This window comes from Bradyrhizobium sp. Ken51, assembly GCF_055807435.1.
This window is the reverse complement of sequence record NZ_JBVVPB010000015.1, coordinates 1-215051: the sequence shown is the minus strand read 5'-3', so window position 1 is coordinate 215051 and position 215051 is coordinate 1. Positions and strand designations below refer to the sequence as shown.

The window sequence follows — 215051 nt, the reverse complement described above, 5'->3', positions numbered from 1 at the left end:
TTGGCCTTCCTGCCGGTTCTGGTGAGGCTGTCCAGTAACATCACGGAGCTGCCTCTGCTCGGCTCGATTCCTTATCCGCTGGTGTTCGCCGCAGTGATCTGGTCGATCATGGGCACCGGCGTTCTCGCGCTTATCGGCATTCGCCTGCCCGGAATCGAATTTTTCAACCAGCGGGTCGAAGCGGCCTATCGCAAGGAGCTGGTGCTCGGCGAGGATGATGCGGCGCGTGCCAATGCTCCGACATTGAGCGTGCTGTTTAGCGACATTCGCAGGAATTACTTCCGGCTCTATCTGAACTTCATGTACTTCAATATCGGCCGGATCGTCTATTTGCAGACTGACGTCATATTTCCTTACCTCCTGCTCGCGCCCACGATCATCGCAGGCAAGATCACCCTCGGCGCAATGAATCAAATCCTCAACGCATTCACGCAAGTGCGAACCTCGTTTCAGTATCTCGTCAACTCGTGGAGCACGATTGTCGAACTGATCTCGATCGATCAGCGGCTGCGGAGCTTTGAAGCAAAGCTCCACGGGGAGCTACTGCCGTCGATCGAGACATATAAGGAAGCAAGCCACATGATTCCTATAGCTGTAGAGGAGTTGACGGACACCTGACCTTCCGTTCCGTGTCAATCGGTTGCAACGCTGCTGAATTGCTTAAGTTGTGAGAAGGGGCACTCGAGAGAATGGCGCTCGGCGTGGAGAAACTTAGCAACTGCATATCGGAACCCCCGTGACGTGTTGTTGTGGATGACTGCTAGCGCGCTGTTGCAGCGCGCGGACTGAGGCAAAGGGGCGGCGGATGGCTGTAGCGGCCATTACAGCCGCCGTGGGTAAGCTACAAAGCAGCCGCATCGCGTTCGACCTGCGGTCGAGCCAGCGGGTTCATGACACCGAAGACTTGCTCCGAGAAAACAGCCATGAATCTGATTTGCTCCTGGAAATGGGTTCTCAGAGTCCACACCGCCTAGCTCTACAAATAAGTATCAGCGTGTCGTAAGCTCGACATGTGAGTCAGACACGCCTCAACGGTGTTGTCCCGCGAGCCATCATAATCGTGTCGCACATGGTACTGGACACTGACTGACTACGCCAGAACGACCACGCGGGGATGTTTCAAACTTGATCCGCTCCATGGAATACGGTGCTAAACAGGTGGGTAGGCATTACGTGGGGCGGTGAGCCATGGTGACCGCCGGATGTGTCGGTGTCCATTCTGGTTCTGGCGGAACGGTAATCGAGCCCAGTGGCACCCAAGCTCGTTCTAGCGTCACTGGATCGCGCAGCTGGGCGAAAGTTTCGGTGCGAATATCGAGCCACTCGAACCAGCGATCCTGGACGGCGACAAGCTGGGCTGGCCGGAGCACGCCGAAATGATCTCGAAGAGAAATTCTTATCACTCGTAAGCTCAACTGTGAACCGTGCCAGAAGAGTTCAAGATGATGTTGCGTCGCGCTTCAACTACCAGAACTGGGATGTGACAACTCTGAGGCTGCGGACCAATCCGTTTCCGCCGAGCCGGAGCTCTGGCCGTGAACATGACCGCCAGATTGAACAGCGTGGATTCGCAAGCGTGGCTCGCCGACTATAGCAACCGCGCCGCACGTCCGGCTCAAAGGCGCGACGAACTCCTAAGCTGGAATTTGCGCGATCGGAACATGCAATCCACTAAGGCTGCCCAATTCACGGCCCGGCGATCCTCACCAAATGTTACGGACTTTTGTTGATAGCGTCAGCAAGCGTTGACTTGAAAACCAAAGGACCTATCCGCCGGATGCTTTCTTAAGCCGTCATGCATCCAGAATGAGCGGAGCACGAACTGTCACATTACCGAAACCTAGCTCTTGTACTTGTAGGCTCGGCCGTCTCCCTTATTCCCCCCGCTCCCTGGAGGGAAGAAGGTTTATTCCGCATGGCTTGCCGGGGGCCACCGGCCAGGCGGGCCGGAGCCGAGGTCGGCCAGATCTCCGTTGTTTTTGGATTGGCGGCATGACACCGAAAACCAAACTATGCGCTTTGTTGCGAGGTGTTCTGGACGATGCGATCGGGATGGTGCCCGAAGCAAACCGGACGTCTTCGTTGAAGGCGTGCCTCGCCGAAAAGGTATTAGCTCTGGCCGCACAAGGTCACTTGGATCCAACGGATCCAACTGTCTTGACGCGTCTCGCGCTACGGACTCTGCAGGACTCCTGTTGTGCTTGCTACGGGTGCGAACTGCAGAACCCCCTTCGAGGTGTGAAGGACCGAGAATGAACTCCAAACCTATTCCCCGCGCTCCGGCGTGGCTGACCGCCTGGGTTTCGGCGGGTTGCAAGGCGACGCGAGATTAGAGGTCTGCCGGCCATGGAGCTTGCGCCCGGCAGCGATGCCATCTGAGCGCAAGGGTTATGGCGTCCTGGCCGGAGAAACTCGGGTCAGTCCTGCTGTGGATGCCGCCTTGCTTCATCATGAGGTCGCCCGTGTCCGCGGCTGTCACTGACGTCGTTGCGTCCCGCCCGCGGCACAGATGATTTCTCCTCGATCCGCATCGGCGCTTCGCGTGCGATGTCGGCGATGTCGGAGGGCAGGGTGCTCGCCTGCTCGGTTGCCGCTAGTAGCCGAAGCAGGCGAGGCCGAGTGATCCGAAAGATCGGACGTGCCGGTGAGATGTTGGAAAGCCGAGCTGCCGATCGTCCGGGTTCGCGACAGACGCGGATGAGCCGATCTATTATGTCCTCAACGCTTGCAGGCGGATCTTGCCGTGGCCGCCTCAGCGGAGGCAGCTGTGTTCGACGATCTCGTCTGCCTGTGGACAGGGGTAGTCGCAAGGGCGACGAGCTCGGAACCTGCGTCGATGCCGCTGGAATGATACTGCTTGGCTTGCGGCTGCCGCCTTGCCAGGGTAAGCGCCTCCTTCTCCGGACGGCAAGCTCGGCAGCACTTGGCGGGGAACCGCCGGCTCAGCGCTGAGCACACTCGACACCGAAAGTCAGCCGTAATCGGGTCGCAGGCCAGCGAAAGGCGAAGGGCCGGGATCGCGCAGGCGGCGCTTGAATCTCACGTCCGAATTGCCTGAATGGCCGGGCTCTGAGCGGGCCATGCTTTCCTTCAAATGGCCCCGGCTGGGCCGGGGCCATCGACACAACTACCGATCAATATTTAAGGAGAATCGGACCGCCAAACTTATAGTTGACCCGTACCGTGATAAGATCGAGACCCTCGCGGATGCGATCGGCCCCACCAATGTTCCCGCTGAATTTCTCCGTGCGGGGCTGGAAGAACAGGTGGTCGTACTCGAAGCCCACCGTCCAGTTCGGTGCGAGGCCGTGCTCGAATCCGACCCCCAACGCACCGCCCCAAAGAACGTCACTTTTCTTACCGGCTCCTGCCACGGTCGAGCTGATCTGATGGATGTTGCTCGTGACTGCGGCGCCGCCTTTGCCGTAAAGTACGTTGTTCCCGAAGGCATAACCAATCTGCCCCGTCATGAGACCGAACGCGTCAATCTTAGTCTGGTTGGTAGTATCGGCAAACGCGATGCTGTGATTGGACCCGGTCAAATCAGCCCAGTTGCCCTGGCCCTCGACACCCAGCACGATCTGGCCCATCTGCCATCGATAGCCGATCTGGAAGCCCACGGTACCGCCTGTCGGATGATGACAGCCCTCGGGCGTGCTGCCAAGGTACTCCCAACAACTCGCGCCTGAGCTCAGACCACCGTTCACGCCGAAATAGTAAGCACTCCAATCGTAGATTGCAGCCGCGACAGGTCCCGGAGCGGTGGTGTAGAGAGGGCTGATGGGTTGCGTAGGCAGATCAGCACTGAATGCGGGGGCCACCGCAGCAAGCGCCACCGTACTGACTGTCATAAGCAACAAGTTCTTCATTTCTATTCCCATGTCTTGAGTGCCCCCGAGCCTGGTGCGTCTTAACAACGTGCACGCAAATTGCTGTAACTGCATCGCAACATTGGCGCTGGAAGAAATGCGTGAATCAAACGCTGCGTCAGGTTGCGGCATTGCAGATCTCTCCAACTGCTTGACCCCTTCGCTTGCGAGCGTAGATCAGCGCGGTGTCCTGCCTGTCGCGCACCCGACAACTTGACGGCATCGCTCCACTTCGCGACGCTAGTAGCGTGGTAGGTCGACGGGGCGCCCGGTATGTGCGTGTTCCAGCCGTTCGTGATCACGGATTCCAAGCCATCGTGATCGCCCATTCCAGAGCATCGTGATCACCGTTTCCAGCGGATCGTGATCGCTATTTCAGCGATTGCGATCGGGGTAACCAGGAGGCGCGCACCGTTGACAGTCTGCAACCCGGCTACTTTGGTCTTTTGCCTAACTCCGACTGCTTCAGCTATTCGTGGTTTTGCGAATGCTACAAGGAATGGGCCGGCCTCCTCAAGCCCATCCTGTCCCCAGGTCCATGTCGCCGGCGAGAAGCTGTTCGTCGACCATTCCGGCCACACCATGGAGCTGGTTGACGGAGTACGATACACGCCAGTCCTGCTCCGGCTCCGCGGATGAAACCGTCAATGCAGGAGCGATCGGTTGGGCTTTCGGTCAGGCGGCACCGACGGAGCAACGAACCCGGAAACTCTCACGCAAACAACCGCACACGTTCTTAATGTGGCTCAGTGGTGTGAGGTCCGCGATAGGATCTCCCGAATTCAGGCTCATAAGTGCCGCGGTTTTCGCCCATGGCACAAGTACGGGTCTGATTAGGTTGTGGGCGCGTCCGCTCCGCGGACCGGGCTCTATGAGCCAGCTTGCCGAGCCATGCTGTCTCGGCCCTTCGGATGACGATGCCTCGCGCAAGAGATGAAGTGCTCCTCGCCGGGGGCACTCGGAAAACGAGCTCGCATGTGGCGAGCGTTATTACTGCCCGTTCCCGCGTGCCGCTCAAACGCCGGTGTTGTCGCTGCACTCGTCCCGCATGCCCCTTCGGGCCGCTATGCTCGCGGCCGGGCTGACATTTCTCTCGAGGCGAGCTAGCTGTACACTGAAGCTGATCCCGAAGGCGCTGCGGCTCGCCATGAAAGGGACGTAGAAAAATCTACGCTTGTTCACGCTATCGCCCTCCAGCGCCCCAACGAAATCAAGCAGTTGGTATCCTGTTGCGATATCGTCAAACCAGAGTTTTCCGGCATCGTCTATCACGCCAACTATCTGCGCTTCATGGAGCGTGGACGGACCAATCATCTGCGACTGATGGGCGCCGAGCAGCAGGCATTGTTCGAGCAGGCCGAGGCGGAAGACGCAAGCTTCGCCTTCGTGGTGCGTTCGATGCATCTCGATTTCCTCAAGCCCGCGCGGATGGACGACGTGCTCGACGTCGTGACTTGGCCGGTCGCGGTGAAGGGCGCCTCCATCATGCTGGCGCAGGAGGTGCGGCGGGCCGAGAACGTGCTGGTGAAAGCCGAGGTGCGTGTCGCCTTCATCAGCGGTGGCCGCGCCCAGCCGATCCCGAAGTCGATCCGCGCCTTGATGAAGGCTGATCTGATTTCGTGATCGGGCGATAGCGGACGACCTCTCGACTCCCGCGCGCGCGGCGATAGATTGCACTTCCGCCAACAGATGAGGCCATCATGTCGCGCCCGCCGCTTCCGCCCTTCACCCGTGAGACCGCAGCGCAAAAGGCCCGCATGGCCGAGGATGCCTGGAATTCGCGCGCCCCGGTGCGCGTCTCGCTGGCCTATACCGAGGACAGCCGCTGGCGCAATCGCTCCGAGGTTTTTCAGGGGCGCGAAGCCATCGTCGCGTTCCTCACCCGGAAATGGGAGAAGGAGCACGACTACCGCCTGATCAAGGACCTCTGGGCGTTCGACGAAAACCGCATCGCCGTGCGCTTCCAGTACGAATGGCACGATGCGAGCGGCCAGTGGTATCGCTCCTACGGCAACGAGCAGTGGGAGTTCGACGAGCACGGCCTGATGCGGCGGCGCGAGGCCTCGATCAACGACGTCGTGATTGCGGAGAAGGACCGGCGGTTTCACTGGCCCGCGCCCGGGCCGAGGCCTGCGGATGTGGTGGGGTTGGGGACGGATCCGTTCTGAGCCTTGCAAACAACTCTCTCCCCTCATGGTGAGGAGCCGCGAAGCGGCGTCTCGAACCATGCAGGCCCGGATTGCTGCAGCATCCGGGCCTCTATCCTTCGAGACGCGCGCGAGCGCGCGCTCCTCAGGATGAGGGGATGGATTTGTGCGCCAAAAATCTCGTAATCGCGCCACCAAGCTTGGCGTGATCCATCGGCTTCGCCAGTGACTCCCTCGCAGTGGCAACGACCGCGTCCGGCGCCTTGCCGACGCGCAGCTCGCAGCACACTTGCGCAAACTCAACGTCGAATTCCGGATGCGGCTGCAGGGTGAGCGTCGCGCCGTTGGCGTAGAGCAAGCCGGCATGCGGGGTGAAATCGGAGGAGAGGATCGTCAGCGCATCGTTCGGCGGCTCAATCACCTGGTCCTGATGCGAGCAGGCGATGGCGACCACTCCGCCGTCAACGACGCCGTTGTCCGGCAGCACCTGATAGACGTGCCGGCCGATGCCCCAGCCCTTCTCCGACTTGCGCACGGTGCCTCCGAGCGCCTGCGCGATCAATTGATGACCGAAGCAGACGCCGACCATCGGTGTCCGGTTGGCGTAGGCCGTGCGCACGAAATCTTCCAGCGGCGCGATCCAGTCGAGCCCGTCATAGACGCCGGCGGCCGCGCCGGTGATCAGCACCGCCTCCAAATTGCGCGGGTCAGGAAGCGCATCGCCATTCGGGATGCTGACGATGTCGATCGAGGTTGTCGGATCCTCAGCGCGGACCATGCGCCCGAACATGTCAGGGAACGAACCGTGGCGCTCGCGATATTTTTGTGGGACCTGCCCGGTCTCGATGATGGTGATGCGTGCCATGTGCCCTCGGGTAAAGGTCAATCCTAGTCGCTTCCTGCCCCATGCTGGTGTGGCGCTGTGCGCTCCAGCAGCGCACTCTCTTTCCGGACCTCGTCGAGAAACGCCTTGGCCAGGCGCGACAGCGGCTCGGCTTCCGACCATAGCATATAGGCCACCGCGTGCGTCGTCGGCGCGAACGGCCGCACGACGAGGCCGGTCCCGCCGTTCTGCCGCGGCGAGAAGGGATCGACCACCGCGGCGCCCACGCCGGCGGCGGCGAGCACGCAGGCCGTGTTGCAGTAGCGTACCTCGACGGTCGGCTGGAACGGCGCGCCGGCGCGGGCGAAACTGTCACGCACAGCTTCACCGAGTCGCGTGCCGCGCTCGAGCCCGATGAAGGGCAGGCCGGACAGATCCGCGGCCGAGATCACCGGCCGGTCGGCGAGCGGGTGCTGCGGCGGCAGCACGCACACCATCTCGCCGGTGTGCACCACCTCATGGGCGATGCCTGGATGATGTGTCAGCCCGAGCGCGAAGCCGAGCTCGGCGACGCGGTTGAGCACGCCTTCGATGATGCCCTCATAACGCCGCACGTCGAAGAACACCCGCGTCTCCGGGCGGCGGCGCAGGAAGCCTGACAGCGCCGAGGGGATGATGCTGTAGGCGAGCGGCGGCGTCGCGACCAGCGCGAGATGCCCGGAGCGGTTCTCGCGCAAATCGCGCACGCGGTTCTCGAGCTTTGCGTGCAGCGCGAAGATAGCTTCGCTCTCCTTGTAGAGCGCCATCGCTTCCGTGGTCGGAAACAGCCGGTTGTTGACGCGTTCGAACAGCGCAAAACCCGCCTGCGCCTCCATCGTCTTCAGCGCATTGCTGACTGCAGGCTGCGACAGCGCCAGTTCGTCGGCCGCCGCCACCGTGGTGCGGTGGCGGATGACGGCGCGGAGAATTTCGAGCTGGCGCAGGTTCATATCACTGCCGATTATACTCTGGGCCAAAACATCATAGCAGAACGAATTGATTTTGCAGCCCCGCTTCCGCGTAATGGCGGCGGATTTGCACGTCGCATCAAAGGGTTCATCCGCCCATTGAGGCGCCACTGCGCACAGATTGGAGGCAATCTTGGTTCGTGTCCTTCGCGCCGCCGCCGCACAGATGGGGCCGACGCAAAAAGCCGATACGCGCGAGCATACGCTGTCGCGGATGCTTGCGCTGCTGGAGGAGGCCGCCGGCCGCGGCGCCAGCCTTGTGGTGTTTCCCGAGCTTGCCTTCACCACATTCTTTCCGCGCTGGCTGCTCGAAGGCGAGGCGCTCGACCATTATTTCGAACGCGGCATGCCGAACCCGAACGTCGCCGCCCTGTTCGATCGTGCGCGTGCGCTGCGCGTCGGCTTCTATGTCGGCTATGCCGAACTGACGCCGGATGGACGCCGCTACAATTGCGCCATCCTGGTCGATCGCGACGGCGAGCTGCTCGGCCGGTATCGCAAGGTGCATCTGCCGGGCTCGGTCGAGCCGCGACAAGGTGCGCGCTACCAGCAGCTCGAGAAGCGCTATTTCGAGTATGGCGATCTCGGCTTTCCAGCCTTCCGCTCCGGATCGGCCTGGGCCCACGCCATCATGGGCATGATGATCTGCAACGATCGCCGCTGGCCGGAATCCTGGCGCGTGCTTGGCCTGCAGGGCGTCGAGCTTGTCTGCATCGGCTACAATTCGGCGGCCTATGATCCCAATGGCGGCGGCACGGAAGACGCCTCCTTGCGCACCTTCCATTCTACGCTGGTGACGCAGGCCAACGCCTACATGAACGCGACCTGGGCGATCTCGGTGGCGAAGGCAGGCGAGGAGGACGGCTCCGGGCTGATCGGCGGCTCCTGCATCGTCGATCCCAATGGCCGCATTGTCGCGCAGGCCGCAACGCTGACTGACGAGGTGATCGTCGCCGACATCGATCTCGATCTCTGCCGCCAGGGCAAGGACAAGATGTTCAACTTCGCTGCGCACCGGCGGCCGGAGCAATACAGGGTGATCACCGAACGCGCCGGCGTCATCGAGCCCGCGGTTCTCGACGCAGACTGACAGGACGTTCCAACAACGTTGGCAAAGGAGCCGATATGACGCGCCTCTCGTATTTCCTCGGCATCGCAGCGTTGGTGGCCGTGACGTCCGCGCAGGCGGCCGAGCTTCCGGCGGAGATCAAGCAGGCGGGCGCGTTGAAGCTCACGGTCAACTCGACCTACGCGCCGATGGAATACCGCGATCCCGCGACGAATGAGCTGGTCGGGGTCGACGTCGATCTGGCGAACGAACTCGCGAAGCGCCTCGGCGTGAAGATCGTCTGGAGCGAGACGCCGTTTGCCGAATTGATCCCGTCGCTTCAGACCAAGCGCGCCGACTTCATCATCTCCGGTATCTCCGATCGCGCCTCGCGGCGCGAGACCGCAGATTTCGTCGATTATCTGGGAACCGGCCCGCAGTTCTTCGTGATGGCCGAGAACGAAGCCAAGGCTGCGACCGATCTCTGCGGCAAGAAGGTCGGGACCACCCGCAGCACCAGTTTCCCGGTCGAGATCGAGAAGTGGAGCAAGCAGAATTGCGAGCCGGCCGGCAAGCCAGGGATCCAGTACGTGCCGGGCGAGAACTCGATCGACGTTCGCAACCAGCTCAAGCAGGGCCGCATCGACGCCGCCGTACAGGGCAGCGAGACGCTGCCTTATGCACAGACACAGGAACCCGGCAAATACCGCGTGATCGGCGAGCCCTTTGCCAAAGGCTATCAGGGCATCATGTTCCGCAAGGACGATACAGCGCTTCGTGAGGTCGTGACCGAGAAGCTCGCCGCGATGATCGCCGACGGCTCCTACAAGGCCGTTCTCGACAAATGGGGTCTCGGCGCCAACGCGGTCGCCCAGCCCATGCTGAACGCAGCGCCGCAATGAAGTCGGTACCGGCACTCGCGGAGGGTTTTCCCGATCTATCGGGGATGCGGATCGCGCGCAAGCCGCATTGGTTTCGCTGGATCAGCGCAGCGCTGATCGTTGCTGTGCTTGCATTGATCGTTCGCGCCTTTGCCCGCGGCCAGATCGAATGGTCCTATGTCAGCCGCTTCCTGACCGTAAAGGTGATCCTGGAAGGCATCGTCAACACCATGGTGATGGCGGTGCTGGCGATGGCGCTCGGCATCTTCCTCGGCGTGGTGGTCGCGATCATGCGGCTGTCGCCCAATCCGGTGCTGAAGACCGTCGCAGCTGGCTACACCTGGTTTTTCCGCGGCACACCGCTGATCCTGCAACTGCTGCTGTGGTTCAATCTCGCGCTGGTGTTTCCGACCATCGGCATTCCCGGCCTTTGGAGCGCGCGCGCCGTCGACGTCATGACGCCGTTCCTTGCCGCGCTGCTTGGGCTCGGCATCAACCAGGGCGCCTATACGTCGGAAGTGATGCGCGCCGGCATGCTGTCGGTCGATATCGGGCAATATGAGGCGGCGCAGGCGATCGGCATGGGACGCTTGCGAGCGCTGCGCCGCATCGTCTTGCCGCAGGCGATGCGGGTGGTGATCCCGCCGCTCGGCAACGAGTTCATCGGCATGGTGAAGGCGACCTCGCTCGCCAGCGTCATCCAGTATCCGGAACTGCTGCACAACGCCGAAAACATCTACTACGCCAATTCGCGCGTGATCGAACTCCTGATCGTGGCCGGGCTCTGGTACCTCCTCGTCGTCTCGGTCCTGACGCCGCTCCAGATGCTGCTCGAGCGCCGTTTTGCGCGTGGCACATTGCGGCTCGCACGATGACAAAACCCCTCGTCGCGATCCGCTCCGTCAGCAAGAGTTTTGGCGAGTTTCAGGCTCTCAAAAATGTCTCGCTCGACATCCGGCCCGGCGAGGTGATGTGTCTGATCGGAGCTTCCGGTTCCGGCAAGACCACACTGCTCCGCTGCATCAACCAGCTCGCCGCGATCGACAGTGGCGGCATCTGGCTCGATGGCGAGCTCTTGGGCGTGCGCGAGCAGGGCGGGCGGCTGCATCGCCTCACCGAGCGCGAAATCGGGCAGCAGCGGCTGAAAACCGGCATGGTGTTCCAGCGCTTCAACCTGTTTCCGCACAAGACCGCGCTCGAAAACATCACCGAAGGTCCGCTCCAGGTGCAGGGCCGAAAATCCGATGAGGTGCGTGCGGAGGCGATCGAGCTGCTGCGGCGCGTCGGATTGTCGGCCAAAGCGGACTCGTATCCCGCCCAGCTCTCCGGCGGCCAGCAGCAGCGGGTCGCGATTGCCCGCGCGCTTGCCATGAAGCCGATGCTGATGCTGTTCGACGAGCCGACCAGCGCGCTCGATCCCGAGCTCGTCGGCGAGGTCTTGGCGGTCATGAAGGAGCTGGCGCGGAGCGGCATGACCATGATGGTCGTGACGCACGAACTCGGCTTCGCGCGCGAGGTCGCCGACCGCGTCGTCTACATGGACCAGGGCGCGATCGTCGAGCAGGGGCGTGCATCCGATGTCTTGGGCGCGCCGCGCGAGGAGCGCACCAGGGCATTTCTTTCGGCAGTGATCTAGCATGGGGGCGTATTGATGAAGAGACTTCTGGTTACGGCAGCACTCGTTGGCGCCATGAGCGCTCCGGTCATGGCAGTCGAGCTGCCGGCGGAGATCGCCAAGCGCGGCAGCATCAAGGTCGCGCTGGTGCCGAACTATCCGCCGATGGAGTTCCGAGATCCCGCCACCAACGCGTTGTCCGGTTTCGACATCGATCTCGGCGAGGCCATCGGCCGCAAGCTCGGCGTCAAGATCGAATGGCAGGAGACCAGCTTTGCCGAGTTCATGCCGTCGATCTCGACCGGGCGGGTGGACGCCATCCTGTCCGGCTTCACGGACTATGCCAGCCGCCACGAGATCGCGTCTTTCGTCGATTATCTGCGCAGCGGTCCCCAGTTCTTCGTGCAGCAGTCGCGCAAGGCGGAGTTCAAGGACGCAGGCGCGCTCTGCGGCAAGAAGATCGGCGCCAGCCGCCGTACCATGTTCCCGGCGCAGATCGCTGCCTGGAGCGAGAAGAATTGCGGCACCAATCCGATCCAGTTCGTCGGCACCGACGGCTCGGCCGACGCCCGCACCCAGCTCAGGCAGGGCCGCATCGATGCCGCCGCCCAGGGCAACGAGACGCTGCCCTACATCATGGACCTCGAGCCCGGCACCTATGCGACTGTGGGCGAGCCCATCGCGCAGCAATTCACCGGCATCGCTCTGCCGGTCAAGGAAAAGGCGCTGCAGCAAGCCATGCTGGAGGCGGTCGATGCGCTGATCGCGGACGGCACCTATCGTACGCTGCTTGCCAAGTGGAAACTGACCGACAACGCACTCGAAAAGGCGACCATCAATGCTGGACAGTAAGGCGCTCCAGAGCATTCCGCTCGTTCCGGCCAACACCGCGGATCCTGCGCCGGAATACCCCTGGCCGAAGCCGTACAACTCGGCGATGTTCCTGTCGTTCGACGTCGACGCGGAGAGCGCCTGGACCAGCAAGGACGCGGTGCACGCGCAGCGGCTCATCACCATGAGCTATGGCGGCTATGAGGCGCGCGTCGGCACGCCGAAACTCCTGGAGCTGCTCGACCAGCTCGATCTCAAGGCGACCTTCTTCGTCACGGGATGGTCGGTCGACGCGCATCCGGCGATGGCCGAGTCCATTCTCAAGGCCGGTCACGAGATCGGCCACCACGGTTATCACCATCTCCTACCCGATCCCGGCGATCCCTGGATCGAGGAGGAGCTCGAGCGCGGTTTCGAGGCGCTCAAGCGCCGGCTTGGCGTCAGGCCGACCGGCTATCGCGCGCCTTACGGCGAGTTCACCGAGGAACTGCGGGTGGCGTTGGTGCGCCACGGCATCGTCTACACCTCCTCGTTTCGCGACGACGTGCGGCCTTATCGCCATCGTCTCGCCGACGGCAAGCCGGGCACGATCGAGCTGCCGGTGACCGCAAGCTATGACGACTGGATGCACGGCCTGTCCGCGCGCTTCAGCCCGCGCTCGATTTTTCCCAAGGAGCACGTGCTTTCGATCTGGAAGGACGAGCTTGACGAAACCAGAGACTGGGGCGCGATGGTGACGACGGTGCTGCATCCGCAATGCAGCGGCCGACCGATGCGGCTGCGCCTGCTGCGTGAGTTCCTGACCTACGCAAAGTCGTGCCCGGACGTCTGGATCACGACCGGTGAGAAGATCGCAGCCAACTTCCTGCGCCATGAGGCCGGCAAAAGTTGAGCCACGCCATGACCCGCATCCTTGTCATCAACCCCAACTCCTCCGCATCGGTGACGGCGGCGATCGACGACGCGGTCGCGCCGCTGCGCATCGCCGGCGGACCGGAGATCGAGGTCGTGGGCCTTGCCGAGGGGCCGCCCGGCATCAGCTCGCAACGTGACGCCGACAGCGTTGTGATGCCGCTGGTCAATCGTGTGTCGCGCGACGATGCGGATGCCTTCGTGCTGGCCTGCTTCAGCGATCCCGGCCTCCATGCGGTGCGCGAGGCGGCCGCCGGGCGCCCGGTGATGGGCATCGCCGAGTGCGGCATCTTTCGCGCGCTGATGCTGGGTGAACATTTTGGCGTCATCGCGCTGTCGCCGTCGAGCATCCGCCGTCAGCAGCGGATGGTGCGATTGATGGGCGTCGATAGTCGTTATGCCGGAAGCTGGTCGGTCGACGCGAGTGCGGCCGAGACGGCGGGCGCGGACATCCGGCGCCGGTTGATCGAAGCCGGCCGCGCGCTCGTCACGCAATGCCGTGCCGATGTCGTGGTGATGGGCTGCGCCGGCATGGCCTCGCATCGCGCGGCGATTGCCGATGCCATCGGCGTTCCCCGTGGTCGAGCCGGCGCAGCAGGCGGTGGCCGCTGCGATCGGTGCCGTCTTGCTGAACACGTAAGATCCTTCAGGAGCCTCTTGCAATGCCCGTCTCTCGCCGTTCGCTCCTCAAGGCCGCAGCCGCTGTACCGGCGCTGTCATTCCCGGGCATCCTGCGCGCCGAATCCCAGACCACGCTGCGCTTCATTCCCGTTATCGACCTCGCCTTCGTCGACCCCATCTATTCCACGGCACAGGTGTCGCGAAACCATGGCTTCATGGTCTACGACACGCTCTATGGCATCAGCTCTTCGCTCCAGGTCTCGCCGCAGATGCTGTCGGGCCATGTCGTCTCCGGCGACGGGCTGCAATGGGACCTCAGCTTGCGCGACGGCCTGTTCTGGCACGACGGCGAGCGCGTGCTTGCCCGCGACTGCGTCGCGAGCATCCGCCGCTGGGCCGCGCGCGACGGCTTTGGCGGTGAGCTGATGGAGGCGACTCACGAACTGTCGGCCACTGACGACCGCACCATCCGCTTCCGCCTCAAGCGTCCGTTCCCGCTGCTGCCGCAGGCGCTTGGCAAGGCCGCGATCAACGCGTGCTTCATGATGCCGGAGCGGCTGGCGAGCCAGGATCCGTTCAAGCCACTGACCGAAGTGATCGGCAGCGGCCCGTTCCGCTATCTCGCCGACGAGCGCGTGCAGGGCGCGCGCAATGCCTACGCCAAGTTCGAGCGCTATCAGCCGCGCACCGACGGCAAGCCGGATTGGACCGCGGGTCCGAAGATCGTGCATTACGATCGGGTGGTCTGGACCACCACGCCCGATGCTGGCACCGGCGTCGCCGCGCTGCAGACCGGCGAGCAGGATTGGCAGGAGACCACGCCGCACGATCTGCTGCCGATCGTCAAGGCTGCCGGGGACATCGAGACGCGCGTCCTTGATCCTCGCGGCTATGCCTGCATGCTGCGCCTCAATCATCTTCAGCCGCCGTTCGACAACCCCGCCGTTCGCCGCGCGCTCCTGGGGGCGATCGATCAATCCGGCTTCATGACCGCGGTGGCCGGTACCGATCCGAACTTCCAGGTCTCCCCGATCGGCTATTTCGCGCCGAACACGCCGATGGCGAGCGAGGTCGGCCTCGATGTGTTCCGCGGCCCGCGTGACTACGCCAAGGTGAAGGCCGATCTCAAGGCCGCGGGCTACAATGGTGAGAAGATCGTGGTGCTCGTGCCCACCAACTCGCTGGCGCAGAAGCCGCTTGGCGAGATCGCCGTCGACTCCTTGCGCAAGGCGGGCATGAACGTCGAATATGCCGGGCTCGATTTCGCCGTGGTGTTGCAGCGCCAGCTCAAGAAGGATCCGATCGGACAGGGCGGCTGGAGCGCCGCAGTGGGCAACTGGCAGGGCATCGACTGGCTCAATCCGGCCGGCAACACCAACATCCGTGGCGAGGGCAAGGTCGCCGGCTGGTATGCGAGCGAGAAGATGGGAGCCTTGCGCAGCCAGTGGCTCGCGGCCTCCGAGCTCGCGGAGCAGCAGCGCATCTGCCGCGAGATCCAGGCGGTGGCTTTCCAGGAAATCCCCTATATTCCGATCGGCCTGTACAAGCAGCCGACCGCCTATCGCAAAGCCATCACCGGCATTCTCGACGGCACCGCCGTCTTCTGGAACGTACGCCCCGCATGAGCACCTCAGCAATTTTCGGCAGCTATGTGCTGTCGCGCAAGGACGGCGCGCAGGAGGTGTTGCGCGACCAGTGGGTCCTGGTTGAAGGCAAGACGATCGCCGCGGTCACGCGCGACAAGCCGCAGGCCGACGAGGTGCATGACCGTCCCGGCCGCTTCGTTCTGCCGGGCCTCCTCAACCTGCACAATCACTGCTTCTCTGAAGCGGTGGCGCGCAGCCACACCGAGGACGGCAATGGCCGCAAGAACAACCAGAGCATCGTCTACACGGTGCTTTTGCCGCTGACCAAGCGCGGCGCTAATATCTTGTCGGCGGAAGAGCGCATGGCGGTCGCGCGGCTCGGCATTCTTCAACTCCTGAAGGGCGGCGCCACCACGGTGATGGAGCCGTTCCGGAATTCGATCCCGGAGATGTTCGACGCTGCGGAGGAGATGGGCATTCGTTTCTACGGCGCGCCCTATCTGTTCTCGACGTCCGACGCCAAGGCCGGTCCCGACGGCGTGGTTCGCTACTCCGGCGATGACGGCACCGCCGACATGGCGACCTGGGATTCGCTCTACCAGCGCTGGAACAATCGCGGCGACGGCCGCATCGGCCTTGCGATGAGCCCACACGCCACCGACACCTGCGGCCCCGATTTGTTGAAGGCCTGTGCCGCGCGGGCGCGCGAGCTTGGCGTGCCCATCACGACGCATATGGCGCAGAGCCGCGCCGAGGTCGAAACCATCGGCAAGCGCTATGGCGGCCGCACGCCGGCGCAATATCTCGACTGGCTCGGCCTGCTGGCGCCCGATCTGATGGCGGCGCACTGCATGTTCAGCACCGACGACGATCTCAGGCTGATGGCCGCGCGCGGCATGACGGTTCTCAACTGCCCGCGCGTGTTCGCGCGCGCCGGCGTCACCGCCGCGTTCAGCCGGTTTGCGGAGCACGGCGTTCGCACCGTGGTCGGCACCGACGGCTACAACATGGACCTGCTCGGCGAGCTCAATGCCGCCTCGTTGATCTCCAAGATCACCTCAGCGCGCGCCGATGTCGCGAACTCGCCCGAGTTGATCGAGGCGAACACGGCGATCGCCGCCGATGTCATCAAGCGACCTGACCTCGGCCGCATCGAGCCCGGCGCGACCGCCGACCTCACCATCGTCGATCTCACCCATCCGCATCTTCAGCCGCTGTTCGACCCGCGCCGCGCGCTGATCGCGCTCGCCAATCGCGCCAATATCGATCAGGTCATGGTCGACGGCCGTATGCTGGTCGATGCCGGCCGCTATCTTGGCGCCGACGAAGCGGCGATCACGGCGGCGGGGACGGCTGCGATCGGCAAGATCTGGGACCTGCCGGAGGCGCAGGCGGCGTTCAACGGCTGAGAGCTGCCTCCTCGAATTCCGCGAGCGACTTGCGCATGGTCTCGACCAGATCCAGCGCCACCGGCGAGGGGCTGCGCTGCGCCGGAAAGACCGCCGAGAATTCGAAATCGATGCGCGGCAGAAAGCGGCGCACGACGACGCCGCGGGTGGAAAATTCCTGCGCGGTGAAGGGATCGCAGATCGCGACCCCGAGCCCCGACGACACCATGCCGCACATGATCTCGGACAGCGCGGTCTCCACCCGCAGCACGCGGCGGACATCGTGACGGTGGAATATCTGATCGACGAGATGACGGCTCGACGAGCCCGCTGATAACGAGATGAAGGTCTCGCCCTCGAAGTCGTGCGGCTCCAAAACTTCCTTTTCCGCGAGGCGATGACCTGTCGGCAGCACGGCAACGCGCGCCGGCGCCGGCAGCTTCTGGCTCGGAAGGCCGGAATGCGCGATCGGCACCTCGGCAAAGCCGATGTCGCATTGATTGTTCAGCACCCAGTCGACCACGATCGGCGAGATCACACCGAAGAAGGCGAGGTTGAGGTTGGGCCGCTCTTTCAGAAAATGCCCGGCCAGTCGGGGCAGATAGCCATTCGACAGCGCTGGAAGTGCTGCGATCCGCAGTGAGCCGGTGCGGCGGCCGCGGATTTCCTCGGCTGCCGCGGTGATGCGTTCGAGGCCGACGAAGGAGCGCTCGACTTCGGTGTAGAGTGCCATTGCCGCAGCGGTCGGCACCAGGCCGGTGCCGCGCCGTTCGAACAACTCCATCTTCAACAGCGCCTGGAGGTCGCGCAGCAACCGGCTGACGGCAGGCTGCGTCACGGTCATCAGCGCCGCCGCCTCAGTCACGGTGCCGGTCAGCATCGTCGCCCGGAAGGCTTCCACCTGCCGCGAATTGATCCGCGCCATCCCGATTTCCATTCATAACATTTCAGCATGCAGAGGCTGCCATTATTCATTGGACGATGGAAGCCAGAGTTTGCGATCTTTTTCATCAGAGCTGGAGACGGCCCGCTTTTTCGGCAGATTGGAGGGGTTCAAACCTCCGGATCGCGCCAAAACCCGTCCACCAGGGGCCGGAGCCCTGGTCGGAGAGGGATTTGCGCGGAAGGAAATGCGGAAGGTTCAGCCAACGAGACTCGTCGGCACGTCACCTCATCCCGGTATGGAGATCGGACCACATGAAGACTTTTCGCCTTCTGACAGCGGTCAGCATCGCGGCTCTCATCGCCGCCCCGTCGGTCGCCACGGCCCAGCAAAAGACGCTCTATGTCGCCGGCTATGGCGGCTCGTTCGAAAAGACCATCCGCGACGAGGTGATCCCGACCTTCGAGAAGGAGAACGGCGTCAAGGTCGAGTACGTCGCCGGCAACTCCACCGACACGCTGGCAAAGCTGCAGGCGCAAAAGGGCAACCAGCAGATCGACGTCGCCATCGTCGACGACGGCCCGATGTACCAGGCGATCCAGCTCGGCTTCTGCGGCAAGCTCGAGGGCTTACCGGCCGATCTCTACGACACCGCCCGCTTCAAGGACGATCACGCGGTCGCAATCGGCATCGTCGCGACCGGCCTGATGTACAACACCAAGGTTTTTGCAGAGAAGGGCTGGGCGCCGCCGACCTCCTGGAACGATTTGAAGGACACGAAATACGCCAAACAGCTCGTGATCCCGCCGATCAACAACACCTATGGCCTCGAAGCGCTGGTGATGCTGTCGAAGATGAACGGCGGCGGCGAGTCCAATGTCGATTCCGGCTTCAAGATCTTCAAGGAGCAGATCAATCCGAACGTGCTCGCCTATGAGCCGTCGCCGGGCAAGATGACCGAGCTGTTTCAGTCCGGTCAGGCCGTGATCGCGGTGTGGGGCACCGGCCGCGTGCAGAGCTTTGCCAACACCGGCTTCCCCGTCGACTTCGTCTATCCGAAGGAAGGCGCCGCGACATTGCTGACGACCGCCTGTCCCATCACCAAGCCGAATGTCTCGCCACTCGCGGCGAGCTTCATCAAGAAGCTGCTCGACCCGAAAACCCAGCTGGTTTTGCTGAAGGACTATGGCTATGGCCCAGTGCTGAAATCGCTGGTGATCCCGCCCGAGCTCGGCAAGATGGCGCCGATCGGCGAGCGTGCCGCAAAGCTGTACAATCCGGACTGGACCGTCATCAACGAGAAGCGCGAGGAATGGACCAAGCGCTGGAATCGCGAGGTCGAGCGCTGATCGGTCATACCGGAGACAGTGCGATGGCCTATCTCGAGCTCGAAGGGGTCGCCAAGCAATTCGGAGCGCAGACTGTCGTCGATGACTTCAGTCTCGCGGTCGGGAAGGGGGAGTTCATCTCCTTCCTCGGCCCCTCCGGCTGCGGCAAGACCACGACGCTGCAGATGATCGCGGGCTTCCTCGACCCCACCCGCGGCGCAATCCGGCTGGAAGGCAAGGACCTGACCGCGATCCATCCGGCCAAACGCGGGCTCGGGATCGTATTCCAGAGCTACGCGCTGTTTCCGCACATGACCGCGGCCGAGAATGTCGCCTTCGGCCTCGAGATACGCAATGTGCCGCGCGGTGAACGGACCGAGCGTGTCCGCGCCGCGCTTGCGATGGTCGGGCTTGCCGGCTACGAGGAGCGTCATCCGCGCCGCATGTCCGGCGGCCAGCAACAGCGCGTGGCGCTGGCGCGCGCGCTGGTGATCAAGCCGAGCGTGCTGCTGCTCGACGAGCCGCTATCCAATCTCGACGCCAAGCTGCGCGAGGAGATGCAGATCGAGCTGCGCCAGATCCAGCGCACCATCGGCACCACCACGATCCTCGTCACCCACGACCAGAACGAGGCGATGTCGCTGTCCGACCGCATCGTGGTGATGAGCCAGGGCCGGATCGAGCAGATCGGCACGCCGCAGGAGACCTATGAGAAGCCGGCCTCGGCCTTCGTCTCGCAGTTTTTGGGCAAGACCAACGACTTTGCCGCGACGATCGATCGAACGAGTGCGCCTGCGCGATTGATCGCGGGCTCGTGGAGCGCGCTCGCGCCTGCCGGGCGCAGCGGTGCCGTCACCATCAGCATTCGCCCCGAGCGGATCGACTTTGGCGACGCAGGCCTCAGCGCAAAGATCGTCACGCGCATCTTCCAGGGTAATCACTGGCTGTTCCAGTGCGAGAGCGAATGTGGCCCGGCGACCGTGATCCGCCAGAATGACGGCCAGTCGCAGCCGGTCGAAGGCGAGGCAGTTCACCTCACCTGGCGGCCGGAGGACATGGGCGTGAGGGGCGCCGCATGAGCGCTTCTGCCGAGGAACGAAACGCGCGCACGCCCTGGGTGCTGACCGCGCCCGCTTTGATGCTGTTCGTCGGCGTGCTCCTGATTCCGCTCGCAATGACCGTGATGCTGTCGTTCCACGACTGGGGCCAGTACAAGGGCATCGAGCCCGTCTTCATCCTCAAGAACTGGCATGAGATCGTAACCGATCCCTATTACGCCGAGATGTTCGGACGGACGTTTCGCATCGCGATCCTGACCACGCTGCTCACCGCCGTGCTCGGTGCGCCCGAAGCCTACATTCTCAACCGCATGAGCGGACGCTGGAAGAGCGTTTTCCTGCTGGTCATCCTGGGGCCGCTGCTGATTTCCGTGGTGGCGCGGACGCTCGGCTGGGCGCTGCTGTTCGGCGGCAACAACGGGCTCGTCAACAAGCTGCTGATGTCGGCCGGGGTGATCCGCGCGCCTATCCCCTTCATGTTCACCGAAACCGGCATGGTGGTCGCGCTCGCGCACGTGATGATGCCGTTCATGGTGCTGTCGGTGTGGGCGGCGCTGCAGCGTCTCGATCCGCAGATCGAGAATGCCGCGCTGTCGCTCGGCGCCGGCCCCGTGACCATCATCCGCCGCATCATCATGCCACAGATCATGCCGGGCGTGCTGTCGGGGGCGATCATCGTGTTCTCGCTCTCGGCCAGTGCGTTTGCGACGCCCGCGATCATCGGCGGTCGCCGGCTCAAGGTCGCGGCGACGCTCGCCTATGACGAATTCCTCAACACGCTGAACTGGCCGCTGGGTGCGGCGGTCGCCACGCTGCTGCTGGCCGCGCTGGTCTTGATCGTCGTCGGCAGCAACGCACTGATCGAGCGCCGTTACGCCGAGGTGTTCCGATGAGCCGGAACGGGCCGCTCGCGCTGATCTTCCACACCATCTTTGTCATCGTCATGGTGGCGCCGATCCTCGTCGTCTGCCTCGTTGCGTTCACGCCTGAAGGCTTCCTGTCGCTGCCGACAAACGGCTTTTCGCTGCGCTGGTTCAGGGCGATCGCCAACTATCCCGAATTCGTCCATGCTTTCTGGGTCAGTCTTGGTCTTGGCGCACTGTCCTCCTTCGTGGCGCTGCTGTTCGCGGTGCCCGCGGCGCTGGCGATCGCGCGCTATCGGTTCCGCGGTCGAGACACATTGGCGGCGTTGTTCCTGTCGCCGCTGATGATCCCGCATGTCGTGCTCGGCATCGCATTCCTGCGCTTCTTCACCTCGGCTGGACTCGGCGGCAGCTTCGCCGCGCTGATCATCGCGCATGTCATCATCGTGTTTCCGTTCGCGCTGCGGCTGACGCTGGCGGCGGCGACCGGTATGGACCTCTCGGTCGAGATGGCGGCGGTCTCGCTCGGCGCCGGCGGCTGGACGCTGTTCCGCCGCGTGACGCTGCCGTTGATCCTGCCCGGCGTCATCAGCGGCTGGGCGCTCGCCTTCATCCAGTCCTTCGACGATCTCACCATGACCGTCTTCCTCGCGGCACCCGGCACCGAAACACTGCCCGTGCGCATGTTTCTGTACATCCAGGACAACATCGATCCACTGGTGACGTCGGTCTCGGCCTGCGTGATCGCGATCACCATGACCGCCCTCATTCTGCTCGACCGCTTCTACGGGCTCGACCGCGTGCTCGCCGGCAAGGGCGATACAGGGCGATAGGAGAATCCATGCGAACAGATTACGACGTCGCCGTCGTCGGCGGCGGATTGCTCGGCTCCGCCATCGCCTGGGGCCTCGGCCGGCTCGGCAGACGCGTCGCCGTGCTCGACGAAGGCGACATCTCCAAGCGTGCCTCGCGTGCCAACTTTGCGCTGGTCTGGGTGCAGAGCAAGGGGCTCGGCATGCCGGCCTATACGGTGTGGACCGTGCAGGCGTCACAGGCATGGGGAAGGCTTGCCTCGGAGTTGAAGCAGCAGACCGGCCTCGACGTCTCGCTTCAACAAAATGGCGGCTTTCACCTCACCCTCGGCGAAGACGAATTCGGCCAGCGTACCGAGCTGGTCAAGCGCATGCACAACCAGACAGGCGCCGCCGACTACAAGATGGAGATGCTGCCGGCGTCCGAGGTGAAGAAGGTGCTGCCGCTGATCGGGCCTGATGTCTCCGGCGGTAGTTTTTGTCCGCTCGATGGTCACGTCAATTCGCTGCGCACGTTCCGAGCGTTCCACACCGGCTTCAAGGCATTCGGCATCGATTATCATCCGGAGCGTCCGGTCTCGGCGATCAGCAAGAGTGGCGACGAATTCCGCCTGACCACGCCGCAGGGCGAGCTCCGTGCCGCCAAGATCGTGCTCGCCGCCGGCAATGCCAACCAGACGCTGGCGCCGATGGTCGGTCTCTACGCCCCGATGGGCCCGACCCGTGGCCAGATCGTGGTGACCGAGCGCACCATGCCGTTCCTGCCGCATCCGCTGACCACGATCCGCCAGACCGACGAGGGCACGGTGATGATCGGCGACAGCAAGGAAGACGAGCTCGACGATCGCGCGATGAAGCATTCGATCAGCGCCGTGATGACCGATCGTGCGCAGCGGATGTTTCCGCATCTCGCGCGGCTCAACGTGGTCAGGAGCTGGGCCGGCATCCGCGTCATGCCGCAGGACGGCTTTCCGATCTACGACCAGTCGGAGACGCATCCCGGCGCCTTCGTCGCCTGCTGCCATTCCGGCGTGACGCTCGCCTCCAACCACGCTTTCGAGATCGCGCGGATGGTCGCGCAGGGCGCGCTCGAGCCGGACCTGGTCGGCGCGTTCTCGGCCAGCCGTTTTGGTGCCGCCGGTGCTGCGAACAACAGCGGCTACTAGAGATATTGAAGGAACCCAGATGTTCAAACGATCCGAGCAGGACAAGCGGCCGCCGGTGCAAATCTTCGTCGATGGCGTCGCCGTCGCGGCGCGGCAGGGCGACACCGTCTCCGCGGCGCTGCTGGCCTCGAGCTGCGATGCACGCCGTTCGACCGCGGTGAGCGGCGCGCCGCGTTTGCCCTATTGCATGATGGGCGTGTGCTTCGATTGCCTCGTCACCATCGACGGCGTCGGCAACCGACAGGGCTGCCTGGTGCCGGTCACTGAGGGCATGCAGATCGAGATTCAGAAGGGCAAGCGGGAGATCGGGAAATGACTGTGGCTCCCAAACGCGAAGAATACGACGTCGTGGTGATCGGGGCCGGGCCCGCCGGCCTTGCCGCTGCTACGACGTCCGCCGAAGCCGGCCTGTCGACGTTGCTGCTTGACGAGAATGTCGGGCCCGGCGGCCAGGTGTTCCGCGCCATCTCCTCGACACCGGTGACCGAGCGCAATCAGCTCGGCGCCGACTACTGGGTGGGCGCCGAACTCGTGCAGGCGCTGCGCGGGAGCGACGCCGAGGTCATCCACCGTGCCACCGTCTGGAGCCTCGACCGCAACCTCGATATCGCCGTCTCGATCGGTGGCGCCTCCGCGTTCGTCAAGGCGAGGCGCGTGATCCTCGCGACCGGAGCGCTGGAGCGGCCGTTCCCGATTCCGGGCTGGACGCTGCCGGGCGTGATGACCGCGGGTGCCGCGCAGACGATGTTGAAATCATCGGCCCTGGTGCCGGACGGCCGCGCGGTGATCGCGGGGCAGGGGCCGTTGCTCTGGCTGCTCGCCGCGCAGATTTTGCGTCTCGGTGGCCGCATCGATCGCATTCTCGACACCACCGAGCGCGGCAATTATTCTGCGGCTCTCCCCCACGCCTTCGCGTTTCTGACCTCGCCCTATTTCGCCAAGGGCCTGTCAATGATGCGCGAGGTGAAGGCGAAGGTGCAGGTCGTCTCCGGCGTCACCGAACTTTCGGCATCCGGCGACGGCCAGCTCGCGAGCGTGAGCTATGTCGCCGGCGGCAAGCGCGAGACCATACCTGCGGATCTCTTGCTGCTGCATCAGGGCGTCGTGCCCAACGTCAATCTGGCGATGGCGGCCGGAATCGAGCATCGCTGGGATGATCTGCAATTGTGCTGGTCTCCGGTGCTCGATACCAGCGGAAATTCGTCGGTCGCGGGCATTGCGATTGCTGGCGACGGCGCCGGCATCGGCGGTGCGAACGCAGCCGTGGTGCGCGGCCGCATCGCGGCGCGCGCGGCCGTGGAGGCGTTGGCGCCTGCGGCCGCCGCGAAGCTTCCAGCAATGGCGAGCCTCCGCGCCGATCTTGCCAAGGCCGAGCGTGGCCGCGTTTTCCTCGACACGCTGTTCCGTCCGGCGCCGCAGTTTCGCATTCCCGCGGGCGACACCATCGTCTGTCGCTGCGAGGAGGTCACTGCCAAGGATATTCTCGACGCCGTCGCGATCGGCGCGACCGGGCCGAACCAGCTCAAGGCCTATCGCCGCACCGGCATGGGTCCGTGCCAGGGCCGGCTCTGCGGCCTCACGGTCACCGAGCTGATGGCGCAGGCGCGGGGCAAGAGCCCGCAGGAGATCGGCTATTACCGGCTGCGAGCGCCGGTCAAGCCGATCACGCTCGCCGAGCTTGCCGCCGTGCCGAAGAGCGAAGACGACATCAAGGCGGTGGTGCGCGGATGACGAAAAACGTGGATGCGATCGTCGTCGGCGGCGGCATCCACGGATGCTCGACTGCGCTGCATCTGTGTCTGGCCGGCCTGAAGCCGGTGCTGATCGAGAAGGACTATGCCGGCCGGCACGCCTCCGGCGTCAACGCCGGCGGCGTGCGCCAGCTTGCGCGGCACATCCCCGAAATCCCGCTTTCGATCCGCTCGATGGGAATCTGGGAGAAGATCACCGATCTCCTCGACGACGATTGCAGCTTTGAGAGCTATGGCCAGGTCCTCGTCGCAGAGAACGAGGAGGAACTCGCGATCTGCCGTGCACGTGTGGCCGAGCTCAACGCGCTCGGCTTTACCCACGAGGAGCTGATCGATGCGGCCGAGCTGCGGCGCCTCGTGCCTGCGGTCGCCGAGACCTGTCCCGGCGGCGTGGTCTCGCGCCGCGACGGCGCCGCCAATCCAGCGCAGGCGACGACCGCGTTCCGGCGCAAGGCCGGGCAGCTCGGTGCGACCGTGCGCGAGGGCGTTGCCGCCACGAACATCCGGCACATCGATGGCCTCTGGCATGTCGATGTCGGCGCCGAGACCTTTGCCGCGCCGGTGCTCGTCAATGCCGCCGGCGCCTGGGCCGGGACCATCGCAGCCGCGCTTGGTGAGCCCGTTCCGGTCGAAACCGTGGCGCCGATGCTGATGATCACCTCGCGCGTGCCGCACTTCATCGATCCCGTCGTGATCCTGCGGGGGCGCAAACTGTCCTTCAAGCAATTCAAGAACGGCACGGTGCTGATCGGCGGCGGCCATCTGGCGACGCCCTATCAGGATCGAAACGAGACGGTGCTGGACTGGAAGAGTCTCGCGACCAGCGCCCGCACCGTGTTCGAGCTGTTCCCGGTGATGCGCGACGCGACGATCATGCGGGCCTGGGCCGGTATCGAGGCGAAGATGAAGGACGACATCCCGGTGTTCGGACCGAGCAGCCGCCACAAGGGCCTCTATCACCAGTTCGGATTTTCGCTGCACGGTTTCCAACTCGGCCCCGGGGCGGGCGCCGTCATGGCGGAGCTGATCGTCAACGGCGGCACTCAAACCCGCATCGGCGATCTCGGCATCGACCGTTTCCACCCTTCCACGCTCTAGCATCAAGAGGACATCATGAGCATTACCCGCAGCATCCGCACCCCCATCATGCACCGCGCCGTCGAAGCCAACGGCTTCGTCTTCATTGGCGGCACCATCGCCGACGACACCTCGGTCTCGATGGGCGAGCAGACCCGCAACATCCTCGGCAAGATCGCCGGATATCTGAAGGAAGCGGGCACCGACAAGTCGCGCGTCGTGAGCACCTCGATCTTCGTCACGGATCTTTCCAAGAAGAAGGAGATGGACGCGGTCTGGACCGAGTTCTTCGGCGACAATCTGCCGACCCGCGCGACCGTCGGCGTCGCCGATCTCGGCGGCAGCGCGCTGATCGAGGTCGTGGTCACCGCGCTCAAGGGCTAACGGCGTCTGCCGATGTGGACTGAAGCCCGGCGTCCAGCCGCAGGAACGACGATGCCAATCCAGGCCGTCGACGGCGCGCCGGTCCCGGCGCGTCGTCCCTTGCAGTGATTTTCAAAAACCCGACGCCCTGCCCCCAGCGCGTCGGGTGGAAAACATGAGTATCAATCCGTGATCCCAACGCGATAGTTGTGACTCGCGGCGCGCCAATTGACCACTCCGGGAAACTACCGCGTTGGAACCGGGCTCCGCCAACCTGCGCGCGGCCTAGGAGGCGGCGCTGCCGCCCGGTTCAAGCGCCTCACCCATCTCCAGCGGATGGGCCATGGTCTCGTGCAGCGCATCGCGGTCGAGCTCGCCCTCGGAGATACTGATGACGACGCAGGCGACGCCATTGCCGATCAGATTTGTCAGCGCGCGGCACTCGCTCATGAACTTGTCGATGCCGACCAGGATCGCGATTGACTGGATGGGGATGTCAGGCACAATCGAGAGCGTCGCCGCGAGCGTGATGAAGCCCGCCCCGGTCACGCCCGAGGCGCCCTTCGAGGTGATCATGGCGATGCCGAGAATACCGAGCTCCTGCCAGATGGTCAGATGCGTATTGGTCGCCTGCGCCAGGAACAGCGTCGCCAGCGTCATGTAGATGTTGGTGCCGTCGAGGTTGAAGCTGTAACCGGTCGGAATGACGAGCCCGACCACCGAACGCGAGGCGCCGAGATGCTCCATCTTCTGGATCATCTGCGGCAGCACCGTCTCTGATGACGAGGTGCCGAGCACGATTAGCAGCTCGTCCTTGATGTAGGCGATGAAACGGAGGATCGAGAAGCCGGCGAGCCGCGCGATTGCGCCGAGCACGACCACAACGAACAGGATGCTGGTGAGATAGAACGTGCCGATCAGGGCCGCGAGGTTGAGCAGCGAGCCGAGGCCGTAGGCACCGACGGTGAAGGCCATCGCGCCGAACGCCCCGATCGGGGCGACGCGCACGATGATGCGGATGATGCCGAAGAACATCTTTGCGGCCTTGTCGATCGCTTCCGCAATGGGCTCGCCTGCCTTGCCGAGAAAGGCGATGGCGAAGCCCGACAGGATCGAGATCAACAGCACCTGCAACAGATCGCCGCGTGCGATGGCGCCTAGATAGCTGTCGGGGATGATCGCCATCAGATGGGCGACGATGCCTTCTTCCTTGGCCTTGGTGACGTAGGTCGCCACCGACTTCGGGTCGATCGTGGCGGGATCGATGTTGAAGCCGTGTCCGGGCTGGAGCACCTCGCCGACCAGCAGGCCGACCGCGAGCGCGACGGTCGAGACCGTCTCGAAATAGATCAGTGACTTCAGCCCGACCCGGCCGACGCGCTTGAGGTCGCCCATCGAGGAGATGCCGTGCACCACGGTGCAGAAGATCACCGGCGCGATCATCATCTTGATCAGCGCGATGAAACCGTCCCCGAGCGGCTTCAGGGCCTTGCCGAGATCGGGATAGAAATAGCCGACTAGCACCCCGAGTGCGATCGCGATCAGCACCTGGATGTAGAGGATCTTGTACCAGGGCTGGTGCCGCCGGTGGATGGCTGGCTGAATCGCGATCTGTGTCATAGAATAGGCCCCGGAACGTATTGATCTTATTTGATTTGCATCATGTGATGGCCGCTGCAGAAGCGACAATCACATTTTTGTCTGTTCGCACGAAGATCGGTCGCTGCACCGCAACTGGGGGGAACATGCCGATTGCAACGGGCTCCGACGAGCGAGCGCGAGGCTATTTCCCGCATTGGACTCTGAAGTCCTCCGGCGTGATCATGCCCGAGGAACGGCTGCCGCTTGGCCAGACCGTCGTCTCCGGTCTCCAGCATTGCGTCGCAATGTCGGGCTCCACGATCATCGCGCCGCTGCTGATGGGGTTCGATCCAAATGTTGCGGTGCTGTTTTCAGGCGTCGGCACGCTGATCTTCTTCGTCATCGTCGCGGGGCGCGTGCCGAGCTATCTCGGCTCAAGCTTCGCGTTCATTGCCGTCGTGATCGCGGCCACCGGCTACGCCGGGCACGGGCCGAACCCGAACCTGTCGGTTGCGCTTGGCGGCATCGTCGGGGCCGGCGTGCTCTACGGCGTGATCGCGCTGATCGTGATGTGGTCGGGGGTTGGCTGGGTCGAGAGGCTGTTGCCGCCGGCCGTCACCGGCGCCGTGGTCGCCGCGATCGGCCTCAACCTCGCGCCGGTGGCGGTCAAGGCAGTGAGCGCCAATGCATTCGACACAGGAATCGGGCTCGCGACCGTTCTGATCATCGCCGTGGTTGCCGTTGGCGCACCGGGCCTGTGGCGCCGCCTGCCGATCATTCTCGGCGCGATCGGCGGATATCTTGTGTACTTGCTGTTCGCGAACGGCCTCGGCTTCGGCAAGCCGATCGACTTCACCCAGCTTGCGGCCGCGCCGTGGATCGGCCTGCCGAGTTTTACCACGCCGACCTTCCAGACCGATGCGATCGTCCTGATCGCGCCGGTCGCGATCATTCTCGTCGCCGAGAACCTCGGTCACATCAAGGCCGTCGGCGCCATGACAGGCCGGAGCCTCGATGACTATCTCGGCCGCGCCTTGCTCGCCGACAGCCTCGCAACCATCGTGGCTGCTTTCGGCGGCGGCACCGGCGTTACCACCTATGCCGAAAACATCGGCGTCATGGCGGCCACGAAGGTCTATTCGACCTTGCTGTTTGCGTTCGCGGCCATGGTATCCATCCTGCTCGGCTTCTCGCCGAAATTCGGCGCGCTGATTCTGTCGATCCCTGGTCCCGTCATCGGTGGGCTCTCGATCGTGCTGTTCGGATTGATTGCCGCGATGGCCGGCCGGATCTGGGTCGAGAACAAGGTCGACTTCTCAAGTCCGGCAAACCTGATCACCATCGCGGTCGCGCTCACCGCAGGCGCCGGCGATCTCACGCTCAAATTCGGCGCCTTCACGATCGGCGGGATCGGCACCGCAACCTTTGGCGCTATCATCCTGTATCAGATACTGACCTCGCCATTCGCGCGCCGCGCCGAATGAATCGCAGCGATGCGCTGAGGGATGGAACAAAAAGCCGGTTCCGTCGCTGATCAGGCATCCCGGAGAGAACCCATGCCACAAACCGCTCGCTCGACCTCGTTTCACTCGCGTCTTGTCGGCCAGCACGCGCTGGTGACCGGCGCCTCACAAGGCATCGGCCGTGCCGTCGCCATCCGGCTCGCTCAGGAGGGCGCGACCGTCGCCATCAACTATTTCGGTCACCCTGAAGGGGCCGAGGAGACGCTCGCGCTGGCACGGACGGCATCGGGTGATCGCGGCCACGGCAGGCTCGATCACATTATCGTCAAGGCCGATGTCGGTCATGAGCAAGAGGTCGCCGCGATGTTCGAGACCATTCTGGCGCGCTGGAAGCGCCTCGACTGCCTCGTCAACAATGCCGGCTTCCAGCGGGAATCGCCGAGCGAAGCGCTCGACATCGAAACTTACCGCCGCATCATCGACGTCAATCTCAACGGCGCCGTGTTCTGCGCCCAGAAGGCGCTCGCCCATTTCGTCGCGCGCGGCGCAGACGGCAGCATCATCAACTGCTCCAGCGTGCACCAGATCATCCCGAAACCCGGCTACCTCGCTTATTCCATCAGCAAGGGCGGCATGGCCAATCTGACGCGCACGCTGGCGCTGGAATTCGCCGGCCGCGGCATTCGCGTCAATGCGGTAGGGCCCGGTGCGATCGATACGCCGATCAACGCGGCCTGGACCGGCGATCCGGAAAAGCGCGGCGTGGTCTCCAGCCACATTCCGCTGGGTCGCGTCGGCACGCCGGAAGAGATCGCTGCGGTGTTCGCCTTCCTCGCCTCGGATGATGCCAGTTATATCACGGGGCAGACCATCTACGCCTGCGGAGGCCTGACGCTGTTTCCCGAATTCCGCGAGAACTGGGCAAGCTAGCGGGCTTCCTCGCCATCTGGCGAAACCGGCCTGCGCAGACTACATCTGCGCCATGACAAACCATCCGCTCCGGGATTTCGTCGGCCAGCACGAAAATCTGTTCGTGCTGACCGGTGCTGGCTGCAGCACCAATTCGGGCATTCCCGATTATCGCGACAGTCACGGCAACTGGAAGCGAACCCAGCCGGTGAACTTCCAGGCGTTCATGTCTGAAGAGCATACGCGCCGGCGCTATTGGGCGCGCAGCCTGATCGGCTGGCGGCGGTTCGGCCAAGCGAGGCCGAACGATGCGCATCACGCGCTCGCCCGGCTCGAGACGAGCGGGCGTTGCGGAATGCTGCTGACCCAGAACGTCGACCGGCTGCATCAATCCGCCGGCCACCGCCAGGTGATCGACTTGCACGGAAGGCTCGATCTGGTCCGCTGCATGGGCTGCGGCCGAAAGACGCCGCGGAGCGAATTCCAGGAGACGCTCGGCCACGCCAATGCGGAATGGTTGACGCTCGATGCCGCCGACGCACCCGATGGCGATGCCGACCTGGAGCATGCGGATTTTTCGTCGTTTCAGGTGCCTCCTTGCGAAGCCTGCGGCGGCATCCTCAAGCCCGATGTCGTGTTCTTCGGCGAGAACGTCCCGCGCGACGTGGTCGCTACCGCGCAGGATCATCTGGCGCAGTCCGACGCCATGCTCATCGTCGGCTCGTCACTGATGGTCTATTCCGGCTTCCGCTTCGTGCAGGCTGCTGCGCAACGGCAAATCCCGATCGCTGCGGTCAATCTCGGACGCACCCGGGCCGATGATCTCCTCACCCTGAAGGTCGAGGAGCGCTGCGAAGCGGCGCTTGCATTCCTGCTCTGATCGCGCGGGCTGCGAACACGCCTTGCCTATTGCATAGGTGCCAAGCAGAATAGCTGGACACAGCATGTTCCTTGTCATCCATGGCATGGAAATTGCTGCGCTTTTGTCCTCAGTCTTGACGATCAGCACGGAGAATTTGGAATGCTTGAGGGAGCCGAGGTGCGGCTTGCCGTTGATATCGGTGGCACGTTCACGGACATCGTGCTGGACGTGGGGCAGGATCGCAAGACGCGCAAATTGCTGACGACGCCGCAGCGGCCCGAACAGGCGGTGCTCGATGGCATGCGGCTCATTCTCGCTGATGCGCGTGCCCATATCAGCGACATCGACGTCTTCATTCACGGCACGACACTCGCGACCAACGCCATCATCGAGCGTCGCGGCGCCAAGACGGCGCTGATCGCGACCGAGGGCTTTCGCGACGTGCTCGATATCGGCACCGAGAGCCGCTACGACCAGTATGACCTCACCATCGACAAGCCGAAGCCGCTGGCGCCGCGATCCCTGCGCTTCACCGTGCCGGAGCGTATCGACGCCCACGGTGGCGTCCGCCTCCCGCTGGACGAAGCTGCGGTGCGTGCGCTCGCGCCAAGATTGCGTGCGTTGAACGTGAAGAGCGTCGCGGTCGCCTTCCTGCACTCCTACGCCAATCCCGAGCACGAGCGCCGCACGGCCGCGATCATCAGCGAGGAGATGCCCGGCATTTCCGTGACCGTATCGTCCGCGGTGTGCCCGGAGATCCGCGAATATGAGCGGACATCGACTGCGGTGGCCAACGCGTATGTGCAACCGCTGATCGACGGTTATCTTGCCCGCATGTCCGATGCCTTGCAGGTCGAGCAGTACCGCGGCGCGATCTATCTCGTCACCTCCGGCGGCGGTGTCACCTCGATCGAGACGGCGCGGCGCTTTCCGGTGCGCCTCGTCGAATCCGGTCCTGCCGGCGGCGCCATTTTCGCGGCGCAGATCGCGGCGCGTCTCGGCGAGAGCAAGGTGCTGTCCTTCGACATGGGCGGGACCACGGCAAAGATCTGCCTGATCGAAAAATACCAGCCCGAGACCTCGCGCGTGTTCGAGGTCGATCGCGCTGCACGCTTCCTGAAAGGTTCGGGTCTGCCGGTGCGGATTCCCGTGATCGAGATGGTCGAGATCGGCGCCGGCGGCGGCTCGATCGCCCATGTCGATGCGATGAAGCGCGTCACGGTCGGCCCGGAGAGTGCCTCCTCGGAGCCCGGGCCCGCCTGTTACGGCCGCGGCGGCCTGCGCCCGGCCGTGACGGATGCCGACGTTGCGCTCGGCATGATCGATCCCGACGACTTCGCGGGTGGAACGATCAAGCTCGACCCTGAACTCTCGAAGCAGGCCCTGCTGCGCGCCGTGGGCGAGCCGCTCGGTCTGTCGGCGGAGACTGCGGCCTATGCCGTGCACGAGGTCGTCTGCGAGAACATGGCGAGCGCGGCGCGCGTGCACGCGGTCGAGCGCGGGGAGATTGTCGGTCAGCATACGCTGATCGCCTTCGGCGGCGCGGCACCGCTGCATGCAGCGCGCGTCGCCGAGAAGATCGGTGTCTCTCGCGTGATCGTCCCTTCCAATGCCGGCGTCGGTTCGGCCGTTGGCTTCCTTGCGGCTCCGATCGCCTATGAGCTGGTGCGCAGCCGTCATGTCCGGCTCGACGATTTCGACACCGATGGTGTTTCCGACCTGCTCCAGGAGATGGTGACCGAGGCGCGTGCGCTGGTCGAAACCGGGGCAGCAGGTGCGCCGGTGCGCGAGCGCCGCGCCGCCTTCATGCGCTATGTCGGCCAGGGCCATGAGATCTCGATCGAGTTGCCGAACCGGCGGTTGGCGCCGACCGATCTGGCCGGCCTGCGCCAGAAGTTCGAAGCGGATTATGCGGCGATGTTCGAGCGATCGATCCCGGGTGCGGCGATCGAGGTGTTGAGCTGGTCCGTGCTTGCGACGACCGAGGCGCGCAATCCGGCTACGGTCGCGGCCGTCACGCGCAGGCCCGCCGGGAAGGCGACCGGCAGCCGCAAGTTCTTCGATGGCCGGGCGGGGGAGGTGATCGAGATCCCGCTCTACCGCCGCGAGGATATGGCGCCAGGCGCGACGATTGCAGGTCCCGCCGTGATTGCGGAGGACGAAACGTCCACCTTCGTCTCCAACAGTTTTGACGCGCATATCGACGGTGCCGGCAGCATCGTCATGGAACGGAAGGCGGCCTGATCATGAGCAAGGCAAGCGGCGCGAGCCTGATCGACCTTCAGATCATGTGGCACCGGCTGATCGCCGTGGTCGAGGAGCAGGCGCAGGTGCTGCTCCGCACCGCCTTCAGCCCGATCGTGCGCGAATGCGGCGACCTCTCGGCCGGCGTGTTCGACCTCAAGGGACGGATGCTGGCGCAGGCGGTGACCGGCACGCCCGGCCACGTCAACTCGATGGCGGAATCCGTCAAGCACTTCATCGCCCACTTTCCGATCGAGACGATGAAGGAGGGCGACGCCTATATCACCAACGATCCCTGGATGGGCACCGGCCATCTCAACGATTTCGTCGTTACCACGCCCTGCTTCAAGGACGGCAAGCCGGTCGCGCTGTTTTCCTGCACCAGCCATCTCATGGACATCGGCGGCATCGGCTTCGGACCCGACGCCACCGACGTGTTCATGGAGGGGCTCTACATCCCTATGCTGAAGCTGATCGACCAGGGCGTCGTCAACGAGACGCTGATGGCGATGATCCGCACCAACACGCGGCTGCCGATCGACACCGAGGGCGACACCTACTCGCTCGCCGGCTGCAACGACGTCGGCTGCGAGCGCCTGGTCGAGATGATGACCGAGTTCGGCATCGACACGCTCGATGCGCTCGGCGACTACATTTGCGACCGCTCGCGCGAGGCCGTGCTGGCCGAGATCGCCAAACTGCCGAAGGGCACCTGGCGCAACACCATGGTGGTCGACGGCTATGACGCGCCGGTCTCGCTTGAGGCGACGCTGACGATCTCGGACGAAGGCATCCACGTCGATTTCGACGGCACCTCGGCCGCGTCCAGGTTCGGCATCAACGTGCCTCTGTCCTACACCATCGCCTACACCGTGTTCGGTCTCGGGTGCGTCGTCGCTTCGCAGATCCCGAACAATGCCGGCTCGCTCTCGCCGCTGACGGTGTCGGCTCCCCCAGGCGCGATCCTCAATGCGCCGAAGCCGGCGCCGGTCGCCTCGCGTCACATCATTGGCCAGATGCTGCCCGACGTCGTGTTCGGCTGCCTGCGCCAGATCATTCCGGAGCGCGTGCCCGCGGAAGGCACCTCGTGCCTGTGGAATCTCAACGTTCGCGGACAGACCCGCTCGGGCGCCGGCGGCAATTACGGATTCTCGATGGCGGTGACCTCCAATGGCGGCACCGGCGCGCGTTTTGCGAAGGACGGGCTGTCGGCGACTGCCTATCCCAGCGGCGTGCGCGGCACGCCGGTCGAGATCGCCGAGACGCAGACGCCGCTGATCTTCTGGCGCAAGGAGCTGCGTCCGGATTCCGGAGGAGCAGGGCGCACCCGCGGTGGCCTAGGCCAGATCATCGAGGTCGGCAGCGGCGTCGATGCGCCGTTCGACATCCTGGCGGCGTTCGACCGCATCGATCATCCGCCGCGCGGCCGCGATGGCGGCAAGAACGGCGAGGCCGGCTATGTCGGCCTGAAGTCCGGCAAGAAGCTGCGTGGAAAGGGCTTTCAACAAGTGCCGCCGGACGACCGGCTGGTGGTGCTGACACCAGGCGGTGCCGGCATCGGCGATCCCCGGGAGCGCGCGCCGACAGCCGTCAACGACGACATCGAAAGCGGCCTCGTGTCTGCCGACAACGCGGTTGCAGTTTATGGGCATACGCGATGACGCCTGAGGCGTCATGCGCGTAGCAAACGGAGGGGCTCAATGATCACGCGACGGAATTTTACAGCGGGCGCAGCGACGCTGCTCGCAGCCGGCCACATCTCGACCCGCGCGCGGGCGGCGACGGTGAGCTGGGACATGTCGACGGTATGGCCCGACGGCAATTTCCACACCCAGAACGCGTTTGCCTTCGCGGAAGAGGTGAAGAAGCAGAGCGGCGGCTCGGTCGCGATCACCGTGAAGGCCGGTGGCCAGCTCGGCTTCAAGGGCCCCGAGCATCTGCGCGCCGTGCGCGACGGCCTGGTGCCGCTTGCCGACGTCCTCAACATCCAGCAGGTCGGCGACGAGCCCTTCATGGGCGTCGAAAGCATTCCCTTTCTCTGCGGCTCGATGGACGAATTGAAGGTGCTGCACAAATATGTGCGGCCCGAATACGAGAAGGTCGCCGCGCGCAACAACCAGAAGATCCTCTACATCGTGCCATGGCCGACGCAATATCTGCATCTCAAGGTCAAGGTCGCCGATGTCGACGGGTTGAAGAACATCAAGATCCGCGTGCCCGACAAGAACGCCGTCGATATGCTTGCCGTGGTCGGCATGGCGCCGGTGATGATTCCCTGGGGCGAGACCATCCCGGCGCTGGCCTCCGGCGCGGTCTCGGGCGTCTCCACTTCGGCCGTGTCGGGCGTCGACGGAAAATTCTGGGAATTCCTGAAATACATTTACCCGACCAACCACGTCTGGTCGTCGCAGATGCTCACCGTCAACCTCGATTCCTGGAAGGCACTGAGCGCCGATCAGCAGCAGCTCGTCGCCGGCATCGCCGCGAAGATGGAGCCGGGCTTCTGGGCGAACTCGCTCAAGGCGGACGTCGACAGCCTCAATCGCCTCAAGGAAGGCGGCATGGAGGTGGTACCGGTCTCGGAGGCCATGATCACCGACATTCGCGCCAAGACGGCGCCGCAGCTTGACGCTTTCGTCAAGCGCGTGCCGACGGCCGACAAGCCGGTGCGGGCCTATCTCGCCGAAATGAAGCGCTGAGGCCGGGCCGTGGTCAGCGTTTCGCCGGCAGCTCCGCAGAGTCTCAACGCAGCGGCGCCGGCGCCGCTGCGCATCCTGCTCGACGGCATTGACCGTCTTGGCCGGCTGGACGGCTGGATCGGTGGCGGCTGCCTTTTGATGCTGACGCTGCTGATGCTGTGCGAGGTCGCAACGCGCTTCCTCTCGAACTTCCTGCCGTTCTTTCCGCCCACGATCTCGATCGCCTGGGAATATTCCTCCTATCTGATGGCGGCGTCCTTCACCTTCGGCGCTGCCATGACCCTGCGCGTCGGCGGCCATATCCGTGTCGTGCTGCTCCTGAAGAACGTCCCGGCTCCGTTTCAGCGCGCGCTCGAAATCCTGTCGGCCGCCGCCGGCTTCGCCTTCATGGCCTTCCTGACATCGTCGATGGCGAAGTTCGCCTTCGGCGCCTATGTGCGCGGCCAGGTTTCGACCTCGAGCGACACCCCGCTATGGTTTCCGCAGGCCGTCGTCACATTCGGCATGCTGCTGCTGACGCTCCAGTTCCTGGCGCGCGCGATCCAGGCCGTGTTCGGCCTGCCGCTGGAGGATCACCGCATGAAGGCCTCGCCCGTCGAATGATCGCCCACGCGCCAGCCAGCGGACACCGGGTTCCATGACCATCGAAGTCGTTGCTCTCTTCGCGATGCTGTTTGCGCTTCTGGCGTGCGGCGTATGGATTGGCCTGACGCTTGCGCTCACTGCGACGCTGCTGCTGGCGATGTTCCGTTCGATCCCGCTCGACAAGCTGCTGCCGCAATACGCCTGGAACATCTTGACGACGCAGGAACTGCTGGCGTTGCCGCTGTTCATCCTGATGGGCGAGTTGCTGTTTCGCACCCGTCTGTCACGTTCGCTGTTCCAGGGGCTCGCGCCCTGGGCGGGGCTTCTGCCGGGTCGTCTTTTGCATGTGAACGTGATCGGCTGCACCATCTTCGCGGCGATCTCCGGCTCGTCGGCGGCGACGACGCAGGTGATCGGCCGCATGTCGCTCAACGAACTCACACGCCGCGGCTATTCCCGCGACATCGCGATCGGCTCGCTCGCCGGCGCCGGCACGCTCGGCTTCCTGATCCCGCCGTCCAACATCATGATCATCTATGGCGTGCTGGGCGACGTCTCGATCCTGAAACTGTTCACGGCCGGCGTGCTGCCCGGCCTGCTGCTGGCCGCCACCTTCATGGGGTGGGTGATGCTGCACACGACCCTCAACCCCGGCATGGTGCCGGAGACGGAAGCCAAACTCTCGCAGGTGCCTTGGCGCGAACGTTTTGCGGCGTTGAAGGACCTCGCGCCGGCGCTGTTCCTGATCGCCTGCGTGCTCGGCTCGATGTATGGCGGACTGGCGACGCCGTCGGAGGCCGCAGCTGTCGGCGTGTTCGGCGCGGCGCTGGTCGCCTGGGCGCAGGGCTCGATGTCGCAGCAGGTGATGCGTGACGTGCTGATCGGCTCGGTCGTGACCTGCTCGATGATCGCGCTGATCGTGCTCGGCGCCTCGATTCTCGGCAACGCTGCGGCCTTCCTCGGCATCCCGCAAACAGTCGCCGCCTTCGTCAAGGGGCTCGGGCTGTCGCCCTTCATGCTGATCGTGGTGCTGATTTTATTCTATCTGATCCTCGGCTGCTTCCTCGATGGCTTCTCGATGATCGTGATGACGCTGCCGATCGTGCTGCCGATCGTGAAGGGCGCGGGTTTCGACGAGATCTGGTTCGGCATCTTCCTGGTGCTGGCGGTCGAGATGGCTCAGATCACGCCGCCGGTCGGCTTCAACCTGTTCGTGATCCAGGGCCTGACCGACGACGGCCTCGGCTACATCGCGCGTGTCACGATGCCCTATCTCCTCATCATGGTCGGCTTCGTGCTGCTGCTGACGCTCTGGCCCGGCATCGTCACGATCCTCCCGAGGGTGCTGTACGGATAAATCCGTCGTCGGAGCCCTGGCGTTACCGCCCCGCACGCAGCAGTCTGAGATCTGCGAGGCGAAACGAACCGGTCAGCGCACCTGACGTTTCCAATCTGCGCCGCGCGTCAAATTCGCTCCGTGCACGTATTGTATCTTTGCGCTCCTCGTCATCCGGCGTACGCTGCCGGAGCGAGGATAAGCGCAACTGCAACCAGTCCAGAGAACGTAGCACCTTTTGGCGATGTCCGCCGAGAGAGGTCGAGCCGTTCGTGGCTCGTATCGGATGGAGAAGAACCGACAGATAGCGGACTGCAGCATCCCTCGCGGCGGCATCTGTGAGACGCACGTTAAGCAAACATAAAAGCGGGAGGAACGGATGAAGAAGCGTTGGTGTAAGTCTGGTCTACCTCTTGTTGCCGGCGCGACGCTGATGGTGTCGTCAGCCTTTGCCCAGTCCGTGGATACTGCGCGGATCGAGAACGGCGGTCAGAACGATTGGCTGACCTATCACGGTTCATACAAATCCTATCACTACAGCCCGCTGGCGCAGATCAATGCAAACAACGTCGGCAATCTGAACGTTGCCTGGACCCATATTCCAGGACGCTCGACCCGCGGCCTGCAGTCGATGCCGCTCGCGGCGGATGGCGTGCTCTATTACTCGGGTTCTTACAGCCGGGTCTTTGCGCTCAACGGCGCGACAGGCGAGGTGATCTGGTCCCATTTTCCGGAGCTCGACGAGGCGCTGATCTCCCGTCAGACCCATTCCCCCTATAATCGCGGCGTAGCGCTCGGCGAGGGCAAGGTTTTCGTCGGCACCATGGATGGCAGGGTTCTTGGCCTGGATATGAAGTCGGGGAAGGTCCTCTGGGAAACCAGGCTGATCGACTCGCAGAAGCTCACGGTCGGTTTCACCGGTGCGCCGCTTTACGCGAAGGGCACGGTGGTCATCGGAGCGCAAGGCGGTGAATGGCCGGGCCGCGGCCCGATCTTCGGCCTGGATGCCACCACCGGGAAGAAGAAGTGGGAGTTCTTGACCGTCGCCGGCACCGACGAGGCCATGAAGACGTGGGGAAACGATTCCTGGCGCACGGGCGGGGGCGGTGGCTGGATGCCGGGCACTTACGATTCCGAGACCAATACAATCCTGTGGGGCACCGCAAACCCGGCGCCGCTCTACGATTGGTCGGGCGCCGATTACAAGACGCAAGGCGCGCGTCCGGGCGACAATCTCTACACGAGTTCGGTGATCGGTCTCGACGTCGATACCGGCAGGCTGAAATTCCATCATCAGGAGTTGCCGCACGACGCCTGGGATTTCGACAGCGCGGTCGGCGAGTTTGTGATGCTCGAACGCGACGGTCAGAAGTTCGTGGTTCACCCGAACAAGGGCGGTTTCGTCTTCGTCTATGACCGCAATCTCGCCGTGAAGAATGTCTGGCGGCTCGTTGAGAACATCAATTTCGTCAAGGATATCGATCCCAAGACGGGTGCCTTGATCGGCCGTCGCGACTTCACGGCCGGGAAGGTTACCGAACCGCCGCTGTGCCCCTTCATTGGCGGCGGCGTCAGCTGGAATGCCGGCTCCTACAACCCGAAGACCGGCCTGTACTACAAGATCGGCCAGGAATGGTGCATGACGCTCGACGTCCAGAAGACGACGCCGGTCACAGCGCCCCAGGTCCAGCTTAACATTGGCGCCGATTTCAAGATGGTACCCCCTCCGGGCGGAGAGATTTATGGACATCTCGACGCGCGCGACCCCATCACCGGCGCCAAGAAGTGGGAGGTTCGCTATCCCGAGCCGCCGCTCGGAAGCGTGCTGTCGACTGCGGGCAATCTCGTATTCGTGCCCGACTCCCGCGGCATCCTTCATGCTTACGATGCCGAAACCGGGGCCGAGCTGTGGAGTCACAACAACGGCACCGGCCACCAGGGCGGCATCGTCAGCTATTCCGTCAACGGCAAGCAGTACATTGCCGTGGCCGCTGGCTTTGGCGGCATGCTGGCGGACGAATACGCGCCAAACTTCGGCGGCGTCTACAAGAGCATGCCGCGTGATGACGGGGCGCTCGTCGTCTTCAGCTTGAAATAAATCATCGCAGATTGCCGGGGAGCAGGCGCAAGCTTGCTTCCCGTGCATTGGAATTTTCGGGTGTGCTTCAGGACTCGTGCTTCGGGGCGTGGCGCTTCAGGATATGGAGCTGGATACCTTGAACTTGCATGTGAAGAAGATCACCGCGCTGCTATTGGCGGTGCTGGGCGCCTCGTCGCTGTATGCCGCACCGGTTCAGGCGCAGTCTGCCACTCCTGCACCCGACAACGTGACGTTCGACGTCGAACAGCTATTCGCGGGGACTTGCGGCTTTTGTCACTCTGCTGGCGGTCGGGCCGCCGGCAAGGGACCGCAATTGATGGATTCCCCACGCGACGACGACTTTCTGCACAGCCGCATCAAGAACGGCAAGTCCGGTGCGATGCCGGCATTCGGCGGGGCCTTCACCGACGCGCAGATCGACCAGATCGTCAAATATATCCGCGCCCTGAAGCCGCGCGAGGGCTGAATCGACCAGGCCGATGTCGATACGAGGACGCGGAATGAAGACAGTTCTCCCGCTTGTGGTCGGCGCCGTGATCGCACTGCTGAATCCTGCGCAGGGGCGAACCCTGGACGCGATCCGCGCGTCCGGCGTGCTCGGATTGTGCGCCCATCCGAACTCGCTTCCGTTCGCAAGCAAGGCCGCCGATCCTCCCGGCTTTCAGATCGAATTGGGCCAGGCGCTGGCACACGAGCTCGGCGTCTCCCTGCGACTCGATTGGATCATCACCCAGTACCAGATGCGGAGCGCCGGTTGCGACATCGTTCTGGATGTCATCGCCGACCGCGAAGCGCAGGGTGAAACCCGCTTGAGAATCTCAAAACCGTATTATCGCACGGGCGTCGCACTCGCCGTCCCCTCATCCAGCGCGCTCGCCTCGTTCCAGAGCCTCAACGAGCATACCAAGGTCGGGGTGCAGGTCGGCTCCGTCGCTGCCATGATCATCAGTCAACGGCACGTCCCGACGTCGACTTTTGGCTTCGAGAGCGACAGCCTCGATGCCCTGTCAAACCATGAGATCGATGCCGCTGCGGTCACACCCGCCGCGGCGAGTTATTTCAACCTGACGCATCCGGACAAGGCATTCCGCATCCTGGATCGCGACGAGTCCATAGCCGATCTCAACTGGAACGTCGCGGTCGGCATGGTCCGTCCGGATGATGCATTGCGCGACACCATCGATGGAACGGTTGAACGGCTGCGAAACGATGGCACGATCGATCGGATATACCGACGCTACGGGGTCGTACTCCACACGCCGAAATAGCCAATTGTTCCGGTGAGCGGTCTGTCGCGCTGTTTAACCGGTCGTCCCGGCCGCATTGGCCGGAACGACGGGTCGTTTCGAGTGCCGCTACGCCGCAGCCTTCTTCCGCGCCTGCTCGGCCTTGTACAGCTCGAACTCTTCCGCGATCGCTTTGGCGATCGACGGCCGTTGACGCAGGCGTTCGTAATAGGCCTTCACGTTCGGCCATTTGGCGAGCTCGATCGGCGGCGTCGCCATGGTCCAGTTGATGACCGTGACGAGATAGGCGTCGGCGACGCTGAAATGGTCGAGCAGGAAGTCGCGCCCCTTCAGGTAATTGTCGAGATAGTCCAGCCGCGACAGGTTCTTCTCCAGCGCATAGGCTTTCGTCTCCTGCGGCGCCTTGCGGTCGAGCACCGGGATGAACAGGCCCTTGTGCAGCTCGGTGCCGATGAAGCAGAGCCATTGATGCAGCCGCGTGCGATCGATGCCCGCTGCGGCGCCGAGGCCCGATTGCGGGAAGCGGTCGGCGATATATTGCAGGATCGCGGCGTTCTCAGTTAGCACCACGCCCTCATCGGTCCGCAGTGTCGGCACCAGGCCGATCGGGTTCACGGTTCGAAAGTCAGTGCCGTCGCTCAGCACTGTCTTGGTCGGCGGGTCGACTTCGAGATAATTCGCTTCGGCGCCGGCTTCATAAAGCGCGACGCGGGTCGCCATCGAACAGGCGAGCGGCGAGAAATAAAGATCCATCTTGAGCCTCCTTGGGCAATTCCTCGATGTGACTTCTGGAGTGTCGCTCAACCCGGCCAGATTGATTTTTGTACTGTCTTGCATATTATAGCGGCGGTCAAGGATTAAATTGCGAAATGGTACAAAAACAGAAGCCGCCAGCTGCTGCCAGCGAACCCAAACGCCGCGGCCGTCCGCGCGCCTATGAGCCCGACGTCGCGCTTGGCAAGGCGCTCGACCTGTTCCGCACGCAGGGTTTCGCCGCGACCTCGCTCGACGATCTCAGCGAAGCCACCGGCATGAATCGCCCGAGCCTCTATGGTGCCTTCGGCGACAAGCGCGAGCTCTACATCAAGAGCTATCAGCGCTACCGCGAGGAAGCGCGCGCATCGATGGTGGAGATCTTTCGCCAGGAGATGCCCGTGCGCCAGCGGCTGGAGCGCATCTTCGCCGCCGCGCTGAACATCTATCTCTCCGGCGAGGCCGGCCCGCGCGGCTGCTTCACCGTGGTCACGGCGGCTTCCGAGGCGGTCGGCGATCCCGACATCCGCGCGATGGTGCTCGATGGCCTCAACGAGCTCGACAAGGCATTTGCGAGTTGCTTCCGCCGCGCCAAGGAGAAAGGCGAGTTGCCCGAGAGCGCCGATCCCGCCGTGCTGGCGCAGCTCGCTTCAGCAACCGTGCACTCAATCGCTATTCGCTCCCGCGCGCGTGTGTCGCGGAAGGAGCTCGAGGCGATCGTAAAGGGGACGATCGACGTGATAGTGGGAGGAAAGAGCTAGATCCACCGAATCTGGTTTGGCGAAGATTTGGAGTTGACGCCGTCGCGCCGCAGTTCCTCATTGGGGTAATGGGTCCTGGCTTTCGCCAGGACGACACTGAGTTTGTAGCCTCGCTACGCAGCGCGAATATGCGCGAGGAAACGATCCACCTCGTCGCGCAGCCGCTGCGATTGTTTTGACAGCTCGATCGCCGAGCCCAGGACTTCCTCCGCTGCTGTTCCCGTCGCGGCGATGCCGGCGGTGACGCCCGCGATGTTTTGCGAAACCTCGCCGGTGCGAGCGGCTGCCTGCTGGACGTTCTGCGCGATCTCCTGCGTCGCGGTGCCCTGCTGGCCGACGGCGGCGGCAATCGCCGCGGAGATCTCGTCGACCTCCTGGATCGTGGCGCAGATCGACTGGATGCCGTCCACCGCGCCGGTGGTCTCGCCTTGGACCGCCGTCACCTGCGCGCCGATCTCCTCGGTCGCCTTGGCGGTCTGGGTTGCCAGCGCCTTCACCTCGGAAGCGACCACCGCAAAGCCGCGGCCGGCTTCGCCCGCGCGCGCCGCCTCGATCGTCGCGTTGAGTGCCAGCAGATTGGTTTGCTCGGCAATGCCGCTGATGAAGGAAACGACGTCGCCGATTTTCTGCGCGGCGTCGGCCAGACTCTGCACGCGCTCATTCGACCGTCGTCCGTCGCTCGCAGCTTTGCCGACCACCGCGGTCGCGTGCGCAAGGCGCCGGCTGATCTCTGTCATCGACGACGACAGCTCTTCCGCGGCGGCAGCAACCGTCTGCACATTCTCCGAGGCGAGCGCCGAGGCCGACGACACCGTGCCGGTCTGCTGCCGTGACCGCTCGACGATATCAGACATCGAGCGCGCCGTGTTCTCCATCTCGACCGCGGCCGAGGAGACCGTGGTGACGACGTCGCGGATGCTGGCTTCGAAATTGTCGGCGAGCGCGGCGAACGCGCGTCGCTTCTCCGCTTCGGACTGCACCTTGGCCTCGAGCTGATCGGTCTGGAGCTTGTTGAAGCTCATCGCATTGTCACGGAACACCGCGACCGCCCTCACCATCGCGCCGACCTCGTCATTCGCCTTGCTGGCGGGGACGGCAACATCGAGATGTCCGTCGGCCAACTCGCGCATCACCGTGGTGATGGAGATAATCGGACGCGAGATGCTGCGGGCGATGAGATAGCCGACGATTGCGGCGAGCACGAGCCCGAGCGCGGCGATGCCGAATGCCAGCAGCCAGGCACGGTCGGCAGAGGCCACATAGTCGGCATTATCCATCACCAGTTCGACCGCGCCGAGGGGCTTGCCGGAAAAATCCCTGATCGGTCCGAGCAGCGCGGCCACCGGCGTTGTGTCGAGCTTGGCCTGCCGCATCGTGAAGTCACCGCCGGCGGCGCGGCCGTAATCGGTCGCGTCGAAGAAGCTCTTGCCCTTCAGCGTGCCGCCGAACAGCTTGAAGCCGCCGCCGTCCGCGAGATGGAAGGCGATGTCGACATGGCGGTTGGTCTTGAAGTCGTCCAGGAAGGACTGGCCGAAGGTCAGGCCAAATTCCACTGAGCCGAGATGCTTGCCGCCTTGCGCGATCGGCACCACGCCGCGGATGCCGAGCCCGGCCAGGCCGCCCTCCAGGCCAACCACGACCTTGTGCTCCTGATTGGCCATGATCACGGTTTTGCGGAAGCCGGAGAGGTCATCGCCGAATTTAGCAGGCTGGTGCACGCGCAGGAACGAGGTCGCGGGCGCCACGTGGAACTGGAACTGTTCGACTCCGTACTCCGATTTGGTCGCGGCAAACACCGGCCCGAACAGGCTGACCAAGGCATTGCGATCCTGCTTGGCCATCGCGTCCTGCGTCGCCGGCATCGCGGCGACGACGGCGCTCATGGCGGCGGCGCGGCGGGACTCCTCGGCGATGCGCGATTGCAGGGCATCGTAATGGCTGCGCAGCTCGCGCTGGTCGGCGCGGTCGATGATCCCCGCGATGATCCACATTGCACCGAGCACCGCAAACAGCGCGGTCGCGGCAGCCGTCACCGCCAGCGCAACCGTGATCCGCATCCTGAGGCCGAGCGTAAAGCGCATGTCCGACTCGTTCGTTGAGCGTTGATTAACAACGCGTATCAACTTCTCGCTAAGAGAGGGTGAACGGGATACCGGCCGGCGATCAGTGATTTTACGGGCTCGGGTGGCACATGAGGTCTCAATACCCCCGCGCCCGGTCCACCACGTTCTCCAGCACACCACCCGCCTCGAACCGCGCGATCTGCTCAGCGACATAGGCCGAGATCGCATCGGCGTCGGTATCGGCGGCGTTGTGCGGGGTCAGCAGCACCTTGGGATGGGTCCAGAACCGGCTGTCGTTCGGCTGCGGCTCCTGCACGAAGACGTCGAGCGAGGCGGCGCCCAGCGTGCCGTCGTCGAGGCAGGCCAGGATGTCGGCTTCGTTCTGAAGGCCGCCGCGGCCGGCGTTGATCAGCACGGGCGCACCGAGTGGGCTTTTGCGGTTGAGCTTGGTGAAGACGTCGCGGTTGAGGATGCCGTGTGTATCGGGCGTCAGCGGCAACAGGCTGACGAGAATATCGGTCGTGCGCAGGAACGCGTCGATCTGCCCGGCGCCATGGAAGCATTCGACGCCCGCGATGGTGCGCGGGCTGCGGCTCCAGCCGGCGACACGGAAACCAAGCCGCCGCAGCACTTCGGCCGCATCGGTGCCGAGCGTGCCCAGTCCCATGACACCGACCGTGACCGCGCTCGCCGGCCATTGATAGGTCGGCTCCCAGCGCTTTTCGCGCTGCGACTGGCGCAGATAAAGCTCCTGGCGGTGGTGCATCAGCACGTGCTGAACGACGTATTCGGTCATGCGGCCGGTCAGATCGGGCACGGCCACGCGCACCAGCGGCACGTTCGGAAGGCTCTTGTCCGCCATCAGCGCGTCGACGCCGGCGCCTAGATTGAAGATCGCACGCAGATTGGGGAAGGAGCCGAGATCGCCCGGCACCGGCTTCCACACCGCGGCATAGTGCACCTCGGCCGGATCGAGCCCGGCATCGGGCAGCAGCACCACGCGGCGGCCGCCGCCGACCGCGTCGAACCGGGCCTTCCAGCGCTCCGGCAGCCAGTTTTGCTGCGTGCTGTTGATCAGGACGGCCAGTGTGCCCACTGTCATTCGAAGTGCCTCTTGAGGTTCCGCTTTGATGGCCCTCCTTGCCACGATCTGTCGGATTTTTCTTGCAATTTTTTTCCGCAGCCGTGTCGGGGCGAGGCATAGTAGATCGTCTTCAAAACAAGCGTTCAGAGAAGGTACTGCCCATGCTTTATGCGATCCTTTGCTATCACGACGAGGACTTCGTCGGCTCCTGGAGCAAGGACCAGGATGAAGCCGTGATGAAGAAGCTCGCCGTGGTGCAGGAGAAGCTGACACAGCAGGGCCGGCTCGGCCCGGTGGCGCGGCTGCTGCCGACCACTGCGGCAGCGACGCTGCGCAAGGAAGATCCGCCGTTGGTGCTCGACGGCCCCTATGCGGAGACCAAGGAGCAGTTGCTCGGCTTCTATATCGTCGATTGCAAGAACCTCGACGAGGCGCTCGACGTTGCGCGTGACCTCGGATCGGCCAATCCGGGTGGCGCCTATGAGGTACGCCCGGTAGGCGTGTTCAGGCCCGGAGGGAATCTGACGTGAGCGAGGCCGATACCGCCTGGATCGAGACCGCGCTGACCTCGGCGCGCCCCCAGGCGGTCGGCGCGCTGCTGCGCTATTTCCGCGATCTCGACACCGCCGAGGAAGCGTTTCAGAACGCCTGCCTGCGCGCGCTGAAGACCTGGCCGCAGAACGGACCGCCGCGCGATCCCGCGGCCTGGCTGATCATGGTCGGCCGCAACGTTGCGATCGACGAGGTGCGCCGCACCCGCAAGCAGCAGCCGCTGCCGGAGGACGACCAGGCGATCTCCGATCTCGACGACGCCGAGGGCGCGCTCGCCGAGCGGCTCGACGGCTCGCACTACCGCGACGACATTTTGCGACTGATGTTCATCTGCTGCCATCCAGGGCTGCCGGCGACGCAGCAGATCGCGCTGGCGCTCCGTATCGTCTGCGGCCTGACGGTGAAGCAGATCGCGCGCGCCTTCCTGGTGTCGGATGCGGCGATGGAGCAGCGCATCACGCGTGCCAAGGCCAAGGTGGCGGAGGCCGGGACGCCGTTCGAAACGCCGGGCGCGGTCGAGCGTTCGGAGCGGCTCGCCGGTGTGGCCGCGATGATCTATTTGATCTTCAACGAGGGCTATTCCGCGAGCGGCGACACCGCCGAAATCAGAAAACCGCTGTGCGAGGAAGCGATCCGGCTGGCGCGGCTGCTGCTGCGGCTGTTCCAGAGCGAGCCAGAGATCATGGGGCTCACGGCGCTCATCTTGTTGCAGCATGCTCGCAGTGCCTCGCGCTTTGCCGCGGATGGCTCGCTGATCCTGCTGGACGACCAGGATCGTTCGCTGTGGAACGGCACGATGATCGCGGAAGGCCTCGCGCTGATCGACAAGGCGATACGCCATCGCCGCAGCGGGCCCTACCAGATCCAGGCAGCGATCGCCGCGCTGCATGCCCGCGCGTCGACGCCTGAGGAGACCGACTGGGCTCAGATCGACCTGCTCTATGGTGCGCTGGAGGTGGTGCAGCCGTCGCCGGTGGTGACGCTCAACCGCGCGGTCGCGATTTCCAAGGTGCGCGGCCCGCAAGCCGCGCTCGACCTGATCGAGCCGCTGGCGCCAAAGCTTGCCAATTACTTCCATTTCTACGGCGTGCGCGGCGCTTTCCTGATGCAGCTCGGCCGCAACGACGAAGCCCGCATCGCATTCGACCGCGCCATCGCTCTCGCCAACACGTCCGCAGAAGCGGCTCACATCCGCATGCATCTCGATCGCCTGATCCGGGACAGCCAGCCCAAGGTCGCAAATGGCGGCGCAAGGCAAGACGCCAAAGTCAAGGCGCCAAGGTGACGTAGGGAGCGCCTGCTTCGGGCGTAGCAAAATTTCCGCCTCGCCTTGTCGGGCCCGGCGCCCTCCCTTCGTCCTAGGACCGTATCCAGGGAGCCATTCATGCTGAAAGCTATTGCCGTCATCGCCGTCCTGTTCGTAGTCGGAATCGTGGGCGTGCTCGTCTTCGCCCTGACGAAGCCCGACACATTCCGCGTCGAACGCAGCCTCGCCGTGAAAGCGCCAGCCAATGCGATCTATCCGCAGGTCGCCGATTTCCATCGCTGGACCGCCTGGTCACCCTACGAGAACCGCGATCCTGCGATGAAGCGGACGTTTGGCGGCACCGCGCAAGGCAAGGGCGCGACCTATGCCTGGGACGGCAACAACAATGTCGGCGCCGGCCATATGGAGATACTCGAGGCGAGTGCGGCGTCAAAACTCCGCATCAAGCTCGATTTCGAGCGGCCTTTCGAAGGCCACAACACCGCCGAGTTCACCTTTGTGCCGCAAGGCGATGCCACACTGGTCACGTGGGCGATGTCCGGTCCGGCCCCGTTCCTGTCTAAGGTCATGCAGGTGTTCATCAACATGGACAACATGATCGGCAAGGATTTCGAGGCCGGCTTGGCGAGCCTGAAGAAGCTCACCGAGAAGTAGCGCCGTCACCCCGAACGAAAGCCAAAAGGAGAGAAACGATGCTCAATGCATATCTGTTCTACCAGGACACCTGCGAGGTGGCGTTCAATTATTACGCCAAGGTTCTCGGCGGCAAGATCGATGCCATGATGCGTTCGTCGGACGCACCGCCGGACATGGCGGCTGCGCCCGGCCGCGAGAAGACGATCATGCATGCGCGGATGTCGCTGCCCGACGGCGGCGTGCTGATGGGGTCGGATGCGCCGCCCGAGCATTTTCACAAGCCGCAGGGCTTTTCGATCTCGCTCACGGTCGCGGACCCCGCGGAGGGCGAGCGCAAGTTCAACGCACTCGCCGATGGCGGTAAGGTCACCATGCCCTTCAGCAAGACCTTCTGGGCCAAGGGTTTTGGCATGTGCGTCGACAAGTTCGGCATTCCCTGGATGGTGAACTGCCCGGCCGAGGGAATGTGACAGGCGCGATCGCCTGACGCGCCAAGCGGCGATCCCCTCTCCCTGACGACGCGGGAGAGGGGCGCGCATGAGGCCGTTGCGTCATGCGCCGATCGACAGCATGTCCATCAGCGGATTGATCCTGTCACGTCATTGCTCGGTGATTGGGACGACGGAACGCAGCGCGGGCAGATCACGAGCTTGGTCCCGAGCTGCCTGTCGTTCTCCGCTTCGATTTCGTCATGGATTGCCCACCACGCCGCGGAGTACGGGCGCAAGGTGCCGAGTACTTTTTCCCGCTCCTGATTCGGATCACTCGCCGCGGGAGCTTGGGTCGCCACACGACGCTTCATGACAGAGGGACGGTTCGGATCCTGACCGAGGCCGTCCCATGCGATCGGACGGCGTTCCTGCGCAGGCGCGACCGCGCATCCCATGAGTGTTGCGCAAAAAGTGAGCAAGACAAAGCCGTGTCGCATCATGCCGGACCCTTGGGTGTTGTATGCGACGCGCCAACTCCGCTTGCCGAAGCTTGCGTCGCACCGCTCAAATGGAACCTAAGGGAAACGCGTGGCCGACATGGCCGAATATGGATTCTCCTGTCGCACCACATTGCGAGAGCAGTGAGGCCGCTTCGTGAAATGATGCGGACCGCATCGCACAACAACTGGCGCAATATTAGGCTGTGAACTCCGGGACAGAATCGTTATTTATTTCGTCATAAATCTAAAAACTGGGGCGGGCGGACTTGGAAGGGGAGCGACCGATGGCGGCGGCGCTGCAGATCAACTTTGCACTTTGGGGTATGCTCATCTGCGCGAGCATGGAATTGAGCCAGCTGATCCAGAGTTATTATTAGGGCTCACGAAGCGCGTGACCGGCCCAATTTTGCCGGCGCGCTTGTTTGCTGGCTCACGAAGCAACGCGATGAGCGTGAAGCTGACGCTCGCGATCATCGAAACGATGTGGTTGCGCGGCGCTGCGGTGCGGGCGCTTGGGTCCGCCTGATCATCACCGGCAGCGCGGATAGATCGCGGCGAGGTCGCGCCCCTTCAGCAGAAGCAACCGCGACGACAGGCCGCCGCGGCGGCTGATCCAGTCGCGCACCGGGCCGGGATAGGCCGCAAGCACCGCATCTGATGCTTCCGGCTCGGCGTAGAAGCGCCCGCGTCGATCGACCGAGCGCGCCGCATGGAAGCCGAGCACGGCACGCTTGGTGACGCAAATCCGCTCGCCCGGCACGATGCTCAGCAACAGCGTGCAGGCGGACAGGCAGGGACCGTCGATCACGACGCGCTCGCCGCTCTCGCGCACCTTCTCGAACAAATCGAGGAACGGCCCGACCTGTCCCCCGGGCGACTGGATGATGCGGATTTCGGCCAAGGCAGGCGTGGCGGCGAGCAGCGCGGATGCGAGCATCAAGGCCTTGATGAGGGTGACGCGTCGCATGAAGCCTCCGCGAATTCGAGTCCATAGGATAGGTCAACGAGAAGAGGTGGGTGACGCTTCGCTAAGCCAACCTACGCCGTGTCTATCCGTTCCGCCGTTCGCCGCGCAGCGTCGGCAGGCCGATGCCCGCCGCATCGAAGCCGCCATCGACGGCCAAAATTTGGCCGGTGATGTAGCTCGATCGTTCCGAGCAAAGGAAGTAGATCGCTTCGGCAAGTTCCTCTTCCAGGCCGTAGCGGTTGAGCGGGATGGCGTCGTGATAGTCGGCGCGGATCTCCCTGGTGTGCACCTGCTTTGCCATCGCGGTGTCGACCGGCCCCGGCGCGACCGCGTTGACGCGGATGTTGAGGGACGCAAGCTCGACCGCGAGCTGCTTGGTGAGGTGCGCGAGGCCCGCCTTGCTGGTGCCGTAGGCCGAGCGCAGCGTCGAGGCGCGCACCGCCGAGATCGAGGTGATGTTGACGATGGCACCGCCATTGCCGTCGCGCATCAGCGGCACCGCCGCCTTGGTGCAGAGGAACGGACCGGTGAGGTTGACCTCGAGCACGCGCCGCCAGTCGGTCTCCGACGTCTCCATCAGCGGCGCGAACACGGCAATGCCGGCATTATTGACGAGCGCGTCGAGCCGGCCAAACCGCCGTTCGAGCATCGCCATCGCGGCGGCAACCGCGGCTGCGTCCGAGACGTCGCAGGTCAACGCCAGCGTGGTCTCGTCCCGGCCGATCTCGGCGACCGCGCGGCCGAGCAGCTCACCCTCGATGTCGAGCAGCGCCACCCGCCAGCCCTCGGTCAAAAACTTCTTCGCGGTCGCAAGCCCGATGCCACGCGCGGCTCCGGTGACGAGGGCGATTTTCTGCGGGGAGGCGGTCATAGCTTATCCGTGGTTCGGGAGTTGAGGCGGTCTCCCTACCATGAAAGCCGTGAGGAGACGCGACAAACTATCGCGCCTTTGCTCTTCGAGGCTCTCCTTTTGCGGCCGCGCAGGGCGCCTAAGCAAGCTCCGCCGTGGCGCGCTGCATGTTGGCCGACATGTCGGCCGTCACGATGCTCTGTTCCTCGACCGCGGCGGCGGTGGAGGCGATGAACTCGTTGACGCCGGCGATCGCGACCTTGATCGCGGTCAGTGAGCTTGCAACGTCGCCGGAGATGGTGTTCAGCGCGTCGATTTCGGAGGTGATGGTGTCGGTCGCCTGCTTGGCCTGGTTGGCGAGGCTCTTCACCTCGGAGGCGACCACGGCGAAGCCGCGGCCGGCTTCGCCCGCGCGCGCCGATTCGATCGTGGCGTTGAGCGCGAGCAGGTTGATCTGGCCGGTGATGCCCGAGATCATCTCGACGATGCCGCTCATCGCCTGCGCCGCCGCGTTCAGCCGCTGCGCTTGGCCGTCGGCGGCCTCGACGCGGGTGGTCGCGACCTTCGAATTCTCGCGTGACTTTGCCATGGTCGCGGAGATCTCGCGAATCGAGGCACTCATCTCTTCGCTGCCGGCCGCGACCGCCTCGATCAGACCGCGCGCGTTGTCGGCCTTCTTGCGGCCGATCGCCTGCGCGGTGATGTCGGTGGCATATTTCACCACCTTGTAGGGTTTGCCGTTGAGGTCGAGGATCGGGTTGTAGGACGCCTGGATCCAGATTTCGCGGCCGCCCTTGGCGATCCGCTTGTATTCGGCGGCCTGGTATTCACCGCGGTTGAGCGTCTCCCAGAACTGGCGATAGGCCGCCGAATTCTTTTCGTTCGGCTCGATGAACATGGAGTGGTGCTGTCCCTTGATCTCCGCCAGCGAATACCCCATCGCCTTCAAGAAATTCTCGTTGGCGGTGCGGATGGTGCCATCCATGTTGAACTCGATCACCGCTTGCGATTTCTGGATCGCGGCGAGCTGTCCGTCATTGTCGGCCGCCTTCATCTTCTGCGCGGTGACGTCGGTCGCGAATTTCACCACCTTGAACGGCTTGCCGGTCTCGTCGAGGATAGGGTTATAGGTCGCCAGAATCCAGATTTCGCGTCCGCCCTTGCCGATCCGCTTGTATTCGGCGGCTTCGAACTGGCCGCGGTTCAGCCGCGCCCAGAAGTCGGCGTAGGCCGAGCTCGCGCGATCTTCCGGCGTGACGAACATGCTGTGGTGCTTGCCCCGGATTTCGTCGAGCGAGTAGCCCATTGCGCCCAGGAAATTCTCGTTGGCGGCGACGATGGTGCCGTCCATGTTGAATTCGATCACGGCCTGGGCACGGCTGATCGCGGCGATCTTGCCCGCGTCCTCCATGGTCTTGACCTTGTATGCCGTGATGTCGGTGGCGAACTTGATGAAGCTCACCACCTTGCCGTTCTCGTCGCGCAGCGGCGCGTAGGAGGCGTGGACCCAGACTTCCTTGCCGTTCTTGCCGAACCGCTTGTATTGCGTGGTCTGGAACTCGCCGCGGTTCAGGCTGGCCCAGAAGTCGCGGTAACGGGCGCTCTCCCGTTCAGTCGGGCTGACGAAGATACTGTGATGCTTGCCCTTGATCTCCGAGAGCGAATAGCCGCTCATCTTGAGGAGATTTTCATTGGCATCGAGAATGGTGCCGTCGAGGCCGAATTCGATCACGGCCTGGGACCGGTCGAGCGCCTCGACCTCCGCGACTGCGTGCCTGACTTTCTTGCTCTGGAAATTGAACACGTAAGCTCCGCGTCATGCTGAGGGGCGAATCAGCCGGATTGTCATACCGTTCGCTCAAGCCAAAAAGTTGCATGCTGTTCTTGAGCAACTGTAAATTCCTGCACGAGGCGGCACCCGTTCAGTCATTTCACGTGCGCGCGCCATGTTGCTCAGGTCGCAAGCATTCTCGATTCATATGCACGGCGGAGTTCATAGGAGGCCCGTATTTGTACGGCCGCCGCGTTGCATTATTTTTCGCATGGTTGAAGCCGTGCTCGATGTCGGCGCGGCCGTGCGTCGACCGTCTTCAAGACGATTGTCCATGGAACCGCTCGATGACCGACCCCGAACACCTGATTCGAGACCTCTTCGCCGCCTATCTCGGCAACGACCGGCAACGGGTCGCCGACGCGTTGGCGGACGACTTTCGCTTCACCAGCCCGTTCGACGACGACCTCGAGAAGGCGGCCTATTTCGAGCATTGCTGGAGGGACACCGGCTGGATTGCGCGGCACGACATCGAGCGGATTTTCGTCCAGGGCGACGAGGCCTTCGTCACCTATCTCTGCTTGGCGACAGATGGCAGGAGCTTTCGCAACACCGAGTTCTTCACCTTCGCCGGCGGCAAGGTTCGTCGTATCGAGGTCTATTTCGGCGCTGCCCGGCAGGACGGTCGTTTCCTGCCGCAGGCGCGCTAGCGGCCAGCGCAATCATCTCCAGAATAATTTTCGTCACCTGTCGGTTTCGTCAAGGTTCGCTCGTCTTGGGTAAGGGCGACTAAGCAAGCAAGGAACCTCCATGCGATTCATGATGCTGATGATCCCGCTCGGCTACGAGACCGCGCCGCCGGATGTCCAACTCGATCCCGAGCGTGTCGCCGCGATGATGCGCTACAACGAGGCGCTGAAGGACGCCGGCGTGCTGATCACGCTCGACGGCCTGCATCCGCCGTCGATGGGTGCGCGCGTCTCCTTTGCGACCGGTGAGCCTGTTGTGACCGACGGCCCCTTCACTGAGGCCAAGGAAGTCTTGGGCGGCTACTGGATGATCGAGGTCGATTCGCGTGGCGAGGCGATCGCCTGGGCCAAGAGATGCCCGGCCTCAGCGAACGAAATTATCGAGATCCGGCAGGTGCAGGAGATGGTCGATTTTTCACCCGAGGTGCAGGAGGCTGCCGCCGGGTTTGCCGACCTGAGGAGCAAATAACCAAGGCGACCGCCGCGGCCGAAGTCCCGAATTTTTCTCCAACCCACCAAACCTGAGGACACCCCCATGAGCACCGAACACACGTTTCTCGCCGTCTATCTCGGCAGCATGACCGGCACGAAAATGGCAGCCTGGCACGCGATGCCTGAGGCTGAACGGAAGGCGAAGGAGCAGGAAGGCATGGCTGCCTGGCACGGCTGGGTCGAAAAGCACAAATCCGTCATCGTCGAGATGGGAGGCCCACTCGGCAAGACCCGCAGGATCGACGCCGGCGGTGTCACTGAGGTCAGCAATGCGCTGACCGGCTTTACGGTGGTGCGCGCGGCCTCGCAGGAGGCCGCTGCAGAACTGTTCAAGAACCACCCGCATTTTGCGATCTTCCCGGGCGAATCCATCGAGGTCATGCCGGTGCTGCCGATCCCGGGGCGTTAGTCCCCGGGGCGCCAGGCCTGGCATCATTCCGGGGTCCGATGGTTCGGATCGGCCCGGAATGACTGCGGGAAATACGGGCTGATCAAACCGTTGCCGCTAGTGACCTTCATGCCCGGCTCATGTAAAGCTCGTTCACATGAGCTGGCGCAAGGAGACGCGCCGCGCCGAGCGCGGCTATCACCACGGCAATCTGAAGGAAGCCCTGTTGCAGGCCGCCCTTGGGCTGATCGCCGAGAAGGGCGCGGCCGGCTTCACCTTTGCCGATGCCGCGCGCATGGCCGGCGTCAGTGCGGCGGCGCCGTACCGGCATTTTCGCGACCGCGAAGAACTGCTGTCCTCCATCGCGCAACGCGGCTTCGAGCAGTTCGAATCGCGCCTGACCGCGGCCTGGGACGACGGACGGCCCGACACCGTCACGGCGTTCGAGCGTGTCGGCAGGGCCTATCTCGCCTTCGCCCGCGAGGAGCCCGCGTTCTATAACGCGATGTTCGAATCGGGCGTGCCGGTGGATTCCAATCCGGCGCTGCAGGCCGCCAGCGAGCGTGCTTTCAACATTATTCGTGCCGCGGCGGAGCGGCTTGCCGCGCTGGCGCCACCGGGCACGCCGCGGCCGCCGGCGATGATGATGGCGTTGCACATCTGGTCGATGGCGCATGGTGTGGCCTCGCTGTTCTCGCGCGGCGATGCCGCGCGTCGAAAGCTGCCGATGTCGCCGGACGAGCTGCTCGAAGCTGAGGTGCTGATCTATCTGCGCGGTCTCGGCTTCCCGACCGATCGCCGTCCTCCGGCGAAAAGCGCCGAGCCGCCGCCGGTGCCACCGGAGGCATCCTCCGGTTCAGGCGTGCCGCCCGGTGGCCCCTGGGGCAAGCCGAAATAAAGTTACCCAAATAATTCCCGCGCCCTGTCAGGCGGTCGGCTTGACAAAATCGCGGGATGATCTACCTATGTAAATGTTATTTACATTCACAACGGCGCTGATGCCGTCATGGAGAGGGAAATGGCCTACACCGCTGATGTCAATCGATGGCGCGGCCCTTCGGACCAACACTACGAGCGCCCCCACATGCTCAATACGCCCTGGCATCCCGGCTGGATCGCCGTGACCATCCTCGGCTTCATCATCTGGTGGCCGATCGGACTTGCCCTTCTCTTTTTCACACTCGGGAGCAGAAGAATGTCGTGCTGGAGCAACCAGGATCGCTGGCAGAACAAGATGGAGCGGATGCAGTACAAGATGGACCGTATGCGCGGCCGAATGGAGCGCCACGGTTTCGGCTTTGGCTTCGGCCCGCCCTCGAGCGGCAACCGCGCCTTTGACGAGTACCGCACCGAGACGCTGCAGCGGCTCGAGGAGGAGCAGGTCGAGTTCAAGAACTTCCTCGACCGTCTGCGTCACGCCAAGGACAAGGAAGAGTTCGACCAGTTCATGGCGCAACACAAGACACGCCCGACCCCGCCGCCGACCGACCAGCAGCAGGGTTGATCTCAAGGTTGATCTCGGGACTGACGCCTCTCAAAGCCGTCAGGCGCATGCCCCCAAAGTCCTGATGGCCCCGAGCCGCCCGCCTGCGCAACCCGCAGGCGGGCGGTTTGGTTTTGGGAATGCGCGGCAGGCCGCCGCGACCGTCTGGAAAGTCCTGGCCCGGAGAGCCCCGGTCCGGAGAGACCTTGGTCAGCGCGCCGTGGCGAGCTGCGCGCGAACCGACTCCAGGAAGTGTTCGTAAGCGTAGTCCACGATCTCATTGAGTGATCGCGTTCGCGCGAACATCGCCTTGGCCTCGGCGAGAAACTCCTCGCGGGTCGGAATCTTCGGCAAATGCAGATGCGTCAGTGCATCGACGCCTTCGTGCGCGCGACTTAAGATCTCGTGCATCGTCGGCAGTTGCAACTGGGCCAAATCGGCCCGGCGTAGTGCTGACGAGATCGCGTGCGCCAGTGTCTGCGCATCGAACCGTCCGGCCAGCTCGCGGGCCGCCCGGTTGATGACGCGTGCGCCGAGCGGCTGCTCGTTGCGCAGCACCTGCTCGGGCGGCGATTTCATGTTCCAGACAACGCCGAACCAGGACAGCACCTTCAAGATGTAATAGGTGACGTCGATTTCCCACCAGCGAAAGCCTTGCCGCACGCTGCTCTGATAGGCGTGGTGATTGTTGTGCCAGCCCTCACCGAGGGTGAACAAGGCCAGCAGCCAATTGTTGCGGGAATCATCGCCGGTCACGTACCGCTTGCGTCCATGCACATGGGCGAGGGAGTTGATGCAGAACGTCGCATGATAGACCAGCACGGTGCTCCACAGGAAGCCGACGACGAGACCGGACCATCCGGCAACCAGGAAGCAGAGCGCAGCCAGCGTAACGGCCGGCAGCAGCTCCAGGCGATGCAGCCACATCAGCTCCGGATAGGCGGCGAAATCGCCGACTTTCACGAGGTCGGTGCCATCGTGCTCCCGGTAAAAAATCCAGCCGAGATGGCTGTAGAGGAAGCCTCGATGACGCGGCGAATGCACGTCGTCTTCGGTATCGGAATGGAGATGATGATGTCGATGCTTGGCCGCCCACCACAAAACGCTTTTCTGCGCGGTGCTTTGCGCGAGCCAGGCCAGGATGAACTGAAACACCCGGCCGGTTGCAAAAGCCCGATGGGAGAAATAGCGGTGATAGCCTGCTCCGATTGCGAACATGCGCACGACATACAGCGAGGCGCAGATCGCGAGGGCTTGCCAGGTAACGCCGGTCCAGATGGCTGCAACGCAGCCGAGATGGACCAGCAGGAACGGCAGGGCGGAGGGATACATGATGTCGTCGTGTTGGTCGTCGGCGGAGGCGTTGGGCGACATGTATTGGCGTGACCTTGGATGACGGGGATTCGGGATTCGCTTCGGCAGCACTGAGAGCCGCTGTGTACGACAAACCCGGGGATGCGGACCACTGCGGGGTGTTGAATGAGATACTTTGCCTGAACACTCGGGCCAGCGCGGCAGCACGAACCTCAGACCATAGCTTCGGCCGGGAACTCGACTGACTTCATATATATGATCGCCGCCGCCTGGCATGCAAGCTCGTAGCCTCACGGGGAGCGTGGCGTGCGGGCTGCCGACGGCCTATATCCGACAGTGAAAAGGAAGCGTCAAAACACCGCAGGCGGCAACGATGACGGAAGCTGCGATCATGCCGAGCGAGAGCCTCTGGCAGAAAATTCGCGACGAGGCGCAGCGCGCAGCGGCAGCGGACCCCATCTTCGGCAAGGCTCTTGTCGGTCTCATTCTCGCCCATGACGATTTTACCGCCGCACTTTCCGATCTGATCGGACGCCGGCTTGGCGGCAGCGCGGCCGAACGCGAGCGCTTCACAACATTTTCCCGCGACGCCTTTGATAGCCAGCCGGATCTGATCGAGGTGGCCGGCCGCGACCTGCAGGCCATCGTGCTCCGCGATCCCGCCATCGCGGGACTGTTGGCGCCGCTGCTGCACTTGAAGGGCTACGTCGCCCTGCAGGCCTGGCGCGTCTCGAACTGGCTCTGGCATCATGACCATCGCGACGCGGCGCTGCTGTTTCAGAACGAGGCATCGAACGTCCTGCAGGTCAGCATTCATCCGGCGGCGAGCCTGGGATCGTCGGTGTATCTCGACCACGCCACCGGCATCGTGATCGGTGCCAATCGGCGACGAGGCCACCATCCTTCAGAACGTCAGCATCGGCCGCAGCACGGAACTGCCGGCCCGCTCGCCTCGCATTGGTCGCGGCGTTTTCATCGGCTCCGGCGCGACAATTCTCGGCGACGTCAGGATCGGCGATTTTGCAAAGATCGGCGCCGGGACGGTCGTGACGAGCGACGTGCCCCGGGGCTGCACCGCAATCGGCAATCCCGCGCGGCTGACCAATCGCCCCGAGCCTGCCGCGGCGGTCTGACTCGCCCTCACGTCATCAAGCGACGTGCTCCTCGTTCAGGCGGCGCGGCGGTGGCTCTCGCCGCCATGATGCGGCGTGACCGGCTCCGAACTGGTCTGGCCCGGCGCGTCAAGTACCGCGACATGATGCCGGTAGACCATTTCCCAGCCCTTCCATCCCGTGAACAGCAGGATGCCGACCACGATCAGCGAGAGCGCCACGCCCCACGGCTTGACCGCAGCCTCCGCGCCTTGCGCGTAGCGAAGGTAGAAATTGATCACGGCCAGCACGACGGCCACGAGATTGCCGATCATGTGATACCAGGCATCGTTGAGACCGCGGATACGCGGCTCGCTGAAAAAGTCGACAAAGCCCGCCACGGCGGCAACGAGCGCCATGACGATGCCGGCGCCGATCAGCCACATGGCGGCTCTGGCCCAGAAGCCGTCACCGGTTCCGATGAAGGCGAGATCGGCGATGGGCGCGCCGACCAGGAAGGCGATGGGGAACGGGATGATCATGGGGTGGAGCGGATGATCGCCGATGGCGGCGGTCGTCTTGGGGTTGATGCTCATGGCAAACCTCGCCGAAGGTTGATTTTCCGGACAATCGCCAAGGTAAGGGCTGGTTCCTCCGCCGCGATGTCAGCAACCGCCGGGGCCGGCAGCTTGCCAACCGCCTGCAACGCCTGGCTTTCCTGCAGCCAAATTCGGTCCCGGTAATCCCGCATTAACCATCGCCGGGCTCTGGTAAGGGCGGACAATCGCGCCCAAAGCCCGAAGTCAAGCCGCTGGGGTCGAGGCCCATAGTTTTGACATCTTGGCAGGGAATGCAGGCGGCCGGCTTTGGACGAGCCCCCTGCACCCCAAAAAGATTAAGGCTTTGAGCGGGCTTGCCGGTCGCGCCGGTGCTAGCGCGGCAGTTGGGAACCGGCGGTGATTTGCCGGCCGGGACATTAGGTAACGATCGCCTTGAGAGGATGCCGCTTATGAATCCGGCCGACGTGGCTCAGTCAGCCCTTCCGGTTGCCGCTTCCGCGGACGTGTCGCTGATCGCGCTGTTCTGGCAGGCTCACTGGATCGTGAAAGCGGTGATGCTGGGGCTTCTCGCCTGCTCGGTCTGGGTCTGGGCGATCGCCATCGACAAGATCTTCCTGTTTGCCCGCACCCGCCGCTCGATGGACCGCTTCGAGCAGGCTTTCTGGTCCGGCGAGTCGATCGAAGACCTCTATCGCACGCTCTCGGCCAAGCCGACGCATTCCATGGCGGCCTGCTTCGTCGCGGCGATGCGCGAGTGGAAGCGTTCGTTCGAGAGCCAGGCCCGCTCGGTCGCAGGCCTTCAGATGCGCATCGACAAGGTCATGAATGTCTCGATCGCCCGCGAGGTCGAGCGGCTGGAACGCCGGCTGCTGGTGCTCGCCACCGTCGGCTCCGCTGGCCCCTTCGTCGGCCTGTTCGGCACCGTCTGGGGCATCATGTCGAGCTTCCAGTCGATCGCGGCGTCGAAAAATACCTCTCTGGCGGTGGTGGCCCCCGGCATCGCGGAGGCGCTGTTTGCGACCGCCGTCGGCCTTATCGCCGCCATTCCTGCCACTATTTTCTACAATAAGTTCACCTCCGAGGTGAACCGGCAGGCCCAGCGGCTCGAAGGCTTCGCCGATGAATTTTCAGCCATCCTGTCACGCCAGATCGACGAGCGGGGCTGACGGACGGCATGTATAGTGTGAAGGGCAATTTGGGCACCAGACCATGGGCATGAACGTTGCGAGTTCGTCCGGAGGCGGTGGGCGCCGTGGCCGGCGCAAGCCGGTCGTGGCCGAAATCAACGTCACGCCGATGGTGGACGTGATGCTGGTGCTGCTCATCATCTTCATGGTGTCGGCGCCGATGCTGACGGTCGGCGTGCCGCTCGACCTGCCGCAGACCCAGGCCAAGAGCCTCGAAAACAACGACCAGAAGCCGATCCAGATGTCGGTCGACATCAAGGGCAAGGTGTTCATCAACGACGCCGAGATCGCGATCAACGAACTGATCCCGAAGCTGAAGGCGATCACGGACGCGCGCGGCGGGCTCGAGGAACGCATCTATCTGCGGGCCGACAAGAAGGCCGATTACGGGACGGTGGCCAAGGTGATGGGCCAATTGTCCGGCGCAGGATTCAAGAAGCTGGCGCTCGTCACGGAAGCGGATCAGGGGTAGACCGTGAAGGTGAAGGTCGACAAAACACTCGTTGCGTCGATTGCCCTCCACGTCCTCGTGCTGGGATGGGGGCTCGTCACCTTTAGCAGCAGGGCTTTCGTCGCGCCGGAAGAGTCGCTGCCGATCGACATCATCTCCACCGACCAACTCGCGCAGATGATGTCGGGGCAGAAGACCGGCGACAAGAAAGAGCCGAAGCCGAAGGTCGAGAAGATCGCGGAAGCCAAGCCCGAGGAAGACGCCGTCGGCAAGGTCACCGAGAAGAAAGAGCTGATCAAGACCAACTCGACACCCGAGCCGCCGCCCAAGCCCGTGGCTGAAGCCAAGCCCAAGGAAGAGCCGAAGCCGCCGGAAAAAAAGCCTGACCCGGCCAAGGAAGATCCGATCGCCGAACTGCAGAAGAAGCTCGAAACCAAGAAGCCGCCGCCCAAGCCGCCCGAGCAAAAGGTCGCGGCGGTGCAGCCGCCGCAGCAGCCGAAACCCAAGGAGCGCAGCTTCGATCCAGCGCAGATCCAGCGCGATCTCGACAAGCGCGCCGCGACCCGGCACGAACTCGCCGGCTCGACGCTGAATGCGTCGGCCTCGCTGGGATCGACGACCGGAACGGCCGCCAACAACATTGCGACCTGGCGGGGAGCGTTCCAGGGGGCGGTGAAGCGCTGCTTCACGCCGACCTATAACGGGCAGGATGCGGATCAATACGAAGCCGACATCGACATTCCCATGAAGATCGACGGATCGCTCGCCTCCGAGCCGATCGTCGTTGCGGTGAGGGGACCGTCGCGGTCGATCGCACAGGCGGTGGCGGAGAGTGCCAGACGCGCCATCGTGCAGTGTCAGGTCTATTCGTTCATGCCGAAGCAGCAATACGAGAGCTGGAAGCTCATTCCGATGACTTTCGGCCTGAAAGACATGTTGTGACATCCGAACAAAAGAATTTTGCGATGAATGACGTTCGATCGATGAACCGCCGCCGCTTCATGACCCTGACCGGATCGACGCTCGCGATGCTGGGGGGCGGCCACGCCTTCGCCCAGGGTCAGCCGCGGCTTCGCATCGATCCCACCGAGTTTCGGCCGATCCCGATTGCGATCACCAACTTCGTGCCGGGCTCGCCGGCCGACGGCGATGTCGGCAACGGCGTCACACAGGTCATCACCAACAATCTGAAGCGCTCGGGCCTGTTCGCGCCGGTCGACCAGGCCGCTTTCATCGAGCGCATCAGCAACATCGACGTCGCGCCGCAATTCGAGAACTGGAAAACCCTCAACGCGCAAGCCCTCGTCACCGGCCGCATGACGCGGCAGCCGGACGGACGCCTCAAGGCCGAATTCCGCTTGTGGGACGTGGTCACCGGCCAGCAGCTCGCCGGCCAGCAATATTTCACCTCGCCGGAATATTGGCGCCGCATCGCCCACATCATCTCCGACCAGATCTATGAGAAGCTGACCGGCGAGAAGGGCTATTTCGACAGCCGCGTGGTGTTCGTCGACGAGACCGGGCCGAAGGAGCGCCGCGTCAAGCGGCTCGCGATGATGGACCAGGACGGCGCCAATGTGCGCTATCTGACCCGCGGCTCCGACCTCGTGCTGACGCCGCGCTTCTCGCCGAACTCGCAAGAGATCACCTACATGGAGTTCGGCCAGGGCGATCCGAAGGTCTACCTGTTCAACATCGAGACCGGCCAGCGCGAGATCGTCGGCAACTTCCCGGGCATGACCTTTGCGCCGAGGTTCTCGCCAGACGGCCAGCGCGTCATCATGAGCCTGCAGCAGGGTGGCAATTCCAACCTGTTCGTGATGGATCTGCGCTCGCGCTCGACCACGCGCCTCACCGACACGCCCGCGATCGACACCTCTCCGTCCTACTCCCCGGACGGCACCCGCATCTGCTTCGAGTCCGATCGTGGCGGCAGATCGCAGATCTATGTCATGGCCGCAGGCGGCGGAGCGGCGCAGCGCATCTCTTTCTCCAAGGACGACAACAACGCCACCTATTCGACGCCGGTGTGGTCGCCGCGCGGCGATTACATCGCCTTCACCCGGCAAGGCGGCGGGCAGTTCTCGATCGGCGTCATGAAGCCGGACGGCTCCGGCGAACGGCTTCTTACCTCCGGCTATCACAACGAAGGTCCGACCTTCTCGCCGAACGGCCGCGTGCTGATGTTCTTCCGCGATCCCGGCGGCAGCGGCGGGCCGTCGCTGTTCTCGGTCGACATCTCGGGACGAAACGAGTTGAAAGTGCCGACGCCGGGCTTCGCCTCCGACCCGGCATGGTCGCCGTTATTGTCCTCGACATCGGGCTAGCCGCCCGTCCTCGGTGCGCGATGATTTGACCGCGCGCCTTTTTCGAAAACTTGGCGCGATGTTTCCCCGCGATAATTGTTCTTTAAGGTTGCACTCGGCAAACTTTTCCCATCGGTTTGTTTCTATTGATGTATTTCGACTATTGGTCGCTCAAAACAACTCGACTTTAACGATGTTCCCTCAGAAAGACTTCATACCGGATCGGTAAAACTGCGCTCCAGACAGGACGCGCGTAAACACCAGATGCAGTTTGCAAGTCAGAGCGGAGAGCCGGAACAGCGGCCGCCGAAAACTTCGGCGGCGCAAATCGATTCGCTGTTCGAAGCGCCTGGTCCGCTGCTGGCAGGACTCATTTTCGTGTCGATCGGTGCGGCCCTCACCGCCCTGAGGACGGGCGAGCCGCTGATCTGGGCGTGTGTCGCGCTTCTTGTCCTGGCCGGGTCCGCACGGGCGATCGACCTGCGCCTCTATCAGGCACGTCAGTCGGCCATGACAGTCGAGGCGGCCGCACGCTGGCAGAAGCGCTATCAGATCGGAGCCAAGATCCAGGCGGCTGCGATCGGCATCTGGTGCGCCACGGCCCTGTTGGCCACGGACGACGCCGTGGCCCACATGATCGCCTTGTCGGTCACCACCGGAATCGCGGCGGGCGGCGCGGGCAGGGCATATGGCCGGCCTGCGATCTTCCACCTCCAGGCCGTGCTGATTTTCGGTCCGGCCGTGCTTGCCTTGGCACTGCGTGGAACGCCCTACTACATCGCGATGGCGCTGGTCAGCGCCGCGTTCCTGATGGCGATCATGCAGCTCTCGGTGAATCTGCACCGAATCTTCATGGGAGCGGTCGTGGCACGGGAGCGTGAAGCCGCGCTCGCCGGACAGTTCGATACGGCGCTGAACAACATGCCGCACGGCCTCTGCATGTTCCGCGTCGACGGACAGCTGGCGGTCATGAACCACCGCTTCGGCGCAATGATGAATCTGCCGGAAGGTCTTGCGCAGCGCGGCGTCAACGCGCGTGACATCGTCGCGGCATGCGTCAGCGCCGGATCCATCTCGGCTGGGAGCGGCGAGCGGATCGTCGCGGACATCGAGAGTTCGCAAGCCACGGAGATCATCACCGCCGACCCCGATACGCAGCGAAACCGGTCGTTGTCCTGGACTGTCCAGCCGATGGCTGACGGTGGCGCAGTGGTGCTGCTCGAGGACATTACCGACCGTCGCAGCGCCGAAGCCAAGATCACGCATCTGGCGCGCTACGACGACCTCACCGCGCTGCCCAACCGCGTTCATTTCCGCGATGAGATCGAACGGCTGCTGGCGATCTCGCACGATGCCGAGCGCCTGTCTGCGCTCTTGTTCGTCGACCTCGACCAGTTCAAGCAGGTCAACGACACGCTCGGCCATCCCTGCGGCGACCAGCTCCTGTGCGCGGTCGCCAACCGTCTGCGCGAGATGCTGCGCCCGGAGGATTTCGTCGCCCGCTTCGGCGGTGACGAATTCGTCGTGTTCCAGGAGAACATCTCCTCGCCCGAGGACGCCGCTGCGCTGGCGCGCCGGATCGTCGAACGGCTGAGCGAGCGCTACCGCATCGACAATCATCTGGTCGAGATCGGCGCCAGCGTCGGCATCGCGTTGACCGCGCCGGAGGGCATCAGCGCGGACACGCTGCTCAAGAACGCCGACATGGCGCTGTATCGGGCCAAGGCCGACGGCCGCGGCACCTTCTGCTTCTTCCGCGACGAGATGGCGGCGACCGTCGAGGCGCGCCGCATCCTCGAGCTCGATCTGCGGAAGGCGCTCGCTAACGAGGAGTTCGAGCTGTTCTACCAGCCGCTGGTCAATCTGAAGTCCGGCAAGATCACGACGTGCGAGGCGCTGCTGCGCTGGAATCATCCGGTGCGCGGCACGGTCTCGCCGGTCGACATCATCCCGGTCGCCGAGGACATGGGCCTGATCGTCGATCTCGGCCGCTGGATCCTGCGCCGCGCCTGCATGGAATGCATGAAATGGCCGGAGGGCGTCAGCGTCGCCGTCAACTTCTCGCCGCAGCAATTCCACCAGCGCGACGTCTTGAGCGAAATCCGCTACGCGCTCGAGGTTTCGGGGCTCCCGGCGCATCGGCTGGAGATCGAGATCACCGAATCCTCGCTGTTGCGCAACACCCAGCTCACGCACGACATCCTGTCGCAATTGCATGCGATCGGCGTGCGCATTTCGCTGGATGATTTCGGCACCGGCTATTCGAGCCTCAGCTACCTGCATAATTTCCCGATGCAGAAGGTGAAGATCGACCGCTCCTTCCTCGAAGGCATCGATGCCGACCGGCCGCTGACGCTGCTGCGCGGCGTGGCGCGGCTATCGGCCGATCTCGGCATGGCCGTCGTGGTCGAGGGCATCGAGACCAATGATCAGCTCGAGCTGATCAGCGCCGACGGCACCGTGACCGAAGGGCAGGGCTATCTGTTCAGCCGGCCGGTGCCGGCGGTCCGGATTCGCCAATTGCTCAATGCCTCGCATGGCCGTCGCGGGGCTGAGGACCAGATCGTCATGGTGTCCTCGCGATCGATCGCCTGATCTTTCACTGCCTGCTCCCTCAACGCCCTTGGCTCTTGTTCGCCCGTGTTTTTGCGGGCTGCAAAGGTTAACCCTAACGTTTCTAAGCCTTTGCAATTCCGTTAATGAACCATTAATCTCGTCACACTCGCAGAAGTTGCTTTGGAGTGTAGGGGTACTGGATGACGTCTGGAGCTGAACCGCAAACGGTGCTCCTTCCGCGGGGAGCCGCTCTGTTTGACCGCATCGATTACCGCCTGATCGAAACTCCTGAGGACCGAGACAACCTCTATCTGATGCGGTACCGGGCCTATCTGCACGCCGGACTGATCGAGCCGTCGGAGTCGCGGCGCGTGACCGATCGCTTCGATGATGCGCCCAACACCTGGAATTTCGGGGTCTATGTCGATGGAGAGCTCTGCAGCTCCGTTCGCATTCACGTCCTGACGTCGGACTGGCGGATGTCCTACACGACCGAAGTGTTTGGCGACGTCCTGCATCCCCGCCTCGACCGCGGCGAGGTTCTCATCGATCCATGCCGGTTTGTTGCTGATCCCGAAAAGCACCAGCGTTTTCCGGAGCTGCCCTATCTGACGGTGCGGCTGGCTTTCGTGGCTTGCGATCATTTCAACGCCGACACCGGGCTGGCCATGATCCGGACCGATCATCAGGCGTTTTATCGTCGCATCTTCCTGCACGAGACCATTTCACCGGAGCCCCGCGGGTTTCCGGGCTGGCCTACCAAGAAGGCCGTGTTGATGGCGTCCGATTTCCGCAACCAGCGGGAAAAGGTCCTGACGCGCTTTCCGATCATGCGCTCCAGCGCTTTTGAGCGGCGCATGTTGTTTCAACGCAGCAGCCCGCGCCAGGCGGCCCCGCGCCCGGTGTCGCTGGCCACGCAGCGGACCCCTGATGTCGCCGCCTCGGCAACCGGTTCTGCCCGCTAGGCCCCAGGGTCTGGCCTCAGGGTCTGGGCCGAGGGGCTCCACGCGACGAGCCTAAAATTCCAGCAAAGGCCGCGGTTTTTGCCGGTCGGCGCAGCTTGCCTTCACCATCGCGCCACATTTACAACCCATTAACCATGACGTTTGCTTTTCGCTGGTTGGGGGCATTTGACCGGCTGTGGCAAGGTTCCATCAAGGTTGACGGAACGTTCGCTTAACCAACCCCCTGTAGACCGGACAGCAGTGGACGAAACGTGAGCGTGGAGGCTCCGGAATGAAACATCCTATGCGCATCCTCCAGGGATTGAAGCTGGCCGCGGTGCTTGCCGTCGCGTTGTCGATGGGTGCCTGCGCCAACAAGAACTCTGCCACGGATGCGATGGCCAACGCGGCGACGCCGGGCAGCCAGCAAGACTTCGTCGTCAATGTCGGCGACCGCGTGTTCTTCGAAAGCGACCAGACCGATCTGACCCCGCAGGCGATCGTGACCCTGGAGAAGCAGGCGCAGTGGCTCCAGAGCTATCCGCGCTACAGCTTCACCGTCGAAGGTCATGCCGACGAACGCGGCACCCGCGAATACAACATCGCGCTCGGCGCTCGCCGCGCCCAATCGGTGCGTTCGTTCCTCGCCTCGCGCGGCATCGATCCGAACCGCATGCGCACGATCTCGTACGGCAAGGAGCGGCCGGTGGCCGTTTGCAACGACATCTCCTGCTGGTCGCAGAACCGCCGCGCCGTCACCGTGCTGAACGCGAGCTCCTGACGACCGGTCAGGCGCCGTTCATCTTCAGAAACCGATTATGCCGGCGCCCTTTCGGGCGCCGGTTTCGTTTCAGCGATCTGTGACAGAAACCCGTTTGTTACAGTCACAGTTTTGGCGTACTCCCCTTCAATGTGTGGCGCGTCGAATGTTCGGTCGCAGGCCATTTCGCTTTCGTCGTCAGGGCAAGATGTCATCCAGATTTAAGGTCTTCACCGGCACCGTGGCGATCGCCGCGCTGCTCTCTTTGTGCTCGCCCGCCCTCGCACAGTCGGACGATGCAGATCCCGAGATGCGGATCGAGCGGCTGGAGAACCAGCTGCGCCAGCTCACCGGCCAGAACGAAGAGCTGCAATATCGCAACCGCCAGCTCGAAGAGCGGCTGCGAGCGCTTGAGGGCGGCGCGCAAGGTGCGCCCGGCCAGGCGGCGGTCCAGCCCAACGTCGCGGCCATGCCGCCCGCGCAAGCCGCGCCGGCCTATCGCCAGCAGCCGCCGCACCAGCAAGCGGCCCAGCCGAATTACGAGCAGCCGCAGATCGCCTCTCCCGCGCCGATCGTTCAGGAGCAGCCAGCGCCCGGCGCGCCGGGCACGCGCCGCCGCGGCGATGCCTTTGACCCGAACCAGAGCCCGAATGCGCCGGGTGCGCCGCGCGCGCTCGGCGGCGGGCAGCAACCGATGCCTGCAGGTGCCCCAAGCGGCGCGCCCGGCGGCCGTGGCGCCGGCGAACCGCTTGATCTCGCCAACACCGGTCCGCGCTACCAGCAAGGGGTGCCGCCGGCAGCGCAGCCCGGTTATCCGCCGGCCCAATCCGGATCTCCGGCATCATCAGGCGCCCCGGCGCTGACGACCCTGCCGCCCTCGGCCACGCCGCGCGACGAATTCGACCTCGGCATCGGCTACATGCAGCGCAAGGACTATGCGCTGGCCGAGCAGACCATGAAGAATTTCTCGCAGAAATATCCGAGGGACCCGCTGCTCGGCGACGCGCAATACTGGCTCGGCGAGAGCTATTTCCAGCGCCAGCAATATCGCGACTCCGCGGAAGCCTTCCTCGCCGTCACCACCAAATACGACAAATCCGCCAAGGCGCCGGATGCGCTGCTGCGGCTCGGCCAGTCGCTGGCCGCGTTGAAGGAGAAGGAGGCCGCCTGCGCCGCCTTCGGCGAAGTCGGCCGCAAATATCCGCGCGCTTCCGCCGGCGTCAAAGCCGCGGTCGACCGCGAGCAGAAGCGGGTGAAGTGCTGACCCGCGGCGATTGATCCTGACAAGGCGGATCGCGCTGCGCTAAACATTCGGTCCATCCGCGGACGATTGCAGCGTCATGTCAGACGACAACTCACCGATCTCGGCGCGTGAGGCCAAGCGCCTCTTCGCAGGCCTGAAAGGCGCGCAGGGACTATTGCTCGCGGTCTCCGGAGGGCCCGACTCCGTCGCGCTGATGTGGCTTGCGGCGCGCTGGCACCGCAGCCTCGCGCGCGGCCCGCGTCTCAGCGTCGTCACCATCGACCACGGCTTGCGGCCGGAGGCGGCGCGCGAGGCGCGCGAGGTCAAGCGTCTGGCGACCGGGCTTGGCTTGCCGCACCGGACCGTGCGCTGGCGCGGGGCAAAGCCGAAAACGGGACTGCCGGCCGCCGCGCGCGAAGCCCGCTACCGTCTGCTTGTGCAGGCCGCGCGTGTCGCCGGGGCGAGCCACGTGCTGACCGCCCACACCCGCGACGACCAGGCCGAGACCCTGTTGATGCGTCTTGTCCGCGGCAGCGGATTGGTCGGGCTGTCGGCGATGGCCCGTCTCACCGAGCGCGGCGGCGTCGTCCTTGCGCGTCCGCTGCTCGATGTTCCGAAGGCGCAGCTGATCGCGACCTTGAGGAGGGCGAAGATCAGCTTTGCCGACGATCCCACCAACCACGACGCTGCCTTCACCCGGCCGCGGCTGCGTGCGCTGCTGCCGCAGCTCGCGGCGGAGGGCGGTGATGCCCGCAGCCTGGCTCGGCTCGCGGCAAGGCTGGCGCGCGCCAATGCGGCCGTCGAGGTGCTGACCGATGGAGCCGAGCGCTTCCTCCGTTTGCGGGATCGCGGCGATGCGCCGCAGGCCGGCCTTCGAAGCCTCGAGGCCTCCGCGTTTGCCGCCCTGCCGGAGGAGGTCCGGCTGCGGATCCTACTGCGGGCCATCAACGCGTTCGGGCACGAGGGACCGGCGGAACTCGGCAAGGTCGAATCCCTCCTGGCCGTACTCGATCAGGCCATTGCCTCGCGTCCCCGCGCACCCGCAAATGGCCGGCCAGCCCTGAAGCAGACGCTTGCAGGAGCCCTGATCAGCCTTGCCGGGGAGCGTATCCACATCGCGCCGGCGCCGGCCCGGCGCAAGGGGGGATAAGGCGGATCATGGCACCGGCTCGTTTCGCGACCGCGCCGTGAGGACACCTTAACCAGGCCGGAAAAAGCGGGATCAGGGCGCCATTATTTCAGCGGGAATCGGACTAAGATGGGCTAAATAGTCCCATCTCGTTCCCTTGGCAGCGACCGGAGCGACACCTAGATTGTATCCGTCTAACCGAGAGGATTCCTTGGGGATTTCCTCGCGCTGCCCAAATAACTGCCCAAGGCTCAGGCCGCGATCCGCGCGACCACGAAGGAAGATCGATGAACGCCAATCTGCGCAATTTCGCCCTCTGGGTCATCATTGTCCTGCTGCTGTTGGCGTTGTTCACGCTCTTCCAGAATCCGGGTCAGCGCGCCTCCTCGCAGGACATCGCCTTCTCCCAGCTCCTGAGCGAGGTTGACCGCGGCAATGTGCGCGACGTCGTGATCCAGGGGCCGGACATTCACGGCACCTTCACCAACGGCTCGAGCTTCCAGACCTATGCGCCGAGCGATCCGACGCTCGTGAAGCGCCTCTATGACAGCAAGGTGCAGATCACCGCGAAGCCGCCCGGCGACAACGTGCCGTGGTTCGTCTCGCTCTTGGTCTCCTGGCTGCCCTTCATCGCGCTGATCGGCGTGTGGATCTTCCTGTCGCGACAGATGCAGGGCGGCGCCGGCAAGGCGATGGGCTTCGGCAAGTCGCGCGCAAAAATGCTGACTGAAGCGCATGGTCGCGTCACCTTCGAGGACGTCGCGGGCGTCGACGAAGCCAAGCAGGACCTGCAGGAGATCGTCGAATTCCTGCGCGACCCCGGCAAATTCCAGCGCCTCGGCGGCCGCATTCCGCGGGGCGTGCTGCTGGTCGGCCCTCCCGGCACCGGCAAGACCCTGATCGCGCGTGCGGTCGCGGGCGAAGCCAACGTGCCGTTCTTCACCATTTCGGGTTCTGACTTCGTCGAGATGTTCGTCGGCGTCGGCGCCAGCCGCGTCCGCGACATGTTCGAGCAGGCCAAGAAGAACGCGCCCTGCATCATCTTCATCGACGAAATCGACGCCGTCGGTCGTCATCGTGGCGCTGGCCTCGGCGGCGGCAATGACGAGCGCGAGCAGACGCTGAACCAGTTGCTGGTCGAGATGGACGGCTTCGAGGCCAACGAGGGCGTGATCCTGATCGCCGCGACCAACCGTCCCGACGTGCTCGATCCCGCGCTGCTGCGTCCCGGCCGCTTCGACCGTCAGGTCGTGGTGCCCAACCCGGACGTCGTCGGCCGCGAGCAGATCCTCAAGGTCCACGTCCGCAAGGTGCCGCTGGCGCCGGATATCAACCTCAAGACCATCGCGCGCGGCACCCCGGGCTTCTCCGGCGCCGACCTGATGAACCTCGTCAACGAAGCCGCGCTCACCGCCGCCCGCCGCAACAAGCGGATGGTGACCCAGGCCGAGTTCGAGGAAGCCAAGGACAAGGTCATGATGGGCGCCGAGCGCAAGTCGCTCGTCATGACCGAGGAAGAGAAGCTGCTGACGGCCTATCACGAGGGCGGCCACGCCATCGTCGGCCTCAACGTCGTCGCGACCGATCCGATCCACAAGGCGACGATCATTCCGCGCGGTCGTGCGCTGGGTATGGTCATGCAGCTGCCCGAGCGCGACAAGCTGTCGATGTCGCTGGAGCAGATGACCTCGCGCCTTGCCATCATGATGGGCGGCCGCGTCGCCGAAGAGCTGATCTTCGGCCGCGAGAAGGTGACTTCGGGTGCGTCGTCGGACATCGAGCAGGCGACGCGTCTGGCGCGCATGATGGTGACGCGCTGGGGCCTGTCCGAGGCGCTCGGCACCGTGTCCTACGGCGAGAACCAGGACGAGGTTTTCCTGGGCATGTCGGTGTCGCGCACCCAGAACGCATCGGAGGCGACGGTTCAGAAGATCGACACCGAGATCCGGCGCTTCGTCGAAGAAGGCTACAACGAGGCAACGCGTATTCTCACCGAGAAGCGCGCCGATCTCGAAGCTCTCGCCAAAGGCCTGCTCGAATTCGAGACGCTCTCCGGCGACGAGATCATCGACCTGCTCAAGGGCAAGAAGCCGAACCGTGAGTCCGTGCTTGAGCCGACCACCCCGCGCGCCTCCGCCGTGCCGCCGGCCGGCAAGTCGCGCCCGCGGCCCGATCCGGATCCCGGCCTGGAGCCGCAGCCGCAGGCGTAATCGAGAGCGGCAGATGGAATTGAAAAACGCGGCGGAAACGCCGCGTTTTTTGTTTGAGCGGCGCTTTTCAAACGTGGGCAGCTGAGTATCTCGCGACGAATAGGTAGGTGCGCAAAGCCGCCCTTGCGCAGTGCCGACCATCCATGGGGCGCCGCCGTTGCCGGCACCCTTACCTTTGCTCGCTCTCCGATCCCCGCGACTCATAGCGATTGGAGTCTGCGATGATGTCGTGGCATGCTCTCCTCAATGAACGCGCGGCTCGACCGCGCAGACAAAGGGGAGGGCAAGCCGATGCGTTTTGCGAGGGCATTGGGCGCGCTTGGCGCCGTATCGTTCGTGACATTCTCGTTCCTGTCCGCCCCATCCGCCGCCGCCGAAATGCGCGGCGTCAGCGCGACCGAGATCAAAATCGGCCAGACCATGCCCTACAGCGGGCCGGTGTCGGCCTTCGGGGCGCTCGGCAAGGGCGAGGTCGGCTATTTCAAGATGCTGAACGAGAAGGGCGGCATCAACGGGCGCAAGGTCAATCTGATCTCGCTCGACGACAGCTATGCGCCGCCGAAATCGGTCGAGCAGACCCGCAGGCTGGTGGAGAGCGACGAGGTGGCACTGATCTTCTCCTCGATCGGTACCGCCCACAACACGGCGATCGCGAAATACCTCCAGTCCAAGAACGTGCCGCAGCTCTTCATCGGCTCCGGCGCCTCGAAATTCGCCGACCTCGCGCAATATCCGCAGGCGACGATGGGCGTGCAGGCGCCGTTCCGCTATGAAGCGCGGCTCTATGCGCGTTACGCGCTGGCGAAGAATCCGAACGCGAAGTTCGCCGTTATCTCGCAGAACGACGATTACGGCCGAGACTATCTCGCCGGGCTGAAGGACGTGCTCGGTGCAAACTACGATAGCGTCGTCACGGGCGCGACCTACGAGATCCAGGACCCGACCATCGATTCCCAGATCGTGAAGCTCAAGGCCTCGGGCGCCGACGTATTCGTGATCGCGGCGACGCCGAAATTCGCGGCGCAAGCGATCCGCAAATCCTTCGAGATCGGCTGGCGGCCCATGACGTTCCTGTCCAACGTTGCGGTGTGGGTTTCGACGGTGATGGAGCCTGCGGGACTGGAAGCCGGCACCGGCATCCTCTCCACTGCTTACGTGAAGGACCCCGACGATCCCGCCTGGAAGGACGATTCCGGCGTCAGGGGCTGGCGCGAGTTCATGACCAGATATTTGCCGGAGGCCGACCAGCACGACACCAATTACGTCAACGCCTACAACAGCGCCATGGCGCTGGAGGCGGTGCTGAAAGCCTGCGGCAATGATCTGTCGACCGAGAACATCCTCAGGCAGGCGTTTGCGATCCGCGATCTCGAATTGCCGATGCTGCTGCCCGGCATCAAGGTCAACACCGGCACCACCGACCATGTCCCGGTCGACCAGATGCAGTTCATGCGCTTCAATGGCAAGAGCTGGGAGCGCTTCGGCGAACTGCAGACGGGCAATTGATGATTGATGAGGGATCGGCTTTTTGGTCGATCCACTGCGAGTCCGGAACTCGATCATCTCTCCCGATTGGGGAAGGTTTGACTTCCTGGACGCCCAATTCAAAGCGCTGAGACGGGTACTGAAATCCCGATCAGCCCGCGAACACTTGCTATGTCCGCTACGCCCACGGAAGCGAAGAGCGGCAACTTGCCTTGGCGCGTCGACTACGGGGCCAACAGCAGAAATACCTGCTATCGTTCGACGTATGTTGCGAACACACAATTGGATAACGACAACCGGCGGTCCTCACCTGCTGATTGCTGACGAACAACTCCCGCATTGGCGGGGTATCGAAGGATGGCGCGGTCATGAAGATCCGGCCGACCAAAGCGACTATGCCCGTGCATGCAGAGTGAGAACTTGGCTGGGATCAATTGCCTGCTACCAAGGCAGCGCTGTTGTGCTATCTGGCGATGCCGGCGACATCGCGTGGTGCTCCAGTGGTCACCGTGACAGGGGCTTTCTCGTCAATGGCTTGGGGTTGATGACGAAAGACTCATCGAACCTGCGTTGCAAAGTCCACAACTGCGGAACCTTCTGAAAAGTTCAAATGCTGAACGCCTGGAATTCGGCACAGGTGCGTCCGGTGCAATGTGGTTGCTAGATGCATCGGATAGACGAGACGATTTGCGCAGTAAACATCAGGTTCTGGCGTTACGACCAGGAAGCTATCTCGCGAGAGCCGCTTGCTACCGATCTGCCGGGCTTGCGATCGTCGTTCGCGAAATTTGCTGGATCGGTCCACTTTCCGACGAAGTCGGCTAAGGAGCAGACGGCGAGGTGGCCCGAGCGCCTGTTCAGGTCTGCTTCACGCTTTGAAGCGGACGTCCCATTCACGGGAGCTACGTTTTCACTTCGGCGGCGTCACAGCCGCATCGTCCCGAACATGGATCACTGCGATGTCGTCCGTATAGATCCGCTTCCAACCCTTGAGCATGTCCAGGATCTGCGGTCCGGGCGCATCGGCGGTCAATAGCGTTGCGTCGATCTTGTATTCGTCGAGCAGGCGCGGAAGCAGCTCGGGCTTCCTGCCCTCGGTCGCCTTGAAGAAGTCCATGACGAATTTCTCGCCATAGAGCTCGGCGCGGCCGTCGACGTAAACAGGGACGTCGCGCGAGATCAGATAGCCGCCGAACTGGTAGGCGTTGAAGATGCGCTGGACCTTGCGTTGTTCGAGCAAGTCGACTGCCGCGACCGGGGTCTGCGTCATGGTGAAGGTGAAGTGGTGATGCCGCATGTAAAGCGAGGTCGAGGTCCAGCTCGCGGCCACGATCATCAGCGCGCCAAGCGCGGTGACATAGCGGGCCGGCCAGCGGTCGGCACCGGTTGCGTCCGGCTGCGGGCGCGAGGCCAGCTGGCCCAGCGGCTTCGCCAGCACCAGCGGCACCAGGAACGCGAACGCCTCGATGCTCCTGACGTGGGTCAGCGCACTCCAGGTCAGGAACAGGATCAGGAATATCCTGGGCGCCGAGAGCACGAGGCCGCGATAATAGCCGAATGCGATCAGACCGAGCAGGGCGCCCTCGAACGAGGAGAAGGTGGCAAAGTTCGCCGGCATCCATTCGTAGATCAGCGAGAGCAGCTCGCCCAGGCTCAGGATGTTGGTCGCGCCCAGCAGCGTTCTCCAGCCGTACGGCGTACAGCAACTCGCGACCAGTGCACCGATCCCGAACAGCACCCAGCGCAGGAACAGCTGCAGCCGCCGTCCTTTCTCGGCGTGCTCGATGGCCTCGAGTGAGATCGGACCGATCAGCGCCAGACCGAGCACGAAGCCGCCATGCAAGTTCGCCCACAGCGCCATCAGCGGCAGCCAGTACCAGGACGGTGCGCTCCTGCGGTCGGCAGCCGCCATCAATAGGCCGACCCACGCCACCATCACAGGCAGCGCCAGGATGTGGGGACGCGCCAGGACGTGATGCAGCGACAGCAGCAGGGCCAGCATCGCAAACAGCACTGCGCGGGGTGCCTCGATCTGTGCCTCGAGCAGATGGACGAAGATCGCGGCCGTGAGCGCGACTCCCATCGCGGTGATGATGACGGGACCTGCCCAGCCCCCTTGCGCATGAGCGAAAGCGAACAGCACTTGCGACAGCCACGACGTTGAAATCCACGGCGCGCCCGTCCGCGTGAAGGAAAAGATGTCCGTGTACGGCATGGCGCCGTGATCCAGGATCCATTGTCCGATCTTGATCTGCCAGAACGAGTCAGAGTCCTGAAGCAGCGTGTCGCCGACATACACGAAGAAGAGATAGGCACCCGCACCGACGCACAGCGGCACCAGGGTTCGCGCACGACCCTGCACCGTGATGCTGTTGGCAAAGGAAAGGGACATGCCGCCTCGTCGTCCTGTTGTTTCTGTCGGGGTGCCGAGCGGTCGACATTGGACCACGGCGGTCATAATTCCGGGTAAACCGGTCGTGCCGGGCGGCTTGAATGTCTCAACATTTAACGGATCGTTTTAGATTTCGGTTTACCATCGGCGAATACACGCAAACCGCTCTGTGTTTCCGCAGTCGAATTAACTGCGGCGCAATTCTTTGCCACTACGTTCGGTTCCATGGTCAAGCGGCGCTGGGAAGCCCAAAAAGACCAGATCAGTTGTAGCCTCGTGTACTCATTTGGAGCTCTTGATGAAGAACCTCGTTGCGCGTTTCGCGAAGGATGAATCCGGCGCCACCGCCATTGAATACGGTCTGATCGCCGCCGGCATCGCGCTGGCGATCATCACTGTCGTCAATAACCTGGGCACCACGTTGAACGCCAAGTTCACCTCGATCTCGACCAGCCTCAAGTAAGGCCGGACAGATCGCGAATTTAGAGAGCCCCGTCCTTGACGGGGCTCTCTGCTTTTGGCCGACGATTTCCGGATCTGGGAGGTCGTGAAGCTGTAGCAAGCTTGTGATGCGGCAAAGCGTCTGCCGCAGCTCCAAGAGCGCAGACGGAAGTGCTCGCACCGTTGAGAACATTGAAGGTTGAAAGTTGCTGGTGGGACAGCGCTACGCGCGGACCCTAGGCAACTTGCCGCCCGTCATTCCGCGAGGCCGGTCTGCCAGACCGCCGACGGTGCAGGCGCGGCAGACGTTTGCTGCGCGCGGCGCTGCCATTCGAGATAGAATTTCGCCGCCCAGATCGACGCTGCGGCGACTGCGATGCCGCCGGCGACGTCGATGACGTAATGCGCGCCGATCACCGGAGTCGCCGCGATCATCAGCAGATTGAGCGCGGCCGCGATGCCGCCGAGGCCGCGCACCGGCCACAACGCCCACATGTAGAGCACGGCGGACGCGGCGTGGAAGCTCGGAAACGAGACAATGCCGGCGAGGAAGAACAACCGGAGCTCGTGCAGGCTACCGTCGCGAAGCGCGAGAATGTCGCGCAACTGCCCGGCATAGATCGCGGTGTTGATTTCGGGAAAATGCGCGGCGGACAGCTGCAGCCCCCAATAGGTGCCGATCGCGGGCACGACGGCGGAGATCGCGATGGTGACTGCGAGCGCGAGGCTCATCGCAAGCATGAACAATTGCAGCCGCATATAGTGCGCCGTCAGTGCCAGCACGACGGGGATGCCCAGCAGCGGCAATTTGATCAGCCCGTATCCGCGAGCCAGACAGTCCGCGAGCCAGGGATGGTCGTTGACGTATCGCGCGATCGGTTCGGGATCGAGGCCGAGAGCACGGTCGATCGCAAGCAGCGCCTGGTCCTGCAGTGGCCAGTTCAGCTTGGCCGCCACATAGCTGAGCGGTCCGACGATGGCGCAGGTGAGAATGATCTGTCCGATCGTGCCGAGCGAAAACAGCAGCTTCGGGTCGGCAAGCTCGCCTTTGACGATGCGGTGGCCATAGGCCACCGCGAGCAGGAGTGCAGCGACTGCCAGCGTCACGCCGTAGGCGACCGGTTCGAGGCTCAGGCCGGTGAAGGAGAGACCGAGCGCCAGCAGGGTGCCCATGGCTGCGATGGGAAGCCAGTTCAGGTGGAAGAGCTGCCAGGCGGTCCGGGCGTCCGTGTCGACCATGCTGCACCGAGGTGGGATCGCAATACCGCAGCACAGTCGCGGAGCAGGTTTAAGATGGCGGTAACGATCGTGGTTACCCCTTCACCAAAGCAGTTCGCGAGGTTTTCAGCTGTTTGAGCTCGCACTTATTTTTGGCGTGACGCTTCATGCATTTGCACCTTGTCATCCACTCTGAATAGTTGTTCAGTCCTTGCGGGGCGATTTGCGACATCAGTGACGAAGCGTTCGGCCGCAGGGCGTGCGGCTGGCGTGTGGGACAGGAAGCGCGCCATGGTTTATCGGCGGACGCATCAAGTGGTGAAGCGCCTTGCGGCTCGGCGCAGTGCGATACTGGCGGCGGCGCGGGAGGCAGCGGCGGAAGGCGGGATGGCGGCGGTGCAGATTGCGCCGGTCGCGGTTCGCGCCAGCGTCGCGGCGGGTACGGTCTACCGCTACTTCCCCTCCAAGGCCGATTTGATTTCCGAATTGATCGCCGAAGTCTCGCGCGACGAGCTCACGGCGATCCGGCGAGCCGCCGATGCCGCGCCGGGGCCGTCCTCGGCGCTGGCGGCAGCCGTGACCACCGTGGCGGTCCATACCCTGTCGCAGCGCAGGCTCGCCTGGGGCATCCTGGCCGAGCCGGTCGATGTCGATGTCAGCGCTTCACGCCTCGCCAGCCGGCGCGAGATCGCGGGCGAGATGGCCTCCCGGATCGACGCCGCCGTGCGCGCCGGCCACCTGCCGGCGCAGGACACTGCGCTCGCCGCCACCGCGCTGCTCGGCGCACTGCACGAGGCCCTGGTCGGACCGCTTGCGCCGGACAATCTCGACGACCCCGCCAGGATGCGCGATGCGGTGCAGACCGTGACGCTACTGGCGCTCCGCGCGGTCGGCGTCATGGACGCCCGCGCCAGGGGTCTCGTTGTGCAGCAGACGCTGCTGCCGACGGCGAAAGCGCTGGTTGGGGCCTAAAACGTCCGCCTGATCGACCGGCGGACCTGATCGCGCCCAGGCCATTGCCCGAGTTCGCCTTTGCGACAAACCCCAGTACATTCGCCGGACCCGCCGGCTACTGTGCATGGGGTTGTTTTCGACGTTTTTTGTTTGCCGCGTGCTGGCGGACCTAGATATTCGCTTCGCCCTCGGGGCCGACCGAGGCGATGCGCACCATGTTGGTGGTGCCGGGGATGCCGAGCGGCACGCCGGCGACGATGATCACGCGCTGGCCGGCCCGGACGAAGCCGTCGCGGAACGCGATCTGGCCGGCGCGGCTCACCATGTCGTCCTGGTCGCGCGCGTCTTCCGCCACCACGCAATGCACGCCCCAGACGACCGACAGCCGGCGTCCAGCCGCGACGTTCGGCGTGATCGCCACGATCGGCGGCTTCGGCCGCTCGCGCGCCACGCGCACGGCGGTCGATCCCGAGCTGGTCCAGCAGATCAGGGCCGGCAGGTCGAGCGTCTCGGCGATCTGCCGCGCGGCGTCCGCGATGGCGTCGCCTGCGGTAGCTTCCGGGGCGGGACGCTGTGCGGTGATGACGGAGCGATAGATCGGGTCGCGCTCGACCTCCTCGCCGATGCGGTTCATGGTCGAGACGGCCTCGACGGGGAATTTGCCGGCCGCCGATTCCGCCGACAGCATGATGGCGTCGGCGCCTTCGTAGACGGCGGTGGCGACGTCGGAGACTTCGGCGCGGGTCGGCACCGGCGACTGGATCATCGATTCCAGCATCTGGGTCGCGATCACCACCGGCTTGCCGGCGCGCCGCGCCATGCGCGTCATCTGCTTCTGCAGGCTCGGCACGCGTTCCAGCGGCAGCTCGACGCCGAGATCGCCGCGCGCCACCATCAGGGCGTCGGAGGCGTCGATGATGTCGGCCAGGCGATCGATCGCCTGCGGCTTCTCGATCTTGGCCATCACCGCGGCGCGGCCGCGGATCATCTTCTTGGCCTCGAGCACGTCGTCGGCGCGCTGCACGAAGGACAGCGCGATCCAGTCGACGCCGGTGACCAGCGCCGCCTCGAGGTCGGCGCGGTCCTTCGGCGTCATTGCCGAGACCGGCAGGTCGGTGTCCGGCAGGCTGACGCCCTTGCGATCGGACATCCGGCCGCCGACCACGACGCGCGTCACCGCGTGCTCCTTCGAGGTCTCCTCGGCGATCAGCCGCACCTTGCCGTCGTCGAGCAGCAGCGAATGGCCCGGCCGCAGCGCGGCCAGGATCTCCGGATGCGGGAGCTGGACGCGGGTGGTGTCACCCGGCGCCTTGTCGGAATCCAGCGTGAAGGTCTGGCCGTTCTGGAGCTGGACCGCGCCTTCGGCGAACGCGCCGAGTCTGAGCTTTGGTCCCTGGAGATCGACCAGAATGCCGATCGGCCTTCCATAGCTGCTCTCGACGTTGCGGATCGTCGCCACAAGCTCCCGCATCTTGTCATGCGGGGTGTGGCTCATGTTGATGCGGAACAGGTCGGCGCCGGCCTCGAACAGGCGGCGGATCATCGCGAGGTCCGAAGAGGCGGGTCCAAGGGTCGCGAGAATCTTGATACGGCGAAGACGCCTCATGGCTTACTTCCAGACGGGGGCGAGGGAGCTGGCGGGAGGCCAGGCGCGGCGGGGGGCGTACCACCGGGCGGGCCATTGGGCAAACCGGGAACCCCCGGACCAACCGGGCCGGGTAGACCGGGCACGCGCTGCTGTTTTGACGGCTGCTCGTTGGCATCGGTGAGCTGCACCGTCCAGGCCCGCTGCTCGCCGGTGTCGACCTCGAAATAGCCGGTCCGGTCATAGCCGCGCGCAAGGCAGTCCTCGGTGCCGCGGATGGTGAACTCCTTGTCGCGCGAGCACATGAAGGCCTGCCCCGACCATTCGCCGCCGCGGTCATAGTCGATGGCGTAGATGTAATAGAAGCGGGCCACCAACGTTCCCCGCAGCAGCGTCTCGCAGGAACGGGACGAGATGTTCCACCAGCCCTCGGTGGTCCAGCCCTCGGCATCCTTGTAGCCGAGCGCGATGCCGACCCGGCTCGATGTGTTGTTGCAAAGCCGGAAATCGGCGGAGGCCGGGCTGGCCCAGAGGCACAGCAGGCCAACCACCAGCACCGGGACCAACCGGGCGAGCAGGCGAAGGCGGGAGCGGGGAGATTCGGCGATCATTGTCGCGGAAGCTATATCAGATCATTGACGATTTGGCGTAGGGCCCGGGAACTGTCCCGAAGCCGGCTTCGCGCCCGTCTGCGCCGCGATATGGCAAAATCTGTGACAGGCCCCACCTGATCTCGTAAGGGTGACCCATCCAGGTCACAGCCAATTCGTAAGCCGAGGGATCCAGCCATGGCAATCGACGACAAAACCAGAACGGAACTCGAGGCTGCCGCTTTCCGGCGCCTGGTCGATCATTTGAAGACACGGACAGACGTCCAGAACATCGACCTGATGAATCTCGCGGGCTTCTGCCGCAACTGCCTGTCCAACTGGCTCAAGGACGCCGCCGACGCCCAAGGCGTCGCCTTGAGCAAGGACGAGAGCCGGGAAGCCGTCTATGGCATGCCCTACGACGCCTGGAAGTCGAAATACCAGGGCGCGGCCACGCCTGAGCAACTCGATGCTATGAAGAAGGTTCATCCCGGGCACTGAACGGCCTCGCCGGCAGCCCGATAATGCGGTGCCCTTGAGTCGCATCACACAACAGCTTTCTTCGACGCGCCGCAGGAAGGTGTGGGCGCGCTGTGGACGAGCGCGATGCTGCCTTGAACGCGAGAGGTCCGAACCCTAAGGGTCTAACCAGCACGCGCGGTGAGGATGCCGGCGTCACCTCGTTTTGCCAGTTCCATTGGGAGTACCAAGATGGCCACCTCCGCCGCCGTCCGCGACGACGAGCCCGCGACGAAATTTGCCAAGGACCAGCTCAAGTCCATCATCGAGCGCATCGAGCGGCTGGAAGAAGAGAAGAAGGCGATCTCCGACGACATCCGCGACGTCTTCGCCGAGGCCAAGGGCAACGGCTACGACGTCAAGGCGCTGCGCACCATCGTGCGCATGCGCAAGCAGGACCCGAACGAGCGCGCCGAGGCCGAGACGATTCTCGAGACCTACATGCAAGCTCTGGGGATGATCTGAACTATCGCGGTCGTCCTGGCGAAAGCCAGGACGGCTGCGGAGGTTCTTGAAGGCCCGCGCCTCAGCGCAGCGAAGCTGTCCGCATGACGAACGATGTCGTCTCGAGCTTGGCGGTCGCGGTGCCCGAGAAAGTGTCGCAGGACAGGCCCTGCATCGGGTCGTCGGCAAAACCCATCGCGATCACGGACTGCGGCTTGACGAAGTAGGCGCGCATTGCGGCCGTGTCGAGTTCGCCCATCAGCGTCACCGACATCGCGCGGCTGGCGCTCGGCGATAGCATCACGATCTTGAGCCAGATGCTTTCGCCCTTGGCTGCGGAGAGCCGGGTCGCGGTTGCGACCATGCCGTCGACGCGCTTGCCGACAACCGTGTTGATCTCGGTCGCGGGCGCAACGTTGCGCGACGCGGAGGCGGGACGGGCGGAGCGCGGGATCGGCGCGGAGGCGGCGACGACGTTGGCGCGGTCGACCGGGGAGGCGGATGCCGGCGCGTAGGCCAGGGCCTGATAGGCGGCACTGGACACGCTCGCGGTCGGCTGCGGATCGGTGGCGGCCGAAAGCGCCTGGCGGGCCTTCAGCGCAGCCACTTGAGCAGGCGTCGCCTGCTGCGGCGTAGCCGGGGCGTCCCAGAAGCCACGGGCATTGATGATGTCGGCGGGGGTCTCGGGCTTGGCATCAGCAGATTTGCCGGCGGCCGGCTTGTCAGCCACGGGCGCGGGCTTCGACTTGGGCAACGCGACGATCTGCGCATCGGCCGAGGCGAGCTGAATGGTCGCCGCGACTGACGGCTTGGCGCGCGGCGTCGGCACCGGATCGGCCGGCTTGGTCGCGGCGGCGACCACGGTCGGCGCGACAGTCTTCGCGGCCGGCGCGGGCGCGCCCTCGTCATCCTCGTCGTTGCTCGCGGCGGCCGGAGCCGGCTTGCCCTTGAACAGGTTGGCAAAGAAATTCGATTTGCTGCCGGAATCCTCGCCGCTGCCGCGCCGCTCGATCTCGGCCTTGGCCAGCTCATAGCCCTTCAGCGGCGTGCCGTCGGTCGGGACGTGGACGGTGCGTCCGTCCGGGAAGACCCGGGCGAGTTGGTCATGCGTCATGCGCGGCCAGTGCCGGATGCTGCCGGTGTCCAGATGCACGAACGGCGAGCCTGAGGTCGGGTAGAAGCCGACGCCGCCGCGCTGGAGGCGCAGGCCGGCGAAGCGGATCTGCTCCAGCGGCACGTTCGGGATGTAGAAGTCCATCGCATGCCCCAGCATGTGCTGGCTGAAGCGCGCCACGCCGGAGGAGCGGCGGCGGAGCATGGAGTTGGTGGCGGGCGAGCGGTAGGCGGAGATGATCTGGATCGGCTGCTTGCCGTCGACGTCGCGATAGACTTCCCAGAGGATGTCGAAGAGGTGACGGTCCATGACCGTCTCGTCCTGGCTGCGCCAGTCGCGCAGGAAGTGGTTGAGCTGCTTCAGCGCCGCTTCGTCGTAGCGCCCGTCGCGCTTGAAGGTGACGGTGAGGTCTTCGCCGGAATGGGTGTGGTGGAAGGAGAGCGTCTTGGTCTCGTTCAGCGCGGCAGCGTCATGAACTGAACCCGCGGCAGCAAACAGCAATACGGCAGCGAGGCCGATCCTGGATCCGGCCTTCACTCCCGCATGGGACAACGACAGCACAGCGAATTGGCGTGCGATACCAGTCAGCACGTTAGAGCCCACCCAGTCGACGAGCGTTCAAAATGGACTCTCCCGCAAACCCCTAAGCGCGCGAAAGAGGATGAACGCTTTGTTAAAGCGAGAAGGTTAATTCGAGGTTGACCTTCCCGCCCCCAAACCAAGTCAGATTGCGAACCTAACCGGGTGAGTGTGGCGAAAAAACGCCCGCTGCCCGAGGTTAGGTGGAGAATGGTTAACGTTAAGCGACCCCATCCAGAGGATGAGGTCGCTGACTTTATTGGAGAATTTCAGGAAATCAGGGGTCGGGGGGGGCCTGCCTCAGCGGGTGAACACCCGCTGCTGCTGGGGACGGCGGCCGACCGGAGCCGGCGGCGGGGTCGGGGCTCCGAACAGCCGCTCGAAGAAATTCGGGCCGGACGAGCCGCCATTGTTGGCTGCCAGCACGCCGTTCGGCAGCGTCGTTGCCGGGCGTGAATAGCTCGGCTGGGAGTGCGCCACGACGTTCTCGAGATCCTTGCCGCGGCCGTTCTTCAGGATGTTGATCATGGTCGCGTCGCGGCCATAGACGTCCTTGCGGAATTGCAGCTTGCCGCCATCATCCACGAATGCGGTCTGATAGGTGATGTTGACCGGGATCGGGGTCGGGAATTTCAGGTCGATCTCGCTCTTGCCGTACATGCTGCGCACGCGCTCCGGCGTGTACTTCTCGTTCGGCAGCGCGATGTTGAGCAGGACCGAGGCGTACTGATCCGGGTTCTGTACGCGCATGCAGCCGTGGCTAAAGGCGCGTTCGTCCCGGGCGAACAGGTTCTTGTCCGGCGTGTCGTGCTGATAGACCAGGAACTTGTTCGGGAAATTGAAGCGGATGCGGCCGAGCGCATTGGCTTCACCGGGCGGCTGCGAGATGTGCACCGAGCCGTCGCGGTTCTGTTCGAGCTTGAGCCCCATCCGCTGGAGCACGGTCGGGTCCTGCTGAAGCGCCGGCAGATATTCGTTGTAGACGATCGACGGCGGCACGTTCCAGGTCGGATTGACCGTGATGTACTTCATCGTCTCGGTGAGCAGCGGGGTCGCATGCGTGCCGGGCTTGCCGGTGACGACGCGGGTGGTCCAGACCTGCTGGCCGCGCTGCATCACCTTCAGCGTGTAGTCGGGAATGTTGAGGATGACGTAGGCATCGCCGAGCGAGGGAACGCCCAGGTCGCGCGGCAGCCAGCGCCAGCGCTCCATGTTCACCAGCACCACGTCGATCTGCTTGTCGCGCTTCGGGGTGTTGATCGCCTTGACCGTCTTGTCGTCGAGGATGCCGGTCGGCTTGAGCTCGGCGCTGTTCTGGAACTTGCGCACGGCTTCGGCGACCGCCGCGTCATAGCGGGTGTCGCTGGCGTTCTCGGCGATGCCGAGCTTCGCGCGCAGCTGCGGCACGCGCGGATCTTCAACGACGATTTCAGCCTGCTTCTTGCCGGCCGGGGTGTATTTCAGCGTCGGACCATCGGCGATCTCGATCATCGGGCCGTTGCCCTGGCCGCGGAGCTCCGCGAGCTTCGCCTTCAGCTCCTTGTAGAGCTTGTGCGGCGGATTGTAGCTGTCGAGCGCCGCGGAGGCGTCCGCCGCGGTCGTGACCTTGGCGAGCACCTCGTTCGGATCGACCGGATGCTCGGGATAGAGGATGTCGCCGCTGACCTGCGACCAGTGCATGCGGCCGCTCTGGGCCTGGCGCGCATAGTCGAACATGCTGGCGGTGAGCTTGAGCTCGGCATCGGCGAGCGCATCGGGCGTCGTGGCGGCGGCGAAGTCCGGCAGCGGGTAATCGGCGGGATTGAGACCGTCGGAGGCCGCATCCTTGAGCCGGGCGATCACGCCCTTGGCTGCAGCGGTCAGGCTGCCGCCTTGGGTCCAAACTGGTGCGAAATCGCGTGCGCCGTAAAACTTCTCGATCGCCGCGCGCTCGTTCTTGCGGTCGAAATAGCGCGCAGTCTTGGCGCCGACGATGTCCTTGAGCTTGTCGGCGACCGGCTGGTCGGCCGCGGGAACGTTGCTCGCGGCCTTCACCGGCTCCGAGGCCGGAGCAGCAGCGGTGGCGGGCGCGGCCGGCGTGTCGGCCTTGGCAGGTTCGGTCTTCGCCGTCTCGCTCTTCGGCGCCTCGGCGGCGGGCGTGGTGGCGACGTCGGAAGGCTTGGTGTCGACCTTGTTTGGCGCGGGAGCGGCTTCCGCATTCACGGGTTCCTTGACCGGCTCCTTTGCCGAGTCCTGAACCGTGGCGGTGGTGTCGAGCTTGATATCGGATGCGGTCGGGGGCGGGACGTTTGCGGGTTCGGGACGCGGGATCGCAGCTTCAATCGCAAGTTCGGCAGCGCTGCTGCGCGCCTGATCCTGCGCCAGGGCCGAGCTGGCCGATACCGTGAGGAAGGTCGCCGCGACCGTCATCAAGACGCGGTCAAAGCCTGCACGGTGGTTCAAACAGTCACGCATTGTGTCGCACCCCTCGGGTGAACTGTCCCCCATGGAACAGCTTCGTTATCGCCTATTGAGCTTCGGCTAAACCGCGCCGGCCTCTCGAAAGTTGCACGCCTGCACGCAACGATTCCCACGCAGACGATATACAGGCCCCGATTTCGCGGCCAGCGCTACCCGGGACAACTCACGACAAACTGACTTCAAGGAGGCCTCTTGGCAACGGATTGTGCGCTTCTGCCACGCGCTTTTCCCTGTGTCTGTCACTTACAAGTCACGGTTCAAATCGCAGTCGAATTCCGTCGTCATGCGAACGGCTTACAGTCGTATCGCACCGCCCGGACGAACCTCTGTTCGCGTCAGGCTCAGTGCGTCTCCTCACCGCTTTTGCCGCCATGGCCGGGAACCCCGGCTTCATCGAGTTTGCGGTAGAGGGTGGACCGGCCGATTTTGAGGCGGCGGGCGACCTCCGACATCTGCCCGCGATAATGCGAGATCGCGAAACGGATGATCTCGTTCTCGATCTCCTCCAGCGGCCGGACGTCGCCGGTCGCGGTCAGCATGGAGAGAGCACCAGCTTGGGGCAGCGGCGCAATCGGTATTTCATTACCTGACACAACGGAGGGGGCCGCGACTGGCTCCAGCATCAGCGGCGCGGTTGGAATGTCTGTTCCGGGATACGGCTGCGAGGCGATCAGGGGGAAGTCGTCGAGGCCAAGCTGGTCGCCGTCGCTCATCACCACGGCGCGGTAAACCGCGTTTTCGAGCTGGCGGATGTTGCCGGGCCAATCGAGCTGGGCAAGGTGCGCCACGGCCTCGCCGCTGATGCCGGTGATGGAGCGGTTCTCCTCGGCGGCAAAGCGGGCCAGGAAATGCCTGAGCAGATGCGGAATGTCCTCGCGCCGGGCGCGCAGCGATGGGATCGTCAGCGGCAGCACGTGCAGCCGATAGAACAAGTCTTCCCGGAAGTGGCCCTGCTTGACCCGCTCAAGCAGCTTGCGGTTGGTCGCCGAGATGATGCGGACGTCGACCTTGACGGGTTTGCGGCCGCCGACCGCCTCGACCGCGCCTTCCTGAAGCGCGCGAAGCAGCTTGACCTGCGCGCTCAGCGGCAGCTCGCTGACCTCGTCCAGGAACAGCGTGCCGCCATGGGCTTCGACGAACTTGCCGGTGTGGCGTTCGGTGGCGCCGGTGAAGGCACCCTTCTCGTGACCGAACAGGATGGACTCGACGAGGTTGTCGGGGATAGCGCCGCAATTGACCGCGACGAACGGCTTTGCCTTGCGCTCGCCGCTGCCATGAATGGCACGCGCGAACATCTCCTTGCCGACGCCGGACTCGCCCTCGATCAGCACGGGGATCGAGGAGTTTGTTGCTTTCTGCGCCGCGCGCATCACGCCCGCCATCGCCTCGGCGCGGGTGATGATATCGGAGAAGGTCAGCCGACCTTCGCGGCTGTGACGGATGCGCTGCAATTCGCCCTTGAGCGCGGACGAATTGAGCGCGTTGCGAAGAGAGACCTGGAGCCGCTCGAGGCCGACCGGCTTGACCACGAAATCGGCCGCGCCCGCGCGCATCGCCGAGATAACATTGTCGATGCCGCCATGGGCCGTCTGCACGATGACCGGGATGCTGAGGCCCGCTTCGCGGATTTTCGCCAGCACGCCCATGCCGTCGAGGCCGGGCATCACGAGATCGAGGACGACGCCGTCGATGGCCGCGTCAGGGGCGGTGAGGGCGGCGATCGCCGCGTCGCCGGAGTCCACCACGATCGTCTCATAGCCGCATTTCTGCACCATGTTTTCGACCAGCCGGCGGGCTACAGCGTCGTCGTCGGCGATCAAAATACTGGCAGCCATGGTGTTCCCCGCACGCTACTACTATCTGTCTCGAATCGGGGCACTCTGGCCGAAGCCGATTAACGCACTGTTAAATCCTGATGCCCCCGCCCGCCGTCGCGATTGTTGAACACAGGTTTCCCACACAATGAATTCGCGCTCCAAGTCTGCAGTTAAGAAGTCCGCCATCAGCAAGCCCGCTCTTCGCAAGCCGAACACCAAGACATCCGCAGCCAAGGCAAAACCCTCCAAGCGTTCACCCACCAAGCGTTCACCCACCAAGCGTTCACCCACCAAGCCTTCACTCGCCAAGTCTTCACTCGCCAACTCTTCGCCTGCCAAGCCTGCGAGCAAGACCGGCAAGCTTCCGGAGTGGAACCTCGCCGACCTCTATTCCGGGATCGATGCGCCGGAAGTGGCGCGCGATCTCGAAAGGATGGACGCCGATTGCGTCGCGTTCGAGACGGACTACAAGGGCAAGCTCGCCACAGGAACAGCAAAGGAAGATGGCGGAAAATGGCTCGCTGAAGCCGTGCGACGCTATGAGGCGATCGACGACCTCGCCGGCCGGCTCGGCTCGTACGCCGGCCTCGTTCATGCCGGCGACAGCGTGGACCCCAAGATTTCAAAGTTTTACGGCGACGTTTCCGAGCGCCTGACGACGGCATCGACGCATCTGCTGTTCTTCGCGCTCGAGCTCAATCGAATCGATGACGATATTTTGAACCGCGCGATGCAGGCCGCTGAGCTCGCGCACTACCGTCCCTGGATCGAGGATCTGCGCAAGGAGAAGCCGTACCAGCTCGACGACAAGCTCGAGCAGCTCTTCCTGGAGAAGTCGCAGACCGGCTATTCAGCCTTTAACCGGCTGTTCGACCAGACCATCTCGAGCCTGCGTTTCAAGGTCGGGCCCAAGGAGCTCGCGATCGAGCCGACGCTCAATCTTCTGCAGGACCGCGACGGCGCCAAGCGCAAGGCCGCGGCAGAGGCGCTCGCAAAGACCTTCAAGGCCAATGAGCGCACCTTTGCGCTGATCACCAACACCCTGGCCAAGGACAAGGACATCTCCGACAGCTGGCGCGGCTTCAAGGACGTCGCGGATTCCCGGCATTTGAACAACCGCGTCGAGCGCGAGGTAGTGGATGCGCTGGTCGCCTCGGTGCGCGCGGCCTATCCGAAATTGTCGCATCGCTACTACGCGCTGAAGGCACGCTGGTTCGGCAGGAAGCGCCTGGCCTATTGGGATCGCAACGCGCCGCTGCCTTTTGCGGCCACCGACATCATCGGCTGGCCCGACGCACGAAGCATGGTGCTCTCCGCCTATCGCGGCTTCTCGCCAAAGATGGCTGATATCGCCGAGCGCTTCTTCACCGACCGCTGGATCGACGCGCCGGTGCGTCTGGGCAAGGCGCCGGGTGCCTTCTCGCATCCGACCACGCCGTCCGCGCACCCCTACGTGCTGATGAACTACCAGGGCAAGCCGCGCGACGTGATGACGCTCGCCCACGAGCTCGGCCACGGCGTGCACCAGGTGCTGGCGGCCAGGAACGGCGCGTTGATGGCGCCGACGCCGCTGACGCTGGCGGAGACCGCGAGCGTGTTCGGCGAGATGCTGACCTTCCGGCGGCTGCTGGCGCAGACCAAGAGCGCAAAGCAGCGCCAGGCGCTGCTCGCCGGCAAGGTCGAGGACATGATCAACACCGTGGTGCGGCAGATCGCGTTCTATTCCTTCGAGCGCGCGGTCCACACCGAACGCAAGAACGGCGAACTCACCGCGACGCGGCTCGGCGAGATCTGGCTCTCGGTGCAGGGCGAGAGCCTTGGTCCGGCAATCGAGATCAAAGCGGGCTACGAGAACTACTGGATGTACATCCCCCACTTCATCCATTCGCCGTTCTACGTCTACGCCTATGCGTTCGGCGATTGTCTCGTGAACTCGCTGTACGCCGTCTACGAGAACGCGGCCGAAGGCTTTGCCGAGCGCTATCTCGACATGCTCGCCGCCGGCGGCACCAAGCATTATTCCGAACTGCTGCGGCCGTTCGGGCTCGATGCCAAGGATCCAAAGTTCTGGGACGGCGGCCTGAGCGTCATCGCCGGCATGATCGACGAGCTGGAAGCGATGGGCTGAGGCAGGCACGAGCCGGCTATCACCGGAGCGGCACGAGACGAGCCAGCCGGCTCAGCGAGCGGCCCGCCCCGGCGGACCGGTCTCGAACGAGCAGGCGCCGGCGGCGGCGCCATATTTTCAGCCAGCGCATTTCGCCGCGACGTTCGAGACGGCCTCGATATCCTGGTAGGGAGTATTGAACGTCCGAGCCCGAGGCGAGACTAACCCCGTAGATACCCGCTTTATTTTTACAATTATTGATTGCAGATCACCCTCTTGCCGCTCGGGAGGCCCGCATGCCCGATCAAGGACAGGTCCGCCTACCTGGCGCGCGGAACGCCGCTGCCTTCGAAGAGGAAACGCCCTGGTGCGAGAAGCACCAGCAGATCGTCCGCGACGAAATCGAGGCGATCAACACGCGCCGCGAAGAGGCGCGGCAAGTCGATCCGGAGGGCACAGAGGCGTGCCAGATGCTCGACGTGGTCGGGCTCGCGCTCTCCGGCGGCGGGATCCGCTCCTCGGCCATGTGCCTCGGCGTGCTCCAGGCGCTGAACCACCACGATTTGATCGGACGGATCGATTATCTGTCCACCGTGTCGGGCGGCGGCTACATCGGCACCTCGCTCAGCACGACCATGACGGTGACAGGGCGGTTTGTGTTCGGCCAGCGGTCCGCCGGGAGAGCTGCGACCGCCAGCGAGATCAGCGATACGCCATCGGTCGGACATATCAGGAATTATTCCAACTATCTGATCCCGGCCGGCTTCCGCGATCTCTTGACCGGGATTGCAATCGTGGCGCGGGGCCTGATCGCCAATATCGGATTGACCCTACCCGTCGTGCTGCTGCTCGCAGCTGTCACGATCTGGTCGACGCCGCTGCGGAGCTGCCTCACGGTCGCAAATTTCTTCGGCGTCGATATCGCCGAAGGCGCTTTGCCGCAGTGTGAGCTGCATCATTTCGGCTGGATCGCGGACCGCTTCGGGTTCACTGCGATCGGGGCGATCGTCGCGCTGGCGCTGCTTGCTTGCGGCGGGATCGCTTATCTGAGCTCGCGCACGGAGCGGGGCATCGGCCCGACCATCTTCCTGACCTATGCTGCGGCCATCGCGTTCCTGCTCGGCATCGCATGCGACTTCGCGCGCGTCCTTCAGATCGCGCATTTCGCGCTGACGCTGGCAACGGCGATCATCGGCGTCGCCCTGTTCTTCGGCTGGGCGCTCAAGCAGTCATTTGCAAGTCCCGAAAAGCGTCAGGAGTTCCGCTCGCATTGGCCGACCGCCGGCGCGACTTTCTTGGTCCTGCTTGCCGCGATTGCGTTCTTCGAATTCCAGCCCTTCATGCTGTCGCAGATGTTCGATGTCGCCGACAGCAACGCGATCGGCGGGCCGGTCCGCGGCGTCGCGGTCACCTGGATTCAGTCGCTGGCTGCAATTGCCGCGCCAATCGGTGTTTTCGTTACTGCTTTCAGGCAGCAATTCGCCGAATTCCTGAAGGGAGACAGCGTATCCTCGCAATGGGGCTCGATGATGCTCGCGATCATTGCCAAGGTCGCGTTGTGGACCGCCGGATTGGCGCTGCCACTGATCATCTGGGTCGCCTTTCTCTACTTGTCTTATTGGGGCATCGCCAACGATCCGATCGAAAAATGCCAGGCGCCTCTGACCGCCATGGCGCAGAAGGGTTGCCTAGCGGCCAACAAATCAACCGTGCCCGCGTCGGGCAATCTGTCGGGCAAGATCGAGTTCGACGCGAGCGCCGGCACCTTCTCGGCCGAGATCACGCCAACGGCCGCCGCAACCACCGCGACCACGGACTGGCTGACGCCCGTATCCCACGTTCCGGCCTGGCTCAGGTCTGGCGCGAGCAATATCGCACGACAATTCGACTGGTTGGATAGAGGCTCCGGCTATGCGCACAGCCTGCCCGTGGTGATCCTGTATACGCTCGTCGGCCTGCTGCTGTTTGCGATCTCATGGTCGCTGACGCCCAACGCGAATTCGCTCCACCGGCTTTACCGCGACCGGCTGAGCAAGGCTTTCCTGTTCGATCCGGGCCGGTCGGCAGACGGCAATATCGCGCGCGCCGAGGCCAGCCTCGATCAGGGACGCGATTTCAAGCCGCTCGATCGCATGAGGTTGAGCGAGCTCTATGCGGCCCCGAGTGACCAGGTCGCGACGGGGGACCGGCCTGCCGCGCGGAAGCTGGGGGCGCCCTATCATCTCATCAACACGGCGCTCAACATCCAGGGGTCGGACTTCGCCAACCGGCGCGGCCGCAATGCCGACTTCTTTGTGTTCTCGCCGCTCTATGTCGGCAGCGAGGCGACGCGCTACGCCAAGACCCCGGCGGTCGAGCATCTTGAGCAAAGCCTCGACCTCGCCACCGCAATGGCGATCTCGGGGGCGGCGGCGTCGTCGAACATGGGCTCGAACTCGATCAGGGCGCTGACGCCGACGCTCGCGCTGTTGAACGTGCGGCTGGGCTACTGGCTGAGCAATCCGCGCTATGTCGAGGCCACTGTCCGGCCGCAGCGCCGCTCCACGCCGCTCTTCCTGTGGTCGGAAATCTCGGGCCGTCTCTACGAGAATAGCGACGGCGTCTACCTCACCGACGGCGGCCACATCGAAAACCTCGGCGTCTACGAGCTGCTGCGCCGGCGCTGCAAGGTGATCGTTGTGGTCGACGCGGAAGCCGACGCGGCGATGAATTTCTCCTCGCTGATGAAGCTCCAGCGCTACGCCCGCATCGATCTCGGCGTCCGGATCGATTTGCCATGGACGCCGATCCGCGACCGCACGCGCGCCATCATGGCGGCGAACGCCGACAAGAAGTCCACACGAACCTCTCCTGAGACGCCGGACGAGGCCGGCGAGCACGTTCATGTGGCGATCGGCACCATCGACTATGGTGGCGATGACAGGGGCTATCTCGTCTACATTAAGTCCTCGCTCTCCAACGACGAGAACGACTACATCCGCGACTACGCGCGGCGTAACGATACGTTCCCGCACGAGACCACCGGCGATCAGTTCTTCTCGGAGGAGCAGTTCGAGGTCTATCGCGCGCTTGGTTTCCACATGACCCATGGCTTCTTGGCCGGGGACCACGTGGTGGCGGTCGGCCCCGGGACGGCCCCGCGGATGGCTCGATTCACCGAAGCAGGCGAGCCGGCGGTTGACGCGGTCCGCGAGGCGCTCGGTCTCCCGGTACCCCAGCGAGCGGCCGTGAACATCACCGCCACGATGATTGATCAGGGCTGAGCGGCTGTAGCGCGGGGCTTTCCCGCCAATCGGAATTCCAAATGACCTGATTTGCCGGGAAACCGCGCCCCCGTGCCGTTGCCCTGCCCGAAAGTTTGCGGTATCCAGCCATGAAATTCGACTTTCGACTGGGGACAATTCATGGCCGACCATAGCGAAGTGGCGTACAGCACCGCCGACGGCAACGACTACGTTGCCCACGAGCAGACCTACGAGGGCTTCATCAAGCTGGTGAAGTACGGCACGGTCTCGGTCGCGCTTATCGTGATCCTGATGGCGATCTTCCTGACCTGATCCATCCCCTGCAGCACCGCCAGCGTCGTCGGTGCCCATAAAATTTGCAATCAAGCCGGATTGAAAACCGGTATCCAACGTTGCGGGAGTAACGCTAAGTTCGCGTGCGCGCTTCTTCCCGCGTCGCCGGAGGGCCTATGAAGATCGCCGTTGCCAAGGAAATCGATCCGTCGGAGCCGCGGGTCGCCGCTTCGCCGGATACGGTGAAGAAGTTCAAGGCGCTGGGCGCCGAGATCGCCATTGAGCCGGGCGCCGGCCTCAAGTCGGGCCTGCCGGACTCCGAATTCACCGCCGTGGGCGCCACCGTCAGCGCCGACGCGCTGAAGGACGCCGACATCATCATCAAGGTGAAGCGCCCTGAAGCCTCGGAGTTGGCGCAGTACAAGCGCGGCGCGCTCGTCATCGCCATCATGGACCCCTACGGCAACGAGGCCGCGCTGAAGACGATAGCCGATGCCGGCGTCTCCGCCTTCGCGATGGAATTGATGCCGCGCATCACGCGCGCGCAGGTGATGGACGTGCTGTCCTCGCAGGCCAACCTTGCCGGCTACCGCGCCGTGATCGAGGGCGCCGAGGCCTTCGGACGCGCCTTCCCGATGATGATGACCGCGGCCGGCACCGTGCCCGCCGCAAAAGTGTTCGTGATGGGCGTCGGCGTCGCCGGCCTCCAGGCGATCGCGACCGCGCGCCGTCTCGGCGCCGTCGTCACCGCGACCGACGTCCGGCCCGCCACCAAGGAGCAGGTCGAATCGCTCGGTGCGAAATTCCTCGCCGTCGAGGACGAGGAATTCAAGAACGCCCAGACCGCCGGCGGCTACGCCAAGGAAATGTCCAAGGAGTACCAGGCCAAGCAGGCCGCGCTCACCGCCGAGCACATCAAGAAGCAGGACATCGTGATCACCACCGCGCTGATTCCGGGACGGCCTGCGCCGAAGCTCGTCACGGCCGACATGGTCAAGTCGATGAAGCCGGGGTCGGTGCTGGTCGATCTCGCCGTCGAGCGCGGCGGCAATGTCGAAGGCGTCAAGGCGGGCCAGGTCGCCGAGGTCGATGGCATCAAGATCGTCGGCTACACCAACGTCGCCGGCCGCGTCGCGGCGTCGGCCTCCAGCCTCTACGCGCGCAATTTGTTTAACTTCATCGAAACGATGGTCGACAAGACCAGCAAGGCGCTGGCCGTGAACTGGGACGACGAACTCGTCAAGGCGACTGCGCTGACCCGGGACGGCGCCGTCATCCACCCGAATTTCCAGCCGAAAGCGTAAGGAGAGCCGTCATGGAGCATATTGCACAAGTCGTCGACCCCTTCGTCTTCCGGCTGTCGATCTTCGTTCTCGCCGTCTTCGTCGGCTATTTCGTGGTGTGGTCGGTGACCCCTGCGCTGCATACGCCGCTGATGAGCGTGACCAATGCGATCTCCTCGGTGATCGTGGTCGGCGCGCTGCTGGCGGTCGGCGTCGGCATGATCTCGAGCGGTTCGGGCTGGGCGCGCGGCTTCGGCTTCATCGCGCTCATTTTCGCCTGCGTGAATATCTTCGGCGGCTTCCTTGTCACCCAGCGCATGCTGGCGATGTACAAGAAGAAAGTGAAATGAGCGGCGTGCACCTCGGGGTGACGAAGACAAAGGGGACCTGAGATGAACGCCAATCTGGCTGCAGTTCTGTATCTCGTGGCAGGTGTGCTGTTCATCCTGTCACTGCGCGGGCTGTCCAGCCCCGCCTCATCGCGGCAGGGCAATTTCTTTGGCATGATCGGTATGGCGATCGCGGTCGCCACCACGCTCGCCAGCCATCCGCCGGCGGACGGCCTCGCCTGGATCCTCGTGATCCTTGGTATCGCGATCGGCGGCAGCGTCGGCGCGGTGATCGCCCGTCGCGTGCCGATGACCTCGATGCCGGAACTGGTCGCCGCCTTCCATTCGCTGGTCGGTATGGCCGCGGTGCTGGTCGCTGCCGGTGCGTTCTACGCGCCGGAAGCCTTCGACATCGGCAGCCCCGGCAACATCCATCCGCAGAGCCTGGTCGAGATGTCGCTCGGCGTCGCCATCGGCGCGCTGACCTTCACCGGTTCGGTGATCGCGTTCCTGAAGCTGTCCGCGCGCATGAGCGGTGCCCCGATCATCCTGCCGTTCCGTCACATCATCAACATCGCGCTTGCGATCGCCCTCGTCGTCTTCATCGTCGGGCTGGTCATGACGGGCAGCGCGCTCGACTTCTGGCTGATCGTCATCATCGCGCTGGCGCTCGGCGTGCTCATGATCATCCCGATCGGCGGCGCCGACATGCCGGTCGTGATTTCGATGCTGAACTCTTACTCGGGCTGGGCCGCGGCCGGCATCGGCTTCACTCTCGGCAATTCCGCGCTGATCATCACCGGGGCGCTGGTGGGATCGAGCGGCGCGATCTTGTCCTACATCATGTGCCACGCGATGAACCGCTCCTTCATCTCCGTCATCCTCGGCGGCTTCGGTGGCGAGACCGCGGCGGCGGGCGGTGGCGGCGGCGAGCAGAAGCCGGCCAAGCTCGGCTCGGCCGACGATGCGGCCTTCATCATGAAGAACGCGCAGAAAGTCATCATCGTGCCCGGCTACGGCATGGCGGTGGCGCAGGCTCAGCATGCGCTGCGCGAAATGGGCGACATCCTGAAGAAGGAAGGCGTCGAGGTGAAATACGCCATTCACCCGGTCGCCGGCCGCATGCCCGGCCACATGAACGTGCTGCTGGCCGAAGCCAACGTGCCCTATGACGAGGTGTTCGAGCTCGAGGACATCAACTCCGAATTCGCGCAGGCCGACATCGCCTTCGTGATCGGCGCCAACGACGTCACCAATCCGGCGGCCGAAGAGGACAAGACCTCGCCGATCTACGGCATGCCGGTGCTCCAGGTCTGGAAGGCCGGCACCGTGATGTTCATCAAGCGCTCGCTCGCTTCGGGCTATGCCGGCATCGACAATCCGCTGTTCTATCGCGACAACACCATGATGCTGCTCGGCGACGCCAAGAAGGTCACCGAGAACATCGTCAAGGCGATGTAGCGCGGAGGCATGTGGGCGAATGCGACGCGCGAGCACGCGTCGCATGGAGCGCCGCTCAGCAGGCGGCGTGCGGCCGCCGCGCCTTTCCGGCGCGCCCTCGGGCGATGTCATGAAATTGCTGCGGAGCTGTCGCAAGCCCTGAACGGGGGCCGGGCCGCGTCATCATGACCATCGTCAAGTGGATCGCCATCCTGCTCGTGACCGTCTATTTCGCCGGTCTCCTCGTGCTGTATGTCAGGCAGCGCGAGATGCTGTTTCCGATCCCGCCCGTCGGTCGCACCACGCCGGACGCCGCGGGCCTCCCTGAGGCCGAAGAGCACGTCCTGACCACCTCCGATGGCGAGAAGGTCATCGTCTGGCACGTGCCGGCGAGGCTTGGCCGGCCCGTGATCCTGTATTTTCCCGGCAATGGCGATTATCTCGCCGGTCGCATCAGCCGTTTCAAGGCCATGACGGCGGACGGCACCGGCCTCGTCGCGCTGTCCTATCGCGGCTATGCCGGCTCGAGCGGGGCGCCGAGCGAGACGGGCCTGCTGCGCGATGCCGCGGCCGCCTACGCCTTCACCACTGTGCGCTACGCGGCGGAACGAATCGCCGCCTGGGGCTTTTCGCTCGGGACCGGCGTGGCGGTCGCAATCGCCTCGGAGCATCGTATTGGAAAACTCATCCTGGAAGCTCCCTACACATCGACGGCCGACATTGCAGCTTCATCGTTCTGGTACGTTCCGGTGCGCCTGCTGATGCGCGATCCATTTCATTCCGACGAGCGTATCCCGCGCGTCACTGTGCCGCTATTGGTGATGCATGGCACCAATGACCTTGCCATTTCGATCGTGTTCGGAGAGCGTCTGTTCGCGCTCGCGCACGAACCGAAGCAGTTCGTTCGCTTTGCAGGCGGGGGACACGACAATCTCGATGCGTTCGGTGCGATCGAAACGGCGAGGCGCTTCATTGCTTTCTAGACGGCTTGTCGTTCGGCGCGAGAGCGGGTTCATCGCCGCGATCCTCGTCGTGTTGTTGCCACAGCACGCATGGGCTGCGACCGGGCTCGACGGCGCGGCGATGGGCTGGCCCTATGCGCTGCCCTTTGCCGGCCTCCTGCTGTCGATCGCGCTCGGGCCGCTGCTGTTTGCAAAAATCTGGCACCATCATTACGGCAAGATCGCCGCGGCCTGGTCGCTGCTGGCACTCGCTTCGCTTGTCATGCTTGCCGGGAGCATGGCGACGCTGGCTGCGCTCGTTCACGCCATGCTCGCCGAATATCTCGGCTTCATCGTGCTGCTGTTCTCGCTCTATGTCGTGGCGGGGGGCATTCTCGTGACGGGCGACATCAAGGCGACCCCGGCGGCCAACGCCGGCATCCTCGCGCTCGGTACGGCGATGGCGAGCGTCGTCGGCACCACCGGGGCGGCCATGATCCTGATCCGCCCTCTGATCCGCGCCAACCGGCCGCGGCGCTACAACGCCCATGTCGTCATCTTCTTCATCATCCTGGTCGCCAATGTCGGCGGCGCGCTGAGCCCGCTCGGCGATCCCCCGCTGTTCGTCGGTTTCCTGCATGGCGTCGACTTCTTCTGGACCACGCGGACCATCTGGCTGCAGACGGCGATCGTTGCCGGACTGCTGCTCGCGATCTTCGTCGTCATCGACGTCTGGCGCTTCCGTAGCGAACCCTTGCTCGGCGCCGCCGGCGCCGCGAAGCCGGTCCGCATCCGCGGCCTCGTCAACCTGGTGCTGATCGCAGCCATCGTCGCGAGCCTGCTGGCCTCGGCGATGTGGAAGTCCGGCATCGCCTTCGACATTCTCGGAACCAGGCTGGAGCTGGAAGACATTGCCCGCAACGCGGCGCTGCTGGCGATAGCGGCCCTGTCGGTGTGGTTGACGCCGGACGAGCACAGGCAGGCCAACGGCTTCACCTGGGAGCCGATCCGCGAAGTCGCAAAGCTGTTCGCCGGCATTTTTATCGCGATCATCCCGGTCATTGCCATGCTCGATGCCGGCCATCACGGCGCGTTCGCCTGGCTGTTGTCGGCTGTGACCGGGCCGGACGGCGCGCCGCGCGAGGTTGCCTATTTCTGGTTCACCGGCCTGATGTCGGCGTTCCTCGACAATGCGCCGACCTATCTGTTGTTCTTCGAGCTCGCCGGCGGCGACCCGCAGGTGCTGATGCACGAGCTTTCGGGCACGCTCGCCTCCATCTCCATGGGAGCAGTCTACATGGGCGCGCTCACCTATATCGGCAATGCGCCGAACTTCATGGTGAGCAGCATTGCGAGCGAGAACGGCATCGAGATGCCGAGCTTCTTCGGTTATTTCGTGCGTGCCAGCGCGGTGCTGATCCCGCTATTCTTGCTGCTGACGCTACTACCGTTCGCGCCGATCCTGCGCTGGCATTGAATCTGCCGCCCGATTTGCTACTGCTCGGCTGAGACGATTGGAGCCGATGGATGAGCGCGCATAATCCGATGCCTCGGTCGGCCTGGATCTTTCCGGCGCTGGCCGTGCTGCTGTTCGTGGCCGTCAGCGCGACGGACTATGTGTTCACGCTGTCGTTCGGCGGGCTCGTCTTCGCCCTCCTGCTCCTCGTCATCCTGTTCGGCACGGTGTTTGCCGCGGTCCATCATGCCGAAATGATCGCCGAGCGGGTCGGCGAACCCTACGGCACGCTGGTGCTGACGCTCGCGGTGACCATCATCGAGGTGGCGCTGATCACCACGATCATGCTGGGCGACAAGCCTGCCCCGGAACTTGCGCGCGACACCGTGTTCGCCGTTGTCATGATCGTCTGCAATGGCCTCGTCGGGCTCTGCATCTTCATCGGCGGCCTGCGGTATCGCGAGCAGGGCTTTCAGCTCTCCGGCGCCAACGTCTATCTCAGCGTGCTGTTCGCGCTCGCGACCATCACTCTGATCATGCCGAACTACACGACGACCACGCCGGGCCCGGTTTATTCGGCGGTTCAACTCGGCTTCGTCGACGTGGTCACGCTCGCGCTGTATGGGGTGTTTCTCTACACCCAGACCGTGCTGCACAAGGATTACTTCGTTCACGAGCGGGCGGATGGCGGCAGCGGCGAGGGGCATCGGTCGGGCCGGACCATGGTGCTCAGCGTCGTGCTGCTGCTGATTGCGCTGCTGGCGGTCGTGCTGCTGTCCAAGAAATTCTCGCTGGTCGTCGATGCCGTTGGGGCCAGGATCGGTGCGCCGCCTGCCTTTGCCGGACTTCTGGTCGCGCTCCTGATCCTGCTGCCGGAAGGCGTCGCGGCCGTGTCGGCCGCCCGCAAGAACGACCTCCAGAAGAGCATCAATCTCGCGCTCGGCTCGTCGCTCGCCACCATCGGGCTGACCATCCCGGCCGTCGGTGTCGCAACCTATGCGCTCGACAAGGAGCTCACGCTCGGCCTCAGCGACCAGGGCAGCGTGCTTTTGCTCCTGACCTTCTTTTTGAGCATGCTGACCTTCGGTACGGGCAGGACCAATGTCCTGTTCGGGCTGGTCCATATGGTGGTATTTGCCGTCTACGTGTTCATGGTTTTCGTGCCCTGAACCGGTTTTCCGGACGTGCCCCCAGGAGAGTTCCGATGCTTGCCGCCAAGTCCGAAGTTCAGGTCGACAATGAGCAGGTTCGGGTGACCGAGTGGCGGCTCGCGCCAAACAGCGCCACCGGGCATCACACCCACGGCATGGACTACGTCATTGTTCCCGTGGTCGCAGGGGAAATGACCATCGTGGCACCCAGTGGCGAGCGGTCCAAGGCACAGCTCGCGGCCGGAAAATCCTATTTTCGCAAGGCCGGCGTCAAGCACGACGTGCTTAACGAAACCGCAACCGAGATCGTGTTCCTTGAGGTCGAGCTGAAGCCGTAATTCCGGCGTACCCCTTTGCCATTGATCCGTCGCAGTTGATCCCTCACTATGCCTCAAAGTTCCCGCATCAGATCGCGCGGGGAGTGGCCGGAATGCTGAAATACATCGCTAAAATCTCGATGGACATCTTCCCCTCGGTGCTCGCAACGATCATCGGGGCATACATCGTTAATCATTACATCAACGCCAAGCCGGCGGCGGATGCACCCGCGGCCGTGATGGCGCCCGCCGAGGCTGGCAAGAACGGCAAGCCCGCCGATCTGGCAAACCTGCCCGCGCCAGGCGTCAAGGCCAAGGGCATTTCCGAGAAGAAGGTGGCGGACAAGCCGGCGGCCGAGAAGGCTGCCGATCAGCCCACCGCGGAGTCGAAGACTTCTACGGCGGACGTGGCGCCGGCCGAGGCCACCCCGCGCGGCAAGCCGTCCGCGCGCGACAAGGCAGTCGCCAAGTCCACCCCGGCCGTCAGTGCACCCGCTCCCGCCACCCCGGTGGTGGAGGCTAATTCGGCGCCGGCTGCTGCCGCGCCGGCCGCCACCCCCGACGCCAATGATCTCGTGCGCGCCGCGATCGAGCGCCTGCGTAAGTCGCCTGAGGGCAAAGCGGTTGAGGCCAAGTCGATTGAAGCCAAGTCGGTTGAGACCAAGTCTTCGGAGGCCAAGCCGCCCGAGAAGACTCAGGAGCCTGCGGTGCGCGAAGCCGCCCGCACTCCGGAGGCCCCGCGTATCATCCCTCTGGATCCGTCAACGGTGCGTCCGTTGCCGCCGCCGATCACGGTCTCGACGCCCGCAGCCGAGGCCTATGGTAATGGCGGCTCGTCGCAGGCGAGCCCGCCCTACACGGCCTCGGTCGGCAACGAGAACCCGAGTCGGCTGACGCCTCCGGCTGATATTCCGGTCCCGATGATTGCGCCCCCGCTCGATCTACGCGCCGATGCCGGCGGGTCCATGCCGCGGCCGAAGACCAATGTCGCCGAAGACATGCTGTCGGGCGTCAAGTCCATGTTCCACTCCGTTCTGCCGAAGAGCGTCACCCCGGATTAAGACGGCGCCTGCGCTGCGCCAGGATCGTCAGCCGCCGACGCGGGCAAGGCCGCTGCGGGCGGCGTCGTCGCGTGGACGAAGCGAGACCGCCTTGGTGTAGGACGCCGCCGCCTTGGTCCTGTCGCCCAGCCGTTCATAGGCTTGCCCGCGTATGGTCCAGACCTGGGCATTGTGGGGATCGGCCTCGGAAGCCTCATCCAGATCCGCCGCGGCCTCCTTGACCTTGCTGAGGGCGAGATAGCTGATGGCGCGGCCGAGCAGCGGCTCGACCTTCTGCGGGTTGAGTCCGCTTGCGGCGCTGAAATCGGCGATGGCGAAGTCGTGCTGGTTCTTGCCCTGATAGATCAGGGCGCGGCCATAGAGCGCCTGCGCATTGTAGGGATCGAGTCCGACCGCGTGATTGAATTCATCGAGCGCAGCAGCTGCGTCGCCGGACTTTGCCAGGGCCTGGGCCTTTGCCGTATGGGCCTGGGCTTCGCTGACATTGCTGGCGCTGACCACGTTCTCGGCGGTCGTAGCCGCCTTGGGTGCCTCCTGCGGCTTGTCCTTCTCCGGCGTCAGCGACCCCAGGTCGAAGGAGCAGCCGCACAGCGAGATTCCCATCAAAGCCAGCGCAAACGGCTGCAGCAGGATCTGGCGTAACCGCGCCAAGCCGCGCTTGGGGAAAGGGGAGGCCATCTACGGTTCGCTCGCGCCAGTGCCGCATCGGTAGTGCCCCATCCCAGGAAGGCACCGCTCACAAAACAATAACGCGGGCCAGGGGCCCGCGTCATCGAAAACTGATGTGTCTCAAGTCCGGTAAATCAGCGCGGTCCGCGCGGACCGGCACTTGCACCGGCACCCGGGCCGCCGCGACCGCCACGATCACCGCCGGGGCCAGCGCCGAAAACCGGCTTCGGCTTCATCGGCAGCAGGCCTTCGCGCTGCAGCTTCTTGCGGGCCAGCTTGCGTGCGCGACGCACGGCTTCGGCCTTTTCGCGGGCCTTCTTCTCGGAGGGCTTTTCGTAGTGACCGCGGAGCTTCATCTCGCGGAAAATACCCTCGCGCTGCATCTTCTTCTTCAGCGCCTTGAGAGCTTGATCGACATTGTTATCGCGAACGAGAACCTGCACGCGGCATCCTCTTCAGTGGATCGGATTTGAATTCTGGTAAGTCAAAGGGGATGGCGAAACGCACAAGCCCTTAACCTTGAGGGCGCGGATGTATCAGACAAAACCTGGGATGTCCACCGGCCAAGCGGGTTTTCGGGCCAAGTTCAGCCATTAAATGAGGCGAAATACCTCTGTGCGGCCCTGATTTGGGAGATTTGACGCCAAGGGTGGGGCCGTTTTCGGAGCTTTGTTCCGGAATCTTTGAAAGCAGGGGACGACACATGGATATGAAGAAATACGCAGCCGAAGCTATCGGCACCTTTTGGCTCACATTCGCAGGTTGCGGAAGTGCGGTGATCGCAGCCGGCTTTCCGCAGGTTGGCATCGGTCTGGTCGGTGTCTCCCTGGCATTCGGGCTGAGCGTGGTCACCATGGCCTATGCGATCGGCCACATCTCAGGCTGCCATCTCAATCCGGCCGTCACCGTCGGTCTCGCCGCCGGCGGGCGCTTTCCGGCCGGGCAGATTCTACCTTATGTGATCGCACAGGTGGCCGGCGCGATCGTGGCCGCGTGGCTGCTCTACGTCATCGCAAGCGGAGCTCCCGGCTTCGACGTCAGCAAGGGCTTCGCGTCCAACGGCTACGACGCCCATTCTCCCGGCCAGTACAGCATGATGGTATGCTTCCTCACCGAGGTGGTGATGACCATGATGTTCCTGTTCATCATCATGGGCGCCACTCACGGCCGCGCGCCGGCGGGCTTTGCACCGCTGGCGATCGGGCTCGCGCTGGTGATGATCCATCTCGTCAGCATCCCCGTCACCAACACCTCGGTGAACCCGGCGCGCAGCACGGGTCCCGCGCTGTTCGTCGGCGGCTGGGCGCTGTCGCAGCTCTGGCTGTTCTGGGTCGCGCCTCTGATCGGCGGCGCGCTGGGCGGGGTGATCTATCGCTGGCTCAGCGACGAACCCTCTGGCGTCGTCGCGGGCGCGAAGACGGCGTAGCTGCAAAGCGGGATCGCGGCATGTGCCGCGGTCCCGTTACTTGCCAGTCGTGGGTCGCACTTCAGTGACGTGGCCCATCTTGCGGCCGGGACGCGGCGCGCCCTTGCCGTAGATGTGCACGGTCGCGCCCGGCACGCTCAGCCACTTGTCATAGTCGTTGATCTCGTCGCCGATCAGATTGGTCATGGTGACGACTTCGCCGTGGCGCACGGGCTTGCCGAGAGGCCAGCCGGCAATGGCGCGGATGTGCTGCTCGAACTGCGAGACGGACGCACCGTCGAGCGTCCAGTGTCCGGAATTGTGCACGCGCGGAGCGATCTCATTGACCAGCACCTTGGGTCCGGTGCCGTTGGCGAGCACGAACATCTCGACGGCAAGCACGCCGACATAATCGAGCGCGCCCGCGATCTTGCCGGCAATGCTCCGCGCTTCCTCGGCGAGCTCGTCCTGGATCCGGGCGGGCGCACGGGAGATCTTCAGGATGTGATCTCGGTGCTCGTTTTCGGTGACGTCAAAACACTCGACCTGGCCTGTGGCCGAGCGGGCGGCGATGACGGAAATCTCACGTTCGTAGGGCACGAAGGCTTCCAGGATCGCCGATTTGGTGGCGAGACTGGTCCACACTTTCGCAATGTCGTCGCCCTCGCGGATGATGGCTTGGCCCTTGCCGTCATAGCCGAAGCGGCGGGTCTTCAGCACCGCCGGAAGGCCGATCCTGGCGATCGCCTCGCGCAACGACGGGACCGAGGTGACGTCGGCATAGGCTGCGGTGCCGATGCCCAGCCGCGTCACGAAATCCTTCTCGGCGAGCCGGTCCTGGGTGGTCTCGAGGATCTTGCGGTTGGGCAGCACCGGGCGGCGAGCATCCAGCACCATCGCGGCCGCGGACGGCACGTTCTCGAATTCGTAGGTGATGACGTCCACGTCGTTGGCGAACAGCTCGAGCGCTTCGACATCGGCATATTCGGCGCAGGTCGCATTCAGGACGACGTCGAAGGCCGGTGAGTCCGGATCGGGCGAGAACAATTGGCAGCGCAGGCCGAGCCGGGCCGCCGCCATCGCCAGCATCCGCCCTAATTGTCCGCCGCCGAGGATGCCAATGGTGTCGCCGGGTTTCAGCTTCAACTGCTTTGCGTCAGTCACGCCTTGTCCTCCGGGCGCTCGGCAACGGCCTCGGTCTGCGCCTTGCGCCAGGCGGCGAGGCGGTCGGACAAGGCCGGGTCGGACAAGGCCAGCACGGCTGCCGCCAGCAGCGCCGCATTGATGGCGCCGGCCTTGCCGATGGCGAGGGTGCCAACCGGGATGCCTGCGGGCATCTGGACAATCGAATAGAGCGAATCGATGCCCTTGAGCGTCCGGGATTCGATGGGAACGCCGAACACGGGCAGTTCCGTGAGCGCCGCCGCCATGCCGGGCAGATGGGCTGCGCCACCCGCGCCGGCGATGATGACCTTGTAACCAGCCGTCTTGGCGCCCTTGGCGAACGCAAACAGCCGGTCGGGGGTGCGGTGTGCCGAAACGATGCGGGTGTCGGTGACAACGCCGAGCGCTGCAAGCGTGTCGGCGGTATGCCGCATCGTGTCCCAGTCCGACTGGCTTCCCATGATGATGGCGATTGGCGCGGTCATGACGTCAATTGTGCTCGAAAAACAGGAAGATAGGCCAGATTAGCGGTTCCGGCCGGTGGCTCGCAAGGCGGTGGCAAGGAGAAGGGAATGCACTATCCTGTCTTGGTGAATCCCCGCAAGCCTTCATTGAGCAGGATGCCCATGAAGAAACCGAAAAGGGCGAGCGCTGCGAAGGCCAAAAAGGGCCCGAAAATCGGCGCCGGTCGCTCCAAAGTTGCTCTCAAGCGTCAGGGCAAGAGTCCGGCCAAGAGTCCCGCCAAGAGTCCAGCGCGGCGTCCGAGCAGGCCGCCGCGGCGCGAAGCGTCTGCCGATGACGGCGCCAAGGCGACCATCAAGCCGGCCATCAACGCGACCATCCGTGACCTCCGGAGCAAGCTCAAGGGGGCGCTGCGGCGGGTCGCGGAGCTGGAGGCGGCCGCCGACACCGACTTCCTGCTCGAAATTCCGAACCGGCGCGGCTTCGAACGCGAGCTCGCACGCGCCGTCGCCTACATGAAGCGCTACAGCGCCAGCGGCGCCCTTATCGTGCTCGACGTCGATCGGCTGAAGCCGATCAACGATTCCTTCGGCCATGCGGCCGGCGACGAGGTGCTGAAGGCGATTGCCACCACGCTGACGCGGCAGATCCGCGCCTCGGATGTGGTCGGCCGGCTCGGCGGCGACGAGTTCGCGCTGCTGCTCTGGAACCTCAGCGAGACCGACGCCAAGGCGAAGGCCGCGGCCTTCGAGCAGGCCATCGACGAATTGTCCTTTGTCTTTCGCGGCCAGCACGTGAGCGCGGGCGCCTCCGCCGGGGTCGCCCTGCTCGGAGTGCAGTCCGACGCCGCGCGCGCCCTGGAGGAGGCCGATGCTGCCATGTATGTGCGCAAGGCCCATCGGCGACACGAGCCGCGCATCAGGCTCGTCAGCAGCTAATTACAGCGTGCCGAGGTCTTTCGGTACGTTGCCGAAGCTGCGGAGCAGTTTGGCGTCACCGAATTCGCCGGTCATGGGATCGCCGCTGCGGCTGAACGCGACCGCGCCGGTGTGGCCGGCGCCGTGCGACATAATCTCGGCGCGCCGTAACGCGGCCGCCACGCTCTGGCATTCCTCGGCCGCACCTGCGACCGGCGATCCGTCCTCGTCGGTGAGGAAGGGTAATGCAACGTAGTAGGTGACATCGGACATGGTCGGCTCCGATAGTTGACAGCTCAGGCGGCGCTGCTCTTGCTCCGCATCTTGCTGCGCGAGGTCTCCGGAATGCAGCCGGCGGAAATCGCCGCCTGCAATTCCTCCAGCTCGGCCTCCAGATATTCGTTGGCCATGATTAGCGCCTTGATGGTGCTGCGCAGATTGCCGTCGCACATCGCGATCGCCTGATCGCAGGCCTGTTCATAATGGCTGTTGTCGAGAAGGACGGTTGCCGACATCTGCGTTTTCCTTGGACGGTTTTCCGGGGCGTTGGTGCTCAAATGTTCTTATTTTGTTCCTTTCGAGTCAAGCGGATTCAGGTGCGGCGGGGCCGCCCTAAAGTTCTACCTGTGGATCAGGCGATGATGTCGGGCGTGATCTGGTCTTCGATGAACGCGATACGGTCACGCAACAACAGTTTGCGTTTCTTCAACCGCTGTAACCGCAACAGGTCGGGGGCGGGCGATTGATGCAGTGCATCGATCGCCGCATCGAGATCTCGGTGTTCCTGGTGCAACCGGGCGAGCTCGGATTCGAGTTCGCGCGCATCTTCATTGGTCATGTCTGCGGTGGCCGAAAAACCGATAGGCGTGAGATTAAGGCTGTGGATGCCCTGTGGAAACTATCGTCCTTGCGCGCCGTGATCGCAAGCGATCTCGGGCTGTCCCGCGTCGATCTCCCGCGAGATATTTCTGCGGTCGCTCCCGAGTTGCGCAAGCGCATTGATATCACGGATTTATCCCGCGTGGTTCCCTTACTCACGCTTCGTTACATATGAATTTTCAAAAATGACAGTGCGACGACGGATACCCCATCGACAGAACGAATCGGTGATGTACACTTCGTTGTCCGGTCGAATCCAAGGTTCCCCCCTACCGAGGAGGTTTCGAATGACAATTCAGGCACATCTGGTTGAATTGGAACGGAAGCATAAAACTCTCGAAAACGAATTGCACGAAGCTCTCGTGCACCTTTCAACAGACGACCTGCAAATTGTTGAGTTGAAGCGCCGGAAGTTGATGGTCAAGGACCAGATCGAGCGTCTCAGGCACGGCGACACGCTCCACTAGTAACCCCTGCAACAGCGTAGAGTTGAACGTACCCTTTCTGGCAGGGATGGGAGCCTTTGCGCTCATCCCTGCTGCGAGGTGCATCGTGCAAGGATTTGCGCGGCTCTAGATTCGTGTCTGGGCGCGGTTCTTCACGCGCAACCGCAATCCACTTCGCTTTAGAACACTAGATGTTTGCGAGCTCGGCGACGTGATCCGCGATCGCGAGCGATGACGTCAATCCCGGCGACTCGATGCCGAACAGATTGATCAGGCCTTCGACGCCGTGATCGCGCGGACCTTGCATCAAGAAATCCTGCGTGGCCACCGCCGGCGGCACGATCTTCGGACGGATGCCCGAATAGCTCGGCATGAGCGCGCCGTCAGGCAGCGTCGGCCAGTATTTGCGGATGGCCGGGTAGAAGCGTTCGGCGCGCGACGGATCGACCTCATAGTCGATCGTTTCGATCCACTCGACGTCGGGGCCGAAACGTGCCTGCCCTGCCATGTCCAGCGTCAGATGCACCCCTAGGCCACCGGGCTCTGGCACCGGATAGATCAGGTGCGAGAACGGCGCCCTGGCATTGCAGCTGAAGTAGTTTCCCTTGGCGAGGTAGGCCGTCGGAATCCGTTCCAGCGGCATGCCCTCGATGTTGCGCGCCACCGCGGTCGCCGAGAGCCCGGCGGCGTTGACGAGGAGGCTGCATTGCAGCGTCATCGGCGCTTCGCCGCCCGCCTCGATCTCGATCACGCCGGCGGTTGCCTTGGCACGGATCAGCGGGGTGTGAAACGCGAAGGCCGCGCCCGCGTCCTCGGCTTCGCCGCGCAGCGAGAGCATGTAGGCGTGGCTGTCGATGATGCCGGTCGACGGCGACAGCAGCGCGGCGTCGCAGGCGAGCGCCGGCTCCAGCGCAGATGCCGCATCGCCCGCGAGCAGCTGCATGTCGAGCACGCCGTTGGCCTCGGCATGCGCCTTGATCGATTGCAGCTTCTCGGTCTCTTTCGGATTGGTCGCGACGATCAGCTTGCCGCAATTCCTGTGCGGGATGCCGCGCTCGGAACAGTAACGGTAGAGCGCGTGCTTGCCGTCGACGCACATGCGCGCCATCCAGCTTCCGGCGCGGTAGTAGATGCCGGCATGAATCACCTCGCTGTTGCGCGAGGAGGTGATGGTGCCGATGGCATCGGCTTCCTCGAGCACGATCACCTCGCGCCCGGCCTGCGCCAGCTTTCGAGCCACCGCGAGCCCGATCACGCCGGCTCCGATGACAACGCAGTCGACCCTATCCATGGTTGTGCAGGACGTCCGTTCGAAGCGACGATGGCCTCACGCCTGGGGACGGCGGCGCGGGGGCGTTTTCCGTTAAGGAAGCATTTATCATGTCAGGGCAATTGCCGTATTTGATGCCACATTTTTCCGTTGCGCGTACAGGCGTTTACCCGATCCAAACCCGCGAGGCCAGACAATCCGACGTTGAAATCGCGGGTGGCTGATGGCTGAGAAGAACTGGCACGCGGGCAGCGCGCTTCCGATTGCGGTGCAGGCCGTCGTGTGCCTGGTCGCAGCGGTGGCGCCTGCGCGCGCCTTTGCCCTCTCCGACAGCTTCACTCCTCCGAGCTATCTCGGCCACCTCGATCCCGACGTGATCTGGGAAGCCCTGATCGCCGGCGTCGTGATCTGCTCGTTCCTCGTCGCGGTCGCGCTGTGGATCCATTCCTCGCTGCGCCGGACCAGGCGCCTGCAGCTGCGGCGCAATGCCTTCGTCTCATCCGCGATGAACAACCTTAACCAGGGCGTGGTGATGACGGATGCGCAACGGCGCATCATCTTCTGCAACGACCGCTATCTCGATATCTACGGCCTGATGCGGTCGGACATCTGGGCCGGAATGACCGGCCATGACATCCTTGAGCTGCGACGCAAGCGCGGAGTGCTCGGCGGCGCCTCCGACGAGGAGTTTTACGAGGAAGCGGCAAGCACCAACGGCCTGATCACCGAACTGCCGGACGGCCGGGCCATCCTGGTGAAGTATTTCGTGCTGCCCAATGGCGGCTCGGTGGCGACGCATCTGGACGTCAGCGAGCAGCGCAGGCTGTCTCGGCAACTCGCCTCCACCAAGCAGTTCCTGGAAACATTGCTGGACCACGTGCCGGCCTGCGTGGCCGCGAAGAACATCGATGATGGTCGCTACATCTTCGCCAATAGCGCCTATGAGCGCTTCTGGGGATTTTCGCGGGACCAGGTTGTCGGCAAGAACGCGCGCGAGCTGTTCGGGCCAAATTCGGCGGCCACCATCGAGGCGACCGATCGGGCGGCGCTCATCGCGCCCGCCGGCCAGTACCGCAACGAATTCGAGGTCGAGCGCGGCGCGACCCAGCGCATGGTAGCCTCGATCCGGATCGTGGTTCGCAACGAGAGCAACAAGCCTGAATTTCTGCTGGTGGTGTTCGAGGACATTACCGACCGCCGCTCGCTGTCGCAGGAGCTGGAGAGCACGAAGAAGTTCTTGGAGCTCGTGGTCGACAACATCCCGGTGGCCCTGATCGTCGAGCAGGTCAAGGACGGTCGCTATCTGCTCGCCAACCGCAGCGCGGAGACGATCCTCAACCGCAGGCGCGAGGAAGCCACGGGCCTGACCGCGTCCGACATCTTCAATCCCAAGGAAGCCAAGCTGATCATCGCGCGCGACGAAGCCGCGATCAAGAAGCGCGGGATGATCACCGAAGAGCACCCGATTTCCACCAAGGACGGGCTGCGGCTGTTCCTCACCCGCCGTGCCACCGTGCTGAGCGACACCGGCGAGCCGCAATATCTGATCAAGACCCACGAGGACGTCACCGATCGCCGGCAGACCGAGTCGCGCATGGCGCACATGGCCTATCACGACGGCCTCACAGATTTGCCGAACCGTGCCGCTTTCCTGCAGGCTTTGACCCAGATGATCGAGGCCTGCGAGGGCACCGGCGAAGAGTTCGCGGTTCTGTGTGTCGATCTCGACGGCCTCAAGGAGGTCAACGACGTCTTCGGTCATGCGCACGGCGACAAGCTCCTGGTCGAGGTGGCCCAGCGGCTCCAAGATTCCGCGCGCGGCGGCGTGGTGGCGCGCCTGTCCGGCGACGAGTTCGGCCTGATCATCGACGGCAAGCAGCCGGAGGCAGGTCTCGCGCTGGCGCAGCAGATCGGTAAAGCCATCGCCGAGGAATTCCAGATCGACGGCCGCCCGGTCCGCGCCGGTGTCACCACCGGCATGTCGATCTTCCCGCACAACGGCGCCGACGCCGCCTCGCTGCTCGCCAATGCCGGCGCGGCGCTGTTCCGCGCCAAGCAGAAATCGCGCGGCACGATCAGCCTGTTCCAGCCGGAGATGGACCAGCAGATTCGCGATCGCCGCGTACTGCACCAGGACCTCTCGATGGCGATCAAGAACGGCGAGCTCTCGCTCGCCTTCCAGCCGCAGGGAGCCGCGGGCCACAGCGTTGCGGAGAGCGAGATCATCGGCTTCGAGGCGCTGGCGCGCTGGCAACATCCGGTGCGCGGCCAGGTCTCCCCGGTCGAATTCATTCCGATCGCGGAGGAAAGCGGCCTGATCGTCGAGATGGGCGAGTGGATCCTGCGCGAGGCCTGCCGCGAGGCAGCGTCCTGGCCGACGCCGCTTCAGATCGCGGTCAACCTGTCGCCGGCGCAGTTCATGCACGGCGACGTGGTCGGGCTCGTCCATTCCATCCTGATCGAGACGGGTCTCGCACCCGGCCGACTGGAACTCGAGATCACCGAGGGCGTGCTGATCGAGGACTTTGATCGTGGTCTTGCGCTGTTGCGCCGGCTCAAGGCGCTCGGCGTGCGCATTTCCATGGACGATTTCGGCAGCGGTTATTCCTCGCTGAGCTATCTCCAGGCGTTCCCGTTCGACAAGATCAAGATCGACCGCGCCTTCATCATCAATCTCGGCCGCAACCCGCAATCGGCGGCGATCGTACGCGCGGTGATCGATCTCGGCCATGGCCTGGACATGTCGATCGTTGCCGAGGGCGTCGAGACGCTCGAACAACTCGCCTTCCTCGCCGCGGAAGGATGTGACGGCGTGCAGGGCTATCTGCTCGGCAAGCCCTTGCCGATCGGGAAATATGCCGGCCTCGTCGGCCGCGCCGAAGTCATGGAGCTCGCGCTCAAGACCGGCTAGTGAGGGTGGGCGCTTCTTTCGCTCTCATTCGACGGCCTCATGGCGGATTACGACCTTGCGATCATCGGCGGCGGCCTGAACGGTGTCAGCCTCGCGCGCGATGCTGCCGGCCGCGGCCTGCGGGTCATCCTGTTGGAGCAGGGCGATCTGGGCGGCGCAGCGTCCTCGGCAACACCGCGGCTGATCCATGGCGATCTCTCGGTCCTGGAACGGCGCGGCTTCCGACGGGTGCGCCGGGCGCTCGCCGAACGGCGGACCTGGCTTCGGATCGCGCCGCATCTGGTTCGGCCGATGCGATTCGTGATCCCGGCGCATTCCGACGAGCGCCCACCATGGCTGCTGCGCGTTGGCCTGTTCCTCTACGACAGCCTCACCAGCCGGAGCGGCCTGCCTGCAACGGCGGTCCTCGACATCACGCATCATCCGGTCGGCAACGCGCTGAAGCGACCGTTCGGCACGGCCTTCGAATATTCGGACTGCGTCGTCGACGATTCCCGACTGGTCGCGCTCACGGCACTGGATGCGGCCGAGCGCGGCGCCGTGATTCGGACTGGAGCGCGCTGTGTGCGCGCCGACCGAACCGACACATGGCGGCTCGCGGTGGTCGACCGCGGCCATCGCCGCACGATAACGGCCCGGGCACTGGCCAATGCCACCGGCGGCTGGACATCGATGGTCGCCGAGACCGTGCTGCGGCAGCCGCAACCCGCCACGGCGGCGATGCAGATGAGCCAGATCATCGTCCCGCGGTTGTTCGATTCCGATAACGTCTACGTTTTCCAGAACAGCGATGGCCGGTTGATCTTCGCGAGCCCTGTCGAACGCGATTTCACGCTGATCGGCACAGTCACGCACGATTTCACCGGCGATCCCGCGATCGTCGCGATGCCGGGGGCCGACATCGGCTACCTCTGCGAAGCGGCCAGTCGCTATTTCCGCGAGCGTGTCGCCCCGACCGACGTGGTGCGCGCGGTCTCCGGCGTCAACCTGACGCTTGCGTCCGCGCGCCGACGTGACGGCACGACGCTGTTCCACGCGCGGCGGCGCAAGGCGCCGCTGATCACGATGTTCGGCGGTGACGTCACCACCTCGCGCCTGCGGGCGGAGCGCGCGGTGGCGAAGTTGACGCCGTTCTATCCGATGTCGCCGCCCTGGACGGCTGGCGCTGCGCTGCCGGGCGGAGATTTTGCCTGGGATCGTTTCGACACCGAGGTCGATCTTGCGCGCGACCGCTGGCGCTTTTTGTCGGAGACGCAGGCCCAACGCCTCGTCGCGGCCTATGGCTCGCGGTTATCGGCTGTGCTTGCCGAGGCGAAGACCCGCGACGATCTCGGCCCCGCCTTCGGTCCCGAGTTGACCGGCGCGGAGGTGCGCTATCTCGTGACCCACGAATGGGCGCGTTTTCCCGAGGACATCCTGTGGCGCCGCTCCAAGCTCGGCCTGACGATGTCGGCGGAGGGATGCGATGCGCTGGCTGCGTTCATGGCGAATCCGATGTGAACGAACCGCCTCTAACCGGTTGAGTGAGGAACGATCGGCCGCTAGCGTGCGGCGGGATTGGGGTTGGCAGGGACCATGACTGACGAGTTGCCCGGAACAGACGCTATTGCGGAGGCGGTCGGAGAGAGGCAGTTCGCGGCCGGCGAGCCGCTGCTGCGCATTGAGGGCGTCGCCAAGGCGTTCGGGACGTTCCGTGCCGTGGATGGCGTGTCGCTCGACATCAAGGCCGGCGAGTTCTTTGCACTGCTCGGGCCGAGCGGCTGCGGCAAGACCACGCTGCTGCGCATGCTCGCCGGCTTCGAAGCGCCGGATCAAGGCCGTATCCTGCTCGGCGGCAAGGACATCGCGCAGGCGCTGCCGCATGAGCGGCCGATCAACATGATGTTCCAGAACTACGCGCTGTTTCCGCACCTGTCGGTGCGCGACAACATCGCCTTCGGCCTGAAGCGCGCCGGCATGGCGCGCGTCGACATTGCCACGCGTGTCGCGGAGATGGTTGCGCTTGTGAAGCTCGACGGGCTCGAGAAGCGCAAGCCCGACCAGCTCTCCGGCGGTCAGCGCCAGCGCGTGGCGTTGGCGCGCGCACTGGCGCGACGCCCGCAGCTCCTTCTGCTCGATGAGCCGCTCGCAGCGCTGGACAAGAAGTTGCGCGAAAGCACCCAAGGCGAGCTGATGGAGCTGCAGCGCCGGCTCGGCATGACCTTCATCATCGTCACCCACGACCAGGAAGAGGCGATGACGATGGCGAGCCGGATCGGCGTGATGAGGGACGGCAAGCTCGCGCAGGTCGCGAGCCCGCGCGAGCTCTACGAGGCGCCACGCTCGCGCTGGATCGCGGAGTTTGTCGGCGACATCAACCTGTTCGACGCCGAGTCCAAATTGCGCGACGGTCATCGTCTGGTCATCGGCACGCGCGATGCGGGACCGCTGGTGGTCGCGGAGCCGCGCGAGCCGCTCGGCGAGGTCAGATTATCGGTCGCGATCCGCCCCGAGAAGGTCAAGCTGTCGCGCCGTGGTCCCGTGAGGGAAGCCGGTCATGAAACGGCGATCAACCAGCTGGACGGCATGATCGCCGACATCTGCTATCTCGGCGGCACCACCACTTACAAGGTAAAGCTCGACGCCGGCGGGATGCTGCAGGCTTCGGTCGCCAACAGCGCGCGCCTCGACGTCGATGCCTACAGCCTGAACCAGCCTGTCGTCGCCTGGTTCACGCCCGACGACTGCGTGGTGCTGCCGTCATGAGCGCGCGCCGCATTTTTGCGCGACCGGCTCGCCTTGCCGCGATAGCGCCCTATGTCTGGATGGTGCTGTTCTTCCTGGTGCCGTTCGGCTTCGTGCTGAAGATCAGCCTGTCGCAGACGGCGATCGCGCAGCCGCCTTACGAGCCGGTGTTCGACCTGATGGCGGGATGGGGGGCGCTGAAGGCCGCCTTTGCCGCGCTCTCGACCGACAATTTCAAGCTGCTCGCCTCCGACGACATCTACGTGTTCGCCTATGTGCGTAGCCTCACAGTCGCCGTCACCGCGACCGCGCTGTTGCTCCTGATCGGCTATCCCATCGCCTACGGCATGGCGCGGCTGCCGGCGCGCTGGCAGGCCGTAGCGATGGTGCTGGTGATCGTGCCGTTCTGGACTTCGTTCCTGATCCGCATCTATGCCTGGATCAACATCCTCCAGCACGACGGACTGCTCAACCAGATCCTGCTGGCGCTGCATCTGGTCGGCCAGCCGGTGGTGTGGCTCTCGACCGACAGCGCGATGTATATCGGCATCGTTTATTCCTATCTGCCGTTCATGATCCTGCCGCTCTACGCCACGCTGGCGAAAATGGAGCCGGTGCTGGAGGAGGCCGCCTCCGATCTCGGCGCGCCGCGCTGGCAGGTGTTCTGGCTGGTCACCTTCCCGCTGTCGCTGCCCGGCGTCGGCGCCGGCGTGCTGCTATGCTTCATCCCCATCGTCGGCGAGTTCGTCATTCCGGATCTCCTGGCCGGCTCCAATTCCCTGATGATCGGCCAGACGCTGTGGCTCGAATTCTTTACCAACAAGGACTGGCCGGTCGCCTCGGCCGCGGCCATCGTGCTGTTGGTGGTGCTGCTGGTGCCGCTACTGCTGTATGAACGGCTGCAAAAGCGTCAGCTGGAACAGGGTCGGTGAGACGATGCGCAAGGTCTCCCGCCTGTCCCGCTTCAACGTCGCCTCGCTCTCGCTGGGTCTGGCCTTCCTCTATCTGCCGATCCTGATCCTCGTCATCTATTCCTTCAACGCCTCGCGGCTGGTGACGGTGTGGGGTGGCTGGTCGCTGCGCTGGTATCACGAGTTCTTCAATGATCGCGCCATGATCGAGGCGGCCTGGATGAGCCTGCGCGTCGCCGTTTCGTCGGCGACCATTGCGACCCTGATCGGCACGCTCGCCGCAGTGGCCCTGTCGCGCGGCGAGCGGTTCCGCGGCCGCACCCTGTTCTCCGGCATGCTCTATGCGCCGCTGGTCATGCCGGAGGTAATCACCGGCTTGTCGCTGCTGCTGCTGTTCGTGGCGCTGAATGCCGAGCGCGGCTTCTGGACGGTGACGATCGCGCACACCACGCTGACGATGTGCTTCGTCGCCGTCGTCGTGCAGTCCCGCCTCGGTTCGCTCGACCGTTCATTGGAAGAGGCCGCGATGGATCTAGGCTGCGATCCGGTGCGCGCGTTCGTGGCCGTGACGCTGCCGCTGATCGCGCCCGCGATCGTCGCGGGCTGGATGCTCGCCTTTACGCTGTCGCTGGACGATCTCGTGATCGCGAGCTTCACCACCGGCCCGGGCTCGGCGACGCTGCCGATCCGGATCTATTCGGAGGTGCGGCTGGGAGTGAAGCCCGAGATCAACGCGATCTGCACGCTGGTGATCGCCTTGATCGCGGTCGTCATCGTGATCGCCTCGCTCGCCTCGAAATTGTCGAGCTCGCAGGGCGAGAGCGCGGCGCCGCTGTAGCCGTTCGTCCGGTGAACCATGCGCGTACCGCGTCCTGAGCCGCAGCTCCAAGCTGCCGCAGCGCAAGGCTGTCGAGCGGAAATTCGAGCAGGATGTGGATCAGGCTCAGCGCCAGCAGGAAGGTGAAGCCGAAGGCGTAATCGTAGAAGTACAGCGCGGTCGAGACGGCGCTGTCGCCGGCCATCGCCACCAGCCGCGCCTTTGGCACAGCGGTCCAGCGGATCACGTCGGCTTTGATGAACCAGTTGAGATAGTGATAGGTATAGACGAAGGCGAGCAGGCTGGTCAGCCTGACATCGAGGACGAGTCCGGGCATGCCGAACAGCCGGCCGAGCGCCGGGCCGACATTGCCGAAATAATCCTGTCCGACGCGGGCAAAGCTCGTGATCCGGATTTCGGCGGTTGGCGGCAGCAGCAGGATCGTGGCGATCGCGACGAGGTAGACAGCCACCAGCGCGGCCTGCACGCGGCTGCCGGATCGGTAGGCACCGAGCACCATGAAAATCAGCGTGAACAGGCAGACGTGGATCAGGGTCGGAATCAGGATGCCGATGACCGCGAGTGACGACCCGCTCGAATACATGATCGCGGACAGCACGATGGCCGCCATGAACAGCAGCATGCTCTCGATCGCCGAGGTGGTGGCTGCCAGCATGGCGCACACGACCAGCGCGCCCCACATCGCAAAGCCGAACCATGACGCATTGTCGATCAGGGCGGCGACCACGGGACAATCGCCAGGACAGCGGCTATCCCGCGGTGAGGCAGATAGTAGCTGCGATCGTGCAGCCATGGGATCTCGGTGAAATAATGCGCCGGGCCGAGCACGACATAGGCCAGCAGCAACAGCTCGAACGGCACCAGATAGGACGCCGCGAGCGCCCCGAGCATCAGGCCGAGATGGAGTGCATCGTTGCTGCGCATGAGCGCCCCGCTGGCTTTGCGGGACGCAAGTTAGAGCAGACGCGAACAACTTGCAATTGTCCGCTAGCCTGCGCGAGCGCCTTGCTTGTGGCGTCCGGATCCGTCCTGTTGCGTCAGGACTTCACCGCACCTGCCGTGAGCCCGCCCACCATGTAGCGGCGGAAGGCATAGTAGATCGCCGCCGGCGGCAGCGCGTAGATGAAGCCGGTCGTCATCAGCAGCTCCCACGGCGAGTCGTCGGCGGCCAGGAAGTTGCCGAGTGCGACCGGCAGTGTGATCTCGCGGTCGTTCGAGAGCAGCAGGAACGCGTAGAGGTATTCGTTCCAGGCGAGCAGCACCGCGTAGGTGCCGATCGCGACCAACGAGGGCATCATCAGCGGCAAATAGACCAGGCGGAAGATCTGGAGGGTCGTCGCGCCGTCCATCACGGCGGCCTCGTCCAGCTCGACCGGCAGCTTGTCGGAGGCCTGCTTGAGCACCCAGATCGCGTAAGGGCTGGCGATCGTCACCATGGCCAGGATCAGCGACCAATGGTTGTTGAGCAGGCCGTAATTGCCCATGGTGCGATACATCGGCACCGCGAGGAACGCCGCCGGGATGAAATAGGTGAACAGCGCGAGGTTCATCACGATGCGCCCGCCGGGCACGCGCAGCCGCGAGATCGAGAACGCCGCCGCGGTCGCGATGACCAGTGTCAGCACGCCGACGGCCGCCGCGATCACCAGCGAATTCCAGAACTGCACATAGAAGTCGCGCAGGAAGTAATGCTGCTGTTTGAACACGATTTCGAAGTTGTGCAGCGTCGGATGATCCGGCCACAGCTTGCCCGAGAACGCGTCCTCCTTCGGCGAGATCGCGAACAGGAACATGTGATAGATCGGTATCATCGTCCAGAGCAGGACGGGAATGCCGATCAGGAGCAGCCGCGCCTCGGTCGCGACGTCACGGAGAGAGGGAAGCTTCATCGCGACAACCGTTTCATCATGAAGTACATCAGCGGCAGGACGAACGGTATCGCGCAGACGATGGAGGCCATCGCGAGCGAGAGCTGGTCGAGCCGGAGATAGCGGATGCCGAGTGTCGACAACACGTGCGTGAGGTCGGCCGGGCCGCCGCCGGTGAGCAGATAGACGCTGTTGAAGTCGCCAAGCGTCCAGATCATCGAGAGCAGCGTGCAGGTGATGTAGAGGGTCTGCAGCGACGGCCAGGTGATGTAACGGAATTTCTGCCACCAGCTCGCGCCGTCGACCTCTGCGGCCTCGAACAGGTCGTGCGCGATCGCAAGCCGTCCGGTCATCAGAATCAGCGTCCAGAACGGCAGCGACTTCCAGATGTGGACGCCGATCGCCATGGTCAGCGCCACCGTCGGGTCGTTCAGCCAGTTCGGACCGTCATCGCCGGTCAAGGAGAAGATGAGGTGGTTGACCATGCCCCATTCGGGGTTGAACATGAAGCGCACCGACAGAATGGTCGGGATCGACGGCACTGCCCAGGGCAGGATGAAGACCACCGAGAGCCATTTGATCCAGGTGCGCTGCTGCGCGAAGAAGCCGGACAGGAACAGCGCGATCAGCATCTTGATGTTGATGCCGATGACCAGGAAGATCAGCGTGTTGACGGCGGCGCGCGCGAAGATCGGGTCGTGATAGAGCGCGACATAATTCGACGGAGCCCGCGCCAGCCATAGTCCGTAACAGACGGGGTAGACGACGAAGGCGAGGAAAACGAGCAAATAGGGTGCGAGCAGCACGATGCCCCAGATTTGCGCCGGGGTCAGCCGCGACGACAAGGGCGGTGCGGGGATAGACTGATCACCAGAGAGCGTAATCGCCATTCTTTTTGGACTCTTCAAAGAGTTGCCGGCCGCGAAACGCGGCCGGTACTGTTCTTATACCTTCACCCGCAGGGCGGGGCGAGGGGATGATGACTTAACCCGCGACCTGCTTGATGCGGGCGATCAGTTCGTCGACGGCCTTGTCGACTGGAACCTTCTCGCTGACCACCCGGTTCATCGCCTTGGCCCACACGTTCTCGTTGTTGAGAATCGTGAACTTCCAGTTCTTGGTGAAGTCGAACGCAGCCGTGCCGCCGGTGAACTGGGCGTAGACCGCCTTGCGGTGCTTGTCGGCCTGCCAGAACGGGCTGGCCTGGCTTTCCTTCGTCACCGGGAACCAGCGGCCGAGCGCGCCCTCGATATAGGGCCGGACGTTCTCTTCCTGGAGCAGGAAGCTGATGAACTGCTTGGCCTCGGCCTTGTTCTTGGCCGCGGTGAACACCAGTCCGGTCTTGACGTCGGAGCGGTAGCGGATGGTCGAACCATCCGGCGCCTTCGGGAAGGACGCCGTAACGATGTCCTGCTCATAGGCCTTCTTGCCGGCGTCGCGCTGCTCCTGCGTCAGAGACTGATTCTGGGAATCCTCGAACCACTTCGCCGCGATCGAGATCGTGAAGTTGTGGGTCATCACGATGGTCTTGTTGTGGAAGGCGACGTTGTTGTCCGGATCCTTCCAGGTCGTGGAGGACGGCGGCGTGCAGCCCTTGATATAGGTGTCGGTGTAGTCCTTCAGCGCGCCGATCAGGTTCTCGCGCACCTTGGGATCGTCGACCGTGAGCTTGCCGTCGTCGTCGACCAGCTTGACGTGGTAGGCGTCCATGAAAGTGTAGAACGACTGGAAGGCGTCGGTGGATTCGACGCCCATCGGCTGGCCGACGCCATAGATGCGCTGGCCGGTGGCCTTGCGGATTCCCGGCTGCACCTTGTCGCACCAGAACGTCCAGTAGCCCGCCCAGTCGGTCGGGATGTCGGCGAGCTTGAAGCCGGCCTTCTCCAGCATGTCGTTCCAGATCTCGACATGCATGCTCTGCTGTTTCAGCGGGAAGCCGTAATAGGCCTTCTTCTTTGTGACGTCATTATAGAGGATCGACGCATCCAGCGTGTTCTGCACGAACCGATCCTTGATCGGCTCCATGATCTCGGAGAGGTCCTCGAGCTTGCCCTCATAGGCCCACTTGCCCTGCGCCTGCACGTCATAGGAGTCGGAATAGGCGACGTCGGGCACGGTGCCGGCATCGAGCGCGGCCACCGTCTTCGGAATCATGTCCTGGATCGCGTACTGCGACAATTCGACCTTGATGCCGGTCTTGGCTTCGAACTTCTTGATCGTATCGAGCAGCGCGTCGTCTTCGGAGCGGTAGAAGCCCTTGCCCCACCAGACCGTAATCGTCTTCTGCTGCGCAAATGCGGGTGCAGCGGCTGCGAACAGCCCGGCCGCAGCGACCGCCAGTGATACTGCGCCAATAACCTTGGATTTCACGTTTTTCTCCCTCAAACGGCCGGTGTTTTTAACCGGTCGTATAAAACACTAGCGCATGGCCGTGATACGATCTAGCGGCTTGTTGTCAGACATAGGTCGTGGGGGATCGCCCTGTGGAGATGCTTAATGTGCGCATCGATCCAATCGCCGCATCAATGCGCCCTGATCAATTCGCACGATCGGCTGGTGCCGCTTGATCGCCGTGCTTAATTGGACTTCGCGCCTTCCTTGGCGTTCTGCGCCGTCGGCGATTCGGCCGGTGCGGGACGTTTTCCGGTGCCGGTGATGCGCTCGATCGCGGAGCGCACCGCGTCGCCCGGCTTGCGGTCCTTCAGCATGTCGAGCAGGGGCGCAGAGGCCGGCGAGCGGCGGATCAGGCTTTCCGGATCGGGAAAGACGAGGGGATCGTCCCAGGGGCCCTGCACCACGAAGGGCAATTCGAACCCCGACGCGCTGTTGAGGCTGGCCACGCCCTTCATGTCGTATTCGCGCGTCGGCACCGAGGCGGTGCCGGTCATCGTGATCTTCGCTGCCGGTCCTTCGACGCGAATATCCTCGGCGGTGGCGACGCCGTCGGAGAACTTCACCGCGATCGTGAGATTGTCGTAAGGGGTGGAGCCGTTGCGGAAGTTGCCGCCACCGGACAGCGGCCGGCGCTCGAGCCGCTTCAGGAGTTGCTCGGCATTGAAGCCCGAGATCGCGCCGTCATGCCCGGTCACGGTGGCGCTGCCGTCGAGCGACTGCACGAGGCCGAACGGGCTCGAGCCGGACGCGAGGAGCGAGACGTTGATGTTGCCGCGCCCGGACAGCTTGTTGATACCGAACAGCTCGGAGGCGCAGGCCTGAAGGTCGACATCGGTGAACTGGAATTGCGCCTTGATGTCGGCGACGGTGTCGGAGCGCGCGATGCCGAACGAGCCCTTGGCGATGCCGCCATAGACCTGGGCCTCGCCGACCGAGAGCGCCAGCGTGCCGTTGCGTAGATTCGCGCCGATCGCGGTGCGGCCGAGTTTCGACGCCCCGACCGTCAGCTTGGCTGCCGACAGGCGCATGTCGAGGTCGGTGGTCGACAGGGCGTTGAGGTCGAACAGCTGCCTGTTCCAGTCGCGCGCGCCGCTCGCGAGCAGGCGGAAGGTCGAGATGTAGGGTGTGAAGTCGAGCGCGTCGGCTGCGAGCGTCGCCTGCAGCGTCTGCCGGCCGTTATTGGCGTAGGTCATCACGCCCTCGGCGGTGTTGCCGTCGAGCTCGACATTGACGTTGGTGAGTGCGATCGAGGCGCCGACGACATTGGCCCGTGCCTTCAGCGCGAAGCGGCCGAAGCCGCCGCTGGCGGGCTGCGGCTGGCCGGTCCAGCGCAACGCGTTGCGCAAGGACGGGCTGTCGATCGTGAGCGTGCCCTCCATCATCGGGCTGGTGCGGTTGGCGACGTTGCCGTCGAAGGCGAGCTTGAGCGGCGCGCTCGCGATCCGCGCCTTCAAGCCCGAGCGCTCGCCGGAGAGGGCGGCGACGAAATCGGAAAAGCTGATCGAGCCGTCGACCCGTTCGCCGCGCCAGTCGAACTGTCCGGTCGCGGCGAAGGAGCGCGAGATCGAGGGCCAGGCCAGCGACAGGTCGATGTCCTCGAACTTCTCGGTGCCGTGCGTGGCGGCATCCTCGTAATTGAGCACGCCGTCCTGGATCCGGATCTCGGAGAAAGACACCTGATTCTCGGCGCCGGGCTTCATGGTGCGCGCGATGGTCTGGATGAACGGCGTCCAATTGCTTTCGCCGTCCGGCTTCAGGCTGACATGGATGCGCGGCCGCAACAGCGTCAGGTCGGCGATCTCGAACCGTTGCAGCAGCAGCGGCAGCAGTCGCAGGTTCGCGGTAAGCACGTCGACACGGAGCGCGGGGTCGCTGGTGCCGCCGCCCTTCAGGCCGACGTCATGGAAGGAGATGTAGCTTGCCGGCAGCACCGAAATGTCGATCGCGCCTGCGACATTGACCTCGAGCCCGGTGACGTCGCGGATCTGCGTTTCCACGGCCTTGCGCAGCGCGTCGCGGTTGATGAGCCATGAGGTCGCGATCAGGGCGATCAGCGCCACGCCGAGCAGCGCCGCGATCGGCGTCCCGAGGCGCTTCATTCCTTGGGCCATGGTCAATGGCATGTCCTGATCGAGTTGGTCGCTGGAGCCAGAAGGCGGGCCGGGAAACCTGCGTGCCCCACGCCCAAGACCTATTGTGTTAAGTGCCGAAAGTTGATGGGTTTTCTTGTCGCTTTCAAGGCCGCGGGAACGGTTGCGCCCACAGCTTGGGCAGCTTCTATCACCCAGCGGCGGAGCGGAGAACCCCGTATCATTGACGGCTTTGGACGATTTCGCCTAATAATCGCCGCCAATAAGGCGCGACGCCTGCAAGCCGAAGGTTCAGTCGAGGTTTTTTGCATGAACAAGGTCTATCCCGACGCCAAGTCGGCTCTCGAGGGCGTTCTGAAAGACGGCATGATGATCATGTCGGGCGGCTTCGGCCTCTGCGGCATCGCCGACACGCTGTCGGACGCGATCCGCGACTCCGGCGTCAAGGACCTGACGGTGGTCTCAAACAATGCCGGTGTCGACGGCATCGGCCTCAGCCGCCTGCTCGAAACCCGCCAGATCAAGAAGATGATCTCGTCCTATGTCGGCGAGAACAAGCTGTTCGCCCAGCAATTCCTCGCCGGCGAGCTGGAACTCGAATTCAATCCGCAGGGCACGCTGGCCGAGCGCATCCGCGCCGGCGGCGCCGGCATTCCGGCCTTCTACACCAAGACCGGCGTCGGCACGCTGATCGCCGAGGGCAAGGAAGTGAAGGAATTCGACGGACAGAAATACCTGATGGAGCGCGGCCTGTTCGCCGACCTCGCCATCGTCCACGCCTGGAAGGGCGACACCGCCGGCAACCTCATCTACCGCAAGACCGCGCGCAATTTTAACCCGATGATGGCGACCGCCGCCAAGGTCACGGTGGCCGAGGTCGAGCATCTGGTTCCGGCCGGCGAACTCGATCCCGACCACATTCACACGCCCGGTCTTTTCGTAAAGCGCATCGTCGAGGTCGGAACGGCCAAGAAGCGCATCGAATTCCGCAACACCCGCCCGCGCACCGCCGCTTAAGCGTATCAGGAGAACCACATGGCCTGGACCCGTGAACAGATGGCTGCGCGCGCCGCGAAGGAACTGCGTGACGGCTATTACGTCAATCTCGGCATCGGTATCCCGACGCTGGTCTCGAACTACATCCCGGACGGCATGGATGTCAGCCTCCAGAGCGAGAACGGCATGCTCGGCATGGGCCCGTTCCCCTATGAGGGTGAAGAGGACGCCGATCTCATCAACGCCGGCAAGCAGACCGTGAGCGAGCTGCCGTCGACCTCGTATTTCTCGAGCGCGGATTCCTTCGGCATGATCCGTGGCGGCCACATGGATCTGTCGATCCTCGGCGCCATGCAGGTGGCCCAGAACGGCGATCTCGCCAACTGGATGATCCCCGGCAAGATGGTCAAGGGCATGGGCGGCGCGATGGATCTCGTCGCCGGCGTCAAGCGCGTGGTCGTGGTGATGGAGCATTCGGCCAAGGACGGTCCAAAGCTCCTGAAGCAGTGCAATCTGCCGCTGACCGGCGAGCGCGTGGTCGACATCGTCGTGACTGACCTGGCGGTCTTCACCATCGACAAGCACGGCAGCGGCGGCATGGCGCTGATCGAGCTCGCCGACGGCGTCTCGCTCGACGAGGTCAAGGCCAAGACCGAAGCCGAATTCCGCGTCGCGCTGAAGAATACATAAGGTCTTCGCGAAGGGGGCGCGCATGACGATACGGTCTGCGCGTCCCGAAGACGCCGATTTCATCGCACAAACCATCCTGTCATCGCAGCGCGGCTACCGGCTGCGCGGCTGGTTCGACGTTGCGCTCGGCTGGCCTGAAACACAGTGCCGCGAGTTCATCGCGCGTGTCGCGACCGCAGATGCAGTGTCGATGTGGCACGTCTCGCAATTTCTGGTCGCCGAGATCGATGGCAAGCCTGCTGCCGCCTTGTGTGCGCTACCGGCGGCCGGCACGGGACCAGCGGCCTGGCGTGCGATCGAGGAAGTCGCAGCCGCGTCCGGGCTCGCCCCGGCAGAGCTGGAGGCCATTCGCCAACGTGGCGGCTACACGCGCGCCTGCTGGGTTCAGGGCGGCGAGGGCGACTGGATGATCGAGCATGTCGCGACCGATCCCGCCTATCGCGGCCGCGGCCTGGTGCAGTCACTGATCGCGCATGCGCTGGAGAAGGGGCGGGCAGCTGGATTTGCCCGGGCGACGATATCGTTCCTGATCGGCAACGAGCCGGCCGAGCGCGCTTATGCCAAGGCCGGCTTCGTCCTTGCCGAGGAGAAGCGCGATCCTGCCTTCGAGGCGATCATCGGTGCGCCCGGCTTTCGCATGTTCGCGCGGGCGATGTGAATTCCCGGTGTCGTGCTGGCGAAGGCCATGACGCTACGATCCCTCACGACCTCGCTGCCCACGTCTTGCTCCACCGCGCCGACACGCTGGCGACCCACGACGTTTCCTCGCGAACCAGGCGGAAGCCGAGATTGGCGGGCGGGACGCCTTGCGCGCAGCCGCCGGCGCGGGCGTCGCGGATGAAATCGGTGACATAGGCGCGGTGCGCACCCTCGGCGACACGCACGCCGCAATTCACGGTGGGGCGGCCGGCATTGCCGGCCTCGTCGATCCGCGAGCGCACGAAGCAGGTCGAGGTCCACTCCCAGACATTGCCGGCGAGATCCTCGATGCCGTGCTCGTTCGAACCGAACCTGCCGAACTGATGGGCCGTCGTGTCGAAGAGGTCGCGCTCGGATTCACGCTCGTAGCGGCCGATCCAGCGCTTCGATGGATCTGCTGCGTCCACCGGAAGGCCGTCATCCTTGAATCTTGAGCCGGCCGCAAAAGCCCATTCCGCGTCGCTCGGCAGGCGGTAACTGTGACCGGACTTGCGCGAGAGCCAACCGGCATAAGCCTCGGCATCGTGCCAGCTCACCTGCACCGCGGGTCGATCGGAGGCGATTGCTACGTCGCGATCAAGCGCGCGACAAGCTCCCTCCTGCACGCAAATCTGGTAGTCGGATGACGAGACCTGATGCCGCATGATGTGCAGCGGCCTCTCGAAGCGCATCGCGCTCAGCGGCGCTTCCGCCTGCTGCCCGCCACGGGTGAAATCGCCGGCCTCGCGATAGGACAGGCTGCCTGGTGCGACCCTGACGATGGCGGGCTCCGTCACGGTGCCGCCAGGCCCGATGTCCGACACCAGCGGCGCTACCGCGATCGGCCCTGCGAGCCCGGCGGCGCAGGCGAGGAACAGTTTCAGCTTGAATGCGATCAGCATGGTCGTTCCCCAAGGAAAAAGGGGCCGGTCATCACCCGCCCCTCGTCGCGTCTAGTTGGTGTTGGGGGCCGGGATATCGGCAGGGGCCTTCACCTGCATCATCAGATCGTCGTTCCATTTGCCTTCGACCTTGAAGTGCGCGGTGGCGCCGAGGTCGGCGGCCTCGATCAGATTGTGCGTGACATAGGCGTAGATGCCGGGCTGCATGAACTTGTACAGCGCAGCTCCCGCCGAGCCGCCGCGGATGAACCAGGTCTCGAGCCCGGTCTCCGGCGCGTTGGAGAACTTGCCGGTCTCCCAGACATAGTCGCCATGGCCGCCGATCAGATGCGGACGGCTGTCGCGATTGGCCTGCGAATGCACGATCAGCACGTTCTCGCCGACATTGGCGGTGAGCGCGTTCTTGCCGGTGAGCGCGCCGACCTTGCCGTTGAACACGACATGGGAGGGGATCAGCTTCCTCATCACCTCTTCGGTGTCGGTGAAGGCTTCGCCGGGCGATTCATAGGACTTGAAATTGCCCTTGTCGTCGCGCGGCACGTACATGTCCTGCTCGCCGACATAGTAGACCTTGTCGTATTTCAGCGCGTGACCCTTGCCGTCGTTCAGTCCGTCGCGGGGCAGCACCATCACGGCGCCGTTCATTCCGGAGACGACGTGCCAGGGGATCATCGGACCGCCCGGTGCGCAATGGTAGACGAACACGCCGGTCTTGGTCGCCTTCCAGCGCAAGACGACCTGCTCGCCGGGATTGACCAGCGTGAGCGCGCCGCCGCCGAGCGCACCGGTCGCGGAATGGAAGTCGATGTTGTGCGGCATGGAGTTGGTTGCGGGATTGACCAGCGTCGTTTCGACGTAGTCGCCCTCGTGCACGACCATCATCGGACCCGGCATCGAGCCGTTGAAGGTCATCGCCTGGAATGTGGTGCCCTTCTCGTCGATGACGACCTTCTTCTCCTCGATCGTGAGCGTGAACTCCACGATCTTGGGGCCCTGCTTGGTCGCTTGCTCGTGCGCATGCACGAAGGGCGGAGCGACCAGCTCGACCTTCTGGCGCGGCAGTTTGAGATCGTCGGCAGCCAAGGCGGGGGTCGCCAGCATCAGGGCGGTTGCGGCGGCGCTGATCAATGCGGCTCGGCGGGTGAACATTGGAAGCATCCTTCATCTGAAATGGTCTTGATGACGGAATGCAGTGTGCGCCGATCGCGGCAAGTGTGTTTGTGCTGCGACAAGCTTTTGCCGAATTCGCCTCCGGTAAAATGCTTAGGCAGTTTGTTGAAGATCGCACCGGCGATACGAAAGACGCGATGGCGCCCGACGTCAGCCGCATCGGCCGCAAATCGCTCGCATGTTCAGTTGCGTTTATTGTGAATGGATTGTTGTCGACTAGAGCAGCTGGATCGCAATCCAGACCGTGCCCCAAACCGCGAGCGACAGCGCGGCGAAGACGGCGGCCGTGATGATCATCACGCGGACCACGTGGCCGGCGCCAATGGTGGGCGTAGAGGGGACGGGACGAAAATCGTCGAAGCGCGGGATATGGCCGCGAACGCCGGTGAGCCACAGAACGAGATCGAGCGCGAACGACGCCATAACCTGTCTCCAGAGGGCAATCATCAAATGTCACCATGGCTCCGATCCCGTGCTCGGACTTTGAGCGAGCGCAAGGTTTCGCACCCGAAAACGGGTAATTTGGTGCCATCCGGGATGCGCCCCGCTGCGCAGCATTGATTTACGAATGGGTAGGATATGAGGGCCGATCTTGCGGTGAGTTACGGCGAGGAACGACTGCCGCGCTACACGAGCTACCCGACCGCACCGCATTTCTCGCCGGCGATCGGCGCGGGTGCCTACGCCCGGTGGCTGGCGGAACTCCCGTCGTCGGCCAGCGCGTCGCTTTATCTGCACGTGCCGTTCTGCCGCGAGATGTGCTGGTATTGCGGCTGCCATACCCAGATCGTTCGTCGAGACGGTCTCATCGCGGCCTATCTGCGTACGCTGCGCAGCGAGATCGCGCAGGTGTCCGAGACCATCGGCCGGCGCATCAAGGTCGAGCACATCCATTTCGGCGGCGGCACGCCAACGATCATGGCGCCGGAGGCTTTTGCCGAGTTGATGGCGGCGATGCGCCAATCGTTCTTCGTGGCCCCGTCGGCCGAGATTGCAGTCGAGATCGATCCTCGCACGCTGACCGCCGACATGGTCGAGGCCATGCGGCTCTCCGGCGTCAATCGCACGAGCCTGGGCGTGCAGAGCTTCGACCCTGTCGTGCAGCGCGCGATCAACCGGGTGCAGAGTTTTGAGCAGACGGCTTCCGTGGTCGACATGCTCCAGCGTGCCGGCATCAACGGGATCAATTTCGATCTGATCTACGGACTGCCGCACCAGACCGTTGCCTCATGCCTGGCTACGGTGCGACGTTCGCTCGAGCTTGGGCCCGACCGCTTCTCGGTGTTCGGCTACGCGCATGTGCCTGCTTTCAAGAAGCACCAGCGCATGATCAACGAGGCGGTGCTGCCCGACGGCCTTGCGCGCCACGACCAGGCCTGCGCGATCGCCAATGCGTTGAAGGAGGCCGGTTACGTGCAGATCGGGCTTGATCATTTCGCGCGGCCCAACGATGCCATGGCCGTGGCCTTCGAGCAACGCACGCTGCGGCGCAATTTTCAGGGCTACACCACCGACAAGGGCGAAGTTCTGCTCGGCTTCGGCGCGAGCGCGATCGGACATTTGCCGCAGGGCTATGTCCAGAACGAGGTGCAGATCGGCGCCTATGCGCAGAGCATTGCCGCGGGTCATTTGGCCACCGCGAAAGGCTATGGGCTCACCGACGACGACCGGCTGCGCGCCGACATCATCGAACGCATCATGTGCGAGTTCAGCGCCGATCTCGGCGACATCTGCGCGCGTCATGGCGCAGAGGCCGGGGCAATGCTGAAGTCGGCATCGCGTCTGAAGCCGCTGATTTCGGACGGCGTCGTGAGACTGGATGGCGACCGCATCGCAGTCGCCAAGGACTCGCGCTTTCTCGTGCGCAGCGTCGCGGCCGCATTCGACGCGCATCTCGATCCCGCGAAGCAGTTGCATAGCCGGGCGGTGTAGTCCCGTCATTCCGGGGCGCGCCACTTGGCGCGAGCCCGGAATCCATTTCACCTCTTGGTCTGCTGCCCGATGGATTCCGGGCTCGCGCTTCGCGCGCCCGGGAATGACAACCAGCTTGCGCTCCAACAAAGAAACCGCCGCCCACTCCGCTATCGTGGTTTCGGAACGGAGGTGGTGTCCATGCCTTTTGGATCCGACGATCTGGTCGATGACATCATGCGCACGGCGCCGCACACGATCCGCGTGTTTCTCGCCTTCAGGATGGCCTGCGTGGGCTGTCCGATCGCAACCTTTCACACGGTCGATGACGCCTGCCGCGAGCATGGCATCGATCGCGACAAATTCCTCGCCGCGCTGTGCGACCGCGTGCCGGCGTGAACCGGTCTGGACTTCGCGCGGGCCGCGCGCGGATTCCCGGGTGAGGGGCGCTTTCGCCGTAAGCGGACGCGACCCTCACCCCTGGCCTTAAGCCGCGCCGCTGTCCGGGCTTCGCTCCGCCAGCACGACGATCCCATGCGGATCGCGCAGGATAATGCGCTGACGGCCGCTTTCGACCAGCCCCTGCTGTTCCCAGCCGCTCAGGATCCGGCTCACGGTGTGCAGCGTGGTGCCGGTCATCTGCGCGATGTCCTGGCGGCTGATCGGGAAGTCGATCTCGATGCCGCGGTCGAGCTTCTTGCCGGATTGTTTGGCGAGGCGCAGCAGCGCATGCGCGACGCGCTGCTCGACCTGCTGGGTCGACATTTCCAGGATTCGGGTGTGGCTCTCCTGGAGCCGCGTGCCGACAGTCTGGAGCGTGTTGGCGGCGAGCGAGGGAAATCGCTCGACCAGTCGCGGCCAGGCCGAGGTCGGCCAGATCAGGGCGACGCTGTCGTCGACCGCGATCGCCGTGGCCGGATAGCGCGCGGCCCCGATCGCCATCGCGAGACCGAACGTTTCGCCCGGCGCGACATAGCGGACCACGATCTGCTCGCCGGTCGGTGTGGTCTTGGCCGCGCGAACATGGCCGTGCAGCAGCAGGAAGAAGGATTGCGCGTCCGCGCCCCGCTCGAAAATGGCGCTGTTCTTGGGATAGCGCGCCGAGCGGGCTTCGCGCAGGATCTCATCGAGGTCCTCCGGTTTGACACCCCCAAACAGCGGCAAATGCGCAACCAGCGATGTGTCGACCTTGGCCATCCTGCCTCCTTGGCGCTGAAAGTGTGATGACACCTGCAATCGTCAGGGTGTTTGCGATAGCTCAAAAACGAGCCGGCCGGACGGCAGTATTTTTCCAGGCGACGATTTGAATCGACTGGAGTTGACCCATGGCTGGCGCCCGATCCCGTAACTTTGAGGGCTGGCCGCTGTTTGCGAACAGCTTTCGGCCCTTTTTCCTGCTCGCCGCCATCCAGGCAGGGCTTTCGATCCTGGCCTGGCTGCCGATGTTCTACGGCGAATTGTCGGTGAGCTCCGCTTTCGCACCGCGCGACTGGCACGTCCATGAGATGCTCTACGGGTTCCTGCCGGCGGTGATCACGGGATTCCTGTTCACGGCGATTCCGAACTGGACCGGGCGGCTGCCGATCCAGGGGACGTCCTTGGGCGCGCTGCTGGCGGTCTGGCTCGCCGGCCGGGTCGCGGTGACGGTGTCCGCCGATATCGGCTGGGCGTTTGCGCTTGCCGTCGATGCAGCCTTCCTGACGCTGGTCGTCGCTGCAGCAACCCGTGAAATCATCGCCGGCGGCAACTGGCGCAATCTTCCCGTGGTGGTGCTGGTACTGGTGCTGCTCGCCGGCAATGTCGCCTTGCATCTCGAAGCGCATTATGCGGGTGCGGCCGATCTCGGCATCCGCGTCGGCATCGGCGTGGTCGTTTTGATGATCTCGCTGATCGGCGGCCGCATCATCCCGAGCTTCACCCGCAACTGGCTGGTCAAATTCAACCCTGGCCGTCTCCCGGTGCCGTTCGGGCGCTTTGACGGTGTGGTGATCGGCTGCAGCGCGCTGGCGCTCGTCTCATGGATTGTCGCGCCGTTGAGTACGGTCACCGGGGCGGCGATGGCCTTGGTCGGCGGGCTCCATCTGGTGCGGCTTGCGCGCTGGGCCGGTGACCGCACCTTCCGCGAGCGGCTGCTCCTGATCCTCCATGTCGGCTATGTCTTCGTGCCGCTTGGCTTCCTCCTGCATGCTTTTGCCGTCTTCGGCGCGTTGCCGCCGAGTGCGGGCATCCACGCCTGGATGGCGGGCGCGGCCGGGACCATGACGCTCGCGGTGATGACCCGTGCGAGTCTCGGCCATACCGGACAGGCGCTGACGGCTTCGCCGGCGACACAAGCCATCTATGCCGCGATCATCGTCGCGGCGCTGGCGCGGGTCGCGGCGGTGGCTTGGCCTGCGCACAGCGATGCATTGCTGCACCTTGCCGCCTGCGGCTGGATCGTTGCGTTCCTCGGCTTTGCCATCGCGTTCGGCCCGCTGCTCGCCGGCAGCCGTCGCCGCGCACTCGCCATCATGGGCGTGCCCGTCCCGGCACGCTGAATTCAAGCCGCGGTCGCCACGCTCGATGATTCCGGTGGCCGGACGCCTTTGCGCCATGCGGTGATGGTGCAGCCGAAGCGGCCGCGGAACCAGCGGGCCATGGCGCTCTGTGCGGAGAAGCCGAGCTGCACGGCGATGTCGGCCAGCGGCCGGCCGGGGTCGTGGATCAGCTGGACCACGAGATCGGCGCGCTGGGCGTCGAGAATGGCCGAGAAGCTGGTGCCGGCTTCGGCGAGGTGGCGGTGGATGGTGCGGCGGGTGCAGCCGAGGTGCTCGGCGACGCGCTCGACCGTGCAGTCGCCGCCGGCGAGCAGGAGACGCACGACCTCGTCGACCTTCTCCTCCCAGCTTGCCGGCCGCGTCTCGATCGCCTCGATCCGCTTCCGTAGATAGATCGCGATCAGCGGATGCGCGCTCGGGATCCGGCGCTCCATGTCGTGTGCCGACAACAGGATCGAATCGTCCTCCGCGTTGAAGGTCACACGACAGCCGTAGAACTCGCGGTAGCGCTTGCGGTCGTGCGGCGGTGGATAATGCAGGTGCACTTCCTGCGGCCGCCAATCGCTGCCGAACAGCGACTGGATGATGCGGTGGACGCTGCCGAGCGCCATGTCGATCGATTGGCGTGGCGCGGTCGGCTGCCGGCCGCGCAGGTGCAGCGTGACGGTTACGGTTTGCTTGTCGCGGGTGACGTCCAGCTTCATGCCGTCGTGATGGATCGGGATGAAGCGCGAGAAGGCTTCGATGGCTTCACCAACCGTCGCCTGTTCACGCACGATCAAGCCGACCGCTCCGAAATTGGTCAGCCCGCCGCGCTCGGCAAGGCGCAAGCCGAAATCTTCGGCTCCGGACGCCTCTGCCGACAATTCGAGCAGACGTCGCAGGCCGGTGACGGCAATGGGCGTGTCGGGCTTGTCGAGGCAGGCTAGCGGCAGCCTGACCTTGCGCATCATTTGTTTGGGGTCGAGCCCGACCGACCGGGCGACCTCCGGGTAATAGCTCAAGCCTGCGCTACGAATGAGGTCGGTCATGCGACCCGTTCCTGCCAGCCATTCCCGCAGATGTCCCGAAATGTAAAGTTTATGTCCCGATCCGTCAAATCCGGGAACCAGGTGGAACATACATAAGTGAAACCGAAGCACGGGCGCGAATGCCGTGCATATGACGGCGCGGCGCGATGAGGCCCCGCTGCCGTCTCGGACCATTTGACCAAAGACATTGCTGGATCGGAATTATGCCGGGGAACATGCTTTCCAAGGGTGAGGTATTCGTCATCGACACCGATGCCGCCTCCCGCGAACAACTTTCCACCGCGCTTCAACAGAGCGCATACAACGTGATCTGCTTCGCCGACGGCGCATCTCTGCTCTCGGAAGCCAAGGCGCGGATGCCGGCCTGCGTGCTGCTGGAGATGCCGCCCGATCGCTCCGGTCTCGACGTGCTCAAGCGCCTGCGCGAGGAAAACTGCATGGCGCCGGTGCTGGTGACCGCGGCAAACGGCAGCATCGCCATGGCGGTCGACGCCATCAGGAGCGGTGCGGCCGACTTCATCGAGAAGCCGTTCCGCACCCGCGACATCGTCGACCGGATCGGTGCCGCCATCGACGAGTTCGCGCAGCCCGGCTCCAACCGGCAGCGCTGGTTGCCGGGCTGCGAACCCCTGAGCGCGCGTGAAGGCGACGTGCTCGAGCATCTCGCCGCCGGCCTGACCAACAAGGAGATCGCCCGGCGCATGCATCTGAGCGCACGGACGGTCGAGGGCTATCGCGCCGGCATTCTGAGGAAGGCCGGTGCCAAGAACGTGACAGACCTGCTTCGCCGCATCTTCGGGCAGGGTTCGTCCGCTCAGGATTAAGGGCTTCGTCGCGGGCCGACGACATATTGCGGGCCTTGCTGCCGCCGCGGCGACGCCCCACGGAAACCCCAATCGAACCAATTCCTTCCCTGCCGCGTCCAACCATGTTGGCGAGGCATTGGATCGCGCGTCCGGCTGGCGGCGGCGATGAGTTGGAGGAGGGACTTGATGCGCATCACCGCAAAATGTTTGGCAACGACGAGCCTGGTTCTGTTGACCACGGCATTCGCGTCGCCGTCATGGGCCGCAGAATTGGACGCCACATTGGCCATCGATACCGTCACCGTTTACCCCGATGGCGCGACCGTCACCCGCGTCATCGCGGTGGACCTGCCGTCTGGTGACTCGACGCTCATTGCCAAGGACTTCCCGCTTGGTCTCGACACCTCCTCGATCCGGGTGGAGGGCGAGGGGGGAGCGAAGCTCACCATCGGCACGATCGATGCGCGAACACCGCGTGCGGCGCCGGTCAATTTGCCGGAGCTGGACAAGCGCATCGAGGCGCTGAACGACCAGCGCGCCGACCTGCAAGGCGCGATCGACTCGGCCAATGCGCGGCGCAAATTCGCGGAGCATTTTGCGGAAGCGTCGCCCGCGGGCATTGGCGACAAGGGCGAGGCGCGGCCGATTGCCGAATGGCGCACGGCCTTTGCCACCGTCGGTGAGGAAATTGCGAGCGCCGATACCGCCGTCCGCGACGCCACGCGCAAGATGCGCGAGATTGATCGGCAGATCGCCCAGCTCGAAGTCGAGAGGAAGGCCAAGCCGCCGAGCAAGCTCGAAGTCCGCATGGACATCGCCGCGCCGGCAGCAACCAAGGCGACGTTGAGGGTCACCTACAATGTCCGCAACGCCCGATGGCTGCCGCTCTATGACGCCCGGCTCGACACCGGCGCCAAGGACCGCAAGCCGCAGCTCGAATTGGTCCGCCGCGCCGAGGTCACGCAATCAACCGGCGAGGACTGGTCCAACGTCACGCTCGGCGTCTCCACGGTCCGCATCGGCCGCGGCGGCAGCGCGCCGGAGCTGAATTCGCTGGTCGCACAATATCCGCAGGTACCGAGGCCGCGGGCGCTGGGTTCGCTTTCGGATTCGTCAATGCCTGCGGCGGCGCCAATGCAGCAGCGAAAGATGGAAACGTCCGCGGCCAAGGCGGCCGACGACATTCGCGAGCGCGCCGAAGAACAGCAGGCGGTCGCCGAGATCGGGGACTTCCAGGCTACCTACAAAATTCCCGGCCGCGTCAGCCTCGGCGCCGCCGAGGGCGCCAAGAGCCTGCGCATCGCCTCGGTGACCGTGCCCGCCGATCTCACGGTGCGCGCGGCACCGGTGATGGATCCCACCGCCTTCCTCGAAGCCAGCTTCAAGCAGGCCGACGACACGAGCCTGTTGCCGGGCAAGGTCGCAATTTATCGCGATGGAACCTTCGTCGGCCGCGGCAAGCTCTCGCCTTCGGCCAAGGACGATATTGTGCGGCTCGGCTTCGGCGCAGACGACAAGGTCAGGATCGAGCGCGCGGTGCTCAAGCGCAACGAAGGGTCGGCCGGTCTCCTGGTCACGACGTCGAAGACCGACGAGCGATCGTTCAAGACGACGATCCGCAATGGTCACGACTTCCCGATCAAGGTCGCGATCGAGGACCAGTTGCCGATCAGCGAGAGCGAGGACATCCTCGTCGAGATGCTGCCTGCGACCACGCCGCCGACCGCAAGCAACATTCGTGACCGGCGCGGCGTCCTGGAATGGTCGTTCGACGCCAAGCCCGGTGAGGTCAAGGACATCAACTTCGCCTGGCGCATCCGTTGGCCGAAGGACAAGAGTATGGTGATCGTGCCGGCGGGCTAAATTCCCGCCACAGGCGGCACCGCGCGCATCGATTGCGGCAACACGTAAGGTACGCCGTCGTCAGCCTGATGGACGACGGCGTCGATCTCGAAGATGTCGCGGATGGTCTCGCGTGTGACGACATCGGCGCGCGGGCCGTCGGAGGCGAGCCGGCCGCGGTTCAGCACGACCAACCGGTCGGCAAATCGGATCGCAAGATTGAGATCGTGCAGGATCGCGATGACGGCGGTGCCATCCGCCGCGCGGCGGCGCGCGGCTTCGACGAGGTCGATCTGGTGACGCAGGTCGAGGCTCGAGGTCGGCTCGTCCAGCAGCAGAAGGCCCGGTCCGTGCTCGGCCTCGCCGCAGGCGAGCTGCACCAGCACGCGGGCGAAATGGGCGCGCTGCTGCTCGCCGCCTGACAGCGTCGGCAATTGTCGTTCGCGAAATTTCGTCAGGCCAACCTCGTCCAGTGCGGCATCGACAAGCGGACCGGGATCGCGCAAGCTGCGGTCGCCCGCGCCCATCAGCACGATCTCCCCGACCGTGAAGGGGAAGGTGACGTTGATGTGCTGGGACAACATCGTGCGGCGCGCGGCGAGTTCGCGTGGCGTATAGCTGCGGAGATCGCGCTGCTGCAGCCGCACCTCGCCTTCGCTCGGGCGGAGGTCGCCCGAGAGCAGCCGCAGCAGCGTCGACTTGCCGGCGCCGTTCGGACCGATGATGGCGACCATCTCGCCGGCCCCCACGCTCAGGTCGACGCCATCGAGTAGCGTCGCGCGTCCGGCGCGCTTGGTTAAAGCACGGGCTTCGATCACGGCGCTCATAGCGAGGCCAGCCCGCGCTGCCGCAGCAGAATCCCTAGGAAGAGGGGGGCGCCGACCGCGGCGGTCAAGATGCCGATCGGCATTTCCGCCGGCGCCACGATGGTGCGCGCCAGCGTGTCGGCGCCGACCATCAGGATCGCACCGAGCAGCACCGAGGCCGGAAGCAGCAGGCTGTGCGTCGGGCCGATGACGAGGCGCAACAAATGCGGCACGACAATGCCGACAAAGCCGATGACGCCGCTGATCGACACCGCGACGCCGGTCATGGCGGAGACCATGACGATCGAGATCCGCTTCAGCCGCTCGACGTCGACGCCGCCATGAAAGGCGTCGGCCTCGCCGAGCACCAGGAGATCGAGACCGCGCGCGATGTAGGTGCAGGCCAAGAGCCCGACGACCAGGATGGGCGCGAGCACGGCGGCCTTGGTCCAGGTCGCGCCGCTCATCGAGCCCAGCAGCCAGAACGTGATGTCGCGGAGCTGGCGGTCGTCGGCGACGAACACCAGCAGGCCGATGCCGGCATTGGTGATCGCGGTGATGGCAACGCCGGCGAGCAGGAAGATTGCGATCGAGGTCCGCCCCGAGCGGCTGGAGATGCCGTAGAGGGTCGCGGTCGTGACCAGCGATCCCGCAAAAGCCGCAAGCGGCAACAGCTCGGTCTGCAGGAAATGCAGCGTCTCGCCCAGGCGTGAATCGGTGAAGACAATGGCACTTGCGGCCGCGAGCGCGCCGCCGCTGGAGACGCCGACCAGCGCAGGATCGGCGAGCGGATTGCGGAACAGGCCCTGCATGATTGCGCCGGCCGCGGCGAGCAGGCCGCCGACTATCGCGGTCGCCGCGATCCGGGGGATGCGGATCGACCACAGTACGAGCTGGTCACGGGCAGTCATGGCATCGGCGGCTGCGTTGCCGGCAAAGCCGAGCGCGGCAGGCAGCCGCGAGAGGGGAATGCCGGCCGCGCCGACGGTTAGCGCAACGGTCGCCATGACGGCGAGCGCCGCGAGGAGAAGGGGAAGCGCAACCGACCCGAACCTGCGTCCCCTGCCGGCGCGTTGCGCAGCGCTACGCGCTCCAGTCCCGACCGCAACACTCATTGCCGGCAGTTCGCCGCCGACAAGGCCGAGGCGAACGTACCACCCCGGTCGGACAATGCCGGATAGAGCTTGACGGAGAGATCGCGCGCCGCCGCCGCGGTGCGCGGCCCGAAGCCGAGCAGGTAGAGCCCGTTCATCGTGATGAAACTCTTGTTGGCTGCGACCGGCGTCAACGCAAAGCCGGGATGGGCATAGATCGCGTCGGCCTGGAGTGAGTCCTTGCCGCGCTCGATCGAGAGCACGACATCGGGCTTCGCCGCTACGATCGCCTCGTCGCCGATGATCTTGTAGCCGTCGTAGTCGTCCACGGCATTGGCGGCGCCCGCGAGCTGGATGATCTCGTCGGCGGCGGTCTTGTGGCCGGCGACCATGGCGCGTCCGTTCTGGAGCGACATCACGAACATCACGCGGACCGGCTTCGTCACCTTGGCGCGCAGTGCGCGCAGCTGCGCGAGATCGGCGCTGACCGCGGCGCTCAGACATTCGGCGCGCGCGTCGACGCCCATGGCATGGCCGACCAGTCCTATTTTCTCGATCAGGCCGTCCTCAGTGAAAGTCTCCGGCACCAGCACCAGCGGCACCTTCGCCGTCTCCAGCAGGTCCATGGTCTCGCGCGGGCCCGACCCCTGGATCGCCAGGATCAGAGTGGGGTTGAGGCCGAGCACGCCCTCGGCTGAAATCTGGCGCATGTAGCCGACATTAGGTTTGTCGCGCAGCGCCGCTGCCGGATAAAGACTCGTGGTGTCGACACCGACCAGCCGGCTCTCGAGCCCGAGCGCATAGAGAATCTCGGTGATGGCGCCGCCGATCGAGACGGTCCGTGCAAAGTCGGCGACAGCGACATCGCGGTTGCGCGCGTCATGCACGGTGATACCGGCGGCGTACGCGCTGGACGCGAACGCGATCGTGCCGGAGAGCAGGAGCTTCTTGAGGGTGCGACAAAATGCCATTGCAGGTTACTTCGTCAGGATCAGCTTGTTCTGCGAGGTCAAACGCAGGCGATAATTGTCCTCGCCATGCGCGATGATGATCTCGCGCTCGGCCGCAAACAGCTCGCGGCTGTCGATCCGGCTCCCTCGCATAATGAGGGTTCTCGTTGTTGCAGAAGGGCTTTGTGTCGGCCCTGCCGCATCGCCGTCGCTGTCTCCGGACGTTGCTGACATGGTAGGTGTGATGCGCTTTCGAAATTTCAGATGCGTCTTGCTTGTATAAGCGGCGCGAAGCGCATTCCAACGGCGACGATTTACAATCGATATAAACTGCAACCTGATGTCATTGACCGTCGAAGTGTTGCCACGTAACCAATTAAGGCAGCGGACAGCTTGTCCGCGTCTCGAGAACATCAGCCAGCCAGTCGTTCGCTTTGCGAACGCACGCCAGCCAAAAGACTCCAAAAAGTGAAGTGCAGGCTGGGGCTGATATGGCTGACGGGGCTAGGTATTCGCGCGCCCTTATTTTGGGCGCGTCGGTGGTTTCAATTGCGGCATTGGTGACGGAGAGCGGCCTCGCGCAGACTGCTCAGCCGCAAGCCGAGAGTGTGTCGCCGGAGCGGCCGAAGCAGGCCAAGCGCAAGCAGCCCAAGCCGCGGGTCGCGCAGCAGGCGGCGCCCGATGCCATGAACGCCCGCGCCCAGGCCGGCGGCGTCGCGCCCGTTCAAGCGCTCGACACCATCACGGCCGCGGCCTCAAAGACCGAGGAGCGTGCCGTCGATGCGCTTGCGCCGGTCAGCGTCGTGACGTCGGCGCAGATCGAGGCGCGGCAGGCCAGTACCGTCGGCGATCTCATCTACAACGTGCCGGGCGTGTGGGTTCAGAATCGCGGCGACGAGCCGTCGACCTCGATCAACATCCGCGGCTTGCAGGATTTCGGCCGTGTCGCTGTCGTCGTCGACGGCGCGCGGCAGAACTATCAGCGGACCGGTCATTTCGCAAACGGCTCGTTCTTCCTCAATCCCGAGCTGATCGGCGGCATCGACATCGTCCGTGGCCCCACCGCCAACATCTACGGCTCCGGTGCGATCGGAGGTGTGGCGTCGTTCCGTACCAAGGACATCGAGGATGTCGTGCGCGCGGGAGAGCGATGGGGCGTGGACGTCAAGACCATCCTTGGCAGCAATTACGGGCGTGCGCTCGGCTCAGCCTTCGGCGGCGTCCGCGTCAATCCGGATGTCGACGTGTTCGCCGGCGGCACCTACTCCACGCAGGAGAACTACAAGGACGGCACGGGCTTCGAGGTTGCCAATACGGGCAACCGCCTCACGAGCGGCATCGCCAAGCTGACGGTGCGGCCTGCGGACGGGCACGAGGTCAAGCTCGGCACGATCTTCCAGGAAGACATCTACCGCGTGGGCCAGCCGCCACGGCGCGTCGGTGATCCCAACTCGACCAATGCGAACGGCACCAACAATCTCGGCGGCACGTCGATCTACGCATCCAATGTCAAGAACTACACCACGACGCTCGGCTGGAAATATTCACAGCCGGACAATCCATGGGTCGATTGGGACGCGAAGGTGTACTGGAATCGCACCGAGAACGATCAGGTCAAGAGCGCGCATACGAGCGTAACGCCGTCGGTCTATTGCGGCGGCGTGCCTGGAAATGCCGTGTCGGGCTGTATCGGCAGTAATCGCGGATATCTGCTCGACACGATTGGCGTCGACGTGCACAACACGTCGCGCTTCGAGACCGGAAGCTGGCGTCACGCGTTGACCTACGGACTGGACGCGTTCCAGGACAAGGTATCGTCGCGCGACACGACCGGCACGTCGGAGGTCACGACGCCCGGCGGTCAACGCACGGTGTCTGGCGGTTTCGTGCAGTGGAAGGCGAACTATACCTCGATGCTCGAGGTGATCGGCGCGCTCCGGTACGATAACTATCAGCTTTCCTCGGCTTCCTCGTCGTCCGGCGGCGATCGGCTGTCGCCGAAGATCACGGTTGCGCTTGTTCCCACCGCGGTCGTGACGCCGTATGTCAGCTATGCCGAAGGCTATCGCGCTCCATCGATCACGGAGACGCTGGTCAGCGGGCCGCATTCGGGTGCCACGATCAACGACTCCTTCTTCCGCTGTCCGTCAGGCACACCGGGACCGGGCGCGGATTCGACTTTCTGCTTCGTGCCCAATCCGAACCTGCGGCCCGAGGTCGGCAAGAACAAGGAGATCGGCTTCAACATCAAGAAGAATGACCTGTTCACTCCGGGTGATACGCTGCGCGGCAAGATCAACGTATTCCGCAACGACATAACGGACTTCATCGATCAGGTCGCCTACGGAAATCCCCTGGTCGTTCCCACCGGTCCGCCGCCGGCACCGAGCATCACCGTGCTGCCGTTCCTGCAATATCAGAATGTGGCGTCGGCACGCATTCAGGGCCTGGAAGCCGAGGCGATGTACGACGCAAACCTCTGGTTCCTCGGTCTCTCCGGCACTTATCAAAATGGCAAGAACCTGCAGACGGGGTTTGGCCTGTACAGCGTTCCACCGCAGAAGATCACCACGACGGCCGGCGTGCGCCTGCTCGACCGTACCCTGATCCTCTCGGTGATGTGGACATCGGCCATCGCCAATTACGACATCCCACTGAGCTACACTCCGGCGACCTCGTACGATCTCGTGAATCTCTATGCCCAATATCAGCCGACGTCCGACCTCACGCTCAATTTCTCGGTCGAGAATCTCTTCAACCGGTACTACCGGCCTTACGCCATTCCGGTCGGCAGTACCGGCGATACGCAGAACGACGTGAAATGGGCGAGCGCCGGCGCGGGGCTCGTGATCAAGGGAGGCCTCAAGTACCACTTTGGCGGCACCTAAACAGACTGCCGGCGATCCCGATGGGGGCCGCATCGGCCTCCAAAGCCACGCCGATGTCCCCGGCGTGGTTTCGGCGCGTTCTGAAGACCCGATCGGCGTTCGCCGATCTGCATGACTGACAGGAGAAGAGTCGAATGTTCATCGCCATGAACCGTTTTCAAGTGAAGAAGGGCGCGGAGACCGCGTTCGAAACCGTCTGGGCTACCCGGGAATCCTATCTCGGCAGCATGCCGGGCTTCGTCGAGTTTCATCTCTTGAAAGGCCCCGAGGCCGAGGATCACACGCTCTATTCCTCGCACACCACCTGGGTCGACAAGGCGACGTTCGAGGCCTGGACGCGCTCGGATCAGTTTCGTCGTGCCCATGCCCGCGCCGACAATCCGACCGGCGAGAGCCTCTATCTCGGCCATCCCAAGTTCGAAGGTTTCGAGGTGATCCAGAGCGAGCGCAAGGCCGCGGCTGCCTGAGGCAGCGCGAAACACGAAAGGAGCTGGACATGCTGAGCACCGATCTCGCCGATCTCAAGGCGTATATGGCCGACAACCCCGGCGCGGTGATCGAGGACGTCGCGCGCGAGCGCAAGGTCACGTCGCGTGCGGTGATCGAGGCGCTGCCGTCGTCGATGGTTCGGGTGGGGGGCGGCGGGCATTTCGTCGCCGCCATGCAGGACATTGCCGCGTGGGGCGAGGTGACGCTGATCGTGCACACGGATGACGCGATCTTCGAGTTCACCGGCGCGATTCCCGCGGGCGAGATCGGCCGCGGCTATTTCAACCTGATGCAGCCGAAGGGCTTGCACGGCCATCTCCGCCACGAGCGCTGTGCGGCCGTTGTTTTCGTCGAGCGTCCGTTCATGGGCAAGACTTCCGCCTTCGTCGCCTTTGTCAATGCGGACGGCGGCATCATGTTCAAGGTCTTCGTCGGGCGCGACGAGACTCGGGCGCTGCGTGCGGACCAGCTTGTGCGGTTCCGGCAGCTTGCGGATCGCACGGCCGCGCCGGCCGCGTAGCTTTCTCTGTCTGTCGGGAGATCAGGCATGCGAAGCATTTCCAGCCTTCGGCACATGATTGGATCCATCCTGCTGGCGGCGCTCGCACCGACTCCAGCTTTCGCGATCGACGAAGCGCTGTTGCCGCGCAATTTGTCGCCCTGGGGCATGTTCCTCGGCGCCGATATCATCGTGAAGACGGTGATGGTGGGGCTCGCCGTCGCCTCGCTGGTGACGTGGACTGTGTGGCTCGCCAAGTCCATCGAACTACGCCGCAAAGGCGCGCTCGCCTTGCAGCGGACGCGCGCGCTCGAAGGCAACATCAAGCTGATCGAGGCGGCAGAACAGACCGGCGACGCACACGACGCCGTCGCCCAGCTCATCCAGTCCTGCGTGAAGGAAGCAGAGCTCTCCGGCGGTATCCTCGACGACGGCCTTCAGGAACGCGTGGCGTTGCGGCTGGAGCGGGTCGAAGCCGCGATGTCGCGGCAGATCGCGCGCGGCACCGGCGTGCTTGCGACCATCGGCGCCACGGCGCCATTCGTCGGTCTGTTCGGCACGGTCTGGGGCATCATGAATTCCTTCATCCGTATCTCCGAGAGCCACACCACGAGCCTCGCAGTGGTCGCGCCCGGTATCGCGGAAGCGCTGCTCGCGACCGCGCTCGGCCTCGTCGCCGCGATTCCGGCGGTCGTGATCTACAATCACCTCGTCCGCGGGATCGCCAATTACCGGGCGCTGTTGGGCGATGCCTCGGCGCAGCTCATGTTGCTGGTGAGCCGGCAGCGCGACCACAGGGAGTTCCGCATGGCGCGGGCGGCGGAGTAGGCCATGGCCGCGAAGCTCGGCGCACGGTCGGGATCGCCGCTCAAGCGCGGCGATCCGGATGATCTCGACGTCACCCATGAGATCAACGTCACGCCGTTCATCGACGTGATGCTGGTGCTGCTGATCATCTTCATGGTGGCTGCCCCACTTGCCACCGTCGACATCGGGGTCGAGCTGCCGGCGACCGCGGCCGAGCCGGCGCCGCGGCCGGACAAGCCGGTCTTCCTCACCGTGAAGCCGGATCTCTCGATCGCGGTCGGCGAGGACGTCGTCGCCCGCGATGCGCTCGGCACCTCGCTCGATTCCGCCACCAAGGGCCGCAAGGACGAGCGCATCTATCTGCGCGCCGACAAGGCCGTCTCCTATGGCGACCTGATGGAGGTGATGAACAGCTTGCGCAACGCCGGCTATCTGAAAGTTGCGCTGGTCGGCCTCGACGGACGCAGCTGATGGTCGCGAACGCCTTTGCCCTGCACGAGCCGCTCGGCGAGCGGGAGGGGGCACAATGGAGCGTAGCGGCCGCGGTGATCGTGGCGTTGCACGTCGCGGCCGCGCTTCTTGCGACGAGTTGGCTCAAATCGCAGCCCGAGCGGGGCGTCAGCCTGCCGGCGATCATGATCGATATGGCGCCGGTGACGTCGGCACCGCATTCGGTGCAGGACGACGTCGCGCCGGGACCGGTGATGCAGGAGGCCGACGCCTCGCCGCCGGAGCCGGTGCAGCAGCAGGCCGTCGAGGAGACCATCGCGCCGACGCCTCCGCAGGAGAAGCCGGACGTCGTCGCGCCGCCGGAGCAGAAGCTGGAGCCGACACCGGCCAAGCCCGAGCCGGCGCAGATCGCGCCGGTCGAAAAGCCTGCGCCGGCGAAGCCGAAGCTGGTTCGTCGCGAGGCCAGGAAGCCGTCGGAGGCGATGCCCGCACCGCGCACCAGCGCTCCGCCGCGCGCCGAGCGTGAGGTGCCGATGGCATCCGCGATGAGCGCCGGCGCGGTGGCCGCCGTGATCGCATCCTATAATCAGCGGGTTCGCGCGCATCTGATGCGCTTCCACCAATATCCGTCCGGCGGCGGCGGTCAGCGCGGCGTTGCCAGGCTCAGCTTCACCGTCAGCCGCAGCGGACAGGTCACGTCGAGCCGGCTCAGTGGCTCGTCCGGTGTTGCCGCGTTCGACGCCCAGGCCATGTCGATGGCCCGCCAGGCCTCGCCATTTCCGCCGATCCCGGACGAGATCAAGAACGGCGTGATGAGCTTTACGATTCCGGTGGAGTTTACGGTGAGGTAGCTCGGTCTCTTCACCTCGCCCGGCTCGCGGGGAGAGGTCGGCGCGAAGCGCCGGGTGAGGGGGGACTCTCCGCGCGTCGCACTATTGCCTGCTTCGTGGATAGAGCCCCTCACCCCAACCCTCTCCCCGCAACCGCGGGGAGAGGGAGAGGAGAGAGCGTCAGCTTATTTCGCCTTCAGAAAATCCGCGACATCGAGCAGCATGAACTCGTCGTCGTCGGCCTTGTTGGGATCGCGGCTGGACGAGAACGGCAGATTGTTGTCGTTGCCGACGATGATGTGGGTTTCATCGACACGATCGACGTTCTCGATGGTGAAGAACGGGAAGGTGTAGACGCCGTCATTGAGCGGCTTCTTCGCCTTCTTGTCGGGATCCCTGATCTTCAGGAGGTCGATATAGCCGATCTTGCGCACGGGCTTGCCGACATTGGCCTCCGTGAGCTCGATCTTGTAGACGCGCTTGAACTTGGCCACGTCAGGGAAGCAGTTCTCGCCGCGGGTGCCTTGCGGGCAGGCCTTGTCGGGCGTGCCTTCGCCGTTGTCGCGCTCGATGATCAGGCCGGCGCTCGGATCGATCATGTTGAAGTCGCCGATGGCATTGCCGTTCTGCTCGAACACATACTGCCAATAGCGGCCGGTGAACTTCTCCGCGGCGACGTCGAATTCGAGGATGCGCGAGGCTTCCTTGCCGTCGACTTTCTCCCAGTCCTTCTTCTCGGCATCCCACAGCGGGCCCTCGAGCAGGCCGTAGAGAAACTTGCCGTCCTTCGAGGAGGCGAAGCCCTCATAACCCTTGGAGCGACGCAGGTTGACGTTGCTGTAGGTTGCGCCCGGCGCGGCCGGGGTCGCCACCGCCCAATGATCCGGCGAGCGCACCGGCTTGCCGTCGGCGACCGTCTCGAACAGCCCGAGAATCTTGCCGGTCTTGTCGGCTTTCAGGATGTAGGGGCCGAACTCGTCGCCGATCCAGAAGGTGTCACCGATAATCTGAAAACCCTCGGTGTCGAAATCGGAGCCGGTGAGATAGCGCCTCTCGGTGTCTTCATGCACGATGCGAAACGGCACGCGTCTGTCGGGATCGTGCAGGAACACGGTTTCCATCCGCTCGATCTTGCCGCTGGCCCAATCCATCTTGTAGCGGTTGAGGTACAGCATCGAATCCGGTGAATTGGCGCGCGCGCCCATGCCGTTGTCGGTGATGACCCAGAAGGTGCCGTCCGGCATGGTCTTGATGCCGGAATGACCCTGCAGCGGCTGGCCCTTGAACGGCAGCGACACGCCGGTCGCCCGCTCATAGGACTTGCCCATCACCGTGCCGAGCGCGTCGACCCGCTTGCCGGTGGTGTATTTGCCGGATGTCTTGAGATCGGCGGGCGCGTCTGCCGGCGCGTCGATGAACGTGGCAGCCGGCATCACCACGTGGCCGGCGAGCTTGGCGGGGAATTCACCTTCGCTCTGCGCGAGCGCGGAGCTCGCGGTAAGAATGATCGTTGCGACGGTGCCAAGAAAAGTCGCGCGCATGTGCGTCTCCTGTTAACGGAGACCGTCTTATGCGGACTGCGCATTGCAGATTTGTGAAGCCGGGCCAAACGCCGCGGCCGACGGTTATTTTCTTCCGGAATGATCAGGCGATCTTGCGGGAGAGGAAGCCGCGGATCAGCGGGACCATTTCGTCGAACTTGTCCTCGAGCGCGAAATGGCCGGTGTTGATGAGGTGAAATTCCACTTGGGGCAGGTCGCGTTTGTAGGGATGGGCGCCATCGGCCGGGAAGATGAAATCGTTCTTGCCCCAGACGATCAGTGTCGGCGGCTTGTGCTTGCGGAAATAGGCCTGTACCGCGGGATAGAGCGGCAAATTGGTCCGATAGTCGTAGAACAGGTCCATCTGGATTTCGCTGTTGCCGGGACGGTCGAGCAGCGCCTGATCCTGCACCCAATTGTCGGGTGAAATCCGGCTGACGTCGGACATGCCGTCGGTGTACTGGAATTTCGTCGTTTCCAGCGTGACCAACTTCATCAATGCCTGCCGGCTGGCATCGGATCCGTCGGCCCAGTATTGCTTGATCGGATTCCAGAACTCCTTCAGCCCTTCATCATAGGCGTTGCCGTTCTGCACGATCAGGCCGCTGATGCGCTCCGGATTCTTGAGCGCGAGGCGCCAGCCCACGGGAGCTCCGTAATCCATGACATACATCGCATAACGGGTGACGCCGAGCTGGTCGAGCAGGCCGCCGACAAGCTCGCCGAAACGATCGAACGTGTACTTGAATGTCGCGCGCGGTGGCATCTCGCTCTGGCCATATCCAGGATAGTCGGGAGCGATCACGTGGTACCTGTCGGCCAGTGCCGGGATCAGGTTGCGGAACATGTGGGAGGAGGTCGGGAAGCCGTGCAGCAACAGCACAACCGGGGCGTCCTTTGGGCCCGCCTCGCGGTAGAAGATCTTGATCCCGTCGACGGTCGCGGTTCGATGATAGGTGACCGGATAGGCACTGGCGGTGTGTGCGTCGCGCTCCGGCTTCGCGGATGCTGCCGTCGAAGAAAATGCGACAGCCGCTCCGGACAACCCAAGAACGAGACGGCGACGATCGAGGAGCGATGGCTTGCGTGTGGTCTCCGCGGTTTTCATGTCAATGTCCTTTCAAAACGATGAGTTCGCCGATGGCCGCGAGGCGTTTTTCAAACGCCCTGATAGACCAGCCGGGTGAAGAAGCCGGGATCGATCACGAACTGCCCCCATATCGCGTCGAACGCCGCTGTCGGCTTCGCCGCAACGGTTTCATCCCGCGTTCGTCCCTGCTTCTTGAGGCGGGCGACGTTGTCGCGAATCCCGACGAGCATGTCGCGAAAAGCCTGGAACTCGGCTTTGTTGCCGACGGGTTTGCCATGCCCGGCGATGACGATCGTGTCCTTGTCCATCGCCGCGAGATTGGCGTCGCATGCAGCGATCATCCCGTCGATGCTGCCGCCGGTCGAATAGTCGATGAACGGATAGATGCCGTTCCAGAACATGTCGGCGACGTGAACGATGTTGGCTTCCGCGAAGGTGACGGAGATATCGCTGTCGGTGTGCGCGGGCCCGTAATACTTCAGGCCGATCGAGCTTCCGTTGAGCTTGAGCTCGCGGCTGTCGGCAAAGACTTCGCTGGGGATTCCGCCCGCGCCGAGCGGAAGGAAATTGTAGTCCCAGTCCTCGACCCGCTGCACTTCGGCAAGGTGTTTGCGGGTGTTTTCCTGCGCAATGATTTTGGCGCCGGCTGCATGCAGCCATTCGTTGCCATCGGCATGATCGAAATGCCAGTGGGTGTTGACGAGATGGGTGACGGGATCGGCGCCCAGATCAGCCAGCGCTTTGGTAAGCTGGGGGCGTGAGACGCGGATGCCCGCATCGATCAGGACTTTGCCATCTGGTCCGGTCAGCACGGCGATGTTGCCGCCGGAGCCTTCCAGCACGGTGATGTTGTTTCGGAGCTTGTGCGTGACAATCGGCGATACCGCAGCACTGTCCTTGATCAGGCTGACGATGCCTCGCGCTTCTGCGTAGGCTTGCCTGGGGCTGAGCCATCCCGAAGCAGCGGCGGACGCAGCGGCGCCGACGCAACACAGGCAGAAACCGCGTCGAGATAACGACGGGAGCTTTGGCGAACGCATGCAATTCTCGCTTTCTCGAGCGACAATCGAGGCGCCAATGATCGACCCCGCTGTCACGATGGAGCGTGGGGCCAATACAGCAAGCAGTCTATCACGATAGCACGATCGACTGCGCTTGCGCGCAGCCGCGGGTTACTCCTTTACCGCCCCCGTCAGCGACGACACGTAGTAGTCGACGAACAGCGAGTAGAAGATCGCAACCGGCAGCGAGCCGAGCAGCGATCCCGCCATCAGCGCCCCCCACTGGTAGACGTCGCCGGTGACGAGCTCGGTCAGGATCGCGACCGGCACCGTCTTGTTGGCGCCGCTCTGGATGAAGGCGAGCGCGTAGATGAACTCGTTCCAGGACAGCGTGAAGGAGAAGATGCCGGCCGAGATCAGGCCGGGCACCGCCAGTGGCAGCGTGATCCGGCGCAGGATCTGGAGCCGTGTGGCGCCGTCCACCAGAGCGCATTCCTCGAGCTCGTAGGGAATCGACTTGAAATAGCCGATCAGGAGCCAGGTGCAGAACGGCACCAGGAAGGTCGGATAGACCAGGATCAGGGCGAGCGGGCTGTCGAACAGGCCGAACTGCACGACCACGGTTGCGAGGGGAATGAACAGGATCGACGGCGGAACGAGATAGGCGAGATAAATGCCGAGGCCGACATAGGGGCTGCCGCGGAAGCGCAGGCGTTCGATCGCATAGGCGGCAAGCGTGCTCGCGATCAGCGACAGCGTGGTCGAGCCGATCGCGACCAGCATCGTCGTCCATAGCCAGCGCGGATAGGCGGTGTTGAACAAGAGGTGCTTGATGTGCGCCAGCGTCGGCGAGGAGATCCAGAACGGATTGTGCTCCTTGTAGTTCATCAGCTCTGCGTTCGGCTTGAATGACGTGATCGTCATCCAGTAGAACGGAAACAGGAGGATCAGCACGAAGCAGCCGAGCGGCAGATAGATCATCATCAGCCGCCGCAACCCGGAATCCCAGGCCATGGTGTCCGGCGGTGTGGTGGCGACGGCGGCCGGTTGGGCGGCGGTATCAGTCATTGCTCTCTCCCTGCTGCCATTTGCGGCGCGCCAGGCCGAAATAAGAGAACAGCGTCGCGAACACGAGGAACGGGATCATCGACACCGCGATCGCCGCGCCCTCGCCGAGCTCGCCACCGGCAATGCCGCGCTGGAAGGCCAGGGTTGCCAGCAAATGGGTCGAGTTGCCGGGGCCGCCGCGGGTGATGGCGTAAACGAGCTGGAAGTCGGTGAAGGTGAAGATGATCGAGAAGGTCATGACGATGGCGAGGATCGGCATCATCATCGGGAAGGTGATGTAGCGGAACCGCTGCCAGGCGCTGGCGCCATCGAGCATCGCGGCCTCGTAAAGCGAGGGCGAAATGGTCTGCAGGCCCGCCAGCAGCGAGATCGCGACGAAGGGAATGCCGCGCCAGATATTGGCGGCGATCAGCGAGAAGCGCGCCGGCCAGGGCGAGCCGAGGAAGTCGATATTGGTGGTGCGCCAGTGCAGCACGTCGACCAGAAGGTAGGAGATGATCGAGAACTGCGGATCGTAGATCCACCAGAACGCCAGCGCCGAGAGCACCGTCGGCACGATCCAGGGCATCAGGATGATCGCACGCAACAGGCTCTTGAACGGAAAATGGTTGTTGAGCAGCAGTGCGAGCCAGAAGCCCAGCGCGAACTTCCCGAAGGTCGCGATCCCTGTGTAGACCACGCTGTAGAACACCGCGTTCCACCACAGGGAATCGGTCAGCAGATACTGGAAATTCTCGAAGCCGACGAAGACGCCTTTCCTGCCGATCGTGGTGTCGGTGAAGGCGAGCCAGATGCCGAGGCCGAGCGGATAGGTCAGAAACACCGTGAGCAGCCCGATCGCGGGTGCGAGGCACATCACGATCAGGACCGGCTTGTAGTCGAACAGGCGCACCAGCCAGGACGGCTGCCGCTGTGCGAGGGCGAGAGTGGGAAGTGTGGTCACGGACATCGGTTTGTTGTCCCGTCTCTGGAAGTCACCACGCCCGTCATTGCGAGGAGCGAAGCGACGAAGCAATCCAGGCTGTGACCGCGGGAACAGGCTGGATTGCTTCGCTTCGCTCGCAATGACGTGCTTCTGTGCAGCGTTACTTCTGCCGCCGGAAGTACCGCTTGCAGCGCTGCTCGGCTTCCGCGGCCGCGGCTTCCGGCGTGGCAGCGCCGGTCGCGACGGATGCGAACATCTGGATCAGCACGTAGTCGGCGCTCACGGCACCGGTCGCAGTCGAGATCGGGCCCGCGTAACCGTCGTAATAGGTGCTGTTCATGGTGTTCTTGAACAGCTGCACCTTGGGATCCTGCGACCACACCGAGGCCTCGGCATAGGCGGCCAGCGGCTGGGACCAGTAGCCGGAATTGGCGTTGAGCCACGGCTCGTACTGGTCCTTTTCGAGCATGTATTGCAGGAAGGCCTTTGCGGCGTTGGGGTACTGGCTGTGCTTGAACACCATGGCGTTCAGCGTCAGGCCCGCCATCGGAGAGACCTTGGCCAAGCCCTTCGGCAGCAACTGATGCTCGCTGTCGTCGGCGATCGCCTTGGTCGCCGGATCGTTCTTCAGCGAGAAATACAGCGAGACGCCGTTGGCGGTCAGCGCGATCTCCTGCGCGGCGTAGGCGCGGTTGTTGCTGACGTCATTCCAGGACGTCGTGCCGGCGATGAACGTCGGGTAGAGCTGCTTGACCCAGTTCAGCGCGGCGATGGTCTCCTTGCTGTTGATGACGACGTTGCCCTCTTCGTCGAGCAGGGCCGCGTTGTGCGACCATAGCGCCCAACTTGCGAACCCGTTGCCGTCTCCCTTGGCGTTGCCGAGCGCGAAGCCCGCCGGCTTGCCGGCCTTCTGGAGCTTCTGGCAAAGGTCGAGAATTCCGGCATGGTCTTCCGGCACCTTGTCGAAGCCGACCGATTGCAGGATCGACTTGCGGTAGATCACGGGGCCCGCGGTGGCTCCGAACGGCAGCCCGATCCAAATGGGGCTCTTGTTCTTCTTGCCGTAGCGCTGCGCCAGCGGCAGCCAGCCGCCGTACCGCTTGCCGAGATAATCGGCGACGTCGGTCAGCTCGACCAGCTTGTCGACATAGATGTGCGGTGCGTCAGAAAAGCCGATGATGATGTCGGGACCGGCGCCGGAATTCGAGGTCACCGCGGTCTGCTGGTTGATGTCCTCCCAGCCGACGAAATCGACCTTGACCTCGACGCCGGTCTCCTTGGTGAATTTCGCCGCATTGGCGCGGAATACATCTTCGTCGGCCTGGACGAAGCGTACCGGTCGCAGCATGCGCAGGGATGCGCCTTTCTCGATCGGCAGTTTCGGTGTGGGGACGTCCGCGGCCTTGATCGCGGATTGGGCATTTGCCGGAGCACCGGTTGCCGCGATTGCCGCAGCGGACAGGCCCAGCGCCAAGGCATCACGACGTGTGATGTCGTTCCTCATCGGTTCCTCCCTATATGTTTCCCTTCCCGGCGTTGGTCGCCGGTGAAGGGTCTTTCCGGTTGCCGGCGCGCCTTCGCGGCCGCCCGCCTAGCTGTTCGGGCCGCGGTCCATGCTGACAGGCTGCCAGCGGCGGAGCGCGGTGTCTTGCAGCACCGACGGATTGACGCAGCTTACCGGCCACATGCCCTGAAGCACCAGTGACAATTCGTAGCCCACCCGGCGCTTGCGCGCCTCGTCAAACCGTGCCGAGGCGGAGGCGACATGGGCGGTCAGGGTGACGTTTTCCATGCCGAGCAGCGGATTGTTGTGCGAGGGCGGCTCTTTCTCCAGCACGTCGAGGGCGGCATGGGCGATCCAGCCCTCCTGAAGCGCCTTGATCAGGCTTTCCTCGTCCACGGTGGCGCCGCGGCCGGTGTTGATGAAGACCGAGCCCTTCTTCATCTGCCGGAAGTGCTTCTCGGTGAGCATGTGATGCACCTCGGGCCGTGCGGGGGCGTGCATCGAGAGGAAGTCGGATTGCGACAACACCTCGTTCAGCGTCGCCGGAATCACGCCGTGGTCGGACATCAGCGTTTCCTGGATGAAGGGATCGTAGGCCATCATCCGCAGGCCGAACGGAGCTGCGCGTTTCGCAACTGCACGCGCGACGCGGCCGAACGAGATGAAGCCGAGCGTCTGGCCCATCAGCCGCGGAATCTTCGACAGCGCCGGCCGGCCTTCGGCCCAGCGGCCGCTGCGTACCATCCGGTCCTGCTCGACCAGCCGGCGGAAGCCCGCGAGCAGCAGCATCATGGCATGGTCGGCGACCTCCTCGATGAAGGTGTCGGGGATGTTGGTGACGGGAATGCGGCGCGCGGTTGCGGCCTTGATGTCGACGCTGTCGACGCCGACCGAGCCGAGCGTAATGACCTTGCAGCTCTCCAGCGCGTCGATGATGGTCCTGGTGATCGGGATGCCCTTGGCGTAGATGGCGTCCGCTGTCTTCGCGGCGGCAATGAACCCGGCCTCGTCGGCCGGCGCCTCGACGATCTCGGCGTCGATCGGATCGAGCGCTTCGCGCTCGTAGGAATAATCGCTGCTCGCGACCGTGAAGCTCGCGCCCTTCGGCGTCACCACCCTGTATTTCGGCATATCCTGCTCCCGATTTGGTTTCTTGTTGTGACCCGGACTTTGCGCGGGCCTTTGCGTCTTTTACGCGAAATCAGGGCGGTTGCGTACAATCGGCGGTTGCCGTGGCGGCGATTTGTACGACGGCGCCGACGTTTCCTCCGGGCTTTTACGGGGCGCTCCGTAACAGGTTGCTAAGGGCTCGCCACTAAAAGTTGATTCAATTGCGATCGATTCCCTCGCGCGTCCTTATCCCTTTGTTGCCGGAGCATCCCGTGAAATTGAGCAATCTGAAGATCGCCCCCAAGCTCGGCATTCTCGTCGGCGTCACCTTGTTCGGCCTGTGCATCTCCGGATTTCTGGCCGGCTATTTGATGAAGCAGGAGATGGTGAACGCGCGTATCGAGCAGGCCAAGGCCATCGTCGACATGGGCCGTAACTATGCGGTGGCGCTGAAGAAGCGGGTGGATGCGGGCGAGATGACGAAGGACGCCGCGATGGCTGATCTTCGCCGCTACGGCAACGCGATGACCTATGACAAAGGCGCCGGTTATCTATTCGGGACGTCCTATGACGGTATCACGCAGCTGGCACCAGATCCAAAGCAGATCGGCACCAACCGCATGGAAGTTCTGACCAATGGCCGCAAACTGTCCTTGGAGCTGATGAACGGCGCGAAGGCTAACGGTTCAATCCTTTTGACCTATGAATACGCGAAACCGGGCCAGGAAGGCTTGATCCGGAAGATGGGCTACGCGGTGGCCGTCCCCGAACTCGAGATGTATCTCGGCACCGGCGCCTATCTCGACGACATCGACGCAAAGATGGGCCCGGTCTACTGGCTGCTCGGTCTCGCCATGTTCGGTATCGTCATCGTCGCCGGAAGCGTCGCCTGGCTGCTCGGCCGCAGCATCAGCCGTCCCTTGGCGCTGCTCGGCGCCCGCATGAAGGATCTCGCCGAGGGCAAGCTCGAGGGCGACATTCCCGGCGTGGGCCGTGGCGACGAAGTCGGCGCAATGGCGTCGACCGTCCAGATCTTCAAGGACAACGCACTGCGCATTCGCGACCTCGAGAGGACCGAAGCCGATGCGAAGGATCGTGTCGCGGAGGAGCGTCGCAGCGCGATGGAGGGCATCGCCAGCGAATTCGAACGCAGCGTCAACGGCATCGTCCGATCGGTCTCCTCGGCCGCAACGGGCATGCAAGCCACTGCGCAATCCATGACCGCGACCGCTAGCGACGCCTCTTCCCGTGCGGCGACCGTCGGCGCGGCCTCGCAGAGAGCGTCGGGCAATGTCGGCACGGTTGCCGCGGCGGCCGAAGAGCTGTCGAGCTCGGTTGCGGAAATCTCGCGCCAGGTCACCCGCTCGACCGAAGTGGCGAGCCGTGCCGTCAACGACGCCGAGCGCACCAATGCCACGGTGCAGGAACTCTCCACCGGCGCCGAGAAGATCGGCGAAGTGGTCAAGCTGATCCACTCCATCGCGGCACAGACCAATCTGCTCGCCCTCAACGCCACCATCGAGGCGGCGCGTGCCGGTGAATCCGGCCGCGGCTTCGCCGTCGTCGCTTCCGAAGTCAAGGCCCTGGCCAACCAGACCGCCAAGGCCACCGAGGAAATCTCCGCCCAGGTCGCGGCGATGCAGACCTCGACCAGCGATGCGGTCGCCGCCATCGGCGGCATCACCCAGACCATCGCCGAGATGAGCGAGATCACCGCGGGTATTTCCGCGTCGATCGAGCAGCAGGGCGAGGCCACCCGCGAGATCGCCCGCAACATCCAGTCGGTCGCCGCCGGCTCGAGCGAGATCAACGCCAATATCGGCAGCGTCACCTCGGCCGCGGAAGCGACCGGCACGGCGGCAAGCGACGTGCTCACCAATGCCCGCGACCTCGACAGCCAGTCCGGCGCGTTGCGCAGCGCAGTCGACGGCTTCCTCGCCAAGATGCGCGCGGCGTAAGCCGCCACACCAGAGCGATCCATCTACTCCATCGTCATGCCCGGGCTTGTCCCGGGCATCCACGTTCTGGGACACCGTACGCGTCGATAGGCGTGGATGGCCGGGACAAGCCCGGCCATGACGGAAAATGCGGAGCGCGCAGCTTCGCGAGCCCCTACTGCTTCTCGATCCCCGCCTCCCGGATCAGCTTCTCCCACAACACCAGCTGTTCGTTCACGAACGTGCCGAGCTGCTCGGGCGTGCCCGAGAAGGCGTCCATGCCGAGGGTGGCGAGCTTGGCCTTGATCTCCGGCTGCTCGATGATCTTCCGGATCTCTGCATTGAGCCGCGTCACGATCTCCCTGGGCATGCCGGCGGGTCCGAAATAGCCCTGCCACGACGAGATGTCGAAGTCCCGCACGCCGGCCTCCTGCATCGAGGGCAGGTTCGGCACCAGCGGCGAGCGGTCCTTTGTCGTGACGGCGAGCGCGCGTAGCGCGTTGCCCTGGACATGCGGCAGGCCGGTCAGGATGTCCACGAACATCATCGAGACGCGGCCGCCCATGACGTCGTTGAGCGCCGGCGGCGAGCTCTTGTAGGGCACGTGCAGAAGATCGAGCCCGGCATTGTGCGCAAAGGTCGCGCCCGAGACGATCGCCGAGGACGAGCCCGAGGCGTAGCTCAGCTTGCCCGGATTTGCCTTGCCATAGGCGATGAGTTCGCCGACGGTCTTGGCCGGCACCTCCGGGTGGATCACCAGCATGAAGGGCAGGTCGCCGGTGCGCGCGATCGGGGTGAAGTCCTTGACTGGATCGTAGGTCAGGCTTTTGAGCAGATAGGGATTGGCCGAATGCGTGGTGTTGGTGGTCACCAGCAGCGTGTAGCCGTCGGGCGCGGCGCGCGCGACATAGGTGGCGGCGATCATGCCGTTGGCGCCCGCCTTGTTCTCGATGACGATGCCGACGCCGAGTGCCTGCGACAAATGCTGCGAGATCAGCCGCGTCGTGGTGTCGGTGCCGCTGCCGGCCGCGAACGGCAGCACCAGCGTGATGTTGCGGCTCGGATAGTTGTCGGCCTGCGCAGCGGATGCGGCGGCGAGACAAACGGCGGCCGTGCCGATGGCACGCAGGTTTCGGATCAACGCTGAAAGCATGTCTGTTCGTTCCCTCTTTTTTCGTTGGCGGGGAACCTAGCGTCTCCTCGTCGAAATCGGAAGGCGCGAGTTTGTCGCCTCGTCTCGCGGCGCGGAATTACTTCACCGCGGATCCCTGGCGCGAGGCGATCACAACGCCGGCGAGCACCAGCAGGTAGCCGATCAGGTGGAATGGCTGGATCTTTTCGCCCAGCAGCAGGATCGCCATCGCCGAGCCGAACACCGGCACCAGATGGAAGAACGGCGCGGCGCGGTTCGGGCCGATCAGCGCCACGCCCCGGTTGAAGAACAGATAGGCCAGCGTCGAGGGAAAGATCAGGATGTAGCCCAGCGTCGCCAGCGTCACCCCGTCGAGTTGCAGGACGCGGCCGCTCCAGGCCTCCCAGATCGCGGTCGGCAGCAGCATCGTCGCGCCGCAGCAGGTGGTGAAGGAGAGAAAGGACAGTTGGTGGATCTTCGGCCGCCGCGGGATGAAGGCGGAGTAGATCCCGAACGCCACCAGCGAGGAGGCGAACATGATGTCCCCCCTGTTGAAGCTGATGCTCGCGAGCGCGGCGAGATCGCCGCGCAGGATGATGATCAGCACGCCGAAAAGCGAGATCGCGATGCCGGCGAGCTGCGCACCGGTCAGCCGCACGCCGAACAGCACCAGCGACCACAGCGCCACGAACAGCGGTCCGGCCGACTGGATCAGCAGCGCGTTCAGCGCCTCCGTGTACTGCATCGCCCAGTACGAGATCGCGTTGTTGAAGGCAAAGCCCACCAGCGACAGGAACAGCATCAGGGGCAGGCTCTTGCGCAAATTCGGCCAGTCGCGCTTCAGGTGCGGCCAGGCGAAGGGCAGGAGGATCAGGAACACGCCGAACCATCGGATCGTGGTCACCGTCAGCGGCGGCACATGCGCACCGACGTGGCGCGCGAGCACGATGTTGCCGGCCCAGAACAGTGAGCTCAGGCTAAGCAGCAGATAAGGCTGGTTGTTGAGCCAACTGGCCGGATTGGAGGCCGGTGGCGCGGGCGAAGCGATCGTCATTGGCGTTGGATACAAGCTTGCGCCGGATGTACGTCGTGACACAAGTCACGCGGCCGCAATGCTACAATGCAGGCATGACCAGAGGAGGCGGGATTGGCGGTTAATATGTTGAACATCGACGGCCTGGAGCGGCTCGATCCGCATGCACCGGTGGTGATGTTGAACCTGATGCGCTTCCACGCGCGCTCGGGCGACGGCGACGGTTCCGGCTGGGACGCCTATTTGCGCTACAGTGCGGTCACGGTGCCGATGATCAAGGCGCGCGGCGGCACGCTGCTCTGGACCGGCGACGCCAAGGCGGTCGCGCTCGGCCCGCAGCAGGGCAACAACTGGGATTTCGCGGCGCTGGTCTATTATCCCACGGTTGCGGCTTTCGTCGACATGATGACGTCGGAGGCCTATGAGACCGAGGCCGATCCGCATCGCCTCAACGCCTGCGCCGAGCACGTCATCATTGCGACGAACGAAGCGTACAGCAAGTTCAAGACGAAATAGCCCTCGCTGCCGCGCCGCGCTTTTCCCTCTCCTACGGCGGAGAAGGAGGACCTATGCCGCCTGCTTCCGTGACGCCACGAACACGCCGGCCAGCACCAGCGCGAAGCCGATGAAGTGGAACGCCTGCGGGTGCTCGCCCAGAAATGCCATTGCCATGATGGAGCCGAACACCGGCACGACATGGAAGAACGGCGCGGCGCGGTTGGCGCCGATCAGGCGGACACCGCGATTGAAGCAGAGATAGGCGAGCGTCGAGGGGAACACCGCGACATAGAACAGGGTCAGGAGGTTCGGCCCGTCGAGCTTCATCACGGGGCGCGCGGACAACTCCCAGATCTCCAGTGGAATGAGACAGGCAGCACCGCAGCCGAAGGTGAAGGCGAGGAACGACAGGCCGTGCATCGGCGGCCGCTTCAGGGTCAGCACCGAATAGAGCGCGAAGATGATCAGCGCGACGACGAAGATGAGGTCGCCCTTGTTGAAATCGATGTTCGACAGCGTGGTGAAATCGCCATGCAGCAGAATGATCAGCACGCCGCACATCGACAGCAGCACGCCGAAGGCCTGCGCCACGGTGAGCCTGACACCGAGGATGGCGAGCGACCACAGCGCCACGACGAGCGGCGCGGCCGACTGGAGCAGCAACGTGTTGAGCGCCTGCGTATGCTCCAGCGCCCAATATTGCAACGTGTTGAAGGCACCGATGCCGGTGATCGAGAGCGTGACCATCAGGCCGAGCTTGCCGCGGATCGCGGGCCAGTCCTGCGCGAGGTGTTTCCAGGCGAACGGCAGCACCAGCAGGAAGGCGAAGAACCAGCGCAGGAACGACAGCGTCACCGGCGGGATGTGACCGGCGGCGAGCCGTCCGACGATGGCATTGCCGGCCCAGCACAGCGCGGTGATGCTGAGCAGCAGATAAGGCTGGTTGGCGATCCAGTTGTGGCCGGATGTTTCCGTGTTCGTGGTCTGGCCGGTGGCGGACATTGTGATTGTTGTGGCCCCGCGTCATGCGCCAAGCCTCCGGCCCGGCGGCACCCGGGCCGGCTCGTAACCCGGCTCCCTCAAAGACACGGAAATCGAGGTTGCATCAACGGGGGCCGGATGCATCGCGACCATGCAGCGGTGGAAGCAGCCTCTCACGCTTTGGTCGAAGCCATTGCGCTTGTCGCGAAGGGTTCTGAATTTTCCGGGGATATCAAAGGCTTGGAGCGCGCTCGCGGCCCCAAAAAGGCCCCGTTCTTGCTTGCTTACAGAGGCTGCATCCTTTATCCGGTTGGCTGCCTCGCGTTCGAGCGGCCCCGGCCGTGATTGGGCTGGGCGCATCTAACAGATTGCATAGGGATTACCCGCGAATGGCCAATGTTGTCGTCGTCGGCGCCCAGTGGGGCGACGAAGGAAAGGGCAAGATCGTCGACTGGTTGTCGGAGCAGGCGGACATCGTCGTCCGTTTCCAGGGCGGCCATAACGCCGGCCACACGCTGGTGATCAACGGCAAGACCTACAAGCTGGCGCTGCTGCCCTCGGGCGTGCTGCGCGAGCAGAAGCTGTCGGTGATCGGCAACGGCGTCGTGTTCGATCCCGCCGCCTTCCTCGACGAGGTCACCAAGCTGCGGTCGCAGGGCGTCGCGGTCAGCCCGGACAATCTGCGGGTCGCCGAGAACGTCACCCTGATCCTGCCGCTGCATCGCGAGCTCGACGCGCATCGCGAATCCGCCAATGCGGCGACCGCGATCGGCACCACCCGCCGCGGCATCGGCCCGGCCTACGAGGACAAGGTCGGCCGCCGCGCCATCCGCTTGATGGACCTCGCCGATCTCGACACGCTGCCGCACAAGATCGACCGGCTGCTGGCGCATCACAACGCATTGCGCCGCGGCCTCGGCCTGCCGGAGTTCGACGGCAAGGAGATCCTGAAGGAATTGACTGCGCTCGCGCCGCAGCTCCTGCCCTATGCCGAGACGGTGTGGCGGCTGCTCGACACCAAGCGGCGCGAGGGCAAGCGCATGCTGTTCGAAGGCGCGCAAGGCGCGCTGCTCGACGTCGATCACGGCACCTACCCTTACGTCACCTCGTCCAATACGGTGGCGGCGCAGGCCGCGACCGGCTCGGGCCTTGGCCCCGCCGCGGTCGGCTATGTGCTCGGCCTCTGCAAGGCCTACACGACCCGCGTCGGCCAGGGCCCGTTCCCGACCGAGCAGGACAACGCGACAGGCCGCAAGATCGGCGAGCGCGGCCGCGAGTTCGGCACCAATACCGGGCGGCCGCGCCGCTGCGGCTGGTTCGATGCGGTTCTGGTTCGCCAGGCGGTCCGGACCTGCGGCATCAACGGTTTGGCGCTGACCAAGCTCGACATTCTCGACGGCTTCGACACGATCGAGGTCTGCACCGGCTACAAGCTGGACGGCAAGGAGATCGATCATTTCCCGGCGGGCGAAGGCGCCCAGGCCCGGGTCGAGCCGATCTACGAGACCATCGAGGGCTGGAAGGAGCCGACCGCCAATGCGCGGTCCTGGGCCCAGCTGCCGGCCCAGGCGATCAAATATGTCCGCCGGATCGAGGAATTGGTGGGGTGCCCGGTCGCACTGCTTTCCACCAGCCCCGAACGCGAGGATACTATCCTGGTACAAAATCCGTTTGAGGCTTAACGATCTCTTACCGGGACGCGCGTATAATTGAGTAGAAATGGCTGATTACTATCCGCTGATCGCCCGCGCTATTGCCGCCCTGGACCCCAACGCTCCCGGCGAGAGCCGTCGCGCGCTCTACGAGCGGGCGCGTACGGCGCTGATCGCGCAGCTCCGCAGCGTGCAGCCGCCGCTCTCCGAATCCGAGATCACCCGCGAGCGACTTTCGCTGGAAGAGGCCGTCCGCAAGGTGGAATCGGAGGCTGCCCAGCGTGCCCGCGAGGCCTCGCGCCCGGGTGGCGGTGCCCGCAGCAGCGGTAGTGGCGATGCCTTCCGCCGCGCCAGCACCCGCGCCACCGAGGGCAACGCGCCCGCGCCCCAAACTTCTGCCCCGCCGCGCACCCGTCCGGCTCCGCCGCCGCCGCGCGCCGACCGGCCCTCCTTCAACGTCGATGACCAGGGCGAGGCCCCGCGCGCGCCGCGGGCTCCGCGTTTCGACGCGCCGCGGCAGCCGGGTCCGTCGGCACCGCCGTCGATGCCGGAGCCTCCGCCGCCCGGACGTGATCGCGCCAGCGGGCGCCGTCCGCCCGACATGGGACCTCCGCCGCCGCTGCCGCCGGCACCGGGCGTGCGCGGCTTCCGCGACATCACGGCCGACGCCAACGATCTCGGCGGCGCCGCCGCGCAGGCCAACCGTGCCGCGCGCCGCACTTACGCCAACGTGCCCTCGCCCTCGCCGGAATTCGACCGGCTTGAGCCGAGCCTGGAGAATCGCGCCGCCGGGGCGGACGCGCCCTACTCCTACGACGAATCGATCGAGGAGGCCGAGCGCTACGCGCCGCAGTCGCAGCCGCCGTCGCAACGTCCGCACATCCCCGTTCTCGACCGCGACACGAAGAAGAAGCGCGCCCGCACCGGCCGCGCCTTTCCGTTCAAGAGCGCGATCGCCGTCGGCATCGTGCTGATCCTGGTCGGTGCCGGCATCCTCTGGGGCAAGCAGCTGGTCCAGACCGCGACCAACCTGTTGAAGTCTTCGCCGACGCAAGTGGTGGAGGCGCCCAGGGATTCGTCTCAGCCGCAGAGCAAGCCCAAGATACCGGATCGCGTCGGCCAGCCCTCGGCCAGCGACCAGCCGGTCGCGCCGGTGGCGCAGAAGGTCGTGCTCTATGACGAGGATCCATCCGATCCGAAGGGCAAGCAGTATGTCGGCTCGGTGGTGTGGCGGCTCGAGCCGATCAAGGCGTCGGGCAACCAGAAGGCCGACGTCGCCGTGCGCGCCGACATCGAGATCCCGGACCGCAAGTTCAAGATGACGATGTCGTTCCGCCGCAACACTGACTCCTCGCTGCCGGCGAGTCATACCGCGGAGCTGACCTTCGTCCTGCCGTCGGACTTTCCGGGCGGCGGCGTCGCCAACGTGCCGGGCATCCTGATGAAGTCGAACGAGCAGGCACGCGGCACGCCGCTCGCAGGGCTCGCGGTCAAGGTCACCGACGGCTTCTTCCTGGTCGGCCTCTCCAACGTCGACGCCGACCGCAGCCGCAACGTCCAGCTCCTGAAGGAGCGTTCCTGGTTCGACGTGCCCCTGGTCTATGCCAACCAGCGCCGCGCCATCATCGCCATCGAGAAGGGCGCTCCCGGCGAGCGCGCCTTCAACGACGCCTTCGCGCAGTGGGGCGACTAGATCTCTACTCCGTGAGACCTCGGCCTGCATGGTTCGAGACGCCCGCCTAGGTGGGCTCCTCACCATGAGGGTTTGATATCTCGCCGCGAAACGCGACCTCATCCTGAGGGCCCGTCCTTGGGCGGGCGTCTCGAAGGATGGCCGCAGGTACGCTCTCTCTCTACTGCGCCGTGGCTTCCCGCTTGCGCGATCCTGTCGCGGCTGCGTGCTCGCGGTCCATCACGGCGCGACAGCCCGGGCTGACCTGAGCCTTCTTCTGCACCATGCAGGCCCTGATCCTGGGGATGTCGGGGATCTCACTCGAGCACAGCCGCATGGCATCGCCGGAGCACATCTGCTGCGCTTCGGACGAGAAGGAATGGCCGGGCGATGTCTGGAATGCGATGGCTGCGGTTGTGACGGCGAAGAGAGTTGCGATGGTCTGGTAGCGTGTCATGCGGAATGCGTCCCCGAGTTCCGTGGGTTGAGCCACTTGGTTTTGGGGCGCCGCACGCGGCTTGATCTGCCGCATGTCACAGCCTTCACGCCGGGACCTCAATCCCGCATGTGGTCGCTCGATCTCTCGTGATGTTCGAATCGAAAAGTGCTGCGCCGCCCGAATCAAGTATGCGCCATTGTCGCGCAGCTGCAATGGCGGGCAAAAAGGAATTCGCAATTGTTGCGCGCACGTCACGCACAATGCGACTCGCGTGCGATCAGATCAACCGATCGGAGGACACGCTCGCTTGTTCCGCATCGCTTGCGCCAAGCGCTGCGTGCTCCTCGACAGCAGTAACGCCCTTTGCCGTGAGCTCGAACAGATCGCCGTCCTTCATCACGTAACCGTCGGCGATCAGCTCGCCTATCTTGCCGTGCCGGTCGTCGGCAAAGGCAATGGATTGGCTGATGTCCCTGAGAATCGAGAGCTGTTCGTCGCGCAACATGGCTTCACTCTCCATTATCCGGGAATTGTTCCGGTCCTTACATGCCGTGGCTCTGAAACACCTTGCTGCAAGAGCGCGACAGCTTGGCTCTGTTGGCTTGCAAGCAGCCTTGCACCGCCATGTCATTGCCGAGGTCCTTGCGGCAGAAGCGCGAGGCGTCCCGCGAACAGGCCTGCTGCTCCTGCGGCGAACCCATATGGCCTTGTGCGAGAGCGGGCGCGTTCGACAGGCCGCTCACGGCCGTCAGCGCGATCGTCGCCAGGAAGAACAGTTTGCGGGACATCGGCGGCTCCAAATCTGACAGGTGAGTTTCAGGTCCTGTCTGAACTCGTCGCTGTGCCGCTTGTTCCCGACGCAGTGCCGTACCCCCGCTATTCAAGGTTCCCGCGGCCCTGCTATAAACGGGGCCAAGGATGAGGGTGCCTGATGAAACGCTATCTCGTGTTTGCGCTGGTCGGCCCGTTCGTGGGCGGGTTCCTGCTGCTGCTGACGACGACCTACCAGTCCGGCTATTGGACCCAGACCAGTCTCGGCGAGGTCGGCAAGCTGTTCGCGGTGTTCTTCAAAACCCTGCAATACAGCTATCTGTTCGGCTTTCTGCCCTCGCTGATGATCGGTGCGGTCGACGACATCCTGATCCACATCCGCCGGATCGGCCCGGTGCTGCGGATGCTGCTGGTCGGCGTGTTCGCCTTCATCCTGGCCTCGCTGACCTACAGCTCGCGCGGGCCGGACTCGGGCGCGGTGCAGTTCATCCTGTACGGCCTCGTCGGGTTCGTGCCGGCGGTGATTTCATCCTGGCTCGTGCATAGATATGTCGAGGAGCCGCAGCCGGCGGCGGCACAGACTTGAGGGCGCGACCTTCGATCACGCCGCAGCAACCTCCGCCGCGCTGGCGCGTTCCCTACAGGCCATGACCATGTCCGATGACGATATTCTTGCTCCGCGTCGATCCCGTTCGGGAAACCGCTCGGGTGCGGCCTCTTCGGGCATCGGGGGCCGTGGGCCGATCATCGATCAGGACGGTCACGAGATCCGGCCCGAAACGCTGGAGCAGGGCTTTCGCGAGTTTCGCTTCGAGTTCGGCAAGGACAGTCCCTTCGCTGGCAACCCGTTCGGCAATCTGACGCGCGAGCAGCGGATTGCGCGGATCGAGGCGATTGCAAAGCTGCTCGATGTCGCCTTCGTGCTGCCCGGGACCAATATCCGCTATGGCATCGATGGGTTGATCGGACTGATCCCCGTCGTCGGCGACATCATCACCACCGCGATCTCGCTCTGGCTGGTGCGAGAGGCGAGGGCGCTCGGGGCACCCTGGTACATCACCGCGCGCATGCTCGGAAATGTCGCCCTCGATGGCGTCGTCGGCATCGTTCCGTTCGCGGGCGACGCCTTCGATGTCATGTTCCGTGCCAACATGCGCAACGTGCGCCTGCTCCGCCGCTGGCTCGACAAGCAGCCGCGCATCTGACACCGCCCAAAACGCAAAAAGCGCGACGGCCTTTCGGCCATCGCGCCCTGAGCGCACATCGGAGTGGGCTTACGGAAACTTACGCCGCGTCAGCAGCGTCGGTGCTGGCTTCTACCGGCTTGCGGTGGCGGGGCAGCGGGAAGGCTTCGCTCTCATAGAGCGAGCGGATGCCGTTCTGGTCGAAGCGCGCTTCCTCGACCTGGAGATAGGCGCCGTTCAGCGAGTCCGTCGGCAACTGCTCCATCGCGAACTGGACGGCTTCGGCCGCGGTGCCGAACCGGCGATAGGTGAAGCCTGCACGCTTCTTCTTGCGGATCGCAGCGGGGAAGAGTTCGGCGGAAGTATTGAAGTTGAACGGACGCAGTGGACGCATGGTCAAAGACCTCGTGATCTCTCTGGGGCTTTAAGCGCGTGGGGTTTAGACGGGCAGAGGCCACGATTGAGTGGGCGCCGCACATGTCATTTTCGTCCTCTAATATAGCCCGTTTTGACAAAATTGCGACCCCCGCGATGCGAGATGATGAATCCGCGCATGGCAGCTCCGCAACCGAAAAAATCGTAATAATATCAGTGACTTGATTGGTTATAGCTTGCCAAGGAGCAGGAGCACGAGCAGCACCACCAAAACGAGGCCGCCGATCCCCATGCCGGAATGACCCATTCCGTAGCCGTAGCCACCGAGGCGGCCCGACAGGCCGCCGACGAGATAAATGATCACCAGGATGATCAGGATGGTCCCAAGCGTCATGGCATCCTCCCTGGCGGCCGCCGCAAGGCCATGGCCGGCCGCACCACCGGGGGAAGAAAAGCACATCGCGCCGCCGGGTTCCATGACGGAACCCGGCGGCGCGCAAGGTTTATTTGGGTTCGAGCTTCATCGCCGCGGAATTGATGCAGTAGCGCAAGCCCGTCGGTCCCGGGCCGTCGGGGAAGACATGGCCAAGATGGCCGCTGCATTTGGCGCACAGCACCTCGGTGCGGATCATGCCGTGGCTGACGTCCCGCTCCTCGTCGATATGGCCCTCGACGGCGGGCTGGGTGAAGCTCGGCCAGCCGCAGCCGGAATCGAACTTCGCGTCGGACTCGAACAGCACATTGCCGCAGCCGGCGCAGGTATAGGTGCCGGCGCGGTGGTCGTGCTCATATTCGCCGGAGAAGGGACGCTCGGTCGCCTTCTCGCGCAGCACCGCGTATTGCATCGGCGACAATTCGCTGCGCCATTGCTGTTCGCTCTTGATGACCTTGTCGTCCGTGGTTTTCGTCTTGGTGTCGGGCATGGGTCTCCCGTTTTTCGATGATCTTGTTTCGATGATCTCGCGATCAGTTGGTGGCCTTGCTGGCGCTCACCAGCGTCGGCTTCTCGATATAGTTATCCGCAAACAGCTTTTTCAGGTTCTCGACCTTCGGGAGGTCGTTGTAGGCGATATAGGGCTGGTTCGGGTGCAGGGTCAGATAATCCTGGTGATAGGGCTCCGCCGGATAGAACGCCTCAAGCGCGCCGACCTTGGTCGCGATCGGCTTGCTGAAGACCTTGGCGCCGTTGAGCTGGGCGATATAGGCCTCGGCCACCTTCTTCTGCTCGTCGGAGGTGGTGAAGATCGCCGAGCGATATTGCGTGCCGGTGTCGGGGCCCTGCCGGTCGAGCTGGGTCGGGTCGTGCGCCACCGAGAAGTAGATCTGGAGGATCTTGCCGTAGGAGATCTTCTTCGGGTCGTATTTGATCTCGACGGATTCCGCGTGGCCGGTCCGGCCGCTCGATACGGTCTGGTAGTCGGCCGTCGCCTTGGTGCCGCCGGCGTAGCCGGAGACCGCGTTGACGACGCCTGCGGTGTGCTGGAACACGCCCTGCACGCCCCAGAAGCAGCCGCCGGCGATCACGGCGGTCTGGATCCCGCTTGCGGGCGCCGCGTCAACCGCGGGAGCGGGGATCACGACCGCATCCTCTGCGGCCCGGGTCGGCGCGGCAAAGGCCAGCGTCAGGGCGGTGGTTGCGGCGAGCAGGGACAGGAGGGCAGGTCGGCGCATGGCGATCCTCTTTCCGAAGGTCTGACAGTCTAGGGCGGTTGGGGCCGGGCGAACAGCCTGCCCGGCATTTTCGGACATTCGAGATACGGGCGGACCGGGCGATTGTTACGGTCGGACGGACACGAGTCTGTGAAACGCGCCGCCTGGAGCAGCCCGGCTTGGCGAGGACAGGAACTCCGCGCTAGATGAACCGGCGCGATCGGTGATCGACTTAAAAGAATCGTGGCTGGAGCTGACCTGACAACATGCTGCGCGTCGCATCCCTGACCCTCGTCGCTGTGCTCGCCGTCCTGGCCGGCTGGAGTTCGATCGCGGCGGCCGATCCGAAACCCGGCGACGACCTCGCCCTTTGCCGCGACCGCCAGGCGGATGCGCAGGCGAGGGCGCAGGCCTGCGACAATTTGCTCAACGCCGACCGGCTCACCGGCAAGGACAAGGCCATCGCGCTCTCCGTGCGCGGCAATACGCTGATCAACAAGCGCGACTACATCCACGCGATCGAGACCTTGTCCATGGCCGTCGACCTCGATCCCGACAACGTCGTCACGCTCAATTTGCGCGGCCTCGCCTATGAGCGGACGGGCCAGGACGACCGTGCGATGGCGGACTACAACCTCGCGCTCCAGAAGCGCCCGACCTACGGTGTCCCCTATAACAACCGCGGCATCATCCAGGTGCGCCGGGGGGCGCTGCAAAGCGCGCTCGACGATTTCAACCTGTCGATCAAATACGCGCCCAAGTTTCTGCTCGGCTACACCAACCGCGCCCGCGTGCGCACGCTGATGAAGGATTTTGACGGCGCGCTCGCCGATTTCGCGGAGGCCGAGAAGATCGAACCGGCCGCGCCGCAGATCATTAGCAATCGTTGCATCACCTACGGCATGATGGGCAAGTTCGACCAGGCCTTCGCCGATTGCAACGGCTTGATCGAAAAGCAGCCGAAAAACGTGTACGCGATCAACAATCGCGCCGACGTCAACATGTTGAAGGGCGATTTCGACGCCGCGCTGAAGGACTACAACATTGCGATCCAGATCAACCCGAACAACGTCCGGGCACATTCGGGTCGCGGCCAGATCTACGAGCGCAAGAAGGATCTTGCCCAGGCCCGTGCAGACTATCGCGCGGCGGCCTATTCGTTGACGAAGTTCGACGAGTTCGATGTCGCGCGTGCCCGCGCGATCGCACAGGAGCGATTAGCCGCGCTGACCCCGCAGCCGTCGGCTGGATCCACGGGACGCCGCGTGGCGCTTGTGATCGGCAACGGTGCCTACAAGAACGTCCACGCCTTGCCCAATCCGCCACGTGACTCGAAAATGATCGCAGCCGTGCTGCGCGATGTCGGCTTCCAGACCGTGATATCCGTCAGCGACCTGACCCGCGACAAGTTCTTCGAAGCGTTGCAAACGTTTGCGGCCGAGGCGGAGAAGGCGGATTGGGCGGTGGTCTATTACGCCGGCCACGGTTTCGAGATCGGCGGCGTGAATTATCTCGTTCCCGTCGATGCCAAGCTCGCCGCCGACAGGGACGCCGAGACCCAGGCGGTTGCGCTGGAGCAGGTGATCGCGGCGGTGGGCGCTGCGCGAAAAGTGCGTCTGGTGATGCTGGATGCCTGCCGCGACAATCCGTTCGCGCCGACCATGCAGCGCACGCTGTCGCTGAAGCTGGTAGACAAGGGCTTTTCCAACATCGAGCCTGGCGCCGGCTTCATGGTGGTCTACGCCGCCAAGCACGGCGAGACCGCGATGGACGGCGACGGCGGCGCCGACAGCCCGTTCGCCACCGCGCTCGCCCGCGAAATCAAGGTGCCGCGCGTCGAGATCCGGAAACTGTTCGACATCGTCCGCGACGATGTCTGGCTTGTGACCAAGCACGTGCAGCAGCCGTTTTCATACGGCTCGCCGCCGGGAAGAGAGGATTTTTATTTCGTCGCGGGGAAGTAGGGATCGTAGCGTGGGTTAGCGAAGCGTAACCCACCACTGTTGCGATCCGAGGAGACAGAAGAGGTGGGTTACGCCTTCGGCTAACCCACCCTACGGGCCTCACACCACGATGCTCAGCCGCTTCGCCGCCCGCGTAATTCCCGTGTACAGCCACCTGGCGCGGCTCTCCTGAAAGGCAAAGCTCTCGTCGAACAGCACGACGTCGTCCCATTGCGAGCCTTGCGACTTGTGCACTGTCAGCACGTAGCCGTAGTCGAACTCGTCATAGGGCTTGCGCTGCTCCCAGGCGATCGCCTCGACGCCGCCCTCGAAGCAATCGGCGCGCACCGAGACCTTCGTCACCTTGTGGCCGAGATCCTCGTCCGGCGACAGCCTCATGCTGAGAATGCGGGATTTCGAGCGCGAGGTGTTGCGCGACTTCACGCGCCACAGCCCGCCGTTGAACAGGCCCTTCTTGCGGTTGTTGCGCAGGCAGACCAGCTTGTCGCCGGCGACGGGGAAGACGTCTTCGATGTTCTGGCGCTGACGCACCCGCATATTATACGCGCGCCGCGTGTTGTTGCGGCCGACCAGCACCTGGTCGGCGGCCATGACGCGATCGGGGTCGAGCTCCTTGCGCGATACCACCTCGCTCTCGCCGTAGCGGCCGATGTCGAGCTCGCGTCCCTCACGAACGTCCATCGACATCCGCACGATCGGGTCGTCCTGGGCCTGGCGGTGCACCTCTGTCAGCATCGCGTCCGGCTCGGTATTGGTGAAGAAGCCGCCGCCCTGGATCGGCGGCAGCTGCGCGGGATCGCCCAGCACCAGCAGCGGGCAGTCGAACGACATCAGGTCGCGGCCCAATTCGGCATCGACCATCGAACATTCGTCGATCACGATCAGCTTGGCCTTGGAGGCCGGGGCGTCGTCCCACAGCTCGAAGCTGGGTTGTTCCTCGCCGGATTCGCGGGTGCGGTAGATCAGCGAATGGATGGTGGAGGCTTCGTCGCAACCCTTGTTGCGCATGACCAGCGCCGCCTTGCCGGTGAAGGCGGCGAACTTCACCTCGCCGTCGACGCCGTCGGCGATGTGCCGCGCCAGCGTGGTCTTGCCGGTGCCGGCATAGCCGAACAGGCGGAACACCGGCGGCGTGCCGTTGCGCCCGGGTTTGGCCTTGAGCCAGTCGCCAACGGCCTTGAGCGCGGCATCCTGATGCGGGGTGAATGTGGCCATGTCTGTCTTGAGGAGGGGGCGAAACGGAGCGATTCGCCAGCCCCAAAACTAACCATTCGCACCGCCGGTTCAAGCCGCGCAAATCCGGTTGCCAGCGCCCCTATTGCCAGCCGGGAACGCCGCGCATGTCGGGCAGATGGTGGGCGATGCCCTTGTGGCAGTCGATGCAGGTCTTTTCCTTGGTGAACAGGAAGCGCTGGTGGGCGACCGAGGCCCGCGGCGACTGCTTGGTGATGTCCATGGAATCGGCGCTGTGGCAGTTGCGGCATTCCAGCGAATCGTTGGACTTGAAGCGCGCCCATTCATGCGCCGCCAGCTCGAGCCGGTGATCTTGGAATTTCTCGCGGGTGTCGATCGTGCCGAAGATCTTGCCCCAGACCTCCTTGGAGGCTTGCATCTTGCGGGCGATCTTGTCGGTCCAGTTGTGCGGCACATGGCAATCCGGACAGGTCGCGCGCACGCCGGAACGGTTGGCGAAGTGGATGGTCGACTTCAGCTCGGCATAGACGTTGTCCTTCATCTCGTGGCAGCCGGTGCAGAATTTTTCGGTGTTGGTCAATTCCAGCGCGGTGTTGAAACCGCCCCAGAAGATCACGCCGGCCATGAAGCCCGCCAGCACCAGCACGCCGAGCCCGAACACCGAGCTCGGACGGATCAGCACCTGCCAGAGCTCGCGCGCAAAGTCCAAGCTTCGCGCGACGAAACCGCCCTTGGCCTTCATTCCCTCCTCGGGCTCATCGGCGGTCGTCGTCATCGGCGGCCACCGGGGCTTGCGCGCGACAGCAGCGTGTCGATGTCGGTGAAGTCGTTGCTGACGGGTGGATTGGCGGTGTTCTGCGGCACGTGGCATTCGGTGCAGAAGAAGCGGCGCGGCGAGATCGAGGCCAGGAACTGGCCGTCGCGATCCATGAAGTGGGTGATCGAGACCATCGGCGCCTGCGATTCCGCGATGCGCGCCCGCGCATGGCAGGACAGGCACTTGTTGCCGTTGAGATCGACCTGATAGCCATCGATCGCATGCGGGATGACAGGCGGCTGCTCCGGATAGTTGCGCACTTCCCTTTCGGAGGTGTTGCGGTTCGGCAGCATCGGCGGCGCCGGCCCTTCGTCGTTGAGCGGCGTCGGGCCGCGCAGGCCTGACGTCACCGTCTGCGCGGTCAGCGAGCTCGCGCCAGCCGCGATCGCGATTGCGAGCAGCGCTACTCCAAATCGTTTCATCATGACACGTTCACCCGCTCGATGCGCACGGCGCACTTCTTGTAATCGGTTTGCAGCGAGATCGGATCGGTGGCGTCCAGCGTCACCTTGTTGATCAGCTTGGATTCGTCGAACCACGGCACGAATACGAGGCCACGCGGCGGCCGGTCGCGGCCGCGCGTCTCGACGCGAACACGGATGAAGCCGCGGCGGGAGACCACCTTCACCTCGTCGCCGCGGCGGATCTTCGCCTCCTGCGCGTCGTCAGGATGCATGAAGCACACGGCCTCGGGGAAGGCCTTGTAGAGCTCGGGCACCCGGCGCGTCATGGTGCCGGAATGCCAGTGCTCGAGCACGCGGCCGGTCGAGAGCCAGTAGGGATATTCGTTGTCGGGCGATTCCGCCGGCGGCTCGTAAGGCAGAGCGAAGATGCGCGCCTTGCCGTCGGGATAGCCGTAGAACTGCACGTCCGTTCCCTGCTTGACGTAGGGGTCGCTACCCTCGCGGAAACGCCATTTGGTTTCCTGGCCGTTGACGACAGGCCAGCGCAGGCCGCGCTCGCGGTGATAGGTGTCGAACGGCGCGAGGTCGTGGCCGTGGCCACGGCCGAAGGTGGCGTATTCCTCGAACAGGCCCTTATGGACGTAAAAACCGAACGCCTTGGACTCGTCGTTGAGGTAGCCCTGCTCGATGTCGGAGACCGGAAACTTGTCGACCTGGCCGTTCTTGTAGAGCACGTCGAACAGCGTCTTGCCGCGCACGTCCGGCTTCTTGGCGATCAGCTCCTCCGGCCAGACCTCCTCGATCTTGAAGCGCTTGGAGAATTCCATGAGCTGCCAGAGATCGGACTTCGACTCGCCCGGGGCAGCGACGAGCTGATGCCAGAACTGCGTACGCCGCTCGGCATTGCCGTAGGCGCCCTCCTTCTCCACCCACATCGCGGTCGGCAGGATCAAATCGGCGGCGAGCGCCGTCACCGAGGGATAGGCGTCCGAGACCACGATGAAATTGTCGGCATTGCGGAAGCCCGGATAGGTCTCCTCGTTGGCGTTGGGACCGGCCTGCAGGTTGTTGTTGACCTGCACCCAATAGGCGTTGATCAGGCCGTCCTTCAACATGCGGCTTTGCAGCACGGCGTGGGCGCCGGGCTTGTCGGGAATGGTGCCCTCGGGCACCTGCCAGATGTGCTCGGCCTTGGTGCGGTGCTCCTTGTTGGTCACGACCATGTCGGCCGGCAGACGGTGCGAGAAGGTGCCGACTTCGCGCGCGGTGCCGCAGGCCGAGGGCTGGCCGGTCAGCGAGAACGGGCTGTTGCCGGGCGAGGAGATCTTTCCGGTCAACAGATGGATGTTGTAGACGAGGTTGTTGCACCAGACGCCGCGGGTGTGCTGGTTGAATCCCATGGTCCAGAACGAGACCACCTTGGTCTTGGGGTCGGCATAGAGCTCGGCGAGGGCCTCCAAGCGATTGAGCGGAACGCCCGACATCTCGGCCGCCTTCTCCAGCGTGTACTCGGAGACGAACTTGACGTACTCGTCGTAGCTCATCTCGGTGGAATCGTTGGCCTTCGCCGCGCCCGTCGCCTTCTTCTGCAGCGGATGTTCGGGCCTCAAGCCGTAGCCGATGTCGGTCTGGCCGCGCCTGAAGATGGTATGCGCGGCAACGAAGTCCTTGTTGACCCGGCCGGTCTTGATGATGTGGTTGGCGATGGCATTGAGGATGTAGAGGTCGGTCTGCGGCTTGAAGATCATGCCGATGTCGGCGAGGTCGAACGAGCGGTGCTCGAAAGTCGAGAGCACGGCGACGCGGACATGCGGCGCGGAGAGCCGGCGGTCCGCGAGGCGCGTCCACAGGATCGGATGCATCTCCGCCATGTTGGAGCCCCACAGCACGAAGGCATCGGTGGCCTCGATGTCGTCATAACAGCCGGCCGGCTCGTCGATGCCGAAGGTGCGCATCATGCCGGCGACGGCGGAAGCCATGCAGTGGCGCGCATTGGGATCGATGTTATTGGTGCGGAAGCCGGCCTTGAACAGCTTCACGGCCGCATAGCCCTCCCAGACCGTCCACTGGCCGGAGCCGAACATGGCGACGCCGTTCGGGCCGCGCTTCTTGATCGCCTCCTTCCACTTCACCTCCATGATGTCGAAGGCTTCGGTCCAGGAGATGGGCGTGAATTCGCCGTTCTTGTCGTATTTGCCGGCCGTCTTGCGCAGCATCGGCTGCGTCAGGCGGTCGTGGCCGTACATGATCTTGGAGAGGAAGTAACCCTTGACGCAGTTGAGGCCGCGATTGACCTCGGCCTTGATGTCGCCGTGGGTGGCGACGACGCGATTGTTCTTGGTCGCGACCATCACGGAGCAGCCGGTACCGCAGAAGCGGCAGGCGGCCTTGTCCCATTTCAGTTCGGCGACGTCGCGCTCGGCGACGAGGTTGGCGGCGAGCACCGGTGCCGGCATGCCGGCGGCGGCAGCTGCGATTGCTGCAGCCTCCAGCTTGAGCATCTGGCGACGGTCGAGTTTTGGCGATGTCATGACGGCTCTCCCGGCCCTAAGCCGTTTCGATGGCGTGGAAGACCAGCGCTGCGGAATAGACGTCGGGCAGCGACTGGATGGTGTTAAGCAGGGTGCCGAGGCTGCCGGCATCAGGCGCCTCGGTCACGACGATGAGCTTGCCGCGCGCGTCGCGGCCGTGAATCTCGCAGCCGGCAAGGGCGGTGATCGCGGCTTCCAGCTGGTCCAGACGCTCGGGGCGAGCCTGCACGATGATGCTGGCGATTTCGCAACCGGGCGGCGCGACGATGCGGTCGGCGCTGAGCACCCGGCCGGTAATCAATGCGCGGCGGTTGAGTTTGGATTCGGCCATGATGCCTGTCTTTCGCTTCGAGGAGATCAATGCGGGGAGGGCGGCGGGCCGGGAGGGCCGGCGAACATCTGGTAGATCCAGACGCCGAGGCCGTATGAGCCGACCGTTCCGACCGCGAGGACGGGCATCACGATCGCGGTCAGGAACAGGAATGCGAAAATCTCCATGCGCTTGCGGCGCACGCGCGAAGTCGCGTCGTCGGGGGCCGACATATTCGGTCTCGTCTGAAATGTGGGGATTGGGACGGCATCCGGGCCGTTGCCTTGCTGCATTTTAGATGCAGCAGGGCCACCGACGCCTTGATCTGGATCAATCCGTCAGGTCGCCGGATTGTCGCAGCACGGCTTCTCGGACGGCGCGTTGCGACGCATGCGCGAAATCGATCTCCCGCACGGCGGAATTGTGTTCTCGTAGACAGCGCTGCCTCGCGCATTAAGATGAGCGCAACAAAGTAAGCGGGCAAAAAAATTGGGAGAGACGGCGTCATGAAGTTCGGCATCTTCTATGAGCTGCAACTGCCACGTCCCTGGGTGGCCGGCGACGAGCTCAGCCTCTACCAGAACGCGCTCTCGCAGATGGAACTGGCAGACCAGCTCGGCTACGATCACGCCTGGGTCGTCGAGCATCATTTTCTCGAAGAGTACTCGCACTCGCCTTCGCCGGAATCGTTTCTCGCAGCCGCGAGCCAGCGCACCAGGAACATCCGGCTCGGCCACGGCATCCTCCAGCTCACCACCAACCACCCTGCACGTGTCGCCGAGCGCGTCGCGGTGCTCGACCTGCTCTCCAACGGCCGCTGCGAATTCGGCATGGGCGAGAGCGCCTCCATCACCGAGCTGACGCCGTTCGGCCGCGACATGGAGACCAAAAAGGAGGTGTTCGAGGAGGCCGTCGCGGCGATCTTCCCGATGTTCAAGGACGCAGGAAGCGAGCACCACGGCAAGTATTTCGACATCCCGTTGCGCAACGTCGTGCCGAAGCCGGTGCAGAAGCCGCATCCGCCATTGTGGATGGCCTGCTCGCAACTCCAGACCATCGAACGCGCGGGACGGCACGGCTTTGGCGCGCTCGGCTTCCAGTTCGTCAGCGCGGACGCCGCGCATGCCTGGGTGCACGCCTATTACAACGCCATGACCAAGCGTCTCGCCAAGCTCGCCGATTACGAGATCAACCCGAACATGGCGCTAGTGTCGTTCTTCATGTGTGCAAAGACGGACGAGGAGGCCCGCGCCCGCGCCGACGGCGCCACCTTCTTCCAATTCGCGTTGCGCTTCTACGGCGCCTCGCAGAATCGCCAGCGTCCGGCGCCCTACACCGTCAACATGTGGGACGAGTACAACAAGTGGAAACGCGACAATCCGGAGGCCCAGGAGGCCGCGCTGCGCGGCGGCCTGATCGGCTCGCCCGAGACGATCCGCAGGAAGCTGAAGCGCTTCCAGGGCTCGCATATCGACCAGGTCATTCTGCTCAACCAGGCGGGCAAGAATAGCCACGAGCACATCTGCGAGTCCCTGGAGCTGTTCGGCCGCGAGGTGATGCCGGAATTTCAGAACGATCCCGCGCAGGCGGCGTGGAAGCAAGGCGTCATGAGCGGCGAGATCAAGCTCGAGGAAATCGACACGGAGGCCTTCACCGACCGCTACGGCAAGCTCGCCGTCAGCGTCGCGCCAGCGAAGGCGGCGGCGGGGTAGGGTGTCACGTCCTGCAACAAGCAATCCCGGAATGCTCATGACAAAACACCGGATCTATACCACCAGCTTCGCAAGCGTTTACCCGCTTTACGTTGCGAAGGCGGAGAAGAAGGGACGCACCAAAGCAGAGGTCGATCAGGTCATCTCCTGGTTGACAGGCTACGATCAGAAGCAACTGGAAGCTCAACTGGAGCGGGGGACGGACTTTGAAACCTTCTTTGCGAAAGCCCCCAAAATCAATCCTTCGCGGGCCCTGATCGAAGGTGTGGTTTGCGGCGTCCGGGTGGAAGATGTCAAAGAGCCGACGATGCGAGAGATCCGCTACCTGGACAAGCTGATCGATGAGCTGGCCAAGGGAAAGGCAATGGACAAGATTTTGCGAAAAAGTGCCGACTGAGGCGCTCCCTTCGTCCGCCTGCCTCGGCGACGTTGCGGCAGATATCCGGCGACACCCGCCTTCCGCTGCGCGGCCATTGCTGATAAATTTCATCAAAAGGCGATGGGGAGAAAACGATGCGCCCTCACGGGACGCCCGCAAATCCGGCAGCTGGCGATGTCACGCCCGCGGTGCTCGCCATCGGTCGACCGAATTTCCCTGATATCCTGATCGATACACTGCGCCGGGAGGCCGGGGTCGGGCATTGCATGGTGTTTTCGCTGAGCCGCGCGGGCGCCGCACACTGCCTGCTCGATGCCGGCAACATCCCGATCGGCGGCGATCTCGGCGCCGCCTATGCCGGGCAGTTCCACCAATCCGATCCCAACCGCGATGCGCTGTTCGAAGGCGAGGGCCGCGCGACGCTCGTGCTGCCCTCCTTCGCGCCGCGCATGTACGGCGCCCACTACCGAAAACTGTTCTTTGTGGATTCCGGCATCGTCGACAAATGCGCGACCGCGATCTGGGTCGACGACACCTGCTTCTACGTCAACTTCTATCGCATCGCTGTCCAGGGCCGCTTCAGCGACGTCCAGCGTGCGCGGCTTCAGGCCATCGCACCGGCCATCAGTGCGAGCGTGGCACGCCATTTCCAGCACAGCTCGGCGGCAACGACCGAGCAGTCTCTCGCCGCGCTCTTCGCGACGCGCGCGCCGCTCGCCAGCCTCACCCCGCGCGAGCAGGACGTTTGCCGGCGGATCCTCTCCGGCTTCAGCTCCGAGGCGATCTCGCAAGCGCTCGGCATCAGCCTGCATTCGACGCTGACCTATCGCAAGCGCGCCTATGAGCGGCTCGGCATCTCCTCGCAAAGCGAGCTGTTTGCGATCGTGCTACGCCTGCTCGCCGGCCCGCGCAGCCTGAACTGAAGCTGTCCCAATCGCTGGGGACAGACGGCGCCTCCTGAAGCCGCTAGCCTTGGCGGTGAACAGCAATGGAGCGAAGCTTGAGCACGGCGCCGCGCATCGACATCGACCCGGCCGCATTCTGGGCCGATCCCTATCCGATGCTCGCAAAGATGCGGAAAGAAGCGCCAATCGCCTTCGTGCCGCAGCTCGGCTCGACGCTGCTGACGTGCCGCGACGACATCTCGATCTCCGAGAAACAGATCGACGTCTTCTCCTCGCACCAGCCTGCAGGCCTGATGAACCGGCTGATGGGCCACAACATGATGCGCAAGGACGGCGAGGCGCACCAGGTCGAGCGCCGCGCGATGTTTCCGACGGTGTCGCCGAAGACGGTGAAGGCGCACTGGAGCGCGCTGTTCCAGGCCCATGCCAACTGCATCATTGACGCGATCGAGCCCGGGCGCATCGATTTCATGCGCGACTTCGCGCTGCCGTTCTCGGGCGAATGCCTGAAGTCGATCACCGGCCTCACCAATATCGGCTTTGCGGACATGGACGCCTGGTCACAGGGCATGATCGAGGGCATCGCCAACTACGCCGGCGATCCCGCGGTCGAGGCGCGCTGTCATGCGGCGACGTCAGGCATCGATGCCGCCATCGACGACATCCTGCCGGTGATGCGCAAGCATCCCGACCAGAGCATCCTCGGCGTGCTGCTCGCGTCGGGGATGGCGATGGCGAGCGTGCGCGCGAACGTGAAACTGGCGATCTCAGGCGGTCAGAACGAGCCGCGCAAGGCGATCGCCGGCACGGTGTGGGCGCTGCTGACCCATCCCGACCAGCTCGATCTCGTGCGCAAGGGCGAGGTGACGTGGCTCCAGGCCTTCGAGGAATATGCCCGCTGGATCTCGCCGATCGGCATGTCGCCGCGACGCATCGCAAAGCCGTGGACCATCCGCGACGTCGCATTCGAAACCGATGAACGCGTATTCCTGATGTTCGGCTCCGCCAATCGCGACGAGAAGCATTTCGAGCGCGCCGATCAGTTCGACGTGCGGCGTGACACGGCCAAGAGCGTCGCGTTCGGCGCCGGCCCGCATTTCTGCGCCGGCGCCTGGGCCTCCCGTGCCATGATCGCCGACGTCGCACTGCCGACATTGTTCGCCCGTGCGAGCCGGCTCGAGATCGCCGACGACGAACCGGTGCGGATCGGCGGCTGGGCGTTTCGGGGGCTGCAAAATCTGCCGGTGAAGTGGCTGCATTAGTCCGGCAAGGACCGGTCCATCCGCAACGCCGCCATGATGACATCCTGCTCCTGTTTTGCCCGACGAGTCAAACGCATTTCGGATAATACGTAAGTCATTGTTTTCGCACGGCCCGGCTACTGTGCATGGGGTTGTTTTCGCGATTTTTTTTATCTCGGCCGGGCGCGCGCGTTTTTTCACATTCGCGTGCGGAAAAATATCCGCTGCATTCGCTCCGTGGATTGAAAGATTAATCATGCGCTCCGCCACACCTGCAGTGCTTGCATCGCTATTTTTCCGCGCGTCTCGACACCTCCGATCAGCCGCACCATCATTCCCGAGCACGAATGAAGGACGGCCGCACGCGGTCGGGAGTGTCGGATGCAACGTCGGGACTTTCTCAAACTATCCGCTGGAACTGCGGCAGCCGCCGCATTCGCTTCAAGCGCCAAAGCACAAGGCGCGGTGAAGGAAATTCGTATCGGCTACCAGAAGACGGGCGTGCTGGTTATCACGCGTCAGCAGGCCGCCCTGGAAAAACATTTCGCGCCCTTGGGCATCGACGTCAAATGGGTCGAATTCTCGTCGGGACCTCCGATGATGGAAGCGATGAATGTCGGCAGCGTCGATTTCGGCGCGGTCGGGGATTCCCCGCCGGTGTTCGCCCAGGCTGCGGGCGCGGCGATCGTCTATGCCGCCGGCCAGCCCATCACCAACGGGCAGGGCATCCTGGTGCCGAAGGACTCGCCGATCCGCGGCATCGCCGACCTGAAGGGCAAGCGCGTCGGCTTCACCAAGGGCTCCAGCGCTCACAATATCGTGGTGCAGACGCTGGAGAAGGCGGGCCTCACCTATGCCGATATCACGCCGGTCTATCTGACGCCGCCGGATGCAGGGCCTGCCTTTGCCAATGGCAGCATCGAGGCCTGGGCGATCTGGGATCCGTATTTTGCGATCGGCGAGACCAAGCAGGGCGGCCGCATCCTGATCAATGCGCGCGACGTCACCAAGACCAATTCCTTCTTCATCGCCAATCGCGATTTCGCGAAGAGCCACGGCGCCATCCTGCAACAGATCATCGATGTGACGACCGCGGCTGGACAATGGGCCGAACAGCACCGCGATGAGGTCGCCAAATCGCTCGCCGCGATCACCGGCGTCCCGCTGGACATCCAGACCGTCGCCGCCAATCGCGCGAATTTCGTGGTCGGCCCGCTCACCGACGACATCATCACGACCCAGCAGGGCGTCGCCGACCGCTTCCACAAGCTCGGCCTGATCCCGAAGCCGATCGTCATTCGCGACATCGTCTGGCGCAACCCGGCAGCCTGATCGTGCCAACCAATCTCCCCATCTCAAAGGGTTTGAACATGAGGCGTATCGTTCAACGCGTAATCGCAGCCATCGTTATGTCGATCGGCATCGTCGCTGCCGCGGTCGGAACGACTTACGGCTAGGTTATCGGAGCACATCGATGAGCAACGCCAACATCCTCTGGTTTCTGCCGACCCATGGCGACGGCCGCTATCTCGGCACCGGCATCGGCGGCCGCGAGGTCAATTTCAACTATCTGCGCCAGATCGCGCAGGCCGCCGATCAACTCGGCTATTTCGGCGTGCTGCTGCCGACCGGGCGATCCTGCGAGGATTCCTGGATCGTCGCCTCCTCGGTCGCGCCGTTCACCGAGCGACTGCGCTATCTCGTGGCGGTCAGGCCGGGCCTGCAATCGCCGAGCGTGGCCGCGCGCATGACCGCGACGCTCGACCGCATCACCAACGGCCGGCTTCTGGTCAACGTCGTCACCGGCGGCGATCCCGTCGAGAACAAGGGCGACGGCATCATCCTGGCCCATGACGAGCGCTACGAGGTCACCCGAGAGTTCCTCAACGTGTATAGCGAGCTGCTCGCCGGCAAGACCGTCAATGTCGAGGGCAAGCACATCCATGTCGAGGGCGGCAAGCTGCTGTTTCCGCCTGTTCAGGCGCCGCGTCCGCCGCTCTATTTCGGCGGCTCCTCGGATGCCGGCATCGACGTCGCTGTCGACACCGTCGACAAATATCTCACCTGGGGCGAGCCGCCGGCGCTGGTTGCGGAGAAGATCGCCAAGGTGAGGGAAGTGGCCGCCGCACGCGGCCGAAAATTGTCCTTCGGCATCCGGCTCCACGTGATTGTCCGCGAGACCAGCGACGCGGCCTGGCGCGCGGCCAATGAGCTGATCAAGCATGTCAGCGACGAGACCATCGCGACCGCGCAGAAGAACTTTGCGCGGATGGATTCGGTCGGCCAGCAGCGCATGGCGCAGCTGCACGGCGGCAAGCGCGACCAGCTCGAGATCGCCCCGAACCTGTGGGCCGGCGTCGGCCTCGTGCGTGGCGGCGCCGGCACGGCGCTGGTTGGCGACGCCCAGACGGTCGCGGCCCGCATTAGGGAGTACCAGGACATCGGCATCGATACCTTCATCATGTCGGGCTACCCGCATCTGGAGGAAGCCTATCGTTTCGCCGAGCTGGTGTTTCCGCTGCTCTCGCTGGAGCAGCCCAGCAACGTGACCAGGCTTCACTTCAACGGCGGTCCATTCGGCGAGACCGTCGGCAGCGATTATCGTCCGCAGCAGCAGGTGTCGCAATCATGAGCCTGATCGACAGCGTTTCGCTTCCGCGCGGCTTGCGCCTGCCGCGCGTCGACGGCCTGATCCAGTGGGTCGTGCCGCTCGTCATCATCGCGATCTGGCAGGTCGCCAGCGTCACCGGCTTCGTGCCGACCCGGGTATTGCCGGCGCCGAGCGACGTCTTGCTTGCCGGCTGGAAGCTGCTGCTCTCCGGCGAGCTCGTGCGCAACATCTGGGTCTCGTTCTGGCGCGCCTCGATCGGCTTCCTGATCGGCGGCAGCATCGGCTTTGCGTTCGGCCTCGCCAACGGGCTGTCGCAGCTCTCGGCCAAGCTCACGGATACGACGCTGCAGATGGTGCGGAACGTGCCGCATCTGGCGCTGATCCCGCTGGTCATCCTGTGGTTCGGCATCGACGAGAGCGCGAAGCTGTTTCTGGTGGCGCTCGGCGTGTTCTTCCCGATCTACCTCAACACGCTGCACGGCATCCGCACCGTCGACCCGCAGCTGATCGAGATGGGTCGCATCTACGGCATGACCGATGGCGAGCTGTTCCGCCGCGTGATCTTCCCGGGCGCGCTGCCCTCGATCTTCGTCGGCATCCGCTTCGCGCTCGGCATCATGTGGCTGACCTTGATCGTCGCCGAGACCATCGCGGCGTCCTCTGGCCTCGGTTACATGGCGATGCAGGCGCGCGAGTTCATGTTGATCGACGTCGTGGTGCTCTCGATCCTGATCTACGCGCTGCTCGGCAAGCTCGCCGACAGCGCCTCCCGCGTGCTGGAGCGCCTGACGCTCTCCTGGCACCCCGCGTTCCAGAAACGTTGATCAGACATACTGGAAATCACATGCAGACAGCCCTTCGTACCTCCCTTCCGGAAACCGAGCTCGCCAGCCGCGCCAATTTCGCGCCTCACGCCCGCGTGGTGCGCGAGGAGCGCCCGGTGCAAACGAGCGGCCTGCCGCTCAGTATTCGTGGCCTGCGCAAATCCTATGGTGACAACGAGGTGCTGCGCGGCATCGACCTGCACATCCCCGCCGGCCAGTTCGTCGCCATCGTCGGCAAAAGCGGCTGCGGCAAGAGCACGCTGCTGCGCCTCATCGCCGGCCTGGAGAAGTTCGATGCCGGCAGCATCTCGCTCGGCGACGCCGTGAAGCCGGAGGATATCCGCGTGATGTTTCAGGAGCCCCGGCTGTTGCCGTGGGCCCGCGTTCTCTCGAATGTCGAGGTCGGCCTCGGCCGCGATCGCGCCTCGTCAGACGCGCATTCGCGCGCGGAGAAGGCGCTGACCGAAGTCGGGCTCGCCGACAAGCGCGACCAGTGGCCGTCGGTGCTGTCGGGCGGCCAGAAGCAGCGCGTAGCCCTTGCCCGCGCGCTGGTCTCGCGCCCCCGTGTGCTCGCCTTCGACGAGCCGCTCGGCGCGCTGGATGCACTGACTCGCATCTCGATGCAGCGGTTGCTGGAGCGCGTCTGGCGCGACCAGGGCTTTACCGCGATCCTGGTGACCCACGATGTCGCCGAGGCGGTCGCGCTGGCCGACCGGGTGCTGGTGATCGAGGAAGGGCGGATCGCCCATGACGTCGTGGTTAACACGGCCCGGCCCCGCGAACGCGGCTCGGCCGAGCTCGCGGGTCTCGAAGGCTCGATCCTGAGCCACCTTTTGTCGGCGGACGATCGTACCTAAATAGAGGGAACCCCGGTTCGGGGAGTATGCCATGAATGTAGTGCCCCGCGATCTCATGACTGAAATCCCCGTCTCGTCCGCCGATTTCCGCGGCGCCATGCGCCACCTCACCGGCGGTGTCAGCGTCATCACCGCCGGGCGGGGCAAGGACATCACCGGCATGACGGTCACCTCGGTCAGCTCGTTCTCGGTCGATCCGCCGACGCTGATCGTCAGCATCAACCGCGACGCCTCCTCCTTCCCGCTGATCCGGCGCCACGGCGCCTTCGGCGTGAACATTCTCGCGGCCGATCAACTCGACATCGCCGAGCGCTTTGCCGGCAAGGGCGGGCTCAAGGGTGCCGATCGTTTCGCGGGCGCCAGATGGGTGACCGCGGTCTCGGGTGTTCCGCTGCTGGTTGGCGCATTGTCCGCCGTCGATTGCGAAGTCGAGGAGATCATCGAGCGCCATTCGCACGGCATCGTCATTGGGCGGGTGCGCGACGTCAGGAATTCGACCCGCAACGCTGCGCTGGCCTATTGGCACGGTCAGTACGTGGCGGTGGATCAGGACGAAGACGCGGTCAGGCTTGCGGACGTCAGCGTTCCCACCCAGGTCCGGCGCGGCATTTGATCGCCGCCGGCCACAGTCCGTGCAGGCTGGCCTTTTCCCCGTCATCGCTCTAGAAGCGCTGCCTCAGCCTCCCGCCGGGACAGCAATGGAGCAATGATGAAACGCGTCGCGACCTGGGCCTTCTACGCGGTTGGCGCGCTCGCGATCGCCTATCTCGCGCTCTACGCCTATGCCATGTTCAGCGGCCATCCGATCGTGCCGGGCGACCCCATCCAGATCTTCCGCAGGCCGGATGCGCCGAGCTATTCGTGACGGCTCTCTCCTCGTCATGGCCGGGCTTGACCCGGCCATCCACGCGCAGCCGCGATTCCCGGAGAGACGTGGATGCCCGGGCTTCGCCTCGCCGAAGCGGCTTCGGCCGCGCAGGCGGGACAAGCCCGGCATGACGGCGGAGTGTGTGCGACTACCCCCGCAAAATCGCCAGCGCCAGCGCCTGCGCGCGCGGCACGATGCTGTCGAGCTCGAGATATTCCTCCGGCGTGTGCGCAAGTCCGCCGACCGGGCCGAGCCCGCAGATGGTCGGCGTCCCGACCGCGGCGGTGAACCCGGAATCGGCGCAGCCGCCGGAGAACTCGCCCTGAAGCGTGGTGAGGCCGGCCTGCTTTGCGGCGGCCTGATAGTTCTCGAACAGCGCCTTTGAATCGGCGCTCTGCACCACCGGCACGAACTCGCCCTTGACCGTCAACATCGCGCTGGTGCCGGGCACGTAAGGTGTCGCGATGATCGTCTCGATCGCAGTCATCACCCTCGCGCGATCCGCGGGATCGACGTAGCGCAGGTCGATCTGCCCTTCCGCGTAAGGCGCCGTGGTGTTGACGGATTGCCCGCCCGAGACGAGGCCGACATTGAGCGTGATGCCCTTGTCGAGATCGGTCAGCGCGTGGATATGCACGATCTTGTGCGCGAGCTCGCCGATCGCGCTGAGGCCGGCGGCGAAATTCGCGCCGGAATGCGCGGCCTTACCCGTGATGGCGAAATGCATGAAGATGCCGCCCTTGCGTCCCGTGACGATATTGCCGGTCGGGCGGCCTGGCTCGGAATTGAACACGGCGCGCGCGCTGCGTCCTTCGCGCTCGATCACCGGCCGCGAGGACGGCGAGCCGATCTCTTCGTCCGAGGTGATCAGCAGCTTGATCGGGTGCGGGTTGCCGCCGAATTTGTGAAAGGCGGTTGCCACGAATATGTTCATGACGACGCCGGACTTCATGTCGGCAACCCCAGGACCATAGGCGCGCGTGCCCTGGATCGTGAACGGACGCCGTCCGGCCTCGCCCTTGCCGAACACGGTGTCGCGATGTCCCATCAACAGCACCGGCTTCTCGTTGCTGCCGGGCTTTGCCACCTCGGCATGGATCGCATCGCCGAAAGTACCGTGTCTTTCGCGCCGGAACGGAATGCCGTGCTCGGCGAAATGCCGCTCGAACCGCGCCCCGACCGCATCGACGCCTTCCTTGTCATAGGATCCGGAATCGATGTTCACGACATCGCGCAGCAGATCGATCATCGCCTGCCGCTGTGTCGCCAGCCAGTCCGTGATTTGAGCTTGAGACATGTTGACCCTCGCGTGGTTTCACGCGGAGTTATAGGGCCTTGCGGGGGCCTGACCTAGTCGCCGGATGCGGTGCGGCTATGTTGCGGTTCAAGGTGGGATATCTCTCCACCGTCGTCCCGGCGAAGGCCGGGACCCATACCGCGGAATCTATCGAGTACGGACGATAGGAGTACCGAACGACTAATCTTCGCCAAACTGCTCCCTGTGGCTATGGGTCCCGGCCTTCGCCGGGACGACACAGGGGTGTGGCGCGCGGTGGCGTTCTTCTCAAAGAAAAATGCCCGGGACCAGCCCGGGCATTCGTTTCTCTCAGTCAGCGTAGAGCGCCTACGCCCCCACCATCGGCATGCGCGGATATTCACCCGGCGTGCCGGCGGGGGTGATCGGAATGCCTCCGTCGGAATATTCGTTGAGCTTGTTGCGCAGCGTGCGGATCGAGATGCCCAGGATGTTGGCGGCATGGGTCCGGTTGCCGAGGCAGTGCTTCAGCGTCTCCAGGATCAGGTCGCGCTCGACATCCGCGACAGTGCGGCCGACCAGCGCCCGCGTCACCTGCTCGGCAGCCATGGTGGCATGCGCCACGGCCGGCGCGGTTTTGGCGAGGTCGAGGCGGTCGCCGTCGGGCGTGAGGATCGCATCGGCGCCGATCTCGTCGCCCTGCGCCATCAGGACCGAACGGTGCATGGTGTTTTCGAGTTCGCGGACGTTGCCCTGCCAGCGGTTGGTGGAGAGCACGCGGCGGGCTTCCGCCGAGATCGGGCGCATCGGCACGCCATTGGCTTCGGCGTATTTCTTCACGAAGTGCTGGGCGAGCTCGAGGATGTCGAGGGGACGCTCGCGCAGCGGCGGAATCTTCAGGTTCACGACGTTGAGCCGGAACAAGAGGTCCTCGCGGAACGTGCCTTCGCGCACGGCCTCGACCAGGTTGCGGTTCGAGGTCGCGATGATGCGGATGTCCACCGGGACGGGCTTGGTGCCGCCGACGCGGTCGATCACGCGCTCCTGGATGGCGCGGAGCAGTTTGGATTGCAGGCGGACGTCCATCTCCGAGATTTCGTCGAGCAGCAGCGTGCCGCCGGTTGCCTCCTCGAACTTGCCGATGCGGCGGGCGATCGCGCCGGTGAAGGCGCCCTTCTCGTGGCCGAACAGTTCGGACTCCAGCAGATGCTCGGGGATCGCGGCGCAGTTGATCGAGATGAACGGGCGCTTGGCGCGCGCCGAGCGGGTGTGGACGTAGCGGGCCAGCACTTCCTTGCCGGTGCCGGATTCGCCGGTGATCATCACCGAGGCGTCCGAGCCCGCGATCTGCTGGGCGAGCTTGATCACCTTGGCCATCGCCTCGTCGCGATAGACCAGCTCGCGGGAATCGTTGGCGACGGCAGCCAGCACCGCCGCGATCAGCTCCGGGTCCGGCGGCAGCGGGATGTATTCCTTGGCGCCGGCGTGGATCGCGGCGACCGCGGCGCGGGCGTCGTTGGTGATGCCGCAGGCGACGATCGGGGCGTGGATGTGCTCGGCCTCGAGCCGCATCACGAGATCGCGGATGTCGAGGGCGACGTCAACCAGCAGCAGGTCGGCGCCCTTGCCGCCGCGCAGCACGCGCATCGCCTGTTCGTTATCCTCGGCGTGGGTCACGGTGGCGCCGTTCGCCATTGCGATCTTGGTGGCGGTGGTGAGCTGGCCCTTCAATGTGCCAACGATGAGAAGCCGCATGTCAGTCTCCTGTCCGTCTGGTCGCGCTGCCGCGCGTCGTCGCTTTAGGCGCGTTCAGTCTTGATGATTTCGGTCATGGTCACGCCGAGCTTGTCCTCGACCAGGACGACTTCGCCGCGGGCGACCAGCTTGTTGTTGACGTAGATGTCGATGGCCTCGCCGACGCGCCGGTCGAGCTCAAGCACCGTCCCGGGTCCGAGCTTCAACAGCTCGCTGACGTCCATCTTGGAGCGGCCGAGCACGGCCGAAACCTGCACCGGCACGTCGAATACGGCCTCGAGGTCGGCGGCGGCGCGCGTCGCATATTCGTCCTCGTTGTAGCCGACGTCGGTGCCGGCAGGCGGCATCGGGCCGTTGAGATCGGGCAGCGGGACCTGTCCGTCGGTGTCGCTCATGGCTTAGCTCCCCCTGCGGGACGCAACATAGCGTCCCACCATTTCGTCAATCTTGGCCGCGATGGCGGCGCGCTCCAGCACGACGCCGCCATCGGCCCATTCGATCCGGCAGTCGCCGGTGGCAATCTCGGGCTCGGCCAGGATCACCAGCCGGCCTTCGAAGCCGTTCTGCCTGGCCAGCCGCTCGATGTTCTCGCGCGCGGAATCGTAGAGCGCGTCGTTGATGCGGACGACCAGATGCGGCGTCGCGACCAGATGCGAGAAGCAATCCTTGACCAGCGCGACGATCTCGCCGAGCGGCTCGGCGGCGACCAGATCGGCGCACAGCTTGCGCGCCACCGCGACCGCGACGTCGACCGCCTCGGTTTCCATCTTGGATTCGATGTTGCCGATGCCCGAGGCGATGCCCCGGATGGCGATGTTGATCTCTTCCATGGCAAGCGCGACACGGCGGTCGCTCTCGGCCTTGGCCTCGCGCTGGCCGGCGGCGAAGCCGTCCTGATAGGCGCGCGCCTCGGCTTCCGCGACCTTCTGGGCGATCTCGGCCGCGGTTGCGGCCTTCTCCCGCGTCCGGTCGGGCGCGGCGAAGTCGTTGTCGAACAGGAATTTTGCCGGAGCGGCCATCAATACACCAGCTCGTCGTCGGCGCGGTTCTTGGTCAGCATGATCTCGCCCTTGGCAGCGAGATCCTTGGCGAGGTTGACCAGCAGAGCCTGGGCCTCGTCGACGTCGCGCAGGCGGACCGGACCCATCGCCGCCATGTCGTCCTGGAGCATTTTTGCCGCGCGCGAGGACATGTTGCCGAAGAAGAAGTTGCGGACGTCCTCGTTGGCGCTCTTGAGCGCGACGCCGAGCTTGTCCTTGTCGACGTTGCGCATCAGGGTCTGGGCGGAGCCGGAATCGAGCTTCACGAGGTCGTCGAAGGTGAACATCAGCGCCTTGATGCGCTCGGCCGATTCGCGGTTGTCCTCTTCCAGCGAGGTGATGAAGCGGGTTTCGGTCTGGCGGTCGAAATTGTTGAAGATTTCCGCCATCACCTCGTGGGCGTCGCGTCGGCGGGTCTGTGACAAATTGGACATGAACTCGGTGCGCAGCGTTTTCTCCACGCTCTCGATCACTTCTTTCTGCACCGCTTCCATCTTCAGCATGCGGTTGACCACGTCGAGGGCCAGATCCTCCGGGAAGATGCCGAGCACGCGCGCGGCGTGTTCCGGCTTCAGCTTCGACAGCACCACCGCGATGGTCTGCGGATATTCGTTCTTGAGATAATTGGCGAGCACCTCTTCCTGCACGTTGGAGAGCTTCTCCCACATGTTACGGCCGGCGGGGCCGCGGATTTCGTCCATGATGCCGTTGACGCGCTCGGGGGCCAGGTATTGCTGGAGCAGCCGCTCGGTGGCGTCGAAATTGCCCATCAGCGCGCCGGAGGCCGACATCCGCGAGACGAATTCGAGCAGCATGTCCTCCACGGTGTCGACCTCGACGGTGCCGAGCGTCGACATCTCCAGGGAGAGCTGGCGCACCTCGTCGTCGTCGAGCAGCGACCAGATCTTGCCGCCATACTGCTCGCCGAGCGCCAGCATCAGGATCGCGGCGCGCTTCGGACCCGCCACCGCTTCGACCTTCGCGCCTGCACGGCTGCCGGCACGCTGACCGAGCGTGGAGATCACGCTGGTGATGTCGTTGGAATTGGCGTTTTGCAGGGCAGCGGCCATGTCAGATCACTTCTCGATTATTTCGTGGGTTCGGTCAGCCATTGGCGGATGATGGCGACGGTCTCGTTGGGATTGCGTTCGGCGAGTTCGCCGACGCGATGGACGGATTGGGCATGGACCTGGCCCTGGACGGTGGCGACGTCGATCGCGCTGGCGGCGCCGCTCGGCAGCAGCGGCTGGCCGGACGGGGCGGCCTCATCGCTCGCGGCGGGACCGGTGAGGACGCCGGAGATGGCGGCCGCGACTTCGTCGGATGCCAGGATGCGCCTGACCAGCGGCCGGATCACCAGGAACAGCACGACCAGGCCGAGCAGCATCATCACGCCGAGCTCGACGAAGTACATGACGTCGTCCTTGGTGAACTGGAGCATGCCGAGCAGGCCGCTTGGCTCCGCGATCGGGGTGGTGGAGGGGGCATCGGCAAAGCGCAGATTGACGACCTCGACCTGGTCGCCGCGCTTCTGGTCGAAGCCGATCGCCGAGCGCACCAGCGTGGCGATGCGGTCGAGCTGCTCCTTGGTGCGGTCCTGGTAGGCCAGATCGCCCTTCTCGTTCTTGGAGTAGATGCCGTCGACCAGCACCGCGACCGAGATGCGGTTGACCCGACCGGCCTCGGTCACCTCGGTCTTGGTGGTGCGGGAGATCTCGTAGTTGTTGGTCTCTTCGCTCTTCTTGCTCTGGTCCTTGGCCGCGACGCCGCCGTTCTGCTGGTTGCCCGGCAACTCGTTGTTGACGGTGACCTGGCCGTTGTTGTCGGCGGTCATGCTCTGCTCTTCGCGGGTCTGGCTCGAGCGCAGCACGCGGCCTTCGGGGTCGTACTTGTCCGAGGTCTGGGTGATCTTGTTGAAGTCGAAATCGGCGGAGAGCTGGACCCGGGCGCGCCCCGTGCCCACCACGGAGGAGACGATGTCCTCGACCTGCTTGCGCATCCGCTTCTCGAAGGCGGTGCGGCGCTCGTCGCCCATCGCCTGCTCCGGATCGGTCTGGGCGCCGTCGGCGAGCAGCTGGCCGGTCTCGTCGACGATCGAGACCCGCTGCGGCTTCAGCCCGTTCACGGCCGAGGCGACGAGGTGGCGGATGGCGCGGATCTGCTGGGCCTCCAGCGCGCCGCGGACCCGAACCACGATTGAGGCCGACGGCTCCGGCGCCTCGCGCGAGAACAGCGGGCGCTCGGGCAGCACCAGATGGACGCGGGCGGCCTGGATGCGGTCGATGGCGCGGATGGTGCGGGCGAGCTCGCCTTCCAGCGCGCGGAGATGGTTGATGTTCTGGACGAAAGAGGTGGTGCCGAGCGCATCCGACTTGTCGAACACCTCGTAGCCGACGCCGCCGCCCTTGGGTAGGCCGCCCTCGGCGAGCTTCATCCGCAGCCGGGTGACCTTGTCCTTGGGCACCATGATGATGGTGCCCTCGTTGCGCAGCTCGAACTGGATGCCCTGGCGCTCCAGGTCCTTGATGATGCCCGAGGAGTCCTCGACGCTGAGGTCGGTGAACAGCGTCGTCATCTGCGGCGTGGTGACGCGCATGATGACGAACGCAAAGAAGCCGACGAGCGCGGCGGTGACCGCGATCATCGCCCCGAACCGGGCGGCTCCGATACCCTTCAGAAAGTCCGCAAGACCTTGCAAGCAACCGCCCCGACAGATTCGGCTGCTTTCACAGGAAAGGCCGACTGGGCAATTATTGCCTAGGTGATGGTTTCGATATGGTTAACGAAGGTTAAGAGCTGCGACGAAAGTCGCGCCAAAACGAAACATGAAAAAAATCGGCCTCGCAAGGCGAGGCCGATTTTCGTCAAAAGCCGCAGATTTCCGGATTGCCTACTGGCGATATTGCTGGATACGGGTGGTGCGAAGTCCCGCCAGACCATGCTGGTCGATCGAAAACTGCCAGGAGAGGAATTCGTCAACCGTCAGGGTGTAACGGCTGCAGGCCTCCTCGAGGGAGAGAAGACCGCCACGGACTGCGGCGACGACCTCGGCCTTGCGGCGGATGACCCAGCGTTTGGTGCCGGGTGCAGGCAGATCCGCAATCGTCAACGGACTACCGTCCGGCCCGATGACGTATTTTACCCTCGGGCGATGGGGTTCTGTCATGGCGTACTCACAAACTCTCAACCACTGAACTCACTCAGGAACCCTACGCCCGCCGGCTTAAAAATCCGCTAAGCCTAAGGCTTCAATACAATTCTCGTTGAAAATGGCTGGAACGCAGCCGTCTCGACCGGCGGGACGGTGCGTCCAGGCGGGCCGAGGGGGTGTTCGTAAATACTTTACTAACGAACGAGGCCTGCGCGGGGTGTCGCAAGGCTCCAATTGTCGTCCTGGCGAAAGCCGGGACCCATTACCCCAGGGAGTAGTCGCTACGACGACTCGGGGTCACGTCCTCGCACCAAAACGGCTTGCGGTGGTTATGGGTCTTGGCTTTCGCCAGGACGACACCGATTATCCAGCGGCATTCCGCCTTTAATTGCTGGCCGTCGCGATGATGCTCTTGACCTGGCTCAATGTGTAGCTGGCGCCGTCGATGGTCAGCAGCGGCGGCGACTGGGTCAGGTCGACGGACGACACCGTGCCCTGCACCTGCGCGGCGATACCGACATTGTTGTTGGCGACATCCTTACCCGTGGCCGAGATCGTGTACTTGCCGTCGGGCCATTGCGTGCCGTCATTGCCCATTCCGTTCCAGGTGAACGGCACGTCGGTGCCCGCGCCGGCGGTGTATTTGCCGGTGAACACGGTCTGGCCGCTGGCATTGGCGATGGTGATGTCGACGGTGGCGTCGCTGGGCACGTTGAGATGCCAGGTCGCCGACGAATTCGTCATGGTCCCGGTCGTGCCGTCGACCAGGGCGGTCTTGCCGACGAAGCCGAGCGCCTGGGTCGCCTGCGTGGTCTGTTGCAGGGTGACGAGTTGGGACAGCGAGTCGTTGGTCTTGAGCTGCTGCTCAACGCCGGCGAACTGTACCAGCTGCTGGGTGAACTGGTTGGTGTCGAGCGGATCGAGCGGGTTCTGGTTCTGCAGCTGCGTCGTCAGCAGCGTCAGGAAGGTCTGGAAGTTGCCGGCCAGCGTCGCGCCGGTGTTCGAGCCCAGGCTCGTGTTCGACGAGGATTTCGGCAGGTCGGTCGTGCCGGAGACGACGGATGGGGCGGTGGCGGAATTCGTGGTGGTCATGTCTCGATACTCCTCACACTCTGATGTCGACGCCGCTGCTCGATCCGAGCATGCGGCCGTAGCTGCGCCCGACCGGGGCCGCGGGAACTGCGTCCTCGTCGCTGATGATCAGCCGGCGGGCATTGCCGCCATTGTCATTGTTCTGGCCGGAGTGCTGGCCCGATGAATTCTGGTCGCGCAGGCTGAAGGACAGCCCGTTGCTGCCGGTCTTGAGGCCGGCATCGTCGAGCGCGCGCTGCAATTGCGGCGCGTCCTGCCGCAGCATCTGCAGCGTCTCAGGCTTCTCGACGGTGAGATGCGACGTGACCTGGCCGTTGCGGTCGACATTGATGCGGACGTCGATGCGGCCGAGGTCGAGCGGATCGAGGCTGATGTCGAACTGGGTCTTGCCCGCGCGTGCGGCGGCGGCAATTTCGATCGGCACGCCGCTGATTGGAATGGCGTTGGCATTCGCCGCGGTCGCGGTGAGCGTCGCGGTCGAAGCGGTCGCGGCCGAAGTCGTATTGGTCAGCGGCGCTTGAATGGCGGAGGCCGCCTGCGCGCTGCTGTCGGTGGTGGGGACAGCGGCCTGCGTGCCCGCATGGGCATGATGAGTTGCCGTCGCCGGTGCCGCATCGGCGGTGCGGTCGGAAGTCCCAGCCTTGGCCTCGGCTGCGTTCGCGTCGATTGTCGGCTTGTCGGCTTGCGGATGCGCCGTGTTGGCGGACGCAGCCGTCGCCGAGGTCTGCGCGGCGTTTGCCTTGCCGGTGTCCTGGCCGATGTTGGAGACATCGCTCCCGCCTTGCGCGAGGGCTGCGGCCTTGAACGAGGTTTTTGGCGTGCCTTGGTCGACGGCGGCGATCAGGCCGCCATTGGTCTTCGCATCCGCCGCGGTCGAATCGGTCGCCCCGGTCGCGGCATCGGCCAGCGTTGCCGAGGTGTCGGCATCGACTTTGGCGCTTGCGGTCTTGGCGCTCTTGTCGCCCGGCGTCGCGGTATCGATCTTGGTGCCGGCGATCTGCGCTGCGATCGACGCACTGGCGGCGATGCCGGCGGCGGCGATCGCCAGCGGCGAGGAGGCAGCGCCGGCGCCCTGGTTCGCAGCCGCGTTGGGATCGACCGGCACGACCGCCGCGAGGGCGTTTGGATCGGGCACGCCGGCCAGCGTCGCGTCAATCTGCGCGGCGGCGGCGGTATCGACGGCGGCGGCGAGGCCATCAGTGCCGCCGGCCTCGTCCCCCTTGGTCTCGTCGGACTTGTCCGCAGACTTGTCGGCCGATTTGGCGTCGGACGCCTCCGGCTTGTCCTTGGTCTTGCTATCAGCCTTGGCCGCATCAGTGGTCGCGTCGTCCTTGGTGTCGCTCTTGGCGTCGTTTTTGGCGGACGCGGAATTGTCGGCGTCGTCGCTGGCCTTGCTCTGCGAGGACTTGTCGGTCGCAGAGCGATCGCGCGGGCTCTTGTCGGAGGCGGAGGACGATGAATCGGTCCGGCGCGGGGAGTCCTGCGCGGAGGACGCCGCGCTGTCGCTGATCGCCTGGGTGTTGCTGTCCACCAGCGAGCCGAAGGAATCGTTGGCGGAGCTCTCTTTCGGTGCTTGCGACCGGGCAGGCTTTTGCGGCGCGCTCTGGACTTGCACGCTTGCCACGACATCTGACGTACGACCGACCACAGGCAACCCCTTGGAAACATCTTCGCCATGAGAGGTAGCAAGGAGCGGGCCACCCTCGCGCGCAGCAATTTTATCAAGCAAAATCAAAGACTTGATTATTTGACGCTCTGCCGCTGGCCCTTCCCAAGCCCCGCCATTTCTGCCTCCCCGGCAAGAATTGCCGTAAACCTTGCGGGGTCCGTGATTGCTTCACCGGAAGGCCGCCTATATTAAAGAGACAGCTCTCAGCCGCTTTCGACCGGGCAGGCCGCGCCCTTCGGGAACTCTAGGTTCCCGGGGATCGCTTTTGTCCCGCCGGAAGCATCCAAGCGGATCGCCCAACGCGCCGTCCACAACGCTTTAAGGCCCATGCTCAACAGTCTGGATCTCGAAGGCCGTCCTGAGGATACCAGGGTCGTCGTTGCCATGTCGGGCGGCGTCGATTCATCGACGACGGCTGCGCTTTTGAAGGCGGAAGGCTACGACGTCGTCGGCATCACGCTGCAGCTCTACGACCATGGCGCTGCGACCCATCGCAAGGGCGCCTGCTGCGCCGGCCAGGACATCCACGACGCCCGCGACGTCGCCGCCAAGCTCGGCATTCCCCATTACGTGCTCGACTACGAGGATCGCTTTCGCGAATCCGTCATCGATAATTTCGCCGACAGCTACGCGCTCGGCGAGACGCCGGTGCCGTGCATCGAGTGTAACCGCTCGGTCAAGTTCCGCGACCTCCTGAAGACCGCGCGCGAACTCGGCGCCACCGCGCTCGCCACCGGCCATTACGTCGCCTCGCGCCGCCGCGCGGACGGCTCGCGCGCGCTGGTGTGTGCGGCTGACGCCGATCGCGACCAGAGCTACTTCCTGTTCGCGACCACGCAGGAGCAGCTCGATTATCTGCGCTTTCCGCTCGGCGACATGACCAAGCCCGAGACGCGCGAACTGGCGCGGCGCTTCGGCCTCGCGGTCGCCGACAAGCACGACAGCCAGGACATCTGCTTCGTGCCCACCGGACGCTACACCGACATCATCACCCGCCTGCGGCCGAACGCGATGGACCCCGGCGACATCGTCGATCTCGACGGCCGCGTGCTCGGCCGTCACAACGGCATCGCCAATTTCACCATCGGCCAGCGCCGCGGCCTCGGCATCGCAGCCGCCGCACCGCTGTTCGTGGTGCGGCTGGAGGCCGCCAACCGCCGCGTCGTCGTCGGCCCGCGCGAGGCGCTGAAGATGCACCGCATCGTGTTGCGCGACGTCAACTGGATCGGCGATGGCGACATCGACCGCGCCATCGGCAATGGTCTCGAAATGTTCGTGCGCGTGCGCTCGACCCGCGCGCCCCAGCCCGCTTGGCTGCGCGGTGCGAACGGTCATTACGAGGTCGAGCTCGTCGCCGGCGAAGAGGGCGTTTCGCCGGGACAGGCCTGCGTGTTCTACGACGCAGCCGGTGGCCAGGCCCGCGTGCTCGGCGGCGGCTTCATTCAAAGCGCCGCCGCGAAGGCCGCAAGCAGCACGACGAGGCCGCTCGCAGAAGCGGTCCGCGGCTAAAAAATATATAGGGCAGGGGGCATGGCAGCAGACATCTCGCGGGCCGGGGTCGAGAAGGCCTATGGCCGCTGGGCGCCGGTCTACGATCTCGTGTTCGGCAAGGTGTTCGACGCGGGAAGGCAGTCGACCATCGCCGAGGCCGACCGCATCGGCGGCCGCATCCTCGACGTCGGTGTCGGCACCGGGCTCTCGCTCTCCGACTATGCGCGCACCACAAGGATCTGCGGCGTCGACATCTCCGAGCCGATGCTGCGCAAGGCGCAATCGCGCGTGCGGAGCTTGCGGCTCTCCAATGTCGAAGTGCTCTCGGTGATGGACGCGAAAAACCTCGCCTTCCCCGAAAACTTCTTCGACGCGGTGGTCGCGCAATACGTCATCACCGCCGTGCCCGATCCCGAGGGCACGCTCGACGAGTTCGTGCGCGTCTTGAAGCCCGGCGGCGAGCTGATCCTGGTCAACCACATCGGCGCGGAAAAGGGTTTGCGAAAACTCTCCGAGCTCGCGTTTGCGCCGCTCGCCCGTCGCCTCGGCTGGCGCCCCGAGTTTCCATGGCAGCGCCTGGTCGACTGGACCGCCAAACACGGCGGCGTCACCCTGGCCGAGCGCCGCCCGATGCCGCCGATGGGACACTTTTCGCTGATCCGCTACCTCAAATCGTGATCGGGGGCGCGGAACACGCGGCGGCGCCCGCGCGTTTCCCTCCCATGCGCACCACATCAAAAATCATTCTGGCCAGCCTCCTGATCGCCGCCTCCGGCAGCGCGATCGCGCAGGCCCCGCCCGCCCCGGCGACGCCGCCGCAACAAACCGCGCCGCCATCCCCGCAACACGCCACCGGTTGTACGCCGCAGGACCGCCCGAACCGCTCCGCTGACGGCACCACCACCGGCCAGTCCCGGGAACCGCTCGGCGACAAATTGGCGAAATCGGACGGCGTGCTCTGCCCGCCCTCCGGCGTCGACCCCGAGATGCACGCCCCGGCGCCCAGCACGAACGGCGCCATGCCCGTCATCCCGCCCCCCGGCAGCCCCGGAGGCGACCCGACCGTACGGCCGAAATAGCTTGTCGCGCCGAAGCCTTGGCGTAGGCGGAGGCCTGTTCCGCATCCCCAATCTCGTCGTCATGCCCGGGCTCGTCCCGGGCATCTACGTTCTTGTGGCCCGCGAAGGTCGTGGATGGCCGGGAAAAGGTCGTGGATGGCCGGGACAAGCCCGGCCATGACGAATGTGGCCCGAGATTCGGTCCCAAAACACACCATCCATGCCTGCCCGCGGACTTGTCGCGCCGTAGCCTTGGCGAAGGCGGAAGCTTTAGCCAAAGCGGAAGCAAACTCGGATTGACAGCCCGCCGCCCCCTTCCTTATATGCCGCGCGTTCGCGAGATCGGCTGTTTCGGCCCTCGCGACCCTGTGGCGGGGTAGCTCAGCTGGTTAGAGCACGGGAATCATAATCCTGGGGTCGGGGGTTCGAGTCCCTCTCCCGCTACCAAAAAATCAGGCACTTCCTGCTAATCTGGGATCCTCGAACTTTCATGGTACCACATTAGTATCACGAGTTTTTCGCGAAGGCGGCGGTGGTACAGCGTTTGACGGTTCGGCGCCCGGAGTTGAAGCGTGGGCGCGCCTCAGCGGGCAGAACCCTTGCGATCTATTCTAAGGATGGGCCAGACCCACCAAGCACCGGGAAGCCAAGCGGGACAGCTATTGGTCCGAGTTTAGGATTTCCGGGAGTTTACGAACTGATCGAAACTTTCCGCGGCCTCTTCGGCCGAGCCGTGCTGCAGCCGAACGCGATCGTGCCAGAGCGCGGAACACGGGACAAACCTGAGCTCTGCCGATTGCGAATCCCTGCTGCGTGCTAACCGCTCGGAACGAGAAGACGGGCAAAAGGATTCGTCCGGGCGGAGCAAGTTCGATGCTGATGACGAAGGAAAGGCGGCCAGCGATCCGAACGCTGCGCGGATGGGCGCTCAGCGTGCTGCAGGAGGCGGGCGCCATCCACGAATGCGAGGAGCACGGCTGGGCGAAGGACCGGGCCGACCCGCATGCGCGCGAGCACGCATTGGATATCGCCAGGCAGGAACCACCCGAGGGCTTGTCTCCGGATCAGGCTGTCGGGCAAGTGGGCGAGGTTTTGCATTCGATTGGCGATACGTGCCCGGAGTGCCCGCCACGTTCCGATTAGGTCGCCTGCGCTGTCGCGCCGCTCGGATGGCAACGGATGCGTGCGAGCCTCAAAGCCTTCGACGAAGTTGGAGGACGTGAGGGATATCAACTGGCCGCTGCAAAGCCCTTCAAGCGAGCAAGTCTAGTGCGTTCTCGAGTGCTGCCCCGGCGGCGGTGTTGTCGAAGATGCACCAGGTCTCACTCGACAAAGACGCAGCACCGAGCCGCCGCTTCAGGGTCCGAAGGAACGCGCCGTCGTACGCGGAGTAGTAGATGCGCGGCGCTCCATGCAGTCGAAAATAGCACAGGCACGGCCACCCGCCCGGCAGGTCGGCATCGGGCACCCGCGCCGGATCCGCGGCGACGCGGCCAATCTGACGTTCCCTGAGCCAAGCGCCGACCTCGGGCGTGAACCAGCTGACGTGACGCGGCTCGCAAGCGAGAGCGGCCGAGGTCCTTTCCTGCAGTGCGCGGAACAGGAACTCCGCATCGGACTCAACGAACATTCTGCGAGGCGCAAACTGAACGAGCAAAACCCCGAGCTTCGCGCCAAGTCCGGCGCTCTCTTCGATGAATCGATCGAGTTCACCCCGCGCAAGCTGTGACGAATGAGTAACAGACTTCGGCACCTTTACCGAAAAGCGGAAATCATCTGGCGTCGCGTTCGCCCACTTCTCATAGGTCGAACGCCGGTGTGGCTTATGAAATGATGAGTTGATCTCCGTGGCATTCAACACCCGCGCGTAGCGTTCAAGTTGGCTACCTACCCCGCCAACTCTTTCCTTCGAGACTCGCGGAACATTCCATCCCGCTGTGCCGAGCCGCAGCTCAGCCCTGACATGCGCGACCTCTTCCATGTCAGTCCGTAACTGCCATCGGGCATCACCGGATGTTCACAAACTCACGCCGACTTCCTCCGCGCGCCTGCTGTCGGCTTCTTCGCCGCTTCCTTACCCGGCTTCTTACCGGCGATCGGCATCAGCATCTCCTTCTGAGCCGCGGCAGCCTTCTTCGTCTTCTTGGCAGGCTTTTTCGGAGCCTCGGTCTTGGCTGCTGCCCCGCCGACGCTCTTGCGTAGCGCGTCCATCAGATCGACGACGTTCTCGCCTTTCGGCCGATCCTTCGGCACGATCGGCTTGCCGGCACGCTTCTGGTTTATGAGCTCGATCAGCGCGGTCTCGTAGTGGTCCTCGAACTTCTCCGGCTCGAACGATCCGGCCTTCTGGTTCACGATGTGCTTGGCCAGATCGAGCATGTCCTTAGTGACTTTGACGTCCTGGATCTCTTCGAAGTATTCTTGCTCGCTACGGACCTCGTAGGGATACCGCAGCAAGGTGCCGACCAGGCCCTTGTCCATCGGCTCGAGCGCAATGATGTGCTCTCGGTTGGTGAGCACCACGCGCCCGATCGCAACCTTGTTCATCTCGCGGATGGTCTCGCGGATGACCGCGAAGGCGTCGTGGCCGACTTTTCCGTCCGGACGGATGTAGTAGGGGCGGATTAGGTAGCGCGGATCGATATCGGCCTTGTCCACGAACTCGTCTATCTCGATGGTCCGCGTGGATTCCAGCGCGATCTCCTCAAGCTCCTCCTTGGTCACCTCGATGAACTGGTCCTTCTCGAGCTGGTAGCCCTTGACGATGTCCTCGTTGGACACCTCGTCCCCGGTGTCGGCGTCGACTTTCACGTACTTGATCCGATGACCGGTCTGACGGTTGAGCTGGTTGAAGGAGATCTTCTCACTCTCCGACGTAGCCGGGTAGAGCGCCACGGGACAGGTGACCAACGAGAGACGCAAAAAGCCTTTCCAGTTCGCGCGGGGGGCCATGCTACGCAACACTCCATTACGGGGACTTGGACTCAAGACGAACGGCGCGGCACAGTTCCGACACCGCCCGCAGGTGTCCACCGCAAATTGATGCCACGTCCCGGTCAGGCGCTCGGAATACATGGCGGGCAGCCTTGACCGGCACGAACGAAATAAGAACACAGCGGTGACCAACCCATGGCAGATCCCTCGGTCATTAGACCTCCGTGGAAATCAGCCAATCCGTTGCTCTAAGGGGAGCGGCACCAGCCCCGTCGGGCAACACACCCCCGTCAACCCCTCTCCATAAAAATATTCCACTTTACCGAAATTCGGAATTGGCGTATGTGTCGCTCATCCCGGCTCATTCTTGAGGGGCGATCTTGTGGTCGTCACGTTCGCGAGCCGGGCTTGCGGTGGACGCGGCAGCGTTCGGGTGCGAGAGGCTAAGGGCAGGGCGGATTGCTCTCCGTGAGCCCAAGGCTTCGTTCCGACGAGCGGCGCTGCTAGGCTTCGTCTCGTCATCAGGTCGGCGGCAACGTGCACAACGTCGTCGAAACCGGTGGCGAAATGGCGGGCCGTGCGTACGGCAAAACCGTGTGGTCCTTTCGTCCAGCGAATTCGATCCGTTGGGCAGAACTAAAAAGCTTTGGCTAGTGAATGGCTTACGTGGATGGCCGCCCGGCGCTTGGTCCGGCGCGAAACCGCCGGGCCCTATTAGGCCCTAGTTTCACATGCTGCCGTTTAGACGCGCGGTGGCGCTGTGCCCGGCGAAGTTTAACCCAGCGTCGGCGATGTTCTCAGCTGACCGGGCTTGCAGAGGTTCATTTGGAGTGAAACTATTAAGTTTGATGCTATGCGTGCGGAGGGCGAAGGACAGCCAATGCGCTATTACCCCGGCAAGGACCTCGAAGAGAGCCACCGCAGCACACTCGACGAGCATCCGCACGCTAAAGGAGCCGTGCAGGAGCAGATAAAACGCTCACGCGCACAGATCGTCGCAACCGAAAAACTCCTGCGCCGACCAGCAGTCGGCGGCACCGGACCTGTTGCAATGCCTACGGCGGCAGATTGCCGGGAATTCGCCGTTGCGTTCAAATGCAGGGCCGCTGAACCCGGCACAGCCGCACGGACAGCGAGCATCTTGAAGAATATATCTCGCAGTTTTACCGGCCTCTCGAGCCAACTTGCGATGCTGGAGACTGCGGAAAAGGCAGACCGCAGCGCCTCTATTTAAGGCACACTATTGCATGTTGTGATCAAACCGTTTTCCGTCGCCTTCTACTAAGGGGAATGGACGATCCTGACGACCGCCCTCCGAGCAATGACGCGCCGGAGCGGAAACAATCACGGATACAGCAGGCGCGACAGCTAGTCGCCGAACACATTGACGACCTGCGCACCCTCCTCGAAAAGCTCCGGCGCAAGATGAACTAACGTCTTTTTTGACGTTGGATGCGATAGGGGCTTGGCCGCTGTCGGGTGGCCCGGCGCTGGCGGCGCGCTGTACAGCATTTCTAGCGGCCCGCCCTGAGGCGGACCGTTGTCGTGTAGAGCCGGGCGACCGATTACTTCGCGGTGCTGGTGGTGGTGGTGCCATCGCGCGCGTCCCGTCGTTCGTCTCGCCCCGTGCGCCGCTCCTGACGCCGCTCTGTGCGTCCTGTGCGTCGTTCCTGACGGCGTTCCGCTCGGCCACTTCGCTGTCCTGTCGCCGCTCGGTGCCGGATTTCGGGCTATCTGCTGGCGGTGTTGTTGGTGTGGTGGGCATTGCGATGGCTTGGGCTACCGCCTCCGACGCGGTCAGAACCGCTGACGACGCGACCCCTCCAAATGCAGCCGCGCATCCAAGGAAGCGAGTGCGCTGCGACGACAGACTTGCTTGGCTTCCGAACCTTGATCCATTTTCGTGTCCCGGTTCCGCGCCCCGAGAGCATCTCACCTCACGCAGGTAGACAGGCTGTTGATGTAAATCAACCGGACCACGGGCTTGGCAAACGCCTCATGAGCCAGCCGGTGAGAGACGATATCGTCATGCACAGCGATCTGAAGACACCAAAGTCGGCTGCCATAGCAGGGATCATCTTCTCCCTGCTCATGTTCACGATCTTTGGGCTGCTTCGACGTTCCATTCCAACTGACCCTTTGGAGCCCGGTGCATGGTTAGCCGCCGATACGAACTCAATTGAACTTGCGTTGAACTTAGTTCCTTTCGCCGGGATCGCCTTCTTGTGGTTCGTTGGGGTGCTGCGTGATCGTCTTGGTCATCAGGAGGATCGCTTCTTTGCCACGGTGTTTATCGGAAGCGCCATGCTGTTTCTGGTTATGCTGTTTACCGCAGCTGCTGTGATAGGCGCAGTCATGCTTTTGGCTTCCAAGACCGAACCGAATGAATTGATAAGTTCCGGCATATTTCGATATGCCCGCTCAGCCGCATTCATCGTCAACAATGTGTATGCTACCAAGATGGCTGCGGTCTTCATGGTCTCAACGTCAACTATTGTAATCTATACAAGCATCGCTCCGCGTTGGATCGCTTATATCGGCTACCTATTTGCGTTGTTGCTACTTATCGGGAGTTACTACATTGCGTGGAGCTTCGTGGTATTGCCCGCATGGGTCTTTCTGATTAGCGCGCATATTTTGATAGACAATTTACGGAAGCCTGGAGATGACATCGGTGCGCGATGACGAGATGCCGTCCGCTGTCGGTGATCGTGCTGCCGTCCCGTCGCCTGCCGAAGTGGACGATGAGGCGGTGGCGAGATGTCCTCCCACGTCCTGTCGGCCGCCGCGGTATTCTGGAGCTAACCGGCTTGCAGACGATCATCAAATAACTTCGGAGACTATCTGCGCAGCCTTTGTAAGAAAAGCACTTTGGTCAGTGCGGGAAAAAGGACCGAAGTTGTATATTTCGCCAGATGGCACAATCGCGCAAAGCATGGAGCCAACTGAACTCTCTTCAATGCGAACTATGAGTAGCGGCTGGCGCTCTCTGGTTACTACGGCGGACTGCGGAAATTTATAAAACGCAGGGACGTTCACACTTACCTCACCTATCGTTTGTGCGTTTTCATAATACATGAACAGAAGTCCCCTAAGCTCTACCATCTTCAAGGGCGTATTTGTTTTTGGACTTGGCAAAGCACTCAGGAATGTGATGCTCGGTGCTTCTTGCTCCTCGTTGCTCGGCGATTGTCCGGAGCGGTCTGTGCGTTTCCTTCTTTTTTCGAGCCAATCGGCAATGCCAATAAGCAATAATCCGGGTCCGACACACATTGCCAATTGGAAAGCGTCCGCGAGTGGATGGTAGAAGCGTTCAGCAATCGCGGAGATCCCTCCTCGGTTATAAGTTACGAGGTAACTTGCGATGAACAGTGCAACGCCAACAACGATGAAACCGTAGCCGATCCATCGGATCAATAATCTCATGCGGCCCATCCCTTGCCGGCTCTGTTAATACTCACAGCAACTAACGTTAGCATGCCCACAGCCTGCACGAGAACCGGGCGCACCGCGACCGGGGTCTCCCGCAACTGCTCCCCGATGGAGAGGCGGCGCGCCGGGGCCGCGCTTACCGGGGTAGCGGGCTGTTACCCCGATCCCATCGCGGTGATGGTGTGCGTGGTCTTGATCGGTCGTCGTGATGGTGGCGCGCTCATGGCGCTGCCGGTGCGCGCCGCCTGCCGTGGTCGTCGCGGCGGACAAATCAGCGGTTGAGGTGTCGACAATGATGCGCGAGCGCTTGGCGCTGTCGATGGCCGCCGGGGGTGGCCCCTCATCCGCGCAGGTGCTGTGGAGGGCAAGGCAACCGGGGGGCGGCGCGACGCCAGTCATCGAGGGTATCTGGTGCGAGAAAATCCGTGGTTGCAGTTGCAGCGGTGTGGAGTGCGGGTCGTGCTACTCAATGTGCGCCAAACCCACAGCAATCAAACTCCGCAATTCAGCAAAATGACGGTATCTGCCCAAAAGGAAGCCGGGTCCTGGTAGCGTCATGTCGCAATCAGGCGTGCGCAGACGCGGCGGGCGGCGAAGCCAGTTGGTGGAGAATGGCCACGAGCTCGGTGTGCACAGGTGATGTCCGGTCACTGAACGCCTCGATTGGGTTAGCTTCAGTCAGCCGGTTGAGACGCGTGAGCAGGCGAATGCGCTGACGGCGTGTAAGTTTCGCCTCCGACGAGCGCCACCGGAAGAACAGCCGATACAGTTCACCGTCTCCGAACAGCTCGTTGAGCTCGTGCATCGTGACGTAGACAAGAAAAAGGACCATCAACCATATCTGAATTGACAAAAATCTCGCCAACGGAAATTGACCAGCGAAGTGGTCGCCGAAATCAGTGATAGCGCCGCCTGCGGCGACGAAATGGACGAGTTCCTCTGCCAGCCGCACAATCAGCACGCATAGCCAGTAGATAGCGCTCTTGAACAAGATAGGCTGGAGCATTGGCGCGCCGTCGAAGCGACGCATGAAACGCATGTTGTCGGTTACCAAAACGGCTTTTCCGACTAGCAACGCCGCTACCAGCGAAGTGAAGAAGCCGCTGAACTCAATCCCGTGCTCCTGCAGGATCAGGCGTTTAGTGTACAGGATCAGGTTGAAGCCGACGAAGAAGAAGATTGTCGGCGGAAGAGCATGCTTCACCTGTGTGAGCCACCAGGTAACGGCCCGCCGCAAGAGCGCTGCCGGCGTCGAGCTAGCAATCGCGGGTTTTCTCATGTGATACCTCCCAGTGATTGCGCCGAGCCATCTCAGAGACACGCTGCCACTGGTGGCAGAAAGCCATGCTTCAGCTATCGTTCGGTTCGAGCGCAGTTGTTGACTTGCCTCAATGACCGTTGGGAAAGCTGGCTTCGTCCGCTTTGGGTCGTCAATCGCTAGCCCAGCGGCAAGTCCACTCATGTCCGCTATGTCTTCAAAGCGGAAGTGAGTTATCATACCGCAATGCAGCAGGGGCTAAACCGATGACTGAAGCCGTCAGCAGTAATGGATCGTCCGGCACCAAGCCTTCCTCTCGGAGGCGATCCGCCAGGTCCGCGACCGTCAGCGCGTCGGCGCTGGCGCTGCACCTCGATTGCAGCCGGGCCTACATCGGCACGCTCGAAGCTCAAGGCGTGATCCAGCGGCAAAGTGGCGGCTTCTCGCTCGACGGATCGCGCGTGGCCTATCTGCGCTTCCTGCGGCGCGAGCGGCAGCAATCGCCCCGCGCGCGGCTAACGACCTTGATCTGCGTCAAGCGACCGTACCGCGAAGCGGCTGTCCTATCCGCCGAATGGACAAGCGGCTCGCTCCCTCCGTTGTGCCGGGCACCCCGTCCACCCAAATCTCGGCTAGGGTTTCCGTTACTATGTCGTTCTTCACGGACCGTGACCTCGAATGTCTCGCCAGGTTGAAAGCAAACTGGCGGCAGTTCTATTGTGGTGAACTCAAGCGTCTGCAGAACGAAGACGCTGACAAACGTTGGAGCGACAAGACGCTGGGGCCCCATCACGTCTCCAGTGTCCTCGGGGTGACTCCGTGGTCGAGCCGATGCGTCCCAAGGCGATGCCACCGATCCTGACGGCCGACGAAGGAGCGGGACTTGTGGATGCGCGCACCGTGGGAGGAGGCCAAGGCGCTGCAGCGGCAACTGCCAGATGATGCGCTCAAGTAGTGTAGATCTTAGAGATAGAGCGCCTGCTCGCAGCGAGCCCGGCCAAGACGCGCAACGATTGCCGGCTTGTCACGACGGAGCGTCATGCGCGTCCGTTCACGTAGATGAACGTGGAGGGTTGATCCAAGTCAAGGGCGCGTAGCTCCCGCGCGTGAGGATTCAGACAAACCGCGGTTCGGCGCGATACGCAGGTTTCCGCGGTTCCTGTCTGAATGAAGGAGTACGCCTAATGCTGCGTCAAATTCTCATCGCATCGGCAGCTGCAGCCATGCTGCTGGTAACCTTCACTCCCGACGAAGCCGATGCTCGCGGTCGCGGCGGCGGTGCTTATCGGGGCGGTGGAGGCTATCGCGGCGGCGCGGTAGCAGTTCGAGGGCCTCGGGGTGGCGGCGCCGTGGCAGTGCGCGGTGGGCGCTACGCCTATCGTGGTGGGGCCTATCGCGGCTACGGCTATCGCGGCTATGGTGTCGGAGCCGCAGCGGTAGGCGCGGCTGCCCTTGGTACCGCTGCGTACCGCAGCAGTTGCTACGATGCGTACGGGAATTATATTTGCGCCTATTAGTCGCTCGATAGCGCGGCTTGGCCCCCTGTGCGCGCAAGCGCTGACGGTGCCGTCCGACGATGGCGACCCTGCGTCATCGGTCGCCAGGTACTCTGGGCGACGTGGCCTATCGGGGGGTCTGGCCGCCTAGCACCTCATTGATCTGCATCGAGCGATTTTGCGGTGCGCGGAAAGGATTTAGGAATCGTTGAGTAGAGGAGCAGTACACAGATGAGTGACCTTGTCGTAATTGCATTTCCGACCGAGGCGAAGGCGGAGGAAGTTCGCCAAAAGCTGCTGGCCATGCAGAAGGAGTACTTGATCGAACTCGGCGATGCCGTGATAGCGGTCAAAGACAGCAGCGGAAACATTAAACTAAACCAACTAATTAATACCACCGCTGCTGGTGCGGCTACTGGCGCCTTTTGGGGCACGCTGATTGGCCTGATCTTTCTGATGCCACTCGCTGGGGCTGCCCTCGGCGTTGCGTCCGGGACGCTCAGCGGATATTTAACGGATGTGGGCATCGACGACAAATGGATGAAGGAGACCGCCGCCGCTGTTCAACCCGGGACCGCGGCGCTCTTCGTACTGGTGCGCAAAGTCACGGCAGACAAGGTTCTTGAGAGGCTCAAAGGCGAAGGCGGCACGGTGCTAAAGACTTCTCTCGACCACACCAAGGAAGCCGCGTTGCAAGCGGCGCTTGCGGAGGTCAAAGCGACGGTACCGGCGGCTGCGCCTCCTGATTTGCCGGGCGTTTGAACCGATTGCAACTGTCTGCCGACGACACTCCGGCCCAATCTCGGGTTGGCCTAGGCCACTTCGGCGGTGCCGCTGCTCCAGGTGCAGTCATTGTCTGGCTGGGGTCGTTTCGGAGGGCCGGGAGCAAGTTGCCGAAGCATAATGCTGCCGCCTGATGATGCGCCGGGAGAGGCGCGCAGGTCCGCTGCCCACATGCACGGCCACGGCCCAGGTGCAAACGTATCGCAAGGAGACAATGCGCTGCTTCCGTTGTGCTCGGCGCTATCCTCGCGAGTCGTAGCGGCTTGCCTGGCGCACCGGCCGAACGAACCGATCTCGCATGGGCACCAAGGCACCAGACCCTTTTATGGCGCGCCTGCAGACCGGGCAGTTTACTGGTTCGCTGTTGCGGCGTGGAACGCAGCCGCATGCTCGGCTCCCAGGCCCGGCGCAGCGGTGGCCGACGTCCGGTGACGCACTCAATGCCAAGTACCGCTACCTCGAAGTGCGCTGCCTTGGCTGCGACACCAACCAGACCGATGCCCTGGACATCGTGCGCCCGCCAAAGGCAACGCCGGTCCATGAACTGGAGCGGTACATGCGGTACAAAGACTGCTCGCAGGTCCGGGGCTATCCGTACAAGCGCAGCCATCTGGTCGCGCTGCGACCTACCAAGATTTCAGCCAGCGATCCGCCATCGACGTGATGGCCGGACGAGCGGTAGAGTGAAAGTTCTGTTCGGATCGGAGGACACGACGTGAATGACCCTTGGGCCTTTGGCTGGACCCAGTTGCTGACCATTGTTGGTTTCTCGATCACTCTATGCATCGCATTTGGTAGCTTTCGGACATTTGGCCGATGGAAACGTGAGCAGATCGAAGAACGGAAGCTCGACGTAGCACTGGAGGCACTGTCAATCGCATATGAAGCGCAGATGGTGTTTGAGGACATTCAGCGTCCATTCATCGGGCAGCACGAGTGGCAAAACATGCCAGATGACGATTTGAACCAAGAGGAGAAGGATCGGCGGAAATCCTTTATGCGGTGATCAACAGGTTGGACCGCCACGTCAGCTATTTTGAGCGTGTGCTTTCTCTTCAGCCAAAGTTCATGGCGGTGTTTGGCAGCGAAACCAAGAGCAGCTTCATGAAGCTCTTCCGGGCGCAGCGCGGTATACAGGCGGCAATCGAGGTCTTGATGTTTATGGATCATCCGATCCGGCCCGATGAGAAAGGCACAGTTGCGCAGCTGCGATCCGACATTTGGAACACGAAGGGCCCGGGGGCCGATGAACCCGAGAGGAACAAGAAGCTCGTACTGGAATTTCAGAGCGACATCGAACGCATATGCGCACCGCTCGTGAGTTTGAAGTTCGACCCGTCGAAAACGACGACCCTTTCGACCCTTTGACTATGTGCAACCTCTACAGCATCACCACGAACCAAGCGGCCATCGCGGCGCTGTTCCGTGTCGTCAACCGCTATGCCGGCAACCTCGCGCCGATGCCGAGTGGCTAACGAAGCATGAGAGCTGCTCGTTCGTGAAGTTCACGCCAGCGGCGCGGAGTTGTTCGCGTAGGATAGCAGCATGGAAGCAGCCGTTCCAGACCAACACCTAATTGATCTGATTGATCGAGCGGCTTACTTGCGTGGTCGCTACCTGACCAGTTTCGCACAACGCGAATTTTTGCTCGCTGACCTGTCGGTGAAGGTAGACAGCCGATTTCGATACGCGCTCGAAAAACGCATCAATGCTGCCAAGGCGATGGCAGACGCGTCAGGCCCGCTTAATGCCTACGCCGATGACTTCCTGCCGCTCATCGAGAATATCGGCTTCTGGAGTGAGCGACGACATTGGTTCGCGCACGGCTTCCTGACCATCCACACCTATGCTCACGGCAAACATGCGTTTGAGTTTCGACGCTACGAGCAGCGAGATGGTGGCCTCGCCCTTCTCAAATGGATCGCCGACATCGATGAATTGCAGAACGCTGCGGACGCGATCAATAGATATTGCTCCGCCTTCGTCGCCCTCCATCGTCGCATCTATCTGGAATTGGGAATTGAGAACGAAGGCGAGTAGCAATGATCGTCACCAAGCTGGATGCTGCACGCCGCCATTTAGCGGCCGCAATACGTCTCTGGTTTCGCAATGGAGATGCAGTCTCCATTCACACACTGGCTTTTGCGGCTTATGAGGTGATCCACTTCATCAGCATTCACCGGGACAAATTCCGGCGCGATCTCTTGTTCGATAGCGACCTGATCAAAGACGAGCATCGCGCGGAGTACAACAGGCTCATCAGGTCGCCTGCGAACTTTTTCAAACATGCCGACCGCGATCCAGAGGGATCGCTCGAGTTTGAACCCGCGGCATCGGAGATCTTCATGCTTTTTGCCATACTGGGGCTATCTACGATTAAAGAGCCTAATACTGACGAGGAAGCTGCCTTTATGTTTTGGCGCTACTTCCATCACCCAGACCAACTGACGGAGGCCGGCCGGAAAACATACGTGGATGGTATCCCGGATGATCGTCTTGCGGAGATCAGGAGCATTCCGAAGGACCAGTTCTTCGAGGCGTTCACGAAAAGCCGGTGGATGAACCGGCGGCTCGAGGAAGACAGGGCTAAACATACCATGAGGCTGCCCCCCTCCACTTGAGGATCGCGGCGGGCAGGACTATACCGGCGAGCATGAACTTACCTCGCACACACCACTACAACCCCCAGTTCGCGCTCCGCCGATGGACAGGAAGCGACGGCTTGTTGTGTGAGATGCGGCAGGTCAATGGCGTCGTGACGCCGAGGCGTCGGCATCCTCGCCGTACCGGTATGGTACGCGACCTCTACCGCGTCGAGGGTGTCGCCGAAGAAAGTTCGCAGGATCTCGAAATCAAGTTCATGTCGCCGCTCGACAGCGGCGCGGCCGTGGCATTGGACCGCCTGATCACCTGCAAGCCGCTCGACAGAGAGCAACGACTGGCATGGGCGCGCTACCTGCTCTCTATGCTATATCGGCACCCCGATGCCGTTGAAACGATCAAGACGCACATGGCGGAGATGTGGCGCGAAGGCACCAACGCGCTTGAAGCCGACTTCGCTAAGATGCAGGTGGCCGGCGGGTTGCCGGCGAATACGCTGGCAGAAGAGACCACGACGCGAGACCCGGGCGCGGCCGGAAAGAGCGCCGCGAACATGATCGCCGACATCATCGGCAACAGCCGCGCCGTGCCGGATATCGCGGCCATGCCTTGGACGTGCGTCGATGTCAGCCAGTCGAAATTTTCGCTGCTCACGTCGGATCGCCCGCTTGTGATGTTTAGCGGTTTGGCCGACCCGCTTTGCTACCTTGCGCTGCCGCTGTCGCCTCACAGGCTTTTCGTCGCCTCGCATGATCGCCGATATGCGAAGAAGCTCCCGGGTACCGGAGATACGCGGATCGTCAAGGCGATGAACATGGATGTGGTGCGACAGGCGCGCGAGTTCGTGTGGGGCAGCGATGACGCTCAGGTGGAGTTCGTGCAAAGGCATATGCGAACGGTGCCTGACCGCGTCATCCTGACCGAGGACCAGCGCCAGCAAGGCATTGCAGCGGCCCGCGGGCTGTAGCCCGGCGGTGACTGTGCGCCGTCCCTAAGGCTTCATCAAACCGTGCCAGCCTTCGAAGGTGACGCAGCCACCAACCGGCCCGCTGTGGGTCCACGAAATCAAGCATGACGGCTACCGGCGCTGATGGTTCGCAAGGATGGAGAGCGGGTCCGCTGCTTCACAAGGGGCGGCCATGACTGGGCCAACCGCTGCCGACCATCGTAGAGGCGGCCAGCCGCATCATGGCGGCATCCTTCATGCTCGATGGTGAGGCCGTGATCGCCCGGCACGCCGGACTTCCGCGCTGTGCGGAGCTAACGCCGGGCCGATGAGGCGGTGCTGTTCGCCTTCGACCTGATGATGGCGACGACGACCTTCGCGGTCTGCCGCTGATCGAGCGCAAGCGGCGACTCAAGAAGCCGATCGGCAAGCGGCGAGCGATCCGGTTCAACGAGCATTTGACCGGCTTCGACCGGACGATCTTTAAGCACGTGTGCCGTGCGGGACGGGAGGCATCGTCTCGAGGCGCGGGCGGACGTGCTTAGTCTGAGCGGGCCAGGCAAAGTGGGCGAGGACGGCATATGGGAGCGTGAGGATGCAAAGCGTTCAACGGCGGAACTGTATGTTGGCAGTGCGCGTCCTGCGACGCTCTAGGCGACCCGTCGGCGACGTCCTTTGCCACGGCCACGATTCGGATTACGTTCGTCGACCGTCGATTGCCAAATTGCGACTTCTTGCGCAAACCAAAGTTTGCGATTTGGGCTGACATACGTGCCGCTTGGAAAGCGTCCGCTTTTCATCATTCGGTGCAGCGTGGTTCGCGAAATCGGGATCAACGCCAAAACCTGCGCCTCGTTGAGCATGGGTTGAGGCTCAGGTTTCTTCGGTGCGCTGTCCTCCGTCTCGGCTCCTGTCGTTTCGCGGCGATCATCGCGAACTTTCATCGTGCAACTCCCACCATCGCTTGCCTTGCGAGTCCGGCTTCAGCCGACGCCATCCCAATTGCTCCAGAGCTGCTGCAACCCGGCGCTGGTCGGCAGTTCCAATGCGCGGAGTCTCGATATCCAGCGCCTCGCGCGCCACTTGGCCGACCGTCACCTTGTCGTGCTTCTTTAAATAGTCCGCGATGTTCTCCTCCCAGGCATCCGCTTCATAGCGAGAGGCCTGTTCAGGCATAATGCATTCCCGCTCGAAATCCTTGTCTGGCCACCACCTGGCGCCTTCGCGGTAACGCGCCACAGCCTCCGCGAACAATTGGTCGCGGTGGCGCGCCAAGGCCTCGATCTCGATAACCCCGGTTTTGATGGGCCAAAAACGGCGACCGCCGGTTTCGTCGCGCAGGTAGTTATTTCTATTTGTTGTGCCCACGAACACGCACTGCCGCGGCTCGTTGACCTCTCTGCGGCCGAAGCTAGGGCGGTAGCGTTCGACCGCTCTGCTGATGAAGGCTTTCAGCTGGGTTGCCTCAGCCCGGCTCATGGCGTGCATTTCAGCAACCTCAATGAGCCACTTACCCCGCAGATGTTGTGATACGTCCTTTCCTGCTGAAACCTCCGGTAGGTTGTCGGAGAACCAATCGCCGCCAAGCACTCGACATGCAGATGACTTGAGAGTCCCTTGGGGACCCTCGAGAACTGGGAGGTGGTCGGCCTTGCAGCCCGGTTCAAAGATACGTGCAACCATGCTGATCAAGAACATTTGCCCAATGGTTCTCGCGTAAACGGTGTCTTCGGTCCCGAAGTAACCCGGGAACAGATCCATGATGCGTGGCGTGCGATCCCATCGGAGCCCATTGAGATAATCGCGGACCGGATGAAATCGACATTCATAGGCACGGATATCTATGGCCTGGTGTGCGACATCCTTGCTGATCCGCTTCAGGCCAAGATGTTGGAGTCGTTCCTGCACGATCCCAACGTCGACGTCGGTACAGAGGCGCGGCATAAAGTGCGGCTCCGGGACGAGCGCATGCATAAGCACGGGCGCGCACAACATCTCGTCGAAGGCGAAGGCCTCACGGAATTCGGCGCGAAGTCCAACTAGTACGCTCGCCAGCACCGAAAGCGGCTGACCCGTCACACCCACTATGCACTCGTCCAGCCACGACGGGCCATGCGCCGACAGCGCGGCTAAGCGGACGATGTTGTCAGCGTTCGCCATAGCCGAGTCTCCGATTGATCTCCCTACCTGCGATCGACTGTACAATACGATTGACATCATCAGCCGGCAGCGGTGGTCGACAATGCGCTGCGTTCCATAGCTGAAGGATTTCAAGGACGACAAAAGGATCGACGTGTTGGCGGAGGAAATATCCGCACAAGCGGGTCACAGTGTTGTCGCGCTGCCCTTCGTCGAAGCATTCGGTTGCCAGAGTTCGCCATTCGGTTTGCAAGGCGTTAAGTTTTTCGTCGCTTTTGCCGGATCTGGAGACTTGGGAGATTAACCAATCCGGCGCTAAAGCAAATTCTCCCGCGCTGTCGACCGACCAAGCGTATTGCCGACCGCTGGGATGGAGGCTCGGAGGCACCAGCACGTAACCGCCATCCCCTCGCAGGTCGATGCCTGGCGCAATCTTGCCGACCGAGTTGCGCACTGAGGATCTTGGCATTTTAAAGAAAGCGTGGCGCCCCCTTGCCGTGATGCTTTCAACAGTTGGCGGCAGTTGCCCGTGCCTTTGCTCGAGCCGTCGCAATTCGGCTTCGGCATCAAGACCGTCTAGGTCGACCACGAATATGCCTGAGACCAAGCCCGTCGCCACGGCGACGTTGAATTCCGGCTCATGACGCCACCATTGCCGGATCGTATCGAGATCCATGGTTGCATCCTTAACACCGTTCGCTGTTGCTGGACGTTTGTCGCGAGGGCGGCAGGGAAACACAGCCAGTCCTTTGAAAGCGAGCGATAGGGCTGTTTGAATCACTGCCGACCTCATGCTTCAGAAGGGGATATCGTCGTCCAAACCTTCTTCGGGCGGGGCCTCCGGCGGTGGCGGTTTCGACAGGTTCCGCTGCGCCGGCGCGCGAACACGAACACAGTCGACAAGTTTGCCCCCCATGCGCGTCTTGTCCGGGTACAGTTCGATTTTGTGGCCTGGCCAGCTCTCCGTATCGTCGTTACCGACAATGGCGGTTATGGAATCGTAATTGGTCGCATTCAGAGGGAGCGCCTTCTTAGCATTTTTGAAATACAGCACCATTTTCTGAGTCTCTTTGCCATCCGTACCCTTCAGCGTTTCAAAGCTCGCATGGTCTATCTCCGGCGTGCACGGGTGGCCGTTCAGGTCCGAACATTTCAGGTATCTGGACGGAAATACTTCATCGCGTTTCATTTCGGCTTCCTTTCAGCTAAGGTCATGCCGGCGGAAAACGTCGGCGGCTTATCCATCTTTCGATGAATTTCAGGCTCAGCGGAACGAGCAGAGCGACGCCGTCGATCGCCTCAGATCGCATGCTCAATCCGACTGATAGAAAGGGTGGTGACAGGCAGGTAGCTATCACTTGCCGTTTGCAGAAGCTCGTTACGCCGTCTTCTGCATCCAACGTGCGCGGTTAGCCTGACCTGCCTTCGCGCGCTTCCGAGACCAGGGGCGTGCCCGTGCGAGAAACTCCAGGATGGTGTCGGTTGGAACTAGTGTCTTTCCCGCCAACTTCACGGCCCGGAGGGCTCCCGAACTAATAAGAGTATTTATGCTCGCTTCTGATTGCCCAGTGATTGCGGCGGCGCGCGCAACTGGATGAAAGGGGATCGCCTGCCAGGCGACACCGTGGATTGTAGCTCTCGACATGTTGTTCTCCAGAAAAGTAGAGAACACGTACAATATACATATCGGCGATGATGTCAGCAAAACACCTGGAACAGATCTATGTCCGTTGACCTGAGCGCCGCAAACTCCTCCAGAAGTGGCTCTGATCATGAACCACAGCAAGAAGTGTTGTCGTCCTTCATCGACGAACGGCTGCGAGTTGGTCGGCGTAGTGGACGCAAGCGGGCGCTGGGCACCAGGCCGCCGCTGACGATCCCACAGGAGCCAACCGGCGTTTGCGCCTCGATGCCTTCGCCAACGGCCGGCGTTCCGCATTCTGGCCGTGCTCGACCACTTCACGCGCGAGTGCTTGGCGCTCGCCGCCGGGCCTGGGGCTCGTGCGCGAGCTCGGTGTCATCACTGCCGGGCGCGGTCGGCCAGCGATGTGCATGTCCGAGAACGTAAGCGGGCTGACCGGAATGGCCGCGCCACGCCTCGGCCAGGATAGACGGATCGACTGGCACTACATCGCACGTGGCAAGCTGACCAAGAACGCCTTGTCGAGAGTTTAGACGCCCGCTGCGCGACGAACTCCTCAACGAAACGCTGTTCACTCGCTCGTGTAGGTTCGAGGCGTGCCCCCGGCCTTGAAGGGCGATTATAACAAATACCCGGCCGCACAGAGCTTTGCATTGCGGCCTCCTCGGATCGCACCGGGACAGGCGCTGCGCTACGTCAAGGGCTCCGCGCTCCGCCCAGTTGCTCCACGAAGCCCTGGGCTCAAATGCGCACCGGAAGTTTCCCTATCGCTGGGTGAAGCACGGGGCTCAGATCACCCGGCTTTCCTTCATCCGCCGAAGTACCATGCGAACGCGATCGATTTCCGCGCCAGTATCTGGTCTCCAAGCGACCTCCAACATCGCAGCTTGTATTGCTTCACGTTCGCTAGCACCGGCTGCCATAATCATTGTCGTGCGAGCGCTCAACTTAATGTATCGAAAATGCGCAGCAAAACTTGGCGAGCGCCGACGGGCGCCTTGCGGCAATCTCGCCATGCGCCACGTTAGCGTCTGCCAATGCCACGGGGGCAGGATGCTAGTCGCTCGCCTTCGTCGGCGAGAGGGGGCCTACCGCCTCGGTCTATTAAAGTAAGTTGTACGGCAATTGCATGACTCGGCGGGTGGCTCCTCAAGCAAACCTCGGCCTGTGAGTGCCGGGGTGGGAGCTCTCATCAAGAGCGTTTTTCATTCGCCTGCGATACCAAGTCGCTTCATCGCCCGCATCACCGTCATAGGATTCCAGGCGCCGCCCCGAGGCGCCGGTATCCGCCGGTCTGTCAGCTCCTGAGCGATTTCGCGGTACGGAAGCTCCCACATCTCCTTCAGGATGGGCTCTAGGCGGGCGTCCCGAGTCGCTGCAGCGGCCTTGTTGACGTCGGCCTGCGTCTGGTTGCCGAGCCGTTTGCCGCGATGCTTGGCCTCCGCAAGGGCGAGGCGGGTTCGTTCGGCGATGACGCTGCGTTCCTTCTCGGCCACGGCGGCATATATGTGCAGCATGAAGGAGTCCACGTCCTTGCCCAGCTCCGTGACAATGAATGGCACCCTTTTTGCCATCAGGCCGGCGATGAAAGCCACATCGCGCGACAGTCGGTCCAATTTGGCCACCACGACGGGGCACTTAAGTCGCTTAGCCTTCTTCAGGGCCGCGGCGAGCTGAGGGCGCCTTTCGAGCGCGTCTGCTCCTTTGCCGGTCTCAACTTCGGTAAACTCACCAGCAATCTCCATTCCCTCGTTGCCGGCGAACGCCGAGATGAGGCGCCGCTGGCCGTCGAGGCCAAGCCCAGACCGACCCTGCTTCTCGCGCGATACTCGATAATAAGCGACAATCGGCTGCGACATCATCCATCTCGTAACACCTCGACGAACGTCAGTATGTTACAAAACGGGTCTGGCAGCAAGAGTCTATCAACAGGAGTAGCTCCGAAGCATTTGCGAGTCAGAAACTGAAGCAGCGTCGGTTCGGTCAATGATTTATTCGGCGACCGCCCCCTGGCAGCCCCCGAGGGCAGTATTTCAAACGTTCGCAAGACCCCCCGCCAAAATTTTCGGCCTGCAGACTTGCTGGCCGCCGCACATTCGACAAGCCACGATGGTTTCTTCGTGAGGACGACAGTAGCCAGTGAGATCGCAATGTCGCAACTAAAGGAGCGGCCTCCCGGAACGGACAGAGAAACCGTCATGGCGCGCCTGGCTCGGAAGATTGGGCGTGGCCGAGACGTGATCTACCATGGCACCCGGCACCTCCCGCTGGTGATGCGCACGGGAGTATTGTTGCCAGCGACCGCAGGCGATGCTGCGGTCTTCTTTAGCCGATCGCCGGAGGTTGCTGCGTACTGGGGCAACATGACTGGAGAGACGAGAGACCTGTCCGACGGCGGCGTCCTGGTCCTCAACCGCAGCACACTCGTCCAGAACTATCGCTTGCTAACCTCTCGCTACATGGAGGATTGGAACGACGAGCGCGAAGAAGTTGTCTGGGGCCGCCGCATAAACATTTGACGCCATTTGCTTGGCGTGGTGCGGCAGGCTGACGTGGACGCTGCGATTGGTCCGCCTCGACAACCCATTTTGCCCGACGACTTCTACACGTGGCCCGAAGTGAGAAGGCAAGCTTTTTGGCGGCGGGAGGCGCGTTTGGCCGCCGATCTGGTCCGGGATGGGCGATTGAAAGTTCGGGAGATCATTGTTCAGCAGCGGGAGACGAGGCTCCTTCGAGCGGGCTGAACTGGCCAGGGCTGGGCTCTAACCGCCGGCGCGGACTGCCTCGCCGGATGCAGACTTCTCCATTCCGGCCTACGGACGGAGCGCCGGGCACAGCATAACTGGCCACGCACATGGAAGCCGTGCGCCGCCGCCATAACTGTTCGCAGCATGTTCGCTTTTGGAAGATCCTTCTCCCGACCGCACCTGGGTTTTGCGGGGCGAACCGCGAACCATTCGTGGCGGTGGGGAATATTTGTCTACCGCGTGTGCCGGTATCGTCCATCCAAACCGCTCAGCAATGATGAACTCGATCGGATTGGTCGGGGTGTCCGCGGCGTGACGGGTCCATGATCAGGTCGCGGGGACGCTTCGGCCAAAAGGTGCGCGTTGCATCGGCTCCCCGCACTGACCCAGCGGAAATGCCGGCTCTGTACTCCCCACTGTTCCATTTTGCCCCTGTCCCGGAACCTTTGCCGATGAACAGAGTAGAAGCTGCCTGTGGGCTTGGCTGTTTGACCTCTCGCGCCGGCCCGTTCGTAGGACCTCCGATTGGACGCTGTCGCAGTGCCTCTTTCATACCCGAGGGATCCAGCATGAAACGCATAGTCCTGACCGGCATCGTCCTTCTCTCGCTCTCTTCTGTGGCCGAGGCGCATCGTCTCTCGGGGAGCGCCACTTACTACGGCAGAAGTGACCGCCTGTGCGGTCGCCGCACAGCCTCCGGGGGCGTACTCAACTGTGCTGCAATGACGGCCGCCCACCGGACGCTGCCCTTCGGGACGGTACTGATGGTTCAGAGCGGCGGCCGGTCGATCCAGGTCACGGTGAACGATCGCGGTCCATTCACCGGCGCGTTCCTTGATCTATCGCCTGCGGCCGCAAGTGCGCTCGGCTGTCGCTGCACCCATCGCAACGTGACCGCGACTATTGTGCAAATGGGATCCGGTGGGACTTTCGTCGCGAGCCGTGGTCGCCAACGTCCCGTCGCTGCGGCGGCCATACCCGGGTTCTTCCAACCGATGCAGGACGGCATGGGTCCGTTGGGAACGTTCGGATCGTCAATGGCAATGGCTCCTGCGCTCCGTCATCACCGTCACCACTAGTACAGGAGGCCCCGTCGGCATGGCGGAGAGTTGCCAAATGCTCGACGGCACAGCCATAGTCAACAAATCGCATATCGAGGAGCCCCGTGATGCGGTTGTCCAGTTTGGCTATTGTCGCGCTTGTCGTGGGTGCCTCCAACCCAACTTATGTTTCTATCGCGATGGCAGCTCCAGAATGTTCAAGATCGATGGAGCTGGCGGATTGGGGAGAGAATTCGACCGGT

General features: G+C 63.8%; 207 protein-coding genes, 1 tRNA gene and 3 pseudogenes. 126 read left to right on the top strand and 85 right to left on the bottom strand.

The features are described from left to right. Positions 1-618: SbmA/BacA-like family transporter (locus tag AC0L27_RS24880; RefSeq protein WP_473320589.1), on the top strand; the 618-nt coding region annotated here is incomplete at its 5' end. 2516 nt (positions 619-3134) lie between these two features. Here the strand turns inward: AC0L27_RS24880 and AC0L27_RS24875 are convergent. Further along, a complete protein-coding gene (locus tag AC0L27_RS24875) occupies positions 3135-3869 on the bottom strand; it encodes an outer membrane protein (protein WP_473320593.1) in 735 nt (244 codons plus the stop codon). Positions 3870-5087: 1218 nt separating this feature from the next. On the opposite strand from AC0L27_RS24875, the gene AC0L27_RS24870 reads away from it, so the two are divergent. Together AC0L27_RS24870 and AC0L27_RS24865 are read left to right on the top strand one after the other, a co-directional pair. Then, on the top strand, positions 5088-5492 hold the full coding sequence (locus tag AC0L27_RS24870; RefSeq protein WP_473320587.1) for a YbgC/FadM family acyl-CoA thioesterase: 405 nt from the start codon (positions 5088-5090) through the stop codon (positions 5490-5492). A gap of 77 nt (positions 5493-5569) precedes the next feature. Further along, on the top strand, positions 5570-6037 hold the full coding sequence (locus AC0L27_RS24865; RefSeq protein ID WP_473320585.1) for a nuclear transport factor 2 family protein: 468 nt from the start codon (positions 5570-5572) through the stop codon (positions 6035-6037). A gap of 124 nt (positions 6038-6161) precedes the next feature. On the opposite strand, the gene AC0L27_RS24860 is transcribed toward AC0L27_RS24865, so the two are convergent. After that, positions 6162-6881: a type 1 glutamine amidotransferase gene (locus tag AC0L27_RS24860; protein ID WP_354204622.1), complete on the bottom strand. Its 720-nt coding sequence runs from the start codon at positions 6879-6881 to the stop codon at positions 6162-6164. 23 nt (positions 6882-6904) lie between these two features. After that, on the bottom strand, positions 6905-7828 hold the full coding sequence (locus tag AC0L27_RS24855) for a LysR family transcriptional regulator (RefSeq protein ID WP_354204624.1): 924 nt from the start codon (positions 7826-7828) through the stop codon (positions 6905-6907). Positions 7829-7979: 151 nt separating this feature from the next. Here AC0L27_RS24855 and AC0L27_RS24850 point away from each other — a divergent pair, with 151 nt between their 5' ends. From AC0L27_RS24850 to AC0L27_RS24810, 9 genes and pseudogenes are all read left to right on the top strand, one after another. After that, complete coding sequence (locus AC0L27_RS24850; RefSeq protein ID WP_354204626.1) at positions 7980-8936, top strand: N-carbamoyl-D-amino-acid hydrolase; 957 nt, start codon at positions 7980-7982, stop codon at positions 8934-8936. Positions 8937-8971: 35 nt separating this feature from the next. Continuing rightward, positions 8972-9796: an ABC transporter substrate-binding protein gene (locus AC0L27_RS24845; protein WP_354256939.1), complete on the top strand. Its 825-nt coding sequence runs from the start codon at positions 8972-8974 to the stop codon at positions 9794-9796. Further along, on the top strand, positions 9793-10650 hold the full coding sequence (locus tag AC0L27_RS24840; RefSeq protein WP_354204628.1) for an amino acid ABC transporter permease: 858 nt from the start codon (positions 9793-9795) through the stop codon (positions 10648-10650). Before AC0L27_RS24845 ends, AC0L27_RS24840 begins: the two co-directional genes overlap by 4 nt. Next, on the top strand, positions 10647-11411 hold the full coding sequence (locus AC0L27_RS24835) for an amino acid ABC transporter ATP-binding protein (protein WP_354204630.1): 765 nt from the start codon (positions 10647-10649) through the stop codon (positions 11409-11411). Before AC0L27_RS24840 ends, AC0L27_RS24835 begins: the two co-directional genes overlap by 4 nt. Positions 11412-11426: 15 nt before the next feature. Further along, positions 11427-12242 carry an ABC transporter substrate-binding protein gene (locus AC0L27_RS24830; protein ID WP_354204632.1) on the top strand — a complete coding sequence of 272 codons (816 nt, stop codon included), beginning with the start codon at positions 11427-11429 and terminating at the stop codon, positions 12240-12242. Continuing rightward, complete coding sequence (locus AC0L27_RS24825) at positions 12229-13113, top strand: polysaccharide deacetylase family protein (RefSeq protein WP_354204634.1); 885 nt, start codon at positions 12229-12231, stop codon at positions 13111-13113. The genes AC0L27_RS24830 and AC0L27_RS24825 overlap by 14 nt, the downstream gene beginning before the upstream one ends. Before the next feature lie 8 nt (positions 13114-13121). After that, a pseudogene (locus AC0L27_RS24820) lies at positions 13122-13773 on the top strand (aspartate/glutamate racemase family protein). A 22-nt stretch (positions 13774-13795) separates the two neighbouring features. After that, the gene (locus AC0L27_RS24815) at positions 13796-15379 is read left to right on the top strand and encodes an ABC transporter substrate-binding protein (RefSeq protein WP_354204638.1); all 1584 of its coding nucleotides are present in this window, start codon (positions 13796-13798) and stop codon (positions 15377-15379) included. Continuing rightward, a complete protein-coding gene (locus AC0L27_RS24810) occupies positions 15376-16749 on the top strand; it encodes an amidohydrolase family protein (protein WP_354204640.1) in 1374 nt (457 codons plus the stop codon). The genes AC0L27_RS24815 and AC0L27_RS24810 overlap by 4 nt, the downstream gene beginning before the upstream one ends. Here AC0L27_RS24810 and AC0L27_RS24805 read toward each other — a convergent pair. After that, entirely contained in the window at positions 16739-17653 is a 915-nt protein-coding gene (locus AC0L27_RS24805; RefSeq protein WP_354204642.1) for a LysR substrate-binding domain-containing protein, read from the bottom strand. The genes AC0L27_RS24810 and AC0L27_RS24805 overlap by 11 nt on opposite strands. Positions 17654-17925: 272 nt before the next feature. Here AC0L27_RS24805 and AC0L27_RS24800 point away from each other — a divergent pair, with 272 nt between their 5' ends. The 9 genes from AC0L27_RS24800 to AC0L27_RS24760 are packed head-to-tail and all read left to right on the top strand — an operon-like array spanning position 17926 to position 26050. Beyond that, the gene (locus AC0L27_RS24800; protein WP_354204644.1) at positions 17926-18960 is read left to right on the top strand and encodes an ABC transporter substrate-binding protein; all 1035 of its coding nucleotides are present in this window, start codon (positions 17926-17928) and stop codon (positions 18958-18960) included. 23 nt (positions 18961-18983) lie between these two features. Further along, positions 18984-20018, top strand: a complete 1035-nt coding sequence (locus AC0L27_RS24795) for an ABC transporter ATP-binding protein (RefSeq protein WP_354204646.1) — start codon at positions 18984-18986, stop codon at positions 20016-20018. Continuing rightward, on the top strand, positions 20015-20890 hold the full coding sequence (locus tag AC0L27_RS24790) for an ABC transporter permease (protein ID WP_354204648.1): 876 nt from the start codon (positions 20015-20017) through the stop codon (positions 20888-20890). Before AC0L27_RS24795 ends, AC0L27_RS24790 begins: the two co-directional genes overlap by 4 nt. Beyond that, positions 20887-21693: an ABC transporter permease gene (locus AC0L27_RS24785; protein ID WP_354065880.1), complete on the top strand. Its 807-nt coding sequence runs from the start codon at positions 20887-20889 to the stop codon at positions 21691-21693. The genes AC0L27_RS24790 and AC0L27_RS24785 overlap by 4 nt, the downstream gene beginning before the upstream one ends. A gap of 8 nt (positions 21694-21701) precedes the next feature. Further along, positions 21702-22838, top strand: coding sequence for an NAD(P)/FAD-dependent oxidoreductase (locus tag AC0L27_RS24780; RefSeq protein WP_354204651.1), 1137 nt, complete (start codon positions 21702-21704; stop codon positions 22836-22838). Positions 22839-22857: 19 nt separating this feature from the next. Beyond that, complete coding sequence (locus AC0L27_RS24775) at positions 22858-23154, top strand: (2Fe-2S)-binding protein (protein WP_007614350.1); 297 nt, start codon at positions 22858-22860, stop codon at positions 23152-23154. Continuing rightward, the gene (locus AC0L27_RS24770) at positions 23151-24569 is read left to right on the top strand and encodes an FAD/NAD(P)-dependent oxidoreductase (RefSeq protein WP_354204653.1); all 1419 of its coding nucleotides are present in this window, start codon (positions 23151-23153) and stop codon (positions 24567-24569) included. The genes AC0L27_RS24775 and AC0L27_RS24770 overlap by 4 nt, the downstream gene beginning before the upstream one ends. Then, the gene (locus tag AC0L27_RS24765; RefSeq protein WP_354204655.1) at positions 24566-25687 is read left to right on the top strand and encodes an NAD(P)/FAD-dependent oxidoreductase; all 1122 of its coding nucleotides are present in this window, start codon (positions 24566-24568) and stop codon (positions 25685-25687) included. Before AC0L27_RS24770 ends, AC0L27_RS24765 begins: the two co-directional genes overlap by 4 nt. 15 nt (positions 25688-25702) lie before the next feature. Further along, on the top strand, positions 25703-26050 hold the full coding sequence (locus AC0L27_RS24760) for a RidA family protein (RefSeq protein WP_007596366.1): 348 nt from the start codon (positions 25703-25705) through the stop codon (positions 26048-26050). A gap of 264 nt (positions 26051-26314) precedes the next feature. Here AC0L27_RS24760 and AC0L27_RS24755 read toward each other — a convergent pair whose 3' ends face one another. Then, on the bottom strand, positions 26315-27649 hold the full coding sequence (locus AC0L27_RS24755) for a dicarboxylate/amino acid:cation symporter (protein WP_354204657.1): 1335 nt from the start codon (positions 27647-27649) through the stop codon (positions 26315-26317). 125 nt (positions 27650-27774) lie between these two features. Here AC0L27_RS24755 and AC0L27_RS24750 point away from each other — a divergent pair, with 125 nt between their 5' ends. The 11 genes from AC0L27_RS24750 (at position 27775) to AC0L27_RS24700 (ending at position 41077) form a co-directional block, all read left to right on the top strand. After that, positions 27775-29094 carry a solute carrier family 23 protein gene (locus AC0L27_RS24750; RefSeq protein ID WP_354256926.1) on the top strand — a complete coding sequence of 440 codons (1320 nt, stop codon included), beginning with the start codon at positions 27775-27777 and terminating at the stop codon, positions 29092-29094. Between the two features lie 72 nt (positions 29095-29166). Continuing rightward, positions 29167-30003, top strand: coding sequence for an SDR family oxidoreductase (locus AC0L27_RS24745; RefSeq protein WP_354204661.1), 837 nt, complete (start codon positions 29167-29169; stop codon positions 30001-30003). Between the two features lie 52 nt (positions 30004-30055). Then, positions 30056-30862 (top strand): NAD-dependent protein deacetylase, encoded by an 807-nt coding sequence (locus AC0L27_RS24740; protein ID WP_354204663.1) that lies wholly within the window; start codon positions 30056-30058, stop codon positions 30860-30862. Positions 30863-31003: 141 nt separating this feature from the next. Beyond that, entirely contained in the window at positions 31004-33088 is a 2085-nt protein-coding gene (locus tag AC0L27_RS24735) for a hydantoinase/oxoprolinase family protein (RefSeq protein ID WP_354256923.1), read from the top strand. A 2-nt stretch (positions 33089-33090) separates the two neighbouring features. Continuing rightward, entirely contained in the window at positions 33091-34749 is a 1659-nt protein-coding gene (locus AC0L27_RS24730; protein ID WP_354204667.1) for a hydantoinase B/oxoprolinase family protein, read from the top strand. 39 nt (positions 34750-34788) lie between these two features. Continuing rightward, positions 34789-35787, top strand: a complete 999-nt coding sequence (locus AC0L27_RS24725) for a TRAP transporter substrate-binding protein (protein WP_354204669.1) — start codon at positions 34789-34791, stop codon at positions 35785-35787. Positions 35788-35796: 9 nt separating this feature from the next. Then, positions 35797-36390, top strand: coding sequence for a TRAP transporter small permease subunit (locus AC0L27_RS24720; protein WP_354204671.1), 594 nt, complete (start codon positions 35797-35799; stop codon positions 36388-36390). Positions 36391-36424: 34 nt separating this feature from the next. Further along, positions 36425-37729 carry a TRAP transporter large permease gene (locus tag AC0L27_RS24715; protein WP_354204673.1) on the top strand — a complete coding sequence of 435 codons (1305 nt, stop codon included), beginning with the start codon at positions 36425-36427 and terminating at the stop codon, positions 37727-37729. Positions 37730-38087: 358 nt separating this feature from the next. Beyond that, entirely contained in the window at positions 38088-39806 is a 1719-nt protein-coding gene (locus AC0L27_RS24710) for a pyrroloquinoline quinone-dependent dehydrogenase (RefSeq protein ID WP_275169622.1), read from the top strand. A gap of 103 nt (positions 39807-39909) precedes the next feature. Continuing rightward, complete coding sequence (locus AC0L27_RS24705) at positions 39910-40275, top strand: c-type cytochrome (protein ID WP_354218098.1); 366 nt, start codon at positions 39910-39912, stop codon at positions 40273-40275. A 34-nt stretch (positions 40276-40309) separates the two neighbouring features. Next, the gene (locus AC0L27_RS24700) at positions 40310-41077 is read left to right on the top strand and encodes a substrate-binding periplasmic protein (RefSeq protein WP_354204678.1); all 768 of its coding nucleotides are present in this window, start codon (positions 40310-40312) and stop codon (positions 41075-41077) included. An 87-nt stretch (positions 41078-41164) separates the two neighbouring features. Here AC0L27_RS24700 and AC0L27_RS24695 read toward each other — a convergent pair whose 3' ends face one another. Beyond that, positions 41165-41809 (bottom strand): glutathione binding-like protein, encoded by a 645-nt coding sequence (locus AC0L27_RS24695; protein WP_275169619.1) that lies wholly within the window; start codon positions 41807-41809, stop codon positions 41165-41167. A gap of 116 nt (positions 41810-41925) precedes the next feature. Between AC0L27_RS24695 and AC0L27_RS24690 the strand changes: the two genes are divergently transcribed. Continuing rightward, a complete protein-coding gene (locus AC0L27_RS24690; protein WP_354204681.1) occupies positions 41926-42570 on the top strand; it encodes a TetR/AcrR family transcriptional regulator in 645 nt (214 codons plus the stop codon). Between the two features lie 113 nt (positions 42571-42683). On the opposite strand, the gene AC0L27_RS24685 is transcribed toward AC0L27_RS24690, so the two are convergent. After that, positions 42684-44651 (bottom strand): methyl-accepting chemotaxis protein, encoded by a 1968-nt coding sequence (locus tag AC0L27_RS24685; RefSeq protein ID WP_354204683.1) that lies wholly within the window; start codon positions 44649-44651, stop codon positions 42684-42686. Between the two features lie 118 nt (positions 44652-44769). Then, on the bottom strand, positions 44770-45735 hold the full coding sequence (locus AC0L27_RS24680; RefSeq protein WP_275169616.1) for a 2-hydroxyacid dehydrogenase: 966 nt from the start codon (positions 45733-45735) through the stop codon (positions 44770-44772). Between the two features lie 143 nt (positions 45736-45878). Between AC0L27_RS24680 and AC0L27_RS24675 the strand changes: the two genes are divergently transcribed. The 4 genes from AC0L27_RS24675 (at position 45879) to AC0L27_RS24660 (ending at position 48642) form a co-directional block, all read left to right on the top strand. Next, a complete protein-coding gene (locus AC0L27_RS24675; protein WP_275169615.1) occupies positions 45879-46247 on the top strand; it encodes a YciI family protein in 369 nt (122 codons plus the stop codon). Then, a complete protein-coding gene (locus AC0L27_RS24670; RefSeq protein WP_275169614.1) occupies positions 46244-47554 on the top strand; it encodes an RNA polymerase sigma factor in 1311 nt (436 codons plus the stop codon). Before AC0L27_RS24675 ends, AC0L27_RS24670 begins: the two co-directional genes overlap by 4 nt. Before the next feature lie 99 nt (positions 47555-47653). Next, on the top strand, positions 47654-48190 hold the full coding sequence (locus AC0L27_RS24665; protein ID WP_354065926.1) for an SRPBCC family protein: 537 nt from the start codon (positions 47654-47656) through the stop codon (positions 48188-48190). Between the two features lie 38 nt (positions 48191-48228). After that, the gene (locus tag AC0L27_RS24660) at positions 48229-48642 is read left to right on the top strand and encodes a VOC family protein (RefSeq protein WP_354065928.1); all 414 of its coding nucleotides are present in this window, start codon (positions 48229-48231) and stop codon (positions 48640-48642) included. A gap of 107 nt (positions 48643-48749) precedes the next feature. Here the strand turns inward: AC0L27_RS24660 and AC0L27_RS24655 are convergent, their stop codons facing one another. The 4 genes from AC0L27_RS24655 to AC0L27_RS24640 all read right to left on the bottom strand — a co-directional run bounded on the left by AC0L27_RS24655 (position 48750) and on the right by AC0L27_RS24640 (position 52724). Beyond that, the gene (locus tag AC0L27_RS24655) at positions 48750-49103 is read right to left on the bottom strand and encodes a hypothetical protein (protein WP_275169611.1); all 354 of its coding nucleotides are present in this window, start codon (positions 49101-49103) and stop codon (positions 48750-48752) included. Positions 49104-49632: 529 nt separating this feature from the next. After that, complete coding sequence (locus tag AC0L27_RS24650) at positions 49633-50070, bottom strand: hypothetical protein (RefSeq protein ID WP_275169610.1); 438 nt, start codon at positions 50068-50070, stop codon at positions 49633-49635. 82 nt (positions 50071-50152) lie between these two features. Continuing rightward, entirely contained in the window at positions 50153-50941 is a 789-nt protein-coding gene (locus AC0L27_RS24645; RefSeq protein ID WP_275169609.1) for an SDR family NAD(P)-dependent oxidoreductase, read from the bottom strand. Positions 50942-51059: 118 nt separating this feature from the next. Continuing rightward, entirely contained in the window at positions 51060-52724 is a 1665-nt protein-coding gene (locus AC0L27_RS24640; RefSeq protein WP_275169608.1) for a methyl-accepting chemotaxis protein, read from the bottom strand. 314 nt (positions 52725-53038) lie between these two features. Here AC0L27_RS24640 and AC0L27_RS24635 point away from each other — a divergent pair, with 314 nt between their 5' ends. The 5 genes from AC0L27_RS24635 to AC0L27_RS24615 all read left to right on the top strand — a co-directional run bounded on the left by AC0L27_RS24635 (position 53039) and on the right by AC0L27_RS24615 (position 55824). Next, the gene (locus AC0L27_RS24635) at positions 53039-53401 is read left to right on the top strand and encodes a nuclear transport factor 2 family protein (RefSeq protein WP_354065931.1); all 363 of its coding nucleotides are present in this window, start codon (positions 53039-53041) and stop codon (positions 53399-53401) included. A 100-nt stretch (positions 53402-53501) separates the two neighbouring features. Beyond that, positions 53502-53909: a YciI family protein gene (locus AC0L27_RS24630; RefSeq protein WP_354065933.1), complete on the top strand. Its 408-nt coding sequence runs from the start codon at positions 53502-53504 to the stop codon at positions 53907-53909. A gap of 66 nt (positions 53910-53975) precedes the next feature. Then, positions 53976-54341: a YciI family protein gene (locus AC0L27_RS24625; RefSeq protein ID WP_354065935.1), complete on the top strand. Its 366-nt coding sequence runs from the start codon at positions 53976-53978 to the stop codon at positions 54339-54341. 136 nt (positions 54342-54477) lie between these two features. Then, positions 54478-55218: a TetR/AcrR family transcriptional regulator gene (locus tag AC0L27_RS24620; RefSeq protein WP_063994768.1), complete on the top strand. Its 741-nt coding sequence runs from the start codon at positions 54478-54480 to the stop codon at positions 55216-55218. A 120-nt stretch (positions 55219-55338) separates the two neighbouring features. Next, entirely contained in the window at positions 55339-55824 is a 486-nt protein-coding gene (locus AC0L27_RS24615) for a DUF2852 domain-containing protein (RefSeq protein ID WP_007596323.1), read from the top strand. A 189-nt stretch (positions 55825-56013) separates the two neighbouring features. Here the strand turns inward: AC0L27_RS24615 and AC0L27_RS24610 are convergent, their stop codons facing one another. After that, a complete protein-coding gene (locus AC0L27_RS24610) occupies positions 56014-57177 on the bottom strand; it encodes an acyl-CoA desaturase (protein WP_354256907.1) in 1164 nt (387 codons plus the stop codon). A gap of 313 nt (positions 57178-57490) precedes the next feature. On the opposite strand from AC0L27_RS24610, the pseudogene AC0L27_RS24605 reads away from it, so the two are divergent. Then, positions 57491-58250: pseudogene (locus tag AC0L27_RS24605) on the top strand (serine acetyltransferase domain-containing protein). 35 nt (positions 58251-58285) lie between these two features. Here the strand turns inward: AC0L27_RS24605 and AC0L27_RS24600 are convergent. Beyond that, entirely contained in the window at positions 58286-58804 is a 519-nt protein-coding gene (locus AC0L27_RS24600) for a DUF2231 domain-containing protein (RefSeq protein ID WP_354204693.1), read from the bottom strand. 413 nt (positions 58805-59217) lie between these two features. On the opposite strand from AC0L27_RS24600, the gene tolQ reads away from it, so the two are divergent. The 11 genes from tolQ (at position 59218) to AC0L27_RS24545 (ending at position 73060) form a co-directional block, all read left to right on the top strand. After that, positions 59218-59934, top strand: coding sequence for a protein TolQ (tolQ, locus tag AC0L27_RS24595; RefSeq protein ID WP_007596319.1), 717 nt, complete (start codon positions 59218-59220; stop codon positions 59932-59934). Between the two features lie 43 nt (positions 59935-59977). Then, a complete protein-coding gene (gene tolR, locus AC0L27_RS24590) occupies positions 59978-60427 on the top strand; it encodes a protein TolR (protein WP_018453789.1) in 450 nt (149 codons plus the stop codon). 3 nt (positions 60428-60430) lie between these two features. Then, positions 60431-61348 (top strand): protein TolA, encoded by a 918-nt coding sequence (locus tag AC0L27_RS24585; protein WP_473320571.1) that lies wholly within the window; start codon positions 60431-60433, stop codon positions 61346-61348. Positions 61349-61389: 41 nt separating this feature from the next. Further along, a complete protein-coding gene (gene tolB, locus AC0L27_RS24580; RefSeq protein ID WP_275169703.1) occupies positions 61390-62733 on the top strand; it encodes a Tol-Pal system beta propeller repeat protein TolB in 1344 nt (447 codons plus the stop codon). A gap of 243 nt (positions 62734-62976) precedes the next feature. Further along, positions 62977-65307 (top strand): putative bifunctional diguanylate cyclase/phosphodiesterase, encoded by a 2331-nt coding sequence (locus tag AC0L27_RS24575; RefSeq protein ID WP_354204695.1) that lies wholly within the window; start codon positions 62977-62979, stop codon positions 65305-65307. 161 nt (positions 65308-65468) lie between these two features. Beyond that, entirely contained in the window at positions 65469-66233 is a 765-nt protein-coding gene (locus AC0L27_RS24570; protein WP_275169598.1) for an N-acyl amino acid synthase FeeM domain-containing protein, read from the top strand. A gap of 271 nt (positions 66234-66504) precedes the next feature. Next, entirely contained in the window at positions 66505-66993 is a 489-nt protein-coding gene (gene pal / locus AC0L27_RS24565) for a peptidoglycan-associated lipoprotein Pal (protein ID WP_026232595.1), read from the top strand. A gap of 187 nt (positions 66994-67180) precedes the next feature. Then, positions 67181-68236: a tol-pal system protein YbgF gene (gene ybgF / locus AC0L27_RS24560; RefSeq protein WP_473320569.1), complete on the top strand. Its 1056-nt coding sequence runs from the start codon at positions 67181-67183 to the stop codon at positions 68234-68236. Between the two features lie 76 nt (positions 68237-68312). Then, the gene (gene tilS, locus AC0L27_RS24555) at positions 68313-69365 is read left to right on the top strand and encodes a tRNA lysidine(34) synthetase TilS (RefSeq protein WP_354204698.1); all 1053 of its coding nucleotides are present in this window, start codon (positions 68313-68315) and stop codon (positions 69363-69365) included. A 266-nt stretch (positions 69366-69631) separates the two neighbouring features. Next, positions 69632-71554 carry an ATP-dependent zinc metalloprotease FtsH gene (ftsH, locus tag AC0L27_RS24550; RefSeq protein WP_007596301.1) on the top strand — a complete coding sequence of 641 codons (1923 nt, stop codon included), beginning with the start codon at positions 69632-69634 and terminating at the stop codon, positions 71552-71554. Between the two features lie 291 nt (positions 71555-71845). Next, positions 71846-73060: an ABC transporter substrate-binding protein gene (locus tag AC0L27_RS24545; protein ID WP_354204700.1), complete on the top strand. Its 1215-nt coding sequence runs from the start codon at positions 71846-71848 to the stop codon at positions 73058-73060. An 889-nt stretch (positions 73061-73949) separates the two neighbouring features. Here AC0L27_RS24545 and AC0L27_RS24540 read toward each other — a convergent pair. Beyond that, positions 73950-75431 (bottom strand): hypothetical protein, encoded by a 1482-nt coding sequence (locus tag AC0L27_RS24540; RefSeq protein WP_354256903.1) that lies wholly within the window; start codon positions 75429-75431, stop codon positions 73950-73952. A gap of 298 nt (positions 75432-75729) precedes the next feature. On the opposite strand from AC0L27_RS24540, the gene AC0L27_RS24535 reads away from it, so the two are divergent. Continuing rightward, positions 75730-75894 carry a Flp family type IVb pilin gene (locus AC0L27_RS24535; protein ID WP_106941974.1) on the top strand — a complete coding sequence of 55 codons (165 nt, stop codon included), beginning with the start codon at positions 75730-75732 and terminating at the stop codon, positions 75892-75894. A gap of 233 nt (positions 75895-76127) precedes the next feature. Here the strand turns inward: AC0L27_RS24535 and AC0L27_RS24530 are convergent, their stop codons facing one another. Next, positions 76128-77111, bottom strand: coding sequence for a phosphatase PAP2 family protein (locus tag AC0L27_RS24530; RefSeq protein WP_354204707.1), 984 nt, complete (start codon positions 77109-77111; stop codon positions 76128-76130). Between the two features lie 270 nt (positions 77112-77381). Here AC0L27_RS24530 and AC0L27_RS24525 point away from each other — a divergent pair, with 270 nt between their 5' ends. Further along, positions 77382-78062 (top strand): TetR/AcrR family transcriptional regulator, encoded by a 681-nt coding sequence (locus tag AC0L27_RS24525; RefSeq protein ID WP_063994778.1) that lies wholly within the window; start codon positions 77382-77384, stop codon positions 78060-78062. Positions 78063-78213: 151 nt separating this feature from the next. Here AC0L27_RS24525 and pyk read toward each other — a convergent pair whose 3' ends face one another. Continuing rightward, positions 78214-79650 (bottom strand): pyruvate kinase, encoded by a 1437-nt coding sequence (gene pyk / locus AC0L27_RS24520; protein WP_354065960.1) that lies wholly within the window; start codon positions 79648-79650, stop codon positions 78214-78216. Beyond that, positions 79647-80240: a DUF1036 domain-containing protein gene (locus tag AC0L27_RS24515; RefSeq protein ID WP_354204709.1), complete on the bottom strand. Its 594-nt coding sequence runs from the start codon at positions 80238-80240 to the stop codon at positions 79647-79649. The genes pyk and AC0L27_RS24515 overlap by 4 nt, the downstream gene beginning before the upstream one ends. Before the next feature lie 177 nt (positions 80241-80417). On the opposite strand from AC0L27_RS24515, the gene AC0L27_RS24510 reads away from it, so the two are divergent. Then, on the top strand, positions 80418-80720 hold the full coding sequence (locus AC0L27_RS24510) for a DUF1244 domain-containing protein (protein WP_354204711.1): 303 nt from the start codon (positions 80418-80420) through the stop codon (positions 80718-80720). Between the two features lie 210 nt (positions 80721-80930). Further along, the gene (locus AC0L27_RS24505) at positions 80931-81203 is read left to right on the top strand and encodes a DUF2312 domain-containing protein (protein ID WP_007596286.1); all 273 of its coding nucleotides are present in this window, start codon (positions 80931-80933) and stop codon (positions 81201-81203) included. A gap of 61 nt (positions 81204-81264) precedes the next feature. On the opposite strand, the gene AC0L27_RS24500 is transcribed toward AC0L27_RS24505, so the two are convergent. From AC0L27_RS24500 to AC0L27_RS24490, 3 genes are all read right to left on the bottom strand, one after another. Further along, positions 81265-82887 (bottom strand): peptidoglycan L,D-endopeptidase MepK, encoded by a 1623-nt coding sequence (locus AC0L27_RS24500; RefSeq protein ID WP_354204713.1) that lies wholly within the window; start codon positions 82885-82887, stop codon positions 81265-81267. Between the two features lie 288 nt (positions 82888-83175). Next, complete coding sequence (locus AC0L27_RS24495; protein ID WP_354204715.1) at positions 83176-85329, bottom strand: L,D-transpeptidase scaffold domain-containing protein; 2154 nt, start codon at positions 85327-85329, stop codon at positions 83176-83178. A gap of 347 nt (positions 85330-85676) precedes the next feature. Further along, the gene (locus AC0L27_RS24490) at positions 85677-87170 is read right to left on the bottom strand and encodes a sigma-54-dependent transcriptional regulator (protein WP_354204717.1); all 1494 of its coding nucleotides are present in this window, start codon (positions 87168-87170) and stop codon (positions 85677-85679) included. A 127-nt stretch (positions 87171-87297) separates the two neighbouring features. Here AC0L27_RS24490 and AC0L27_RS24485 point away from each other — a divergent pair, with 127 nt between their 5' ends. From AC0L27_RS24485 to AC0L27_RS24435, 11 genes are all read left to right on the top strand, one after another. After that, positions 87298-89280 (top strand): M3 family oligoendopeptidase, encoded by a 1983-nt coding sequence (locus AC0L27_RS24485; protein ID WP_354204719.1) that lies wholly within the window; start codon positions 87298-87300, stop codon positions 89278-89280. 275 nt (positions 89281-89555) lie between these two features. Continuing rightward, positions 89556-92522: a patatin-like phospholipase domain-containing protein gene (locus AC0L27_RS24480; protein ID WP_354204721.1), complete on the top strand. Its 2967-nt coding sequence runs from the start codon at positions 89556-89558 to the stop codon at positions 92520-92522. Between the two features lie 141 nt (positions 92523-92663). Continuing rightward, a complete protein-coding gene (locus AC0L27_RS24475; protein ID WP_007596280.1) occupies positions 92664-92816 on the top strand; it encodes an aa3-type cytochrome c oxidase subunit IV in 153 nt (50 codons plus the stop codon). 137 nt (positions 92817-92953) lie between these two features. Continuing rightward, positions 92954-94081, top strand: a complete 1128-nt coding sequence (locus AC0L27_RS24470) for a Re/Si-specific NAD(P)(+) transhydrogenase subunit alpha (RefSeq protein WP_354204723.1) — start codon at positions 92954-92956, stop codon at positions 94079-94081. An 11-nt stretch (positions 94082-94092) separates the two neighbouring features. Then, positions 94093-94410 (top strand): proton-translocating transhydrogenase family protein, encoded by a 318-nt coding sequence (locus AC0L27_RS24465; RefSeq protein ID WP_007596278.1) that lies wholly within the window; start codon positions 94093-94095, stop codon positions 94408-94410. Positions 94411-94452: 42 nt separating this feature from the next. After that, a complete protein-coding gene (locus tag AC0L27_RS24460) occupies positions 94453-95850 on the top strand; it encodes an NAD(P)(+) transhydrogenase (Re/Si-specific) subunit beta (RefSeq protein WP_085349147.1) in 1398 nt (465 codons plus the stop codon). 164 nt (positions 95851-96014) lie between these two features. Next, a complete protein-coding gene (locus tag AC0L27_RS24455; RefSeq protein WP_354204726.1) occupies positions 96015-96812 on the top strand; it encodes an alpha/beta hydrolase in 798 nt (265 codons plus the stop codon). Then, positions 96766-98247 (top strand): sodium:proton antiporter, encoded by a 1482-nt coding sequence (locus AC0L27_RS24450; protein ID WP_354204728.1) that lies wholly within the window; start codon positions 96766-96768, stop codon positions 98245-98247. The genes AC0L27_RS24455 and AC0L27_RS24450 overlap by 47 nt, the downstream gene beginning before the upstream one ends. Before the next feature lie 50 nt (positions 98248-98297). Continuing rightward, a complete protein-coding gene (locus AC0L27_RS24445) occupies positions 98298-99395 on the top strand; it encodes a calcium:cation antiporter (protein ID WP_275169582.1) in 1098 nt (365 codons plus the stop codon). Between the two features lie 35 nt (positions 99396-99430). After that, positions 99431-99715, top strand: a complete 285-nt coding sequence (locus tag AC0L27_RS24440; RefSeq protein ID WP_354204730.1) for a cupin domain-containing protein — start codon at positions 99431-99433, stop codon at positions 99713-99715. Between the two features lie 92 nt (positions 99716-99807). Then, positions 99808-100755 (top strand): prolipoprotein diacylglyceryl transferase, encoded by a 948-nt coding sequence (locus AC0L27_RS24435; RefSeq protein WP_354204732.1) that lies wholly within the window; start codon positions 99808-99810, stop codon positions 100753-100755. Positions 100756-100782: 27 nt separating this feature from the next. Here AC0L27_RS24435 and AC0L27_RS24430 read toward each other — a convergent pair whose 3' ends face one another. Together AC0L27_RS24430 and rpsU are read right to left on the bottom strand one after the other, a co-directional pair. Further along, entirely contained in the window at positions 100783-101433 is a 651-nt protein-coding gene (locus AC0L27_RS24430) for a tetratricopeptide repeat protein (protein ID WP_354204734.1), read from the bottom strand. Positions 101434-101558: 125 nt separating this feature from the next. Then, complete coding sequence (rpsU, locus tag AC0L27_RS24425; protein ID WP_007596265.1) at positions 101559-101867, bottom strand: 30S ribosomal protein S21; 309 nt, start codon at positions 101865-101867, stop codon at positions 101559-101561. A 260-nt stretch (positions 101868-102127) separates the two neighbouring features. Here rpsU and aqpZ point away from each other — a divergent pair, with 260 nt between their 5' ends. Further along, positions 102128-102850: an aquaporin Z gene (gene aqpZ, locus AC0L27_RS24420; protein WP_354059752.1), complete on the top strand. Its 723-nt coding sequence runs from the start codon at positions 102128-102130 to the stop codon at positions 102848-102850. A 36-nt stretch (positions 102851-102886) separates the two neighbouring features. Here the strand turns inward: aqpZ and AC0L27_RS24415 are convergent, their stop codons facing one another. Next, positions 102887-103993, bottom strand: coding sequence for a 5-(carboxyamino)imidazole ribonucleotide synthase (locus AC0L27_RS24415; RefSeq protein ID WP_473320565.1), 1107 nt, complete (start codon positions 103991-103993; stop codon positions 102887-102889). Further along, positions 103990-104478 carry a 5-(carboxyamino)imidazole ribonucleotide mutase gene (gene purE / locus AC0L27_RS24410; protein WP_354204739.1) on the bottom strand — a complete coding sequence of 163 codons (489 nt, stop codon included), beginning with the start codon at positions 104476-104478 and terminating at the stop codon, positions 103990-103992. Before purE ends, AC0L27_RS24415 begins: the two co-directional genes overlap by 4 nt. A gap of 141 nt (positions 104479-104619) precedes the next feature. Here purE and AC0L27_RS24405 point away from each other — a divergent pair, with 141 nt between their 5' ends. Beyond that, positions 104620-105393: a GGDEF domain-containing protein gene (locus AC0L27_RS24405; RefSeq protein WP_354204741.1), complete on the top strand. Its 774-nt coding sequence runs from the start codon at positions 104620-104622 to the stop codon at positions 105391-105393. Here AC0L27_RS24405 and AC0L27_RS24400 read toward each other — a convergent pair whose 3' ends face one another. The 3 genes from AC0L27_RS24400 to AC0L27_RS24390 all read right to left on the bottom strand — a co-directional run bounded on the left by AC0L27_RS24400 (position 105394) and on the right by AC0L27_RS24390 (position 106210). Then, positions 105394-105645, bottom strand: a complete 252-nt coding sequence (locus tag AC0L27_RS24400) for a hypothetical protein (protein WP_354204743.1) — start codon at positions 105643-105645, stop codon at positions 105394-105396. Between the two features lie 23 nt (positions 105646-105668). Next, positions 105669-105887, bottom strand: coding sequence for a hypothetical protein (locus AC0L27_RS24395; RefSeq protein WP_275169573.1), 219 nt, complete (start codon positions 105885-105887; stop codon positions 105669-105671). Between the two features lie 116 nt (positions 105888-106003). Beyond that, positions 106004-106210: a YdcH family protein gene (locus AC0L27_RS24390; RefSeq protein ID WP_027519980.1), complete on the bottom strand. Its 207-nt coding sequence runs from the start codon at positions 106208-106210 to the stop codon at positions 106004-106006. A gap of 328 nt (positions 106211-106538) precedes the next feature. Between AC0L27_RS24390 and AC0L27_RS24385 the strand changes: the two genes are divergently transcribed. After that, the gene (locus AC0L27_RS24385) at positions 106539-106718 is read left to right on the top strand and encodes a YdcH family protein (protein WP_007596254.1); all 180 of its coding nucleotides are present in this window, start codon (positions 106539-106541) and stop codon (positions 106716-106718) included. 166 nt (positions 106719-106884) lie between these two features. Here AC0L27_RS24385 and AC0L27_RS24380 read toward each other — a convergent pair whose 3' ends face one another. Further along, positions 106885-107988, bottom strand: a complete 1104-nt coding sequence (locus tag AC0L27_RS24380) for an NAD(P)/FAD-dependent oxidoreductase (protein ID WP_354256894.1) — start codon at positions 107986-107988, stop codon at positions 106885-106887. Positions 107989-108190: 202 nt separating this feature from the next. On the opposite strand from AC0L27_RS24380, the gene AC0L27_RS24375 reads away from it, so the two are divergent. From AC0L27_RS24375 to AC0L27_RS24355, 5 genes are all read left to right on the top strand, one after another. Beyond that, complete coding sequence (locus AC0L27_RS24375) at positions 108191-110878, top strand: EAL domain-containing protein (protein ID WP_354204748.1); 2688 nt, start codon at positions 108191-108193, stop codon at positions 110876-110878. Positions 110879-110917: 39 nt separating this feature from the next. Further along, entirely contained in the window at positions 110918-112378 is a 1461-nt protein-coding gene (locus AC0L27_RS24370) for a glycerol-3-phosphate dehydrogenase (protein WP_473320563.1), read from the top strand. Between the two features lie 75 nt (positions 112379-112453). Continuing rightward, positions 112454-113623, top strand: a complete 1170-nt coding sequence (locus AC0L27_RS24365) for an ABC transporter ATP-binding protein (protein ID WP_354059769.1) — start codon at positions 112454-112456, stop codon at positions 113621-113623. Further along, positions 113620-114534 carry an ABC transporter permease gene (locus AC0L27_RS24360; protein WP_354059771.1) on the top strand — a complete coding sequence of 305 codons (915 nt, stop codon included), beginning with the start codon at positions 113620-113622 and terminating at the stop codon, positions 114532-114534. The genes AC0L27_RS24365 and AC0L27_RS24360 overlap by 4 nt, the downstream gene beginning before the upstream one ends. A gap of 4 nt (positions 114535-114538) precedes the next feature. Continuing rightward, entirely contained in the window at positions 114539-115351 is an 813-nt protein-coding gene (locus AC0L27_RS24355) for an ABC transporter permease (RefSeq protein WP_354059773.1), read from the top strand. On the opposite strand, the gene AC0L27_RS24350 is transcribed toward AC0L27_RS24355, so the two are convergent. The 6 genes from AC0L27_RS24350 to AC0L27_RS24325 form a co-directional block, all read right to left on the bottom strand. Then, complete coding sequence (locus AC0L27_RS24350; RefSeq protein WP_354204753.1) at positions 115284-116078, bottom strand: hypothetical protein; 795 nt, start codon at positions 116076-116078, stop codon at positions 115284-115286. The genes AC0L27_RS24355 and AC0L27_RS24350 overlap by 68 nt on opposite strands. After that, positions 116063-116275: a hypothetical protein gene (locus tag AC0L27_RS24345; protein WP_354204755.1), complete on the bottom strand. Its 213-nt coding sequence runs from the start codon at positions 116273-116275 to the stop codon at positions 116063-116065. Before AC0L27_RS24345 ends, AC0L27_RS24350 begins: the two co-directional genes overlap by 16 nt. A gap of 113 nt (positions 116276-116388) precedes the next feature. Continuing rightward, positions 116389-117240 (bottom strand): carbohydrate ABC transporter permease, encoded by an 852-nt coding sequence (locus AC0L27_RS24340; protein WP_007596245.1) that lies wholly within the window; start codon positions 117238-117240, stop codon positions 116389-116391. Continuing rightward, the gene (locus AC0L27_RS24335; RefSeq protein WP_354059779.1) at positions 117237-118109 is read right to left on the bottom strand and encodes a carbohydrate ABC transporter permease; all 873 of its coding nucleotides are present in this window, start codon (positions 118107-118109) and stop codon (positions 117237-117239) included. The genes AC0L27_RS24340 and AC0L27_RS24335 overlap by 4 nt, the downstream gene beginning before the upstream one ends. Positions 118110-118203: 94 nt before the next feature. Next, positions 118204-119589: an ABC transporter substrate-binding protein gene (locus AC0L27_RS24330; protein WP_354204757.1), complete on the bottom strand. Its 1386-nt coding sequence runs from the start codon at positions 119587-119589 to the stop codon at positions 118204-118206. Between the two features lie 206 nt (positions 119590-119795). Then, a complete protein-coding gene (locus AC0L27_RS24325) occupies positions 119796-121724 on the bottom strand; it encodes an AsmA family protein (protein WP_354205507.1) in 1929 nt (642 codons plus the stop codon). A 288-nt stretch (positions 121725-122012) separates the two neighbouring features. Here AC0L27_RS24325 and AC0L27_RS24320 point away from each other — a divergent pair, with 288 nt between their 5' ends. Genes AC0L27_RS24320 through AC0L27_RS24310 form a run of 3 tightly spaced genes read left to right on the top strand, consistent with a single transcriptional unit; the run spans position 122013 to position 124047 of the window. Continuing rightward, positions 122013-122720, top strand: a complete 708-nt coding sequence (locus AC0L27_RS24320; protein WP_354204759.1) for a CoA transferase subunit A — start codon at positions 122013-122015, stop codon at positions 122718-122720. A gap of 18 nt (positions 122721-122738) precedes the next feature. Next, complete coding sequence (locus AC0L27_RS24315) at positions 122739-123389, top strand: 3-oxoacid CoA-transferase subunit B (protein ID WP_354204761.1); 651 nt, start codon at positions 122739-122741, stop codon at positions 123387-123389. Between the two features lie 22 nt (positions 123390-123411). Beyond that, complete coding sequence (locus AC0L27_RS24310) at positions 123412-124047, top strand: GNAT family N-acetyltransferase (RefSeq protein WP_354204763.1); 636 nt, start codon at positions 123412-123414, stop codon at positions 124045-124047. Positions 124048-124090: 43 nt separating this feature from the next. Here the strand turns inward: AC0L27_RS24310 and AC0L27_RS24305 are convergent, their stop codons facing one another. The 3 genes from AC0L27_RS24305 to AC0L27_RS24295 form a co-directional block, all read right to left on the bottom strand. Continuing rightward, the gene (locus tag AC0L27_RS24305; RefSeq protein WP_275169562.1) at positions 124091-124969 is read right to left on the bottom strand and encodes an SUMF1/EgtB/PvdO family nonheme iron enzyme; all 879 of its coding nucleotides are present in this window, start codon (positions 124967-124969) and stop codon (positions 124091-124093) included. Positions 124970-125020: 51 nt separating this feature from the next. Next, positions 125021-126118: a copper-containing nitrite reductase gene (gene nirK / locus AC0L27_RS24300; protein WP_354204767.1), complete on the bottom strand. Its 1098-nt coding sequence runs from the start codon at positions 126116-126118 to the stop codon at positions 125021-125023. A 237-nt stretch (positions 126119-126355) separates the two neighbouring features. Beyond that, on the bottom strand, positions 126356-126562 hold the full coding sequence (locus AC0L27_RS24295; RefSeq protein ID WP_275169560.1) for a hypothetical protein: 207 nt from the start codon (positions 126560-126562) through the stop codon (positions 126356-126358). Between the two features lie 156 nt (positions 126563-126718). On the opposite strand from AC0L27_RS24295, the gene hemN reads away from it, so the two are divergent. Together hemN and AC0L27_RS24285 are read left to right on the top strand one after the other, a co-directional pair. Next, positions 126719-128071, top strand: a complete 1353-nt coding sequence (gene hemN, locus AC0L27_RS24290) for an oxygen-independent coproporphyrinogen III oxidase (protein WP_275169559.1) — start codon at positions 126719-126721, stop codon at positions 128069-128071. Between the two features lie 180 nt (positions 128072-128251). Next, entirely contained in the window at positions 128252-128449 is a 198-nt protein-coding gene (locus AC0L27_RS24285; RefSeq protein WP_007596228.1) for a DUF1858 domain-containing protein, read from the top strand. Positions 128450-128536: 87 nt separating this feature from the next. On the opposite strand, the gene AC0L27_RS24280 is transcribed toward AC0L27_RS24285, so the two are convergent. Continuing rightward, positions 128537-129247 (bottom strand): Crp/Fnr family transcriptional regulator, encoded by a 711-nt coding sequence (locus AC0L27_RS24280; protein WP_473320560.1) that lies wholly within the window; start codon positions 129245-129247, stop codon positions 128537-128539. Between the two features lie 128 nt (positions 129248-129375). Between AC0L27_RS24280 and AC0L27_RS24275 the strand changes: the two genes are divergently transcribed. Next, positions 129376-130587 carry an NnrS family protein gene (locus AC0L27_RS24275; protein ID WP_354204770.1) on the top strand — a complete coding sequence of 404 codons (1212 nt, stop codon included), beginning with the start codon at positions 129376-129378 and terminating at the stop codon, positions 130585-130587. A gap of 2 nt (positions 130588-130589) precedes the next feature. Here AC0L27_RS24275 and AC0L27_RS24270 read toward each other — a convergent pair whose 3' ends face one another. Beyond that, positions 130590-131618, bottom strand: coding sequence for an AraC family transcriptional regulator (locus tag AC0L27_RS24270; protein ID WP_354204772.1), 1029 nt, complete (start codon positions 131616-131618; stop codon positions 130590-130592). A gap of 203 nt (positions 131619-131821) precedes the next feature. Between AC0L27_RS24270 and AC0L27_RS24265 the strand changes: the two genes are divergently transcribed. After that, positions 131822-132442: a response regulator transcription factor gene (locus AC0L27_RS24265; RefSeq protein WP_275169555.1), complete on the top strand. Its 621-nt coding sequence runs from the start codon at positions 131822-131824 to the stop codon at positions 132440-132442. A gap of 168 nt (positions 132443-132610) precedes the next feature. Next, a complete protein-coding gene (locus AC0L27_RS24260) occupies positions 132611-134287 on the top strand; it encodes a mucoidy inhibitor MuiA family protein (protein WP_473320558.1) in 1677 nt (558 codons plus the stop codon). On the opposite strand, the gene AC0L27_RS24255 is transcribed toward AC0L27_RS24260, so the two are convergent. From AC0L27_RS24255 to AC0L27_RS24240, 4 genes are read right to left on the bottom strand one after another with little or no spacing between them, the layout of a single operon-like run. Next, the gene (locus tag AC0L27_RS24255) at positions 134284-135093 is read right to left on the bottom strand and encodes a heme ABC transporter ATP-binding protein (protein ID WP_354059804.1); all 810 of its coding nucleotides are present in this window, start codon (positions 135091-135093) and stop codon (positions 134284-134286) included. The two genes, AC0L27_RS24260 and AC0L27_RS24255, sit on opposite strands and share 4 nt — an antisense overlap. After that, entirely contained in the window at positions 135090-136187 is a 1098-nt protein-coding gene (locus AC0L27_RS24250; RefSeq protein WP_354059806.1) for a FecCD family ABC transporter permease, read from the bottom strand. Before AC0L27_RS24250 ends, AC0L27_RS24255 begins: the two co-directional genes overlap by 4 nt. Further along, entirely contained in the window at positions 136184-137137 is a 954-nt protein-coding gene (locus AC0L27_RS24245) for a heme/hemin ABC transporter substrate-binding protein (protein ID WP_473320557.1), read from the bottom strand. Before AC0L27_RS24245 ends, AC0L27_RS24250 begins: the two co-directional genes overlap by 4 nt. A 6-nt stretch (positions 137138-137143) precedes the next feature. Next, a complete protein-coding gene (locus AC0L27_RS24240; protein WP_354060862.1) occupies positions 137144-137350 on the bottom strand; it encodes a hemin uptake protein HemP in 207 nt (68 codons plus the stop codon). 257 nt (positions 137351-137607) lie between these two features. Between AC0L27_RS24240 and AC0L27_RS24235 the strand changes: the two genes are divergently transcribed. From AC0L27_RS24235 to AC0L27_RS24210, 6 genes are all read left to right on the top strand, one after another. Then, positions 137608-140004 (top strand): TonB-dependent hemoglobin/transferrin/lactoferrin family receptor, encoded by a 2397-nt coding sequence (locus AC0L27_RS24235; protein WP_354204778.1) that lies wholly within the window; start codon positions 137608-137610, stop codon positions 140002-140004. A 134-nt stretch (positions 140005-140138) separates the two neighbouring features. Continuing rightward, positions 140139-140471, top strand: a complete 333-nt coding sequence (gene hmuQ / locus AC0L27_RS24230) for a heme-degrading protein HmuQ (protein WP_354204780.1) — start codon at positions 140139-140141, stop codon at positions 140469-140471. 29 nt (positions 140472-140500) lie between these two features. Beyond that, positions 140501-141013 (top strand): heme utilization cystosolic carrier protein HutX, encoded by a 513-nt coding sequence (gene hutX / locus AC0L27_RS24225; RefSeq protein ID WP_354204782.1) that lies wholly within the window; start codon positions 140501-140503, stop codon positions 141011-141013. A 27-nt stretch (positions 141014-141040) separates the two neighbouring features. Next, entirely contained in the window at positions 141041-141820 is a 780-nt protein-coding gene (gene exbB / locus AC0L27_RS24220) for a tonB-system energizer ExbB (protein WP_473320554.1), read from the top strand. A 3-nt stretch (positions 141821-141823) separates the two neighbouring features. Further along, complete coding sequence (gene exbD, locus AC0L27_RS24215; protein WP_354204786.1) at positions 141824-142270, top strand: TonB system transport protein ExbD; 447 nt, start codon at positions 141824-141826, stop codon at positions 142268-142270. Next, positions 142270-143100 carry an energy transducer TonB family protein gene (locus AC0L27_RS24210; RefSeq protein ID WP_354204788.1) on the top strand — a complete coding sequence of 277 codons (831 nt, stop codon included), beginning with the start codon at positions 142270-142272 and terminating at the stop codon, positions 143098-143100. Before exbD ends, AC0L27_RS24210 begins: the two co-directional genes overlap by 1 nt. A 164-nt stretch (positions 143101-143264) precedes the next feature. On the opposite strand, the gene AC0L27_RS24205 is transcribed toward AC0L27_RS24210, so the two are convergent. From AC0L27_RS24205 to AC0L27_RS24175, 7 genes are all read right to left on the bottom strand, one after another. Continuing rightward, on the bottom strand, positions 143265-144620 hold the full coding sequence (locus tag AC0L27_RS24205) for an esterase-like activity of phytase family protein (RefSeq protein WP_473320553.1): 1356 nt from the start codon (positions 144618-144620) through the stop codon (positions 143265-143267). Positions 144621-144723: 103 nt separating this feature from the next. After that, positions 144724-145728 (bottom strand): alpha/beta fold hydrolase, encoded by a 1005-nt coding sequence (locus AC0L27_RS24200; RefSeq protein WP_354204792.1) that lies wholly within the window; start codon positions 145726-145728, stop codon positions 144724-144726. Between the two features lie 50 nt (positions 145729-145778). Then, positions 145779-146750, bottom strand: coding sequence for an MBL fold metallo-hydrolase (locus AC0L27_RS24195; RefSeq protein WP_354204794.1), 972 nt, complete (start codon positions 146748-146750; stop codon positions 145779-145781). A gap of 132 nt (positions 146751-146882) precedes the next feature. After that, on the bottom strand, positions 146883-147779 hold the full coding sequence (locus AC0L27_RS24190; protein WP_106942023.1) for a carbohydrate ABC transporter permease: 897 nt from the start codon (positions 147777-147779) through the stop codon (positions 146883-146885). Beyond that, a complete protein-coding gene (locus AC0L27_RS24185; protein ID WP_354204797.1) occupies positions 147772-148728 on the bottom strand; it encodes a carbohydrate ABC transporter permease in 957 nt (318 codons plus the stop codon). The genes AC0L27_RS24190 and AC0L27_RS24185 overlap by 8 nt, the downstream gene beginning before the upstream one ends. Before the next feature lie 136 nt (positions 148729-148864). Next, entirely contained in the window at positions 148865-150208 is a 1344-nt protein-coding gene (locus AC0L27_RS24180) for an ABC transporter substrate-binding protein (RefSeq protein WP_354059826.1), read from the bottom strand. Between the two features lie 87 nt (positions 150209-150295). Beyond that, the gene (locus AC0L27_RS24175; RefSeq protein ID WP_473320551.1) at positions 150296-151339 is read right to left on the bottom strand and encodes a C-terminal binding protein; all 1044 of its coding nucleotides are present in this window, start codon (positions 151337-151339) and stop codon (positions 150296-150298) included. Between the two features lie 251 nt (positions 151340-151590). On the opposite strand from AC0L27_RS24175, the gene AC0L27_RS24170 reads away from it, so the two are divergent. Then, positions 151591-153276, top strand: coding sequence for a methyl-accepting chemotaxis protein (locus tag AC0L27_RS24170; protein ID WP_473320550.1), 1686 nt, complete (start codon positions 151591-151593; stop codon positions 153274-153276). 154 nt (positions 153277-153430) lie between these two features. Here AC0L27_RS24170 and AC0L27_RS24165 read toward each other — a convergent pair whose 3' ends face one another. Both AC0L27_RS24165 and AC0L27_RS24160 read right to left on the bottom strand, forming a co-directional pair. Beyond that, positions 153431-154408, bottom strand: coding sequence for a Bug family tripartite tricarboxylate transporter substrate binding protein (locus AC0L27_RS24165; RefSeq protein ID WP_354256875.1), 978 nt, complete (start codon positions 154406-154408; stop codon positions 153431-153433). Positions 154409-154505: 97 nt separating this feature from the next. Then, on the bottom strand, positions 154506-155441 hold the full coding sequence (locus tag AC0L27_RS24160; RefSeq protein WP_354204802.1) for a DMT family transporter: 936 nt from the start codon (positions 155439-155441) through the stop codon (positions 154506-154508). 105 nt (positions 155442-155546) lie between these two features. Between AC0L27_RS24160 and AC0L27_RS24155 the strand changes: the two genes are divergently transcribed. Then, complete coding sequence (locus AC0L27_RS24155; protein WP_473320591.1) at positions 155547-155936, top strand: DUF1330 domain-containing protein; 390 nt, start codon at positions 155547-155549, stop codon at positions 155934-155936. A 51-nt stretch (positions 155937-155987) separates the two neighbouring features. Here the strand turns inward: AC0L27_RS24155 and AC0L27_RS24150 are convergent, their stop codons facing one another. After that, positions 155988-156920, bottom strand: coding sequence for a DMT family transporter (locus tag AC0L27_RS24150; RefSeq protein WP_354204806.1), 933 nt, complete (start codon positions 156918-156920; stop codon positions 155988-155990). A gap of 368 nt (positions 156921-157288) precedes the next feature. Between AC0L27_RS24150 and AC0L27_RS24145 the strand changes: the two genes are divergently transcribed. Continuing rightward, entirely contained in the window at positions 157289-158581 is a 1293-nt protein-coding gene (locus AC0L27_RS24145; RefSeq protein WP_354204808.1) for an adenylosuccinate synthase, read from the top strand. Between the two features lie 37 nt (positions 158582-158618). Beyond that, positions 158619-160244, top strand: a complete 1626-nt coding sequence (locus tag AC0L27_RS24140; RefSeq protein WP_275169533.1) for a hypothetical protein — start codon at positions 158619-158621, stop codon at positions 160242-160244. 160 nt (positions 160245-160404) lie between these two features. Here AC0L27_RS24140 and AC0L27_RS24135 read toward each other — a convergent pair whose 3' ends face one another. The 3 genes from AC0L27_RS24135 to AC0L27_RS24125 all read right to left on the bottom strand — a co-directional run bounded on the left by AC0L27_RS24135 (position 160405) and on the right by AC0L27_RS24125 (position 161450). Continuing rightward, positions 160405-160680, bottom strand: a complete 276-nt coding sequence (locus AC0L27_RS24135) for a hypothetical protein (protein WP_354059840.1) — start codon at positions 160678-160680, stop codon at positions 160405-160407. 259 nt (positions 160681-160939) lie between these two features. After that, complete coding sequence (locus AC0L27_RS24130) at positions 160940-161167, bottom strand: hypothetical protein (protein WP_007614124.1); 228 nt, start codon at positions 161165-161167, stop codon at positions 160940-160942. Between the two features lie 37 nt (positions 161168-161204). Beyond that, on the bottom strand, positions 161205-161450 hold the full coding sequence (locus AC0L27_RS24125; protein ID WP_247431606.1) for a hypothetical protein: 246 nt from the start codon (positions 161448-161450) through the stop codon (positions 161205-161207). Between the two features lie 143 nt (positions 161451-161593). Between AC0L27_RS24125 and AC0L27_RS24120 the strand changes: the two genes are divergently transcribed. Next, positions 161594-162019, top strand: coding sequence for a DUF5413 family protein (locus tag AC0L27_RS24120; protein ID WP_275169530.1), 426 nt, complete (start codon positions 161594-161596; stop codon positions 162017-162019). 61 nt (positions 162020-162080) lie between these two features. After that, positions 162081-162638: a DUF4112 domain-containing protein gene (locus tag AC0L27_RS24115; RefSeq protein ID WP_354204812.1), complete on the top strand. Its 558-nt coding sequence runs from the start codon at positions 162081-162083 to the stop codon at positions 162636-162638. A gap of 79 nt (positions 162639-162717) precedes the next feature. On the opposite strand, the gene AC0L27_RS24110 is transcribed toward AC0L27_RS24115, so the two are convergent. The 4 genes from AC0L27_RS24110 to msrA all read right to left on the bottom strand — a co-directional run bounded on the left by AC0L27_RS24110 (position 162718) and on the right by msrA (position 164663). Then, positions 162718-163011: a hypothetical protein gene (locus AC0L27_RS24110; RefSeq protein WP_007596188.1), complete on the bottom strand. Its 294-nt coding sequence runs from the start codon at positions 163009-163011 to the stop codon at positions 162718-162720. Positions 163012-163221: 210 nt separating this feature from the next. Next, positions 163222-163386 (bottom strand): DUF3309 family protein, encoded by a 165-nt coding sequence (locus AC0L27_RS24105; RefSeq protein WP_354059843.1) that lies wholly within the window; start codon positions 163384-163386, stop codon positions 163222-163224. A 109-nt stretch (positions 163387-163495) separates the two neighbouring features. Next, positions 163496-163915: a peptide-methionine (R)-S-oxide reductase MsrB gene (gene msrB, locus AC0L27_RS24100; protein WP_354204814.1), complete on the bottom strand. Its 420-nt coding sequence runs from the start codon at positions 163913-163915 to the stop codon at positions 163496-163498. A gap of 43 nt (positions 163916-163958) precedes the next feature. Beyond that, positions 163959-164663: a peptide-methionine (S)-S-oxide reductase MsrA gene (msrA, locus tag AC0L27_RS24095; protein WP_354204816.1), complete on the bottom strand. Its 705-nt coding sequence runs from the start codon at positions 164661-164663 to the stop codon at positions 163959-163961. Between the two features lie 245 nt (positions 164664-164908). On the opposite strand from msrA, the gene AC0L27_RS24090 reads away from it, so the two are divergent. Beyond that, positions 164909-166606: a caspase family protein gene (locus AC0L27_RS24090; RefSeq protein WP_354204818.1), complete on the top strand. Its 1698-nt coding sequence runs from the start codon at positions 164909-164911 to the stop codon at positions 166604-166606. A 99-nt stretch (positions 166607-166705) separates the two neighbouring features. On the opposite strand, the gene AC0L27_RS24085 is transcribed toward AC0L27_RS24090, so the two are convergent. The 6 genes from AC0L27_RS24085 to napE all read right to left on the bottom strand — a co-directional run bounded on the left by AC0L27_RS24085 (position 166706) and on the right by napE (position 172095). Then, entirely contained in the window at positions 166706-167821 is a 1116-nt protein-coding gene (locus AC0L27_RS24085; protein WP_007596183.1) for an ATP-dependent DNA helicase, read from the bottom strand. Positions 167822-167921: 100 nt separating this feature from the next. After that, complete coding sequence (locus AC0L27_RS24080) at positions 167922-168575, bottom strand: NapC/NirT family cytochrome c (protein WP_354256871.1); 654 nt, start codon at positions 168573-168575, stop codon at positions 167922-167924. Next, positions 168572-169042, bottom strand: coding sequence for a nitrate reductase cytochrome c-type subunit (locus tag AC0L27_RS24075; RefSeq protein WP_354204822.1), 471 nt, complete (start codon positions 169040-169042; stop codon positions 168572-168574). The genes AC0L27_RS24080 and AC0L27_RS24075 overlap by 4 nt, the downstream gene beginning before the upstream one ends. Further along, the gene (gene napA, locus AC0L27_RS24070) at positions 169039-171552 is read right to left on the bottom strand and encodes a nitrate reductase catalytic subunit NapA (RefSeq protein WP_354204824.1); all 2514 of its coding nucleotides are present in this window, start codon (positions 171550-171552) and stop codon (positions 169039-169041) included. Before napA ends, AC0L27_RS24075 begins: the two co-directional genes overlap by 4 nt. Before the next feature lie 16 nt (positions 171553-171568). Further along, a complete protein-coding gene (locus AC0L27_RS24065) occupies positions 171569-171883 on the bottom strand; it encodes a chaperone NapD (protein WP_007614109.1) in 315 nt (104 codons plus the stop codon). Positions 171884-171909: 26 nt separating this feature from the next. After that, positions 171910-172095 carry a periplasmic nitrate reductase, NapE protein gene (gene napE, locus AC0L27_RS24060; RefSeq protein WP_007596178.1) on the bottom strand — a complete coding sequence of 62 codons (186 nt, stop codon included), beginning with the start codon at positions 172093-172095 and terminating at the stop codon, positions 171910-171912. 273 nt (positions 172096-172368) lie between these two features. Between napE and AC0L27_RS24055 the strand changes: the two genes are divergently transcribed. The 10 genes from AC0L27_RS24055 (at position 172369) to AC0L27_RS24010 (ending at position 181256) form a co-directional block, all read left to right on the top strand. After that, entirely contained in the window at positions 172369-173574 is a 1206-nt protein-coding gene (locus AC0L27_RS24055; protein WP_007596175.1) for an LLM class flavin-dependent oxidoreductase, read from the top strand. A 37-nt stretch (positions 173575-173611) separates the two neighbouring features. Beyond that, the gene (locus AC0L27_RS24050; RefSeq protein ID WP_354204827.1) at positions 173612-173971 is read left to right on the top strand and encodes a DUF2200 domain-containing protein; all 360 of its coding nucleotides are present in this window, start codon (positions 173612-173614) and stop codon (positions 173969-173971) included. Between the two features lie 116 nt (positions 173972-174087). Beyond that, the gene (locus AC0L27_RS24045) at positions 174088-174876 is read left to right on the top strand and encodes a helix-turn-helix transcriptional regulator (protein ID WP_354256867.1); all 789 of its coding nucleotides are present in this window, start codon (positions 174088-174090) and stop codon (positions 174874-174876) included. A 77-nt stretch (positions 174877-174953) separates the two neighbouring features. Beyond that, positions 174954-176120, top strand: coding sequence for a cytochrome P450 (locus tag AC0L27_RS24040; RefSeq protein ID WP_354204831.1), 1167 nt, complete (start codon positions 174954-174956; stop codon positions 176118-176120). A 360-nt stretch (positions 176121-176480) separates the two neighbouring features. After that, the gene (locus tag AC0L27_RS24035; RefSeq protein WP_354204833.1) at positions 176481-177431 is read left to right on the top strand and encodes a sulfonate ABC transporter substrate-binding protein; all 951 of its coding nucleotides are present in this window, start codon (positions 176481-176483) and stop codon (positions 177429-177431) included. A 142-nt stretch (positions 177432-177573) separates the two neighbouring features. After that, the gene (ssuD, locus tag AC0L27_RS24030; RefSeq protein ID WP_354204835.1) at positions 177574-178731 is read left to right on the top strand and encodes an FMNH2-dependent alkanesulfonate monooxygenase; all 1158 of its coding nucleotides are present in this window, start codon (positions 177574-177576) and stop codon (positions 178729-178731) included. Then, entirely contained in the window at positions 178728-179534 is an 807-nt protein-coding gene (ssuC, locus tag AC0L27_RS24025) for an aliphatic sulfonate ABC transporter permease SsuC (RefSeq protein WP_354204837.1), read from the top strand. The genes ssuD and ssuC overlap by 4 nt, the downstream gene beginning before the upstream one ends. A 20-nt stretch (positions 179535-179554) precedes the next feature. Next, the gene (locus tag AC0L27_RS24020) at positions 179555-180391 is read left to right on the top strand and encodes an ATP-binding cassette domain-containing protein (protein WP_354204839.1); all 837 of its coding nucleotides are present in this window, start codon (positions 179555-179557) and stop codon (positions 180389-180391) included. A 31-nt stretch (positions 180392-180422) separates the two neighbouring features. Beyond that, on the top strand, positions 180423-181004 hold the full coding sequence (locus tag AC0L27_RS24015) for a flavin reductase family protein (RefSeq protein ID WP_354256864.1): 582 nt from the start codon (positions 180423-180425) through the stop codon (positions 181002-181004). Positions 181005-181097: 93 nt separating this feature from the next. After that, on the top strand, positions 181098-181256 hold the full coding sequence (locus tag AC0L27_RS24010; RefSeq protein ID WP_018453881.1) for a hypothetical protein: 159 nt from the start codon (positions 181098-181100) through the stop codon (positions 181254-181256). A gap of 151 nt (positions 181257-181407) precedes the next feature. On the opposite strand, the gene AC0L27_RS24005 is transcribed toward AC0L27_RS24010, so the two are convergent. The 9 genes from AC0L27_RS24005 to AC0L27_RS23965 form a co-directional block, all read right to left on the bottom strand. Beyond that, positions 181408-182556: a M20 family metallopeptidase gene (locus AC0L27_RS24005; RefSeq protein ID WP_473320545.1), complete on the bottom strand. Its 1149-nt coding sequence runs from the start codon at positions 182554-182556 to the stop codon at positions 181408-181410. Between the two features lie 327 nt (positions 182557-182883). After that, entirely contained in the window at positions 182884-184269 is a 1386-nt protein-coding gene (flbD, locus tag AC0L27_RS24000; RefSeq protein WP_275169513.1) for a sigma-54-dependent transcriptional regulator FlbD, read from the bottom strand. 44 nt (positions 184270-184313) lie between these two features. Then, entirely contained in the window at positions 184314-184664 is a 351-nt protein-coding gene (gene fliN, locus AC0L27_RS23995) for a flagellar motor switch protein FliN (RefSeq protein WP_007614079.1), read from the bottom strand. A 3-nt stretch (positions 184665-184667) separates the two neighbouring features. After that, complete coding sequence (locus AC0L27_RS23990; protein WP_219681649.1) at positions 184668-185288, bottom strand: FliH/SctL family protein; 621 nt, start codon at positions 185286-185288, stop codon at positions 184668-184670. Further along, positions 185288-186379 (bottom strand): flagellar motor switch protein FliG, encoded by a 1092-nt coding sequence (fliG, locus tag AC0L27_RS23985; RefSeq protein ID WP_275169511.1) that lies wholly within the window; start codon positions 186377-186379, stop codon positions 185288-185290. The genes AC0L27_RS23990 and fliG overlap by 1 nt, the downstream gene beginning before the upstream one ends. Positions 186380-186396: 17 nt before the next feature. Then, entirely contained in the window at positions 186397-188007 is a 1611-nt protein-coding gene (gene fliF / locus AC0L27_RS23980) for a flagellar basal-body MS-ring/collar protein FliF (RefSeq protein WP_354204844.1), read from the bottom strand. A gap of 192 nt (positions 188008-188199) precedes the next feature. Further along, entirely contained in the window at positions 188200-188475 is a 276-nt protein-coding gene (gene sciP / locus AC0L27_RS23975) for a CtrA inhibitor SciP (protein WP_002714638.1), read from the bottom strand. Positions 188476-188844: 369 nt separating this feature from the next. Further along, positions 188845-189552 (bottom strand): flagellar hook assembly protein FlgD, encoded by a 708-nt coding sequence (locus AC0L27_RS23970; RefSeq protein ID WP_275169509.1) that lies wholly within the window; start codon positions 189550-189552, stop codon positions 188845-188847. Between the two features lie 13 nt (positions 189553-189565). Continuing rightward, positions 189566-191200 carry a flagellar hook-length control protein FliK gene (locus tag AC0L27_RS23965; RefSeq protein WP_354204847.1) on the bottom strand — a complete coding sequence of 545 codons (1635 nt, stop codon included), beginning with the start codon at positions 191198-191200 and terminating at the stop codon, positions 189566-189568. A gap of 348 nt (positions 191201-191548) precedes the next feature. On the opposite strand from AC0L27_RS23965, the gene mnmA reads away from it, so the two are divergent. From mnmA to AC0L27_RS23940, 5 genes are all read left to right on the top strand, one after another. Beyond that, entirely contained in the window at positions 191549-192730 is a 1182-nt protein-coding gene (mnmA, locus tag AC0L27_RS23960; protein ID WP_354204849.1) for a tRNA 2-thiouridine(34) synthase MnmA, read from the top strand. Between the two features lie 21 nt (positions 192731-192751). After that, positions 192752-193390: a class I SAM-dependent methyltransferase gene (locus AC0L27_RS23955; RefSeq protein ID WP_354059888.1), complete on the top strand. Its 639-nt coding sequence runs from the start codon at positions 192752-192754 to the stop codon at positions 193388-193390. A gap of 44 nt (positions 193391-193434) precedes the next feature. Then, positions 193435-193791 (top strand): hypothetical protein, encoded by a 357-nt coding sequence (locus AC0L27_RS23950; protein WP_027519907.1) that lies wholly within the window; start codon positions 193435-193437, stop codon positions 193789-193791. A 349-nt stretch (positions 193792-194140) separates the two neighbouring features. Further along, a tRNA-Met gene (locus tag AC0L27_RS23945) sits at positions 194141-194217 on the top strand. Between the two features lie 426 nt (positions 194218-194643). After that, positions 194644-194913 carry a hypothetical protein gene (locus tag AC0L27_RS23940; protein WP_354204851.1) on the top strand — a complete coding sequence of 90 codons (270 nt, stop codon included), beginning with the start codon at positions 194644-194646 and terminating at the stop codon, positions 194911-194913. Positions 194914-195022: 109 nt separating this feature from the next. Here the strand turns inward: AC0L27_RS23940 and AC0L27_RS23935 are convergent, their stop codons facing one another. Both AC0L27_RS23935 and ku read right to left on the bottom strand, forming a co-directional pair. After that, positions 195023-195751, bottom strand: a complete 729-nt coding sequence (locus AC0L27_RS23935) for a DUF72 domain-containing protein (protein WP_354204853.1) — start codon at positions 195749-195751, stop codon at positions 195023-195025. A 44-nt stretch (positions 195752-195795) separates the two neighbouring features. Then, entirely contained in the window at positions 195796-196722 is a 927-nt protein-coding gene (ku, locus tag AC0L27_RS23930; protein WP_275169476.1) for a non-homologous end joining protein Ku, read from the bottom strand. An 862-nt stretch (positions 196723-197584) separates the two neighbouring features. On the opposite strand from ku, the gene AC0L27_RS23925 reads away from it, so the two are divergent. Together AC0L27_RS23925 and AC0L27_RS23920 are read left to right on the top strand one after the other, a co-directional pair. Beyond that, entirely contained in the window at positions 197585-197938 is a 354-nt protein-coding gene (locus AC0L27_RS23925; RefSeq protein ID WP_473320541.1) for a hypothetical protein, read from the top strand. Positions 197939-198531: 593 nt separating this feature from the next. Next, the gene (locus tag AC0L27_RS23920; RefSeq protein WP_473320540.1) at positions 198532-199389 is read left to right on the top strand and encodes a hypothetical protein; all 858 of its coding nucleotides are present in this window, start codon (positions 198532-198534) and stop codon (positions 199387-199389) included. A 138-nt stretch (positions 199390-199527) separates the two neighbouring features. Here the strand turns inward: AC0L27_RS23920 and AC0L27_RS23915 are convergent, their stop codons facing one another. Next, the gene (locus AC0L27_RS23915) at positions 199528-200130 is read right to left on the bottom strand and encodes a hypothetical protein (RefSeq protein ID WP_473320539.1); all 603 of its coding nucleotides are present in this window, start codon (positions 200128-200130) and stop codon (positions 199528-199530) included. Positions 200131-200701: 571 nt separating this feature from the next. After that, positions 200702-201415: a hypothetical protein gene (locus tag AC0L27_RS23910; RefSeq protein ID WP_473320537.1), complete on the bottom strand. Its 714-nt coding sequence runs from the start codon at positions 201413-201415 to the stop codon at positions 200702-200704. A 1706-nt stretch (positions 201416-203121) separates the two neighbouring features. Between AC0L27_RS23910 and AC0L27_RS23905 the strand changes: the two genes are divergently transcribed. The 8 genes and pseudogenes from AC0L27_RS23905 to AC0L27_RS23870 all read left to right on the top strand — a co-directional run bounded on the left by AC0L27_RS23905 (position 203122) and on the right by AC0L27_RS23870 (position 207241). Next, positions 203122-203652 (top strand): DUF1269 domain-containing protein, encoded by a 531-nt coding sequence (locus tag AC0L27_RS23905; protein WP_063995450.1) that lies wholly within the window; start codon positions 203122-203124, stop codon positions 203650-203652. 346 nt (positions 203653-203998) lie between these two features. After that, a complete protein-coding gene (locus AC0L27_RS23900; RefSeq protein ID WP_473320536.1) occupies positions 203999-204337 on the top strand; it encodes a hypothetical protein in 339 nt (112 codons plus the stop codon). 51 nt (positions 204338-204388) lie between these two features. After that, the gene (locus tag AC0L27_RS23895) at positions 204389-204679 is read left to right on the top strand and encodes a hypothetical protein (protein WP_473320535.1); all 291 of its coding nucleotides are present in this window, start codon (positions 204389-204391) and stop codon (positions 204677-204679) included. Positions 204680-204687: 8 nt separating this feature from the next. Continuing rightward, positions 204688-205041 (top strand): hypothetical protein, encoded by a 354-nt coding sequence (locus tag AC0L27_RS23890; RefSeq protein ID WP_473320534.1) that lies wholly within the window; start codon positions 204688-204690, stop codon positions 205039-205041. Positions 205042-205043: 2 nt separating this feature from the next. Continuing rightward, a pseudogene (locus tag AC0L27_RS23885) lies at positions 205044-205139 on the top strand (SOS response-associated peptidase); the annotation flags it as partial. A 79-nt stretch (positions 205140-205218) separates the two neighbouring features. Then, positions 205219-205713 (top strand): hypothetical protein, encoded by a 495-nt coding sequence (locus AC0L27_RS23880; protein WP_473320532.1) that lies wholly within the window; start codon positions 205219-205221, stop codon positions 205711-205713. Between the two features lie 2 nt (positions 205714-205715). Further along, positions 205716-206294 carry a hypothetical protein gene (locus AC0L27_RS23875; protein WP_473320531.1) on the top strand — a complete coding sequence of 193 codons (579 nt, stop codon included), beginning with the start codon at positions 205716-205718 and terminating at the stop codon, positions 206292-206294. Between the two features lie 32 nt (positions 206295-206326). Continuing rightward, positions 206327-207241 (top strand): DUF4238 domain-containing protein, encoded by a 915-nt coding sequence (locus AC0L27_RS23870; RefSeq protein ID WP_473320529.1) that lies wholly within the window; start codon positions 206327-206329, stop codon positions 207239-207241. Between the two features lie 629 nt (positions 207242-207870). On the opposite strand, the gene AC0L27_RS23865 is transcribed toward AC0L27_RS23870, so the two are convergent. From AC0L27_RS23865 to AC0L27_RS23850, 4 genes are read right to left on the bottom strand one after another with little or no spacing between them, the layout of a single operon-like run. After that, complete coding sequence (locus tag AC0L27_RS23865; RefSeq protein ID WP_084777527.1) at positions 207871-208164, bottom strand: helix-turn-helix transcriptional regulator; 294 nt, start codon at positions 208162-208164, stop codon at positions 207871-207873. Next, positions 208148-209380, bottom strand: a complete 1233-nt coding sequence (locus AC0L27_RS23860) for a virulence-associated E family protein (RefSeq protein WP_473320528.1) — start codon at positions 209378-209380, stop codon at positions 208148-208150. Before AC0L27_RS23860 ends, AC0L27_RS23865 begins: the two co-directional genes overlap by 17 nt. Next, positions 209367-210152: a bifunctional DNA primase/polymerase gene (locus AC0L27_RS23855; protein WP_473320527.1), complete on the bottom strand. Its 786-nt coding sequence runs from the start codon at positions 210150-210152 to the stop codon at positions 209367-209369. The genes AC0L27_RS23860 and AC0L27_RS23855 overlap by 14 nt, the downstream gene beginning before the upstream one ends. Before the next feature lie 3 nt (positions 210153-210155). After that, a complete protein-coding gene (locus AC0L27_RS23850) occupies positions 210156-210548 on the bottom strand; it encodes a hypothetical protein (RefSeq protein WP_063995458.1) in 393 nt (130 codons plus the stop codon). A gap of 863 nt (positions 210549-211411) precedes the next feature. Here AC0L27_RS23850 and AC0L27_RS23845 point away from each other — a divergent pair. Further along, positions 211412-211534 (top strand): hypothetical protein, encoded by a 123-nt coding sequence (locus AC0L27_RS23845; RefSeq protein ID WP_256375632.1) that lies wholly within the window; start codon positions 211412-211414, stop codon positions 211532-211534. 672 nt (positions 211535-212206) lie between these two features. Here AC0L27_RS23845 and AC0L27_RS23840 read toward each other — a convergent pair. Next, positions 212207-212860 (bottom strand): recombinase family protein, encoded by a 654-nt coding sequence (locus tag AC0L27_RS23840; protein WP_473320525.1) that lies wholly within the window; start codon positions 212858-212860, stop codon positions 212207-212209. A 339-nt stretch (positions 212861-213199) separates the two neighbouring features. Here AC0L27_RS23840 and AC0L27_RS23835 point away from each other — a divergent pair, with 339 nt between their 5' ends. Both AC0L27_RS23835 and AC0L27_RS23830 read left to right on the top strand, forming a co-directional pair. Next, positions 213200-213520, top strand: coding sequence for a hypothetical protein (locus tag AC0L27_RS23835; RefSeq protein WP_473320524.1), 321 nt, complete (start codon positions 213200-213202; stop codon positions 213518-213520). A 551-nt stretch (positions 213521-214071) separates the two neighbouring features. Continuing rightward, on the top strand, positions 214072-214827 hold the full coding sequence (locus AC0L27_RS23830; RefSeq protein ID WP_473320523.1) for a septal ring lytic transglycosylase RlpA family protein: 756 nt from the start codon (positions 214072-214074) through the stop codon (positions 214825-214827). Positions 214828-215051: the final 224 nt, after the last annotated feature.

What these genes read in the sequence shown, in the direction of transcription:
- AC0L27_RS24265 (WP_275169555.1), top strand. Translation starts at nt 131,822, where the DNA reads ATGCCGGGGAACATGCTTTCCAAGGGTGAGGTATTCGTCATCGACACC.
- AC0L27_RS24445 (WP_275169582.1), top strand. Translation starts at nt 98,298, where the DNA reads ATGAGCGCGCATAATCCGATGCCTCGGTCGGCCTGGATCTTTCCGGCG.
- msrA (WP_354204816.1), bottom strand. Translation starts at nt 164,663, where the DNA reads ATGCGCCGACCTGCCCTCCTGTCCCTGCTCGCCGCAACCACCGCCCTG.
- AC0L27_RS24610 (WP_354256907.1), bottom strand. Translation starts at nt 57,177, where the DNA reads ATGTCGCCCAACGCCTCCGCCGACGACCAACACGACGACATCATGTAT.
- AC0L27_RS23955 (WP_354059888.1), top strand. Translation starts at nt 192,752, where the DNA reads ATGGCAGCAGACATCTCGCGGGCCGGGGTCGAGAAGGCCTATGGCCGC.
- AC0L27_RS24005 (WP_473320545.1), bottom strand. Translation starts at nt 182,556, where the DNA reads ATGTCTCAAGCTCAAATCACGGACTGGCTGGCGACACAGCGGCAGGCG.
- AC0L27_RS24830 (WP_354204632.1), top strand. Translation starts at nt 11,427, where the DNA reads ATGAAGAGACTTCTGGTTACGGCAGCACTCGTTGGCGCCATGAGCGCT.
- AC0L27_RS24805 (WP_354204642.1), bottom strand. Translation starts at nt 17,653, where the DNA reads ATGGCGCGGATCAATTCGCGGCAGGTGGAAGCCTTCCGGGCGACGATG.
- AC0L27_RS24695 (WP_275169619.1), bottom strand. Translation starts at nt 41,809, where the DNA reads ATGGATCTTTATTTCTCGCCGCTCGCCTGTTCGATGGCGACCCGCGTC.
- AC0L27_RS24490 (WP_354204717.1), bottom strand. Translation starts at nt 87,170, where the DNA reads ATGGCTGCCAGTATTTTGATCGCCGACGACGACGCTGTAGCCCGCCGG.
- AC0L27_RS24710 (WP_275169622.1), top strand. Translation starts at nt 38,088, where the DNA reads ATGAAGAAGCGTTGGTGTAAGTCTGGTCTACCTCTTGTTGCCGGCGCG.
- AC0L27_RS24210 (WP_354204788.1), top strand. Translation starts at nt 142,270, where the DNA reads ATGGTCGCGAACGCCTTTGCCCTGCACGAGCCGCTCGGCGAGCGGGAG.
- AC0L27_RS24725 (WP_354204669.1), top strand. Translation starts at nt 34,789, where the DNA reads ATGATCACGCGACGGAATTTTACAGCGGGCGCAGCGACGCTGCTCGCA.
- AC0L27_RS24690 (WP_354204681.1), top strand. Translation starts at nt 41,926, where the DNA reads ATGGTACAAAAACAGAAGCCGCCAGCTGCTGCCAGCGAACCCAAACGC.
- AC0L27_RS24115 (WP_354204812.1), top strand. Translation starts at nt 162,081, where the DNA reads ATGACCATGTCCGATGACGATATTCTTGCTCCGCGTCGATCCCGTTCG.
- AC0L27_RS23835 (WP_473320524.1), top strand. Translation starts at nt 213,200, where the DNA reads ATGGCGCGCCTGGCTCGGAAGATTGGGCGTGGCCGAGACGTGATCTAC.
- AC0L27_RS24775 (WP_007614350.1), top strand. Translation starts at nt 22,858, where the DNA reads ATGTTCAAACGATCCGAGCAGGACAAGCGGCCGCCGGTGCAAATCTTC.
- AC0L27_RS24405 (WP_354204741.1), top strand. Translation starts at nt 104,620, where the DNA reads ATGAAGAAACCGAAAAGGGCGAGCGCTGCGAAGGCCAAAAAGGGCCCG.
- AC0L27_RS24530 (WP_354204707.1), bottom strand. Translation starts at nt 77,111, where the DNA reads ATGGTCGACACGGACGCCCGGACCGCCTGGCAGCTCTTCCACCTGAAC.
- AC0L27_RS24865 (WP_473320585.1), top strand. Translation starts at nt 5,570, where the DNA reads ATGTCGCGCCCGCCGCTTCCGCCCTTCACCCGTGAGACCGCAGCGCAA.
- AC0L27_RS24020 (WP_354204839.1), top strand. Translation starts at nt 179,555, where the DNA reads ATGCAGACAGCCCTTCGTACCTCCCTTCCGGAAACCGAGCTCGCCAGC.
- AC0L27_RS24010 (WP_018453881.1), top strand. Translation starts at nt 181,098, where the DNA reads ATGATGAAACGCGTCGCGACCTGGGCCTTCTACGCGGTTGGCGCGCTC.
- AC0L27_RS24575 (WP_354204695.1), top strand. Translation starts at nt 62,977, where the DNA reads ATGCAGTTTGCAAGTCAGAGCGGAGAGCCGGAACAGCGGCCGCCGAAA.
- AC0L27_RS23860 (WP_473320528.1), bottom strand. Translation starts at nt 209,380, where the DNA reads ATGGCGAACGCTGACAACATCGTCCGCTTAGCCGCGCTGTCGGCGCAT.
- AC0L27_RS24310 (WP_354204763.1), top strand. Translation starts at nt 123,412, where the DNA reads ATGACGATACGGTCTGCGCGTCCCGAAGACGCCGATTTCATCGCACAA.
- AC0L27_RS24680 (WP_275169616.1), bottom strand. Translation starts at nt 45,735, where the DNA reads ATGACAGTGGGCACACTGGCCGTCCTGATCAACAGCACGCAGCAAAAC.
- AC0L27_RS24700 (WP_354204678.1), top strand. Translation starts at nt 40,310, where the DNA reads ATGAAGACAGTTCTCCCGCTTGTGGTCGGCGCCGTGATCGCACTGCTG.
- AC0L27_RS24485 (WP_354204719.1), top strand. Translation starts at nt 87,298, where the DNA reads ATGAATTCGCGCTCCAAGTCTGCAGTTAAGAAGTCCGCCATCAGCAAG.
- AC0L27_RS23830 (WP_473320523.1), top strand. Translation starts at nt 214,072, where the DNA reads ATGATCAGGTCGCGGGGACGCTTCGGCCAAAAGGTGCGCGTTGCATCG.
- AC0L27_RS24190 (WP_106942023.1), bottom strand. Translation starts at nt 147,779, where the DNA reads ATGACTGATACCGCCGCCCAACCGGCCGCCGTCGCCACCACACCGCCG.
- AC0L27_RS24660 (WP_354065928.1), top strand. Translation starts at nt 48,229, where the DNA reads ATGCTCAATGCATATCTGTTCTACCAGGACACCTGCGAGGTGGCGTTC.
- AC0L27_RS23970 (WP_275169509.1), bottom strand. Translation starts at nt 189,552, where the DNA reads ATGACCACCACGAATTCCGCCACCGCCCCATCCGTCGTCTCCGGCACG.
- AC0L27_RS23870 (WP_473320529.1), top strand. Translation starts at nt 206,327, where the DNA reads ATGAACTTACCTCGCACACACCACTACAACCCCCAGTTCGCGCTCCGC.
- AC0L27_RS24305 (WP_275169562.1), bottom strand. Translation starts at nt 124,969, where the DNA reads ATGCTGATCGCATTCAAGCTGAAACTGTTCCTCGCCTGCGCCGCCGGG.
- AC0L27_RS24875 (WP_473320593.1), bottom strand. Translation starts at nt 3,869, where the DNA reads ATGAAGAACTTGTTGCTTATGACAGTCAGTACGGTGGCGCTTGCTGCG.
- AC0L27_RS24110 (WP_007596188.1), bottom strand. Translation starts at nt 163,011, where the DNA reads ATGCGTCCACTGCGTCCGTTCAACTTCAATACTTCCGCCGAACTCTTC.
- purE (WP_354204739.1), bottom strand. Translation starts at nt 104,478, where the DNA reads ATGACCGCGCCAATCGCCATCATCATGGGAAGCCAGTCGGACTGGGAC.
- AC0L27_RS24845 (WP_354256939.1), top strand. Translation starts at nt 8,972, where the DNA reads ATGACGCGCCTCTCGTATTTCCTCGGCATCGCAGCGTTGGTGGCCGTG.
- AC0L27_RS24365 (WP_354059769.1), top strand. Translation starts at nt 112,454, where the DNA reads ATGACTGACGAGTTGCCCGGAACAGACGCTATTGCGGAGGCGGTCGGA.
- AC0L27_RS24535 (WP_106941974.1), top strand. Translation starts at nt 75,730, where the DNA reads ATGAAGAACCTCGTTGCGCGTTTCGCGAAGGATGAATCCGGCGCCACC.
- AC0L27_RS23920 (WP_473320540.1), top strand. Translation starts at nt 198,532, where the DNA reads ATGCAGCCGCGCATCCAAGGAAGCGAGTGCGCTGCGACGACAGACTTG.
- AC0L27_RS24745 (WP_354204661.1), top strand. Translation starts at nt 29,167, where the DNA reads ATGCCACAAACCGCTCGCTCGACCTCGTTTCACTCGCGTCTTGTCGGC.
- AC0L27_RS24355 (WP_354059773.1), top strand. Translation starts at nt 114,539, where the DNA reads ATGCGCAAGGTCTCCCGCCTGTCCCGCTTCAACGTCGCCTCGCTCTCG.
- msrB (WP_354204814.1), bottom strand. Translation starts at nt 163,915, where the DNA reads ATGCCCGACACCAAGACGAAAACCACGGACGACAAGGTCATCAAGAGC.
- AC0L27_RS24135 (WP_354059840.1), bottom strand. Translation starts at nt 160,680, where the DNA reads ATGACACGCTACCAGACCATCGCAACTCTCTTCGCCGTCACAACCGCA.
- tilS (WP_354204698.1), top strand. Translation starts at nt 68,313, where the DNA reads ATGTCAGACGACAACTCACCGATCTCGGCGCGTGAGGCCAAGCGCCTC.
- AC0L27_RS24200 (WP_354204792.1), bottom strand. Translation starts at nt 145,728, where the DNA reads ATGAAAACCGCGGAGACCACACGCAAGCCATCGCTCCTCGATCGTCGC.
- AC0L27_RS24360 (WP_354059771.1), top strand. Translation starts at nt 113,620, where the DNA reads ATGAGCGCGCGCCGCATTTTTGCGCGACCGGCTCGCCTTGCCGCGATA.
- AC0L27_RS23855 (WP_473320527.1), bottom strand. Translation starts at nt 210,152, where the DNA reads ATGAGGTCGGCAGTGATTCAAACAGCCCTATCGCTCGCTTTCAAAGGA.
- AC0L27_RS24195 (WP_354204794.1), bottom strand. Translation starts at nt 146,750, where the DNA reads ATGCGTTCGCCAAAGCTCCCGTCGTTATCTCGACGCGGTTTCTGCCTG.
- AC0L27_RS24400 (WP_354204743.1), bottom strand. Translation starts at nt 105,645, where the DNA reads ATGTCCGATGTCACCTACTACGTTGCATTACCCTTCCTCACCGACGAG.
- AC0L27_RS24345 (WP_354204755.1), bottom strand. Translation starts at nt 116,275, where the DNA reads ATGCGCAGCAACGATGCACTCCATCTCGGCCTGATGCTCGGGGCGCTC.
- AC0L27_RS24840 (WP_354204628.1), top strand. Translation starts at nt 9,793, where the DNA reads ATGAAGTCGGTACCGGCACTCGCGGAGGGTTTTCCCGATCTATCGGGG.
- AC0L27_RS24245 (WP_473320557.1), bottom strand. Translation starts at nt 137,137, where the DNA reads ATGGCATTTTGTCGCACCCTCAAGAAGCTCCTGCTCTCCGGCACGATC.
- AC0L27_RS24620 (WP_063994768.1), top strand. Translation starts at nt 54,478, where the DNA reads ATGAGCTGGCGCAAGGAGACGCGCCGCGCCGAGCGCGGCTATCACCAC.
- AC0L27_RS24475 (WP_007596280.1), top strand. Translation starts at nt 92,664, where the DNA reads ATGGCCGACCATAGCGAAGTGGCGTACAGCACCGCCGACGGCAACGAC.
- AC0L27_RS24335 (WP_354059779.1), bottom strand. Translation starts at nt 118,109, where the DNA reads ATGGCGATTACGCTCTCTGGTGATCAGTCTATCCCCGCACCGCCCTTG.
- AC0L27_RS24205 (WP_473320553.1), bottom strand. Translation starts at nt 144,620, where the DNA reads ATGCGCGCGACTTTTCTTGGCACCGTCGCAACGATCATTCTTACCGCG.
- AC0L27_RS24390 (WP_027519980.1), bottom strand. Translation starts at nt 106,210, where the DNA reads ATGACCAATGAAGATGCGCGCGAACTCGAATCCGAGCTCGCCCGGTTG.
- nirK (WP_354204767.1), bottom strand. Translation starts at nt 126,118, where the DNA reads ATGTTCACCCGCCGAGCCGCATTGATCAGCGCCGCCGCAACCGCCCTG.
- AC0L27_RS23935 (WP_354204853.1), bottom strand. Translation starts at nt 195,751, where the DNA reads ATGGAAGAGGTCGCGCATGTCAGGGCTGAGCTGCGGCTCGGCACAGCG.
- AC0L27_RS24730 (WP_354204667.1), top strand. Translation starts at nt 33,091, where the DNA reads ATGAGCAAGGCAAGCGGCGCGAGCCTGATCGACCTTCAGATCATGTGG.
- AC0L27_RS24815 (WP_354204638.1), top strand. Translation starts at nt 13,796, where the DNA reads ATGCCCGTCTCTCGCCGTTCGCTCCTCAAGGCCGCAGCCGCTGTACCG.
- AC0L27_RS24540 (WP_354256903.1), bottom strand. Translation starts at nt 75,431, where the DNA reads ATGTCCCTTTCCTTTGCCAACAGCATCACGGTGCAGGGTCGTGCGCGA.
- AC0L27_RS23840 (WP_473320525.1), bottom strand. Translation starts at nt 212,860, where the DNA reads ATGTCGCAGCCGATTGTCGCTTATTATCGAGTATCGCGCGAGAAGCAG.
- AC0L27_RS24770 (WP_354204653.1), top strand. Translation starts at nt 23,151, where the DNA reads ATGACTGTGGCTCCCAAACGCGAAGAATACGACGTCGTGGTGATCGGG.
- AC0L27_RS24370 (WP_473320563.1), top strand. Translation starts at nt 110,918, where the DNA reads ATGGCGGATTACGACCTTGCGATCATCGGCGGCGGCCTGAACGGTGTC.
- AC0L27_RS24465 (WP_007596278.1), top strand. Translation starts at nt 94,093, where the DNA reads ATGGAGCATATTGCACAAGTCGTCGACCCCTTCGTCTTCCGGCTGTCG.
- AC0L27_RS24045 (WP_354256867.1), top strand. Translation starts at nt 174,088, where the DNA reads ATGCGCCCTCACGGGACGCCCGCAAATCCGGCAGCTGGCGATGTCACG.
- AC0L27_RS24480 (WP_354204721.1), top strand. Translation starts at nt 89,556, where the DNA reads ATGCCCGATCAAGGACAGGTCCGCCTACCTGGCGCGCGGAACGCCGCT.
- AC0L27_RS24130 (WP_007614124.1), bottom strand. Translation starts at nt 161,167, where the DNA reads ATGTTGCGCGACGAACAGCTCTCGATTCTCAGGGACATCAGCCAATCC.
- AC0L27_RS24140 (WP_275169533.1), top strand. Translation starts at nt 158,619, where the DNA reads ATGGCTGATTACTATCCGCTGATCGCCCGCGCTATTGCCGCCCTGGAC.
- AC0L27_RS24665 (WP_354065926.1), top strand. Translation starts at nt 47,654, where the DNA reads ATGCTGAAAGCTATTGCCGTCATCGCCGTCCTGTTCGTAGTCGGAATC.
- AC0L27_RS24185 (WP_354204797.1), bottom strand. Translation starts at nt 148,728, where the DNA reads ATGTCCGTGACCACACTTCCCACTCTCGCCCTCGCACAGCGGCAGCCG.
- AC0L27_RS24525 (WP_063994778.1), top strand. Translation starts at nt 77,382, where the DNA reads ATGGTTTATCGGCGGACGCATCAAGTGGTGAAGCGCCTTGCGGCTCGG.
- AC0L27_RS24275 (WP_354204770.1), top strand. Translation starts at nt 129,376, where the DNA reads ATGGCTGGCGCCCGATCCCGTAACTTTGAGGGCTGGCCGCTGTTTGCG.
- AC0L27_RS24630 (WP_354065933.1), top strand. Translation starts at nt 53,502, where the DNA reads ATGCGATTCATGATGCTGATGATCCCGCTCGGCTACGAGACCGCGCCG.
- tolR (WP_018453789.1), top strand. Translation starts at nt 59,978, where the DNA reads ATGGGCATGAACGTTGCGAGTTCGTCCGGAGGCGGTGGGCGCCGTGGC.
- AC0L27_RS24780 (WP_354204651.1), top strand. Translation starts at nt 21,702, where the DNA reads ATGCGAACAGATTACGACGTCGCCGTCGTCGGCGGCGGATTGCTCGGC.
- AC0L27_RS24685 (WP_354204683.1), bottom strand. Translation starts at nt 44,651, where the DNA reads ATGCGCTTTACGCTCGGCCTCAGGATGCGGATCACGGTTGCGCTGGCG.
- AC0L27_RS24015 (WP_354256864.1), top strand. Translation starts at nt 180,423, where the DNA reads ATGAATGTAGTGCCCCGCGATCTCATGACTGAAATCCCCGTCTCGTCC.
- AC0L27_RS24790 (WP_354204648.1), top strand. Translation starts at nt 20,015, where the DNA reads ATGAGCGCTTCTGCCGAGGAACGAAACGCGCGCACGCCCTGGGTGCTG.
- AC0L27_RS24150 (WP_354204806.1), bottom strand. Translation starts at nt 156,920, where the DNA reads ATGTCCGCCACCGGCCAGACCACGAACACGGAAACATCCGGCCACAAC.
- AC0L27_RS23925 (WP_473320541.1), top strand. Translation starts at nt 197,585, where the DNA reads ATGCGCTATTACCCCGGCAAGGACCTCGAAGAGAGCCACCGCAGCACA.
- AC0L27_RS24735 (WP_354256923.1), top strand. Translation starts at nt 31,004, where the DNA reads ATGCTTGAGGGAGCCGAGGTGCGGCTTGCCGTTGATATCGGTGGCACG.
- AC0L27_RS24650 (WP_275169610.1), bottom strand. Translation starts at nt 50,070, where the DNA reads ATGCGACGCGTCACCCTCATCAAGGCCTTGATGCTCGCATCCGCGCTG.
- AC0L27_RS24705 (WP_354218098.1), top strand. Translation starts at nt 39,910, where the DNA reads ATGGAGCTGGATACCTTGAACTTGCATGTGAAGAAGATCACCGCGCTG.
- AC0L27_RS24785 (WP_354065880.1), top strand. Translation starts at nt 20,887, where the DNA reads ATGAGCCGGAACGGGCCGCTCGCGCTGATCTTCCACACCATCTTTGTC.
- AC0L27_RS24075 (WP_354204822.1), bottom strand. Translation starts at nt 169,042, where the DNA reads ATGATGAAACGATTTGGAGTAGCGCTGCTCGCAATCGCGATCGCGGCT.
- AC0L27_RS24740 (WP_354204663.1), top strand. Translation starts at nt 30,056, where the DNA reads ATGACAAACCATCCGCTCCGGGATTTCGTCGGCCAGCACGAAAATCTG.
- exbD (WP_354204786.1), top strand. Translation starts at nt 141,824, where the DNA reads ATGGCCGCGAAGCTCGGCGCACGGTCGGGATCGCCGCTCAAGCGCGGC.
- sciP (WP_002714638.1), bottom strand. Translation starts at nt 188,475, where the DNA reads ATGACAGAACCCCATCGCCCGAGGGTAAAATACGTCATCGGGCCGGAC.
- AC0L27_RS23880 (WP_473320532.1), top strand. Translation starts at nt 205,219, where the DNA reads ATGGAAGCAGCCGTTCCAGACCAACACCTAATTGATCTGATTGATCGA.
- AC0L27_RS24180 (WP_354059826.1), bottom strand. Translation starts at nt 150,208, where the DNA reads ATGAGGAACGACATCACACGTCGTGATGCCTTGGCGCTGGGCCTGTCC.
- AC0L27_RS24825 (WP_354204634.1), top strand. Translation starts at nt 12,229, where the DNA reads ATGCTGGACAGTAAGGCGCTCCAGAGCATTCCGCTCGTTCCGGCCAAC.
- AC0L27_RS24385 (WP_007596254.1), top strand. Translation starts at nt 106,539, where the DNA reads ATGACAATTCAGGCACATCTGGTTGAATTGGAACGGAAGCATAAAACT.
- AC0L27_RS24855 (WP_354204624.1), bottom strand. Translation starts at nt 7,828, where the DNA reads ATGAACCTGCGCCAGCTCGAAATTCTCCGCGCCGTCATCCGCCACCGC.
- ftsH (WP_007596301.1), top strand. Translation starts at nt 69,632, where the DNA reads ATGAACGCCAATCTGCGCAATTTCGCCCTCTGGGTCATCATTGTCCTG.
- AC0L27_RS24570 (WP_275169598.1), top strand. Translation starts at nt 65,469, where the DNA reads ATGACGTCTGGAGCTGAACCGCAAACGGTGCTCCTTCCGCGGGGAGCC.
- AC0L27_RS24050 (WP_354204827.1), top strand. Translation starts at nt 173,612, where the DNA reads ATGACAAAACACCGGATCTATACCACCAGCTTCGCAAGCGTTTACCCG.
- AC0L27_RS24285 (WP_007596228.1), top strand. Translation starts at nt 128,252, where the DNA reads ATGCCTTTTGGATCCGACGATCTGGTCGATGACATCATGCGCACGGCG.
- AC0L27_RS23915 (WP_473320539.1), bottom strand. Translation starts at nt 200,130, where the DNA reads ATGAGATTATTGATCCGATGGATCGGCTACGGTTTCATCGTTGTTGGC.
- fliN (WP_007614079.1), bottom strand. Translation starts at nt 184,664, where the DNA reads ATGAGCGACACCGACGGACAGGTCCCGCTGCCCGATCTCAACGGCCCG.
- AC0L27_RS24055 (WP_007596175.1), top strand. Translation starts at nt 172,369, where the DNA reads ATGAAGTTCGGCATCTTCTATGAGCTGCAACTGCCACGTCCCTGGGTG.
- AC0L27_RS24835 (WP_354204630.1), top strand. Translation starts at nt 10,647, where the DNA reads ATGACAAAACCCCTCGTCGCGATCCGCTCCGTCAGCAAGAGTTTTGGC.
- fliG (WP_275169511.1), bottom strand. Translation starts at nt 186,379, where the DNA reads ATGGCCGCTGCCCTGCAAAACGCCAATTCCAACGACATCACCAGCGTG.
- AC0L27_RS24625 (WP_354065935.1), top strand. Translation starts at nt 53,976, where the DNA reads ATGAGCACCGAACACACGTTTCTCGCCGTCTATCTCGGCAGCATGACC.
- AC0L27_RS23865 (WP_084777527.1), bottom strand. Translation starts at nt 208,164, where the DNA reads ATGAAAGTTCGCGATGATCGCCGCGAAACGACAGGAGCCGAGACGGAG.
- AC0L27_RS24505 (WP_007596286.1), top strand. Translation starts at nt 80,931, where the DNA reads ATGGCCACCTCCGCCGCCGTCCGCGACGACGAGCCCGCGACGAAATTT.
- AC0L27_RS24080 (WP_354256871.1), bottom strand. Translation starts at nt 168,575, where the DNA reads ATGACGACGACCGCCGATGAGCCCGAGGAGGGAATGAAGGCCAAGGGC.
- AC0L27_RS24600 (WP_354204693.1), bottom strand. Translation starts at nt 58,804, where the DNA reads ATGAGCATCAACCCCAAGACGACCGCCGCCATCGGCGATCATCCGCTC.
- AC0L27_RS24765 (WP_354204655.1), top strand. Translation starts at nt 24,566, where the DNA reads ATGACGAAAAACGTGGATGCGATCGTCGTCGGCGGCGGCATCCACGGA.
- ssuC (WP_354204837.1), top strand. Translation starts at nt 178,728, where the DNA reads ATGAGCCTGATCGACAGCGTTTCGCTTCCGCGCGGCTTGCGCCTGCCG.
- AC0L27_RS24545 (WP_354204700.1), top strand. Translation starts at nt 71,846, where the DNA reads ATGCGTTTTGCGAGGGCATTGGGCGCGCTTGGCGCCGTATCGTTCGTG.
- tolB (WP_275169703.1), top strand. Translation starts at nt 61,390, where the DNA reads ATGAACCGCCGCCGCTTCATGACCCTGACCGGATCGACGCTCGCGATG.
- flbD (WP_275169513.1), bottom strand. Translation starts at nt 184,269, where the DNA reads ATGCGGCTTCTCATCGTTGGCACATTGAAGGGCCAGCTCACCACCGCC.
- AC0L27_RS24235 (WP_354204778.1), top strand. Translation starts at nt 137,608, where the DNA reads ATGGCTGACGGGGCTAGGTATTCGCGCGCCCTTATTTTGGGCGCGTCG.
- AC0L27_RS24860 (WP_354204622.1), bottom strand. Translation starts at nt 6,881, where the DNA reads ATGGCACGCATCACCATCATCGAGACCGGGCAGGTCCCACAAAAATAT.
- AC0L27_RS24295 (WP_275169560.1), bottom strand. Translation starts at nt 126,562, where the DNA reads ATGGCGTCGTTCGCGCTCGATCTCGTTCTGTGGCTCACCGGCGTTCGC.
- AC0L27_RS24800 (WP_354204644.1), top strand. Translation starts at nt 17,926, where the DNA reads ATGAAGACTTTTCGCCTTCTGACAGCGGTCAGCATCGCGGCTCTCATC.
- ssuD (WP_354204835.1), top strand. Translation starts at nt 177,574, where the DNA reads ATGAGCAACGCCAACATCCTCTGGTTTCTGCCGACCCATGGCGACGGC.
- AC0L27_RS24250 (WP_354059806.1), bottom strand. Translation starts at nt 136,187, where the DNA reads ATGAGTGTTGCGGTCGGGACTGGAGCGCGTAGCGCTGCGCAACGCGCC.
- AC0L27_RS24760 (WP_007596366.1), top strand. Translation starts at nt 25,703, where the DNA reads ATGAGCATTACCCGCAGCATCCGCACCCCCATCATGCACCGCGCCGTC.
- AC0L27_RS24280 (WP_473320560.1), bottom strand. Translation starts at nt 129,247, where the DNA reads ATGGCCAAGGTCGACACATCGCTGGTTGCGCATTTGCCGCTGTTTGGG.
- AC0L27_RS24750 (WP_354256926.1), top strand. Translation starts at nt 27,775, where the DNA reads ATGCCGATTGCAACGGGCTCCGACGAGCGAGCGCGAGGCTATTTCCCG.
- AC0L27_RS23990 (WP_219681649.1), bottom strand. Translation starts at nt 185,288, where the DNA reads ATGGCCGCTCCGGCAAAATTCCTGTTCGACAACGACTTCGCCGCGCCC.
- AC0L27_RS24175 (WP_473320551.1), bottom strand. Translation starts at nt 151,339, where the DNA reads ATGCCGAAATACAGGGTGGTGACGCCGAAGGGCGCGAGCTTCACGGTC.
- AC0L27_RS24145 (WP_354204808.1), top strand. Translation starts at nt 157,289, where the DNA reads ATGGCCAATGTTGTCGTCGTCGGCGCCCAGTGGGGCGACGAAGGAAAG.
- aqpZ (WP_354059752.1), top strand. Translation starts at nt 102,128, where the DNA reads ATGGATATGAAGAAATACGCAGCCGAAGCTATCGGCACCTTTTGGCTC.
- AC0L27_RS24105 (WP_354059843.1), bottom strand. Translation starts at nt 163,386, where the DNA reads ATGACGCTTGGGACCATCCTGATCATCCTGGTGATCATTTATCTCGTC.
- AC0L27_RS23950 (WP_027519907.1), top strand. Translation starts at nt 193,435, where the DNA reads ATGCGCACCACATCAAAAATCATTCTGGCCAGCCTCCTGATCGCCGCC.
- tolQ (WP_007596319.1), top strand. Translation starts at nt 59,218, where the DNA reads ATGAATCCGGCCGACGTGGCTCAGTCAGCCCTTCCGGTTGCCGCTTCC.
- hmuQ (WP_354204780.1), top strand. Translation starts at nt 140,139, where the DNA reads ATGTTCATCGCCATGAACCGTTTTCAAGTGAAGAAGGGCGCGGAGACC.
- napA (WP_354204824.1), bottom strand. Translation starts at nt 171,552, where the DNA reads ATGACATCGCCAAAACTCGACCGTCGCCAGATGCTCAAGCTGGAGGCT.
- AC0L27_RS24675 (WP_275169615.1), top strand. Translation starts at nt 45,879, where the DNA reads ATGCTTTATGCGATCCTTTGCTATCACGACGAGGACTTCGTCGGCTCC.
- exbB (WP_473320554.1), top strand. Translation starts at nt 141,041, where the DNA reads ATGCGAAGCATTTCCAGCCTTCGGCACATGATTGGATCCATCCTGCTG.
- AC0L27_RS24495 (WP_354204715.1), bottom strand. Translation starts at nt 85,329, where the DNA reads ATGCGTGACTGTTTGAACCACCGTGCAGGCTTTGACCGCGTCTTGATG.
- AC0L27_RS24450 (WP_354204728.1), top strand. Translation starts at nt 96,766, where the DNA reads ATGCGTTCGGTGCGATCGAAACGGCGAGGCGCTTCATTGCTTTCTAGA.
- pal (WP_026232595.1), top strand. Translation starts at nt 66,505, where the DNA reads ATGAAACATCCTATGCGCATCCTCCAGGGATTGAAGCTGGCCGCGGTG.
- pyk (WP_354065960.1), bottom strand. Translation starts at nt 79,650, where the DNA reads ATGAGGCGTCTTCGCCGTATCAAGATTCTCGCGACCCTTGGACCCGCC.
- AC0L27_RS23850 (WP_063995458.1), bottom strand. Translation starts at nt 210,548, where the DNA reads ATGAAACGCGATGAAGTATTTCCGTCCAGATACCTGAAATGTTCGGAC.
- AC0L27_RS24375 (WP_354204748.1), top strand. Translation starts at nt 108,191, where the DNA reads ATGGCTGAGAAGAACTGGCACGCGGGCAGCGCGCTTCCGATTGCGGTG.
- AC0L27_RS23900 (WP_473320536.1), top strand. Translation starts at nt 203,999, where the DNA reads ATGGCGCGCCTGCAGACCGGGCAGTTTACTGGTTCGCTGTTGCGGCGT.
- AC0L27_RS24165 (WP_354256875.1), bottom strand. Translation starts at nt 154,408, where the DNA reads ATGCTTTCAGCGTTGATCCGAAACCTGCGTGCCATCGGCACGGCCGCC.
- AC0L27_RS23905 (WP_063995450.1), top strand. Translation starts at nt 203,122, where the DNA reads ATGAGTGACCTTGTCGTAATTGCATTTCCGACCGAGGCGAAGGCGGAG.
- AC0L27_RS24315 (WP_354204761.1), top strand. Translation starts at nt 122,739, where the DNA reads ATGGCCTGGACCCGTGAACAGATGGCTGCGCGCGCCGCGAAGGAACTG.
- AC0L27_RS24515 (WP_354204709.1), bottom strand. Translation starts at nt 80,240, where the DNA reads ATGATCGCCGAATCTCCCCGCTCCCGCCTTCGCCTGCTCGCCCGGTTG.
- AC0L27_RS24470 (WP_354204723.1), top strand. Translation starts at nt 92,954, where the DNA reads ATGAAGATCGCCGTTGCCAAGGAAATCGATCCGTCGGAGCCGCGGGTC.
- AC0L27_RS24755 (WP_354204657.1), bottom strand. Translation starts at nt 27,649, where the DNA reads ATGACACAGATCGCGATTCAGCCAGCCATCCACCGGCGGCACCAGCCC.
- AC0L27_RS24510 (WP_354204711.1), top strand. Translation starts at nt 80,418, where the DNA reads ATGGCAATCGACGACAAAACCAGAACGGAACTCGAGGCTGCCGCTTTC.
- AC0L27_RS24380 (WP_354256894.1), bottom strand. Translation starts at nt 107,988, where the DNA reads ATGGATAGGGTCGACTGCGTTGTCATCGGAGCCGGCGTGATCGGGCTC.
- AC0L27_RS24645 (WP_275169609.1), bottom strand. Translation starts at nt 50,941, where the DNA reads ATGACCGCCTCCCCGCAGAAAATCGCCCTCGTCACCGGAGCCGCGCGT.
- mnmA (WP_354204849.1), top strand. Translation starts at nt 191,549, where the DNA reads ATGCTCAACAGTCTGGATCTCGAAGGCCGTCCTGAGGATACCAGGGTC.
- AC0L27_RS24240 (WP_354060862.1), bottom strand. Translation starts at nt 137,350, where the DNA reads ATGTCAGCAACGTCCGGAGACAGCGACGGCGATGCGGCAGGGCCGACA.
- AC0L27_RS23940 (WP_354204851.1), top strand. Translation starts at nt 194,644, where the DNA reads ATGCTGATGACGAAGGAAAGGCGGCCAGCGATCCGAACGCTGCGCGGA.
- AC0L27_RS24395 (WP_275169573.1), bottom strand. Translation starts at nt 105,887, where the DNA reads ATGTCGGCAACCGTCCTTCTCGACAACAGCCATTATGAACAGGCCTGC.
- AC0L27_RS24260 (WP_473320558.1), top strand. Translation starts at nt 132,611, where the DNA reads ATGCGCATCACCGCAAAATGTTTGGCAACGACGAGCCTGGTTCTGTTG.
- AC0L27_RS24120 (WP_275169530.1), top strand. Translation starts at nt 161,594, where the DNA reads ATGAAACGCTATCTCGTGTTTGCGCTGGTCGGCCCGTTCGTGGGCGGG.
- AC0L27_RS24635 (WP_354065931.1), top strand. Translation starts at nt 53,039, where the DNA reads ATGACCGACCCCGAACACCTGATTCGAGACCTCTTCGCCGCCTATCTC.
- AC0L27_RS24795 (WP_354204646.1), top strand. Translation starts at nt 18,984, where the DNA reads ATGGCCTATCTCGAGCTCGAAGGGGTCGCCAAGCAATTCGGAGCGCAG.
- AC0L27_RS24440 (WP_354204730.1), top strand. Translation starts at nt 99,431, where the DNA reads ATGCTTGCCGCCAAGTCCGAAGTTCAGGTCGACAATGAGCAGGTTCGG.
- napE (WP_007596178.1), bottom strand. Translation starts at nt 172,095, where the DNA reads ATGTCGGCCCCCGACGACGCGACTTCGCGCGTGCGCCGCAAGCGCATG.
- AC0L27_RS24655 (WP_275169611.1), bottom strand. Translation starts at nt 49,103, where the DNA reads ATGATGCGACACGGCTTTGTCTTGCTCACTTTTTGCGCAACACTCATG.
- AC0L27_RS24065 (WP_007614109.1), bottom strand. Translation starts at nt 171,883, where the DNA reads ATGGCCGAATCCAAACTCAACCGCCGCGCATTGATTACCGGCCGGGTG.
- AC0L27_RS24340 (WP_007596245.1), bottom strand. Translation starts at nt 117,240, where the DNA reads ATGAAGCTTCCCTCTCTCCGTGACGTCGCGACCGAGGCGCGGCTGCTC.
- AC0L27_RS24085 (WP_007596183.1), bottom strand. Translation starts at nt 167,821, where the DNA reads ATGGCCACATTCACCCCGCATCAGGATGCCGCGCTCAAGGCCGTTGGC.
- AC0L27_RS23845 (WP_256375632.1), top strand. Translation starts at nt 211,412, where the DNA reads ATGTCCGAGAACGTAAGCGGGCTGACCGGAATGGCCGCGCCACGCCTC.
- AC0L27_RS24435 (WP_354204732.1), top strand. Translation starts at nt 99,808, where the DNA reads ATGCTGAAATACATCGCTAAAATCTCGATGGACATCTTCCCCTCGGTG.
- AC0L27_RS24715 (WP_354204673.1), top strand. Translation starts at nt 36,425, where the DNA reads ATGACCATCGAAGTCGTTGCTCTCTTCGCGATGCTGTTTGCGCTTCTG.
- AC0L27_RS23910 (WP_473320537.1), bottom strand. Translation starts at nt 201,415, where the DNA reads ATGAGAAAACCCGCGATTGCTAGCTCGACGCCGGCAGCGCTCTTGCGG.
- AC0L27_RS24270 (WP_354204772.1), bottom strand. Translation starts at nt 131,618, where the DNA reads ATGACCGACCTCATTCGTAGCGCAGGCTTGAGCTATTACCCGGAGGTC.
- AC0L27_RS24255 (WP_354059804.1), bottom strand. Translation starts at nt 135,093, where the DNA reads ATGAGCGCCGTGATCGAAGCCCGTGCTTTAACCAAGCGCGCCGGACGC.
- hutX (WP_354204782.1), top strand. Translation starts at nt 140,501, where the DNA reads ATGCTGAGCACCGATCTCGCCGATCTCAAGGCGTATATGGCCGACAAC.
- AC0L27_RS24155 (WP_473320591.1), top strand. Translation starts at nt 155,547, where the DNA reads ATGTTGAACATCGACGGCCTGGAGCGGCTCGATCCGCATGCACCGGTG.
- ybgF (WP_473320569.1), top strand. Translation starts at nt 67,181, where the DNA reads ATGTCATCCAGATTTAAGGTCTTCACCGGCACCGTGGCGATCGCCGCG.
- AC0L27_RS24615 (WP_007596323.1), top strand. Translation starts at nt 55,339, where the DNA reads ATGGCCTACACCGCTGATGTCAATCGATGGCGCGGCCCTTCGGACCAA.
- AC0L27_RS24320 (WP_354204759.1), top strand. Translation starts at nt 122,013, where the DNA reads ATGAACAAGGTCTATCCCGACGCCAAGTCGGCTCTCGAGGGCGTTCTG.
- AC0L27_RS23875 (WP_473320531.1), top strand. Translation starts at nt 205,716, where the DNA reads ATGATCGTCACCAAGCTGGATGCTGCACGCCGCCATTTAGCGGCCGCA.
- AC0L27_RS24430 (WP_354204734.1), bottom strand. Translation starts at nt 101,433, where the DNA reads ATGGCCTCCCCTTTCCCCAAGCGCGGCTTGGCGCGGTTACGCCAGATC.
- AC0L27_RS24160 (WP_354204802.1), bottom strand. Translation starts at nt 155,441, where the DNA reads ATGACGATCGCTTCGCCCGCGCCACCGGCCTCCAATCCGGCCAGTTGG.
- hemN (WP_275169559.1), top strand. Translation starts at nt 126,719, where the DNA reads ATGAGGGCCGATCTTGCGGTGAGTTACGGCGAGGAACGACTGCCGCGC.
- AC0L27_RS24125 (WP_247431606.1), bottom strand. Translation starts at nt 161,450, where the DNA reads ATGTCCCGCAAACTGTTCTTCCTGGCGACGATCGCGCTGACGGCCGTG.
- ku (WP_275169476.1), bottom strand. Translation starts at nt 196,722, where the DNA reads ATGGCCCCCCGCGCGAACTGGAAAGGCTTTTTGCGTCTCTCGTTGGTC.
- AC0L27_RS24810 (WP_354204640.1), top strand. Translation starts at nt 15,376, where the DNA reads ATGAGCACCTCAGCAATTTTCGGCAGCTATGTGCTGTCGCGCAAGGAC.
- AC0L27_RS24455 (WP_354204726.1), top strand. Translation starts at nt 96,015, where the DNA reads ATGACCATCGTCAAGTGGATCGCCATCCTGCTCGTGACCGTCTATTTC.
- AC0L27_RS24090 (WP_354204818.1), top strand. Translation starts at nt 164,909, where the DNA reads ATGCTGCGCGTCGCATCCCTGACCCTCGTCGCTGTGCTCGCCGTCCTG.
- AC0L27_RS24035 (WP_354204833.1), top strand. Translation starts at nt 176,481, where the DNA reads ATGCAACGTCGGGACTTTCTCAAACTATCCGCTGGAACTGCGGCAGCC.
- AC0L27_RS24325 (WP_354205507.1), bottom strand. Translation starts at nt 121,724, where the DNA reads ATGGCCCAAGGAATGAAGCGCCTCGGGACGCCGATCGCGGCGCTGCTC.
- AC0L27_RS24460 (WP_085349147.1), top strand. Translation starts at nt 94,453, where the DNA reads ATGAACGCCAATCTGGCTGCAGTTCTGTATCTCGTGGCAGGTGTGCTG.